General features: G+C 43.1%; 216 protein-coding genes, 3 pseudogenes and 1 riboswitch (2 of these 220 only partly in view). Of the genes and pseudogenes, 194 read left to right on the top strand and 25 right to left on the bottom strand.

All coding sequences use genetic code 11. The features are described 5' to 3' along the window. From DWY07_RS02875 to DWY07_RS02830, 10 genes are all read left to right on the top strand, one after another. Nucleotides 1-1,116 carry the 3' portion of a leucine-rich repeat domain-containing protein gene (locus tag DWY07_RS02875; RefSeq protein WP_242997293.1) on the top strand. Its footprint begins 126 nt before the window's first position, so 1,116 of the gene's 1,242 nt are visible here — the last part of the coding sequence; its start codon lies beyond the left edge, outside the window; its stop codon occupies nucleotides 1,114-1,116. Between the two features lie 146 nt (nucleotides 1,117-1,262). After that, nucleotides 1,263-2,069 carry a tRNA threonylcarbamoyladenosine dehydratase gene (locus DWY07_RS02870; RefSeq protein ID WP_117822155.1) on the top strand — a complete coding sequence of 269 codons (807 nt, stop codon included), beginning with the start codon at nucleotides 1,263-1,265 and terminating at the stop codon, nucleotides 2,067-2,069. Continuing rightward, nucleotides 2,032-2,211: a hypothetical protein gene (locus DWY07_RS02865; protein ID WP_181983870.1), complete on the top strand. Its 180-nt coding sequence runs from the start codon at nucleotides 2,032-2,034 to the stop codon at nucleotides 2,209-2,211. Before DWY07_RS02870 ends, DWY07_RS02865 begins: the two co-directional genes overlap by 38 nt. Nucleotides 2,212-2,248: 37 nt before the next feature. After that, complete coding sequence (locus DWY07_RS02860; RefSeq protein ID WP_117822154.1) at nucleotides 2,249-3,430, top strand: ABC transporter permease; 1,182 nt, start codon at nucleotides 2,249-2,251, stop codon at nucleotides 3,428-3,430. A gap of 2 nt (nucleotides 3,431-3,432) precedes the next feature. Beyond that, nucleotides 3,433-3,684: a hypothetical protein gene (locus DWY07_RS13155; RefSeq protein WP_117822153.1), complete on the top strand. Its 252-nt coding sequence runs from the start codon at nucleotides 3,433-3,435 to the stop codon at nucleotides 3,682-3,684. Further along, the gene (locus tag DWY07_RS02850; protein ID WP_147340234.1) at nucleotides 3,636-4,709 is read left to right on the top strand and encodes an ABC transporter permease; all 1,074 of its coding nucleotides are present in this window, start codon (nucleotides 3,636-3,638) and stop codon (nucleotides 4,707-4,709) included. Before DWY07_RS13155 ends, DWY07_RS02850 begins: the two co-directional genes overlap by 49 nt. Before the next feature lie 2 nt (nucleotides 4,710-4,711). Continuing rightward, the gene (locus DWY07_RS02845; protein WP_173783785.1) at nucleotides 4,712-5,377 is read left to right on the top strand and encodes an ABC transporter ATP-binding protein; all 666 of its coding nucleotides are present in this window, start codon (nucleotides 4,712-4,714) and stop codon (nucleotides 5,375-5,377) included. Further along, nucleotides 5,374-6,777 carry a hypothetical protein gene (locus DWY07_RS02840; RefSeq protein ID WP_117822151.1) on the top strand — a complete coding sequence of 468 codons (1,404 nt, stop codon included), beginning with the start codon at nucleotides 5,374-5,376 and terminating at the stop codon, nucleotides 6,775-6,777. Before DWY07_RS02845 ends, DWY07_RS02840 begins: the two co-directional genes overlap by 4 nt. A gap of 82 nt (nucleotides 6,778-6,859) precedes the next feature. After that, nucleotides 6,860-8,017 (top strand): ATP-binding protein, encoded by a 1,158-nt coding sequence (locus DWY07_RS02835; RefSeq protein ID WP_117822150.1) that lies wholly within the window; start codon nucleotides 6,860-6,862, stop codon nucleotides 8,015-8,017. Nucleotides 8,018-8,060: 43 nt separating this feature from the next. Further along, a complete protein-coding gene (locus DWY07_RS02830) occupies nucleotides 8,061-8,996 on the top strand; it encodes a DMT family transporter (RefSeq protein ID WP_117822149.1) in 936 nt (311 codons plus the stop codon). A gap of 202 nt (nucleotides 8,997-9,198) precedes the next feature. Here DWY07_RS02830 and DWY07_RS02825 read toward each other — a convergent pair whose 3' ends face one another. Continuing rightward, entirely contained in the window at nucleotides 9,199-9,951 is a 753-nt protein-coding gene (locus DWY07_RS02825; RefSeq protein ID WP_117822148.1) for a putative ABC transporter permease, read from the bottom strand. A gap of 230 nt (nucleotides 9,952-10,181) precedes the next feature. Here DWY07_RS02825 and DWY07_RS02820 point away from each other — a divergent pair, with 230 nt between their 5' ends. From DWY07_RS02820 to DWY07_RS02795, 6 genes are all read left to right on the top strand, one after another. Further along, the gene (locus tag DWY07_RS02820; RefSeq protein ID WP_117822147.1) at nucleotides 10,182-11,387 is read left to right on the top strand and encodes a 2-hydroxyacyl-CoA dehydratase; all 1,206 of its coding nucleotides are present in this window, start codon (nucleotides 10,182-10,184) and stop codon (nucleotides 11,385-11,387) included. A gap of 94 nt (nucleotides 11,388-11,481) precedes the next feature. After that, nucleotides 11,482-12,396 carry a quinolinate synthase NadA gene (gene nadA / locus DWY07_RS02815; protein ID WP_117822146.1) on the top strand — a complete coding sequence of 305 codons (915 nt, stop codon included), beginning with the start codon at nucleotides 11,482-11,484 and terminating at the stop codon, nucleotides 12,394-12,396. A 441-nt stretch (nucleotides 12,397-12,837) separates the two neighbouring features. Beyond that, nucleotides 12,838-13,713, top strand: coding sequence for a pyridoxal 5'-phosphate synthase lyase subunit PdxS (pdxS, locus tag DWY07_RS02810; RefSeq protein ID WP_021944999.1), 876 nt, complete (start codon nucleotides 12,838-12,840; stop codon nucleotides 13,711-13,713). 75 nt (nucleotides 13,714-13,788) lie between these two features. Continuing rightward, the gene (gene pdxT / locus DWY07_RS02805) at nucleotides 13,789-14,352 is read left to right on the top strand and encodes a pyridoxal 5'-phosphate synthase glutaminase subunit PdxT (protein WP_117785645.1); all 564 of its coding nucleotides are present in this window, start codon (nucleotides 13,789-13,791) and stop codon (nucleotides 14,350-14,352) included. A 430-nt stretch (nucleotides 14,353-14,782) separates the two neighbouring features. After that, entirely contained in the window at nucleotides 14,783-16,183 is a 1,401-nt protein-coding gene (locus tag DWY07_RS02800) for a PLP-dependent aminotransferase family protein (protein ID WP_117822145.1), read from the top strand. A 46-nt stretch (nucleotides 16,184-16,229) separates the two neighbouring features. Beyond that, the gene (locus DWY07_RS02795) at nucleotides 16,230-16,565 is read left to right on the top strand and encodes a cupin domain-containing protein (protein WP_117822144.1); all 336 of its coding nucleotides are present in this window, start codon (nucleotides 16,230-16,232) and stop codon (nucleotides 16,563-16,565) included. Between the two features lie 281 nt (nucleotides 16,566-16,846). Here DWY07_RS02795 and tsaA read toward each other — a convergent pair whose 3' ends face one another. Further along, nucleotides 16,847-17,518, bottom strand: coding sequence for a tRNA (N6-threonylcarbamoyladenosine(37)-N6)-methyltransferase TrmO (tsaA, locus tag DWY07_RS02790; RefSeq protein ID WP_118616339.1), 672 nt, complete (start codon nucleotides 17,516-17,518; stop codon nucleotides 16,847-16,849). A gap of 305 nt (nucleotides 17,519-17,823) precedes the next feature. On the opposite strand from tsaA, the gene DWY07_RS02785 reads away from it, so the two are divergent. The 12 genes from DWY07_RS02785 (at nucleotide 17,824) to DWY07_RS02730 (ending at nucleotide 30,833) form a co-directional block, all read left to right on the top strand. After that, on the top strand, nucleotides 17,824-18,720 hold the full coding sequence (locus DWY07_RS02785) for a substrate-binding domain-containing protein (protein WP_117807154.1): 897 nt from the start codon (nucleotides 17,824-17,826) through the stop codon (nucleotides 18,718-18,720). Nucleotides 18,721-18,735: 15 nt separating this feature from the next. Then, complete coding sequence (pstC, locus tag DWY07_RS02780) at nucleotides 18,736-19,587, top strand: phosphate ABC transporter permease subunit PstC (RefSeq protein WP_117807155.1); 852 nt, start codon at nucleotides 18,736-18,738, stop codon at nucleotides 19,585-19,587. Then, a complete protein-coding gene (pstA, locus tag DWY07_RS02775; RefSeq protein WP_117807156.1) occupies nucleotides 19,588-20,451 on the top strand; it encodes a phosphate ABC transporter permease PstA in 864 nt (287 codons plus the stop codon). 27 nt (nucleotides 20,452-20,478) lie between these two features. After that, complete coding sequence (gene pstB / locus DWY07_RS02770; protein ID WP_008402764.1) at nucleotides 20,479-21,234, top strand: phosphate ABC transporter ATP-binding protein PstB; 756 nt, start codon at nucleotides 20,479-20,481, stop codon at nucleotides 21,232-21,234. A gap of 14 nt (nucleotides 21,235-21,248) precedes the next feature. Continuing rightward, on the top strand, nucleotides 21,249-21,899 hold the full coding sequence (gene phoU / locus DWY07_RS02765) for a phosphate signaling complex protein PhoU (RefSeq protein ID WP_117807157.1): 651 nt from the start codon (nucleotides 21,249-21,251) through the stop codon (nucleotides 21,897-21,899). 36 nt (nucleotides 21,900-21,935) lie between these two features. Continuing rightward, complete coding sequence (locus tag DWY07_RS02760; protein WP_117807158.1) at nucleotides 21,936-22,226, top strand: hypothetical protein; 291 nt, start codon at nucleotides 21,936-21,938, stop codon at nucleotides 22,224-22,226. A gap of 143 nt (nucleotides 22,227-22,369) precedes the next feature. After that, nucleotides 22,370-24,136, top strand: a complete 1,767-nt coding sequence (locus DWY07_RS02755) for a Na/Pi cotransporter family protein (RefSeq protein ID WP_117807159.1) — start codon at nucleotides 22,370-22,372, stop codon at nucleotides 24,134-24,136. A 96-nt stretch (nucleotides 24,137-24,232) separates the two neighbouring features. Continuing rightward, nucleotides 24,233-24,907: a response regulator transcription factor gene (locus DWY07_RS02750; protein ID WP_117807160.1), complete on the top strand. Its 675-nt coding sequence runs from the start codon at nucleotides 24,233-24,235 to the stop codon at nucleotides 24,905-24,907. Between the two features lie 77 nt (nucleotides 24,908-24,984). Then, nucleotides 24,985-26,367, top strand: coding sequence for an ATP-binding protein (locus tag DWY07_RS02745; protein WP_117807161.1), 1,383 nt, complete (start codon nucleotides 24,985-24,987; stop codon nucleotides 26,365-26,367). A 349-nt stretch (nucleotides 26,368-26,716) separates the two neighbouring features. Next, entirely contained in the window at nucleotides 26,717-28,663 is a 1,947-nt protein-coding gene (locus tag DWY07_RS02740; protein WP_117807162.1) for a BMP family ABC transporter substrate-binding protein, read from the top strand. A 115-nt stretch (nucleotides 28,664-28,778) separates the two neighbouring features. Next, a complete protein-coding gene (locus tag DWY07_RS02735; RefSeq protein WP_117807436.1) occupies nucleotides 28,779-29,402 on the top strand; it encodes a metallophosphoesterase in 624 nt (207 codons plus the stop codon). A 72-nt stretch (nucleotides 29,403-29,474) separates the two neighbouring features. Next, nucleotides 29,475-30,833 (top strand): citrate/2-methylcitrate synthase, encoded by a 1,359-nt coding sequence (locus DWY07_RS02730; protein ID WP_117822143.1) that lies wholly within the window; start codon nucleotides 29,475-29,477, stop codon nucleotides 30,831-30,833. Between the two features lie 223 nt (nucleotides 30,834-31,056). Here the strand turns inward: DWY07_RS02730 and DWY07_RS02725 are convergent, their stop codons facing one another. Next, nucleotides 31,057-31,920 (bottom strand): class I SAM-dependent methyltransferase, encoded by an 864-nt coding sequence (locus DWY07_RS02725; protein WP_117822142.1) that lies wholly within the window; start codon nucleotides 31,918-31,920, stop codon nucleotides 31,057-31,059. A 321-nt stretch (nucleotides 31,921-32,241) separates the two neighbouring features. Here DWY07_RS02725 and DWY07_RS02720 point away from each other — a divergent pair, with 321 nt between their 5' ends. The 61 genes from DWY07_RS02720 (at nucleotide 32,242) to DWY07_RS02410 (ending at nucleotide 77,862) form a co-directional block, all read left to right on the top strand. Then, on the top strand, nucleotides 32,242-33,390 hold the full coding sequence (locus DWY07_RS02720; RefSeq protein WP_226801050.1) for an SAM-dependent methyltransferase: 1,149 nt from the start codon (nucleotides 32,242-32,244) through the stop codon (nucleotides 33,388-33,390). Continuing rightward, nucleotides 33,387-34,262 carry an OST-HTH/LOTUS domain-containing protein gene (locus DWY07_RS02715; protein WP_117822140.1) on the top strand — a complete coding sequence of 292 codons (876 nt, stop codon included), beginning with the start codon at nucleotides 33,387-33,389 and terminating at the stop codon, nucleotides 34,260-34,262. The genes DWY07_RS02720 and DWY07_RS02715 overlap by 4 nt, the downstream gene beginning before the upstream one ends. A gap of 388 nt (nucleotides 34,263-34,650) precedes the next feature. Beyond that, nucleotides 34,651-34,962, top strand: a complete 312-nt coding sequence (gene rpsJ, locus DWY07_RS02710; RefSeq protein ID WP_021944981.1) for a 30S ribosomal protein S10 — start codon at nucleotides 34,651-34,653, stop codon at nucleotides 34,960-34,962. Between the two features lie 156 nt (nucleotides 34,963-35,118). Further along, a complete protein-coding gene (gene rplC, locus DWY07_RS02705) occupies nucleotides 35,119-35,802 on the top strand; it encodes a 50S ribosomal protein L3 (protein WP_008402751.1) in 684 nt (227 codons plus the stop codon). Nucleotides 35,803-35,824: 22 nt separating this feature from the next. Then, a complete protein-coding gene (gene rplD / locus DWY07_RS02700) occupies nucleotides 35,825-36,445 on the top strand; it encodes a 50S ribosomal protein L4 (protein WP_117822139.1) in 621 nt (206 codons plus the stop codon). After that, nucleotides 36,445-36,744 (top strand): 50S ribosomal protein L23, encoded by a 300-nt coding sequence (rplW, locus tag DWY07_RS02695; protein ID WP_021944979.1) that lies wholly within the window; start codon nucleotides 36,445-36,447, stop codon nucleotides 36,742-36,744. Before rplD ends, rplW begins: the two co-directional genes overlap by 1 nt. A gap of 64 nt (nucleotides 36,745-36,808) precedes the next feature. Then, nucleotides 36,809-37,654 (top strand): 50S ribosomal protein L2, encoded by an 846-nt coding sequence (gene rplB, locus DWY07_RS02690; RefSeq protein ID WP_021944978.1) that lies wholly within the window; start codon nucleotides 36,809-36,811, stop codon nucleotides 37,652-37,654. Between the two features lie 19 nt (nucleotides 37,655-37,673). Beyond that, complete coding sequence (gene rpsS / locus DWY07_RS02685; RefSeq protein WP_021944977.1) at nucleotides 37,674-37,952, top strand: 30S ribosomal protein S19; 279 nt, start codon at nucleotides 37,674-37,676, stop codon at nucleotides 37,950-37,952. A 31-nt stretch (nucleotides 37,953-37,983) separates the two neighbouring features. Further along, nucleotides 37,984-38,370: a 50S ribosomal protein L22 gene (gene rplV, locus DWY07_RS02680; RefSeq protein WP_008402744.1), complete on the top strand. Its 387-nt coding sequence runs from the start codon at nucleotides 37,984-37,986 to the stop codon at nucleotides 38,368-38,370. Nucleotides 38,371-38,380: 10 nt separating this feature from the next. Beyond that, nucleotides 38,381-39,046, top strand: coding sequence for a 30S ribosomal protein S3 (rpsC, locus tag DWY07_RS02675; protein ID WP_117807167.1), 666 nt, complete (start codon nucleotides 38,381-38,383; stop codon nucleotides 39,044-39,046). After that, nucleotides 39,046-39,483 (top strand): 50S ribosomal protein L16, encoded by a 438-nt coding sequence (rplP, locus tag DWY07_RS02670; RefSeq protein WP_117807168.1) that lies wholly within the window; start codon nucleotides 39,046-39,048, stop codon nucleotides 39,481-39,483. The genes rpsC and rplP overlap by 1 nt, the downstream gene beginning before the upstream one ends. Next, nucleotides 39,473-39,676, top strand: a complete 204-nt coding sequence (gene rpmC / locus DWY07_RS02665) for a 50S ribosomal protein L29 (RefSeq protein ID WP_008402741.1) — start codon at nucleotides 39,473-39,475, stop codon at nucleotides 39,674-39,676. Before rplP ends, rpmC begins: the two co-directional genes overlap by 11 nt. Nucleotides 39,677-39,697: 21 nt before the next feature. Beyond that, nucleotides 39,698-39,955 carry a 30S ribosomal protein S17 gene (gene rpsQ / locus DWY07_RS02660; RefSeq protein WP_173783815.1) on the top strand — a complete coding sequence of 86 codons (258 nt, stop codon included), beginning with the start codon at nucleotides 39,698-39,700 and terminating at the stop codon, nucleotides 39,953-39,955. Nucleotides 39,956-39,968: 13 nt separating this feature from the next. After that, entirely contained in the window at nucleotides 39,969-40,337 is a 369-nt protein-coding gene (rplN, locus tag DWY07_RS02655) for a 50S ribosomal protein L14 (RefSeq protein ID WP_008402739.1), read from the top strand. A gap of 13 nt (nucleotides 40,338-40,350) precedes the next feature. Further along, entirely contained in the window at nucleotides 40,351-40,668 is a 318-nt protein-coding gene (gene rplX / locus DWY07_RS02650; RefSeq protein WP_021944973.1) for a 50S ribosomal protein L24, read from the top strand. 20 nt (nucleotides 40,669-40,688) lie between these two features. Next, nucleotides 40,689-41,228, top strand: coding sequence for a 50S ribosomal protein L5 (rplE, locus tag DWY07_RS02645; protein WP_008402736.1), 540 nt, complete (start codon nucleotides 40,689-40,691; stop codon nucleotides 41,226-41,228). Between the two features lie 20 nt (nucleotides 41,229-41,248). Beyond that, complete coding sequence (locus DWY07_RS02640; protein ID WP_008402734.1) at nucleotides 41,249-41,434, top strand: type Z 30S ribosomal protein S14; 186 nt, start codon at nucleotides 41,249-41,251, stop codon at nucleotides 41,432-41,434. A 24-nt stretch (nucleotides 41,435-41,458) separates the two neighbouring features. After that, a complete protein-coding gene (rpsH, locus tag DWY07_RS02635) occupies nucleotides 41,459-41,860 on the top strand; it encodes a 30S ribosomal protein S8 (protein ID WP_021944972.1) in 402 nt (133 codons plus the stop codon). Nucleotides 41,861-42,152: 292 nt separating this feature from the next. Beyond that, nucleotides 42,153-42,692 carry a 50S ribosomal protein L6 gene (gene rplF / locus DWY07_RS02630; protein WP_021944971.1) on the top strand — a complete coding sequence of 180 codons (540 nt, stop codon included), beginning with the start codon at nucleotides 42,153-42,155 and terminating at the stop codon, nucleotides 42,690-42,692. 17 nt (nucleotides 42,693-42,709) lie between these two features. Further along, nucleotides 42,710-43,078: a 50S ribosomal protein L18 gene (rplR, locus tag DWY07_RS02625; RefSeq protein ID WP_008402729.1), complete on the top strand. Its 369-nt coding sequence runs from the start codon at nucleotides 42,710-42,712 to the stop codon at nucleotides 43,076-43,078. Between the two features lie 19 nt (nucleotides 43,079-43,097). Next, nucleotides 43,098-43,607: a 30S ribosomal protein S5 gene (gene rpsE, locus DWY07_RS02620; RefSeq protein WP_008402728.1), complete on the top strand. Its 510-nt coding sequence runs from the start codon at nucleotides 43,098-43,100 to the stop codon at nucleotides 43,605-43,607. A 14-nt stretch (nucleotides 43,608-43,621) separates the two neighbouring features. Beyond that, nucleotides 43,622-43,804, top strand: a complete 183-nt coding sequence (gene rpmD / locus DWY07_RS02615; RefSeq protein ID WP_008402727.1) for a 50S ribosomal protein L30 — start codon at nucleotides 43,622-43,624, stop codon at nucleotides 43,802-43,804. Between the two features lie 24 nt (nucleotides 43,805-43,828). Beyond that, complete coding sequence (rplO, locus tag DWY07_RS02610; protein WP_117807169.1) at nucleotides 43,829-44,269, top strand: 50S ribosomal protein L15; 441 nt, start codon at nucleotides 43,829-43,831, stop codon at nucleotides 44,267-44,269. Between the two features lie 2 nt (nucleotides 44,270-44,271). Next, a complete protein-coding gene (gene secY, locus DWY07_RS02605; protein WP_117807170.1) occupies nucleotides 44,272-45,585 on the top strand; it encodes a preprotein translocase subunit SecY in 1,314 nt (437 codons plus the stop codon). Between the two features lie 170 nt (nucleotides 45,586-45,755). After that, nucleotides 45,756-46,400 (top strand): adenylate kinase, encoded by a 645-nt coding sequence (locus DWY07_RS02600; RefSeq protein WP_021944968.1) that lies wholly within the window; start codon nucleotides 45,756-45,758, stop codon nucleotides 46,398-46,400. A gap of 1 nt (nucleotide 46,401) precedes the next feature. After that, nucleotides 46,402-47,169, top strand: a complete 768-nt coding sequence (gene map / locus DWY07_RS02595; RefSeq protein ID WP_117822138.1) for a type I methionyl aminopeptidase — start codon at nucleotides 46,402-46,404, stop codon at nucleotides 47,167-47,169. A 49-nt stretch (nucleotides 47,170-47,218) separates the two neighbouring features. Beyond that, on the top strand, nucleotides 47,219-47,437 hold the full coding sequence (infA, locus tag DWY07_RS02590) for a translation initiation factor IF-1 (RefSeq protein ID WP_008402721.1): 219 nt from the start codon (nucleotides 47,219-47,221) through the stop codon (nucleotides 47,435-47,437). A 179-nt stretch (nucleotides 47,438-47,616) separates the two neighbouring features. Beyond that, nucleotides 47,617-47,730 carry a 50S ribosomal protein L36 gene (rpmJ, locus tag DWY07_RS02585; protein ID WP_015533797.1) on the top strand — a complete coding sequence of 38 codons (114 nt, stop codon included), beginning with the start codon at nucleotides 47,617-47,619 and terminating at the stop codon, nucleotides 47,728-47,730. Between the two features lie 245 nt (nucleotides 47,731-47,975). Beyond that, nucleotides 47,976-48,344 (top strand): 30S ribosomal protein S13, encoded by a 369-nt coding sequence (rpsM, locus tag DWY07_RS02580; protein ID WP_021944966.1) that lies wholly within the window; start codon nucleotides 47,976-47,978, stop codon nucleotides 48,342-48,344. A gap of 112 nt (nucleotides 48,345-48,456) precedes the next feature. Further along, nucleotides 48,457-48,852, top strand: a complete 396-nt coding sequence (rpsK, locus tag DWY07_RS02575) for a 30S ribosomal protein S11 (RefSeq protein ID WP_008402719.1) — start codon at nucleotides 48,457-48,459, stop codon at nucleotides 48,850-48,852. Between the two features lie 19 nt (nucleotides 48,853-48,871). Next, nucleotides 48,872-49,465, top strand: coding sequence for a 30S ribosomal protein S4 (gene rpsD, locus DWY07_RS02570; protein ID WP_008402717.1), 594 nt, complete (start codon nucleotides 48,872-48,874; stop codon nucleotides 49,463-49,465). 129 nt (nucleotides 49,466-49,594) lie between these two features. Beyond that, nucleotides 49,595-50,551, top strand: coding sequence for a DNA-directed RNA polymerase subunit alpha (locus DWY07_RS02565; protein WP_008402715.1), 957 nt, complete (start codon nucleotides 49,595-49,597; stop codon nucleotides 50,549-50,551). Nucleotides 50,552-50,623: 72 nt separating this feature from the next. Continuing rightward, on the top strand, nucleotides 50,624-51,160 hold the full coding sequence (locus DWY07_RS02560) for a bL17 family ribosomal protein (protein WP_008402714.1): 537 nt from the start codon (nucleotides 50,624-50,626) through the stop codon (nucleotides 51,158-51,160). 70 nt (nucleotides 51,161-51,230) lie between these two features. Further along, a complete protein-coding gene (locus tag DWY07_RS02555) occupies nucleotides 51,231-53,228 on the top strand; it encodes an energy-coupling factor transporter ATPase (RefSeq protein ID WP_117822137.1) in 1,998 nt (665 codons plus the stop codon). Nucleotides 53,229-53,336: 108 nt separating this feature from the next. Continuing rightward, nucleotides 53,337-54,137, top strand: coding sequence for an energy-coupling factor transporter transmembrane component T (locus tag DWY07_RS02550; protein ID WP_117822136.1), 801 nt, complete (start codon nucleotides 53,337-53,339; stop codon nucleotides 54,135-54,137). Between the two features lie 15 nt (nucleotides 54,138-54,152). Then, entirely contained in the window at nucleotides 54,153-54,890 is a 738-nt protein-coding gene (truA, locus tag DWY07_RS02545) for a tRNA pseudouridine(38-40) synthase TruA (protein ID WP_117822135.1), read from the top strand. After that, nucleotides 54,883-56,028 (top strand): glycoside hydrolase family 3 N-terminal domain-containing protein, encoded by a 1,146-nt coding sequence (locus DWY07_RS02540; RefSeq protein ID WP_117822134.1) that lies wholly within the window; start codon nucleotides 54,883-54,885, stop codon nucleotides 56,026-56,028. Before truA ends, DWY07_RS02540 begins: the two co-directional genes overlap by 8 nt. A gap of 212 nt (nucleotides 56,029-56,240) precedes the next feature. After that, a complete protein-coding gene (rplM, locus tag DWY07_RS02535) occupies nucleotides 56,241-56,675 on the top strand; it encodes a 50S ribosomal protein L13 (protein WP_008402709.1) in 435 nt (144 codons plus the stop codon). 17 nt (nucleotides 56,676-56,692) lie between these two features. Further along, a complete protein-coding gene (gene rpsI / locus DWY07_RS02530) occupies nucleotides 56,693-57,091 on the top strand; it encodes a 30S ribosomal protein S9 (RefSeq protein ID WP_008402708.1) in 399 nt (132 codons plus the stop codon). A gap of 467 nt (nucleotides 57,092-57,558) precedes the next feature. Further along, nucleotides 57,559-58,380 (top strand): ParA family protein, encoded by an 822-nt coding sequence (locus DWY07_RS02515; RefSeq protein ID WP_004797470.1) that lies wholly within the window; start codon nucleotides 57,559-57,561, stop codon nucleotides 58,378-58,380. Next, nucleotides 58,337-59,266 (top strand): ParB/RepB/Spo0J family partition protein, encoded by a 930-nt coding sequence (locus tag DWY07_RS02510; RefSeq protein WP_009322019.1) that lies wholly within the window; start codon nucleotides 58,337-58,339, stop codon nucleotides 59,264-59,266. The genes DWY07_RS02515 and DWY07_RS02510 overlap by 44 nt, the downstream gene beginning before the upstream one ends. A 12-nt stretch (nucleotides 59,267-59,278) precedes the next feature. Continuing rightward, entirely contained in the window at nucleotides 59,279-59,554 is a 276-nt protein-coding gene (locus DWY07_RS02505; protein WP_117822133.1) for a DUF5720 family protein, read from the top strand. Between the two features lie 29 nt (nucleotides 59,555-59,583). Next, nucleotides 59,584-59,769: a hypothetical protein gene (locus DWY07_RS02500; protein WP_117822132.1), complete on the top strand. Its 186-nt coding sequence runs from the start codon at nucleotides 59,584-59,586 to the stop codon at nucleotides 59,767-59,769. Nucleotides 59,770-59,836: 67 nt separating this feature from the next. Further along, nucleotides 59,837-60,697 carry a DUF6017 domain-containing protein gene (locus DWY07_RS02495; protein ID WP_117822131.1) on the top strand — a complete coding sequence of 287 codons (861 nt, stop codon included), beginning with the start codon at nucleotides 59,837-59,839 and terminating at the stop codon, nucleotides 60,695-60,697. Between the two features lie 50 nt (nucleotides 60,698-60,747). Beyond that, nucleotides 60,748-61,059 (top strand): DUF5720 family protein, encoded by a 312-nt coding sequence (locus DWY07_RS02490; RefSeq protein WP_008728385.1) that lies wholly within the window; start codon nucleotides 60,748-60,750, stop codon nucleotides 61,057-61,059. A gap of 98 nt (nucleotides 61,060-61,157) precedes the next feature. After that, nucleotides 61,158-61,658 carry a PcfB family protein gene (locus DWY07_RS02485; RefSeq protein WP_004797477.1) on the top strand — a complete coding sequence of 167 codons (501 nt, stop codon included), beginning with the start codon at nucleotides 61,158-61,160 and terminating at the stop codon, nucleotides 61,656-61,658. Then, nucleotides 61,655-63,484 (top strand): VirD4-like conjugal transfer protein, CD1115 family, encoded by a 1,830-nt coding sequence (locus tag DWY07_RS02480; RefSeq protein WP_117822130.1) that lies wholly within the window; start codon nucleotides 61,655-61,657, stop codon nucleotides 63,482-63,484. The genes DWY07_RS02485 and DWY07_RS02480 overlap by 4 nt, the downstream gene beginning before the upstream one ends. A 218-nt stretch (nucleotides 63,485-63,702) precedes the next feature. Continuing rightward, nucleotides 63,703-63,921 carry a Maff2 family mobile element protein gene (locus DWY07_RS02475; RefSeq protein WP_003525154.1) on the top strand — a complete coding sequence of 73 codons (219 nt, stop codon included), beginning with the start codon at nucleotides 63,703-63,705 and terminating at the stop codon, nucleotides 63,919-63,921. 69 nt (nucleotides 63,922-63,990) lie between these two features. After that, nucleotides 63,991-64,860: a VirB6/TrbL-like conjugal transfer protein, CD1112 family gene (locus DWY07_RS02470; protein WP_005335866.1), complete on the top strand. Its 870-nt coding sequence runs from the start codon at nucleotides 63,991-63,993 to the stop codon at nucleotides 64,858-64,860. A gap of 20 nt (nucleotides 64,861-64,880) precedes the next feature. After that, entirely contained in the window at nucleotides 64,881-65,336 is a 456-nt protein-coding gene (locus DWY07_RS02465) for a PrgI family protein (protein WP_002576235.1), read from the top strand. Next, complete coding sequence (locus DWY07_RS02460; RefSeq protein ID WP_117822129.1) at nucleotides 65,293-67,695, top strand: VirB4-like conjugal transfer ATPase, CD1110 family; 2,403 nt, start codon at nucleotides 65,293-65,295, stop codon at nucleotides 67,693-67,695. The genes DWY07_RS02465 and DWY07_RS02460 overlap by 44 nt, the downstream gene beginning before the upstream one ends. Then, the gene (locus DWY07_RS02455; protein WP_117822128.1) at nucleotides 67,692-68,075 is read left to right on the top strand and encodes a DUF3851 domain-containing protein; all 384 of its coding nucleotides are present in this window, start codon (nucleotides 67,692-67,694) and stop codon (nucleotides 68,073-68,075) included. Before DWY07_RS02460 ends, DWY07_RS02455 begins: the two co-directional genes overlap by 4 nt. Then, on the top strand, nucleotides 68,068-69,804 hold the full coding sequence (locus DWY07_RS02450; protein WP_117822127.1) for a CHAP domain-containing protein: 1,737 nt from the start codon (nucleotides 68,068-68,070) through the stop codon (nucleotides 69,802-69,804). Before DWY07_RS02455 ends, DWY07_RS02450 begins: the two co-directional genes overlap by 8 nt. 28 nt (nucleotides 69,805-69,832) lie before the next feature. Then, nucleotides 69,833-70,090, top strand: coding sequence for a DUF4315 family protein (locus DWY07_RS02445; protein WP_009003366.1), 258 nt, complete (start codon nucleotides 69,833-69,835; stop codon nucleotides 70,088-70,090). Continuing rightward, the gene (locus tag DWY07_RS02440) at nucleotides 70,080-70,844 is read left to right on the top strand and encodes a DUF4366 domain-containing protein (RefSeq protein WP_117822126.1); all 765 of its coding nucleotides are present in this window, start codon (nucleotides 70,080-70,082) and stop codon (nucleotides 70,842-70,844) included. Before DWY07_RS02445 ends, DWY07_RS02440 begins: the two co-directional genes overlap by 11 nt. Then, complete coding sequence (locus DWY07_RS02435; RefSeq protein WP_009003368.1) at nucleotides 70,841-71,044, top strand: hypothetical protein; 204 nt, start codon at nucleotides 70,841-70,843, stop codon at nucleotides 71,042-71,044. The genes DWY07_RS02440 and DWY07_RS02435 overlap by 4 nt, the downstream gene beginning before the upstream one ends. Then, nucleotides 71,031-73,139 (top strand): type IA DNA topoisomerase, encoded by a 2,109-nt coding sequence (locus DWY07_RS02430; RefSeq protein ID WP_117822125.1) that lies wholly within the window; start codon nucleotides 71,031-71,033, stop codon nucleotides 73,137-73,139. The genes DWY07_RS02435 and DWY07_RS02430 overlap by 14 nt, the downstream gene beginning before the upstream one ends. Beyond that, the gene (locus tag DWY07_RS02425; protein WP_117822124.1) at nucleotides 73,136-73,414 is read left to right on the top strand and encodes an immunoglobulin; all 279 of its coding nucleotides are present in this window, start codon (nucleotides 73,136-73,138) and stop codon (nucleotides 73,412-73,414) included. Before DWY07_RS02430 ends, DWY07_RS02425 begins: the two co-directional genes overlap by 4 nt. A gap of 6 nt (nucleotides 73,415-73,420) precedes the next feature. Then, nucleotides 73,421-76,705: a YodL domain-containing protein gene (locus DWY07_RS02420; protein ID WP_117822123.1), complete on the top strand. Its 3,285-nt coding sequence runs from the start codon at nucleotides 73,421-73,423 to the stop codon at nucleotides 76,703-76,705. Nucleotide 76,706: 1 nt separating this feature from the next. Continuing rightward, nucleotides 76,707-76,922, top strand: a complete 216-nt coding sequence (locus DWY07_RS02415; RefSeq protein ID WP_117822122.1) for a transposon-transfer assisting family protein — start codon at nucleotides 76,707-76,709, stop codon at nucleotides 76,920-76,922. A 148-nt stretch (nucleotides 76,923-77,070) separates the two neighbouring features. Next, the gene (locus tag DWY07_RS02410) at nucleotides 77,071-77,862 is read left to right on the top strand and encodes a type II CAAX endopeptidase family protein (protein WP_117822121.1); all 792 of its coding nucleotides are present in this window, start codon (nucleotides 77,071-77,073) and stop codon (nucleotides 77,860-77,862) included. Nucleotides 77,863-77,961: 99 nt separating this feature from the next. On the opposite strand, the gene DWY07_RS13345 is transcribed toward DWY07_RS02410, so the two are convergent. After that, on the bottom strand, nucleotides 77,962-78,729 hold the full coding sequence (locus DWY07_RS13345; protein WP_242997292.1) for a hypothetical protein: 768 nt from the start codon (nucleotides 78,727-78,729) through the stop codon (nucleotides 77,962-77,964). On the opposite strand from DWY07_RS13345, the gene DWY07_RS13340 reads away from it, so the two are divergent. From DWY07_RS13340 to DWY07_RS02370, 8 genes and pseudogenes are all read left to right on the top strand, one after another. Continuing rightward, the gene (locus tag DWY07_RS13340) at nucleotides 78,716-79,072 is read left to right on the top strand and encodes a TnpV protein (RefSeq protein WP_118615424.1); all 357 of its coding nucleotides are present in this window, start codon (nucleotides 78,716-78,718) and stop codon (nucleotides 79,070-79,072) included. The genes DWY07_RS13345 and DWY07_RS13340 overlap by 14 nt on opposite strands. 1,496 nt (nucleotides 79,073-80,568) lie before the next feature. Then, nucleotides 80,569-85,872, top strand: a complete 5,304-nt coding sequence (locus DWY07_RS02405; protein ID WP_347465183.1) for an SNF2-related protein — start codon at nucleotides 80,569-80,571, stop codon at nucleotides 85,870-85,872. A 578-nt stretch (nucleotides 85,873-86,450) separates the two neighbouring features. After that, nucleotides 86,451-88,121, top strand: a complete 1,671-nt coding sequence (gene ltrA / locus DWY07_RS02400; RefSeq protein ID WP_117822120.1) for a group II intron reverse transcriptase/maturase — start codon at nucleotides 86,451-86,453, stop codon at nucleotides 88,119-88,121. Nucleotides 88,122-88,202: 81 nt separating this feature from the next. Then, nucleotides 88,203-89,084 (top strand): annotated as a pseudogene (locus DWY07_RS02395) (helicase SNF2); the annotation flags it as partial. A 1-nt stretch (nucleotide 89,085) separates the two neighbouring features. Beyond that, nucleotides 89,086-89,892 (top strand): DUF3849 domain-containing protein, encoded by an 807-nt coding sequence (locus tag DWY07_RS02390; RefSeq protein ID WP_117822119.1) that lies wholly within the window; start codon nucleotides 89,086-89,088, stop codon nucleotides 89,890-89,892. Between the two features lie 2 nt (nucleotides 89,893-89,894). Continuing rightward, entirely contained in the window at nucleotides 89,895-90,233 is a 339-nt protein-coding gene (mobC, locus tag DWY07_RS02385) for a plasmid mobilization relaxosome protein MobC (RefSeq protein WP_003526263.1), read from the top strand. Between the two features lie 151 nt (nucleotides 90,234-90,384). Beyond that, entirely contained in the window at nucleotides 90,385-90,687 is a 303-nt protein-coding gene (locus DWY07_RS02375) for a hypothetical protein (protein ID WP_007886654.1), read from the top strand. Continuing rightward, a complete protein-coding gene (locus tag DWY07_RS02370) occupies nucleotides 90,684-90,983 on the top strand; it encodes a CD1845 family protein (RefSeq protein ID WP_008728403.1) in 300 nt (99 codons plus the stop codon). The genes DWY07_RS02375 and DWY07_RS02370 overlap by 4 nt, the downstream gene beginning before the upstream one ends. A gap of 74 nt (nucleotides 90,984-91,057) precedes the next feature. Here the strand turns inward: DWY07_RS02370 and DWY07_RS02365 are convergent, their stop codons facing one another. Beyond that, nucleotides 91,058-92,467, bottom strand: a complete 1,410-nt coding sequence (locus tag DWY07_RS02365) for an ATP-binding protein (RefSeq protein ID WP_117822117.1) — start codon at nucleotides 92,465-92,467, stop codon at nucleotides 91,058-91,060. Nucleotides 92,468-92,581: 114 nt separating this feature from the next. Here DWY07_RS02365 and DWY07_RS02360 point away from each other — a divergent pair, with 114 nt between their 5' ends. After that, nucleotides 92,582-93,994, top strand: a complete 1,413-nt coding sequence (locus tag DWY07_RS02360) for a relaxase/mobilization nuclease domain-containing protein (protein WP_117822116.1) — start codon at nucleotides 92,582-92,584, stop codon at nucleotides 93,992-93,994. Nucleotides 93,995-94,217: 223 nt separating this feature from the next. Here DWY07_RS02360 and DWY07_RS02350 read toward each other — a convergent pair whose 3' ends face one another. The 3 genes and pseudogenes from DWY07_RS02350 to DWY07_RS02340 form a co-directional block, all read right to left on the bottom strand. Then, nucleotides 94,218-94,574, bottom strand: a complete 357-nt coding sequence (locus DWY07_RS02350; RefSeq protein WP_015528509.1) for a helix-turn-helix transcriptional regulator — start codon at nucleotides 94,572-94,574, stop codon at nucleotides 94,218-94,220. A 138-nt stretch (nucleotides 94,575-94,712) separates the two neighbouring features. Then, a pseudogene (locus DWY07_RS02345) lies at nucleotides 94,713-94,886 on the bottom strand (helix-turn-helix transcriptional regulator); the annotation flags it as partial. A gap of 141 nt (nucleotides 94,887-95,027) precedes the next feature. Beyond that, nucleotides 95,028-95,555: a PadR family transcriptional regulator gene (locus DWY07_RS02340; RefSeq protein ID WP_055201207.1), complete on the bottom strand. Its 528-nt coding sequence runs from the start codon at nucleotides 95,553-95,555 to the stop codon at nucleotides 95,028-95,030. A gap of 214 nt (nucleotides 95,556-95,769) precedes the next feature. Here DWY07_RS02340 and DWY07_RS02335 point away from each other — a divergent pair, with 214 nt between their 5' ends. From DWY07_RS02335 to DWY07_RS02105, 45 genes and pseudogenes are all read left to right on the top strand, one after another. Then, complete coding sequence (locus tag DWY07_RS02335; protein WP_117822113.1) at nucleotides 95,770-97,146, top strand: MATE family efflux transporter; 1,377 nt, start codon at nucleotides 95,770-95,772, stop codon at nucleotides 97,144-97,146. A gap of 69 nt (nucleotides 97,147-97,215) precedes the next feature. Next, nucleotides 97,216-97,740 carry a PadR family transcriptional regulator gene (locus tag DWY07_RS02330; RefSeq protein WP_117822112.1) on the top strand — a complete coding sequence of 175 codons (525 nt, stop codon included), beginning with the start codon at nucleotides 97,216-97,218 and terminating at the stop codon, nucleotides 97,738-97,740. Further along, nucleotides 97,737-98,159 (top strand): YjdF family protein, encoded by a 423-nt coding sequence (locus DWY07_RS02325; protein WP_117822111.1) that lies wholly within the window; start codon nucleotides 97,737-97,739, stop codon nucleotides 98,157-98,159. Before DWY07_RS02330 ends, DWY07_RS02325 begins: the two co-directional genes overlap by 4 nt. Nucleotide 98,160: 1 nt before the next feature. Beyond that, complete coding sequence (locus DWY07_RS02320; RefSeq protein WP_117822110.1) at nucleotides 98,161-98,346, top strand: cysteine-rich KTR domain-containing protein; 186 nt, start codon at nucleotides 98,161-98,163, stop codon at nucleotides 98,344-98,346. 518 nt (nucleotides 98,347-98,864) lie between these two features. Beyond that, nucleotides 98,865-99,278: a sigma-70 family RNA polymerase sigma factor gene (locus DWY07_RS02315; RefSeq protein ID WP_117822109.1), complete on the top strand. Its 414-nt coding sequence runs from the start codon at nucleotides 98,865-98,867 to the stop codon at nucleotides 99,276-99,278. A 121-nt stretch (nucleotides 99,279-99,399) separates the two neighbouring features. Beyond that, nucleotides 99,400-99,576 (top strand): helix-turn-helix domain-containing protein, encoded by a 177-nt coding sequence (locus DWY07_RS02310; RefSeq protein WP_117529599.1) that lies wholly within the window; start codon nucleotides 99,400-99,402, stop codon nucleotides 99,574-99,576. A gap of 61 nt (nucleotides 99,577-99,637) precedes the next feature. Further along, on the top strand, nucleotides 99,638-100,324 hold the full coding sequence (locus DWY07_RS02305; RefSeq protein WP_117822108.1) for a response regulator transcription factor: 687 nt from the start codon (nucleotides 99,638-99,640) through the stop codon (nucleotides 100,322-100,324). After that, nucleotides 100,321-101,352, top strand: a pseudogene (locus DWY07_RS02300) (HAMP domain-containing sensor histidine kinase). Before DWY07_RS02305 ends, DWY07_RS02300 begins: the two are co-directional and overlap by 4 nt. 143 nt (nucleotides 101,353-101,495) lie before the next feature. Next, nucleotides 101,496-102,161: an ABC transporter ATP-binding protein gene (locus DWY07_RS02295; RefSeq protein ID WP_050624170.1), complete on the top strand. Its 666-nt coding sequence runs from the start codon at nucleotides 101,496-101,498 to the stop codon at nucleotides 102,159-102,161. A 13-nt stretch (nucleotides 102,162-102,174) separates the two neighbouring features. Further along, nucleotides 102,175-104,823: an ABC transporter permease gene (locus DWY07_RS02290; protein WP_117822107.1), complete on the top strand. Its 2,649-nt coding sequence runs from the start codon at nucleotides 102,175-102,177 to the stop codon at nucleotides 104,821-104,823. A 211-nt stretch (nucleotides 104,824-105,034) separates the two neighbouring features. Next, entirely contained in the window at nucleotides 105,035-105,700 is a 666-nt protein-coding gene (locus DWY07_RS02285) for an ABC transporter ATP-binding protein (RefSeq protein ID WP_015528521.1), read from the top strand. Between the two features lie 12 nt (nucleotides 105,701-105,712). After that, the gene (locus DWY07_RS02280) at nucleotides 105,713-108,346 is read left to right on the top strand and encodes an FtsX-like permease family protein (RefSeq protein WP_117822106.1); all 2,634 of its coding nucleotides are present in this window, start codon (nucleotides 105,713-105,715) and stop codon (nucleotides 108,344-108,346) included. A gap of 637 nt (nucleotides 108,347-108,983) precedes the next feature. Further along, nucleotides 108,984-109,397 (top strand): sigma factor-like helix-turn-helix DNA-binding protein, encoded by a 414-nt coding sequence (locus DWY07_RS02270; protein ID WP_055054171.1) that lies wholly within the window; start codon nucleotides 108,984-108,986, stop codon nucleotides 109,395-109,397. A 537-nt stretch (nucleotides 109,398-109,934) separates the two neighbouring features. Next, the gene (locus DWY07_RS02260) at nucleotides 109,935-110,165 is read left to right on the top strand and encodes a helix-turn-helix domain-containing protein (protein WP_054330194.1); all 231 of its coding nucleotides are present in this window, start codon (nucleotides 109,935-109,937) and stop codon (nucleotides 110,163-110,165) included. A gap of 84 nt (nucleotides 110,166-110,249) precedes the next feature. Next, nucleotides 110,250-111,470, top strand: a complete 1,221-nt coding sequence (locus tag DWY07_RS02255) for a site-specific integrase (protein WP_117822104.1) — start codon at nucleotides 110,250-110,252, stop codon at nucleotides 111,468-111,470. Between the two features lie 151 nt (nucleotides 111,471-111,621). Further along, a complete protein-coding gene (locus DWY07_RS02250; protein ID WP_117822103.1) occupies nucleotides 111,622-112,863 on the top strand; it encodes a site-specific integrase in 1,242 nt (413 codons plus the stop codon). Nucleotides 112,864-113,251: 388 nt separating this feature from the next. After that, complete coding sequence (locus DWY07_RS02245) at nucleotides 113,252-114,157, top strand: Abi family protein (RefSeq protein ID WP_117822102.1); 906 nt, start codon at nucleotides 113,252-113,254, stop codon at nucleotides 114,155-114,157. Nucleotides 114,158-114,803: 646 nt separating this feature from the next. Then, nucleotides 114,804-115,211 carry a hypothetical protein gene (locus DWY07_RS02240; RefSeq protein ID WP_147340233.1) on the top strand — a complete coding sequence of 136 codons (408 nt, stop codon included), beginning with the start codon at nucleotides 114,804-114,806 and terminating at the stop codon, nucleotides 115,209-115,211. 72 nt (nucleotides 115,212-115,283) lie between these two features. Continuing rightward, a complete protein-coding gene (locus DWY07_RS02235; RefSeq protein ID WP_117822100.1) occupies nucleotides 115,284-115,598 on the top strand; it encodes a hypothetical protein in 315 nt (104 codons plus the stop codon). Between the two features lie 6 nt (nucleotides 115,599-115,604). Further along, nucleotides 115,605-115,967 (top strand): hypothetical protein, encoded by a 363-nt coding sequence (locus DWY07_RS02230; protein ID WP_117822099.1) that lies wholly within the window; start codon nucleotides 115,605-115,607, stop codon nucleotides 115,965-115,967. Between the two features lie 27 nt (nucleotides 115,968-115,994). Beyond that, nucleotides 115,995-117,632: a hypothetical protein gene (locus tag DWY07_RS02225; RefSeq protein WP_117822098.1), complete on the top strand. Its 1,638-nt coding sequence runs from the start codon at nucleotides 115,995-115,997 to the stop codon at nucleotides 117,630-117,632. 248 nt (nucleotides 117,633-117,880) lie between these two features. After that, nucleotides 117,881-118,228 (top strand): hypothetical protein, encoded by a 348-nt coding sequence (locus tag DWY07_RS02220; RefSeq protein WP_117785668.1) that lies wholly within the window; start codon nucleotides 117,881-117,883, stop codon nucleotides 118,226-118,228. 96 nt (nucleotides 118,229-118,324) lie between these two features. Beyond that, entirely contained in the window at nucleotides 118,325-120,292 is a 1,968-nt protein-coding gene (locus DWY07_RS02215) for a hypothetical protein (RefSeq protein WP_117785669.1), read from the top strand. A gap of 112 nt (nucleotides 120,293-120,404) precedes the next feature. Continuing rightward, complete coding sequence (locus tag DWY07_RS02210) at nucleotides 120,405-121,196, top strand: transporter substrate-binding domain-containing protein (protein ID WP_021944958.1); 792 nt, start codon at nucleotides 120,405-120,407, stop codon at nucleotides 121,194-121,196. A 52-nt stretch (nucleotides 121,197-121,248) separates the two neighbouring features. Further along, on the top strand, nucleotides 121,249-121,935 hold the full coding sequence (locus DWY07_RS02205; RefSeq protein WP_117785671.1) for an amino acid ABC transporter permease: 687 nt from the start codon (nucleotides 121,249-121,251) through the stop codon (nucleotides 121,933-121,935). Between the two features lie 12 nt (nucleotides 121,936-121,947). Continuing rightward, nucleotides 121,948-122,727, top strand: a complete 780-nt coding sequence (locus DWY07_RS02200; protein WP_021944957.1) for an amino acid ABC transporter ATP-binding protein — start codon at nucleotides 121,948-121,950, stop codon at nucleotides 122,725-122,727. Between the two features lie 156 nt (nucleotides 122,728-122,883). Then, a complete protein-coding gene (locus DWY07_RS02195; protein ID WP_021944956.1) occupies nucleotides 122,884-123,717 on the top strand; it encodes a metallophosphoesterase in 834 nt (277 codons plus the stop codon). A 220-nt stretch (nucleotides 123,718-123,937) separates the two neighbouring features. Beyond that, nucleotides 123,938-124,840: a HAMP domain-containing sensor histidine kinase gene (locus DWY07_RS02190; protein WP_008402701.1), complete on the top strand. Its 903-nt coding sequence runs from the start codon at nucleotides 123,938-123,940 to the stop codon at nucleotides 124,838-124,840. A 257-nt stretch (nucleotides 124,841-125,097) separates the two neighbouring features. Then, a complete protein-coding gene (locus tag DWY07_RS02185) occupies nucleotides 125,098-126,186 on the top strand; it encodes an MFS transporter (protein ID WP_008402700.1) in 1,089 nt (362 codons plus the stop codon). 194 nt (nucleotides 126,187-126,380) lie between these two features. Then, nucleotides 126,381-128,087 carry a bifunctional diguanylate cyclase/phosphodiesterase gene (locus DWY07_RS02180; RefSeq protein WP_008402697.1) on the top strand — a complete coding sequence of 569 codons (1,707 nt, stop codon included), beginning with the start codon at nucleotides 126,381-126,383 and terminating at the stop codon, nucleotides 128,085-128,087. Nucleotides 128,088-128,194: 107 nt separating this feature from the next. Beyond that, a complete protein-coding gene (locus tag DWY07_RS02175) occupies nucleotides 128,195-128,995 on the top strand; it encodes an SDR family NAD(P)-dependent oxidoreductase (RefSeq protein ID WP_008402696.1) in 801 nt (266 codons plus the stop codon). A 448-nt stretch (nucleotides 128,996-129,443) separates the two neighbouring features. Further along, nucleotides 129,444-131,219 (top strand): threonine--tRNA ligase, encoded by a 1,776-nt coding sequence (thrS, locus tag DWY07_RS02170; RefSeq protein WP_021944954.1) that lies wholly within the window; start codon nucleotides 129,444-129,446, stop codon nucleotides 131,217-131,219. Between the two features lie 138 nt (nucleotides 131,220-131,357). Further along, nucleotides 131,358-131,452, top strand: a riboswitch (NiCo riboswitch). A gap of 128 nt (nucleotides 131,453-131,580) precedes the next feature. Beyond that, nucleotides 131,581-132,720, top strand: a complete 1,140-nt coding sequence (locus tag DWY07_RS02165; RefSeq protein ID WP_117822097.1) for a cation diffusion facilitator family transporter — start codon at nucleotides 131,581-131,583, stop codon at nucleotides 132,718-132,720. A gap of 243 nt (nucleotides 132,721-132,963) precedes the next feature. After that, on the top strand, nucleotides 132,964-133,434 hold the full coding sequence (locus tag DWY07_RS02160) for a MarR family winged helix-turn-helix transcriptional regulator (protein ID WP_021944952.1): 471 nt from the start codon (nucleotides 132,964-132,966) through the stop codon (nucleotides 133,432-133,434). Beyond that, nucleotides 133,418-134,749: an MATE family efflux transporter gene (locus DWY07_RS02155; RefSeq protein ID WP_021944951.1), complete on the top strand. Its 1,332-nt coding sequence runs from the start codon at nucleotides 133,418-133,420 to the stop codon at nucleotides 134,747-134,749. Before DWY07_RS02160 ends, DWY07_RS02155 begins: the two co-directional genes overlap by 17 nt. Nucleotides 134,750-134,881: 132 nt before the next feature. Then, nucleotides 134,882-135,205: a DUF6110 family protein gene (locus DWY07_RS02150; protein ID WP_021944950.1), complete on the top strand. Its 324-nt coding sequence runs from the start codon at nucleotides 134,882-134,884 to the stop codon at nucleotides 135,203-135,205. A gap of 29 nt (nucleotides 135,206-135,234) precedes the next feature. Beyond that, nucleotides 135,235-137,316: a heavy metal translocating P-type ATPase gene (locus DWY07_RS02145; RefSeq protein WP_117822096.1), complete on the top strand. Its 2,082-nt coding sequence runs from the start codon at nucleotides 135,235-135,237 to the stop codon at nucleotides 137,314-137,316. 97 nt (nucleotides 137,317-137,413) lie between these two features. After that, nucleotides 137,414-137,977: a TetR/AcrR family transcriptional regulator C-terminal domain-containing protein gene (locus tag DWY07_RS02140; protein ID WP_021944948.1), complete on the top strand. Its 564-nt coding sequence runs from the start codon at nucleotides 137,414-137,416 to the stop codon at nucleotides 137,975-137,977. Between the two features lie 238 nt (nucleotides 137,978-138,215). Beyond that, entirely contained in the window at nucleotides 138,216-140,498 is a 2,283-nt protein-coding gene (locus DWY07_RS02135) for an efflux RND transporter permease subunit (RefSeq protein WP_021944947.1), read from the top strand. 20 nt (nucleotides 140,499-140,518) lie between these two features. Continuing rightward, entirely contained in the window at nucleotides 140,519-142,834 is a 2,316-nt protein-coding gene (locus DWY07_RS02130) for a hypothetical protein (protein ID WP_117822095.1), read from the top strand. 619 nt (nucleotides 142,835-143,453) lie between these two features. After that, nucleotides 143,454-144,077, top strand: coding sequence for a TetR/AcrR family transcriptional regulator (locus tag DWY07_RS02125; RefSeq protein WP_021944945.1), 624 nt, complete (start codon nucleotides 143,454-143,456; stop codon nucleotides 144,075-144,077). Nucleotides 144,078-144,176: 99 nt separating this feature from the next. Continuing rightward, the gene (locus DWY07_RS02120) at nucleotides 144,177-144,878 is read left to right on the top strand and encodes an ABC transporter ATP-binding protein (protein WP_021944944.1); all 702 of its coding nucleotides are present in this window, start codon (nucleotides 144,177-144,179) and stop codon (nucleotides 144,876-144,878) included. A gap of 1 nt (nucleotide 144,879) precedes the next feature. Next, the gene (locus DWY07_RS02115) at nucleotides 144,880-147,390 is read left to right on the top strand and encodes an ABC transporter permease (RefSeq protein ID WP_021944943.1); all 2,511 of its coding nucleotides are present in this window, start codon (nucleotides 144,880-144,882) and stop codon (nucleotides 147,388-147,390) included. Nucleotides 147,391-147,919: 529 nt separating this feature from the next. Beyond that, nucleotides 147,920-149,209: a dihydroorotase gene (locus tag DWY07_RS02110; protein ID WP_117822094.1), complete on the top strand. Its 1,290-nt coding sequence runs from the start codon at nucleotides 147,920-147,922 to the stop codon at nucleotides 149,207-149,209. A gap of 62 nt (nucleotides 149,210-149,271) precedes the next feature. Further along, nucleotides 149,272-150,264, top strand: a complete 993-nt coding sequence (locus DWY07_RS02105; RefSeq protein WP_117822093.1) for a Gfo/Idh/MocA family oxidoreductase — start codon at nucleotides 149,272-149,274, stop codon at nucleotides 150,262-150,264. Here the strand turns inward: DWY07_RS02105 and DWY07_RS02100 are convergent. Next, complete coding sequence (locus DWY07_RS02100) at nucleotides 150,247-150,999, bottom strand: helix-turn-helix transcriptional regulator (protein ID WP_161117541.1); 753 nt, start codon at nucleotides 150,997-150,999, stop codon at nucleotides 150,247-150,249. The genes DWY07_RS02105 and DWY07_RS02100 overlap by 18 nt on opposite strands. Before the next feature lie 242 nt (nucleotides 151,000-151,241). On the opposite strand from DWY07_RS02100, the gene DWY07_RS02095 reads away from it, so the two are divergent. The 4 genes from DWY07_RS02095 to aguB all read left to right on the top strand — a co-directional run bounded on the left by DWY07_RS02095 (nucleotide 151,242) and on the right by aguB (nucleotide 156,049). Continuing rightward, complete coding sequence (locus tag DWY07_RS02095) at nucleotides 151,242-151,859, top strand: cytidylate kinase-like family protein (RefSeq protein ID WP_021944939.1); 618 nt, start codon at nucleotides 151,242-151,244, stop codon at nucleotides 151,857-151,859. A 183-nt stretch (nucleotides 151,860-152,042) separates the two neighbouring features. Next, nucleotides 152,043-153,398, top strand: a complete 1,356-nt coding sequence (locus DWY07_RS02090) for a Na+/H+ antiporter NhaC family protein (RefSeq protein WP_117785683.1) — start codon at nucleotides 152,043-152,045, stop codon at nucleotides 153,396-153,398. Between the two features lie 20 nt (nucleotides 153,399-153,418). Beyond that, nucleotides 153,419-155,068 carry an amidohydrolase gene (locus DWY07_RS02085; RefSeq protein ID WP_117822091.1) on the top strand — a complete coding sequence of 550 codons (1,650 nt, stop codon included), beginning with the start codon at nucleotides 153,419-153,421 and terminating at the stop codon, nucleotides 155,066-155,068. A gap of 126 nt (nucleotides 155,069-155,194) precedes the next feature. Next, on the top strand, nucleotides 155,195-156,049 hold the full coding sequence (gene aguB, locus DWY07_RS02080; protein ID WP_117822090.1) for an N-carbamoylputrescine amidase: 855 nt from the start codon (nucleotides 155,195-155,197) through the stop codon (nucleotides 156,047-156,049). Here the strand turns inward: aguB and DWY07_RS02075 are convergent, their stop codons facing one another. Next, nucleotides 156,050-156,334 (bottom strand): DUF1294 domain-containing protein, encoded by a 285-nt coding sequence (locus DWY07_RS02075; protein WP_117822089.1) that lies wholly within the window; start codon nucleotides 156,332-156,334, stop codon nucleotides 156,050-156,052. It lies immediately after the preceding gene. A gap of 194 nt (nucleotides 156,335-156,528) precedes the next feature. Between DWY07_RS02075 and DWY07_RS02070 the strand changes: the two genes are divergently transcribed. The 6 genes from DWY07_RS02070 to pnuC all read left to right on the top strand — a co-directional run bounded on the left by DWY07_RS02070 (nucleotide 156,529) and on the right by pnuC (nucleotide 162,260). Beyond that, nucleotides 156,529-157,032 (top strand): GNAT family N-acetyltransferase, encoded by a 504-nt coding sequence (locus DWY07_RS02070; protein WP_117822088.1) that lies wholly within the window; start codon nucleotides 156,529-156,531, stop codon nucleotides 157,030-157,032. Between the two features lie 285 nt (nucleotides 157,033-157,317). After that, on the top strand, nucleotides 157,318-158,001 hold the full coding sequence (locus DWY07_RS02065; RefSeq protein WP_021944933.1) for a hypothetical protein: 684 nt from the start codon (nucleotides 157,318-157,320) through the stop codon (nucleotides 157,999-158,001). Between the two features lie 18 nt (nucleotides 158,002-158,019). Continuing rightward, entirely contained in the window at nucleotides 158,020-160,491 is a 2,472-nt protein-coding gene (gene glgB, locus DWY07_RS02060; protein WP_117822087.1) for a 1,4-alpha-glucan branching protein GlgB, read from the top strand. A 60-nt stretch (nucleotides 160,492-160,551) separates the two neighbouring features. Further along, a complete protein-coding gene (locus tag DWY07_RS02055; protein WP_117822086.1) occupies nucleotides 160,552-161,100 on the top strand; it encodes a GNAT family N-acetyltransferase in 549 nt (182 codons plus the stop codon). 135 nt (nucleotides 161,101-161,235) lie between these two features. Next, nucleotides 161,236-161,436, top strand: coding sequence for a cold-shock protein (locus tag DWY07_RS02050; RefSeq protein WP_008402657.1), 201 nt, complete (start codon nucleotides 161,236-161,238; stop codon nucleotides 161,434-161,436). 143 nt (nucleotides 161,437-161,579) lie between these two features. Then, a complete protein-coding gene (pnuC, locus tag DWY07_RS02045; RefSeq protein ID WP_021944930.1) occupies nucleotides 161,580-162,260 on the top strand; it encodes a nicotinamide riboside transporter PnuC in 681 nt (226 codons plus the stop codon). 271 nt (nucleotides 162,261-162,531) lie between these two features. Here the strand turns inward: pnuC and DWY07_RS02040 are convergent, their stop codons facing one another. The 4 genes from DWY07_RS02040 to DWY07_RS02025 are packed head-to-tail and all read right to left on the bottom strand — an operon-like array spanning nucleotide 162,532 to nucleotide 165,541. Continuing rightward, on the bottom strand, nucleotides 162,532-163,467 hold the full coding sequence (locus DWY07_RS02040; protein WP_008402654.1) for a thiamine pyrophosphate-dependent enzyme: 936 nt from the start codon (nucleotides 163,465-163,467) through the stop codon (nucleotides 162,532-162,534). 14 nt (nucleotides 163,468-163,481) lie between these two features. After that, nucleotides 163,482-164,663, bottom strand: a complete 1,182-nt coding sequence (gene porA / locus DWY07_RS02035) for a pyruvate ferredoxin oxidoreductase (protein WP_117822085.1) — start codon at nucleotides 164,661-164,663, stop codon at nucleotides 163,482-163,484. Continuing rightward, complete coding sequence (locus tag DWY07_RS02030; protein ID WP_008402652.1) at nucleotides 164,664-164,966, bottom strand: 4Fe-4S binding protein; 303 nt, start codon at nucleotides 164,964-164,966, stop codon at nucleotides 164,664-164,666. Then, the gene (locus DWY07_RS02025) at nucleotides 164,966-165,541 is read right to left on the bottom strand and encodes a 2-oxoacid:acceptor oxidoreductase family protein (RefSeq protein WP_008402650.1); all 576 of its coding nucleotides are present in this window, start codon (nucleotides 165,539-165,541) and stop codon (nucleotides 164,966-164,968) included. Before DWY07_RS02025 ends, DWY07_RS02030 begins: the two co-directional genes overlap by 1 nt. 292 nt (nucleotides 165,542-165,833) lie before the next feature. On the opposite strand from DWY07_RS02025, the gene DWY07_RS02020 reads away from it, so the two are divergent. From DWY07_RS02020 to DWY07_RS02010, 3 genes are all read left to right on the top strand, one after another. After that, nucleotides 165,834-167,015 carry a transglutaminase domain-containing protein gene (locus DWY07_RS02020; protein WP_181983869.1) on the top strand — a complete coding sequence of 394 codons (1,182 nt, stop codon included), beginning with the start codon at nucleotides 165,834-165,836 and terminating at the stop codon, nucleotides 167,013-167,015. A 120-nt stretch (nucleotides 167,016-167,135) separates the two neighbouring features. Then, the gene (locus DWY07_RS02015) at nucleotides 167,136-169,427 is read left to right on the top strand and encodes a hydratase (protein ID WP_117822083.1); all 2,292 of its coding nucleotides are present in this window, start codon (nucleotides 167,136-167,138) and stop codon (nucleotides 169,425-169,427) included. Between the two features lie 77 nt (nucleotides 169,428-169,504). Then, on the top strand, nucleotides 169,505-170,347 hold the full coding sequence (locus DWY07_RS02010; protein WP_117822082.1) for a deoxyribonuclease IV: 843 nt from the start codon (nucleotides 169,505-169,507) through the stop codon (nucleotides 170,345-170,347). A gap of 155 nt (nucleotides 170,348-170,502) precedes the next feature. Here DWY07_RS02010 and DWY07_RS02005 read toward each other — a convergent pair whose 3' ends face one another. Together DWY07_RS02005 and DWY07_RS02000 are read right to left on the bottom strand one after the other, a co-directional pair. Then, nucleotides 170,503-171,438 (bottom strand): stomatin-like protein, encoded by a 936-nt coding sequence (locus tag DWY07_RS02005; protein ID WP_117822081.1) that lies wholly within the window; start codon nucleotides 171,436-171,438, stop codon nucleotides 170,503-170,505. A gap of 54 nt (nucleotides 171,439-171,492) precedes the next feature. After that, a complete protein-coding gene (locus tag DWY07_RS02000; RefSeq protein ID WP_117822080.1) occupies nucleotides 171,493-171,942 on the bottom strand; it encodes an NfeD family protein in 450 nt (149 codons plus the stop codon). A 372-nt stretch (nucleotides 171,943-172,314) separates the two neighbouring features. On the opposite strand from DWY07_RS02000, the gene DWY07_RS01995 reads away from it, so the two are divergent. After that, complete coding sequence (locus DWY07_RS01995) at nucleotides 172,315-173,772, top strand: AI-2E family transporter (RefSeq protein ID WP_242997290.1); 1,458 nt, start codon at nucleotides 172,315-172,317, stop codon at nucleotides 173,770-173,772. Nucleotides 173,773-173,934: 162 nt separating this feature from the next. On the opposite strand, the gene DWY07_RS01990 is transcribed toward DWY07_RS01995, so the two are convergent. Then, nucleotides 173,935-174,120: a DUF4250 domain-containing protein gene (locus tag DWY07_RS01990; protein ID WP_021944922.1), complete on the bottom strand. Its 186-nt coding sequence runs from the start codon at nucleotides 174,118-174,120 to the stop codon at nucleotides 173,935-173,937. Nucleotides 174,121-174,318: 198 nt separating this feature from the next. Between DWY07_RS01990 and DWY07_RS01985 the strand changes: the two genes are divergently transcribed. Continuing rightward, nucleotides 174,319-175,977 carry a polysaccharide biosynthesis protein gene (locus tag DWY07_RS01985; RefSeq protein ID WP_117822078.1) on the top strand — a complete coding sequence of 553 codons (1,659 nt, stop codon included), beginning with the start codon at nucleotides 174,319-174,321 and terminating at the stop codon, nucleotides 175,975-175,977. Between the two features lie 51 nt (nucleotides 175,978-176,028). Further along, nucleotides 176,029-178,137 (top strand): EAL domain-containing protein, encoded by a 2,109-nt coding sequence (locus DWY07_RS01980; protein WP_147340232.1) that lies wholly within the window; start codon nucleotides 176,029-176,031, stop codon nucleotides 178,135-178,137. 200 nt (nucleotides 178,138-178,337) lie between these two features. On the opposite strand, the gene DWY07_RS01975 is transcribed toward DWY07_RS01980, so the two are convergent. Then, on the bottom strand, nucleotides 178,338-178,784 hold the full coding sequence (locus tag DWY07_RS01975; protein WP_021944919.1) for a GatB/YqeY domain-containing protein: 447 nt from the start codon (nucleotides 178,782-178,784) through the stop codon (nucleotides 178,338-178,340). Between the two features lie 250 nt (nucleotides 178,785-179,034). Between DWY07_RS01975 and DWY07_RS01970 the strand changes: the two genes are divergently transcribed. Beyond that, nucleotides 179,035-179,496, top strand: a complete 462-nt coding sequence (locus tag DWY07_RS01970) for an 8-oxo-dGTP diphosphatase (protein WP_117785708.1) — start codon at nucleotides 179,035-179,037, stop codon at nucleotides 179,494-179,496. 87 nt (nucleotides 179,497-179,583) lie between these two features. On the opposite strand, the gene DWY07_RS01965 is transcribed toward DWY07_RS01970, so the two are convergent. Further along, entirely contained in the window at nucleotides 179,584-182,199 is a 2,616-nt protein-coding gene (locus tag DWY07_RS01965) for a cation-translocating P-type ATPase (RefSeq protein WP_117822322.1), read from the bottom strand. A 523-nt stretch (nucleotides 182,200-182,722) separates the two neighbouring features. Between DWY07_RS01965 and DWY07_RS01960 the strand changes: the two genes are divergently transcribed. The 18 genes from DWY07_RS01960 (at nucleotide 182,723) to DWY07_RS01870 (ending at nucleotide 202,546) form a co-directional block, all read left to right on the top strand. Continuing rightward, a complete protein-coding gene (locus DWY07_RS01960; RefSeq protein WP_008402635.1) occupies nucleotides 182,723-183,649 on the top strand; it encodes a LysR family transcriptional regulator in 927 nt (308 codons plus the stop codon). A 372-nt stretch (nucleotides 183,650-184,021) separates the two neighbouring features. Continuing rightward, a complete protein-coding gene (locus tag DWY07_RS01955) occupies nucleotides 184,022-185,176 on the top strand; it encodes a PLP-dependent aspartate aminotransferase family protein (RefSeq protein ID WP_117822321.1) in 1,155 nt (384 codons plus the stop codon). Between the two features lie 107 nt (nucleotides 185,177-185,283). Next, nucleotides 185,284-186,465, top strand: a complete 1,182-nt coding sequence (locus DWY07_RS01950) for a MalY/PatB family protein (RefSeq protein ID WP_117822076.1) — start codon at nucleotides 185,284-185,286, stop codon at nucleotides 186,463-186,465. A 267-nt stretch (nucleotides 186,466-186,732) separates the two neighbouring features. Further along, a complete protein-coding gene (locus DWY07_RS01945; RefSeq protein WP_118616205.1) occupies nucleotides 186,733-187,722 on the top strand; it encodes a PLP-dependent cysteine synthase family protein in 990 nt (329 codons plus the stop codon). 46 nt (nucleotides 187,723-187,768) lie between these two features. Beyond that, on the top strand, nucleotides 187,769-189,097 hold the full coding sequence (locus DWY07_RS01940; protein ID WP_117822074.1) for a lanthionine synthetase LanC family protein: 1,329 nt from the start codon (nucleotides 187,769-187,771) through the stop codon (nucleotides 189,095-189,097). Between the two features lie 111 nt (nucleotides 189,098-189,208). Next, on the top strand, nucleotides 189,209-189,553 hold the full coding sequence (locus DWY07_RS01935; protein ID WP_117822073.1) for a YhdT family protein: 345 nt from the start codon (nucleotides 189,209-189,211) through the stop codon (nucleotides 189,551-189,553). A gap of 2 nt (nucleotides 189,554-189,555) precedes the next feature. After that, the gene (locus tag DWY07_RS01930) at nucleotides 189,556-191,058 is read left to right on the top strand and encodes a hypothetical protein (protein WP_117785700.1); all 1,503 of its coding nucleotides are present in this window, start codon (nucleotides 189,556-189,558) and stop codon (nucleotides 191,056-191,058) included. 540 nt (nucleotides 191,059-191,598) lie between these two features. Next, nucleotides 191,599-192,642 (top strand): L-threonylcarbamoyladenylate synthase, encoded by a 1,044-nt coding sequence (locus DWY07_RS01920; protein WP_117822320.1) that lies wholly within the window; start codon nucleotides 191,599-191,601, stop codon nucleotides 192,640-192,642. Nucleotides 192,643-192,807: 165 nt separating this feature from the next. Next, nucleotides 192,808-193,236 (top strand): ribose 5-phosphate isomerase B, encoded by a 429-nt coding sequence (gene rpiB, locus DWY07_RS01915; protein ID WP_021944910.1) that lies wholly within the window; start codon nucleotides 192,808-192,810, stop codon nucleotides 193,234-193,236. Between the two features lie 593 nt (nucleotides 193,237-193,829). Next, entirely contained in the window at nucleotides 193,830-194,171 is a 342-nt protein-coding gene (locus DWY07_RS01910; protein ID WP_008402623.1) for a hypothetical protein, read from the top strand. Nucleotides 194,172-194,209: 38 nt separating this feature from the next. Then, complete coding sequence (locus tag DWY07_RS01905) at nucleotides 194,210-196,258, top strand: V-type ATP synthase subunit I (RefSeq protein WP_117822071.1); 2,049 nt, start codon at nucleotides 194,210-194,212, stop codon at nucleotides 196,256-196,258. Nucleotides 196,259-196,263: 5 nt separating this feature from the next. Continuing rightward, nucleotides 196,264-196,737: a V-type ATP synthase subunit K gene (locus tag DWY07_RS01900; protein ID WP_008402619.1), complete on the top strand. Its 474-nt coding sequence runs from the start codon at nucleotides 196,264-196,266 to the stop codon at nucleotides 196,735-196,737. A 51-nt stretch (nucleotides 196,738-196,788) separates the two neighbouring features. Further along, on the top strand, nucleotides 196,789-197,382 hold the full coding sequence (locus DWY07_RS01895; RefSeq protein WP_117822070.1) for a V-type ATP synthase subunit E family protein: 594 nt from the start codon (nucleotides 196,789-196,791) through the stop codon (nucleotides 197,380-197,382). Nucleotides 197,383-197,395: 13 nt separating this feature from the next. Beyond that, nucleotides 197,396-198,367 carry a V-type ATPase subunit gene (locus tag DWY07_RS01890; protein WP_117822069.1) on the top strand — a complete coding sequence of 324 codons (972 nt, stop codon included), beginning with the start codon at nucleotides 197,396-197,398 and terminating at the stop codon, nucleotides 198,365-198,367. Beyond that, entirely contained in the window at nucleotides 198,360-198,680 is a 321-nt protein-coding gene (locus DWY07_RS01885; RefSeq protein ID WP_117822068.1) for a V-type ATP synthase subunit F, read from the top strand. The genes DWY07_RS01890 and DWY07_RS01885 overlap by 8 nt, the downstream gene beginning before the upstream one ends. A 21-nt stretch (nucleotides 198,681-198,701) precedes the next feature. Next, nucleotides 198,702-200,465 carry a V-type ATP synthase subunit A gene (locus DWY07_RS01880; protein ID WP_117807211.1) on the top strand — a complete coding sequence of 588 codons (1,764 nt, stop codon included), beginning with the start codon at nucleotides 198,702-198,704 and terminating at the stop codon, nucleotides 200,463-200,465. 4 nt (nucleotides 200,466-200,469) lie between these two features. Then, on the top strand, nucleotides 200,470-201,840 hold the full coding sequence (locus DWY07_RS01875) for a V-type ATP synthase subunit B (protein WP_117822067.1): 1,371 nt from the start codon (nucleotides 200,470-200,472) through the stop codon (nucleotides 201,838-201,840). A gap of 40 nt (nucleotides 201,841-201,880) precedes the next feature. After that, nucleotides 201,881-202,546: a V-type ATP synthase subunit D gene (locus DWY07_RS01870; RefSeq protein WP_021944903.1), complete on the top strand. Its 666-nt coding sequence runs from the start codon at nucleotides 201,881-201,883 to the stop codon at nucleotides 202,544-202,546. Between the two features lie 188 nt (nucleotides 202,547-202,734). Here DWY07_RS01870 and DWY07_RS01865 read toward each other — a convergent pair whose 3' ends face one another. Then, entirely contained in the window at nucleotides 202,735-203,808 is a 1,074-nt protein-coding gene (locus DWY07_RS01865) for a PD-(D/E)XK nuclease family transposase (RefSeq protein ID WP_117822066.1), read from the bottom strand. Nucleotides 203,809-204,365: 557 nt separating this feature from the next. Between DWY07_RS01865 and DWY07_RS01860 the strand changes: the two genes are divergently transcribed. The 3 genes from DWY07_RS01860 to DWY07_RS01850 all read left to right on the top strand — a co-directional run bounded on the left by DWY07_RS01860 (nucleotide 204,366) and on the right by DWY07_RS01850 (nucleotide 207,341). Then, a complete protein-coding gene (locus tag DWY07_RS01860; protein ID WP_117822065.1) occupies nucleotides 204,366-204,665 on the top strand; it encodes a hypothetical protein in 300 nt (99 codons plus the stop codon). Nucleotides 204,666-204,790: 125 nt separating this feature from the next. Beyond that, nucleotides 204,791-205,831, top strand: coding sequence for a hypothetical protein (locus DWY07_RS01855; RefSeq protein ID WP_117822064.1), 1,041 nt, complete (start codon nucleotides 204,791-204,793; stop codon nucleotides 205,829-205,831). Nucleotides 205,832-206,006: 175 nt separating this feature from the next. Next, nucleotides 206,007-207,341, top strand: coding sequence for a leucine-rich repeat protein (locus DWY07_RS01850; RefSeq protein WP_117822063.1), 1,335 nt, complete (start codon nucleotides 206,007-206,009; stop codon nucleotides 207,339-207,341). Between the two features lie 153 nt (nucleotides 207,342-207,494). On the opposite strand, the gene DWY07_RS01845 is transcribed toward DWY07_RS01850, so the two are convergent. After that, the gene (locus DWY07_RS01845) at nucleotides 207,495-208,100 is read right to left on the bottom strand and encodes an L-2-amino-thiazoline-4-carboxylic acid hydrolase (protein WP_117807217.1); all 606 of its coding nucleotides are present in this window, start codon (nucleotides 208,098-208,100) and stop codon (nucleotides 207,495-207,497) included. A gap of 104 nt (nucleotides 208,101-208,204) precedes the next feature. Continuing rightward, nucleotides 208,205-208,870 carry a TetR/AcrR family transcriptional regulator gene (locus tag DWY07_RS01840; protein WP_117822062.1) on the bottom strand — a complete coding sequence of 222 codons (666 nt, stop codon included), beginning with the start codon at nucleotides 208,868-208,870 and terminating at the stop codon, nucleotides 208,205-208,207. Nucleotides 208,871-209,070: 200 nt separating this feature from the next. Here DWY07_RS01840 and DWY07_RS01835 point away from each other — a divergent pair, with 200 nt between their 5' ends. From DWY07_RS01835 to DWY07_RS01790, 10 genes are all read left to right on the top strand, one after another. Then, nucleotides 209,071-212,043, top strand: a complete 2,973-nt coding sequence (locus DWY07_RS01835) for a CDP-glycerol glycerophosphotransferase family protein (protein WP_117822061.1) — start codon at nucleotides 209,071-209,073, stop codon at nucleotides 212,041-212,043. 345 nt (nucleotides 212,044-212,388) lie between these two features. Continuing rightward, nucleotides 212,389-215,673, top strand: coding sequence for a leucine-rich repeat protein (locus tag DWY07_RS01830; RefSeq protein ID WP_173784184.1), 3,285 nt, complete (start codon nucleotides 212,389-212,391; stop codon nucleotides 215,671-215,673). Between the two features lie 212 nt (nucleotides 215,674-215,885). Then, nucleotides 215,886-216,728, top strand: a complete 843-nt coding sequence (locus DWY07_RS01825) for a hypothetical protein (RefSeq protein WP_117822059.1) — start codon at nucleotides 215,886-215,888, stop codon at nucleotides 216,726-216,728. Nucleotides 216,729-216,871: 143 nt separating this feature from the next. Further along, nucleotides 216,872-218,299 carry a polyamine ABC transporter ATP-binding protein gene (gene potA / locus DWY07_RS01820; RefSeq protein ID WP_021943441.1) on the top strand — a complete coding sequence of 476 codons (1,428 nt, stop codon included), beginning with the start codon at nucleotides 216,872-216,874 and terminating at the stop codon, nucleotides 218,297-218,299. 22 nt (nucleotides 218,300-218,321) lie between these two features. Continuing rightward, nucleotides 218,322-219,119, top strand: coding sequence for an ABC transporter permease (locus tag DWY07_RS01815; RefSeq protein WP_021943440.1), 798 nt, complete (start codon nucleotides 218,322-218,324; stop codon nucleotides 219,117-219,119). Continuing rightward, complete coding sequence (locus DWY07_RS01810; RefSeq protein WP_117822058.1) at nucleotides 219,119-219,931, top strand: ABC transporter permease; 813 nt, start codon at nucleotides 219,119-219,121, stop codon at nucleotides 219,929-219,931. The genes DWY07_RS01815 and DWY07_RS01810 overlap by 1 nt, the downstream gene beginning before the upstream one ends. Further along, nucleotides 219,924-221,522 carry an ABC transporter substrate-binding protein gene (locus tag DWY07_RS01805; protein ID WP_117822057.1) on the top strand — a complete coding sequence of 533 codons (1,599 nt, stop codon included), beginning with the start codon at nucleotides 219,924-219,926 and terminating at the stop codon, nucleotides 221,520-221,522. Before DWY07_RS01810 ends, DWY07_RS01805 begins: the two co-directional genes overlap by 8 nt. A 57-nt stretch (nucleotides 221,523-221,579) precedes the next feature. After that, nucleotides 221,580-221,774 carry a hypothetical protein gene (locus DWY07_RS01800; RefSeq protein ID WP_021943437.1) on the top strand — a complete coding sequence of 65 codons (195 nt, stop codon included), beginning with the start codon at nucleotides 221,580-221,582 and terminating at the stop codon, nucleotides 221,772-221,774. A gap of 224 nt (nucleotides 221,775-221,998) precedes the next feature. Next, entirely contained in the window at nucleotides 221,999-222,325 is a 327-nt protein-coding gene (locus DWY07_RS01795; protein WP_226801127.1) for a nucleotidyltransferase domain-containing protein, read from the top strand. After that, the gene (locus tag DWY07_RS01790; RefSeq protein ID WP_021943435.1) at nucleotides 222,318-222,707 is read left to right on the top strand and encodes a HEPN domain-containing protein; all 390 of its coding nucleotides are present in this window, start codon (nucleotides 222,318-222,320) and stop codon (nucleotides 222,705-222,707) included. Before DWY07_RS01795 ends, DWY07_RS01790 begins: the two co-directional genes overlap by 8 nt. Before the next feature lie 139 nt (nucleotides 222,708-222,846). On the opposite strand, the gene DWY07_RS01785 is transcribed toward DWY07_RS01790, so the two are convergent. The 3 genes from DWY07_RS01785 to DWY07_RS01775 all read right to left on the bottom strand — a co-directional run bounded on the left by DWY07_RS01785 (nucleotide 222,847) and on the right by DWY07_RS01775 (nucleotide 225,623). Beyond that, on the bottom strand, nucleotides 222,847-223,770 hold the full coding sequence (locus tag DWY07_RS01785) for a hypothetical protein (protein WP_117822055.1): 924 nt from the start codon (nucleotides 223,768-223,770) through the stop codon (nucleotides 222,847-222,849). Nucleotides 223,771-223,868: 98 nt separating this feature from the next. After that, the gene (locus DWY07_RS01780) at nucleotides 223,869-224,510 is read right to left on the bottom strand and encodes an orotate phosphoribosyltransferase (protein ID WP_117785850.1); all 642 of its coding nucleotides are present in this window, start codon (nucleotides 224,508-224,510) and stop codon (nucleotides 223,869-223,871) included. A 42-nt stretch (nucleotides 224,511-224,552) separates the two neighbouring features. Continuing rightward, on the bottom strand, nucleotides 224,553-225,623 hold the full coding sequence (locus tag DWY07_RS01775) for a histidinol-phosphate transaminase (protein ID WP_117785851.1): 1,071 nt from the start codon (nucleotides 225,621-225,623) through the stop codon (nucleotides 224,553-224,555). Between the two features lie 158 nt (nucleotides 225,624-225,781). Between DWY07_RS01775 and DWY07_RS01770 the strand changes: the two genes are divergently transcribed. The 3 genes in view from DWY07_RS01770 to DWY07_RS01760 are tightly spaced (at most 25 nt apart) and all read left to right on the top strand, a layout consistent with a single transcriptional unit that may run on beyond the window. Then, a complete protein-coding gene (locus tag DWY07_RS01770; protein WP_117822054.1) occupies nucleotides 225,782-229,348 on the top strand; it encodes a DUF5717 family protein in 3,567 nt (1,188 codons plus the stop codon). Between the two features lie 25 nt (nucleotides 229,349-229,373). After that, the gene (locus DWY07_RS01765) at nucleotides 229,374-230,669 is read left to right on the top strand and encodes a DUF5716 family protein (protein ID WP_117822053.1); all 1,296 of its coding nucleotides are present in this window, start codon (nucleotides 229,374-229,376) and stop codon (nucleotides 230,667-230,669) included. After that, nucleotides 230,657-230,686 carry the start of a hypothetical protein gene (locus DWY07_RS01760; protein WP_117822052.1) on the top strand. Its footprint extends 807 nt past the window's final position, so the window shows 30 of its 837 coding nt (coding positions 1-30); it begins with the start codon at nucleotides 230,657-230,659; its stop codon lies off the right edge, out of view. The genes DWY07_RS01765 and DWY07_RS01760 overlap by 13 nt, the downstream gene beginning before the upstream one ends.

Below are 230,686 nucleotides of genomic sequence, written 5' to 3'. Positions count from 1 at the left end.
TTTACATATGAAGAAGCTAAGGATGGAATTACTATTACCAAGTATAAAGGTGATAAGAAAAAGGTTGTAATCCCGGATAAGATTAATGGGACAGAGGTAATAAGTATAGGAGATTCGGCATTTTGGAATTGTAGCAGTTTAACCAGCATAACAATACCGGAGGGAGTAACGAGTATAGGTGACAGGGCATTTGATCTTTGCTTAAATCTGACCAGTATAACGTTACCAAATAGCTTAACGTGTATAGGAAGCTATGGATTTGCAACTACTGATCTAACGAGTATCACCATACCTGAAAATGTAAGAAGTATAGGATGCGATGCTTTTTTTTCATGTGATAAATTAAAAAAAGTAGTATTGCCGGAGGGGATAACAAGAATCTCCAGTAAAACATTTGCTATGTGCAGCAATTTAACCAGCATAACGATACCGGATAGTGTAACAAGTATCGGTAAGGGAGTTTTTTTTAGCTGTCCGAAATTAAAATCGGTTGTTATACCAGATAGTGTTATTGAAATTGACGTATTTAAAAAGGGTGAGAATGAGAGTGGATATTGGTGGACAGTTTTTAACCAAAATACTACAGTTATTTGCAATAAAAATTCCGCAGCATATAAATATGCAAAGGAGAATAATATACCAGTTAAATTAATGCCAAAGCCTGCTAAGAAAGGTACAATTCTTACAGTTCCTTCTAAGAAGATTAAAGTAAAGGTAACTTCATCTTCAAAGAAGAATCCAACTGTTGCTGTTATGAAGATCACAAACAAGAAAGCGAAAAAACTTACCATACCATCTACTGTAAAGGTGGGTGGTGTTACCTATAAAGTAACAGCGGTTGCGAGCCAAGCATTCAAGGGTAACAAAAATCTGACAAATATCACGATCGGAAGGGGTATAACGAAGATTGGCAATGAAGCATTCGCCGGTTGCAAGAATCTGAAAAAGATCACAGTCACAGCAGGAAATCTTACAACCATCCGTAAGAGTGCATTCAAGGGCATAAATAAGAAAGCAACCATTACTGTGAAAGGCACAAAGAAAGCAAAGACAGCTTTAAAGAAACAGCTGAAAAAGAAATCCGTCGGATACGTAAAGACGTGGAAGATTAAATAATTAGAAAATAGTTAATGTAAGCAGGATCGGTATTATATGACGTGGTATAATACCGGTCCTTTTTGCCAGAAAATCATTGACAAAGAACCTTTTCAGGCCCTATAATTTTGCCTAGCATTTTAGTAGGTTATTTAGGAGAGATAGACATGTTAACACAGTTTTCCCGGACAGAATTATTGCTTGGTAAAGAAGCAATGGACAAATTGGCAAATTCAAAAGTAGCGGTATTCGGCGTTGGAGGCGTTGGCGGATATGTATGTGAAGCATTGGCACGAAGCGGTGTCGGTTCCTTTGATCTGATCGACGATGACAAGGTATGCCTGACAAATCTGAACCGCCAGATTATTGCCACCAGAAAGTCTGTGGGGAAATATAAAACAGATGTTATGAAAGAACGGATTCTGGACATAAATCCGGATGCTAAGGTCGAAATGCACAAATGCTTTTTCCTGCCGGGAAATGCAGATGAATTTCCATTTGACTCCTATGATTATGTTGTAGATGCAGTAGATACGGTTACGGCTAAGATTGAGCTGGTGCTCCAGTCACAGAAAAAAGGAGTGCCGATCATCAGCAGTATGGGCGCAGGAAACAAGCTGGATGGCAGTATGTTTCAGGTAGCAGATATTTATAAGACAAAGGTATGTCCGCTTGCAAAGGTTATGCGTCGGGAACTTAAGAAGCGTGGCGTGAAAAAGTTAAAGGTTGTATATTCGGAAGAACAGCCGGTAAGACCACTTGAGGATATGTCGATCAGCTGCAGGACAAATTGCATCTGCCCTCCGGGAGCACAGCACAAATGTACAGAGCGGAGAGATATTCCGGGCAGTGTGGCGTTTGTACCATCTGTAGCAGGACTGATCATTGCAGGTGAAGTGGTAAAAGATTTGTGCAAAGAAGAAAGGCAGCGTGCATATGAGCATTACAATAGCGGAATTAAAGAATCGAGATAAGGACAGTTACCGGTTGATCGATATCCGGGATGCCATTGAGATCTCTCATGGGGCAGTGCCGGATGCGATTGCGGTTCCTGCGGAAGAAATAGAGACAAGCAGCGAGGTAGATAAGGACAAGTTGCTTGTTTTTGTTTTATAGTGATATGAATGAAACACAGATTACAGGAGAAGATGATATGTATAAAATTACAAAAGATAAGCTGACATTTATACTTTTTTTAGTAGGTATGAGTCTGTCCTTGAGTACAATTTTGAATGGATATCAGATTATGAGTAATTGGATTCAAAAATATGAAAGTCAGGATGGTATTTCAAAGTATAACGCTTATATTAATATCTACTCTACCACAGGAGCAACGGAATATAAATTGAATGATATAGAAGAATATCGACAAATACAGGAGATGGCGGTTCGAAGTACAAAAGCAATTCTGGAGTGTATAAGCGATGTTAGTTGTGATGCTGTAATCAGAGGAGATGAGTTTTCGATTGGCAGTTGTGAGGAAGATGCGGATGAAGTGCAGATTGCAGTGGCATATCATGGAAACTGGAACAGATTGCTTGAAAGTGGCAGATATCCAACAATGGAGGAATGGAATTCGGATAACATTTATCTTGTAGTAGGACATGGATGGAAGGATTCAGTAACAGTTTCAAAAGATGGAACGGAATGCTTGTCATTAGATGGAATTGATTGTCAGGTGACTGGGTATCTGGAATCATTTGGAAATGATTCAGATAAAATGATTATTGCGTTTGGCTCGTTAGAAAACTGGACATCGGAATCAGATGTATTTTTGAACCGGATAGCCGATGGAATGACCTATACTTCATCTTCTTATCCGGGAATGACAATCCAGCTTATGGATAAGAGTGTTCCGGTTGCAGAGCAGGCTGATGAATTGATAGAGATATTTGGACAATCAGATAATTATTATGCACAGCTGCTGGATCATTATGAGAGTCAGACAGATGTGTATATCGTTTATAAATTAAAAGCAGCTATTCTGATATTACTGTACATAGTGGGTATTATAAATTGCATAATGATTGCAAGAGTATGGTATGCACGACAGAAAAGAGATTTTGCAATCATGAAAACGGTTGGAATAACAGATAGACGAATCATAGAGTGGCAGTTGGTACGAATCGGGATATTAATGGGAATTTCTATTATTGTTGCAGGATGTTTACAGATTTTCTATTGTCTTGCAATGGAAAAGAAGATGACGTTTGTCTGGAATACATATATTTTGTGGTATTTTATATTTATGATTGGTATTTTGTTGCTGGTATTACTTTTTCCAATCTGCAAGCTGTTAAGACAGCTGGTGCCTGCAAAGGAGGTTAGGGATTAAGTATGAGAAAACGAAATATAATACGATTAGCAGCAGATAATGTTATGTCTCATGTTTTACAACTGGGTGGTAATATTGTGTTGGCAATGGTGTTATTGCTTTTGATTGCTGTGCTGATCAGTGTTTATAGTATGTCAACCAATATCAGACATTCTTTGCAAGAATCAGGAATCAGGAATATAGATACCTTGTGTGAAATCCGTTTTTGGATGAACTGGATAGTGAATTACAGTCTGACCCGGCACTGGATATAATAAAATCAGTGGATGGAGTGGAAGCTGTAACCTGTGCGTGGCAAACAGGATATATAAATACCGATCCGGCATTGGAGAAATTGAAAAATATTCAGACAGGCCATAGTTTTCAGGCAATCGATGATGAAGATGGAAAAGATGGCTTATATTATATTGAAATAGATGCAACCATTCAGAATATATGGAAGATGAAATTAGACGAAGGAATCCTAATCGAAGAATTAAAACCGATGGAAGATGGCATGTATTTATATCTGGGATCTGCATATAAGGACAAGATAGAAGTTGGAACAAAATATATTGGCGAAGTGGGGGATCAGTCATATACATATGTAGTTGCCGGGATATTAGAAAAGGGACAAAGTTTTCCGGTTTCACAAATGGAAATGCTGGATTTTTCAGATGTTACAGGAACAATTCCGTTGGATTATGAAGTGTTAGCCTGCCCGGGAGAGATATTTTGTAATAATTCGGATTTCTATTTTTCTATAAAACAAGGACACTCTTATGTAAAGATAAAGAGAAGTCTTATGCAAAAGCTGGCAAAGGCTGGATATAAAGATATAAAAGTGATTGATATTGGTAAAGCAATAGAAAATGGAGAAGAAATGAGTCGGAAGATTAATTATAATATTATTCAGATGTTAATTCTGGTGGGACTCACATTTTGTATTGTACTTTTATGTATACAGATACTTGATTTTTTGCGGAGACGAAGAGAGTATGGAATTATGCTGACGGCGGGATTTTCAATGAAAAATATAACCTGGATGATCCTATGGGAGAATATTCTTAAGTTTCTTCTAGCCTATGGCTGTTCATTATTTCTTGTATGGTGGTTGTTTATTCATATAATAGAGCCTGATCAGTTAATGGTATTTTCTTACAGAAGTATATACTGGAAGCGAGTGGTTCCTATCCTTGGAGAGATAAGCATACTATTTGTTGCATTATCAACAATTTGCCCGGTATTTATGATTTATAAGTGTTCACCGATTGATTTGTTAGGAAAAGAAGGAGAATAGTGATGATAAAACTTCGAAATGTTACAAAAATATATGAGCATCGGGAGCTTCCGGCGCTTAAGGATGTATCACTGGATGTCCAGGATGGGGAATACATATCGATCATGGGACAATCCGGATCAGGGAAAAGTACATTATTAAATATTATTGGGACTATGGATTATCTGACAAGCGGTGAATACTATTATAATGATATTGCTGTTCATGAGATGAAAGGAGATAAGCTTCACGAATTTCGTCGTAAACATGTGGGATTTGTATTTCAGAATTATGCTTTAATGAAATCTTATACGGTATTTGAAAATGTAGAACTGCCATTACTGGCAGGCAGATATTCCGGTAGGGAAAGAAAAAAACTGGTGAATGAAATGTTAGAATTTACAGGAATCAGGGATTTAGCAGACAAAAAGGTAACCAGGATTTCAGGTGGGGAACAGCAGCGTTGTGCGATTGCAAGATTGATGGTGGCAGGGGGAGATTTGATCCTTGCAGATGAACCGACAGGCGCATTAGATCATGAAATGGGAATCGCGATTATGGAGTTGTTAGAAATGTTGAATAAACGAGGAAAGACATTGATTGTGATAACACATGATCAAGAGATAGGAAGTCGGGCGGATCGTGTGATACGTCTTGCAGATGGACAAATATTGGAGGAAGCAAAGTGAGAAATAATTTGGGGAAAGTCACGCTTATGATATCTATATTATTGTGCTTTGGGGGATTAACTGCTTGTGAAAGTGCAAAAGAGAAGAATATATCATATGTAGGGGATGCGGCAAATAGTTTGCATATTCCGGATAGTTATATGGAAGAATGGAAAGTAAATAAGAATACAGTTAAGCTTGCGGTAGAGGGTGTTGAATATATACCAGATTCTGATTTTAGAATATATGAATATAAGCAGATTCCGAATGCTGCAAAACAAAAACAGGAGATTGTTGAAGCTGTGTTTGAGGAAGAGAAAGGAATTTTTGAGAACCGTTTGGAAAATGATTATAAGAATCTGTGCAGAGAGGATCTGGAAACCATACATATATATCAGGAGAAAATTCGAGAATATTATTTGGATCAGGGACAAACATCACAGGCAGTTTCCTGCGATCAAGAAATAGAAAATATTATTGCCTGTGAGGCAGGTGCATCAGATAAACGAGCATTGATACAGAATTATGAGGGACAGAAATATGTTGGATATATCGGAGATAATTTATTCCTTTTGACATTTAAAGAAGAAAATGATTGTATTACAGGAATTACACTGGAGAATTATCTGGGAACTGCGGGTTTATATACATATTACGGAATGAAGACGGATGATACGATCACATTGGAAAATCATCTGGGAGATGTAACAGAATGTATTGTTGACTTAGAGAATACAGTGGAAAACAGATGTGCAAAAGATATGGATTGTGCGCGTGATGAAGCCTTGTTGTTTTTGGAAGCATGTGGAATTACGGATGTAGAGATTTTAGAAGAAGGACCGCTTGGTTATAGTACGTTTGAAAGTGCAAGACCAATTGATTTTAATGGCTATTGTTTTCAGTTTACCAGAGCTGCAGGCAATAGAGGGGCATATATAGCTGAAACGGAGTTGTTTGCGCCATATCCGTTCTGCACATCTGAATTATTTACTGTTTGTGTTGACGATAATGGTGTGATGAATGCGGAACTTTATATTGCAGGGGTGCAGGCAGGAGAAAAAGCAGTAACATTAATGGATTTTGAAGATATAGAACCGAAATTCGCAGAACAATATGAGGCATTTTATGCAGCATATCCAGGAATTGATAAACCAGCGGCATTTAATTTTATGGAGCTTGATTATATGCTTGTGGAGGGGGAAAAATTAGGGACGTTTGAGTACAAACCTGTTTGGCTCGTGGCGTATTATGAGGATTTGGATACCTGTTATACATATGATTATTTTTATCTTCCTGATTCGCTGCTGGTAATTGACGCTGAAACAGGAGAATATATTGACTATCTAAAACAGAGCTGTTTTCGTTTATATTCTTCAAGAGTAGCTGTTTTCCATAATTGCATTGACAAAGTAACTTTTTAGGTCATATAATTGCTTGGTATTTTAGTGTAGGTAAATATATATGAAAGATTATTGGTGCACTAGGAAGAAAGGCAGCGTGCATATGAGCATTACAATAGCGGAATTAAAGAATCGAGATAAAGACAGTTACCAGTTGATTGACATCCGGGATGCCATTGAGATTTCTCATGGGGCAGTGCCGGATGCGATTGCGGTTCCTGCGGAAGAAATAGAGACAAGCAGCGAGGTGGATAAGGACAAGCTGCTTGTTATTTTCTGTGCGAGAGGCGTAGTCAGCATCGACGTAGCGGAGCATTTGAAAGAAAAAGTATATCAGGCGGAGAGTCTGGAAGGCGGTTATGCTGCATGGCTGCTTGATGTCATGAGCAAGCCGGAGGAGCAGAACAAGGCGAAGGATGTTGAGCTGAGCCTGCGTAAGAAATTCAAGAAAAGCATTTGGTCAAAGTTCACCAAGGCGATCAACACATATGAGCTGGTGAAGCCGGGAGATAAGATCGCGGTCTGCATTTCCGGTGGTAAGGATTCTATGCTGATGGCGAAATGTTTTCAGGAATTGAAGTTGCATAACAAATTTGAATTTGAAGTTAAGTTTCTGGTTATGGATCCCGGTTACAGTGAGGCGAACCGGAAGGTTATAGAAGAAAATGCAAAAAGTCTGAATATCCCGATTACGATATTTGAATCGGATATATTTGAATCTGTGTTTACGGTTGAGAAGTCGCCATGTTATCTGTGTGCACGAATGAGACGAGGACATCTGTATCATTTTGCACAGGAGCTTGGCTGTAATAAGATTGCACTTGGTCATCACTATGATGATGTAATTGAAACCATATTGATGGGTATGCTGTATGGTGCACAGGTACAGACGATGATGCCGAAGCTTCACAGCACGAATTTTGAAGGGATGGAACTGATCCGACCGTTATATCTGGTGCGTGAGGATGATATCAAGGCATGGAGGGACTATAATGGTCTGCATTTTATCCAGTGTGCATGTAAATTCACGGACACCTGTACGACTTGTAATAACGAGAATCGTTCGAAACGTGTTGAGATCAAGGAACTGATTCAGACTTTGAAGCAGGTAAATCCTTATGTGGAAGGGAATATTTTCAAGAGTGTGGAAAATGTAAATCTGGACACGGTTGTTGCATGGAAGCAGCACGGAGAGAAGCATCATTTTCTGGATGCGTATGACAGGAAAAATATCTGTACAGAAAATGATTCAAAGGAATAATGTAACGATTTGACAATAAACAAGATAGGAAGAGGGAATACAAATGAAAAGCAGACAAATCAGAAATTCACTCCTGTTAGTTCTTACGGCATTTATCTGGGGAACCGCCTTTGTGGCACAGAGCAAGGGCGGACAGGCACTAGGACCATTTTCTTTTAATTGTATACGAAGTCTGGTTGGAAGTGTAGTGCTGCTTCCGGTGATCAGGTTGCTTGATAAAATTAATCCAAATAATAAAAAGCCAAAGACAGCCGCAGAACGGAGAAAGTTATGGATCGGTGGACTGTGTTGCGGAATGGCATTGTTTTTTGCAAGCTCGGCACAGCAGCTTGGTCTGTATTATGGTACTCCGGCAGGAAAGGCCGGTTTCCTGACAGCCTGCTATATTCTGCTGGTTCCGATTCTTGGTTTGTTTTTAAAGAAAAAATGTGGTTGGAATATCTGGCTTGGAATGGTGATCACGATCGTTGGACTTTATCTCTTATGTATGACAGCGGGTTCGTTATCATTTCAGAACAGTGATCTCTTTGTATTGCTCTGTGCATTTTTGTTTGCTATACATATTCTGGTGATCGATCATTTTTCACCATTGGTTGATGGTGTACGGATGTCCTGTATCCAGTTCCTGGTTGCCGGGGTACTCAGTGCATTCCCGATGTTCTTTTCAGAGATGGGACATTCGGCAGCAGGGATAGCAGCATGGCTTCCACAGTTACAGTCATGGGATGCATGGGTTGCAATTCTGTATGCCGGTGTGATGTCGAGCGGTGTTGCTTATACCCTGCAGATTATTGCACAGAATGGACTGAATCCGACGCTGGCATCTATGATCATGAGTCTGGAATCTGTATTTTCAGTACTTGCCGGCTGGGTGATCCTTGGTGAGGTGTTGACCGCCCGCCAGCTCCTTGGCTGCCTGTTGATCTTTATTGCGATTATCTTCGCACAGATTCCTGTGGGGGCGAAGAAAGAAGCATAAAACAATTTTAGTAGCATTAAAAATATGCGCGCCGGCTTATCACTATATTTTATGGAGCAGACCTATTTGAACGTCGGTCCTTAACGAGTCACCAATAGGTGACGAGTTTAGTACCGCTACGTGAAAATAGAACGAGAGTGTTCTGCGCAATAAAGATATAGTGATAAGCCAGCGCGCATATTTTTTAGATAAAATCAATATATTATTTCTTCTTCTTTTCTTTCAGAATCTTCTTAATAGAATATTTCTCTAATGAATCCTCAAATATCTCACGGAGCGGTCGTGCATTTTTCATAGCAAGGAAGAAATGTGATTTTTCCTTACGGAGCTCAGCTTCCTCTAACAGATGCTGTTTGAGTTCGTCAATCTTAACGACGATTTCATATTCGGCAGCCAGCTTACGTATCTTAACGATAAGGTTGAAGGAGTAAACGATATCAATCAGGAACACGCCGTAGAAGAATCCGATAAAGAATGAAAATGCAAGGTTTCTGGATAACCAGTCAAGTGCTGATAAAACATGTGGATGAATCAGCAGGTAGTAGATCGCGCCGAGAACTGCCCAGAAGAATGAAAACAGTGGACAGATGATTCCCTGAATATTGCCCCATCGTTCTGTGTAGTCCCAGAGTTTTACATTCATTCCCTTAATGAAGATCAATCCGGTGATGTATTCGATCACGGTCATAGCGATCGCCATAAATACAAATAAAACAATCTTCTCAATGATTGGATGTTCATCCAGAAATGACAGGTTAATAGATGCTAACATATACAAGACGCATAGTCCTGATCCATATAGCGGAAGGTAAGGACCGACCAGAAAGCCGGGATTTACCCATTTCTTTGTTGTTCGACCATTTGGAGAACAGAATCTGCGGAAGAACAATTCAATCACCCATCCGATCAGACTTCCGATAAAAAATAAAAACAATAATACAAGAGCTTTATTCATAATATTTCAACCTTTCTGATTTATATTTTTCCATAGAATTATGGCTCTTTTTTTCATTGATACAAATTGTGACATATCGCGGTCATAAAGTCAATAAATTAAATGCTTTCTCAAGTTGTTTGTATTGAAAAAGTATGGCAAAATGTGGTACTCTCAGATCAGGTATATGAGGCATTGCAGATAGTGAGAAAGCATATATCTGCATTTTAGAAAATGAGGGATAGGGAGATATGTATAAGATCAGAGAAAATGCGGATCGGGAGAAATGTATTCTGTTGATTCCAGCAATGTTAGATGCACATTTTCCATTGTTAAAATATGCGTTTTATTCAAAAAATTATCATCCGGTGATTTTAAAAAATGAAAAGGATATAACGGATATTGGATTAAAATATGTCAATAACGATATGTGTTATCCGATCATCTTAAATGCAGGACAGATGATAGCAGCTCTTCAATCAGGGAAATATGATCTGAACCGTACAAAATTATTAATGCCGACTGCCGGAGATGCATGTCGTGGTTCAAATTATCTGCATGTGTTAAAGGCGGCTGTTCGGAAAGCAGGATTTCCGCAAGCTCAGGTATTGTCGTTAAACATTCAGGGATTGGAGAAGGGGGAGCAGATGAAGCTGGAACCTGATATGGTCTGGCGTGCGTTATTTGGATTGTTTTATGGTGATATTCTGATGCTTTTACTAAATCAGGTCAGACCAAATGAAGTGCATAAAGGTGAGGCACAAAAGAAATGGAAGAAATGGGTCAGGATTCTTGCATGCGATCTTCGGGAAGGAAAACATCTGACAATTTCAAGAATGAAACAGAATTTTATAAGGATTGCGGCGGATTTTTCAAAAATTGAACTGGTGAAGCCAAGAAAGCAACGAATAGGGATCGTCGGAGAGATTTATATAAAGTATTGTCATTTGGGAAACTGGGATATGATCCGTTTTCTCGAAAAGAATAATTGCGAATCCCATACAAATGGATTATCCTGGTACGCGATGTATTATATAGATTCGCATTTATCGGATGTAAGCAAAATAGAACAGGTGGCTTATCGTATTGGGTTAAAACTGTTCGGAAGTCTTCAGAGATCCATGATTGCAGCAATGCGGCAGTATGGATTTTATTCGATGGAAGAATTTCAAATAATGAAAAAAGAGGCTGATGGTTATGTAAACTGGACATATAGAACCGGTGATGGCTGGCTGATCGGTGCAGAGATGGTAGGACATATTCTGCATGACTGCAAAAAGGTATTGGCAGTTCAACCGTTTGGATGTATGCCAAATCATATCTGTGGGAGGGGATTGTATCCTTCCATTCAGCAAAAGCTTCCGGAAGGGCGTATTGTGAGTGCTGATGTAGATTCCGGTTCTTCAAAGTTGAATGTTTATAACCGTGCCAGAATGTTGGTGGATATGCATATTTAACAGAATAGATGGTAATCTTTCTCAATATGCGGTATACTTACTGTACATTGCATAACAGAAAATGAAAACATAACAGACAAAGGAGAAAATTGTCATGAATATAAAAGAGATGCAGGATGAAATAATGAGAATAAAGAAGGAAAAGGATATTTGCATCCTTGCACATGCCTACCAGAGCCACGATATCTGGGAAGTGGCTGACTATGTAGGAGATTCCTTCGGTCTTGCACAGAGAGCAGCAGAAGCACCTCAAAAGACTATGATCATGTGTGGCGTGCGTTTTATGGCAGAGACTGTAAAACTGTTATCACCGGAAAAGACCGTATATCTGCCGGAGCCGGATGCCGGATGCCCGATGGCAGACCAGATCGACTATGATCTGCTGGCAGCACTTCGAGAGAAGAATCCGGGTTATACAGTTGTAGCATATGTGAATACTACAACGGAAGTAAAGACATTAAGTGATGTCTGTGTTACTTCTTCTTCCGCAGTAAAGATCGTGAAGAATATGCCGGAAAAGGATATCTTATTTATTCCTGACTGTAATCTCGGTTCATGGGTAAAGAAGCAGGTACCGGAAAAGAATATTAAGCTGGTATCGGGCGGCTGTCCGACACATGTCAGAGTAACCGTAAAAGATGTAGAGAAAGCAAAAGCAGCTCATCCAAATGCATTACTTCTGGTACATCCAGAATGTTTAAAGGAAGTAACGGAGCTTGCAGACTATGCCGGAAGTACAACCGGTATTATGGATTATGCAGCAAAGAGTGATGCAAAGGAATTCATCATCGGTACGGAGAACAGTATTGTGTCACACCTTCAGCTTGCACACCCGGAGAAGCGTTTCTATGCATTGTCTAAGGATTGTGTATGCCACAACATGAAGATGACGACACTTGGTGATGTCTATAACTGCGTGGTAAATGGTGAGGGCGAGAGTATTACCCTTACAGAGGAGACAATGCAGAAAGCCAGAAAGAGCATCGATGCGATGCTGCGCCTTGGCTAGAAGCCGGACGATCACTGTATTTCATATAAACAGAAATAGCAGGAAAAAATGCGAAACTTACTTTGCTTCGATTGGTTTTTATATGCGCGGGATTTCGGACACGATAAAATCGTTGTGTCCTCCATCCCGGCACAAAACCATCGAAACGCAGGTGTTTTCGCAACATTTTCCTGCTATTTTGTTTATTATACAATATGGTGATCTGCCCGAGAGGTCAGTTTACATAATCTGATATCTGGTATTTGCATATGTGACATATTGATACGGCCAGTTTGGATATAAGAAAAAGTTTGAAATTGAATATTTCAATATGGTCAGATAATTTTATAATAAATCCTAGCAGGTTTGTAGTGAATCTGTTCGTGATTTTGAGTAGTGATATTCAAGGATGAATATGTTACAGATAAATACACACATCAAATGAAAAAAGGAGTTACGATTATGGCAAACAGACAGTATGAATTAAACAAAGAATTGGCACAGATGTTAAAGGGTGGCGTTATCATGGATGTAACAACACCGGAGCAGGCAAAGATCGCAGAGGCAGCAGGTGCTTGTGCAGTTATGGCACTGGAGCGTATTCCGGCAGATATCAGAGCAGCAGGCGGTGTATCAAGAATGAGTGATCCTAAGATGATCAAAGGTATTCAGGATGCAGTATCTATCCCTGTTATGGCAAAGTGCCGTATCGGACATTTTGTAGAAGCTCAGCTTCTTGAAGCAATCGAGATCGATTACATTGATGAGAGTGAAGTTCTTTCACCTGCTGATGATGTATATCACATCGACAAGACAAAGTTCAAAGTACCATTTGTATGTGGTGCTAAGGATCTCGGCGAGGCACTTCGTAGAATCAATGAAGGTGCATCCATGATCCGTACAAAGGGTGAACCCGGTACAGGTGATGTTGTTCAGGCTGTAAGACATATGAGAATGATGAACAGCGAGATCGCACGTATTTCTTCTATGCGTGAAGATGAATTATATGATGCAGCAAAGGTTCTTCAGGTTCCATATGACCTTGTATTATATGTACATGAGCACAAGCGCCTTCCGGTTGTAAACTTCGCAGCAGGCGGTGTTGCTACACCGGCAGACGCAGCTCTTATGATGCAGCTTGGTGCTGAAGGCGTATTCGTTGGATCCGGTATCTTCAAGTCAGGAAATCCGGAGAAGCGTGCAAATGCCATCGTTAAGGCTGTTACAAACTTCACAGATGCAAAACTGATCGCTGAATTATCAGAGGATCTTGGTGAAGCTATGGTTGGTATCAATGAGAGCGAGATCGAACTCCTTATGGCTGAGCGTGGTAAGTAAAATATCAGACAGACAAATAGATGCGGATATCGTAATGATGGATGATCGACATAAGCGAAAGGATGAACAGACACGATGAAGATAGCAGTATTAGCGGTTCAGGGCGCATTTATCGAACACGAGAAAATGTTAGAGAGCCTTGGAGCAGAAACAATAGAACTCAGACAGAAAAGTGATCTGGAACAGGATTTTGCCGGTATCGTTTTGCCGGGTGGCGAAAGCACTGTTCAGGGTAAGCTGTTAAAAGAGCTTGATATGTATGATGCATTAAAAGAAAAGATCGAACAGGGCATGCCGGTTCTTGCAACCTGTGCGGGACTGATCCTTCTTGCAGAAGAACTGTCCAATGATGATAAACGTCATTTTGCGACCCTTCCGGTCTGCGTAAAGAGAAATGCATATGGCAGACAGCTTGGAAGCTTTCATTATGATGGCGAGATCAAAGGTCTTGGAGTATATCCGATGGAATTCATCCGTGCACCATATATCGAGAGTGTAAAGCCGGGTGTTGAGGTATTAGCCGAGGTAGATGGTCACATTGTAGCGGTAAAATATCAGAACCAGATCGCACTGGCATTCCATCCGGAGCTTTCCGATGATACCCGTATCCATCAGATGTTCTTAGACATGATCAAATAAGGACAATAAAAGTAAACAATAAGATAACGGTATTTATTATTGAGCAGGTTGACTGTACGATAATAAATACCGTTTTTTATTGTCCATATATAAGAACTATGTGATATCCCGCCCTGCGCCTGTCCTTATAGAAATGCCATTGCGAGGATTTCGTTATGAACTGCACATTGTTAGTAAATACGGGTGCTTGTTTGAGCCGAAGGCGAGTTAGCACAGGAGTATTTACGAATTTAACATGTGCAGTGAGTAGAAAACGCAGCACGGCATTTCTATAAGGACAGGCGCAGGGCGGGATGCCATAGAGTTTTTGTCTATCTATAGAATGTAAAAAACTTGCATAATGCTTTCTTCCCACATATAATATTTTATAACTATGGTATCGCAAGGTGGGTTGTGATGCCGGCAGGAATAATGTGAAGGGCGGTTTGCTATGCTGACATATGCACTGGAAAATCGAGGAACAGATACGTTATATGAATATCTGTACAAGCAGATCAAAACAGATATTTTGTCTAAGAAGCTTGTAGCAGGGGAACGTCTGCCATCGAAGCGTCTGCTTGCAAAAAATCTGAATGTCAGCACGATCACCGTGGAAAATGCATACAGTCAGTTGGTTGCCGAAGGATATATATATTCGATTCCGAAAAGCGGTTATTATGTTACGGACATTTCGGCAGATCTGATGAAGCCGTTGCCGGAGCGACCGGCGAAGCAATTTGAAAAGCCGGAAGAAAAGAAAACATATTTTGCGGATTTTGCCAGTAACTCAACGGTAGAGGATGCGTTTCCATTCAGCATCTGGTCAAAGCTTTTAAAAGAAGTGATGGCGGAAAACAGCAAAGAGCTGATGTCCAGATCACCGTCCAAGGGTGTCTATGAGCTGCGAAGCGCGGTAGCAGGCTATCTGTATCAGTTCCGTGGTATGGATGTGAAGCCGGAGCAGGTCATCATAGGAGCCGGAACAGAATATCTCTATGGTCTTATCATTCAGCTGCTTGGCTATGACAAATGTTATGCGGTCGAAGATCCGGGGTATCAGAAGATATCAAGGATCTATCAGGCGCAGAATGTATGCTGCAAATTTGTGGCAATGGATGAAAATGGGATCAATATGGAGGCTCTGGAAGAATCCGGCGCAGATGTACTTCATATTTCGCCAGCGCATCATTTTCCGACCGGACTGGTAACACCTGTCAGCAGGAGATATGAATTGTTATCTTGGGCATCCAGAAAGGACAACCGCTATATCATCGAAGATGAATATGACAGTGAATTTCGACTGGTTGGCAAGCCGGTACCTACACTTGAAAGTATCGATGTGGGCGAAAAGGTCATCTATATCAACACATTTTCCAAGAGCCTTTCCTCTACGATCCGTATCAGTTATATGGTTCTTCCGGAGAGTTTGATACGGCGATATGATGAGATGCTCAGCTTTTATGCTTGTACGGTGTCAAATATCGAGCAATATACACTTGCAAGATTTATCACCGATGGTTGTCTGGAAAAACACATCAACCGCATGCGTAATTATTACAGAGAACAGCGGGATCTGGTGCTTGCATGCATTAAAAAATATATGAATCCGGACAAGATTCGTATTCGCGAAGAGAATTCAGGGCTGCATTTCCTGTTGGAGATTGATACGAATTACAGTGATGAGCGGTTGCGGAATAATGCCGAAGCAAGAGATATTCACATTTCATTTCTCAGCCAGTATTATAGAAATACCGAAAATGCCAGATATCATACACTGGTCATTAATTATTCCGGTATCATGCCGGAGCATATAGAAGAAGCAGTCAGAAGATTGATTGAAAGTATCGAATAAAGAGTGTGCGGATATTAATATAAGGAACCATATAAGGAGGAATCATATGAAGATATTGTTTGATACAATCGCAGAATCAGCGATCAAGAATTTTAAAGGGGGAGAAGGAACATTCCATGTGCATATGTTTCAGGATATGAATAACAAGATCATGAAGGGCAGACTTGTGCCTGGTTCATCGATCGGAACACATACGCATGAGACAAACAGTGAAATCATTTATGTACTTTCCGGTGTCGGAACGATGGAATATGAGGACACCAAAGAGAAGCTGTATCCGGGCGACTGCCATTATTGTCCGCAAGGTGCAACCCACAGCCTGTCAAATGAAGGCGCCGAAGACCTCATATTCTTCGCCGTTGTACCTGAACACGAGCACTAGAGTCGTCAAACATACTCCTAAGGTTTATATGATTGCTAATGTTAGTATATAAACAGATAAGAGACAGGGGCAGAGGATATATATTTTATGAAGCAGACCTGTTCGAACGTCGGTCCTTGGTGAACTGCATAAGCAGTGAGCCTAGTACCGCTACGTGATAACTGAGACCTTAGCGAGGCTCTGCCGAGGTTAGTTCGAAGTTATACAGAGTAGAATAGAACGGGAGTGTTCTGCGGAATAAAGATATATATCCTCTGCCCCTGTCTCTTATCGTTCGGTTATCATACAGCCACCACCTCACACACTGTGAGGACGTTGCCGTTGATGTGGAAGCGCACGTCGAAGCCTGCGAAGGCGACGCCATATCTGCGGTCGGGATCGTGCTGGTAGCCGGGACGCGGATCTTCTGCAAGAATGCCGATCAGGGCAGGACGCTTGGCTTCCGGGATTATTGCCAGAAGCTCCGGCGGAAAGATGACATCCAGTTTTTCCGTATGAATGTGTTCGGTAAAACCGCCGGTGGCATCCGGGTGGCAGTCCGTATATGGAATATAAGGTTTGATATCATATACAGGAGTACCGTTTAACAGATCGACACCGGAGATATGAAGGATTGGACCATAGTCATCGGTGTATTCAATTCCTGTCAGTTTAACAGAAGACAGACCTATATTATTTGGGCGGAACGGCGATCTGGTCGCGAATACGCCCATTCTTTTATTGCCGCCAAGTTTTGGCGGCTTTACTGTTGCACTCCAGTTCTGCCGTTTGGCTTTATGGAATTCCCACAGGATCCAGATGTGAGAGAAATCCTCCAGCCCCCGGAAGGCTTCCGGCTGCCGGTATTCCGGCAGAAAAACAATCGTTCCGGTCAGTTCATCCACCAGACCACTCTGTCTGGGAATCCCAAATTTTTCCTGAAAATCTGTATATACATGTCCGATGATATTCATATCGTTATTTTCTTTATCCTTTCGTAAAACGAAATTGTATCTGCAGTTCATAGTAACATGAAAATTTTTTATTTTCCACAGAAATCCATAAGATGACTTTTTCATGATTTTACATTTCTTCCGTTTACACAAAGTTTTTACTTTTCCTTTACTTTGGGATGGTGATGTTTTTTACATAGATGCCGTATGATAATCCTGCGATCCGGAAAAGGGCGCGCGATCCGGTTTCGCAATTTACATAATTTTGAATGGATCAGAAAGATGAACGATTCTGAGTCCAAAGAGTCAATTGGAGGAAAATTAAAATGAAAAAAGGAAATAAGATTTTAGCGGTAACATTAAGTGCAGCACTTGCGGCAGGATGCCTTGCAGGATGTGGAAGTAAAGGTGGTTCAGATTCCAAGAGTGGAAGTTTTGATACAGTACAGGAGATCTCAGTTGTATCCAGAGAGGAAGGCTCAGGTACAAGAGGCGCATTTGTGGAACTGACCGGTGTAGAAGAAAAGGATGCAGATGGAAATAAAGTTGATAAGACAACTACGAGTGCGATTACAGCAAACAGTACAGAAGTCGTTCTCACAACAGTTGCAGGAGATGATTATTCGATCGGTTATATCTCACTCGGAGCATTAAATGATACCGTAAAGGCAGTTAAGATCGGCGGCGTTGAAGCAACGGCAGATAATATCAACAACGGTACATACACCTTATCAAGACCATTTAACATCGTGACAAAGGGTCAGGTAAGTGATGTAGCACAGGATTTTATCAACTACATTATGAGTGAAGACGGACAGAAGATCGTATCAAGCAATGGTTACATTGAGATTGCAAACTCCGGAGCTTTCAAGTCATCAGGAGCAACCGGTAAGATCGTAATTGCCGGATCATCATCTGTAACTCCTGTTATGGAGAAATTAACAGAGGCATATAAGGCAGTCAACAGTGGTGCGGATATCGAGCTTCAGGAATCTGATTCAACAACAGGTATTACAGCAGCGGCAGATGGTACATGTGATATCGGTATGGCATCCAGAGAACTGAAGGATAGCGAGACAAGTGAAGGCCTTACAGCTACTGTAATCGCAATGGATGGTATCGCAGTTATTGTAAATAAGAATAACCCTGCAACTGATTTAACGACCGATCAGGTAAAATCAATCTTTACAGGAGAAGCAGCAACCTGGGCAGATGTCAAATAGTAAGGAGTGTCCTCTATGCAAAAGTTTAAAGAAATATTCATGCATATCGTATTCCTGTTAGCGGCATTTGTATCGATAGCAGCGGTTTTATTGATCTGTGTGTTCTTATTTGCAAGTGGCATTCCTGCCATGAAGGAAATCGGTCTGACTGATTTCCTCTTTGGTAAAGTCTGGAGACCGACCAATGATTATTTTGGTATCCTTCCATTTATTCTTGGCAGTATCTACGTTACAGCTGGGGCGATCGTGATCGGCGTTCCGATCGGACTTCTGACAGCGATATTTTTATCAAAGTTCTGTCCGCCAAAAGCATATAAGATCATTAAACCATTTATCAATCTGATGGCAGGAATCCCATCGGTTGTATACGGATTTTTTGGAATGTGTGTACTTGTTCCGGCAGTCAGACAGATTTTCGGAGTGAACGGAAATACAATGCTTACCGCATCTGTACTGCTTGGCATCATGATACTTCCGACGATCATCAGTGTATCTGAAACTTCGATCAGTGCTGTCCCGGATAAATATTATCAGGGTGCATTAGCACTTGGAGCGACACATGAAAGAAGTGTATTCCTTACTGTAGTGCCGGCTGCAAGATCCGGTATCATGGCAGCAATCATCTTGGGCGTTGGTCGTGCAATTGGTGAGACAATGGCTGTTATCATGGTGGCGGGAAATCAGGTTCATATGCCGAAAGGGTTGATGAAGGGCGTAAGAACCATGACTGCAAATATTGTAATGGAAATGGGCTATGCCCAGGATCTTCACAGAGAAGCCTTAATCGCAACAGGTGTTGTATTGTTTGTATTCATTCTGATCATTAACCTGCTGTTTTCGATTTTAAAAAGAAAGACGGTGAACTAAATGGGAAAAAGAAATTTACTTGCGGAATATAAAAGACGTCCCGGCTCACTGATCCTTCGGATACTTGTTTATCTGGCAGCAGCTTTGACGTTGGTTTGTATTGCTTTTATTTTGGTCTATATTCTTGCAAAAGGAATTCCGAATCTGACACCGGATCTGTTCAAGTTGGAATATACATCGGATAATTGCTCGATGCTTCCGGCATTGGTTAATACGTTGTTTATGACATTACTGTCATTGCTGATTGCGGGACCGATCGGTATCTTCGCAGCTATTTATCTGGTGGAGTATGCAAAATCAGGAAATAAGCTGGTTGGAATTGTACGTATCACTGCAGAGACGCTGACAGGCATTCCATCTATTGTATATGGTTTGTTTGGAATGATCTTATTTATGACAAAGCTTGGATGGGGATTGTCCCTGTTGTCCGGCGCATTTACACTGGCGATTATGGTGCTTCCGGTTATCATGAGAACAACAGAAGAAGCCTTGCTGGCTGTTCCAAAGTCGTACAGAGAAGGAAGCTTTGGACTTGGTGCAGGAAAACTTCGTACAGTATTTAAGGTTGTTTTACCGAGTGCTGTTCCGGGTATTTTATCCGGTGTTATCCTTGCAACCGGACGAATTGTCGGAGAGACAGCAGCGTTGATCTATACGGCAGGCAGTGTGCCGAGAATAGCGAAGAATGTATTTTCTTCCACACGAACCTTGTCCGTACATATGTATCTTCTTTCCAAAGAGGGACTTCATACGGATCAGGCATATGCAACAGCCGTTGTTCTTCTTGTATTCGTAGTATTGATTAATTTCGCATCCGATGCAATTGCAAAGAAAATGTCGGCAAAAACAGAAAAAGACAGATAACAGATAGATATAAACGGAGATAAATCGATGAGCAATATAAAATTTGATGTAAAAAATCTGAATCTTCACTATGGTAAATTCCATGCGTTGAAAGATGTAAATATGGAAATACCGGAAAAACAGATTACAGCATTTATCGGACCTTCCGGATGCGGTAAATCAACATTCTTAAAATGTTTAAACCGTATGAATGATCTGGTGGAAGGCTGTAACATCACGGGTGATGTGAAGTTAGATGGTGAAGATATATTTGACGGAATGGATGTAAATCTGTTAAGAAAACGGGTTGGAATGGTGTTCCAGAATCCGAATCCTTTCCCAATGAGTGTATATGACAATATAGCATATGGTCCAAGGACACATGGTATTCATAATAAAGAAAAACTGGATGAGATCGTAGAGCGGTCTCTCAAACAGGCGGCAATATGGGATGAATTGAAAGACAGACTGAAGAAATCGGCGCTGGGTCTTTCCGGTGGACAGCAGCAGAGACTTTGCATTGCCAGAGCACTTGCGGTTGAACCGGAGGTCTTACTGATGGATGAACCAACATCAGCGCTTGACCCGATTTCTACGTCAAAGATCGAAGATCTTGCTATGGAGCTGAAGCATGATTATACGATTATCATGGTTACACATAATATGCAGCAGGCAACCCGTATTGCAGACAAGACAGCATTCTTCTTACTGGGTCAGGTGATCGAATTTGATGATACCGAGAAGATGTTCTCGAAACCACAGGATAAGAGAACTGAGGATTATATCACAGGAAGATTTGGTTAAAAGGAGTAAAGATAATGAGGACAAATTATGACAGACAGTTGAAAAAACTCAATGATGAAATGGTTGAGATGGGATCCATGATCGAGGGTGTGATCGAAAAGGCGATCAAAGCACTTGTAAATCAGGATGTTGATCTGGCACAGGAGGTTATCCGCAGGGATGATCAGATCGATCAGCAGGAAAAGGATATTGAGAGTCTGTGTTTTAAACTTCTTTTAATGGAGCAGCCGGTTGCAACAGATCTTCGTCAGGTTTCATCTGCGCTCAAAATGGTAACGGATATGGAACGTATCGGTGATCATGCAGCAGATATTTCTGAACTGACGATCCAGATGGCAGGCAAACCTTATGTAAAAGAATTGGAACATATTAAGGCAATGGCAAAAGAAAGCATGGTCATGTTGGTTGACAGTATAGAAGCATATGTGAATCTTGATCTTACAAAAGCAAGAAAAGTTATTGCCCAGGATGATGTGGTAGATGATCTGTTTATAAAAGTGAAGAGTGAATTGATCAATCTGATCCACAGGAATGCAGATGCAGGGGAACAGGAAACCGATCTTTTGATGGTTGCAAAATATCTGGAGCGGATTGGCGATCATGCAACGAATATTTCAGAATGGGTCATATATTATATAACAGGAGAACATATTTCCGGAAATTAAGAGTCTTATAGGATACAGGATCAGGAGGTGATTGTCATGAGACGTATATGGAATATGACAGCAGATGCCGGTAAAGGAAAAAGTAAACAGCACCTGATAAAAATGTTTTTGTTATTGAACAGTATCGTCTGGGGCGTGATCGCTGTGGTTGTAGCTGTCACGTTGAAAGGAATCGGGCTTATGTCATCATGGAGTATGGCAGAGAGCATTTTGGTATCGGCAGGATATGGTATTTGTCTGGTAGGATTGATTGGCGGTATCGTATGTATTTTACAAAACGACGGTCCTGACAGAACGTATCTTGAACAGCGACAGGAAGAATATTAAACGCATTCAGCGTGAAATGTAAAACAAATTTTAAAATTTTACACAGACTTTACGTAGGAATCCTTTCCTTTTTACATACCTGTTATACGATGATGTGCGAAGGTACAAATGTCTAATTTATGTAAAAAGGAAGGAATTTTTTTATGAGTATTTTTGATGTACTTGCACTGTTTGGCGGACTTGCATTGTTTTTATTTGGTATGAACGTAATGGGAGACGGTCTGACCCGTGCGGCGGGCGGTAAGATGGAACGTATCCTTGAAAAGCTGACTTCAACGCCGATCAAAGGGGTGCTGCTTGGAGCGGCTGTAACAGCGGTTATTCAGTCATCATCGGCTACAACCGTTATGGTTGTTGGCTTTGTAAATTCCGGGATTATGAAACTGCGTCAGGCGGTCGGCATTATCATGGGTGCCAATATCGGTACGACAGTTACTTCCTGGATCTTAAGTTTGTCAGGAATTCAGGGAGACAGTATCTGGATCCAGATGTTAAAGCCATCCTCATTTTCTCCGATCCTAGCGGTTATCGGTATTGCATTTCTGATGTTTTCCAAGAATGAGAAAAAACATGATATTGGCATGATCTTTTTGGGATTTACGATCCTTATGTACGGAATGGATGCAATGAGCGGTGCGGTTGCTCCTCTTGCAGATGTTCCTGAATTTGCAAATGTGCTTTTAATGTTCTCAAATCCTATACTCGGAATGATCGTAGGAACATTATTTACAGCAATCATCCAGAGCTCATCGGCATCGGTTGGTATCTTACAGGCACTTTGCATGACAGGAGCAGTTACATATGGAACGGCACTTCCTATTATAATGGGACAGAATATCGGTACTTGTGTAACGGCATTATTATCCAGTATCGGAGCAAAGAAAAATGCGAAACGTGCAGCTTTTGTACATCTTTACTTTAATCTGATCGGAACCATTCTCTTTATGATCGTATTCTATTCGATCAATGCATTTGTAAAATTCGGTGTATTACAGGATATGGCAACCCCGGCTGGCATAGCAGTGATCCACAGTATATTTAATATTCTGACAACAATTGTATTGCTTCCGTTTGGAAAGGGTCTTGAGAAGCTGGCAACTCTTACGATCCGTGAGAAGGAAGAACCTGTTGAGGAGATTGCGGAGCTTGTACCGTTAAAGCATCTGGATGCAAGATTTCTGGAGCAGCCGGCATTTGCCGTTACACAGAGCATGGATGTTATGAATCAGATGGCAGGGTATTCAGCTGAAGCGTTATATGATTCATTAGAGTTGCTGAAGGATTATTCGGATGAGAAATGGCAACGTGTTGAGGCTTTGGAAGATATCGTAGACAAATACGAAGATGAACTCGGAACATATCTGGCGAAAGTCAGCGGAAAAGAACTGGCGGAGGAAGACAGCAAACGTGTATCCAATGGGCTTCATTGTATCGGAGATCTGGAGCGTATCTCCGACCATGCATTAGCAATCGCAGAAATTTATGCCAAGATGCACAAGGAAGAAATGGTGTTCTCAGATAAGGCAATGGCAGAATTAAATCTGTATTCAAATGCAGTTTATGAGATCATGAGCATGACCTGTAAAGCGCTGAATGAAGATGATATGAAGATAGCAAAGCGGATTGAACCATTGGAGGAAGTAATTAATGGACTGAATGCTACGATCAAAAAGCAGCATATCAAACGTCTGCAGAAGGGAAAATGTACGATCGAGCTTGGTATTGCCCTTGAAAATCTTCTGAATAATTATGAACGTGTGGCAGACCATTGTTCAAATGTGGCTGCATCATTGCTTCAGGTTAAGACAGACAGCTTTGATACGCATGAGTATCTAAACCGGGTCAAACAGGAATCAAATGTAGAGTTTCAGGCGATGTACAGCATGTATAAGGAAAAGTATAGTTTATAGTAAAGTATACAATATCATAAAGTGCAAATTACTTTGACCATATATTAGAAATATATTATTATAAATAGGAAAGAACAGAGACAGGAGGAACGGCAGATGCAGGCATTGATTTATATTGTAGAAGATGATATGAACATTCAGGAAATAGAAATGTTTGCCTTAAAGAACACGGGATACGTAACAGAAGGTTTTGCGAATGCGAAGAGTTTCTTTTCCAGAATAGCTGAGAAGATTCCGGATCTGATTCTGCTGGATATCATGTTACCGGATCAGGATGGACTGGAGATTGTCAGAAAGTTAAGAGAACGTCCGGAGACTGTGCGCGTGCCGATCATTCTTGTGACGGCAAAGACGACAGAACTTGATAAGGTAAAGGGACTGGATATCGGAGCAGATGATTATCTGACAAAGCCATTTGGCGTAATGGAGCTTATATCCAGAGTTAAAGCATTGCTTCGCAGAAGTAAGAGTATTCAGGAGGATCAGATTCTTCGACTGAAGAACGTAACCCTTGATTCCGAGAAACGTATCGTGCAGGTGAATGATGTTCCGTGTGAGTTGACCTTTAAGGAATTTGAATTGTTAAAGCTGCTAATGATCAACGCCGGAATTGTACTGCGGAGAGAAGTGATCATGATGGATGTGTGGGGAACGGATTACGAAGGTGAATCCAGAACTCTTGATATGCATATCAAGACGCTGCGCCAGAAACTGGGAGATGCAGGGAATATGATCAAGACAGTTCGTAATGTCGGATATAAGATGGAATGAAAATGGATAAGAATAAATAAGAAGAAACAGGAAAATCTTATAACAGAAGAATCTTATAACAGAAAGAACAGGTTTTTATGGAAGAACAGAAAGATAAAAAGGATAAGAAGGTCAGAAAAGACAAACGATTATCCAGCAAGATCAACAGTCGCTTTATAGCATTGACGCTGATTGCGATATTGTGTACGATGATACTTTCGACAACGGTTTATTATGATCTGTTTAAAAAGGAGATCATGCGCGATCTGGAAAATTACACACAGACCTTGAAGAGTGCAGGATTATTTGATGATATCAGTGAGCTTCGCAATGTAAGGATTAAGAATACAGAACTGCGTATTACATTAGTTGCACCGGATGGAACGGTTAAATATGATAACATGGCAGATCCGGAGTCCATGGGAAAACACAACGACAGACCGGAGATCGAGGAGGCATTTGAGAAAGGAGAAGGCGAGGATACCCGTCTTTCCCAGACGCTCAATATGAGCACATTCTACTATGCGATCCGGCTTTCAAATGGTTGTGTACTTCGTGTATCAAAGGAGACAAGCAGCATTGTCAGTGTATTTTTGAAGGGACTTCCAAGCATGACAGTTATTATGCTGGTGCTTGTGACTGCCGTGGTTCTGATATCACGATATCTGACAAAGAGTATCGTCCGTCCGATCGGACAGATGGCAAAGGATCTGGATCATATTGATGATATTAACGCCTATAAGGAGATCCGTCCATTGATTGATACAATTAGGGAACAGCATAGTGATATTATGGAGAATGCACAGATGCGACAGGAATTTACGGCAAATGTATCTCATGAGTTAAAAACACCTCTGACAGCGATCTCCGGTTATTCTGAGCTGATTGAAAACGGGATGGCGACAGATGGTGATGTCAGACGATTTGCTACAGAGATCCATCGTAATTCAAATCGACTGCTTACCCTTATCAATGACATTATTCGTCTGTCAGAGCTTGATGTAACAGAGAATGCACCGTCTATGGAACGAATCGATCTGTGCGCGGTTGCAAGATCGAATGTGGATATGCTGATGCTGTCGGCAGAAAAACATAACGTTACATTGAAGTTTTCCGGTCAGCCAAGTTATATTATGGGTAATAAGATGATGATGGAAGAACTGGTATACAATCTGACCGATAATGCGATCCGATATAATAAACCGGATGGAACCGTAGAAGTAACTGTGTATTCTTATGAGAAAGATCATTCAGTTGTCATGAAGGTGAAGGATACCGGTATCGGAATACCTGAGGGGCATCTGGGGCTGGTGTTCCAGAGATTCTACCGGGTCGATAAGAGTCGGTCGAAGTCGACCGGAGGAACCGGTCTCGGACTTGCGATCGTAAAACACATCGTAGCGCAGCATGATGCGAAGCTTGATATAACAAGTGAACCGAATGTGGGGACAGAGATAACGATCACCTTTCAGAGCAGATAAAAAGACAAGGAAAAGGAGCCTGTAAGAAGTTAGGAAACAGGCTCCTTTGATTTATAAGTATTCACACACACCGATTTGAAATTCAAGATTGTATGTTATTTACTATTCTGATACTATATTAACACACGCTATTTTAAATTTCAAGGTAAAAATGTAAGAAATGCACAATTCATTTTATTAAAAATATACAAAACTTTACCGACATAAGAAATTTTAAGGCGTGAAAAAGATGAAAATACGATTTACCACTGGTAATTTTCGGTTTTTGTTGTATATATATAGTGAACGGAAAAATGATAGGACAATGAGTTAAACAGGTTGATTTAGACACAGATAGGAGGTTTTTAACATGTCATTAAATGATTATGTAAAAGCGCAGAAGCTTGGTGAAAAGAGATATCAGGCTGCACTTTCCAAAAATGAATATCCATATCTGCCGGTACTGGATGAACTGATCACGAATTCCGATATTGCAGGCGAAGTAAATCTTGGTTTACAGCATATTTCTCTCGATCGGGTTGTAGGTACAGCGACAAAAGGCCGTACTACAGCATTTGCAAGTAACTTCATGCCTATATTAGATGCGAATTCTGAATTCGGAAATAAATGGTCATCTCTCTGTGACTCTCATATAGAAGAAGGAATCCATGATCCGATCAAAGTATATGAATATATGAATAAATTCTATGTCATAGAGGGAAATAAGCGTGTCAGCGTACTGAAATATTTCGGTGCGGATTCTGTCCCTGCGATGGTAACCAGAAAGCTGCCGAAGCGGACAGATGAGCTGGAAAACAAGATTTATTATGAATTTGTAGATTTCCATAAGCAGACAGGAATCAACTATATATGGTTCACACAGCTTGGCGGATATGACAAATTAAGAGAATATATAGGATTGACACCGGATGGTGGATTTACGGATGATGATCGTATGAACCTGAATTCGGCACATCTGGCATTTGATACAGCATACAGGCAGAAAAACGGCAGTGACAGTCTTCCGATCACGGTAGATGATGCTATGCTTGTATTTTTAAATGTATATGGATACAAGGCATTACAGGATATGTCTTATGATGAGGTAAAGGCAAATCTGGAAAAGGTCTGGGACGAGATCGTGTTAAGTGCACAGAAGAAGAACATGACGATCGTTCCGAAGCTGGAACCGGTAGAGTCAAAGAAGAAGCTGTTCAGTATCACGCCGGTACCGAAGAAGCTTAAGATTGCATTTGTTTATGATAAAGAGCCTGAGAATTCTGTATGGATCTACAGCCATGATCTCGGAAGAATGGGCGTAGAAGGTAAATTCAAGGATCGGGTTGAGACACATACTTTTTCGAATATGGATGATAATACGAAGCTTGCAGAATGCCTGGAGAAGATCGCACAGGACAAATTCGATGTTGTATTTACAACCGGCCCGGAGATGCTTCCGGAGTCATTAAAGGCAGCGATCAAATATCCGGAATTGAAGATATTAAACTGCTCGTTAAATGTATCGACCAGCCATGTCAGAACGTATTATGCGAGAATGTATGAGGCGAAGTTTATAACCGGTATTATCGCAGGTTCACTCTGTGAGGATGGCAGGATCGGTTATGTGGCTGATTATCCGATCTATGGAACGACGGCGAACATCAACGCATTTGCGATGGGAGCAAAGTTTGTGAATCCAAGAGCGAAGATCTATCTGGAGTGGTCAAAGGTCAAAGGCTCCGATCCGAAGAAACGGTTTAAGGAACTGGGCATTTCTTATGTATCCGATAAGGATATGATCACACCGCTTACGGCCTCCCGTGAATTCGGTCTGTATTCCTGCGATGGGGACGAGATATCGAACCTTGCGATGCCATTTTACAACTGGCGCATATTTTATGAGAAGATCGTTCAGTTGATTCTGGATGGTAACTGGAAGCTGGAAGAAAAGAACGAGAAAGTAAAGGTTCTGAATTACTGGTGGGGCATGTCTGCCGGAGTGATCGATGTGATCTGTTCGAACCATCTTCCGGTTGGAACAGCCAGACTGGTAAATCTGATGAAACAGCTGATCAAGGATGGTACGGTAAGTCCATTCTACGGCAAGCTCTATTCACAGAATGGAGTGGTTCGTGATGATGAAGATGGTGAGATGAGCCCTGAGGAGATCATGAAGATGGATTGGCTGGCAGATATTGTTGTTGGTTCGATCCCGACTCTGGATGAGCTGGTAGAAGATGCCAGAGATGTTGTTACCTTCCAGGGAGTAAATACGCCGGAAAATCTGGAATTGAAAAAAACTACAGACATAGTATAATAAGGCTATGCGGGTCTTGTGATCCGGAGTACGAATGTAGATGAGCGTGTTTTCTTTATGGAAACAGGCGGGGTACAGTTTCGTAGAAAAGAAAAGAAAACACGGAGATACGGATATGAAGATTCTTGTTCTGGCGGATGCAGAATCAAAATACCTATGGGATTATTTTGATAAGAAAAAATTAGAAGGAATTGATCTGATCATTTCCTGCGGTGACCTTGCACCGCAGTATCTGTCGTTCCTTGCGACATTTACGCATGCTCCGGTTCTGTATGTATATGGAAACCACGATACCTGTTATGCAGACACACCACCGGATGGCTGTATCTGCATCGACGATCGAATCTATGTATATAAAGGAATACGGATCTTGGGTCTTGGAGGCTGCATGGAGTATCAGTACAATGGTGCGCCGCATCAGTATACCGAGAAAGCAATGGAGAAACGCATCCGTAAGCTGGGTCGGCAGATAAGAAAACATCGTGGATTTGATATTATGATCACGCATGCCCCTGCGTATCGGATCAATGATTCCGAGGATCTTTGTCATACCGGTTTCAAGTGCTTCCGGACAATGATCGAAGACTATCATCCGCAGTATCTGGTACATGGTCATGTGCATAGTAATTATGGCAGGGATTTTGCACGGGAATCCAGATACCTGGATACCACGATCATAAATGCATTTGAAAAATATATTATAGAAATAGATGAGACTGCCTTACAGGCAGCGAAATAGTCTTGCAAGCCAGGCGAAAGTTTGATAAACTTAAGCTTGGCTTAAATACTATATTCGAAAGGAGATAGAGGTTTGGAAAAGGGAAGTGCAGAGTACGAGAAAATTTTAGATGAACTGGTTGGTTATTGCAATGATTCAGGTACGATCGATCAGAACCTCTATGTTACATATGATGTTAAGAGAGGCCTTCGTGATTCAAATGGAAAAGGTGTCTTAACAGGTCTGACAGAGATTTCAGATGTATCCGGTTTTGCAGTTCAGGATGGTGAGCTGGTGCCGGCAGATGGAAGACTCTATATTCAGGGATATAATATCGAAGATCTGGAACGTGGATTCCACGGAAGCAAGTTTGGCTTTGAGGAGACAATCTATCTGCTTTTATTCGGTGAACTGCCGACCAGAACTCAGTTTAATAAATTTAAGGAATTGATGGAGACGTTCCGGGAACTCCCAAGAAAGTTTGCTCGTGATGTGATCTTAAAAGCACCAAGTAAGAATATGATGAATGTCTTACAGCGATGTGTGCTTACTTTATATTCATATGATGACTGCCCGGATGACATCAGCATTCGAAATGTCCTTCGCCAAAGTATGGAACTGATTGCACAGTTTCCGCTGATCGCTGCATATGGCTATCAGGGCTATAAGCATTATTATCAGGATAAGAGTCTTATCATTCACAATCCGAAGCCGGGCCTTTCGACAGCAGAGAATTTCCTTCGCCTGATCCGTGCGGATAAGAAGTATACTGAGCTTGAAGCGCAGGTACTGGATATCTGTCTGGTGCTTCATTCAGAGCATGGTGGTGGTAACAACTCCACATTTACAACACATGTTATATCATCAACCGGAACTGATACCTATTCAACCGTTGCCGGTTCTCTCGGTTCTTTAAAAGGACCGAAGCATGGTGGTGCGAACCTGAAGGTTCAGCAGATGATGGATGACTTGAAGGCTCATGTAAAAGATTGGAGCGATGAAGCGGCGATCCGTGAATATCTTCAGGGACTGCTTGATAAGAAGGGCTTTGATCATAGCGGTCTGATCTATGGTATGGGACATGCTGTTTATACGGTGTCCGATCCAAGAGCCAAGATCCTGAAACGTTATGCCGGAAGACTTGCAGAAGAAAAGGGTATGCAGGAGGAGTTCAAGCTGTACACGGATATTGAACGGATCTCTATGGAGCTTCTTGCAAAGAAGCGAAACTCCGTTATCTCTGCAAATGTCGATTTCTACAGTGGATTTGTATATCGTATGCTTGATATACCGATTGAACTGTTTACTCCAATCTTCGCGATTGCAAGAATCGCAGGCTGGAGCGCACATAGAATAGAAGAGTTGGTAAATGCCGGTAAGATCATCCGTCCGGCTTACAAATATGTCGGAACGCATAAGACATATCTGGATATGGACGAAAGAAACTGGTAAAGAATACAGCACCGGTGCTTAAGAGATGCTGTGTTGTTAAGAATATGAAATAAAAATGGAAGCCTGTATTACTATTATGAAGCAAGCCTAGCCGAATGTCGGTCCTTAGCGATCCGCCGTCAGACGGGAGCTTAGTACCGCTACATGAGGTTAGCGCGAAAGCATCTTGCGGAATAATAGGTAATACAGGCTTCCATTTTTTATTTCATATTCTATCCGGGGGTTATCGGCACCATCTTCCGGCAGCGCCGCATGGCAGTACCAGACCGGAGCCTGTAACCGGAAGTCCTACTTCGTCGGAGATAACATGACCGCCGAATTTAGACTGTACCTCGGTTGCTATCATATAGGTAAGAACGGCTGGTGCAAGTCCGGTCGTATAGGAATTGACCAGGAAGAAAAGCGGATCATCGCAGAGCAGCTCGCTGCACAGCTTGATAAACGGATGTATCTTTTCTTCGATCTTCCAGATCTCGCCCTTTGGTCCTCGACCGTAGGATGGTGGGTCCATAATGATCGCATCATAGTGATTGCCACGGCGGATCTCACGTTCTACGAATTTTACACAGTCATCAACGATCCAGCGGATCGGAGCATCTCCGAGTCCGGATGAGACTGCATTTTCCTTTGCCCATGTAACCATGCCCTTAGAAGCATCAACATGAGTAACTGCCGCACCTGCTTTTGCTGCCGCACAGGTTGCACCGCCGGTGTAAGAGAAAAGGTTTAATACCTTGATCTCTTTCTTTTTCGATGAGCGGATCAGGTCAGAGAACCAGTCCCAGTTGGCTGCCTGTTCCGGAAACAGACCGGTGTGTTTGAAGCTGAATGGTTTTAGGTTAAAGGTCAGATCTTTATAATGAATCGACCATTGCTGCGGAAGGTTAAAGAACTCCCATTCACCGCCGCCCTTATTGCTGCGGTGGTAGTGACCATTTAGTTGCTTCCAGCGTTTATCTGTTTTTGGAGTTGACCACAGAACCTGTGGATCGGGACGAAGGAGAATGTATTTGCCCCATCGTTCCAGTTTTTCTCCATCTGAACAATCTATTACTTCATAATCCTGCCAGTGATCGGCTGTCCACATAATCGATATCCTCGTTTCGTTTGAAATATTTATATAAAACTACTATATTATAAGGTGCAGTCATTTTCAAGTCAACGATGAAATCTGCATAGAAAGAAAATGAAATCGGCATATAAGGAAAACAAATTGACCGATATCTGCCGGGGTGATAAAATCACAGCAGTAGAGCAAAACGAAAATATATAATTGCAATAGATAATTTGGAATATAATGAATGCCAAATTATTTGCTCGTGAAAATGTTAATTATGTGAAGGACATTTCATGAGCTGTGTTTCACAAAATGATAAGCAGATACAAGACAGAAAACATGGAGAAATATATGGATATTATAAAAGAGATCGCGGAGACACATCCACATAAGGTCGTACTGAGCAATGGAAAGGGAGAATACAAGAAGATCATATTTGCCCGAAAGGTATTAAAGGGCAGAAATGCATACCAGCTTGAGAAATATACACAGACGCAGGTCTTTCATGAGAATATCGAAGAAGGAAGGCTGGCAGAGCATATTGCGATGCATTTTCCGGCAGAGTTTAAGCAGATGAATGCATTTTCTCTGACGACAGATTATGATGTAAAAGCAGGCAAAAAAGGAAATCTGGCAGTCAGCCGCAGACAGGCGGAGAATAAGACGATATTGGTCGGCGGTAATAATCGCAAGAAGAAATATATTCTGGATGAGGGAATGGATATTCCTGCATTCCGGGAGCTTGGAATATTTACCAAAGAGGGAAAAGTAGTTTCCTCCATGTATGATAAGTTCCGTCAGATCAACCGCTTTATCGAGATGGTCGATGATGTGTTAAAGACTTATAAAGGCGATGAGATCAACATTATTGATTTTGGATGCGGCAAATCCTATCTGACTTTCTTCTTATATTATTATATAGTAGAGATCCGTCATATGACGGCACATATCACAGGGCTTGATCTGAAAGAACAGGTAATAAAGAACTGTAATAAGCTGGCAGAAAAATGCGGATATACAGATCTGAAGTTTAAAATCGGTGATATTAATGGATACCGGACAGACCGTAAGGTGGATATGGTAGTGACCTTGCATGCCTGTGATACGGCAACTGACTATGCGCTCTATAATGCGATCTGCTGGAACACGACATACATCTTATCTGTTCCGTGCTGCCAGCATGAGTTAAATAAACAGATCCGGTCGGAGGAGTTGTCGGCACTGACCAAGTACGGAATCATCAAGGAACGGACAGCAGCATTGATGACTGATGCGATCCGTGGATGTATGCTGGAATATTGTGGATATAAGACAGATCTGTTGGAATTTATTGATATTGAACATTCACCTAAAAATATTCTGATCCGGGCAGTGAAGAAACCGGTATCAGAGGAGAAACGGGAGCGGGCAAAAGCAGAAGCGGAACGGTTGTGCCGGACCTTTGGCATTCACCAGACTCTGATGCAGCTTGTGCTGACGGAAGAAAGGAGCCATTCATGAAGCGAATTTTAATATATGATTGTAATACAGTGGATACCGTTTATGCACCGCTTGTATGCAGAGAGATCATGATTCAGGATGATCTGATCGACCGTCTGGCATGCGGCTATGTTTCAAAAGCTTCGAAAGAAGAACTGCAGAAGCAGGGATTTCGCGTGATGGGAGCAGAAGAACGGGGGAATCATGCCGGCTGCACTTTTATAACAGAATTGGTTGCCCATGCATTTGACCGGCAGGTCGAAGGAATCGATATTGTGACCGATGATGATACGATCCTGGCGGCAGTTGTAAAGGCACAGGAGCAGGGCAAGAATATTCGGGTATTTGGCAGTAACGCACACAGCGAATCGTTTATCCGCAGAAGTAATCGCTTCTGTTATATAGATATTTTGCAGGGCTATGAACCGGAACAGTGTCTGACACCATTATCAGAGATTGTATCTGATGTCTACCGCATTATAATAGAAGAAAGAGCTTCGGGTATCTGTACAGAACTGGCAGGATTGATATATAAGCTCACAAAGCTGCACACAGAATTCGATACCAGAAACTATGGATATACCAGCATGGAAGAACTAATCCTGAAAAATGGAAAAGATATTCAATTCTATAAAGCTGGAGAGCAGTATTATCTCGAGATGATCGATGACCGGGAAAACGTAGAACACTTTATCACATCGTATCTGTCAGAACGGAATAACAAGATAGATGATATGCAGGAGCTGTTTGATGCATTATCAGAAGAATTCGAACGATTTGATACCAGAAATTATGGTTACGCATCGGATATCGCTTTTCTTTTAAGTTTCCCGAAGCTGGAAATATATAATAACAGGGGCGTGAAGCTGAAACAGAGCTTTAAGCTGAAATAAGCGATAACGTTTCTATTGTGCATTATATATAGAAGAAACAGATAAAATATAACAGTATGACGGATGAAGAAATGCAGGGAAATATAATAAAAAAATTCTTAAAAAATATAGAAAAAATGCTTGCATTCCGCAAAAACGTGTTATATAATCAAACGTGCTGTGACATGATAGCGTTGAAACGGAGGTTGCTGTATCGTATAGATACAGGTTTTTCGTGGAGCGAATGTCAATAAAAAATTACTGACGACAAGTCACTGTACCAATAACTGTCTATCAAAAGGATAGAAACGACGTGTTGATTCTGATTTAATTCAGGATACACACGGGAGAGTGTACAGTCACCACTTGTTGTACTATTAAAAAGTGCGAAAAGGAGGCGGCTTTTTTTATGGCAAAACAGATTATGAGAATCACATTGAAGGCGTACGACCACAAACTTATCGATCAGGCTGCTGGACAGATCATCGATACTGTTAAAAAGACAGGAGCTAAAGTCAGCGGACCGGTTCCAATGCCTACAAAGGTTGAGAAGATTACAATCCTCAGAGCTGTTCATAAGTACAAAGATTCAAGAGAACAGTTCGAGCAGAGAACTCATAAGAGATTAATCGACGTGATTGCACCAACACAGAAGACAATTGATGCATTACAGAAGATCGATTTATCAGCTGGCGTATACATCGACGTAAAGATGAAATAATCAGCCACAAAAATTAGAAGTGAACTAATCAAATCACAAAAAAACAAACATAGCACGAAACAGTGCACAAGCAGTAACCTAATGCATCCGAAGGATGTAATTTAGTATGATTGTCAAGACAATCCGCTGTGAATTAAATTAGGAGGAAAACTTAAAATGAAGAAAGCTATTTTAGCAACAAAAGTCGGAATGACTCAGATCTTCGACGAAAACGGCGTTTTAGTGCCGGTAACAGTTTTACAGGCTGGTCCATGTGTTGTAACCCAGGTAAAAACAGTTGAGAATGACGGTTATGATGCAATTCAGGTAGGATTCGGCGAAAAGAAAGAAAGAATCACAACAAAAGATGTATCAGGAAAGAAAGTAATCAGAAACCCACATGGTGCTGGTAAGGCAGAAGTTGGACATGCAAAGAAAGCAAACACAACACCTAAGACTTTCTACAGAGAGTTCAGACTTGATGACTGTGCTCAGTACGAACTTGGTGCAGAGATCAAAGCCGATGTATTTGCTGAAGGAGACAAGATTGACGTTACAGCAAAGACAAAAGGTAAGGGATATGCAGGCGGTCTTAAGAGACACGGCTTAAAGTCAGGTCCTTCAGGACATGGTTCCAAGTATCACAGACATGCAGGTTCAAACGGTTCAGCTACTACACCAGGTAGAGTATTCAAAGGTAAGAAGATGCCTGGACATATGGGTAGCGTAAGAGTTACAATCCAGAACCTTGAGGTAGTTAAGATAGATGTAGAAAATGATGTTATTTTGGTAAAGGGCGCAGTTCCGGGACCAAAGAAATCATTAGTAATGATTAAGGATACAGTAAAGACTGGCAAGTAGTCTTTAGGAAGGAGGAACGAAAATGGCATCAGTTAAGGTTTATGACATCGAAGGAAAAGAAGTTGAGACATTAGAACTCAATGATTCTGTATTCGGTGTAGAGATAAATGAACATTTAATGCATCTGGCTGTAGTTGGCCAGCTGGCAAATAGCCGTCAGGGTACACAGAGCGCAAAGACTCGTTCTGAAGTATCAGGTGGTGGAAGAAAGCCATGGAGACAGAAAGGAACAGGTCATGCAAGACAGGGTTCAACAAGATCTCCACAGTGGACAGGTGGCGGAGTTGTATTTGCACCAAAGCCAAGAGATTATTCAGTTAAGATGAATAAGAAAGAAAAGCAGCTTGCTATGAAGTCAGCACTTTCAGCAAAGCTTGCAGAAGATAAACTTGTTGTAGTTGACAAGATTGAATTAGAAGAGGTTAAGACAAGTGTATTCGCAAAGATCCTTGCAAATCTTAAAGCTCCTAAGTCATTAGTAGTAACAAAGGACAAGAACGACAAGGTTGTTCTTTCAGCAAACAACATTCCAACAGTTAAGACAACAGCTACAAACTCACTGAGTGTATATGACATTCTTAAGTATGATAAGCTTGTTCTTACAAAGGATGCTGTAGCAGCAATTGAGGAGGTGTACGCATAATGGCAGACATCAAATATTATGACGTTATACTTAAGCCTGTAATCACAGAGAAAAGTATGAATGCAATGGCAGAGAAGAAGTACACATTTCTTGTACACCCGGAAGCAACAAAGTCTCAGATCAAAGAAGCTGTAGAGAAGATGTTCGAAGGAACAGAAGTTGCTAAGGTTAACACCATGAACAATGACGGTAAGGTTAAGAGACGTGGCGTAACACTTGGAAGAACAGACAAGTACAAGAAAGCAATCGTTAAACTTACAGAAGCAAGTAAAGAGATCGAAATTTTCGAAGGACTGTAAAATAACGAAACAGATTTATACGCAAAAAAGCGTGACAATAAATTGAACCGAAAGGAGAACAAAAATGGGAATTAAGACATATAACCCATATACACCTTCCAGAAGAAATATGACTGGCCTTGATTTTTCAGAGATCACAAAATCAACACCTGAGAAATCACTCGTTGTATCAATGAGCAAGACAGCCGGCCGTAACAATCAGGGAAAGATCACAGTTAGACATCACGGTGGTGGTGAGAAACGTAAATACAGAATTATAGATTTCAAGAGAAACGATAAGGATGGAATTCCAGCAACAGTTAATGCAATCGAATATGATCCAAACAGATCAGCAAACATTGCACTTCTGTTCTACGCTGATGGCGAGAAGAGATACATCCTTGCTCCTTATAAGTTAGCAGTAGGAGATGTTCTTATGAGTGGTGCTGAAGCAGAGATCAAAGTTGGTAACTGCCTCCCACTTCAGAATATTCCAGTTGGTACATTAGTACACAACATCGAGTTATACCCGGGTAAGGGCGGACAACTTGTTCGTTCAGCAGGTAACTCAGCACAGCTTATGGCTAAGGAAGGAAAGTATGCAACATTAAGACTTCCTTCAGGCGAAATGAGAATGGTTCCAATCATCTGCCGTGCAACAATCGGTCAGGTAGGAAACATTGAGCATGGCCTTGTTAACATTGGTAAAGCCGGACGTAAACGTCACATGGGTATTAGACCAACAGTTCGTGGTTCTGTTATGAACCCTAATGACCATCCACATGGTGGTGGTGAAGGTAGAGCACCAATCGGTCGTTCAGGCCCTTCAACTCCATGGGGTAAGCCAGCAATGGGATTAAAGACAAGAAAGAAGAACAAGCAGTCTAATAAGATGATCGTAAGAAGAAGAGACGGCAAGAGCATTAAATAGTTAATAAGGAGGTATGACAATGGCTCGTTCATTAAAAAAAGGACCATTCGCAGATGAGCATTTACTCAAGAAGATAGATGCTATGAATGCAAGCAATAGCAAAGAAGTTGTTAAGACCTGGTCAAGACGTTCAACAATTTTCCCATCATTCGTAGGTCATACAATCGCAGTTCATGATGGAAGAAAGCATGTACCTGTATATGTTACAGAAGACATGGTTGGACATAAGCTTGGTGAGTTCGTAGTTACCAGAACCTACAGAGGTCATGGTAAAGACGAAAAGAAGGGTAGAAGATAATATTTGGAATATTTGAAAGGAGGACTAAATCATGGCTAAAGGACATAGATCCCATGATAAGAGACTCAGAAATGAGAATAAAGATACCAGACCATCAGCTAAGGTATCATATGCAAGAGTGTCAGTAACAAAGGCTTGTTTCGTATTAGATGCCATCAGAGGTAAGGATGTTCAGACTGCACTTGGTATTCTGGCATACAACCCAAGATATGGTTCAAGTGTTATAGAGAAGCTGTTAAAGTCAGCAATCGCAAATGCTGAAAACAACAATGGACTTAAGGCAGAGGACCTTTATGTAGCAGAGTGCTACGCTAACAAGGGACCTACAATGAAGAGAGTTCATCCAAGAGCCCAGGGTAGAGCATATAGAATCGAGAAGAGAACAAGTCACATCACAATCGTGCTTGACGAGAGATAGGAGGTAAATAATGGGACAGAAAGTTAATCCTCATGGTTTAAGAGTCGGCGTTATCAAAGATTGGGATTCAAGATGGTATGCTGACACAAAGAATGATGAATTTTCTAACAACCTTGTAGAAGATCATAAAATCAGAACTTATTTAAAGAAGACACTTTACAATGCAAACATCTCAAAGATCGAGATCGAGAGAGCTGCAGACAGAGTAAAGGTTGCATTATATACAGCTAAGCCTGGTGTTATCATCGGTAAGGGCGGAGCTGGAATCGAAAAGATCAAAGCAGATGCACAGAAGCTTACAGATAAGAAGCTGTTCATCGATGTAAAAGAAATTAAGAAGCCGGATGCAGACGCACAGTTAGTAGCTGAGAACATTGCAGCACAGCTTGAGAATCGTATCTCATTCAGAAAAGCAATGAAGTCATGCATGAGCAGAACAATGAAAGCTGGAGCACTTGGTATCAAGGCTTCATGTTCAGGACGTCTTGGTGGTGCTGATATGGCTAGAACAGAGTTCTACAGCCAGGGAACAATTCCTCTTCAGACACTTCGTGCTGACATTGATTATGGTTTTGCTGAAGCAGACACAACATTTGGTAAAGTTGGTGTTAAGACATGGGTTTACCATGGTGAAGTACTTCCTGTAAAAGGAAATAAGGAAGGAGCGGATAAATAATGTTAATGCCTAAGAGAGTAAAGCGTCGTAAGCAGTTCAGAGGAACTATGGCTGGTAAGGCACTTAGAGGCAATAAGATTACAAACGGTCAGTATGGTTTAGTAGCACTTGAGCCTGCATGGATTAAGTCAAACCAGATCGAAGCAGCCCGTATTGCGATGACAAGATATATGAAGCGTAGTGGTAAAGTATTTATCAAGATCTTCCCTGATAAGCCAGTTACAGCTAAGCCGGCTGAAACTCGTATGGGTTCAGGTAAGGGAGCACTTGAGTACTGGGTAGCAGTTGTTAAGCCGGGTAGAGTTATGTTCGAGATTGCAGACGTACCTGAAGAAGTAGCAAAAGAAGCTTTAAGACTTGCTATGCACAAGCTTCCACTTAAGTGTAAGATCGTTTCAAAAGAAGATTTAGAGGAGGTAGCAGGCAGTGAAAACTAAGGACTATATGAACGAATTAAATGCTAAATCTGTTGATGAGCTTCAGAACGAATTAGTAGCTGCAAAGAAGGAATTATTCAACTTAAGATTCCAGAATGCTACAAATCAGTTAGAGAACACAAGCAGAATCAAAGACGTAAGAAAGAATATTGCAAGAATACAGACAGTTATAGCCCAGAAGGCTAATGCTTAATTATCTTAGAAGGAGGAATATATTGTGGAAAGAAATCTGAGAAAAACACGTGTAGGTATCGTTACAAGTGACAAGATGGACAAGACAATCGTTGTTTCTATCGTAGATAATGTTAAGCATCCTCTTTATGGAAAAATCGTAAAGAGAACTTACAAGTTAAAGGCTCATGATGAGAAGAATGAGTGCAATATTGGCGATAGAGTAAGAGTTATGGAGACAAGACCTTTATCAAAGGACAAGAGATGGAGACTTGTTGAGATTATAGAGAAGGCTAAATAAGGAGGCAAATAAAATGGTTCAGCAGGAAACAAGACTTAAAGTTGCTGATAATACTGGTGCCAAAGAGCTCCTTTGCATCAGAGTTTTAGGCGGCTCAGTAAGAAGATATGCAAATATCGGCGATATCATCGTTGCCTCAGTTAAAGACGCAACACCAGGCGGAGTTGTTAAAAAAGGTGATGTTGTTAAGGCCGTAGTAGTAAGATCAAAGAAGGGCGCTCGTCGTAAGGATGGTTCATACATCAAGTTTGATGAGAATGCAGCAGTTATTATAAAAGACGATTTAAATCCAAGAGGAACACGTATCTTTGGACCAGTTGCAAGAGAGTTAAGAGACAAGAAGTTCATGAAGATTGTCTCACTTGCACCTGAAGTATTATAAGGAGGTGTAGACCATGGCAACATTAAAGATTAAGAAAGATGATATGGTACAGGTTATTGCCGGCAAGGATAAAGGTAAAGAAGGCAAGGTTCTTCATGTTGACAAGAAGAACGGTACTGTAGTCGTTGAAGGCGTAAATAAAGTATTTAAGCACAGCAAGCCAAGCATGGCTAACCAGGCAGGCGGAATTATCGAAATGGAAGCTCCAATGGACATCTCCAATGTAATGTATCTTTACAAAGGCAAGCCGGTAAGAGTTGGTTTTGAAGGAACAGGTAAAGATAAAGTCCGTGTTGCTAAAGTAGATGGCAAAACAGAGAAGATAGATTAATTGGAAGGAGGTCGTCTTAGTTGAGTAGACTTAGAGAAAAGTATGACGCTGAAATTAAAAGCGCCATGACTGAAAAATTTGGATATAAAAATGTAATGCAGATCCCAAAGCTTGATAAGATCGTTATTAACATGGGCGTTGGTGAAGCAAGAGAAAATGCTAAAGTTTTAGACGCAGCTATCAAGGATCTTGAAACAATCGCCGGTCAGAAGGCAGTTGTTACACGTGCGAGAAAGTCAGTTGCTAACTTCAAGTTAAGAGAAGGAATGCCTATCGGATGTAAAGTAACACTTCGTGGCGAGAAGATGTATGAGTTCTTAGATCGTCTTGTAAACCTTGCACTTCCTCGTGTACGTGACTTTAGAGGTGTTAACCCTAACGGTTTCGATGGCAGAGGTAACTATGCTTTAGGTATCAAGGAACAGCTCATTTTCCCGGAAATCGAGTACGATAAGATTGATAAAGTCAGAGGTATGGATATCATCTTTGTTACAACAGCAGAGACAGACGAAGAAGGTCGCGAACTGTTAACATTATTTGGTATGCCTTACAGCAAATAATTAAAGGAGGAAGATTCGTTATGGCTAAGACAGCAATGAAAGTTAAACAGCAGCGTAAACAGAAGTTTTCATCAAGAGAATATACACGTTGCAAGATTTGTGGACGTCCACACTCAGTATTAAAGAAATACGGAATCTGTAGAATCTGCTTCCGTGAATTAGCATACAAGGGACAGATCCCTGGCGTTAAGAAATCAAGCTGGTAAGAGATAGAAGGAGGAAGAAACATTATGTCAATGAGCGATCCAATAGCAGATATGCTTACAAGAATTCGTAATGCTAACACAGCAAAACATGATACAGTAGAAATCCCTGCTTCAAAGATGAAAAAGGCTATTGCTGACATCCTTTTATCAGAAGGATATGTTCAGGCAGTAGACATTATCGAAGATGGTAAGTTTGAGACAATCAAAATTACATTGAAGTATGGTGCAGATAAGAACGAGAAGATCATCACAGGCCTTAAGAGAATCTCTAAGCCAGGTCTTCGTGTATATGCAAGCAAGGATGAGCTCCCAAGAGTACTTGGTGGACTCGGAACTGCAATTATTTCAACAAACAAAGGTGTACTTACTGACAAGGAAGCAAGAAAGCAGAATGTTGGTGGCGAAGTATTAGCATTTGTTTGGTAGGCATTGAGCACTTAGTGAGCACAAGCTGAAAGCGCCGTGCGAAGTTAGTGCGAAAGCCCATCCCGAGACTTAACGAATACGAGTCGAAGACGATGGATGAGTTTAGTTCGAGTGGATGTCATTAGAGCACTTAGTGAGCACAAGCTGAAAGCACCGTGCGAAGTTAGTGCGAAAGCTGATAAAACAATCCCTCCGGCATCATTTCCTGAAAAATACCGGAGGTTAAAGCCTGCATGGATACACTCCGTGCAGCACAAATACAAATAATATAAATTTTAAGGAGGAAGGCGAAATGTCACGTATCGGAAGAATGCCTATCGCTGTACCTGCAGGAGTGACTGTAGATATCGCAGAAAATAATAAAGTGACTGTTAAAGGACCAAAGGGAACACTTGAGAGAGTTCTCCCGGCAGAAATGGATATTAAGTTAGAAGCTGATGTAATCACAGTTTCAAGACCTAATGATTTAAAGAAGATGAAGTCTTTACACGGACTTACCAGAACACTTATCCACAACATGATCATTGGTGTTACAGAGGGTTATGTTAAGGATCTGGAAGTAAACGGTGTAGGTTATAGAGCTCAGAAGCAGGGCAATAAATTAGTTCTTGCTCTTGGTTATTCACATCCAGTTGAGATGGTTGACCCAGAAGGTATCGAAGTAAAGGTTGATGGTAACAAGATTTCAGTTGTTGGTATTGACAAGGAAAAAGTTGGTCAGTATGCAGCAGAGATCAGAGAAAAGAGAGCACCGGAACCTTACAAGGGCAAAGGTATCAAGTATGTTGACGAGACTATCAGACGTAAAGTTGGTAAGACTGGTAAGAAATAATAAAGGAGTGAGATAAGATGGTTAATAAAGAATCAAGAAGCGAAGTTCGTATTAAGAAGCATATGCGTGTTCGTAATCATTTAGCTGGAACAGCAGATAGACCACGTTTAGCGGTTTTCAGAAGTAATAATCATATGTACGCTCAGATTATTGATGATTCAGTTGGAAACACAATTGTAGCAGCATCAACAGTAGAGAAGTCAATCAAGGAAGCACTTGAGCAGACAGATAATGTAGATGCAGCAGCATACGTTGGTAAAGTTGTTGCTGAAAGAGCACTGGAAAAGGGAATCAAGACTGTTGTATTTGACAGAGGAGGATTCATCTACCAGGGTAAGGTTCAGGCATTAGCAGATGCAGCAAGAGAAGCTGGTCTAGAATTCTAAGAAGGAGGAAGAACAACATATGAAGCGTGAAATAATTGATGCTAGTAAATTAGAATTAGAAGATAAAGTAGTAGATATCAAACGTGTAACTAAGGTTGTTAAGGGCGGACGTAATTCTAGATTTGCATGTCTTGTAGTTGTTGGTGACAAAAACGGTCATGTAGGCGTAGGCGTTGGTAAGGCTGTAGAAATTCCTGAAGCTATCCGTAAGGGTAAGGAAGATGCAGCTAAGCACCTTGTTACAGTTCCTGTAAATGAAAACGGAAGTATCCCATATGATTGGAACGGAGAATTTGGTAGTGCAACAGTATTGCTTAAGTCAGCTCCAGAAGGTACTGGTATTATCGCCGGTGGTCCTGCTCGTAACGTACTTGAGCTTGCTGGATACAAGAATATCCGTACAAAATCCTTAGGATCAAACAACAAACAGAACGTAGTTCTTGCAACAATCAAAGGTCTTTCAGAGATCAAGACTCCGGAAGAGATCGCAAGACTTCGTGGAAAATCTGTTGATGAGATACTTAACTAAGGAGGTATTATAAGATGGCAGATAAGTTAAAAGTTACTTTAGTAAAATCACCAATCGGATGCGTACCAAAGCATAAGAGAACTGTAGAAGCATTAGGTCTTAAAAAGGTAAACAAGTCAGTTGAACTTCCTAACAATGCTGCAACTCTTGGTATGGTTAAGCAGGTTAGTTATTTAGTAAAGGTAGAAGAGATTTAATTATATTTGAAGGAGGTGCAGGTCGTGAATTTATCAACATTAAAGCCAGCAGAAGGTTCTAAGCATAGTACTAATTTCAGAGTAGGCCGTGGTCATGGTTCAGGAAATGGTAAGACTGCAGGTAAGGGCCATAAGGGTCAGAAGGCACGTTCAGGATCACCTAGACCAGGATTTGAAGGCGGACAGATGCCTTTATATAGAAGAATCCCTAAGAGAGGATTTACATGTATCAATCACAAAGATATCGTTGCAATCAATGTTTCAGTTCTTGATCGTTTCGAGGATGGAGCAGAGGTTACAGTAGATACACTTGTTGAATGCGGTATCGTAAAGAATCCACGTGATGGAGTTAAGATTCTTGGAAATGGAGAGTTAACAAAGAAGCTTACAGTTAAGGCAAATGCTTTTTCAAAGTCAGCAGCCGAGAAGATTGAAGCTCTTGGCGGAAAAGCAGAGGTGATCTAATAATGTTTAAAACCTTTATCAACGCATTCAAAGTAAAGGAATTAAGACAGAAATTATTATACACATTCTTTGTTCTCATAGTAGTCAGGCTGGGAAGCCTGATTACTGTACCGGGAATCCGTGCAGATGCAATTAAAGAATATCTAAGTAACGCACTTGGAGATTCCTTCAATCTGTTCAGCTCATTCACCGGAGGATCGTTCGATCAGATGTCAATATTTGCATTGAACGTAACACCATATATTACATCTTCCATTATCATCCAGCTTCTTACCATAGCAATTCCAGCTCTGGAAGAAATGCAGAAAGATGGTGAAGACGGAAGAAAGAAAATTACAGCAATTACCCGTATCTTAACGATTGGTCTTGCAATTCTGGAAAGTGCAGGTCTTGCGATCAATTTCGGAAGAAAAGGATTCATGGACAGCTACAATTTCTGGACAGTGCTTTCAATGATCGTTATCCTTACAGGTGGTAGTGCATTTGTAATGTGGCTTGGCGAACGTGTAACAGATCGTGGTGTGGGAAATGGTATTTCCATTATCCTGTTGATTAACATCGTATCAACCATGCCGAATGATTTCAAGAATATTTACACACAGTTCATCAAAGGCAAAGATGCAGTCAGAATGTGTCTGATCGCACTTCTGGTTGTTGCAATTGTTGTATGTGTAACCATTCTTGTATGTATGCTTCAGGGAGCTGAAAGAAAGATTCCTGTACAGTATGCAAAGAAAGTTCAGGGTAGAAAGCAGATGGGAGGTCAGTCCTCCAACATTCCACTTAAGGTAAATACAGCAGGCGTTATTCCTGTAATCTTCGCTTCTTCACTGATGGCGATTCCTTCTATTATAACGAGTTTATTTGGAAAGAGTCCATCCGGTGTTGGTGCTAAGATCCTTCAGGGAATGAGCCAGTCATACTGGTTTAATCCGAACTATCCTTGGGGATTCCTTGGATTGGCAGTATATATCTTACTGGTATTCTTCTTCGCGTATTTCTATACAGCAATTACCTTCAATCCAATGGAGATTGCAAATAACATGAAGAAGAGCGGTGGTTTTGTACCGGGTATTCGACCAGGTAAGCCAACCCAGGACTATTTAAATAAAATACTGAACTATATTATATTTATCGGAGCAGTTGGTCTTTTGATCGTTGCGATGATTCCTATGTTCTTCAACGGATTTTTCAGTGTAAATGTTTCATTCGGTGGAACATCCATCATCATCGTAGTTGGTGTTGTAATTGAAACCATGAAGAGTCTGGAATCACAGATGTTAGTAAGACATTATCAGGGATTCTTATTAGATTAATTGTAAGATACAGATATAAAAAACACGAAAAATGGGAGTGTACACTTGTGCACTTCCTATTCGTGTATTATAGTATAAGTATCTATGGCTTGTTCATTTGGAGGACGGCTGATAACAGGAGGGATTGCAATGAACGTATCCCGCAGGAAAATAAAAAATGGAGGTTATATATGAAGATAATTATGTTAGGTGCGCCAGGCGCAGGCAAAGGTACACAGGCTAAAATGATCGCTGAGAAGTACGGAGTACCACATATCTCAACAGGAGATATTTTCAGAGCAAACATCAAGAACGGAACAGAACTCGGAGCAAAGGCAAAAGAATATATGGATAAGGGACTTCTTGTTCCGGATGAATTAGTTGTAGATCTGGTAATTGACAGATTCAAAGCAGACGACTGCGCAAAGGGATATATCCTTGATGGATTTCCAAGAACTATTCCACAGGCAGAGGCACTTGACAAAGCATTATCAGCAATCGGTGATTCTGTAGACTATGCGATCAACGTAGAAGTACCGGATGAGAATATCGTTCGCAGAATGTCCGGAAGACGTGCATGCGTTGGCTGTGGTGCAACATATCATATTGTATATAACCCTACAAAAGTGGAAGGCAAATGTGATGTATGTTCATCCGATCTTATCTTAAGAGATGACGATCAGCCGGAAACAGTATTAAACAGACTGAAAGTATATCATGAGCAGACACAGCCATTGATCGATTTCTATGCTAAGAAAGGAATCCTGAAAGAAGTTGATGGAACAATGGATATGAATGATGTATTTGCAGCAATCGTTAAGATTTTAGGTGAATAAAATGGCAATATCTATAAAATCTGAGAGAGAAATTGAATTGATGAAAGAAGCCGGCAGAATTCTGGCTCTCACACATGAGGAGCTGAAGAAGGCGATCAAACCGGGAATCACAACCTATGAGATCGATAAACTTGGTGAAGAAGTGATCAGAAGCTATGGCTGTATTCCTTCCTTCCTGAATTATAACGGTTATCCGGCATCTATCTGTGTATCCGTAAATGAGGAAGTTGTTCATGGTATACCATCAAAGACAAGATTTCTGAAAGAGGGCGACATAGTAAGTCTTGATGCAGGCGTTATCTATGAAGGATATCACTCCGATGCAGCAAGAACTTATGGAGTAGGAAAGATTTCACCGGAAAATGAGCATCTGATTGCAGTTACAAAGCAGAGCTTTTTCGAAGCAATGAAGGCTGCTGTTCCGGGAAATCATATTCGAGATATCGGAAGGGCTGTAGAGCAGTATGTTTTGAAATTTGGATATGGAATCGTAGAAGATCTGGTTGGACATGGTGTTGGAGCAAATCTTCATGAGGATCCGGAAATACCGAATTTTGAAACGATCAAAAAAGGACCAAAGCTGAAACCGGGAATGACGATCGCAATCGAACCGATGATAACAGCAGGTGATTATGAAGTAGACTGGCTGGATGATGACTGGACTGTCGTAACCGTGGATGGTTCCAATGCAGCACACTATGAGAACACGATCCTTATTACAGAGGACAAACCGATCATCTTGTCGCAGGCAGAAGGATTGGAATTATAGAAAATAAAAAATGAATTCAAAATCTCAAGGATTTTAAGGAGGATTAAAAATGTCAAAGGCAGACGTAATTGAAGTAGAAGGAACAGTAATCGAGAAGTTACCAAATGCAATGTTTCAGGTAGAGATCGAGAATGGTCATAAGGTTTTAGCACACATTAGTGGTAAGCTCAGAATGAATTATATCAAGATCCTTCCGGGTGATAAGGTAACAATTGAATTATCACCATACGACCTGACAAAGGGAAGAATTGTTTGGAGAGATAAATAAATTCTTCTATATAAAGAGGTATGTAATGAACATCCTGTAAAGATATTCCCTTTATAGGATGTGATTTATCATAATAATCCCATTAATATGAAAAAAATAGAAAATGGGACTTGCATTCTATTGTGAAAAATGATAGAATGCTTATTCGTAGCGGACTTTTTTTGAAAGGAGATTTTCTAATGAAGGTTAGAGCATCAGTAAAACCTATATGCGATAAGTGCAAAGTTATCAAGAGAAAGGGTATCGTTAGAGTTATCTGCGAGAATCCAAAGCACAAACAGCGTCAGGGTTAATCAAAAAAAGAAACTGGGTATCCGGATGATAGCCCATCCATATGATATCTTGTTTTTTAAGTATCAACACACACGGATGTGTTGTAAATTTTAAAAGCGGCTGTAGCATAATCATTATATGCTAGTAAAAATAAAAAAACAGGCAGCGAGATGGAAACATATGCATTTCACCTCAGCATTTTTATGTTGAGATATGTCGAGATCCGATATGCCGGACAGAAGAATTTTTACGGAGGTTAATTAGAATGGCTCGTATTTCAGGTGTTGATTTACCAAGAGACAAGCGTGTTGAGATTGGTCTTACTTATGTATATGGTATAGGTTTGACATCTTCACAGCGTATCCTTAAGGAAGCAAATGTTAATCCTGACACACGTTGTAATGATTTAACTGATGATGAAGTAAGAAGAATCAGCGAAGTAATCAATGCAACACAGACTGTTGAAGGAGATTTACGTAGAGAAGTAGCGCTTAACATCAAGCGTTTACAGGAAATTGCATGCTACCGTGGTAAGCGTCATAGACAGGGACTTCCTGTTCGTGGACAGAAGACAAAGACAAACGCAAGAACACGTAAGGGACCTAAGAAGACAGTAGCAAACAAGAAGAAATAATACTGTTTTCATTTGTTCTTATATATAGTAGAAGATAAGAGATCTTCTGCACCGGGCAGAAGATAAAGTACATTTGTATAAATTTGGAAAACCATAGGAGGTTTAAGAGTTAATGGCTAAGCAAGTTACTAAAAAAGTGGCTAAGAAGCGTGTCAGAAAGAGTGTTCAGCACGGACAGGCTCATATTCAGTCATCTTTCAATAATACAATCGTTACATTAACAGACGCTGAAGGTAATGCACTTTCATGGGCAAGTGCTGGCGGTTTAGGATTCAAGGGTTCTAAGAAGTCAACACCATATGCTGCTCAGATGGCTGCTGAGACAGCTGCAAAGGCTGCTGCTCCTTACGGATTAAAGACTGTTGATGTTATGGTAAAAGGCCCAGGCTCAGGTAGAGAAGCAGCTATCCGTGCTCTCGCAGCTTGCGGTATCGATGTTGTAAGTATCAAAGACGTTACACCAGTTCCACATAATGGTTGTCGTCCACCAAAGAGAAGAAGAGTCTAATTAGGAGGTACAGAGTAAGATGGCAGTAGATAGAACCCCAGTTCTTAAGAGATGCAGATCTTTAGGCATGGAGCCAATGTATCTCGGAATTGACAAGAAATCAAATAGAAAATCAACAAGAGCAAACAGAAAAGTAAGTGAGTATGGTTTACAGCTTCGTGAAAAGCAGAAGGCTAAGTTCATTTACGGTGTATTAGAGAAGCCTTTCCGTAACCTTTACGCTAAGGCAGAGCAGCAGAAGGGCTTAACAGGTCCTAACCTTATGACATTACTTGAGTTAAGACTTGATAATGTTATCTTCAGATTAGGTTTTGCAAGAACAAGAAGAGAAGCAAGACAGATTGTAGATCACAAGCATGTACTTGTTAATGGAAAGAGTGTTAACATTCCTTCATACCAGGTAAAGGCCGGAGACAAGATCGAGATCAGAGAGAAGAGCAAATCCTTACAGAGATATAAGGATATCATTGCTGCAACAGAAGGACATTTAGTTCCAGGTTGGTTAACCGCTGACAGAGAAAACCTTTGTGGAGAAGTAGTTGAGAAGCCAAACAGAGAGCAGATCGATGTTCCTGTAAACGAGACCCTTATTGTCGAGTTATATTCCAAGTAATAAGAATAAATATGATCATCCGTACATCCATCCGGGATTTACCCGTGTGGATGTCTGGATGCAGAATATATTTATGATATTTGCAAAGTTGGAGTATACCAGTTAATTACCCATAAAGGAGGGGCTTAAATGTTTGAGTTTGAGAAACCAAAAATTGAGATAGTTGAGATTTCAGATGATAACAAGTATGGTAAGTTTGTAGTAGAGCCTTTAGAGAGAGGCTATGGTACAACCCTTGGTAATTCATTAAGAAGAATTATGCTTTCTTCATTACCTGGTACAGCAGTAACACACGTTAAGATTAAAGGTGTTTTACATGAGTTCAGTTCTATTCCCGGAGTAAAGGAAGATGTAACTGAGATCGTTATGAATATCAAGTCTTTAGTAATAAAGAATAATTCATTAACAAATGAGCCGAAGCAGGCTTATATCGATGTAGCTGGTGACTGTGTTGTCAGAGCATCCGATATTCATGTAGACGGCGATATCGAGATCATCAATCCTGATCTTGTAATTGCAAATCTTAGTGGCCCGGATGCAAGACTTGAGATGGAACTCACCATCGGCAACGGCAGAGGCTACGTTGGTTCTGATAAGAATAAAGAAGCAGATGCACCGATTGATGTCATCGCTATTGATTCTATATATACACCGGTTGAGAGAGTTAATCTTACAGTTCAGAATACTCGTGTTGGTCAGGTTACAGATTATGATAAGCTGACACTTGATGTATTTACAAATGGTGCTATCGCACCGGATGAGGCTGTCAGCCTCGCTGCAAGAGTCCTTGTAGAACATTTGAACCTGTTCGTTGATCTGTCTGAGAACGCAAAATCCGTTGATGTAATGGTTGAGAGCGTAACAGATGAGAAGGAAAAGGTTCTGGAAATGAATATTGATGAGCTTGAATTATCAGTTCGTTCATACAACTGCTTAAAGAGAGCCGGTATCAATACAGTTGAAGAATTGATCAATAAGACTCCGGAGGATATGATGAAAGTTCGTAACCTCGGTCGTAAGTCATTAGATGAAGTATTAGCTAAGCTGAAAGAATTAGGCTTATCACTGAATGACAGTGAGGAATAATACTTTTTACCACTCAAGCCGAATAATAGTAAGCACAGTGAAGACCCGCAAGGGTAAGGAGGATAAATAAAAATGGCAATGTATAGAAAACTTGGAAAAGCAAGCGCACAGAGAAATGCATTACTTCGTAACCAGGTAACACAGTTATTATACCATGGTAAGATCAGAACAACAGAAGCTAGAGCTAAGGAAGTTGTTAAGATTGCAGAGAAGCTTATCACATTAGCAGTTAAGGAAAAGGATAACTATGATGAAGTTACCGTTACCGCTAAGGTTGCTAAGAAAGATAAAGATGGTAAGAGAGTGAAGGAAGTTGTTGATGGTAAGAAAGTTACTGTATATGATGAAGTAGAAAAGACCATCAAGAAGGATCAGCCTTCAAGACTTCATGCAAGAAGAGAAATGCTTAAGGTATTATATCCGGTTGTTGAAGTTCCTACAGATGCTGCCGGAAAGAAAGCCGGTACAAAGAAAGTTGATTTAACAAGTAAGTTATTCGATGAGTACGGTACAAAGTACGCAGGACGTAAGGGTGGTTACACAAGAATCATCAAGATCGGTCAGCGTAAGGGCGATGCTGCAATGGAAGTTATTCTTGAGTTAGTATAATTATAAACATAAGGGCTGTCAGGTACATGTATGTGTATTTGGCAGCTTTTTTATTTCTAGGAGCGTGTACATGAGTTTTATTCAGGTGAGAAAGCTTGGACATAAATTTAATATCAAGGACAAGGATGGAAATGTTACAGGTGAAAAATGGGCTGTGAAGGATATGGATTTTGATGCCCATAAGGGACAGATCATTGCCGTTCTTGGACGTAACGGTTCGGGAAAGTCAACATTTGCCAGACACCTGAATGGCTTATATGCACCAAATCAGGGAACGGTATGGATACAGGGAGATTCTGATGTATTAGATGCGAGCCGGGAAGGTGATCTGCTGGCCATCCGTCGTGCAGTCGGGATGATCTTTCAGAATCCGGACAACCAAATGGTAGGAAATACGGTTGCGGAAGATGTAGGATTTGGTTTGGAAAATCTGGGCTTCCAGGCAGAGAAGATATGGGAGCGAATCAACGAAGTACTTCGATTGACAGGGATGGAGGCATATCTGGAACGAAATGTATCACATCTAAGCGGTGGACAGAAGCAAAGACTGGCAATCGCATCTGTGATGGCCATGTCACCGGAATGTATCGTTATGGATGAAGCAACTGCCATGCTCGATCCTGTGGGAAGCAGACAGATACTTGATACCTTATATCATTTGAACCGGGAGTTTGGCATCACGGTCATTATGATCACACATCGAATGGAGGAAACGGTTCGGGCAGATCAGATCTATGTAATGGATGATGGAAATGTAGAGTTGATTGGCGCACCATATGAGATTTATCCACAGGTAGAGAAGTTAGAGCAGCTTGGTCTAGACAGTTTATTGCCATATAAGCTGTTGCATGAGTTGAAAGTAGATTATTCCGATGATAAGAAATTTGTCAGAGATTCAGACGAAGACGCAAAAAGTGCGTTGGTTGATAGAAAAGAGGGGCTTTTGTCGGTACAGGATGCTGTGGACAGGATAAAGGCATGTTTGCGTGATGGAAAATCGTTTGATACAAAAAATCTAAATGGACAAAATGTATTAGACGATATTAATTCGTATTTAAACGATACGAAAAATATAAACAAGCCCGAAACAGCAGAGCAAATTAATTCGGCGCAGGAAGATACACCATCAAGTAAAAACGAGAATGAAATATATGAGTATATTCCTGATAACAGAGACGGCATGGATAGAGAAGGACACAATGGTATGTTATTGGATGCAGGGATAAAAAAAGATATCTTGGTCGGGGCTGATAATCTGGAGTATTCTTATAAGGATGGTGCGGTACTGGTTCCTGCGGTAGAGCAGGTGTCATTTCAGATCAGAAAAGGAGAGATCCTTGCGGTGGCAGGACAGACCGGTTCTGGAAAAAGTACGCTGTTATATATGCTAAACGGTATTTATCGTCCGATGGGAGGAACACTTAAGGTTGATGGAATTGATGTAGGAAAGACGAAGAATCTGAAAGAATTACGGAAGAAGATTGGATTTGTGTTTCAGTATCCGGAGTATCAGTTATTTGAAAGTACGGTGTTAGCGGATGTAATGTATGGCGCATTGAACTTCGGCATGTCGAAAGCAGAAGCAGAACAGGCGGCGAGGGAAGCACTGACACTTGTGAATATATCAGAGGAATATTATGAATATTCTCCGTTTGACCTTTCAGGCGGACAGAAGAAGCGTGTAGCACTTGCAGGAATCCTTGCATATAAGCCGGAGATTCTTATTCTCGATGAGCCGGTTGCCGGCATGGATCCGAAATCCAAACGGGAATTATTTGCACTGATCCGCAGATTACATGAAGAACGGAATATAACTGTAATCTTTGTATCACACGACATGAAGGATGTGTATGAGATTGCAGATCGTATACTGGTTATGGGACAGGGAAAGCTGGTCTATGATGGAGCAGTAGAGCAGGCATTTGGAACGCCGGAGATTGTAGAAAAACTGGGCTTAGAGATGCCGGAAATGGCGATGTTCCGAGAGACACTGCTGCCGGAGATCAAACTTACAGCAAGAAGCGTGGCGGGCGTGATTGAGGAACTTAGTGGGCTAAAGAATATATAAGAAGAGATATAAAATTAATGAAGTTATAGAGATTGATGGTGACATTTCAAAAACATGAACACAGCATGAGAAAGTGGATAGTTATCAGATAATATAGGGGAAAGAAGCATGGTAAGAGACATTACGATCGGACAATATTATAATACCAGATCACCGATTCACGAGTTGGATGCCAGAACAAAACTGGTGCTCACGATCGTATATGCGGTTACGATCTTCTGGTGCAGGGATTTGTGGACTTTTCTTGCTGCAACAGCATTTCTTATTGTGTATGTGGCATTAAGTCGTGTCCCACTTTCTTTTATCTGCCGGGGACTTAAGGTTGTCTGGGCGTTTATATTATTTACAGCATTTTTCAGTCTGTTTAACGGTGATGGAAGGGTTCTGGTCAGTATCTGGAGATTTCATATCACGACCGGCAGCTTAAAGACGACCGGAATTGTAGTATTCCGTTTCGTGTATCTGATCATTGGTTCATCGATCATGACATATACAACGCTTCCACTGGCACTTACAGCAGGCTTGGAGAAGTTGTTTGGATTCCTGAAGATATTCCATGTTCCGGTATCGGATATGGCATTGATGCTTTCAATCACGTTACGTTTTATTCCGATTCTGATGGAAGAATTGGACAAAATTATGAAAGCGCAGCTTTCGCGTGGAGCAGATTTTGAAAATGGAAATGTTTTCAAGCGGATACGAAGCTATACCCAGATATTTATTCCGTTATTTGCATCTGCGATCCGACGTGCAACCGATCTGGCATATGCGATGGATGCCAGATGTTATCACGGAAGTGAATACCGTACCAGCATGAAACCATTGCGATATAGCAAAAAAGATGCATTTGCATATGGTCTGCTGGTGGTATATGTGGTAGGATTGATCTTGATGAAGATATATCTATAACAGGAAATCGGGAAAATGAAACGAGTAAAATTAGTAGTAGCCTATGATGGTACGAACTATCATGGCTGGCAGGTACAGGACAACGGAATAACGATAGAGGAAGTGCTGAATCGGACGATCAGCGAGCTGGTGCAGGAGGATATCAAGGTGATCGGAGCCAGCAGGACAGATGCTGGTGTACATGCCTGTGGAAATGTGGCAGTATTTGACACTGAATCCCGGATACCGGGGGATAAGTTTTCATTTGCGTTAAATCAGCGGCTTCCGGAGGATATACGGATTCAGAAATCCTGCGAGGTGGATGCAGACTTTCATCCAAGGTATGCAGATACAGTAAAAACCTATGAATATAATATATTGAACCGGCGGTTTGAACTGCCGACAAAACGGTTATATGCGGCATTTTGCTACTATCCGATGGATATAGAGCGGATGAATCAGGCGGCGGCGTATCTGGTTGGTGAACATGATTTTAAGAGCTTCTGTTCTGCAGGTGCACAGGTGCAGACGACGGTTCGGACGATCTATGCGGTAAATGTGACGAAAGAGGATGACATGGTTCATATCAGGATCACGGGAAATGGCTTCTTATATAATATGGTAAGGATCATTGCAGGAACTTTGATGCAGGTCGGAACCGGGCTGATGGAGCCGGAGCAGGTGAAGGAGATCCTGGAAGCGAGAGACCGAAGCAAGGCAGGACCGACAGCAGTAGCGAAAGGCTTGACACTGGTGGAGATCCGATATGAATAAAAGAATCGTTTGTATATGTATGAGTGTGCTTTTATGTCTGACTATTATATGTATGGACACAGGCACAGATGTACATGCCGGATATTATGAAGATAATGACAAATATATAAAACAACGTGTAGCTGACAGGATGAAGGAAATGAGCTGGGAGGAGAAAATAGCCCAGATGATCCTGGTGAAGGCTCCTGCTAAAAATGCAGCAAATATCCAGAAGCAATATCAGTTTGGCGGATATGTTTTGTTTGGGGAAGATTTTGCAAACAGTACTCCTGATACATTACGAAACAGAATTTATGGAATTCAAAAGGCGTCAAAGATTCCGATGTTGATTGCAGTGGATGAAGAAGGCGGAACTGTTGTAAGGGCATCCAGATACCGCCAGTTCCGATCCACGTCATATGCATCACCGAGAGCGGTTTTTTCTGCAGGTGGATGGAATGGCATTGTAAAAGACACGAAGAATAAAGCAAAATTTCTGAAAAAGCTTGGAATCAATACAAATCTTGCACCGGTTGCTGATGTTGCATATGACTCGGGTAACTTCATTTATAATAGAAGTTTTTCTACAAATGCAGCGGATACTTCCAGATATATCAATCTTGTGGTGAATAACATGAAACAGGAGGATATGATCAGCTCATTAAAACATTTTCCGGGCTATGGAAATAATGGAGATACGCATACAAACCTGATCCATGATTATCGGAGCTATAGTAGCTTCAAGAACCGGGATCTGAAGCCATTTCAGGCGGGAATCCGGTCGGGATGTGATATGCTTATGGTAAGCCATAATATTGTACATTGTTTTGATTCTAAAAATCCGGCATCTATATCACCGAAGGTAAACAAATACATTAGAAATACAATGAGATTTAAAGGTGTGATCGTTACGGATTCGTTGTCGATGGCAGGAGTACGGAGCTTTACCGGAAGTGAGGGTGAGAGTGCTGTCAGAGCAGTTCAGGCAGGAGACGATCTTCTCTGCACGGAGCATTATAAAGAAACATATCAGGCATTGCTTCGGGCTTACAAGACAAAGCGGATATCGAAAAAACGGATCAATGCATCTGTCAAAAGAATTCTCATGATGAAATACCGCCGTGGTCTGAACGGAAGATTTGCGGTCAGACGCAGATAGCATATTTGAATGCGAAATGGTAGATGAATGCTGAAAAATAAAGAAAAACGCCTGAAAAAATAAAGAAAGTTTATTGACACACACGGATGAGTATTGTATAATGTCCAAATGTGTGAAGTTTAAAGATACGGTGTGAACCAATGCCCCGGTAAACAACGTATTTGAGGATATACCATATTAATATTTTAGAAAATAATTTAGGAGGTACCACGATGAAGAGCTTTATGGCAAGCCCATCAACAATAGAAAGAAAGTGGTATGTAGTTGACGCTACAGGACATACTTTAGGACGCTTATCATCAGAGATAGCAAGCATTTTAAGAGGAAAGAATAAGCCAACATTTACACCACATATCGATACAGGTGATTATGTAATAGTAGTAAACGCAGACAAGATCAAGGTTACCGGTAAGAAGATGGATCAGAAGATCTACTACAACCACTCAGATTATGTAGGCGGAATGAAAGAGACTACATTAAAAGAGAAGATGGCTAAGAAGCCAGAGGATGTTATCCGTTTAGCAGTTAAGGGAATGCTTCCAAAGGGACCACTTGGAAGAGACATGATTACAAAGCTTTATGTATACGCTGGACCTGATCATAAGCAGCAGGCTCAGAAGCCAGAAGTTTTAGAGATTAAGTACTAAGAAGGAGGATATCATCAATGGCTAAAACAACTAAGTTCTATGGAACAGGAAGAAGAAAAAGCAGTATCGCCAGAGTTTATATCGCTCCAGGTACTGGTAAGATCACAATCAACAAGAAAGATATGGACGAGTACTTCGGACTTGATACACTGAAAGTTATCGTTAAGCAGCCATTAGTTGCTACAGGTACAGATGGTAAGTTCGACGTTATGGTTAACGTAAAGGGCGGCGGCTTCACAGGTCAGGCCGGTGCTATCAGACATGGTATTTCAAGAGCATTACTTGAGGCTGATTCAGAAGAATACAGACCAATCCTCAAGAAGGCCGGATACCTTACAAGAGATCCTCGTATGAAGGAAAGAAAGAAGTACGGTCTCAAAGCAGCTCGTCGCGCTCCGCAGTTCAGCAAGCGATAATCGACTGCTCAGACTATATCAAAATGGTTCAAAAACCCCGGAAAATCAAGGTTTTCCGGGGTTTTCTTATACCTAAACGGGCTGATATAGTTTGACTTGATTTGACCAAACGAGAGCCGTTTTCACCCAATTTTTAGTGGTTAAATATAGGACAACCGGCAAAAATGGGGTCAAAAAACGGCCTTAGTGGTTAAAAAATAGGACAACCAGAGAGCAATTTCGGGGGTATTTTTGAGGGTGATTTGGCACTCTCAGACACCGGATTTTTCGCTGGAGAGTTTGGCATAATCTGACCAAATCTGAACAATTAAATACGATTCTAATGCAGGCACTCAGTAACAAATAACTGGGTGCTTTTTTTGTTTCAGAGATTTCGGCATTAGAAAGGGCCGTCACTTTATGATTTTGAAGTGGCGGCTTTTTCTATTTCCAGAAACAACAGCAACAATCAGAAATGAGGTGAAGTCATGAACACACAAATCATCGCCATTGCCAACCAGAAAGGCGGCGTTGGCAAAACAACAACCTGTGCGAACTTGGGAATAGGTCTGGCACAGGCCGGAAAGAAAGTGCTTCTGATCGACGGGGACCCGCAAGGAAGCCTGACAATCAGCTTGGGAAATCCGCAACCAGACAAGCTGCCATTTACACTGTCGGATGCAATGGGCAAAATTCTGATGGATCAGCCTATACGCCCCGGAGAAGGTATTCTGCATCATGCAGAAGGCGTTGACCTGATGCCTGCGGATATTCAGCTTTCCGGTATGGAGGTTTCTCTGGTAAACGCCATGAGCCGTGAAACGATTTTACGGCAATACCTGGACACACTGAAGGGACAATATTCCCATATCCTGATTGACTGTCAGCCTTCGTTGGGGATGCTTACGGTCAATGCGCTGGCGGCTGCGAATAGGATCATCATTCCCGTTCAGGCAGAGTATCTGCCCGCTAAAGGGCTGGAACAGCTGCTCTCCACGGTAAACAAGGTAAAGAGGCAAATCAATCCCAAGCTCCAGATTGACGGTATCCTGCTGACGATGGTGGACAGCCGAACCAACTTTGCCAAAGAGATTTCCGCGCTCCTGCGGGAGACCTATGGCAGCAAGATCAAAGTATTCGGCACAGAGATCCCCCATTCTGTCCGTGCAAAGGAAATCAGCGCAGAGGGAAAAAGTATTTTCGCCCACGACCCTGGCGGCAAGGTGGCAGAGGGGTATCGAAATCTGACGAAGGAGGTGTTGAAACTTGAAAAGCAGCGCGAAAAAAATAGAGCTGGCCTCGGTAGATGATCTGTTCTCCACCGAAGAAGGCCGTCAGGATGCAAAGCTGGAAAAGATTCAGGAGATTCCGCTGTCTGAACTGCATCCCTTTAAGAACCACCCATTCAAAGTCAAGGATGACGAAGCAATGATGGAAACCGCAGACAGTATCAAACAGTATGGTGTGCTGGTTCCTGCGATTGCCCGCCCTGACCCGGAGGGTGGTTATGAACTGGTGGCCGGACACAGGCGGCACAGAGCCAGTGAGCTGGCAGAAAAGGAGACCATGCCGGTCATTGTTCGGGATTTAGATGATGATGCCGCCACGATCATTATGGTTGACAGCAATCTGCAACGCGAAAGTCTCCTCCCAAGTGAAAGAGCCTTTGCTTACAAGATGAAACTGGATGCCATGAAAAGACAGGCTGGCAGACCGAGTAAAGAAAATGTGTCCCAAGTTGGGACACAAAAGCGATCAGACCAGTTGCTTGCTGAACAGGTGGGGCAAAGTCGAAATCAAATTCAGCGCTATATCCGTCTGACAGAGCTGATTCCTGAATTGATGGACATGGTGGATGAAAAGAAAATTGCCTTAAATCCTGCTTATGAGCTGTCCTTTCTCAAAAAGGAGGAACAGGTAGACCTGTTGGACGCGATGGACAGCGAACAGGCTACCCCTTCTCTTTCTCAAGCCCAGCGGCTTAAAAAATACAGTCAGGAGGGGCATCTGACCCTCGATATGATGCGTGTCATCATGGGTGAGGAAAAGAAAAGCGATCTGGACCGAGTGACATTTACCTCTGATACCTTGCGGAAGTATTTTCCTAAAAGCTATACGCCCCAGCGGATGCAGGAGACCATTATCAAGCTATTGGAACAATGGCAGCGTAAACGTCAGAGAGACCAGGAGCGATGAAAGGAGCCGCCTATGAAAGATATTTCAGCCCGTGAGCTGAAAGGACACAACATTCTCGCCGTAGAGAGGTTTTGGGATAACACCCGCTGGATGATTGAGTTTTTCGTCCTGCGTCCCAACACAGCTTACGGCAGCCCCGGAGAGGAAATGCGGCTGTTTTTGACAGAGGACGGGTATCAGGCTGCCCTGCAAAGCCAGCAGCGTCGGGAGATCAAGATCAAGCGTTACGCTCGTGTGATTGAGGGACATATCCTCGATTTCAAACCGGGAAAACGCCGCCGCTCATAAACCCATACAACGAAAGGAAAGGAATGACTATGTGTACGGTAAAGGAAATTCAAGAAGCAATCCGGGAAGATTGCAAATCTCAGCATGACATGGAATCAACGGATATTGACCGAGTGATGCAAACACTTCCTTTCGCCAAGGAGGAGCCATTTACAGAGGCGCGTCCTCGAAAGCCGCTGTTTTGGTTCTATGCAAGAAAATTTGAAAAGTGTTGAACACCGCAATTCTTTGGAATGAGGATTGCGGTTTTTTTGTACCCAAAATTCGGAAGGAGTGAGGTCGATGGCCGTTTTTCGCATTGAACGGACCCGTGATTATACCGTGATGAGCAATCATCATTTACGAAATGCAAATCTGTCGTTAAAAGCCAAGGGACTGCTTTCCATGATGTTATCTTTGCCAGAGGACTGGAATTACACCACCCGTGGTCTTGCAAAGATCTGTAAGGAGGGCGTGGATGCCATAGGCGCTGCGTTGCGGGAATTGGAGGCTGCCGGTTACATTGTGCGGCACAAGCTGCGTGACCGGCAGGGACGCATCAGCGATACAGAGTATGTCATATACGAGCAGCCACAGCTTAGAAAACCGGATACGGATTCACCAGATACGGAAAACCCGTATATGGACAAACCGGATACGGAAAAGCCCGCAGAATTAAATATAGAGAAATCAAATACTCAAAAACAAAATATTTATGGATCAAGTACCGATTCCATTCCCTTCCGGGATTACGCGGCAGATTGTCTGCCGGAACGGAAAGGAAGAGATGCGATGTCACTCACAGAGATAGAGAGTTATCGGGAATTGATTCAGGAGAATATCGGGTATGAATACCTGTGTCAGCAGTATGAAACTTATCGGGAGGATTTGGACGAAATTGTGGAGTTGATCGTGGAAACGGTCTGTGCAAAGCGAAAGACCACCCGTATTGCAGGAAGCGATTTTCCGCATGAAATCGTTCGTTCCAGATTCTTGAAGCTGGATAACTCGCACATTGAGTTTGTCATGGACTGTTTACAGAAGAACACCACGGAAATTCGCAACATGAAGCAGTATCTTCTGACCGTTCTGTTCAATGCACCGACCACGATAAGCAATCATTACACTTCACAAGTAAATCACGATCTGTATGGCGGCTGGTAAATGGTCGCTTTTTTATTGCCCGGAAGTGCCGGGAGAAAGGAGTAAGCATGATGTCTGAGGGAAAGACCATAGGGCAGCTGATGGAAGAAATGCGGGCAAAGGCAGGAGCGCAGAATTATCACGGTCATGGATATATGGACCTCCAGCGTTTTGCGGAGGACACCCGGCACATGATTATTTTTGATGTGCTGACGAACGATTCCCCTGTTGGCTGGAAAGGCGAACGAACCCGCCTGTTCCTGTCGGATACCGGTTATGAAAAAGCACTGGATAGTCAGGAAAAGGGGCAGATTAAGATTTTGAGCCACGCAAAGGTACGTCAGGGCAATCTGCACTATGACCGTTCTGACCAGTTACGCTAAGGAGGGCGGTATGAAGCGTTATCTTCTGCGGCGGCTGGTGGTTCCGCCTTAGCAAAAAAAGAGATTCCCTGCAAACTTCGTGGAAAGGAGGCGAGAAAATGCAGGAAGAAGTGGAAAACAGAACTTTGACGCTGGTTGTCAGTGGAACAAAGTTTACCGGCAGAATGTTTAAGGCTGCCATAAGCAAGTACATGGCACATCGAAAGGAAAAGAAGCTGGAAAAACAGAGAAGCCGTGATGCGCCGGTTGTTCCGCATGGAAAACAGACTGTGAAGCAGCTTGTCGGGCAGAATCAGGGAATATCCAACATTGAGATCACAGACCCCTCTATCAAGGAGTTTGAGAAAATCGCCCGGAAATATGGTGTGGACTATGCGGTGAAGAAAGACCGCAGCAGCTCCCCGCCCAAGTACCTGATCTTTTTCAAAGGCCGTGATGCAGATGCTCTGACAGCAGCTTTTACAGAGTACACCAACAAAAAGGTCAAAAAGGCAACGAAAACAGAGCGCTCGTCCGTACTGGCAAAACTTAACCAGTTCAAAGAGATGGTTAAAAATGCTGTGGTGGATCGCACCAAGCGAAAGGAGCTGGAACGATGAAAAAGACATTGGACATCAAAAAGCTCGTTTTGCTGAATATGCCGTATATCCTGCTGGGGCTGTTTGCTACCAATTTTGGAGAGGCATGGCGAATGGCACAAGGGGCAGATGCTTCAGAAAAGTTTCTTTCGCTGGTTGCGGTTCTGCCTGGGGCGTTGCAAAGTTTCTGGCCAAGCCTGCATCCATTGGATTTGTTGGTAGGGCTGTGCTGCGGTGTTGGTCTGAGGCTGGCGGTGTATCTTAAAAGCAAGAACGCCAAGAAATATCGACATGGTTTGGAATATGGTTCGGCCCGCTGGGGAACCCGTGAGGATATTACACCTTACGTTGATCCTGTATTTCAGAACAATGTGATTCTGACGAAAACGGAGAGCCTGACCATGAACAGCCGCCCCAAGGACCCCAAGACTGCCAGAAACAAAAATGTACTGGTGATTGGCGGCTCCGGTTCCGGTAAGACCCGATTCTGGCTGAAACCCAACCTGATGCAGATGCACAGCTCCTATGTTGTGACGGACCCGAAGGGAACAATTCTGGTGGAGTGCGGAAAAATGCTCCAAAGGGGTGCGCCCAAGCTGGGGAAGGACGGAAAGCCCATGAAGGATAAGCACGGCAAGGTCATTTATGAGCCGTACCGAATCAAGGTCCTAAATACCATCAACTTCAAGAAGTCCATGCACTATAACCCCTTTGCATACATCCACTCGGAAAAGGATATTTTGAAGCTGGTGACAACGCTGATTGCCAATACCAAAGGCGAGGGCAAGGCCGGAGATGATTTCTGGGTCAAGGCGGAAACATTGCTGTATTGCGCGTTGATTGGATATATCCACTATGAAGCTCCGGTGGAGGAGCAAAACTTCTCCACCCTCATCGAGTTCATCAACGCCATGGAAGTCCGGGAGGATGACGAGGAGTTCAAAAATCCTGTAGACCTGATGTTTGATGCACTGGAATCGGAAAAGCCAAACCACTTCGCAGTGCGGCAGTATAAGAAATATAAGCTGGCAGCTGGCAAAACCGCTAAGTCGATTTTGATTTCCTGCGGTGCGCGTCTGGCCGTATTTGATATTGCGGAGCTGCGCGAGGTTACATCCTACGATGAGTTGGAACTGGATACGCTGGGAGACAGAAAAACGGCTCTGTTCCTCATTATGAGTGATACGGATGACAGTTTTAACTTTCTCATTTCCATGTGCTACACCCAGTTATTCAACCTGCTTTGTGAAAAGGCCGATGATGTGTATGGCGGCAGGCTCCCAGTCCATGTGCGCTGTCTCATTGACGAGTGCGCCAACATCGGGCAGATTCCGAAGCTGGAAAAGTTGGTGGCCACGATCCGAAGCCGTGAGATCTCAGCCTGTCTGGTGTTGCAGGCGCAGAGTCAGCTCAAGGCGATCTATAAGGATAACGCAGATACCATTATCGGAAATATGGATACTTCCATCTTCCTGGGTGGCAAAGAACCAACAACGCTGAAAGAGCTGGCGGCTGTTCTGGGAAAGGAGACCATAGACACTTACAACACCGGAGAGAGCCGGGGACGGGAGACTTCCCACTCGCTCAACTATCAGAAATTGGGAAAAGAGCTGATGAGCCAGGACGAGCTGGCAGTTATGGATGGCGGCAAGTGCATCTTGCAGTTGCGCGGTGTGCGTCCGTTTCTTTCAGACAAGTATGACATTACCAGACACCCTAATTTCAAATACACAGCTGATGCAGACAAGCGAAATACCTTTGATATTGAAGCATTTTTGTCTGCCAGACTAAAACTCAAGCCTGATGAGGTCTGCGATGTATATGAAGTAGACACGGAGGGCGTGTAATACGGTTCCGCTGAGAAAGGAGTGATCGTATCTATTTGCCGCAACTGCCTCTGTTGAGGCCATTGGCGTACAAAGCGGACAATCGCAAGAAAAATAATGAAAAAGGAGGACAGCCGGAATCATGCCCCCGGAAACCGGGCGGCAGATTGTTCCGGCTTTTGTATGCCTATGAAACATGACAAACCTATTTTTTAATCAGATTCCGGCTAACAAACTATATGGCATTTTTTGAACAGGCAATTACCGTTCTTCAGACTCTCGTTATCGCTCTGGGCGCTGGTCTTGGTATCTGGGGTGTCATCAACCTGTTGGAAGGTTACGGCAACGACAACCCTGGCGCAAAATCTCAGGGCATGAAGCAGCTCATGGCTGGCGCTGGTGTAGCCGTTGTTGGTATGGTTCTTGTACCTCTGCTCTCCGGACTGTTCTCTGTCTAAGCGTTCCTGCATGAAATCCTTGCCGCTCCCGCAGTTCTGCGGGGGCGGCGGAAAGGAGGTTGACACCGTATGGATTTCTTACTTGAAGCCCTGACAAATTGGCTGAAAGAAATGCTGGTGGGCGGTATTATGAGCAACCTTTCGGGGATGTTTGACAGCGTAAACCAACAGGTCGCGGATATATCCGTACAGGTAGGACAGACCCCACAGGGATGGAATGGCAGTATTTTCAATATGATTGAGAATCTGTCAAACTCCATCATGGTGCCGATTGCAGGTGTGATCCTGGCTATCGTGATGACCGTAGACCTGATCCAGATGATTGCAGACAAGAACAACCTGCATGATGTGGATACCTGGATGATTTTCAAGTGGGTGTTCAAATCAGCTGCCGCCATCCTCATTGTCACAAACACATGGAATATCGTGATGGGCGTCTTTGATATGGCGCAGAGCGTGGTGGCGCAGGCGGCAGGGATTATCAATTCGGATGCGTCCATTGACATTTCCTCAGTTATGACCGATCTGGAACCGAGGCTGATGGAAATGGATTTGGGACCGCTGTTCGGACTGTGGTTCCAATCCCTCTTTATTGGCATTACCATGTGGGCGTTGTATATCTGTATCTTTATCGTTATTTATGGCCGTATGATCGAGATCTACCTTGTAACTTCGGTGGCTCCCGTTCCAATGGCTGCAATGATGGGCAAAGAATGGGGCGGTATGGGACAGAATTACCTCCGATCCCTACTGGCACTGGGCTTTCAGGCGTTTCTCATTATCGTCTGCGTGGCAATTTATGCTGTGCTGGTGCAGAACATCGCTATGGAAGATGACATCATCATGGCAATCTGGAGCTGCGTGGGCTACACTGTACTGCTATGTTTTACGCTGTTCAAAACCGGCAGTCTCGCCAAATCAGTCTTTCAGGCGCACTAAAACGGAAGGAGGTTTCCACATTGGCTTATGTACCCGTACCCAAGGACTTAACAAAAGTCAAAACAAAGGTCATGTTCAATCTGACCAAGCGGCAGCTTATCTGCTTCACGGGCGGAGCGCTTATTGGCGTACCGCTTTTCTTTTTGCTCAGAAAACCTACCGGAAACAGTGTAGCGGCTATGTGTATGATGCTGGTTATGCTGCCCTTCTTTATGCTGGCTATGTACGAAAAGCATGGACAGCCCCTGGAAAAGATCGTGGGCAACATTCTCAAAGTAGCTGTGATCCGTCCAAAGCAGCGACCTTACCAGACCAACAACTTTTATGCCGTATTAAAGCGGCAGGAAATGCTCGATAAGGAGGTGTATGACATTGTTCACCGCAATAAAAAAATGGCTGCATCGGATGTTCGGAAAAACCGAGGAAAAAACTGTGCAGCCGGTAAAGACAAAGAAAAAGCTGTCCCGCGCCGATAAGAAGCAGATCGAAGCGGCCATTGCCCGCGCTAACCGCACGGACAAAAAAGGAAAATCTGCGCAGGACAGTATCTCTTATGAACGGATGTGGCCGGACGGAATCTGCCGCGTATCGGACAGCCACTACACAAAGACCATCCAGTTTCAGGACATCAACTATCAGCTCTCCCAAAACGAAGATAAGACGGCAATCTTTGAGGGGTGGTGTGATTTTCTCAATTATTTTGACAGCTCGATTCATTTCCAGCTGTCTTTTTTGAACCTTGCGGCATCGGAGGAGACCTTTGCTAACTCCATTTCCATCCCGCCCCAGAGGGACGCCTTTGACAGTATCCGCGAGGAATACACCACAATGCTGCAAAATCAGCTGGCCAGAGGTAACAACGGTCTCATCAAGACCAAATACCTGACCTTTGGTATCGACGCGGACAGCATCAAAGCCGCCAAGCCCCGTCTGGAGCGTATTGAGACCGATATACTTAATAACTTCAAGCGTCTTGGTGTAGCTGCCAGAACGCTGGACGGTAAAGAAAGGCTTTTTCAGCTTCATGCGGTATTCCACATGGATGAACAACTCCCGTTTCAGTTTGAATGGGACTGGCTGGCTCCTTCCGGTCTGTCCACAAAGGATTTTATTGCACCAAGCTCCTTTGAGTTCCGCACCGGCAAGCAGTTCCGTATGGGCAAGAAATACGGGGCTGTTTCTTTTTTGCAGATTCTCGCACCGGAGCTGAATGACCGTTTGCTGGCTGATTTTCTGGATATGGAAAGCTCGCTCATTGTGAGTATGCACATTCAGTCGGTGGATCAGGTGAAAGCCATCAAAACGGTAAAGCGGAAGATTACCGACCTGGACCGCAGCAAGATCGAGGAACAGAAAAAAGCAGTCCGTGCCGGATACGACATGGACATCATTCCATCTGACCTTGCTACCTACGGCAGTGAAGCGAAAAAACTCTTGCAGGATTTGCAGAGCCGCAACGAGAGAATGTTCCTTTTGACCTTTCTGGTGCTGAACACAGCGGACAATCCCCGTCAGCTTGGCAACAACATCTTTCAGGCAGGCTCTATTGCCCAGAAGTATAACTGTCAGCTGACCAGGCTGGACTTCCAGCAGGAAGAAGGGCTGATGAGCTGTCTGCCTCTGGGTCTCAATCAGATTGAGATTCAGCGAGGACTGACCACCAGTTCCACAGCTATCTTTGTGCCCTTTACTACGCAGGAACTGTTCCAGAACGGGAAAGAAGCTCTGTACTACGGCATCAATGCTCTGTCCAACAACCTCATCATGGTGGACAGAAAGCTGCTGAAAAACCCCAACGGCCTGATTCTGGGTACGCCGGGTTCCGGTAAGTCCTTCAGCGCAAAACGAGAAATTGCCAACTGCTTTTTGCTTACCAGTGATGATGTTATTATCTGTGACCCGGAAGCGGAGTACGCACCTCTTGTTGAGCGTCTGCATGGGCAGGTCATCAAGATCTCACCTACTTCAACCAACTATATCAATCCGATGGATCTGAATCTGGACTATTCGGATGATGAAAGCCCGCTGTCACTCAAGTCTGACTTTATCCTCAGCTTGTGTGAGCTGATCGTGGGCGGTAAGGAGGGCTTGCAGCCGGTGCAGAAAACCATTATTGACCGTTGTGTACGGCTGGTTTACAACGAATATCTCAATGACCCAAAGCCGGAGAATATGCCGATTTTGGAGGACCTTTATAACCTGTTGCGGGAGCAGGAAGAAAAAGAAGCTCAGTACATTGCAACGGCATTGGAAATCTATGTAACGGGTTCTTTGAATGTGTTCAATCATCAGAGCAATGTGGACATTGATAACCGGATTGTCTGCTACGACATCAAGGAACTGGGCAAGCAGCTTAAGAAAATCGGTATGCTGGTGGTACAGGATCAGGTGTGGAACCGCGTTACCATCAACCGTGCCGCTCACAAGTCTACCCGCTACTACATCGACGAGATGCACCTGCTTTTGAAGGAGGAGCAGACCGCCGCCTATACGGTGGAAATCTGGAAGCGATTCAGAAAATGGGGCGGTATTCCGACAGGTATCACCCAGAATGTCAAAGACCTTTTGAGCAGCCGCGAGGTAGAGAACATCTTTGAAAACTCGGACTTCGTGTATATGCTTAACCAGGCAGGCGGAGACCGCCAGATTTTGGCGAAGCAACTGGGGATTTCCACGCACCAGCTTAGCTATGTGACCCACTCCGGTGAGGGCGAGGGCCTGCTGTTCTATGGCTCCACGATCCTGCCGTTTGTAGATCACTTCCCGAAGAACACCGAACTTTACCGCATTATGACTACCAAACCCCAGGAACTGAAAAAGAAGGAGGATGAATGATGATGAATCCCAACATTTTGAATAAAAATTCGCTGATGTTTTTTGACAGGGCGGTAAATGCCCAGCGCAGCCAGCTGCTTACAGTCATGGCCGATGCGGTAAGTGAGTGCCGCACGGCGGCAGATCAGGCAGCCGAACTGAATGAGACCGGTCAGGTGGGGCTGCTCCGCCTGGCAGAGGTTTGGAGCGCCATCCGTGCCAAGGAAGGTATGGGTGGTCTGGTTCTGGAAGGGACTGAAGCGAAGATCCTGTCCGATGTGGTGGCACAGTTTTATGCCTACCTGTCCGGCTGTATGTTCAACGATCCGGTGGGAATGGCCATTTATGCAGAGCTGCACTACATGATGTCCTCCCTCATGCTGGGAGAATGGTTTGAATAAGGAACCGCGTCTGCGCTTTACTGATGAGGAACGGTCTGACCCTGCACTGGAAAAGCCGATCCGTAAAGCGGAGAAAGCTGCGACCAGAGCAGATAAGGCGCAGGCCAATATCCCAAAGAAAAAGGTCAGGCAGACGGTCATTGACCCGGATACCGGAAAAAAGACCTCGAAGCTGACCTTTGAGGACAAGAAAAAGCCACCTTCCAAAGTTTCTCAAGGAGTCAGGGAAGCTCCCGTCCATCTGGTCGTGGGCAAGCTCCACAAAGAGATCCGGGAAACAGAGCAGGACAACGTGGGCGTGGAAAGCGCCCATAAGTCCGAGGAAGCGGTGGAGACCGGCGCTTATCTGGTGCGGGAGGGCTATCGCAGCCACAAGCTGAAGCCGTACCGCAAAGCAGCACAGGCAGAGCGCCAACTGGAAAAGGCAAATGTAAATGTTCTGTACCAGAAATCTTTGCAGGAAAATCCCCAGTTTGCCAGCAATCCGCTTTCTCGCTGGCAGCAAAAGCAGGCCATCAAAAGGCAGTATGCCGCCGCCAAACACGCCGGTCAGACTGCCGGAAATACCGCCCAGGCTGCATCCAAAACCGGAAAAGCCGCAAGGACGGTAAAAGAAAAGGCACAGCAGGCAGGGGCGTTCGTCATGCGCCACAAGAAGGGTTTCCTGATGGCAGGGGGGTTGTTCCTCATTACCTGTATGCTGATGAATACCATGTCCTCCTGCTCCATGATAGCGCAGAGCATCGGTTCCGTTCTCTCCGGCACCACTTATCCGTCGGATGACCCGGAAATGCTGGCAGTGGAGGCAGATTATGCAGCCAGAGAAGTCCAGTTGCAGGAGGAAATCGACAACATTGAAAGCAGCCACCCAGGGTATGACGAGTATCGCTATGACCTTGGTATGATCGGCCATGACCCTCATGAGCTGGCAGCATTTCTGTCTGCTGTCTTGCAAGGTTACACCCGGCAGAGCGCTCAGGCAGAGCTGGCGCGTGTGTTTGCAGCACAGTATCAGCTGACGCTTACTGAGGAAGTGGAGATCCGCTACCGCACGGAGACCTCCACCGACCCAGAGACCGGCGAGACCACCTCGGAAGAAGTTCCCTATGAGTATTACATTTTGAATGTGAAACTCACCAGCAAGCCCATTTCCGCTGTGGCGTCGGAGTTACTGCCCCCGGAGCAGATGGAAATGTATCAGGTTTACCGGCAGACCATGGGCAATAAGCCGTTGTTGTTTGGCGGCGGTTCCCCTGATACCAGCGGCTCGGAAGATCTGTCCGGTGTGCAGTTCATTAACGGTACCCGCCCCGGCAATCCTCAGCTGGTGGAACTGGCCAAGCGTCAGGTGGGCAATGTGGGCGGCTATCCTTATTGGAGCTGGTATGGCTTTGACAGCCGCGTGGAGTGGTGCGCCTGCTTTGTATCCTGGTGTTATAACCAGGCTGGAAAAAGTGAACCGCGCTTTGCAGGCTGTGAGTGGCAGGGCGTTCCGTGGTTCCAGTCTCATGGACAATGGGGTGCAAGAGGCTATAACAATCTGGCTCCCGGAGATGCAATTTTCTTTGATTGGGATTTGGATGGGACAGCAGACCATGTGGGTATCGTGATCGGTACGGATGGCAGCCGTGTTTATACGGTGGAGGGAAATTCCGGCGATGCCTGCAAGATCAAAAGTTATGACCTGAATTATCAAAGTATTAAGGGCTACGGCCTGATGAACTGGTAACAGACTTTGTGGAAAGGAGTGAACGGTTATGGCAAAAAACAAAATTGAACGTATCGACCAGGAAATTGAGAAAACCCGTGAGAAGATTGCGGAATATCAGGAAAAGCTCAAGACCCTGGAAGCACAGAAAACGGAGGCAGAGAATCTGGAAATCGTTCAGATGGTTCGTGCGTTACGCATGACTCCAGCACAGCTGAACGCTATGCTTTCCGGTGGAATGAACCACGGCAGAGATACAGCACTGTCGGAATCAAATAATCAGGAGGTTACCGCTTATGAAGAATAAAAGAATTTGCAAAACACTTTCCGCCCTTTGCCTGACAATGGTTGTGGCATTTGGATTTACGATCCCTGCTTTCGCACAGGGGTCAGAACAGGCTCCGGCGGCACCGGCAGAGGATTCTACCAATGACAGCAATGTGATTGTGGAAGAAGCAGAACCGGCACCGGCACTTACACCAGATGGCAATGCCGCTCTGGTGGATGATTTTGGTGGCAATAAGCAGCTCATTACCATTACCACCAAGGCGGGCAACTATTTTTACATTTTGATCGACAGGGCTAATGAGGATAAAAAGACTGCTGTTCACTTTCTGAACCAGGTGGATGAAGCGGATTTGATGGCACTGATGGAAGATGAAAATGTCAAAGAGGAGCCGGCTGCTGTGTGTAGCTGTTCAACAAAATGTGAAGCAGGGGCAGTCAATACGGCCTGCCCGGTCTGCGCAACTGATAAGAGTAAATGTACGGGCAAAGCACCGGAACCTCCGGCAGAAACATCGGAGCCGGAAAAGGAGAAGCCTGCCGGATTGAACCCGGCTGCGATAGTCCTTTTGCTGGCTCTGCTGGGAGGCGGTGGCGTATTTGCCTACTTGAAGCTCGTTAAGAACAAGCCTAAGACCAAGGGCAATGACAGTCTGGACGATTATGATTATGGCGAGGAGGATTCCGAGGAATGGGAAACCGAGGATGAGGAGTCGGACGAGCCGGACGCTGACGGGGGCAGCACAGAAGAAGATGATGAGGACAGTGTGAAATGACCCGTTTCACAGACAGTCCCTATGAACGCATGATGACACGCAGGCCGGAGGGCGGGAAGGAAACTTCCCGTCCTCCTTCTTTGCCCCACAGCCACCCCTGCTATGGTTGCGGGAATTATGGAAGACCCTGCGTAGGTATCTGTCACCGGGAAATGTCCCGATGGCTCAAAGAGAGGAGGAACCATCATGGCTCAACATAAATTGGTAATTGCCGAAAAACCATCAGTTGCCCAGAGTTTGGCGGCGGTGATCGGCGCAACCGTCCGTAAGGACGGGTATCTGGAGGGCAACGGTTGGCGTGTCAGCTGGTGCGTGGGCCACCTGGCCGGTCTTGCGGATGCAGACAGCTATGACCCAAAGTATGCCAAGTGGCGATATGATGATCTGCCTATCCTGCCGGAGTATTGGCAGATGGTGGTGGGAAAGGATAAGAAAAAGCAGTTTGATATTCTCAAAAAGCTGATGAATGCCCCGGATGTTTCGGAGGTGGTAAATGCCTGCGATGCCGGACGCGAGGGCGAGTTGATCTTCCGCAGCGTCTATGAGCTGGCAGGTTGCAAGAAGCTGATGAAAAGGCTCTGGATTTCTTCGATGGAAGACTCCGCCATAAGGGAAGGCTTTGCAAACCTGCGCCCCGGTGCGGACTATGACGGACTTCGAGATGCTGCCCTCTGCCGTGCCAAGGCCGACTGGCTGGTGGGGATCAATGCGACAAGGCTTTTTTCCGTGCTGTATCACCGTACCCTCAACATCGGGCGCGTGATGTCCCCAACACTGGCGCTCATTGTCCAGCGAGAAGCTGAGATCGACACCTTTCAGCCGATTCCCTTTTATACCGTGGCGCTGGAGCTGCCCGGTCTTACCGTATCCGGGGAGCGCATGGCGAATAAGGCCGCTGCTAAGCAGCTGAAAGAAGCCTGTCAGGGTGCAAATGTCACAATCAAAAAGGTGGAGTGTAAGGAAAAGTCCGAAAAGCCGCCTGCCCTCTATGACCTGACTACCCTGCAAAGAGATGCCAACCGCCTGCTTGGATTTACAGCCCAGCAGACCCTGGACTACCTACAAAGCCTGTATGAAAAGAAGCTCTGCACCTATCCCCGTACTGACAGCCGCTATCTGACTGGTGATATGGCAGACAGCCTGCCGGTGCTGGTCAATCTGGTTGCCAACGCTATGCCGTTTCGCAAAGGGATCGCCATTACCTGTGATCCGCATACGGTCATCAACGATAAGAAAGTAACCGACCATCACGCAGTAATCCCTACCAGAAATCTCAAGGATGCAGACCTTTCTGCCCTTCCTGCGGGAGAAAAAGCGGTGCTGGAGCTGGTGGCCCTGCGTCTGATGTGCGCCGTAGCCCAGCCCCATATCTATTCGGAAACTGTTGTGATTGCAGCGTGTGCCGGTGGGGAGTTTACCACAAAAGGAAAAACGGTGAAGCATCCCGGATGGAAAGCACTGGAGGACGCTTACCGTGCCAAAATGAAGGATGCAGAGCCGAAAAAAGAGGGCACAGAGAAAGCCCTGCCGGAGCTGACCGAAGGACAGACCCTTTCGGTTGCTGCGGCAATCGTCAAAGAAGGCAAAAGCAGTCCGCCTCAGCACTTTACGGAGGATACCTTGTTGTCCGCAATGGAGACTGCCGGAAAAGAGAATATGCCGGAGGACGCCGAGCGAAAAGGTCTGGGGACACCGGCCACCCGTGCCGGTATTTTGGAAAAGCTGGTATCTGCCGGTTTTCTGGAACGAAAAAAGAGCAGGAAAACGGTACAGCTTCTTCCTTCCCACGATGCAGTATCCCTTATCACGGTCCTGCCGGAACAACTGCAATCGCCGCTTCTGACTGCCGAGTGGGAGTATCGCCTGGGCGAGATCGAGCGCGGGCAGCTTGCCCCAGAGGGGTTTCTGGACGGGATCAGCACCATGCTGAAAGACTTGGTGGGAACTTATCAGGTCATCAAGGGAACCGAGTACCTGTTCACTCCGCCCCGTGAGGTGGTGGGCAAATGCCCTCGCTGCGGCGGTGAAGTTGCAGAACTGCAAAAAGGCTTCTTCTGTCAGAATGATTCTTGCAAATTTGCAATCTGGAAAAACAACAAATGGTGGGCTGCCAAGAAAAAACAGCCGACCAAAGCTGTGGTGTCTGCGCTGCTGAACGATGGCTGTGTCCGTGTGACGGGGCTATATTCGGAGAAAACCGGCAAGACCTACGATGCCACTGTGGTTTTGGAGGACGATGGACAGTATGCCAACTTCAAGCTGGAATTTGACCAGCGGAAAGGAGGCAGCCGATGAAGCTCTCTTTAGTGGAACGGGAAACCATTCTCCTCTATAACCAGGCAGAACCAATGGCTGAGGTCTATACCCACGATCCCCGTCTGATGGAGAAGCTGGAACTGCTGGCAAAAAAGCACCCCGACCAGATCACCCGAAAGGACGCCCATAACTTTATCGTCCCCAAGCGGTGTGTATCAGTCCGGGAGCCATATAGCGCAGAACGCCGCAAAGCCGCCAGTGAGCGTGCGAAAGCTGCCGGATACCAGCCTCCTATGCGAAAGTCCGGCAGTTAAAGGCACATGACAGAGAATGTATTTGAAGCAGTCAAGCAGTCGGTCAGCACCAGAGATGCGGCAGCGTTTTATGGGATCGAGGTCAAACGAAATGGCATGGCCTGCTGTCCCTTTCACGATGATAAGAACCCAAGCATGAAGGTAGACCAGCGGTTCCACTGCTTTGGCTGCGGTGAAGATGGGGATGTGATCGACTTTACCGCAAAGCTCTTTGACCTCTCCTCAAAAGAAGCGGCGGAGAAACTGGCACAGGACTTTGGCCTGATCTATGACAGTCAGGCCCCTCCCCGCAGGAGGTATGTCCGGCAGAAAAACGAGGCACAGAAATTTCGGGAGGACCGGCAGCGGTGTTATCGCGTACTGTCCGATTACTACTATCTGCTGAAAAAATGGGAGGCCGACAATTCTCCCCGGACACCGGAGGAAGAACCGCACCCCCGTTTTGTGGAAGCAATCCAGAAAAAAACCTATGTAGAGTACCTGTTGGACCTTTTTCTTTATGAAAGTGAAGAAGAACAAAAGGCATGGATTGCAGAACACACAGCAGAAATCACACACTTGGAAAGGAGATTGAAAATCATGGCTGAGAACAAACCCACCAACCGAGAGCGGCTAAGGGAAATCACAGATGGCATCGAGCAGGGCATCAAAGAACTGTTTGAGAGTGAAAAGTATATGCGCTATCTGTCCGTCATGTCCCGCTTCCACCGCTATTCGGTAAACAACACCATGCTCATCTATATGCAGAAGCCGGACGCTACATTGGTAGCCGGATACAATAAGTGGAAAGACCAGTTTGAGCGTCATGTAAAAAAGGGCGAGCATGGCATTACCATCATCGCCCCCACACCGTATAAGAAGAAAATCGAGGAGCAGAAGCTGGACCCGGATACCAAGGCTCCGATTCTGGATAAAGACGGAAAGATCGTCACAGAGGAAAAAGAAATCGAAATCCCCATGTTTCGTCCGGTCAAGGTCTTTGATGTGAGCCAGACCGACGGGAAACCTTTGCCGGAGCTTGCTTCCTCCCTTTCCGGCAATGTGCCAAATTATGAGGCATTCATGGAGGCCCTGCGCCGCAGCGCACCGGTGCCGATTACTTTTGAAGCAATGGCCGCTGATACGGACGGCTATTTTTCTGCTGATCATCAGAAAATTGCCATTCGTCAGGGCATGAGTGAGGTTCAGACGGTTTCAGCCACAGTACACGAGATTGCCCACAGCAAGCTCCATGACCCTAAAAAATATGAAATGCTACCGTCATGGAAGGTTGTGCTGGAGAGTGAAGGTGGAACCAAGCATGATTTCAAGCTGGATTTTGCCACAGAAAGAGAAGCTGAACAGTTTGCTTCTGATATGGATTGGCGCTATGTGGACGAAAATCAGTTTGAATGGCGTCTTGCAGTTGAGGAAGATCCAACCACAGAAAAACAGGCAATCAAAAATCGCCACACGGAGGAAGTGGAGGCTGAAAGCATCTCCTACGCAGTCTGCAAATATTTTGGCATCGAGACCGGAGAAAACAGCTTCGGCTATATTGCAAGCTGGAGTCAGGGCAAAGAGCTGAAAGAGCTGAGAGCCAGTTTGGAAACCATCAACAAGACCTCCGGTACTTTGATCTCTGACATTGAGCGCCACTATAAGGAAATCTGCAAAGAGCGTGGAATTGACCCCCATGCAAAGGCAGAGCCGGAAACCGCCCCGATAGAGCAGCCAGAAGATGCTGCTAAGGTAGCCGATAGACAGCCGACCGGCAATCTGACCTACTATGTAGCAGAGTGCATGGAGTTTCCAAACCTCGGAGAATACCACGATAATCTGTCTTTGGAAGAAGCTGTCCGCATTTATCAGGAGATTCCGGCAGAGCGAATGAACGGGATCAAGGGCATTGGCTTTGAGCTGAAAGATGGAAGCGACTATGAAGGACCTTTTCCGATTTTGACTGGGCAGACCATTGACCTGGACACCATTCAGGCAATCGACTATTACCGTGATAATCCGCTGGTACAGAAAGCGGTAACGGAACTGGCTGCGGCCATGCCGGAAATGGAGGTACTGGGGGCGGATGCCAACCAGCAGGAGGCTTTGTTTCTGATCAACGATACTACCTATCTTCATATCCAACCTTGTGACAGCGGATGGGACTACACTCTTTACGATGCTGCGTCCATGAAAGAGCTGGATGGTGGTCAGCTGGATATGCCGGAGCTTTCCTGCATGAAGGCAGTTCTCCAGATTTGTGATGACAACAATCTGGACAGCACTTCGCTCAGACACGCTCCTATGTTCATGATTGAGACCTTGCAGGAAGCGGCCTATCAGCAAATGCAGGCAGAGACCAGTCAGATGACTGCTTCTTCCCAGCTGCCGGAAGCGCAGGAGCAGGCACTGGATGAATACCCCATGCCGGATGAGCAGGTATCCACACCGGATATGCAGGAATACGGCTACTTCTATGATGGGATGCTCCCTGTTACCAGAGAACGGGCGCTGGAACTGGATGCCGCCGGTTTGACCGTCTATGTGCTGCATGAGGACAATACGGAGAGCATGGTGTTTGATCCGCAGGAAATCATGAATCATGGCGGTCTTTTCGGTGTGGACCATGAGGAATGGGAGAAAAGCCCTCAGTTCCACGAAAAGGTCATGGAGCGTCAGGAACATCAGCAGGAACGCGAACAGGCATTTCTCTCTCAGAACAGAGATTGCTTTGCCATCTATCAGGTAAGTAGTGACGATCCGCAGAATGTGCGCTTTATGAATTTGGACTGGCTAAAGTCCCATGATATTTCCGTAGACCGCAGCAATTATGACCTCATTTACACCGCTCCGCTGAGTGAGTCTGGCACTGTGCCGGAGCAGCTGGAAAAACTCTATCAGCAATTCAATCTGGAAAAACCCGTGGACTTTCACAGTCCCTCCATGAGCGTCAGCGACATCGTTGCGATCAGACAGGACGGTAAGGTATCCTGTCATTACTGTGCCAGCCTTGGATTTACCCAGATCCCCGGATTCCTGCCGGAAAATCCGCTGAAAAATGCGGAGATGTCCGTGGAGGACGATTACGGCATGATCGACGGCATCATCAACAATGGCGAAAAAGAGCCTACGGTGGCAGAGCTGGAACAGCAGGCCCGAAGCGGTCGGCCCATTTCCCTGATGGACTTGGCAGCCGCCGCTCATCGGGAGGAACGGGAAAAGAAAAAATCCGTTGTGGACCAGCTGAAAAGCCAGCCCAAAGCAGAACACAAAAAGACAGCACCAAAAAAGAGTGCGGAAAGGGAGATTTGATATGGCAAACTTTACTTTTGAGGAAATGAATCTGATGTGCATTTACAATACCGGCAGCCGCACCGGGCTGATTGACAGCCTGCATGAAATGCGCGGCGAGCTTTCGCCGGAGGAAACAGAACTGAGAGAGCTAACCGACAGCGCCCTTACGAAGCTCTGTGCGATGACCGATGAGGACTTTGCCGAGTTGGAGCTGTACCCCGATTTTGACCAGTAAACCTAAAGCTGTTCTTTGTGGGGACAGAAAGCTATTTATTCTACTATTTTTTCAAGTAGAGTTTTACAAAAAAAGGATGTAACTCCTTGACAAGATGATGTATAATGTACTTTATGTAAATTAGAAAGCACTAGGGAGTTTTAGAAATATGAAAAAGCTAATAGAAGTATCATTAAAATCTATCATTTTCTTTGTTGGATGGGCAATTTGCGCATCAGTTATACCAATTCCTGAGATTGACAATGCAGCGCTGTGGAGATTTTTTGCAGAACTAATACCGTTTTTGGCGATTGTTGTTATGACCGTTATTTTTGGGTTTGTAGATCGTAAAAAAACCAAGTTACATCTCGCACAACGCCCCGTCTATAACAGTTTATTAGGAGGGGTAGTGGGACTAAGCTGGTTAGGTATATCTGTCGGTATTTTGCTTTTTGCCGGGTCTGCACGGATAGAAGATACTAATCATATTTCTATGCTCTGGCTCTGGATACTATCAGCCTTTATCAACACAATTATGCAGGAAATGTTAGTTCGTGGTTATCTATATCAGATGATAAAGAGAAACTACAATGTAGTTGCGGCAACTGTTGTGTCTACCATGCTATTTACTTTGGCACATGGAGGTGCTTTTGAAGCAGGAATTCTCCCTGTTTTGAATGTTTTGACAATGAGTTTGTTTATGACAGCAGTTTTGGAATATACAAATTCTTTGATTGCACCTATAATCATTCATTTTCTCTGGAATAGTGTAGGAGCAATTATTTTGGGAGGAGTATCACTTGCAGAGGACTATCCGCATTTGTTTAATATGACATTCGGTGGCGATCAACTGCTATCTGGTGGAATTTATAAAATTGAAGGCAGTGTTGTAGTATTTGTTTTGAATGTGCTTATGATAATTGGATTTATTGTGGCAAAGAAAAAGAAGAATATTGCATGAGAAGCCACAAAGTAGCAAGCAGGAAATCGTTCAGGTTTCCTGCTTTTCTTTTACCCAAAACCGAAAGGAGGACAGAATACCATGCCAACCAAAGCTGAACTATATGCACAGATGGCGGACAAGGTGGCAACGCAGCTCACGGGGAGCTGGCAGGAATGGGCAGGGTTTCTCACTACTGCTTCCCGCCTTTACAAGTACCCGTTCCATGAGCAGCTGATGATCTATGCCCAGCGACCGGACGCCACCGCCTGTGCGGAGTACGATTTGTGGAATGAAAAGATGGGCCGTTATGTAAGGCGCGGCTCCAAGGGAATCGCTCTGGTGGATGATTCCGGGGACAGACCTCGCCTGCGTTATGTCTTTGACATTTCCGACACCGGAACCCGTGAACATTCCCGCACTCCCTGGCTGTGGCAGTTGGAGGAGCGCTATCTGGATTCCGTGCAGGCCATGCTGGAGCGCACCTATGATGTTTCCGGTGAGGATCTTGCCGGACAGCTCACGGAGGTAGCCGGAAAACTGGCCGAGGAATACTGGACGGAGCATCAGCAGGACTTCTTCTATATCGTTGACGGTTCCTTTTTGGAGGAATATGATGAGTATAACATCGGAGTACAGTTCAAGGCAGCCGCCACCGTCAGCATCACTTACGCTTTGATGTCCCGCTGTGGACTGGAGCCGGAACGCTACTTCGACCACGAAGATTTCATGGCGATCTTTGATTTCAACACCCCGTCCACCATCGGGGCGCTGGGAACAGCGGTCAGCCAGATCAACCAGCAGGTGCTGCGGCAGATCGGCGTTACCGTCCGAAATGCAGAGCGCGAAGCCAACCAAGAAAGGAGCAAGCAAGATGAACAATCCCATGACCTACATCCAGAACGGAGACTATCAGATTCCCGACCTGAAGCTGAGCCAGCAGCCGGAGAAACCCCTGGGCAAGTACGGCAGGATGAGGAAAACCTACCTGAAGGAACACCGTCCCATCCTCTACAACCAGATGTTGCTGAGCGAGAAGCTGTACCCGCACCTCATCGAGATCGACGAGACCGCCCAGAGCAGACTGGAACAGATGATGCTCCAGCTGGCGAAGGAAGCGGGAGCCACCGAGGAACTGAAAGCCAGCGATCCCATGAAGTGGGTGGGCCTGATGAACACCTGCAAAGCCCAGGCAGAGGAGATCCTGATGGCGGAGCTTATCAACAGCTGACCCTAAACCTGTTCCTCTCCGAAGCGGAGCAGATCCAATCCATAGATGAAGCAGAGAATGTAGCGCATACATCCTCTGCTTTTTCTTTTGCCCAAAATGATATTGACCATGTGCTGCGTTTGGGAGGCAATACAGATCGTCAGAGGGAGCGTGTGGTTGCAGCATTTGAAAAGCAGAAAACCACCGCTGAGATTGCCGAGATACTGAAAACGCTGTACCACGGCGGCAACGGCCTTGGCAGCGTGAGCGTATGGTATGCCGAGGATGGCATCCATCTTTCCCACGGGAAGTCTGTCCGTTATGACAGGTCTGCCCAGGTCATTTCCTGGGAGAGTGCCGCAGAGCGCATCGGGGAACTTTTGGAAAGTGGCCAGTTTGCCTCCAATGTGGAGCTTGCAGAAGCGGCAGGCTATGAACGCTCCCTCCTTGCAGAAAAACTTTGGCATCTGTACCACGATTTCAGCGATAAAGCCAGAGATTCCGGGTATCTGTCCTGTCTGTCCGGTATTCAGAGAACCGGGTTCCCGGAAGAAACTGCATGGCTTGCCGAGCAGCTGAGTGACCCGGCTTTCCGCCAGACCCTCAAGGAAGAATACGCCGCCTTCTGGACTGCCTATCAGCAGGACCGTGACCTGTTGCGCTTTCATTACCATAGGCCAAGGGAAATTTGGGAGAACCTGAAGGATCTTGACCTGCCACGCAGAACTTTTTCTTCGGACCTTTCCCAAGTGCCAACCGTCCAGCATTTCATTACCGAGGATGAGATCGACGCCGCCATGACCGGCGGCAGCAGTTTTGCCGGAGGAAAGGGCCGTATCTATGCGTTCTTCATGGAAAACCATACGGATAAGGAAAAAGTGAGATTCCTTAAAGACGAGTATGGCATTGGCGGACGCTCTCATGCCCTGTCCGGCGCAACACACAGCGGCGAAGATCACGATGGGAAAGGACTGCACTATAAAAAGCAGGACTGCCCGGATGTTCACTTGAACTGGGAAAAGGTTGCCAAGCGCATTACTTCACTTGTCCAGAAAGGCCGCTATCTTACCGAACAGGAACAAGCGCAGTATGACAAGATCCAGGCTGAAAAGGATCTGGCAGAAGAAGATGCCATTCATGCCCAGCAGCCGGAGATAGAGGAAGAAACGCCAAAGCCTACCCTTCGGGAGCAGTTTGAGCAGTATAAGCCTGTGGTGACTGCCGCCATATCTGAGGATGTGGCATATCGAAATGCCTGCGGTCATTCCGACCGTGAAAATGCTGTCATCGAGGGTAATGCCGCTGTGCGCCGTGCGGTTCTTGGCTCTAAGGATATGGAGCTGATTCGGCTCTATTCCGATGTGCCGGAGTTCCGTCAGCGTCTGCACCGGGAAGTGATCGACGAAACCTATCCAAAGCTCCATGAGCTTCTGCGCCCTCTTTCTCAGGAGGATATTGATACCGCCCTTTGTGCATGGAACGGCAATATTGAGAGTAAACACGCTGTTGTCCGCTATATGAAAGACCATGCAAGAGAAAAAGATACCGCCACATGGCTGGCTCTGGAATACGGCGGCAGTAACAGCAACAGCCTGTTTGTTGTCCGTGCCGGCAGCCCGGAGGAAACGCAGCTGCCCTGGCCGAAGGTACAGCGCCGGATTGCCCAGCTCATTCAGGAGGACCGGTTCTATACCGAAGAAGAACAGAACCGTTTTGACGACATCGACCCAATCGCCATCCGGGAAGCCCTGGAGGAAAGAGGGATCGTCAACGGCCAGGTGGCAGACCCGGAAAAACTGGATAATGACTCATTTATCCAGCAGGTGATGTCGGATGCCGAGCAGATCGCAGCTGCCGAGACAGAACAGACTTCCGATGTTTCCATTTCCGATGAGGAATATGATGCAGTTCGCCGCCCAACTCCGCAAAGAACCTCCTATGACCCTGCCGCCCCGGTTTATGCCGTGGGTGATACCGTGTATATCGAGGATGACGCTTATCAGATCACCGAGCTGAGGGATGACACCGTACAGCTTCTGCCCACCGGGATGGTATATCCCATCTACCGGGCAGAGCGCAAAGAACAGTTCGAGCAGCTGCTTCGGGCAGACCGCCGCAATGCTTACTATACCGAGTTTCTTCCCATTGACCCGGACAAGGCAGATCAAGACTTGCGGGATGTATTGGCTCATGGACTGATGGATGAAGCGGATAAAAAGCAGATTTCCACGCTGCTGCAATCCGGCAGGAGCAACAGCGAGATCGCCTACTGGCTGAGCAGAGCCTATTCCGGTGAGATCGAGACACTGAATCTGGAGACCGGCGATATTGCCGATTACCGTACCACGGCACAGGGCATGGAGCTGGAAGTCATGGATGCAGAGGAAAAGCGTCTGGCTGTGCTGTATTTCCGCTGGGATGAGGTTGCGCCTTTGCTGCGCGGGATGTATGCCCGTCAGCAGGACGGCTTTGGACAGGAACAGCCCCAATCGGCTACCGAATCCCCGACCTTCCATTCCGAGACCATGGCCGTCTATCCGGGCGATAAGAACAATCTGCCTTATGATGTGGTGGTGGAACGACTGCATATCGAGGAGCCAGAGCCACCAGCCCCTGTGACTGAGCCGGAGAAAACCTTTGAGGAAGTGCTGGACGAACACCCGGTTTCCATTCAGGTCAATGGCCAGTGGGAGACCTTCTCCAATGCCAAAGCTGCCGAGGAAGCCTCCTATGAGGAATACAAGGCTAACCTGCGCCGCAATGCAAAAAACTTCCGCATTACCGATGAGCATTTGGGCGAAGGCGGTCCGAAAGCCAAGTTCCAGGCAAATGTCAATGCGATTCGTTTACTGAAAGAACTGGAAGTTGCCGGACAGCAGGCAAGCCCCGAACAGCAGGAGGTTCTTTCTCGATATGTGGGCTGGGGCGGTCTCTCTGATGCGTTTGACCCGGAGAAACCGGCATGGGCTTTAGAGTATGCCCAGCTAAAAGAACTGCTGACCCCGGAGGAATATGCCGCCGCCAGAAGCTCTACCCTCAACGCCCATTACACCAGCCCTACGGTCATTCAGGCCATCTATGAAGCGGTGGACCGTATGGGATTTGAGACCGGAAATATTCTGGAGCCATCTATGGGTGTGGGCAACTTCTTCGGTATGCTGCCGGAGGAAATGAGAAACAGCCGTCTATGCGGTGTGGAGCTGGACCCGATTTCCGGGCGCATCGCAAAGCAGCTCTATCCCAAGGCGGACATCACAGTAGGCGGCTTTGAGACCACTGACCGCCGGGACTTCTTTGACCTTGCCATCGGCAATGTGCCTTTCGGTCAGTATCAGGTCAATGACAAAGCCTACAACAAGCTGAATTTCAACATTCATAATTACTTTTTCGCCAAAGCACTGGATCAGGTGCGTCCCGGCGGTGTGGTAGCTTTTGTGACCTCCCGCTATACCATGGACGCCAAGGATTCCACCGTGCGCCGTTATCTTGCCCAGCGTGCCGAGCTGCTGGGAGCTATCCGTCTGCCTAATGACGCGTTCAAAAAGAATGCCGGTGCTGAGGTGGTATCGGACATCATCTTCCTCCAAAAGCGGGACCGCCCGCTGGACATCGTGCCGGAATGGACTCAAACCGGACAGACGGAGGACGGATTTGCCATCAACCGGTATTTTATCGACCACCCGGAAATGGTGCTGGGCAGACAGGAGCCGGTAAGCACTGCTCATGGTATGGACTACACCGTGAACCCTATCGAGGGACTGGAGCTTTCCGACCAGCTGCATGATGCGGTGAAGTATATTCATGGCACTTATCAGGAGGCAGAGCTGCCGGAGCTGGGCGAAGGCGAAGCTATTGACACCTCCATTCCTGCAGACCCCAATGTGAAGAACTATTCCTATGCCATTGTAGACGGGCAGGTGTACTACCGGGAAAACAGCCGTATGGTGCGCCCTGACCTCAACGCCACCGCCGAAGCCCGTGTAAAAGGTCTTGTGGGACTGCGTGATTGTGTGCAGGAACTGATCGACCTTCAGATGGATGCAGCGGTTTCGGACAGCACCATTACCCAAAAGCAGGCGGAACTGAACAGCCTATATGACAGCTTTTCTGAAAAATATGGCCTTATCAATGACCGTGCAAACCGACTGGCCTATGCAGATGATTCTTCCTATTACCTGCTCTGTGCGCTGGAAGTCATCGACGAGGACGGGAAACTGGAACGTAAGGCAGATATGTTCACCAAGCGGACCATCAAGCCCCATCAGGCGGTGGCTGTGGTGGATACGGCAAGTGAAGCACTGGCGGTGTCCATCTCGGAAAAAGCCTGCGTGGATATGGACTATATGAGCCAGCTTACCGGAAAAACAAAAGAAGAACTGGCCGGAGAGCTGCAAGGCGTAATCTTCCGTGTACCGGGACAGTTGGAGCAGGATGGAACGCCCCATTATGTGACTGCTGATGAATACCTCTCCGGCAATGTACGCCGAAAACTGCGTCAGGCGCAGCGGGCGGCACAGCAGGACCCGGTTTATGCAGTCAATGTGGAAGCTCTTACTGCCGCGCAGCCCAAAGACCTGGATGCGTCGGAGATCGAGGTGCGTCTGGGCGCTACCTGGATCGACAAAGAGTACATCCAGCAGTTTATGTATGAGACCTTCAACACCCCGTTTTATCTCCAGCGCAGTATCGAGGTCAACTATTCCTCCTTTACTGCTGAATGGCAGATCAAGGGGAAATCTTCTGTATCCTACAACGATGTGGCAGCTTATACCACCTACGGAACCAGCCGCGCCAACGCCTACAAGATTCTGGAGGATTCCTTAAACCTGCGGGATGTCCGTATCTATGACACCATAGAGGACGCAGACGGAAAAGAGCGCCGCGTACTAAACGCCAAGGAGACCACTCTGGCTGCCCAAAAACAGCAGGCGATCCGGGAAGCCTTTAGGGACTGGATCTGGAGAGACCCGGAGCGCCGCCAGACTTTGGTGCGCCAGTATAACGAAGAAATGAACTCTACCCGTCCCCGCGAGTATGATGGCAGCCATATCACTTTTGGCGGCATGAACCCGGCCATTACCCTGCGGGAACACCAGAAAAGTGCCATCGCCCATGTGCTGTATGGCGGAAATACCCTGCTGGCACACGAAGTAGGCGCGGGCAAAACCTTTGAGATGGTGGCCGCTGCGATGGAAGCCAAACGCCTGGGCTTGTGCCAGAAATCTCTCTTTGTGGTTCCCAACCACCTGACTGAGCAGTGGGCATCGGAGTTTCTGCGCCTCTATCCTTCTGCCAACATCTTAGTCACAACCAAAAAGGACTTTGAGACCCATAACCGCAAGAAGTTCTGCGCCCGTATTGCGACCGGTGACTACGACGCCATCATCATGGGACACAGTCAGTTTGAGCGTATCCCCATCAGCCGGGAGCGTCAGGAAAGGCTTCTCTATGAGCAGATCGACGAGATCACCGAGGGCATCGCAGAGGTGCAGGCCAGCGGCGGCGAGCGTTTTACCGTCAAGCAGCTGGAGCGTACCAGAAAGTCTCTGGAAGCCAGACTGGAAAAGCTGCAAGCCGAGGGGCGAAAAGATGATGTGGTAACTTTTGAGCAGCTGGGTGTGGACCGGCTGTTTGTGGACGAGGCCCACAACTACAAGAACCTGTTTTTATACACAAAAATGCGGAATGTGGCTGGTCTCTCCACCAGCGATGCCCAAAAGTCCAGCGATATGTTTGCCAAGTGCCGCTATATGGATGAGATTACCGGAAACCGTGGCGTGATCTTTGCCACCGGAACGCCGGTCAGCAACTCCATGACCGAGCTTTACACCATGCAGCGTTATCTTCAGTATGAACGCCTGCAAGAACTGAACATGACCCACTTCGACTGCTGGGCTTCCCGATTTGGGGAGACCGTCACAGCATTGGAGCTGGCACCGGAGGGAACCGGCTACCGGGCAAGAACGAGATTCAGCAAGTTTTTCAACCTCCCAGAGCTGATGAACCTGTTCAAAGAAGTGGCGGACATCAAGACCGCCGACCAACTGAATCTGCCTACCCCGGAGGTGGAATACCACAATGTTGTGGCGCAGCCCACCGAACATCAGCAGGAAATGGTCAAAGCTCTTTCGGAGCGTGCATCGCTGGTGCACAGCGGAACCGTTGACCCGTCTCAGGACAATATGCTCAAGATTACCTCGGATGGCCGCAAGCTGGGGCTTGACCAGAGAATCGTCAACCAGATGCTGCCGGATGAACCTGGCACAAAGGTCAATCAGTGCGTGGACAACATCATGCAGATCTGGCGGGACGGCAAAGCTGACAAGCTGACCCAGCTGGTGTTCTGCGACATTTCTACACCGCAGGCAAAAGCTCCTGCAAGCAAGGCGGCAAAAACGCTGGATAATCCACTGCTTCATGCACTGGAAGATGCTGTGTCTCTGCCAGAGCAGGAACCTGTCTTTACGGTATATGACGATATTCGTCAGAAACTCATTGCTCAGGGAATGCCTGCCGACCAGATCGCTTTTATCCATGAAGCCAACACCGAAGTGCGGAAAAAGGAGTTGTTCTCTAAAGTCCGTACCGGTCAGGTGCGTGTCCTTTTGGGCAGCACCGCCAAGATGGGTGCAGGCACCAATGTGCAGGACCGTCTGGTGGCACTTCATGACCTGGACTGTCCGTGGAGACCGGGAGACCTTGCCCAGCGCAAGGGCCGTATCGAGCGCCAGGGTAACCAGAATCCCCTTGTTCATGTGTACCGCTATGTGACCGAAGGAACCTTTGACGCATACCTCTGGGTGCGACACGAAGTCGCTTAATTTAACTGTTTGGCGGTAACTCCGACCAAACCATCCATTCCGTTGGATGAAGCCAATATCCCCGGCTTTGCCAGTAATGGCATTGTTCGGAAGCGGATATAAACGGAACCCTATTTGGAGCAAATCCCGTGAGGGAGAAGCGAAACTGCCAGCTACAAGGCGGTTAGGGTGCAGGCTTTCTGATAGCAAGGTTAATTAACTGAATCACCGTAAGCTTCGTTAAGGCTGAACAAGCCAAAGTAGCTGATAGGCTTGAACCAAAAGGTGTGCAGTTGGATATTCCTTTCCACAGTAGGAATACACGGACATAGGACTGCCGGAGTAGAGGTGGAACCTAAACTATCAATAATTGTTGATTAAGTGGAACGTGTCAAGCCCGTATTCTCGCCTGCAAAGGCAAGCGGACCGTAAGGAAAGCCGTTGGGAATGCGGGTAAAGGATTGCGGAGGAAGCGAATGCCGACCCTGTAATGGGGACGGATAGGGGTTCAAAATTTGCCCCACCCGAAAAGGGAGCAGAATTCCGCAGGGTGCTTAATTACGAGAGAGTTTATAGAATTTTTGAAAGGAGTAAGGCAAATGAACATGAAAATGTGTGCGACTTCTGACGTAGCAAAAGCATGGAACAGCATTGACTGGAACAAAGCTAATGCATACGTTAAAAAACTGCAAATGCGTATCGTAAAGGCTCATCAACAGGGCAGAACCGGCAAAGTAAAGTCTTTGCAATGGCTGCTCACACACTCTTTCTACGGACGTGCTTTAGCTGTAAAAAGAGTAACGAGTAACAAAGGCAAAAAGACAGCAGGTGTAGACAAAATTTTATGGTCTACTCCCAAACTGAAATATGAAGCAATTCTCAGTTTAAAACGCAGAGGCTATAAACCATTACCGTTAAAGAGGGTATATATCCCAAAAAAGAACGGAAAAATGAGGCCGCTCAGTATTCCATGTATGAAGGATAGAGCGATGCAGACATTATATAAATTTGCACTGGAACCGATTGCGGAAATCACTGCTGACCCTAACTCCTATGGATTTAGAGCAAAGAGATGTGTACAGGATGCAATAGAGCAGTGTTTTACCTGTCTGAATAAAGCAAAATCCCCTAAATGGGTGCTGGAGGGAGACATTAAAGGCTGTTTTGATAACATCAGTCACGAATGGATATTGAACCATATCCCAATGGATAAAGATATTCTGCGAAAATGGTTAAAGAGTGGGTATGTCGAGACCGGAAGATTATTTCCGACAGACCTCGGTAGCCCACAGGGTTCGGCTATCTCACCAACTATCTGCAACATGGTACTGGATGGTCTGGAAATCCAGATTAAGAAGAAATACCACAAAACTAAGAGGGATGGAAAAGCATACTTTCCAAAAGTGAACTTTATACGTTATGCTGACGATTTCATCGTCACAGGCGAAAGCAGAGAGCTTTTGGAAGCAGGTATCCTCCCGATTATCCGGGAATTTTTATCAGAGAGAGGGTTGGAACTGTCAGAAGAAAAGACAGTGATTACCCATATCGAAGATGGTTTTGATTTTCTCGGATGTAATATACGCTGGTATAAAGACAAGCTTCTTACAAAACCATCCAAAAAGAACTATAAAGCCATCGTGAGCAAGGTACGGGAGATTATAAAGCAAAATCCATCTATGAAGCAGGAAGATTTGATAAGAAAGTTAAATCCGGTTATCAGAGGGTGGGTAAATTTCCAAAAGTATAATGTTTCCTCGCAGGCGTTTGAACGGTTTGATTTTGATGTATGGAGATGTCTGTGGAGATGGTGCAAACGTAGGCACCCGAAGAAAGGACACAAATGGATCGCTAAGAAATATTTCAGAAGAGTTGGCACAAGATACTGGACATTCAGTGTAAATATGGCAGACTCGTTTGAATTACATCTGATATACGCTACTGATACTAAAATAGTAAGGTGGATGAAAACAAAATCAGAAGCGACACCATTTGATGAGCGTTTCACAGAATATTTTGAGGACAGAGACACAAAGAGAATGTTTCGGGAAATCAATGGAAGAAGGAAATTAAATGCACTGTACAAAATGCAGAAAGGCATTTGTCCGCATTGTGGTGAACCTATCACAGTGGAACGGGGATTCCGAATCCATACGGAAATGGGAGCCGACTTTAAAGAAAAGAAAGTCTTATTACATGCTGATTGTCATAGAGAGCTTCATTACTCGAAAAATGTTGATGAACTGGTTCTGCTAACGCAGGGCTTATAAGTGCTTGAGCCGTGTGAGGGGAAACTCTCATGCACGGTTCTTAGAGGGGAAAGCGGTAGTAATACCGCTGACCTACTCGACCAGACGGTGGAGAATAAACAAAAATTCATCAGCCAGATCATGACCAGCAAAAGTCCGGTTCGCTCCTGCGATGATGTGGATGAAACAGCCCTCAGTTTTGCCGAGATCAAGGCTCTGTGCGCCGGAGATCCCCGCATCAAGGAGCGTATGGATTTGGATGTGGAGGTATCCCGCCTGAAGCTGATGAAAGCCGACCACCAGAGCAAGCAATATCGTCTGGAGGACCAGCTGCTCAAATACTTCCCGGAGGAGATTGAAAAGCACAAAGGCTTTATCAAGGGCTTTGAATCCGATCTGAAGGTTTTGGCAGCGCACCCGCACCCGGAGGACGGTTTTGCTGGTATGGAAATCCGCGGCGATCTGCTGACCGATAAGGAGAACGCCGGCGCAGCACTTCTGGATGCCTGCAAGGAGGTCAAAACCTCCGATCCGGTGCAGATCGGCAGCTACCGGGGCTATGCTATATCCGTGGAATTTTCCGCATGGAAACAGGAGTATACGCTCCTGCTGAAAGGACAGATGACCCACCGGGCAACCCTTGGTACAGACCCTCGCGGAAATCTTACCCGTATCGACAATGCCCTCGCCCAGATGCCCCAGCGTCTGGAGGCGGCAAAGGCTCAGCTGGATAATCTCTATCAGCAGCAGGCTGCCGCAAAGGAGGAAGTCGGAAAGCCATTCCTTTACGAAGAAGAACTGCGAAGCAAAAATGCCCGTCTGGTGGAGCTGGATACTTTGCTCAACATCGACGAAAAGGGACAGGCACATGCAGAGGCTGTTGTTGCCAAAAGCACACGGACTTCGGTGCTGGACAGCCTGAAGCACCCGGTGACGCCCCGCAGTACAGACAAGAAACCAAAACAGCATGAGGAGGTGCGATAACATGAATACCAATAATCTGAATGCGGCCATTTATGAAAAGATGGCCACTGAGCAGGAAAAATACAGGGACTGGTTGAAAAGCCAGCCCCCGGAAGAAGTCTTAAACCATGCCTATGAGTACACCATCCGCGAGGACATCGTGATGGCGATGGAGGAGCTGGAGCTGACCGACGCCCAGGCCCAGGCACTTTTGGAATCTTCTTCGCCGTTGGCGGATGTGTACCGCTATTTTGAAAAGCTGGAGACCGGCTATATGGATGTGATCCGGGACAGCATTGAGAACCGTGCCGACTATGTGTGCAGAGCCAAAGAGGAACTGCGAACAACACCGGTCTATCCGCATTCAGCTGCCTATGCGAGAGAACATGGGGAAATGGCACAGTACAACCTCTCATATCAGGCGAACAGCGCCTGCAAAGAAGTTATTGAGCAGACCATCAGCGCCCACTATGCAGAGAATCGGCTGGATACGGAGACGGCGGTCAAAGATGTGCTGGAAAAGTTCGGGACGGAACGGGTACAGTTTATTCTTGCCAACACCATCCAGCGCAAGAACTATGACGGGCGTATCTCTCAGGACAATAAAGCATGGGCAAAAACCATTCCCATGCTGGAGGACAGCGGCGCTTCCCGCCACAGTGCCTATCTGGTGGTAGATCAGGTCAATCCCGGTTTGACCGACCTGTTCACCAGACAGTTCCGAAAAGTCGCTCAAGAACAGCAGAAAAGTTCTGTCCTGCAAAAGCTCAAGCAGGAACCGCCTGCCCGCAAGCCTGCCGCCCCGAAAAAACGGGAGCCGGAGCGATAACTATGGCAAAGCGCAAGCGGGATGTTCCGGTGCTGTTTTGGGTGTCAGCAGAGGAACTGGAGTTGATCCATCAAAAGATGCAGCAATACGGGACAGAGAATTTGAGCGCTTATCTGCGGAAAATGGCGCTGGATGGTTATGTGGTCAAGCTGGAACTGCCGGAGCTGAAGGAGTTGGTTTCCCTGATGCGCCGAAGCAGCAACAACTTGAATCAGCTGACCCGCAAAGTGCATGAGACCGGGCGGGTTTATAATGCTGACTTGGAGGATATATCCCAGCGGCAGGAACAACTGTGGGAGGGTGTAAAGGAAATCCTTACCCAACTCTCCAAACTTTCATAACAGGGATAGATACTCCATTTGCGGAGGGAGGAACGGCGTTTCTTCGCCGCACCTTCCTCCGCTTTTTCTTTTTGTCTGTATCCTTGTCTTTTGCCTGTCCGCACCGGATAATATGAGTAGAATAAGAAGCGTAGTAAAGGAGTGAAAACAGATGCTGACCTTTGAAAAGGTGCTGGAGATTTTTGCGGATTACCTGACCGCAGACGAGACCATAGAAGTTTATATCAGCCGCCATGGATGTGTAAGAGTTGAATTTGACCAGGATTTTCACTATTGCTCTGGCGAGGTGTGCCATACTCCCAAGGAACTGTTCAATCTCTTAGCTGATGATTACCGGACTTATGTGGAGATTGAACTGACCAAAGGCAGACGGGAGTTGACGGAAGATGATGAGAGAGAAGCGGATGCCTTGTGCAAACGGTATCTGGAGCGTTGGAGGGAGGAACTGGAATGAAGATTTTGAAATGCTTGCTGATGATTGTAACTGCACCGGTCGTTTTGGTGTTGACGCTTTTTGTCTGGCTCTGCATGGGGCTGATCTACATATCTGGTCTGGTGCTTGGTCTGCTCAGCACGGTAATTGCTCTACTTGGCGTGGCTGTGCTTATTACCTATTCCCCGCAGAATGGTGCAATTTTGCTGATTATGGCATTTTTGATTAGCCCGATGGGGCTGCCGCTGGCTGCGATCTGGCTGCTGGGAAAGGTGCAGAGTTTGAAATTTGCGATCCAGGATTGGGTGTATGGGTAAATGATGTGAATATAATTTGGAATGAAAAAGAAGCAGGACAATGGGAGATGAGACCCAATGCCCTGCTTCTCTGTTTATTCGGAACGAACTGTAATATATTTTTGATGTTTACTTTTCGGTTTATCGGGAAGTGTCATTTTGAGTGTTCCATTGTTCAATAGCGGACGCAGATATTTTTGTGTAAAGTTTTTTGTGTTTTTGTATCCACAGTGTTCTGCGATTTCTAATTTTGAATGTGGTTCTATGCAAAATGCAAGGATTTTATCATGGGTTGCATCATGGGTTGCGTCATAGGTCTTATCATGGGTCGTTTCTATGATAGAAGGACCATGATGGTAATTTACATTTTTCAAGATGACTCTGAAATCTGTCGCTGTTGAGGAAAATTCGGGCTTATATGCCTCTGTGTATCCAGGCAGCTTTTCAGTTTCACTGACAATTTTGCGCAGACCACTTCCACGGCGTTCCATGTACTTCATGCGGTGGAACAGATCAGCGATCACAGGGTTTCGTCGCATCGAACGAATACTGTAAATATCGTATTCCTGAATTGAGCCGCCGCCAAACATACCGCCCGGAGATGTGATTTCCACCCGATCATCAAACATATCAATGTGGACTTCGCTGCCAAGCACAATATAATCACGATGGATGAGAGCGTTGACAAGAGCCTCTGTTACAGCTCGTTCAGCATAATCCGGCTTGTCTACCCGATACTGAGCTTCTTTGACAAAACGGACTTTGGAATTATTGCGAATAAATTCACTGCCGCTTTTCAGTAAATAAATCAAATTCCCCTCGTATTCCTTATCGTCCAGCGCATCATCAAAGATAGAGCCTTTTTCCAAGCCATTCCACCGGGTACAGAATATACGGGAGTTATAAACTGTGTGCTGATCGGTCATGAGCTTTCCGGCATTGGTCAGGACCCCATTTTTGTCAGCCAAACCGAATGAGACATAATCGGATGGCTCGAAGCGGAGGCCGGTTCGTTCCAGATAGGTTGCCTCCAGGAGTGTGAAGCTGTAATCCTTTTTCACAGCTTCTGTTGTTAAGGTGTCAAAGGACTGATTGGTTCCCTTTAAGATCAGTTCATTCACAATGTAATCCGGTGCAATTACGCTTTCATTTCCAACACGGATGTATGCTTCCATTACTCCGTCTGCCTTGTAATAGTATGGGGTGCTGCGGCCAGGAGAAACCTCCAGAGCCAACAGGTTTTTACCATCTTCCTGCAATGGCTTTAAGATAAACTGCGGTAATGGTGTGATACGTTCTTTGATTAAGCGGCTGATCGCTTCAGCATCCTTTTGAACATCAGACAAGCCGATAGGCTTCCGGTCATCAGAGACCCCGAAAAACAGAGTGCCGCCGATTCCATTGGAAAAGGCACTGACACTTTTTAACCAGCTTTTGGGTTTCTTTATTTCAAGTGCAACTTTGAAATCACATTCGGTTGCTTCAGCAATGAGCTGTTCTATCATAAAATCCCTCCTTTGAGGTATTGGTAGTTTCTTTATATTATACCCATAAGGAGAGTTTATTTCAACGATAGGCACAAAGAGTTCAGAGAAAATATTTTGAGAGGAGGGCTTTTTATGGCAACTACAAGAATCATGCCGCTTCATGTCGGCAAAGGCCGCACAGAGAGTCGGGCGATCAGTGACATCATCGACTATGTAGCAAACCCACAGAAAACAGATAACGACAAGCTCATTACCGGCTATGCGTGTGACAGCCGGACTGCGGATGCAGAGTTTCTTTTAGCAAAGCGGCAGTATATTGTTGCTACCGGACGAGTGCGCGGAGCGGATGATGTGATTGCCTATCATGTGCGCCAGTCCTTCCGCCCCGGTGAGATTACCCCGGAAGAAGCAAACCGGCTGGGCGTAGAATTTGCAAAGCGTTTTACTAAAGGCAATCATGCCTTTGTAGTCTGCACTCACATAGACAAGTCGCACATTCATAATCACATTATCTGGTCATCGGTCAGCTTAGAATTTGACCGGAAGTTCCGAAACTTTTGGGGCAGCACCAAGGCGGTTCGTCGGCTAAGTGACACCATCTGTATTGAGAATGGACTGTCCATTGTAGAGAATCCGAAACTTCACGGAAAGAGCTATAACAAATGGCTGGGCGATCAGGTAAAGCCATCTCACCGAGAGCTGCTTCGTGTGGCGATTGACAACGCATTATCACAAAGTCCTGCTGACTTTGAAGAACTGCTGAAGCTGTTGCGAGAATATGGTTGTGAAGTCTCAAAGCGCGGAAAATCGTATCGACTGAAACTCTCTGGTTGGGAGAAAGCCGCCCGCATGGACAGTCTGGGCGAAGGATATGGATTGGAAGATTTGCGGGCAGTTCTCTTAGGGAAGAAAGCACATACCCCGCGAAAGAAAACAGTCACACAGGCAGAGCCGCCGAAGATCAATCTGCTGGTGGACATTCAGGCAAAATTGCAGGCTGGAAAAGGTGCTGGCTATGCTCGATGGGCTAAAGTTTTTAATCTGAAACAAATGGCGCAGACCATGAATTACCTGTCAGAGAACAATCTGCTGGAGTATGCGGTTTTGGAAGAAAAGGCTGCGGCTGCCACGGCACATCACAATGATCTTTCGGCGCAGATCAAGGCGGCTGAAAAGCGCATGGCAGAGATCGCTGTTCTGCGTACTCACATCGTAAATTATGCCAAGACCCGTGAGGTCTATGTGGCATACCGCAAGGCGGGATACTCTAAGAAATTCCGGGAGGAACATGAGGAAGAAATTCTGCTCCACCAGGCTGCTAAGAATGCCTTTGATGAGATGGGAGTCAAGAAGCTTCCCAAGGTCAAAGAGTTGCAGACGGAGTACGCGAAATTGCTGGAAGAAAAGAAAAAGACCTATGCCGAGTACCGGCGTTCCCGTGAGGAAATGCGGGAGCTTTTAACGGCAAAGGCAAATGTAGATCGAGTGCTGAAAATGGAGGTAGAACAGGATGTTGAAAAAGAAAAAGACCACGGCCAGCGGTAAGCTGGTCCTGGTCAAAAGCGTTCGCAGAACGCGCAGCCACAGAATGAAATTCTGTGTTCAAAGGGGCTTGGGGGCGCTGCCCTCAACAAGCAAGCGGAGAGGAAAATCACGGAGGGATTTTTTTCTCTGCGGGCCTGTGTGTATTAACACAGGCATTGCTTGCCTCTTTTTACCCGGAAATGAAAGGAGCCAGTGAGGAAACAGTCAAATTTCACTCACCGGCTCAATTCGTTTCAAATTTCTCGGATAGTTCTGTTAGTTCTTTCGCGGTCTCCTGCGTATGGTGCAAGAGGGTTTCACGCATTTCTGACGGACAGCTGCAATAAAGCATTTTCATCTGATTGGCTCCATCATCTTCTGGAGAAACATCTGGATTGATCAGAGTGTCCAGAGAGATCGGAAGCACCTTTGCCAATGCCTTCAAAATCAAATAGGACGGATTTATTTGTCCTTTTTCAATGCTGGCGATTTGCTTGACAGATACATGGCTCAGATCCGCAAGCTCCTGCTGTGTCAGGTCTTTTTTCTTTCGGGATTCCCGCATTTTTTGCCCCAAAGCGGTCAAATCATCAATCGGCATAATCATTCACCTCAAGTATATTCTATCGTGCCGATTTGCACAAAGGAATAACCTTATTATACCGGTCGATAGGCTTGATTATGCCGATTTTTGCAAGGGGTTGAAAGGGATGAAAAGTCAGCAGACTTTAATCAACTAGATTATCACAGGCAGGCTGGGAATCGTGCTGTCTTTTTCGATGTTGGCAAGATACCGCCATTCAATCCCGACCATTTCTGCCAATGTTTTTCGTGCCAGACGCTTTGCCTCTCGTGCGGCTTTGACATCTGCACCGAAGGTTTCAAAACCGGGACAATCTTCAACTTTCGCCATATAACATCACCCGGTTACATTGTATAATTCATACTTTGCCCGTGGAATGTTACTATATGCAGGTTAGTTGAAGTTTATAATTCATATATAAAAGACCAGCGCCACTCAAAGTTGCTGGTCTTTCCGAATAATGATAATGATTTATTGTTGATTCTTTTTTAATGAAGCAATCCATGCTTGGATTGCTTCCACCAGTACATACTGCTGACGCAAAACAGCCATACCTGTTGCGGGAATACTGGGCTCATTTTCTTTTTTCTGTATATTATGTTCCAGATAGGATTTTAAAGTACTAATATTTTCTTCAATTTCTGCTATGCACGATTTTTGTTTTTCAGGTGGCAAGGAATCCAAATTCACAATAACAGCGTTGAAGTCCAGAAAAATGTTAATAGGTTTTCCAGAAATCTCAAACATGAGCCGTTCAAATTCCGCTTCTCCCGCTTCCGTCAGGGAATAAATCGCTTTCTCTGGCATCTTCCCTTCCTTTACGATTTCGCCTCGGATTAGCCCCTTTTCTTCTAACTGAATGGCTTTTTTATAAATGGATGGAGTGCTGATTTTTACCCATTTGGATATGTTTCTATATTCTACTAACTTTTGAATATCGTAGGCGCTCATTGGCTCCTTTTTCAATATTCCCAACACGATTAAATCTATGGTTGCCATGTGGAATCACACCCTTTCACTATGCTTTCTGCATGAAAGAATACTGTCAAATTTACTATAAATTATAGTATTAGATTTTATACTCTTTGTCAAGATAAAACGCCTGACTTCTCTTGACATATACTATAAATTATAGTAGTATGATTTATACGGTAGTATACTATAATCTATACTACTATAAATTACACTTAAAGAAGCGAAAGGAGTATTAACAATGAATGAACGCAACAACAAACTTGAGCTTTTGGGCAGTGCGCCTATCCCAAAAGCGCTGATGGCTCTCGGCATACCGATTATGATTGGGATGTTGATCAATGCACTCTATAATCTGGTGGATGCCTATTTTGTGAGTGGCTTGGGCAAAAGTCAAATGGGTGCTATTTCTGTCGTATTTCCGTTGGGACAAGTCGTGGTTGGTTTAGGTCTTATGTTCGGTAACGGAGCCGCATCTTATCTGTCAAGACTATTGGGACGCGGAGATAAAGATACCGCCGATAAAGTGGCAAGCACCGCATTGTATAGCAGTATTCTGATTGGTGCTATTATCATCCTACTTTCTGCGATTTTCCTTAAACCAATTTTGGTAATGTTGGGCGCGACGGAAACAATTATGCCGTATGCCTTGACATACGCAAGAATTTATGTGCTGTCCTGTGTTTTCAATGTATTTAATGTAACAATGAACAATATTGTAAGTAGCGAGGGTGCAGCAAAAACGACCATGTGTGCCTTGCTATTGGGAGCCGTATTGAACATCGGATTAGACCCTCTTTTCATTTATACTTTGGACATGGGAGTAGAAGGTGCAGCAATCGCCACAGCAATTTCGCAAATGGTATCCACGCTTGTTTATCTTACCTATGTTCTGCGCAAAAAAAGCGTATTTTCGTTCAGCATAAAAGAGTTTTCTCCTACGAAGCAAATGATAACGGAAATTTTGAAAATTGGAGTTCCCACTTTGGTGTTCCAACTGCTAACAAGTCTTTCGATTGCGCTAATTAACCGCGCATCCAGCAATTATGGCGATTCGGTCATTGCAGGCATGGGGGCGGTTACGCGAGTTACTTCTATGGGAACTCTTGTTGTCTTTGGATTTCTGAAAGGGTTCCAACCTATTGCTGGATTCAGCTATGGGGCAAAGAAGTTTGATCGCCTGCGCGAAGCAATCAAAACCTCAATCATTTGGTCTACAAGTTTCTGCTTAGTCGTAGGCTTGGTGATGGCCGTTTTTTCTACGCAGATTATCTCTCAATTTACTGAGGGAGATAATCAAATGATTTTAGTGGGTCAAAAATCACTGTTTGCAAATGGGATCACATTCATTCTTTTTGGTTTCTACACGGTTTACTCCTCTTTGTTCCTTGCCTTGGGTAAAGGTGCGGCAGGTTTCTTTTTGGGAGCATGTAGACAAGGTATCTGCTTTGTTCCTGTCATTTTGCTGCTGCCTATGGTATGGGGAATGAACGGAATCCTATATGCCCAACCCATCGCAGATGTAATTTCCGTAGTAATCACTGTATTTATGGCGTTACACCTTCATCGGGAATTGTCTGTGGCTGAAAAACAGGCTATGTCCAATTCGGAAATATAAGATACTTCTCCTTGACTTTTGCTATCAACAATAGTACTATTGATAATAGTAAAAGTTGGAGGTGTAGTTATGTCGTCAATCGATTTAGTCATACTTGGTATTGTATTGGAAAAACCGCAAAGCGCCTATGACATTCAAAAGGATGTGGAGTACCACCATTTTTCCCGTTGGACAAAAATAAGCGTACCTTCTATTTATCGCAAGGTTCTCCAGTTGAGCGAAAAGGGTTATCTGCAAAGCGATATTGTCAAGGGCGATAAGTTTGCGGATAAAGCCATTTATTCTATTACCGATCAGGGCAGAGCGTATTTTAAGGAGCTGATGGCCTCTTATGTCGCTGGCCCAGTACCCTTGCTATTCGATTTCAATGTGGTCATTACCAATTTGAACAAGATGGACAAGGTCGAAGCGTTGGAGCTGGTTTCGGCTTTGCGCCAGAGCATACAGTCCTCGGCTGAATCCAACGAGGGCTATGCGCGGGAATTTACAGACATTCCTTTGGTTGGGAGAACGATTTTTGAGCAGCAGCAGCTTCTCTATCGAGCCCTTATGGAATGGCTGGATCACTTTGAAGGACAGTTCTTAAAAGAATGAGCACGGCCTTCAAAAGCAGTTTGACCATCCTGTTTGAAGCTCCATTTTGGATCGGTCTATATGAAAGAACGTATAGCGGTAAATACGAGGTGTGTAAAATCACTTTTGGTTCAGAACCCAAAGACTATGAGGTCTATGAGTTTCTGCTGAAGAATTGGCATAAGTTGAAATTCAGTCCCCCAATCCAGGCTGAAGTATCCATAGAGCGAAAACTCAATCCCAAACGAATGCAGCGTGAAATTCAAAGTCAACTGCAAGATAAAGGCGTTGGCACAAAGGCACAGCAGGCGTTGAAACTCCAGCATGAGCAATGTAAGCTGGAACGTAAAGCCAAGAGCCGTGAACAGAAAGAGGCAGAGAAAGACCGTCAGTTTGCCATACGGCAGGAAAAGAAGAAAGCCAAGCACAGAGGAAGATAACATGAAGATAGAATGGATTTTATGCCCCTTTTGCGGCAGCAAAACGCGATTAAAAATTCGCTATGATACAGTATTGGAAAACTTTCCGTTATATTGTCCTAAATGCAAACATGAAACCCTGATTACAGTAAGAAAACTAAATTTATCCATCATCCAAGAGCCAGACGCACAGACGCAGAGCCGATAATACGCAAGGCAAATTCACTTGTGATTATCGGTTCTTTTTTATTTCAATATACGATGAGAGCCTGCCCCGCCCAATGGGGAAAGAAAAAAACCGTAGCTGGGCAGGTTGATTTTGTGCGCTTACTCTACATACTCTGGCGGCGGTTTTGAGAAATCAGAGCCGCCGTTTCTTTTCGCCTATCCTAAACCAACGACGATCTAACACCGTGTAAATCCACGGCGGCATATAGGAGGATTGCCGCCGTGTCTATTTTTGCCTATTTTCACAGCATCCATGACCTGCACCAACTAAAAAAAGCCTTGCCCCTCCTCCGGGAAGGTATGACTTCCTATCGGTATTATCGTTCCGCCTAAATCAGCAGAATGGTAGGTGTTTTTGTCGCGCCAGTTTCCCATTGCGGGGAGCTGGCGTTTTTTATTGTCGATTTTTCAGGAAAGCTCCTGAAGTATGTCGCTGCCGATCCCCGCCTCCTTTCGATTCACTCGTCAATCGCCCGTGAATTGAAATGGAGGTACATAATGAAGAAAGTCAATCTTAGGGACTTATATCCCGATGTTTATAAAAATGATTACTTTGTAGAAGTAACAGAAGATGTGCTGGAGACGATCCGAGCCGCTGAGCGTGCGGAAGCTGCTTATGACCGGAGGATGTATCGCTATAAGGCGTACTACTCCCTGGACTGCGACAACGGCATTGAAAATGCGATCCTGATGAAGCCCCAGACACCGGAAATGCTTTTGGAGGAAAAGCAGCTGCGGGAGCAGCTCTATGCTGCTGTGATGGCTCTGCCAGAGAAGCAGGCCAAGCGGATCTATGCCCGGTATTATCTGGGTATGCGTGTGAGTGAGATCGCCGCAGCGGAGGGTGTAGACCCAAGCCGTGTCCGTGACAGCATCCGGCGCGGTCTGAAGCAGCTGGCAAAGTATTTTTAGGATAGAATAACAAAGGGCGCAAGGCCACATAGTACTTCTGGCACAGGGCTTTGCGCCCTATTTGCATCCTTGTATTCTTCGAACGAAAGAAATATAATAAGCCATATTGGAGGGAAACTATATGGATTATATGACGCTGAAAGAAGCAAGTGAAAAATGGGGTGTTACCCCAAGGCAGATCAATTATCTGTGTGCCGGTGGGCGTATCCCCGGTGCTGTGAAGAAGGCTACCATTTGGCTGATTCCCAAGGATGCGGAGAAACCGGCAGACCGTCGTTTCAAAAATACAAAAAAATAATCCTCTCGTGAGGTTTCTGTGACATTTTGATGCTACACTAAGAATGAAGGAGCGTGATACAATGCGAATTTTAGTAGTCGAGGACGACCGACTTTTGAATAATACCTTGTGCTATAATCTGGATGCTGCGGGCTATGTCGTGGACTCTGCATTGACAAAATCAGCAGCCAGCAACTTTCTGACCAAGCAGGACTATGACCTGATCGTGCTGGATGTAAACCTGCCGGACGGGAATGGCTTTGATTTCTGCCGTGAGGTAAAGGAACGCTGGCCGGATACAGCGGTGATCTTCCTGACCGCAAATGATATGGAAAGTGATATGCTCAAAGGATATGAACTGGGTGCAGAGGACTATGTGACCAAGCCATTTCCTATGAGCGTCTTTCAAAAAAAGCTGTCCGTAGTGTTGGGGCGGCTGGCAAAACAGTCTGGTGGCGGTGATTGCTACGAAGATGGTGCGTTGTCCATCAATTTCTCGGAGATGACGGCTTCCCTGTCCGGTAAGGCGCTGGTGTTCACTCCATTGGAATACCGGTTGTTGAAAATCCTGACCAAAAACCCGCAGAATGTTTTGACCAGGCAGGTGCTGCTTGAAAAGCTGTGGGATGCCGATGGGAACTTTGTGGATGAACACGCCCTGACTGCGGTCATCAGCCGGGTGCGGAACAAAATTGAAACGGAGGGCCGCCAGTACATCAAGACGGTGTACGGTATGGGCTATATGTGGATTGGAGGGGCACCGAAATGAATATGAGAAAACTCTCCATCAACAAAGCCTGCATCCTTTTGGGAACGCTTCTGCTGCTGGCAGTTGGTGCAGTCTGCACCGCTGTTTATCTGCTGACTCAGAATATAACCGCTGTCCGGTGTGTGTTCCTGTTCAGTCTCTTTGTACTGCTCTGCGTTATCTTCTTTGTGTCCCTGATCCGCCGGAAGCTGGTCCGGTTCTCCGATGCCTTTTGTGGTCAGATGGATGATATGCTCTCCGGGGATATGCAGCCGAAGCAGACGGTCGAGGAAGAAAGCCTGTTCTATAAAATCAACTACCGGCTGGGGCGGCTGTACGAGGTCATGCAGGAAAATAAAAACAGCATCGCAAAGGAACGGGCTGACCTGCAAGAGCTGATCTCCGACATTTCTCATCAGGTCAAGACCCCGATTGCCAACTTGAAGATGATCAACAACACGCTGCTTGAAAACGAGGTTCCCCCGCAGAAGCAAAAGGAATTTCTGACAGCCCAGGCCAGCCAACTTGATAAGCTGGACTTCCTCATGCAAGCCATGATTAAAACCTCCCGCCTGGAAACGGGAGTCATTTCGCTAGAGCAAAAACAGCAGCCGGTTTATGATACCCTTGCCGCTGCCCTGGGCGGGATTTTGCTCAATGCCGAAAAGAAACAAATAGATGTGCAGGTGGAATGCCCGGAGCATTTGGATGCGCGCCATGATAGAAAATGAACAAGCGAAGCCCTGTTCAACATTCTGGATAATGCTGTGAAATACACCCCGGCAGGCGGGCAGATCCGTGTGTCGGTGGAAGGCTGGGAAATGTATGTGAAGATCGACATTGCAGATACCGGCATTGGCATCACAGAACAGCACCAAGGGACGATTTTTAAGCGGTTTTACCGGGAAGATGCGGTGCATGATGTGGACGGTATTGGGATTGGCCTGTATCTGGCTCGTGAGATTGTGACCTTGCAGGGCGGTTATATCAGGGTGGCGTCCGAGGTCGGGAAAGGCTCAACCTTTTCTGTTTTCCTGCTCCGAAAGTAGCGCCGACACGCCCCAAAAATTGAAATGTCACAGACTTGTGACATTTGGGGCCGAATTTAGCGGAAATTTTTTGTGGCTCATGACATTTCTGTGAGGTTTGGTCGTTACAATGAGTTTATCAAAAAGAAAGGATGGTGTTCTTTATGAGCATTTTGCAAGCGACTGAACTGAAAAAATATTATGGCACAGAGCCGAACATTACCAGAGCCTTGGATGGTGTGACCCTCTCCATAGAAAAGGGCGAATTTGTAGCCATCGTGGGAACCTCCGGCAGCGGTAAATCCACGCTGCTGAACATGATAGGCGGATTGGATGTGCCCACCTCCGGCCAGGTGGTCGTGGATGGCAAGGAGCTGTCCAAACTCAAAGACGAGGAACTGACCGTTTTCCGCAGAAGAAAGATCGGCTTTATCTTCCAGAACTACAATCTGGTGCCGGTGCTGAATGTCTACGAAAACATCGTGCTGCCTGTGGAGCTGGACGGAAACAAGGTAGACAAGAAGTTTATGAAAGAAGTCGTTCAGATGCTGGGGCTGGAGGATAAGCTGAACAATATGCCCAATAACCTTTCCGGCGGCCAGCAGCAGCGCGTAGCCATTGCCCGCGCTTTGGTGTCAAAGCCTGCAATCGTCCTGGCTGATGAACCGACTGGCAATCTGGACAGCAAGACCAGCGCCGATGTGCTGGGGCTTCTGAAAACCACAAGCCAGAAATTCCATCAGACCCTCGTGATGATTACCCATAACAGTGAGATCGCCCAGCTTGCCGACCGCATCATTCGGATCGAGGATGGTAAGATCGTGCAGTAAAGGGGGCAGGACTATGAATGACATTCTATTTGGCAATAACAACAAGGCTGTCATCAAAAAGCTGGCGAACCGCAGCTTCCGCAGCAACAAAATGCGGAATGTGATTGCGGTCATTGCGATTGCCCTGACAACCTTTCTCTTTACAGCAGTCCTGACCATTGGTATGGGAGCCAAGGGAACGCTGGAATACAACATGGCAAAGATGATTGGCACTGGTGCGGATGCGCTGGTACAGGGTCTTTCCGAAGAACAATTCCAGCAGTTAAAAGAAAACTCCATGTTTGAAAAGGTGGGCTGTTGGGTACCTATTGAGATTATGACCAACACCAACCGGATATTTGCGGAAATTGATTACGCAGATCAGCCCCAGTTGGAGCTTCGGATGCAGACGCCGCGCACAGGTTCTGCGCCCCAAAAAGCAAATGAGGTTTTGGTCTCTGCCAATATACTGAAGGATCTGAACATCGAAGAAAAAATTGGGGCAGAAATTCCTATCGAATTTAAGAATCGTCAAAGCGGCCAGATGTATCATTTTGATATGATTGTATCCGGTATTTACGACACACCAAACGAAAAATCGGAATCAGTCATTGTTTCCAAAGCCTTCATGGAAGAAAATCCGGAGATGATGCGCGAAATTGCCCAAGGGCGTGAGGGCTGTGGCATTTATGATGCTGATGTGATTATGCGGGATAGCTCCATGGTAAAGGAGCGTATCTCGGAGTTTGTCCGCAGCATTGGCGGTAATCCAGACGATAGAAGTGCTGAGAATTATGTCCGTGTAGCCCCCAACACTTTCCTTTCCAACAACAGCGGCGGCTCTATCATGTGGCTGGTAGCAGGTGTATTTGGCGTCCTATTCATGTTCTGTGGGTATCTGCTGATCTACAATGTATTCGAGATTGCAGTTACCAACGATATTCGGCAGTATGGCCTGCTACGGACGGTGGGGACTACTTCCCAGCAGATCAAGCGTTTGGTCAACCGGCAGGCGCTGTACCTGTTCCTGATTGGAACACCATTTGGCCTGCTTTTTGGCATCCTGCTCGGACGCAGTATTCTGCCTGCGGCACTCCAGATGTTTGCTGCCGACTATAGTGGTAAAAACATTGAGGTCAGCACACTTCCATATTTGGGTATCATCGTAGGTGCGATCCTGTTCTCAGGACTTACAGTTTATATTAGTACCAGAAAGTCGGTGAAGAAAGCCTCCCGTGTGTCACCTATCGAGGCTATCCGCTATGTAGAACAGGATACGGTTTCCATAAAACGGAAAAAGACAAATACTGGAGCAGTTATTCCTCGCATGGCGAAGGCCAACCTCCAGCGCAATAAGCGCCGGACGGTCTTTATTGTGATTTCCCTGACTTTGAGCATCGTCCTCCTGAACTCGGTATTTATCTTCAGCGGCAGCTTTGATGAAGCTACTTATGTACAAAAACAGACCCGAAGTGACTTTGCGGTTTATAACCCAGACATTCAAGCCGCATGGGGAGATGAATTTGGGCATAGCTGTACTGTTTCAGAAAAATCGGTAGAGGAAATTGAACAGCAGCCAGGTGTAATGAACGAAGTCCGCCTATACCGTAATACTTTTGAGGATGATCATATTGCCTGTGATTGGGGTCCTTCTTTCTCGATTGACAATACAAATAAATATGCCTATGTACTTCCTGATTCATTAAATCTCGGCTGGACTGAGGATGGAGAGGATTATGCTGCGTTGACTGCGGATAACCTTCCTCTTGGGAATGTGTATGGCTTCTCTGAAAATCTCCTGAACAAGATGGACATCATTGAGGGTGAAAGCGATGTGTCTGTCCTGAAAGAAAAACTCTGGAATGGTAACAATGTAATTTTAGTAAGCCACTATGACGATAAGGGAAACTTAAGCGGTGGTGCGGATAATATCTATTATTTTGGCCTGTCGGTTGGAGACACCATTCAATTTTATGAAAATGGAGCTCCGACTGAGGAGTTTACAGTGATTGCAAAGGCTGCTGTTACGAGCAATGAAATGACTTTGACTGGCGGTGGCGATAATATTACGACAGATGTTGGTGGACCAAAGATCTATATGTCAGAAAATAAGTTCAAAGAGATTTATGAAACCCCTACCTTGTACGGTTTCCTCTTTGATGTAGAGGAACAGTATCAGCAGGATATGGAGAACTATCTGATGCGGGACACCGATGTTTCCTATAATTCTATTACAACGCTGAAAGCTGATGTTTTAGGCATTAAAAATGTTGTCCTGCTGGTTGGCGGAATGATAGGTGCTGTATTTGCTTTGGTGGGCCTGATCAACTTCATCAATCTGGTTATGACCAATATCGTTACCCGCCGTCATGAGTTTGCCACTATGCAGAGCATTGGTATGACGAACCGGCAGCTCCGAAAAATGATGATTTCGGAAAGTTTCTCCTATGTGCTTCTGGCAGGGATTGTCGGCACATTAGTTGCGGCGACACTTGGCATGACATTGCTAAGAGCATTTGTAGAAAACGGTCCTACCAGTATGATGATGACATTCCAGATAACCTTGCTGCCTGCGCTGATTATGCTGGTTCTCTTTCTGGTACTGGCGTTTATCGTTCCGGTTGTTGCACTCCGACTCCTTAACAATCGGAGTGTCGTAGAGCGGCTTCGGGTAAATGAATAACAGGCGCAGCCATATCAAGTGAATACTTCCTGCGCCGTCGTATGCGGCTGTGGGACGCGGAAAACCGGGGGATTTTTCTCCCGGTTTTTCAAATGTCACGAACTTGTGACATTTGGGGCCGAATTTAGCGGAATTTTTTTGTGGCTCGTGACATTTCTGTGAGGTTTGTTCGTTACAATGGGTCTAAGTTAAAGAAAGGATGGTGTTCTCTATGAGCATTTTGCAAACGACTGAACTGAAAAAATACTACGGCACAAAGCCGAATATCACAAAGGCCCTGGATGGTGTGAACCTCTCTGTTGAGCAGGGGGAATTTGTAGCGATTGTTGGAACCTCCGGCAGCGGCAAATCCACTCTGCTGAACATGATCGGCGGGCTGGATGTGCCTACCTCCGGCAAGGTCATTGTGGATGGGCGCGACCTCTCTACATTGAAAGATGAGCAGCTTACCATTTTCCGCAGGAGAAAAATCGGCTTCATCTTCCAGAACTACAATCTGGTACCAGTGCTAAATGTCTACGAAAACATCGTGTTGCCCGTAGAACTGGACGGAAACAAGGTAGACAAGAAGTTTATGAAAGAAGTGGTGCGGATGCTGGGGCTGGAGGATAAGCTGAACAATATGCCCAGCAATCTCTCCGGCGGCCAGCAGCAGCGTGTAGCCATCGCCCGCGCTCTGGTATCGAAGCCTGCTATCGTTCTGGCTGACGAGCCTACCGGCAATCTGGATAGTATGACCAGCAGCGATGTGCTGAGCCTGCTGAAAGTTACCAGCACAAAATTCCACCAGACCCTCGTAATGATTACCCATAATAATGAGATCGCTCAGCTTGCCGACCGCATTATTCGGATCGAGGATGGTAAGATCGTGCAGTAAGGGGGTGGGACTATGAATGATATTTTATTTGGCAACAATAATTCCAAAGTAATTACCAAGCTATCCAAACGCTATTTCAAGAAGAATAAGGTACGCAATCTGGCTGCGCTGCTGGCAATTATCCTGACTGCTTTCCTATTTACCTCTATCACTTCCCTGGCGTTCAATATGGCGTCCTCCATCCAGCTATCCCTGCAAATGCAGAAAGGCAGCAAGGCGGATGGCACTTTGGGGTATATGACGGAGGAACAATACGAGCAGCTTGTAAACAGCGATTTTGTGGAGCAGGCAGGTCACCGGCGTATCATTGGCTATGCAAGCAATACTTCCAGCCATTCCATTGAGATCAATTATGCGGACAGTGTGCAGCAGGAGCTGACCTTCTGTGTGCCTACCCACGGAGCTGCACCGGAGAAAGCGAATGAGATCGCCACTACGGATTTGGCGCTGAAGGCGCTGGGTGTAGAACCTGAGATCGGCGCAGAGGTTCCGTTGGAATTTGAACTGCGGGGGAAAACTTATCATTATGATATGGTGCTTTCCGGCTGGTGGGAAGCAAGCAATGACTCTGTGAGCGTTGCGACTGTTTCAGAGCAGTTTATAAAGGAAAACCCCGATGTGGTGCAGAACACTTATGCGGTAGACCATGAAATGTCCGGCGTTACTTTTTCTGATGTCGTGCTGAAGAATAAAGCAAATGTTCAGCAGCAGTTGAATGAGTTCGTTTACTCCATTGGCGGCAATCCAGAGGATATGGGCGCAGACAATTTCATTCTCGCATCAGAAAATCAAATGTCCCAGGGATTGACTTCATCAGAGTCCATCGTGTTTGCTGTTGTATTTATCCTGATGTTTGTCGTGTGCGGATACCTGCTGATCTACAATATCTTTGATATTTCTGTGATGCAGGATGTTCGTCAATACGGCCTGCTGCGGACGATTGGCACTTCCACACGGCAGATCAAGGGCATTGTGAACCGTCAGGCGGTCTGGCTCACGCTGATCGGACTGCCTATTGGTCTAATCGCCGGTTTCTTTGCCGGTTGGGTGCTGCTTCCTATCGTGACAGAGATCATTAACCTTGAATACTCTATGGTGGGTACATCCGTATCGACCTCGCCTCTGATCTTTGTTATCGCTGCTCTCTTTACAATTTTGACCGTGTTTATCAGCACCCGGAAGCCTGCAAAAAAGGCGGCAAAGATTTCTCCTCTGGAGGCGATCCGCTACACCGAGCAGAACGCCTATAAAAAGAGAAGTGCCAAGCGTACCAATGGAGTAAAGCTGTCCCGCATGGCCTTTTCCAACCTGGGGCGCAATCGTCGGCGTTCAGCGTTCATCATTATTTCCCTGCTTCTGTGCATCGTCCTGTTTAACTCTATCATCATTGTGACGCAAAGCCTTGATGAAGAAAAGTGGGTAAACCGTGTTACCAGAACAGATTTTAATGTCTATAACTCCGCCGCATTTAATGTAATGGAAAGCGTTCAGCACCATGAAGATACACTCTCACAGCAGGCGGTGGATCTGATTGCCGGACAGCCCGGAGTTGAGGATGAACGCTATCTTTACCGAAATACAAAAGACGATAGAAATGTGTTGGTTGACTATGGGTTTGAAGATTTAAGCGGCATAGAGCTATTCCATGAGGAAGAAGGCGTCGTAAATCAAAGCTATCAGGGATATAGCCTGTACACAAGTTCTGATACCGAAAGGCGCTATTTTGGTAATGTGATGGGAGCCTCCGAGAATTTCTGGGCGGATATGCGTATTTTTGAAGGCGAAAAAGATGCCGAAACCTTAACGCAGAAAATGGCTACCGGAGAATATGTCATTATTGGCTGCCCCATCGACAAACTGACGGAGGAACCAAAGAACACTCCGCTGACCGATCAGTTACAGGTCGGGGAGAGCATTTCCTTCTACAAGGATGGGGAACTGGTCAAAACCAGCACCATCCTTGCAAAAGCGATCCTCGTGGGAACGGAAACCGAAACGCCGACAGGCACCACCGCCCAGGCACACATCGCCGCTGATGCTCCTTTTGTATATCTGCCGGACACTGTATTTAAGGAAATCTATGACGCTCCCACGCTGCTGACTTATGGATTCAATGTGGATGAAGCCTTGCAGCCGCAGATGGAAGAATTTTTGAGCAGCTATGTGAGTGAAAATACTTCGGTTGCCTATACTTCCACCAAGCTGTTGAAAGAGCAGCTTGATTCGGTCCGCAGCATGATCCTGGTTATCGGTGGTCTAATCGGCTACATTATGGCCTTTGCAGGTCTGATTAACTTTACCAACATGATTATTACCAACATCATCACCCGCCGCCATGAGTTTGCTACCATGCAGAGCATCGGTATGACCGGCAAGCAGCTTCGCCGTCTGATGGTCTATGAGGGCATCTATTATGCCGCAGGCGCAGACATTATCGGCGGAGCAGTCGCAGCGATCCTGGCAGTCACAGTGCTAAAGAGCGCATTGAATGACCCTTCCATGTGGTTCTTTACTCTGAATATTACATTGGTTCCCGTTCTGGTCATTGGTGTGCTTTATCTGCTGCTGGCTGCGGTCATTCCGCTAATCGTTCTCCACTTCTTTAACAAGGGAACTGTGGTGGAGCGGCTGAGGACATCGGAGTAACGGCAGAGATTGCTACAATAAATAATCATAAACCTATTGAAAGCCGGGAGGAGGCATTTCCTCTCGGCTTTCCTCAAAAAATTTGAAATCTCACAGATTGGTGAGATTTCAGCTTGTTATTTTGTCGAAATGGCGTATGCCCGTGACATTTCTGTGAGGATTGCCTGTTAAAATAAAAGAAAAGTGAAAAAGTTGCCGCACGATGGCAAAAGAAAAAAAGCCATCGTACAGCGACTATATTGTTATGCACTTTGCAACGGTGGCTTTGAAAAAATCAGAGCCGCCGTTTCCTTTCGTCTATCTAAAATGAACGACGACCCTACACCCTGCAATCTGGTACGGCGGCACATAGGAGGATGCCGCCATGTCAATTTTTGTCATTCACAATAGCCATGAGTTACACCAGCTAAAAAAAGTCTTGCCCCTCCTCCGGGGGAGTATGACTATCTATCAGTATTATCGTTCCATCTAAATCAGCAGAATAGTAGGTATTTTTGTTGCGCCGATTTCCCGTTATGGGAAGTTGGCGTTTTTTGTTGCCATTTTTTCGGAGATGACCCGGTTGTCTGCCGGTGTCGGTCTCCGCCTCCATTCGATTCACCCGTCAATCACCCGTGAATCGAAATGGAGGTACATAATGAAGAAAATTAACCTTCGGGAACTTTATCCTGATGTTTATACAACAGACTTTTTTGTAGATGTGACAGAGGAAGTAATGGAGACTATTCGAGCAGCTGAACGTGCGGAGGCTGCGTATGAGCGAAAGATGTATCGTTATAAAGCACAGTATTCTCTGGATTGCGAGAATGGCATTGAAAATGCGGTGCTATTGAAGCCGCAAACACCGGAGATGCTTCTGGAGGAAAAACAGTTTCAGGAGCAGGTCTATGCCGCTGTGATGAAGCTGCCAGAGAAACAGGCAAAGCGAATTTATGCCCGATACTATCTGGGAATGGCGGTAAATGAAATTGCCGAAGTAGAAGGTGTAGACCCAAGCCGTGTCCGAGACAGTATCCGCCGTGGATTAAAGCAGCTTGTAAAATATTTTTGATAAAATTTCATTTGATGCGCCTGTTTTTTGCCTTTTTTGTCAGTGTTAATAAGAAGGACAAGTTTTCCTCCTTCATCAGTACATTGACAATCGAATAGACAGCACAACAGGTACATAACCCATGTACGAGCGAATGTGAAACGCCGCGAAGATGGAGCCGTCAGGGAGGTGATGAAAGAACTGCTTCGGAGCGATCTACGATTTCATAAAACGGATTGTGGCAGATTCGGCGCGATGACTGCATGGGGGCTTAAAGATACTTCCTCACGGCCCGCCAAAGACTTGGGGGGAACCCTGCGGCACACGATACGAACGGTGCTGCGGAGTTATGACAGCCGCGCCAACGGAGACCTGTTGTGTTCCCATCGTCAGGGGGCGTGGCAAATGTGATGAAAGCTGAGTTATATAAATAGGAAGCGTTTGCAGCTTCCTGTTCAAAATCAGATACCATGCGCTGGCAGTTTCGGCTGCCAGCGTATTCATGTGGCTTTGAACAAACACGATGACAAACTTGACAGATTGGAGGAAATATGCTTTATGGAAAAACTTATTACACGAAAAGAAGCAGCAGAAATTTTAGGTATCAGCATTGCAACGCTGGACGCGGCCCGTAACAATGGTCTTATTTCTTATGTGCAATATGTGCAGAATGGCTGTGTGTATTTTACTTCAGCGGGCCTTCAGGAGTATATCGCAAAATGCACCCACAGAGCAAAGCCAGCAGAAAAAAACGCAACTTATCGTAGACCTCGCAGAGCTGGAGTGTGAGTCGATCCGTATCCTTGCTGGAAACGTAATGGTCTGATAAAACATAGATACAGCGCTGGAGTATATTCTTAGGAGGTGGCGGAATTGGCAAAAAGAAAAAGAGCAATTCCACAATACGGTACAGTTACGCTTAACGGCATAGATTATTATAGAACGCGGGTTCAGAACGCAGATGGAAAACTGGTGGCCCTTTATGCGAGAACACCGGAAGAATTATATGATAAAGAGTTGGGAGCATTAGAGCAGATCGACAACGATACATTCTGTCGGAAATCCCCGACGGTTGCAGACTACTGTGAAAAATGGCTTTTGATGCAGTCGGTTCATGTGAGGGCAACCACGCTGATAGATTATACCTCAAAGGTCAGACGGCACATTATAAAAGAACTGGGACAGATGCGGATGGCAGATGTGACACTGGATGACATTCAGCTTGCACTTGTTCCTGTTTCCGAGAAGTCCGCTTCGGTATATAAGTCAGTGGTTATCCTGTATAAATCCATTTTCCGTGCAGCAAAGGAAAGTAAGATTATTGATAACAACCCAACGATTTACCTTACGGCCAAAGGTGGAGGCGTTCCGCAGAAGGACAAAGCTGCATTGACGGATGAACAGGCCACCAGACTGCTGGATGCCATTCAGGGACTTCCGCCGTATGTATTTGTCATGTTAGGGCTGTATGCAGGATTGCGGCGAGAAGAAATTCTTGCCCTAAAATGGGATTCTGTATATCTGGATGTGGATTGCCCTTATTTAACGGTACGCAGGGCATGGCACACGGAAAATAACAGACCGGTGATTCTGGATGAGCTGAAAACGAAAGCCGCGCATCGAAATATTCCGTTGCCGGTTTGCCTGGCGGACTGTCTGAAAGAGACAAAAGCTAATTCACAGTCAGAATATGTGGTGCCGAACCGGGAGGGCGATCCGCTGTCTTACACACAGTTCAAGCGGCTTTGGCAGTACATTGTAACCCGAACAGTCAAGGAGCGTTTCTATTATCGCTACGAGGATGGAAAGCGTGTAAAGCACACGGTTACGCCGGTCCTCGGTGAAAAGGCAGCACATAACGGCAAAGTGATTTACAGTTTGGATTTTGAAGTGACACCGCATCAGCTGCGGCATACATACATTACGAATCTGATTCATTCGTCCGTGGACCCGAAAACGGTTCAATACCTGGCGGGGCATGAGAGTAGTAAAATTACGATGGATATTTACGCAAAGGTCAAATACAACAGACCGGATGAGCTGGTAAGAACAATGGGTGGTGCATTTGCCCAGTGGGATGCAGCACAGGCATAACAATTATAAAGAGTAGGAAACAAAGCTGGAGCGAGGCAAGGATGTCTCGCTCTTTGTTTTACATAATCCGTATCTTTGATTAAGTGGGTGCTTTCTGATAAAAAGAAGGTGTGAATTTAAGAACACTCATTATCAGGAAAGGAAGATTTGTATGGCTAAGAAAAAACAAAGCGTTCCAGAGTACGGAACGGTTACAAGAAAAGGAACACTGTATTACAGAACCAGAATTACAGATGCCGATGGAAAGCAGGTCAGCTTATATGCGACCACCTGTGAAGAATTATATGAAAAGCAGTTGGAGGCCCGGAGACAGGTGGATGAGATCATCTTTCACCGAAAGCATCCGACAGTTGCCGAGTATTGTGAGAAATGGCTGCTGATGCAATCAGCAAAGGTGTCTGCGGCTACTATAAAAGGATACAGACAGAATATGAAGAATTATGTCATTAGCTCTCTGGGAGATATGTATATGGAGGAAGTGACTGCGGATGATATTCGTCTGGCGCTTGTTCCGCTGTCTCAAAAATCGAAAGGACTGTATGATACGGTAAATATGCTGATTAAGTGTGTGTTTTATTCGGCAGAGCGCAGTCAGCTGATAACCGATAATCCATGTGTGGGAATTTCAGCAAAGGGCGGAAAAGCATCGAAAAAGAAAGATGCCTTAACAGATCAACAGGTTGCGGTTCTGTTGGATACGGTGAAAGAGCTTCCGCCATATCTTTTTATTATGATTGGTTTGTATTCCGGCTTGCGTCGGGAAGAAATTCTTGCATTGCAATGGGATTGTGTATTCCTGGATGAATCCACACCATACATTTCCGTGAGACGTGCATGGCGCGCGGAGCATAACAGGCCGGTGATTTCTACCGTTCTAAAGACAAAAGCAGCTAAAAGGGACATTCCCATTCCGAAGTGCCTGGTGGACTGCCTGCGGGAAGCAAAAGCCAATTCCATATCGGAGTATGTGATTGCGGACAGTGAGGGACAGCCGCTTTCCTATTCTCAGTTTACGAGAGTTTGGCAGTATGTAGTTGTTCGCTCTGCGAAAGAGAGAACTTACTATAAATATGTGAATGGACAGAGCATCAAATATACCGTCAAGCCGACATTAGGAACAACGCAGAGGAACAATCCCAAGATTCGCTATACCCTGAATTTCGATGTAACACCGCACTTGTTGCGGCATACCTACATCACGAATCTGCTCTATGCGGGCGTTGACCCTAAGACAGTTCAGTACCTGGCAGGGCATGAGAATAGTAAGACAACTATGGACATTTACGCGAGGGTCAAGTATAATAAACCAGAGGAACTTTTCGAGGTAGTGAATGATGCTTTGAACCAGGAGAATTTCGATGAAAAATCACCGATTTCCATGGTTAAGGAATAGGACAACCGACAACAGAAAATGCGAAAAAGCCCGTAATATCAAGGAAAAACGCACCATAGAGATGTTTAGTACGGCTTAAAGGCAGCTCGTCGTGCTCCACAGTTTTCAAAGAGATAATTCAACCGAATATCGAAAAAGAGCAACAAACCCCGAAAATCCAGTATTTTCGGGGTTTTCTTTATATTCTGAAAATTTATCAAACATCCTCAAAACACACGAAAATCTATCGATAACTAACACACAACTAACAGGTAACTGACAAATGATCACCATAATTAAAATAATTCTTTCTCAGTAATTTGTATATAAGAAGATATGATGTTGAAAAATGTCTTTTATTATCAATTGTAGTGGAGTATAATGATAGAAAGTACAAAGGGGAATTTTTATGAAATTACTTAAAACAAGTGACGAATTGATATCTCATATGAAAATAAAGGGAATAAAATTTGATATAGCTAAAGAAGAAGATGCAAAGGTATTTCTTCAAAATAATAATTACTACATGAAACTAGCATCTTATAGAGCCAATTATGACAAGCAAAAAAGTAACGATAAGTACATAAATCTTGATTTTGCTTATTTGCAGGAATTGTCAACCATTGATATGCATTTACGGTATTTAATATTGCAAATGTGTCTTGATGTCGAACATGCTTTAAAAACCAGATTGTTAAAAGATATAGAGGATAATCCAGAAGAAGATGGCTATGATATTATTAGAAGATTTGTTACAAAGTATGAGAGAAGTTGTCAAAATATACAGAAACACAAATCTAGTGAATATTGCAGAGAATTGATAGAGAAGTATTATCCATATTTTCCTGCATGGGTATTTGTAGAATTAATATCTTTTGGAGATATGGTGAAGTTGTATGAGTATTATACGGAGAGGTATCCAGGGCGTTTAAAAGATAGTGACTTGTTGTATTCAATAAGGGATTTAAGAAATGCAACTGCACATAGTAATTGCCTGATAAATAAACTTCAAAAAGGAACAAATAAGCCATCTGTTAAAATTATAAAATTTGTTTCAAATATAGATGGAATAGGTGCGTCTATGAGAAAGAACAAATTGAGTAATAAGTTTTTGTATGATTTTGTTACATTGCTTTATGTTTACAATGAATTTATTAATGCAGATGTTGTGAAAGAGAAGAGGTTTAAGCAGATACAAGAATTTATAGATGGTCGTGCAATAAAAAATAAAGAGTATTTTGATAAAAATGAATGCATAAAAACAGCATATTTTTTTGTAAAAAAAGTTGTTGACTATATAAATGAAGCGTGTTAAAATATATACACGATTAAAAAATTAACTTTTTGTAGGGAATGGGTCTTTACTCGTTCCCAATTTTTTTTGCATAAAGCAGTGTGGATAACATCAGAGATATTTTCGGTAACGAACACGTAACTGACAAAATGTGTTTGAATGTTTTAAAATCAATATTTGATGTTCTCAAAGAGATAAGAAACAATTATATTCAATATTTCAAGAACCCGCAGGAATCAAGTATTTCTGCGGGTTTTCTTTATTTTGTATAGGAGCAGAAACACCCCTGAAACACATCAGAAATTAATTACTAGTAACGTACTAGTAACACACTAGTAACACTCTACAAGGTGTCTTGTGCAAGACGCTTTTTTATATTCTTTCGTAATTCCGGCTTGGACTTTGACCAGAAGACTTACAATTCAAAGCAGAATATGACACTTTAGAAAAGTATATTACACACTTTGGAATTTGTGTTCTGGAGTGTTTTTTTGTGTGAACTATGATAGAATAGATATCATAATAGCTTATAGTGTGTTTTGCATATTAACTGGTATGGAAGGATTGTTTATAAAAAATGGTAAAAGTGAATTACTATTGAACAGGTAGTCTGTAGGCAATTAGATATCTTTAATGGCATAGGGTGATGAATAATGGAATTTTTGAATTGAAATTAATAGAAAAGATTGGTCAGGTATTTTCGATTGCAATGCATGATAGAAAATATAATCGTTATCAGTTTATAAAGAAATGGTGCTTTTCAAATACCTGCCAGGCGGTATTTGATTTTGACGAGACATTATGTTCGCAGGCGAAATCTTATATTTTAAGAACATTTGAAAAAGAATACCAGGATAATTTACCGGCGAAAGACGCAGATAGTCCATTATATGAAGATGATGCGTATTGGTTTGGATATCTAATAACTTACTGGCATTTTTTGTATGGCATTTCTGGTAAAGAAATCATGCAAAAGTATGATGTCTGTAAGATACTAGATGAGTTTGATCCATTGCATACACTAAGTATTAAAGCAGCGATCGACAAGATCCGGGAGGATGATAGAAATGAGTGAGATAAAAGTATACCATGGATCATATTGTGAAGTGAGCATATATGCAAATAAAAAAGCCGGAAAGGAGAATAGATGGTAACATTACGATTTGTATTTAACCAAGATAAGTTAAAACAGGCAGGAAAGACCGAGGATGAAATGCTTGCCCCAATGCGGGATCATGCTAAAAAATATGAGATCGCAGAGCCGGAGCCGGGATTCTTTGTGAAAGATGGAGAGGATGCCTTGTGTGTAATCGGCATGTATATTCCTAAAATTACAAGAAAAGATGTACATTATCTAGATTATCTGGATGAATGGACACTTGATGTAGACGGAGAGAAAGAGAACTGTATAGAGGAATCCAGATCATGGATTCGTCAGCATGAAAGACGATATGTAGGGTAGTGGAATATGAGGAGAAAACAATTATCATTTGATATTGACACAAAGGTTGCAAAGGCTATACTTGGAAAGAATAATTACATCAAAGCATATTTAGATGTTCGAAAATTCCTGGAAAAGGAAGGATGGGAGCATATAGAAGGTAGTGTCTATATGAGTAAAAAGCCGTTAAGCACAACACAGGTTATGCATTTGTTAAATGATTTGATATGGGAGTATCCATATCTGACAAAGTGCTTCCGGGAGATTCATCAAGCGGATGTATTCAAGGTACATTCCCTGTCAAAGCAATTTGAGTATGATGGAACGCCAGGAAGATTCGCTAAGCAGGAGCTGACACAAAAAATGAAACCAAAGCATAGAAGTAGATAGAGTAGGTAAGAAAAAGGGGTGGTTACTATGATGAAGAATAAGGGTAAAAGATTAGTTGTTTTGTTAATAGCTGCATGTATGATCCTGTCTATGTTTTCCGGTATGACAGTATCCGCAGCAACGAATGCAGAAATATATGCAACAACCAACACAATCAAGAAAGTTGATGGAAAATATTATTATGTGAATGCATCCGGAAAAATGGATAAAAAGACTGGCTGGAAGAAAGTTGCCGGAAAATACACTTACTATGTTGGATCGAAAGGTAATGTTACTGTAAAGATCACTAAAGGAAAATATTATAAGTGGAGTGATGGTCAGTTTAAGAAGCAGCCAGTGAAGAAGAATAGTACAAAGACCATCAAAGGTAAAGCTTTTTATGTGAATAAAAATGGGAACATTGAGAAAAAAACTGGATGGAAAAAGATAGCCGGTAAGTATGCGTACTATGTAAATAGTAATGGTGTAGTATCTCTTAAAATTACCGGTGGAAATTATCAGAAGTGGAGTAATGGTCAGTTTAAGAAACAGTCCCTAGAAAAGTATAATGGAAAGATTATTATCATCGGAAAGAAAGCATTTTATGTGTCAGAAGATAAGATCGTGCGTAAAACAGGTTGGAAACGTGTTTCGGGTGCTAATTTGTCCAGTATAACGAATCCAAGGGGATACTATGTAGGAACAAAAGGCTCGGTTCTTTATAAGGAAACAGCAAAGGGGACATGTAAGATCACTTCTGCAGGTGAGGTATCTGATAAGCTTATGAAAAATGGTTGGAATGGATCTGTATTTGTAAAGAATGGAAAAGTGCAGATCAAAACGACTGTTACAGTAGGTGGATATATAAATGTATTTAATAAAGATGGAAAGAGAGTGACATTAAAAAAATCCGGCAACAAAATTGTTAGATCGGACACAAACGAACCAGTTACCACAAAAGGAGCTTATAAGGTTGGATCTGGTAGCAATAAGCAAACCTATTACGTTACAAATAACGGCAATATCAAGAAGAATGGAACAGTTACAGTCAATGGAGTAAAGTATACGGTTGACGCATCGGGAAAGTGTACAAAGGTAACTGAAAATGGTTCCGATAATAGTGATGGATCCGGTAATGATGGAGAACAGAATTCTGGTACGAATGGCAATCAAGAGCAGCAGTCTCATGTATGTAAGTGGAAGGTGGTTATGAACAGTAGTTTGTCACCGGTTAAGACCAATTATAAAGAACATGCTGCAGTTACCAAGATAGTCAACAAGAAGATCCGAGATGCTTACGATGAACCAATTTATAGTGAAGAACCTTGGTATGTATGTAATTCTTGTAGTAGAAGGGGAATTGACGATCAGGAATGCGCATACGAGACTTATGAGGAATTACTAGAGCATCACAAAGCCAATAATCATGGTGGAAATCATCTCATAAAGAAACTTTTACGCTATGAGCATCACGATGCAGTCTATGCAGACGTAGAAGAAGTAGTAGAAAAAGAATGGTCAGAGTGGGATCAAACATATAAATGTACTGAATGTGGAGATATCATGACAGAGCATGTAGTTAATAAGAATGGAGAGTTAATTTACACACCAAAAAAAAGTGGAGTGCTTGTTGACATTAATGGAAATGAGCAGGATAAGGTTACTGCTGGAGTATCGTATAAGTAATTTCCAGAACCAAGAAAACCAAGAAAACCTGGAAGTGGGATTTCAGGTGTGATATGATAGAATCAGTTCAATAGAACGATATAAGACCTCTACAGAAATGTGGAGGTTTTTTATTGCACAAAATTGAATATAACAAGGACGATGGTCATAGCTGCCGGAGGAATGATAAAGATTCTTCCAGATATGGTGCTTTGACACTCGTCCTTTTTTTATAAATAAAAATATTATTTTCAAAGGAGGACTGAAAGATGTTCAAAATGAAAAGACAGTGGAAAAGAATCATATCCACAATCATGGCTGCACTTATGGTAGTGACAGTCATTCCAAGCAGCTTTGGTTCATCATCGGCTGCTGAAATTGCAACACCGGGAGATGCTGATCAGACAGGATATGTCAAGATCGAAGCAAAACTGCCGGAATCTGATAAGAAAGGAGAAGATGTAACAGGTATTGTATATGAGGTATACAAAGATGCTTCCTGCAAAGATGAAGTAGGCGCATTTGTATTATCCTGTGATGGTAAGGCTTACAATTCTTTTATTGTACGATATCGGCGAAAGGTGGACAATTTTTGTTGTAAAGGGGGTGATTATTAGAAATAAAGGGTTAGATTATTTTCTTATACAAACACATAATTTATTTAAACAATGAACAAGAAATGATAATATATGTCATATAAAGGAGGATTATTTATGTTAAGAAATATAAAAGAAAAAATTAAAAATGTGCTTTGCGACCTTATTTATAGACTGGGGCAACTAATTATGTTTTTTATTGATATTGTGTTACATCCAATAAAAAACATTTCATGTATTTTTATAGTAGTTTTATATGTTTTATTAGAAAAAACAAATATACATAAATTAAGCGGAAAAGATATGTTTCTTTTTTCGGCAGGGATGGTTACTGTATTGACATTTATTGTATCTTTTTTACAAAGTGTGACAGTAGAATCTAATAATAAGGAAAAATTTTATTTTGGATATAACTTAAAAAGAAATTTGTACAATAATTTTTGGATAAAAAGATTATATGAAATGAATATTAAATTATTTCTTTGGCTTATATTCATAATACCATGTTTAAGAATAGCAACCAACTATCATTATGAATATACGATATTGAATAATTTTATTGATTTTATCAAGAAGAAGGAAAATAATTTATATTGTATTTGGGTGTCTATTATTGTTGTAGTGTGTATTTATTTTGCCGCAATTCTGATTGAATCCATTGATATTACTAAAAATAAATTTAGATTAAGTAATTTTTATGCTGCTAGGAATGAGATGACAAAAAATATAATAGAGTTAGAAGTCGAAAAAGAATACAGAAATTATTTTAAAAACGCATTAAATAATAGTGTTGAACGGTTTTATAATTTTTATAACCAGATAAATGTATATAACCTAATGAGATATATATTTAGGAGAGCTAACGAGGTAACAGATACACAAGATGAGTTTAATGAATATTTAAACCATGTCTTTAACGCAGAAAACGATTGTGTAGATGAAATATTTATAAAAATTGATGATCTTATTAAGTCAATTTGTAAAATTAAAAATCCCTATATAAAAAAAATAAAAGTTCGTTCACTCAAAAAATATTTAAAAAAATTAAAAAGTTACTATGTAAAAAAATGGAATAGTATAAAACAGTCATCGTATTATAAGTATTCATTTTTAGCAATATGTAAAATTATTAACAATGATTTAATAGGAGTTACTGATTTAGAGGATAAATTTATAAACAAGATCGAAGATGAAGATATTAAAAAGATTTATAAGGATTTATTTGAAGATGATTGCTCAAATGAAATGATATTTAGGGATAGTAAAATGGTAGGAAATATATGTATATCTCGCATAATTGCTGTTTTAATTGAAATGTGTAAGAAGAAAGAAATGTATGAAGAATTAAATTTTAATAATGATATATATATAATTTTTAATACCCTTAATCTTCGTCATGATTTGAAGAATTATATTTCAAAGGTGTTTGAATACATATTTGATTATATCTTGAAATGTGAGAATAGAAATAATAACTTTACAAAGGAGTTTTGTAATATATTAAAATCAAATTATTGTGATCAATATAAATATATTATAAATGAAGCTAAAAAATGCAGTTATAAAGAAATTATGAGTGGCAATAATATTTCAGATTTTCAGCTTAGCTGGTTATTATCTTTACTTAATAATAATGATGTCGTTGTCGCTTTAATCTTTGGTTTAGCTTATGCAGAAAGATCTGGAAAAGATTATATGTCAGTTAGCGCATATAAGATTTGGGGAGAGAAGATAAATAAGTTGATATATAAGAATATCTTAGGTGAGCTTAATGATGATAGATATATAGATGAAATAATTAAAAAGATAGAGGAGTCCTATGTTTCGCATTTTATATATCCGAAATTTATTAAGTGGTTGTGTAAATCTCTTTTTGTTAATTTTGATTCTGTTATGTATCATGAATTTAAGGAATTAGGTGATAAAGGCATAAGAAATAATTTTGGCTTATGTAGTTATATGATTTTACGAAGTTTATTACGTGGTAAAGCAAATATATATAATAGCTTATTATTTACAGAAGATGAAAATAAGGAAATACAAAAAGAATTGCTACCAATTAAAGAAATAATACTGCTACCATAATAAACCACAAGATTACGTTTGACTTTATTGTGATAAACTGTTACTATGTTATCGTGTTGCGCCCGGAAGGGGCAGACATATATCTTTTAATTATATTCAGGAGGAAATAATCATGAAAAAGTTAGTAGCACTGGTTTTAGTAGCAGTAATGGGACTTTCTATGGTTGGCTGTGGAAAGAAAGATTCATCAAATGACTCAAAGAGTGATCTGGAATACGTAAAGGAAAAGGGAACTCTTGTTGTTGGTGTTACAGATTTCGCACCAATGGATTACAAAGACGACTCAGGTAACTGGATTGGATTTGATGCAGACATGGCATCCGCATTTGCTGAGAGCATCGGCGTGAAAGCAGAATTCGTAGAGATAGACTGGGACAACAAGATCATGGAGCTTGATGGTAAGACAATCGACTGTGTATGGAACGGTATGACACTTACAGACGAGGTTACAAGTTCAATGGCATGTTCTGATGCATACTGCAACAATGCACAGGTAGTAATCGTGCCACAGGACAAGGCAGATCAGTACCAGACAGTAGACAGCATTAAGGAACTTACATTTGCTGTAGAAGCAGGAAGTGCCGGAGAAGATCAGGCAAAGGAACTTGGACTTAATTATACAGCAGTGAAGGCACAGTCAGATGCACTTATGGAAGTTGCAGCAGGAACATCTGATGCAGCAATTATCGATTCCCTTATGGCAGCAGCTATGGTAGGTGAAGGCACAGGCTATGCAAATCTTACATATACAGTAGGCCTTAACAGTGAGGAATATGGTGTAGGTTTCAGAAAAGATTCTGATCTTGCAGCAGAGCTTAACAAGTTTTTCAAAGACAGCAAGGCTGATGGATCTATGGAGAAATGTGCAGAGAAGTACAAGGTACAGGCAGCACTTACAGAGTAATTAACAGACTATAAGACGGTTATTTTGATTATTACTTAGAGAGAAAATTATTATGGATTTGTTTTTTGAACAGCTCCCAATTGTACTTGGGGCGCTTAATACAGGATTTATTCAAACTTTAAAATTGTTCTTTGTGACCTTGCTTGGTGCATTTCCACTGGGACTTTTAATAGCATTTGGCTCTATGTCAAAGTTTAAGCCACTCAGCTATCTTATGAAATTTATCGTGTGGATCGTTCGAGGCACACCTCTGATGATCCAGATGCTTATCATCTATTATTTTCCGGGACTTGTATTCCATAACCCGATCTGGGGCGGTGGCGAAGGCGGAAGATTCGTGGCAGCATCGGTATCGTTCATCGTGAATTATGCCTGCTATTTTTCAGAGATATATCGTGGAGGAATTCAGGGAATTCCTGTTGGACAGGAGGAAGCAGGTCTGGTGCTTGGTATGACTCCAAAACAGATATTCTTCAAGGTTAAGCTTCTTCAGATGATAAAGAAGATCGTACCTGCAATGTCCAACGAGATCATTACGCTGGTTAAGGATACATCACTTGCACGTATCATTGCGTTGCAGGAGATTATCTGGGCAGGACAGGCGTTCATGAAAGGTTCACAGGGAATCTCAGGTGCGATATGGCCATTGTTCTTCTGCGCATTCTATTATCTGATCTGGAATGGTGTACTTACTGTTTTACTTGGAAAATTAGAGAAGAAACTGGATTTCTTCAGATAGAGGAGGAGCTGTATGGCGATATTAGAGGTTGAACATATAAAAAAGAAGTTTGGTAAGACCGATGTACTTAAGGATATCAGCTTCTCATTAGAGCAGGGAGAGGTTCTGTCGATCATAGGATCATCAGGAAGTGGTAAGACTACATTGCTTCGCTGCCTGAATTTCCTTGAAATGCCGGATAACGGAATTATCCGTGTAAATAATGAGATCCTTCTCGATACGGATAAGCCGGAGACACTTAAGGAGTCGGAGGTTCGGAAGAAACGGTTGCACTTTGGACTGGTATTTCAGTCATTTAATCTGTTCCCGCAGTACACAGCACTTCAGAATGTTATGCTGGCAAGGGAGCTTCTGGCAAAGGAAAGACCGGACTATAAGGCAAATAAAAAGAACATACTGGATGAGATAAGAGTACAGGGCGAAGATCTTCTGCGTCAGATGGGACTAGGAGACCGGATGAACAATTATCCACATCAGTTATCAGGCGGGCAGTGTCAGCGAGTTGCGATCGCAAGAGCACTTGCTATGCAGCCGGATATCCTGTGTTTTGATGAACCGACATCAGCTCTTGATCCGGAGCTTACCGGCGAAGTGCTGAAGGTTCTCAGAAATCTTGCAGATAAAAAGACAACGATGATAATTGTCACTCATGAGATGGCATTTGCAAGAGACGTAGCCAGTCAGGTTATATTCATGGATGATGGATATATACTTGAGCAGGGCAGACCGGAAGAGGTATTTGACAATCCGGAGCAGGAACGTACAAAGCAGTTTTTATCATCATATTCATAATTATTTATTTGACGCACGACAAATGATTTTATATCCTATAAGAGGAATAAAATTTGCCGTGCGTTATTTTTTGTATCAAAATATTATAGGCAGGAAGTATCGCAGGGTAAAGACGATAGATAAAAGATGGGAGCGGTTATTTGTGACCGTGAATAGATGAAGATGAAAAAAATACCACACAAAAAGATTATCATTCTGATGCTTATAATCATTATTTTGATTCCGTTTTGCCTGTTTCAGAATAAGCATCTGGTAATTACCACATATACATATGAATCAGAAAAGCTTGGCGCAGATCTCGATGGATACCGGATCGTACAGATATCGGATCTACACAACGCTGAATTTGGAAAAGAGAATAAGAAGCTGTTAGAAACCATACGAAGCTGTTCGCCGGATATCATTGTTATTACCGGGGATCTGGTGGATTCTAATCATACAAATGTGGAACGTGCGGTAGCATTTGTGAAAGAAGCAGTGAAGATCGCACCGGTATATTATGTGACCGGCAACCATGAATATTGGCTTGAGCCATCGGAAAATGAACAGATGATGCAGGGGATTCTTGCTGCCGGAGCATGTGATCTGGATGATGAAGCCGTCTGCATTGAAAAAGGGGATTCCTCTTTTATGTTGGCAGGGTTAGATGATCAGCACTTAAGTGATGAGACATTAAAGAATCTGCTTCAGGAGCAGAAAAATGAATTATCCATCGTACTTGCGCATGAGCCACAGTACCTTCAGAACTATGCAAATGCCGGAGCTGATCTTGTCTTGACCGGACATGCACATGGAGGACAGATCAGACTTCCATTTGTCGGGGGAATCGTTGCACCCGATCAGGGATTTTTACCGGAATACACATCAGGAAAATATAACCGCGCAGATACAGAAATGATAGTCAGCAGGGGACTTGGCAACAGCATAATTCCGGTTCGCCTGTTCAATTATCCGGAGGTTGTGTGCGTAGAGCTTAGATGTAAAAACTAACGATTTATGGAGAAACAATATGCCAAAGCTACTTGTGATTGAAGATGACAGAGAGATCAATCATCTCATCTGTGAATATATGGCGGAAACCGGACAAAGATAAAGAAATATGACGACCGGGAATACATAGAAATCATATGTGTTATCATATAATAGCTATAAGAAAAGATGGTTCAATTAGGGTGTTGGATCTTTGATAGCCTGAGGAGAATTTGTATACATGGATAAATGGTATATCATAATTTCAGGACTGTTGCTTTTACTGGCAGCAGTCCTTTTTATACGTTTGATACAATATAAAAGACAGATGCGGATATTTGCAGCCAAGCTTCAGAAACGCTTGCATGGAGGAGTGGATCAGGAGATCCATGTGGAATATTTTGATCGTGACATCGTAGCTCTTGCAAAAGCGTTAAATGATTATTCGGATCAGATCAAGGAGAGAAACCGTGCGCTGGAGCAGGACAGAACCAGACTGAAAAATGTGATCGCAGGCATTTCTCATGATTTCAGAACACCCCTTACAGCAGTAAAAGGATATCTGCAGTTGATGAAAAAAGGTGGACGCATAGACGACCGGGATATGGAATATCTGGATATCGCGATCGCAAAGACAGAGTATCTCCGTGTGTTGTCGGATGCATTTTTTGAGGTATCTTATGCAGAGGCAAAGGATGAAGCCATTGACATCAGGAATATAGATGTGGCAAGAACTTTGACAGCACTTGTGCTGGAGCAGTATGAATGGATTCAGGAGTCCGGGATTCAGGCAGCATTTGACATACCGGAAAGTGTAGTCTGGGTTCAGAGCAACGAGAAAGTGCTGAACCGGATATTTACAAATTTCTTTTCTAATGCCAGAAAATATGCGGATACCAGAATCAGCGTCTGCTTACAACAGGATGCGGACGGAGTATCCATTACATTCACGAATGACATAGAGGCTGACAATGAGATCGATATCGACCATGTATTTGACGCCTTCTACCGTGGCAATTCCCGCCGGGAGGAAGGCGCAGGACTTGGTTTATATGTTGTAAAATGCCTGGCCGATAAGCTGGGGCATGTGGTTTCAGCAGAGGTAAAAGATAAGCAGTTTTCGGTAATGCTGCGAATAAAGTGAGTTTTTATACCCTTGCAAATGAAGGCAGGATATGCTATCCTAACCGTACAATTCTATGAGTTGATATTGAAAGGATTAAGATTATGTTCTGGAAAATGACAAATCTACAACTGAAAAAAGGTTATACATGTGTTCCTTACGGGGATAGTGCGCCTTTTTTTAGAACAAGTCATATATCAGAACAATGATATAAAACGTAATAAAAAAGTACACTATCTCCTTATCCATTTAAGAAAAATAGATAAGGAGATTTTTTTATGAACACAATTAGAAAACAAATAGGATATTTATACACATCATCCGTCCTTGGAAATTTATCTTTAACAGGGGCTTGGGTGGCAATATTGGCTGCCAGAGGATATAGTTTGGTCGAAATAGGTTTTGTGGAAACGGTCTTTCATGTAACCAGCATTATTTTTGAGATACCGTCAGGAATATTTGCGGATGTATTTGGAAGAAAAAATATGTTGATTGTGAGCAGTATTTTACGAATGATTGCAAATGTTGTTATGATCGCATCAGGGAATTTGTTTACGATATGTCTGTCTATTGCACTTCATGCGATGAGTTACAATTTTTCATCAGGATCGGGAGATGCTTTAGCATATGATTCTTTAAAAATCTATGGAGAAGAATCCTATTATGCAAAATATGAATCAGATCAGTTGAGTATATACCGTTTGTGTAATGGAATATCAACTTTGTGTGCAGGATTTGCGTTATACATTGGTTATAGAGCCGCATATGGAACGGATATTTTAATGTGTCTGGTTCAGATATTTGTTTTAAATAGAATATGGGAACATAGAGAACACAGGGATCATAAGGCAAATACAATTGTCCGTGCATTGGTTGACTGCTGGTGGGAAAGTATTCAGTTTCTAAAGGATGCAAGGAGAGCAATAGTTTTGATGTTGGTAAATTCGCTGGTAGGAGCAGGGGATATTTTACTGTTATTTTTCTTACAGGCTAAGCTGCCGGAGAGTGGAATCCCAAATGCCTTGCTTGGAATGGCACTCTTTATTATGGAACTTGGAGGAATCCTTGGAGCAAGGGTGATTCTGTTGTGTGATCGTTTACGGTACAGAACAGTATTTGTATTAACCGGATTCCTTGTTCTTCTTGGTATAGCAGTGGAACATTCTGGTAATTATGTGATTATGACATTAGGTGGATTTATTGCGGCATTTAGTGATGATGCATTACAGGTAAGAACAAATACGATACTTCAGAATATGTTCCCTTCGGAACAGAGGGCAACATTGATCTCTATGGAATCTTTTACATTTTCCATGATCATGATCGTGTTGTCACCGCTTACAGGTATTCTATTTTCATGGTGGTAATTGTAACACCTGTATATTTGTCATATAAGAAATAACGCCTGTCATGTGATTTCCAACCTGTTCAAAATCTATCAAAAAACTATCTTTTTTCCCATAAAAGTGAAAAGCATGTTATAATAAACACATGATTGTTTGTATGTAAAATAATAGTTTTGTGGTGTATAGAGTAGTAAAGATGAGAGGGAGGATCACCCGTGACAGTGGATGATATCAGAGAGAGAATTAAGAAAAAAGATATAGAACTGTATGTACAGGAATTACTACAGTTTGAGAATACATTTGATGGATTCAAAAAGGCGATCGAACCTCTGGCTGAGCGGCTTAAGATCGGCAGGGTAGCGGGACATTTGCACATTGAGGCAAATATCAAATCTGTACAGGATGAAGATCGTCATGATGTATTCTATGCCGGGGATGGCTTGTATTCCGAGAAAGGCAAATATCAGAAGACATTTCAAGCGGTAGAAAACGGATATTGTGAGCTTACGGCATTCCCATATGAAAATGTAGAATGGAGCGAGGAAGAAAAAGAAGATATAGCTCTTCTCCTTGAGGTTTTATATCTTCATGTGACGAGATCCAGACTGATCCGTAAGACAAGAGAATATTCGTATTGTAATCTGATCACGATGCTCCCTAACAGTGCAGGCTTTGTCAGGATCATACAGCAGCATTTGCAGGATCAGACGATCTGTCAGTACAACGGCTTTTATTTTAACCTGAAAAGCTTTGGACTGCTCAGCTATAAGTATGGTGGTGCAGAAGGTGATCTGATGATCAAGCGTTATGCAGTCGCTGTCAGAAAATGGCTGGCAGAGGACGAGACACTGGCGCATCTGGGCGGAGATAATTTCATGGCGCTGGTCAAGAAAAGCAGAACGGCAGAGTTCCTTCATCTTCTGGAAAAGGTTGAGGTAACAGCAAAGTATATGGGACGGGTCGTTCCGGTATATATAGCGGCAGCGGCAGGTGCCTATGAGATAACGGCAAAGGACAGAGATCCCGGAAATATTATGAATGGTTTGTCGATTGCCGTCAGTTATGCCAGACAGCACAAGCTTCCGTATGCGTTTTTAACGGACAAGATGCTGGAAGAAACAGTAGATGTTCAGCGGATGGAACAGATGCTTCCTGAGGCGTTGGAGAAACGGGAATTTCAGGTGTATTATCAGCCGAAGGTTGATATCCGGACAGGTCAGATCGTAGGTACAGAGGCACTTGCAAGATGGATTCATAACGGAGAAGTGATACAACCATTTCGGTTTATTCCGACCATGGAGAGGAATGGATTTATCATTCATCTGGATCTGTATATTCTGAAGCGGGTCTGTGAGGCTATAAATGAATGGATTGAGAAAGGGTATAAGCTTGTTCCGATATCTGTGAATATATCGAGAAATGATATTTCCGGGGTTGGGCATGATCCACGGATGTTGGCGGAACGAATTATAAGGATCATAAAAGAGTATGATATTGATCCAAAGTATATCATCATAGAAGTAACAGAGACGACAGAAGCGAGTGAACAGAAGGATCTGTATGACTTTATCAAGAATATGTCAGAAGCAGGTATTGCGACATCAATTGATGACTTTGGTACAGGCTGTTCGACCTTGAGTGTTCTTCGGGATTTCCCGGTAAACGAGATTAAGATCGATCGGTCATTTATCAATCATGAGGCATTTTCAACACAGGATCAGATCATTATTAAGAGTATCATTCAGATGGCAAGACAGTTGAATCTGAATGTCATAACCGAGGGAGTTGAGACGGAGGAGCAGGCAAGATTTCTTCTGGAACTTGGCTGTAACCATGCACAGGGCTATCTGTATGATAAACCATTAGAACAGAGTGCATTTGAAAGCAGGCTGTCAGTGGGAGGATATGATCGAAAGATATAGAAGATAATGAGCATTATATATGATACAAACGGACTGGGACATTTGTATAAGGCCGGAAAGCAGTCTGAAGGTATCGGATTTCAAATAATATAAGGAGAAAACAGAAAATGGGATTTTTAACAGGTAAAACAGTTATTGTCACAGGTGGAGGACGTGCCGTATTAAGTGATGGCAGATGTGGTTCGATCGGTTACGGTATCGCTACAGCATATGCAAAAGAAGGCGCAAATGTCGTGATCACAGGACGAAATGTGAAGAAGTTGGAAGATGCAAAGGAAGAACTGGAACGCTTATATGGTATAAAGGTTCTGGCTGTTGCAGCAGATGTATCTGCCGGTGCGGATAATGAGGCAGTTGTTGCAAATGTTGTAAAGCAGACGATCGATACATTTGGCAGTATCGACGTATTGGTTAATAATGCACAGGCATCGGCATCCGGTGTTCCGCTTGCTGACCATACAACAGATCAGTTTAATCTGGCATTATATTCCGGACTGTATGCAACCTTCTATTATATGAAAGCGTGCTATCCATATCTGAAAGAGAGCAAGGGATCCGTTATCAACTTTGCATCCGGTGCAGGACTGTTCGGTAACTTTGGACAGTGTGCGTATGCAGCAGCAAAAGAAGGAATTCGTGGACTTACAAGAGTTGCAGCAACAGAATGGGCAAAGGATGGCGTAAATGTAAATATCATCTGCCCGCTTGCATGGACAGCACAGTTAGAACAGTTCAAGAATGCATATCCGGATGCATTTGACAAGAATGTTCATACACCTCCGATGGGTCATTTCGGTGATTCAGAGCTTGAGATCGGACGTGTATGTGTACAGCTTGCATCCCCTGATTTCAAATATATGACAGGAGAGACGATCACTCTGGAAGGCGGACTTGGACAGAGACCATAGTCTTAGGTATTAACGGAAAATCTTTAGATCATTCAATAAGAAAAAAATGATAATAAAACCGGAAAAAGCTACTTGACAGTGCGGAACAGTTGAAATATACTTTGAATAACGTGTTGATGAGAACAGTACTGAACGAAGAATCTACAGAGAGAGATACATTTGGTGGAAGTATCTTAGAGGAGTCATTCAGGAAGACCAGCTCTGAGCGGCCCTAATCCGGTCCGGTGATTCCGTTATCATCATGAATGAGATATTTCCACAGGAAATAAAAAGGGTGGAACCGCGATATAAGAATTATAATCGCCCCTTGTATAGATGAAAAAACGTCTGTACAGGGGCGTTTTTTGTGCAATAGACAAAGAAACAGAAGGATTCCTGTACAAATAATTATCGGACATTGTACCATTGGGTGGGATGTCAGTTCAGGTAAAAGAAAGGAAATAAGAAAATGGTAGATTTTAAAGCAGACGAGAGATTAAATACGCTCAATCATTCCTGCGCCCATGTTATGGCACAGGCCGTAAAGCATTTGTATCCACATGCAAAGTTCTGGGTTGGACCGGTTGTAAAAGAAGGTTTCTATTATGATATCGACCTTGGCGATGATGTTGTAAACGATGATGTGATCGCAGCTATCGAAAAAGAAATGAAGAAGATCTGTAAAGAGGGCAAGAAGATTTACAGACGTGAGGTTACAAAGGCAGAAGCACTTGAAATGTTCAAGGATGATTTCTACAAGCTGGATCTGATCGAAGGCTTAGAGGATGGAAATATTACAGTTTACGATCAGGGAGATTTCACAGATCTCTGTCGCGGACCACACGTTGATAACACAAAATTATGCAAGAACTTCAAGTTAGTAAAATATTCCGGTGTATACTGGAAGGGTGATGCCAAGAACCATGTAATGCAGAGAATCTATGGTGTATGCTTCCCTACAGCAGAAGAACTGGAAGAACATCTGAAGTTATTAGAGGAAGCAAAAGACCGTGACCACAGAAAGATCGGTAAAGAGATGAATCTGTTCATGTCAGATGATCTGGTTGGACGTGGACTTCCTATGTTCCTTCCAAAGGGTTATATCGTATGGCAGGAGCTTGAAAATTATATCAAGAACAAGGAAAGAAAGCTTGGCTACCGTCATGTTATGACTCCTTGTGTTGGTACGGTAAATCTTTATAAGACATCCGGTCACTGGGATCATTACAAAGACAATATGTTCCCTGCAATGGAAGTTGAGGGTGAGTCTTTCGTGCTTCGTCCAATGAACTGCCCGCATCATATGATGATCTATGCAAACAAAATGCATTCCTATAAAGATCTTCCGATTCGTATCGGCGAGATCGCACATGATTTCCGTTTCGAAGCCAGTGGTACTTTAAAAGGAATCGAGAGAGGCAGGCATTTCTGTCAGAACGATGCCCATCTGTTTGTAACACCGGAGCAGATTGAATCTGAATTCAAGCAGGTTGTTGACTTGATCTTCGACACCTATAAGGATTTCAATATCACAGATTATCGTTGTGTTCTGTCCTTAAGAGATCCTGAGGATAAGGTGAAATATCATGATGACGATGAGATGTGGAATACAGCGGAGGACGCACTCCGTAAAGTGTTGGATGATATCGGTATCGAATACACAGAAGAGATCGGTGAAGCAGCATTCTATGGTCCAAAGCTTGATGTAAATGTTAAGCCGGCGATCGGAAATGAATATACATTATCTACATGCCAGCTTGACTTCTGTCTTCCTGCAAAATTCAACCTGACATATATTGATAAGGATGGTACAAAGAAGACTCCTGTCGTTCTTCACAGAGCAATCCTTGGTTCCTTAGATCGTTTCATGGCATACATTCTGGAGGAGACAAAGGGAAATCTGCCACTTTGGTTAGCACCGGTACAGGCCAGAATCCTTCCTGTAAAGAATGAAGATGAGGAATTAAATGCATATGCACATGAGTTGTATGATTTCTTAGATGATAACAACATCCGTGTTGAGATTGATGAACGTGCAGAGAAGCTTGGCTATCGTGTAAGAGCTGCTCAGGTTGAGAAGGTTCCGTATCTGATCATCCTTGGTAAGAATGAGGTAAATGATAAGACTGTCAGCTACAGACTTCATGGTGAGCAGAAGACAACAACTGTTCCTATGGATGAGTTCCTTGCAATGCTTCAGGATGAGATCAAGACCAAGAAGTTGAATCCTGCCGCATCCAAGTAATACAGAGTACAAATAAGGATAAGCCGCCGGAAGCAGATTTCCGGTGGCAGATCCTTCAAAATATCAGAAACCGGCACTTGATGTATGGATAACCGCATGCTATAATGTATCAATACTTTTTGCACTGCATATCAATCTACAGTACAAACTGAGCAGGCGGTGGGATGACCACAGGGCCGGGCCACACAGGGTGGCAGCAGATAAAGAATGAATTTATGATCTGCGGGACAGTAGTTACTATTTGTTCCGCAGGTTTTTTATTATTCCGGCTACAGCCGGTCAGAGATAATTCTATTAATCTGATGGAAAGATTATTAATTGCGTTGCATAAAGTTATCTTATATATGCGGAGGTAACTATTATGGCACAAGAAAATCAGGATTCTAAGAAAAGGGCAGCGGTCGGTAAGATGACCGGTTTCATAGGGGTATTGTGTAACCTGCTGTTGGCAGGCAGCAAGCTTGTGATCGGAAAGTTGGCCGCATCTACATCAATTACTGCAGATGGATTGAACAATCTGTCAGATGCAGCAAGTTCCATCGTAACATTACTCGGATTTAAGCTGGCAGAGAAGCCGGCAGACAAAGAACATCCATACGGACATGCGAGATTTGAATATCTGGCAAGTCTGGTTGTGGCTACTATGATCCTTGTGATCGGATTTGAATTGGCAAAGACATCGGTACTCAAGCTGATCCATCCGGCATCAATCGAATTTTCCATGCTGATGATCATTGTGCTGATCGGTTCGATCCTGGTAAAACTCTGGATGATGTTCTTTTATCGTAAGATGGGAGATAAGATTCAGTCAAATACCTTATTTGCTGCAGCCGCAGACAGCAGAAATGATGTGCTGACAACAGCTGCGGTTCTTGCCGCAACAGTTGTAGAACATATCAGCGGATGGAAAATAGATGGTCTTATGGGTGGGCTGGTATCTGTTTTTATCATTGTAAGCGGAATTTCGCTTGCAAAGGATACAATCTCTCCGCTTCTTGGAGAAGGTGCAAATACCGGTTTGCGGGAACAGCTTATTGGATATATAAGCAGCTGTCCGTTGGTACTTGGCTGCCATGACCTGTTGGTACATGATTATGGACCGGGCAGACAGTATGCAAGTATTCATGTGGAGATCGATAAGAAGATCGATCCAATGGTGTGTCATGATGAGATTGACCGCATCGAACGGGAATGCCTGAACCGATTTGGTGTGCATATGGTTATTCATTATGATCCGGTTATTACGGACGATGCAGAGCTCGATCAGATACATCATCAGGTACTTGATATCTTGCAGCAAATAGATGCAGAAATAACAATCCATGATTTCCGCGTACACACTCATGGTGGAAAGAAAGAACTTGTTTTTGATATGGTTGTTCCATCGGAATGGCAGGGGCAGGAAAAGAATATCGTACGGGAACTAACGGAACGGTTGCAAGAAGAAAACAAAGAGACATATTTGATAAAAATTACGTTTGACCTTGAGGACAGGGCGTAGTACATTAACAGAATAGTTTACACTGGGGGAATATTGGAAGACAGGGAACAAGAGGTATTAAGAGAACTTCTGAAATAGACGGCTGCCGGCAGATAAAAATCTGCCGGCAGTTTTGGTATGCCATAATCTGATTTTAAATAAAGGTACAGAATTATTGTACGCGATTCAGAAAATATGGATTGACAGTGCTTTTATTTCTGTTATAATCCCATTTGGGATTATGAAAGAGAGGAAGATAATAATATGGATCGAAAGACTTTGCAGATTATAAATGCATCCAATCACAGTATCATAAAGCTGCGTGGAGTGTATGCAGACTGGTCTCGCAGACACAACATTAATTATAATGAGATGCTGGTACTTTATACGATACGCGAGAACGGATACTGCACTCAAAAACAGGTATGTGACAATTATCTGCTTCCGCGTCAGACGATACATAATGTAATTTCAAGGATGCGTGAACAGGGCTATCTGATTCTGGAACCGGAAAAAGGAGAAGGACGGGAAAAAGCATTTGTATTGACAGAGAAGGGCAGGAAATATGCAGAGATATTTTTCTGTTCGCTAGCTTCTATAGAAGAAGCATCTGTAAAACGATTTGGCTATGAGAAGATGCAGATGCTGACAGAGCTTATGAAGGAATACCAGGAAATATTGGCTTCTTGTGTAGAGCAGGAGGCAGGAGGCAGCAGAGATGGAAACAAACAGTAGTTTTTACGGCACAGAAAAGATCAATAAGATCTTTTTTAAAATCGCACCGCCTGTCATGCTGGCACAGTTGATACAGGCTCTTTATAATATAGTAGACAGTTTATTTGTCGGGAAATACTCAGAGAGCGGTCTGACGGCGTTATCGATCATTTATCCTGTTCAGCTTCTGATGATCGCACTGGCAGTTGGAACCGGTGTTGGAATTAATACAAATATTGCACATTTTCTGGGAATAAAGAGGTATAAGAAGGCGGATGAGGTAGCAGGCATCGGCTTTAGTCTGGCGATCATTATGTGGATCTTATTTGCAGTAAGCTGTTATCTGTTGATGCCTGCATATGCACGGTTGCAGACAAATTCGGATACAGTAATTGCTGATGTAATTACCTACGGAAGGATTGTGTGCGTGGGCAGCATTGGATTGTTTACAGAGAGCATATGGACAAAGGTACTTCAGGCAAACGGAGATATGAAGACACCGATGATCGCACAGATCACAGGAGCTATCACGAATATTGTGTTAGATCCGATTTTGATCTTTGGGCTTTTTGGTATACCAAAGCTTGGAATAGCAGGAGCTGCATTTGCAACGATCACAGGACAGGTTGTAGCGGCACTTCTTGTTATGAAGAAGGGATTTCATCGTTCGCCGTCTCTTTGCAAATATCCAGAGGATATCCGCAGGATCTATGCGCTTGGAATTCCGAATATCATCATGCAGGCAACGTATACATTTTACATATTTGGATTAAATATGATCCTTGCAGGATTTTCCGATGAGGCAGTGACAGCACTTGGATTGTATTACAAATGGCAGACATTTTTCTTTATACCACTGGGTGCTCTTCAGACCTGCATTGTACCCATCATTAGCTATAACTATGCGGCAAAGAGTATTGATCGTTGTAAACATACGATGACGGTTGCCTTTATATGGGGAATTGCATTGATGTTCATCGGAACGTTATGCTTTGAATTTATTCCGGAACCTATGCTTTCTGTGTTTACGAAGGACAGCGAAGTTATCCGTATCGGAGTGCAGGGATTCCGATTTATTGGGATCAGCTTTATACCGATGGTAGGTGCGCAGATTTATCCGGTCTTTTTGCAGGCAACCGGCGAAGCCTTTAAGAGTTCATTTCTAACCATTATGAGAACGGTGTTCTTATTTGTACCGCTTGGATATCTGTTTTCCAGATTCGGATTTGTGTATTTCTGGCTGACTTTCCCGATTACAGAGGTAATCACTACTATAGTAGGATTTATGTTTTATCGAAGGTTTTACAGACAACATAAGATGATAGTTCACGAGTAGAACAAGTGTACATGTTTGCGAATGATCAGATGTAAAAAATATGTGAATAAAATGATAATATACATGCAAAAAAAAGAAATGATGCTATAATGTGCTTCAAAATATATTAATACAATCAGGAGGTAAATTATCATGGATATTAAGAAAGTTGGAATATTTGCAGCAGGTTTATTGTTTGGTACGGCAGGTATCAAGGTATTATCAAGCAAGGATGCAAAGAAGGTTTACACAAACTGTACAGCAGCGGCTCTTCGTGCAAAGAAGTGTGTTATGAACACAGCTACAACCATTCAGGAAAATGTAGATGACATTTACCAGGGCGCTAAGCAGATCAATGCAGATCGTGAAGCAGAAGAAGATGTCGTTGTAGAAGATATTCCTGCAGAGACAGCAGAAGAAACTGCTGAGTGCGCATGTGAAGCTGCAGCAGAAAATACAGAAGCAGTAGAGGCATAAGAAAAATTTAGATAAGAGGATGAGCTGAATTGAAATTCATAATAAAAGATAAGATGAAGGGCAGACTGCGTGTGCATATGTGTCAGAATCATATGTCATATGAAGAAGCTGATATTCTTTTATATTATCTGGAGTCTTTTGAACCGGTCAGCTCGGCAAAGGTGTATGACCGGACGGCGGATGCAGTGATCTGTTATACGGGAAATCCGGATATCATTATCGACAGACTTCGCAGATTTCATTATGAAGATGTAAAAGTCCCAAATGGTTATCTGGAACGAAGCGGCAGAGAGACGAATGCGATGTATCAGGAGAAGCTGATCGATAAGATTATCTTCCATTATGCAAGAAAGTGGCTTCTGCCATATCCGATATCAGCAGCTTATACAGGTCTGATGTCTGTTAAGTATATCTGGAAAGGCGTTAAGACTCTGACAAAGGGCAAGATCGAAGTTCCGGTGCTGGATGCAACATCCATTGGAGTATCTGTCTTACGAGGGGATATGAAGACTGCAGGTTCGATCATGTTCCTGCTCGGAATCGGTGAACTGCTTGAGGAGTGGACACATAAGAAGTCGGTCGATGACCTGGCACGTACGATGTCATTAAATGTCGGAAAAGTGTGGTTAAAGACAGAGAATAACGAGATATTGGTTGATTCTGATACGATTGCAAAAGGAGATCATGTCGTTGTCAATGTCGGAACGATCATTCCGTTTGACGGAACTGTCTGTGATGGTGAAGCAATGGTGAATCAGGCATCACTTACCGGAGAATCCGTATCCGTCAGACGTACGGCAGGAAATGTCGTATATGCCGGAACAGTGGTAGAAGAAGGCTCGCTCATAATAGAAGTAAAAGAGGTATCCGGTTCCAGCCGATATGAGAAGATTGCGCAGATGATCGATGAGTCTGAGAAACTGAAATCCAATCTGGAGGGCAAGGCGGAGCATCTGGCAGACCGTTTGGTGCCGTACAGCTTAGGCGGTACGATACTTACCTATCTGCTTACAAGAAATGTAACAAAAGCCCTTGCGATCCTGATGGTTGATTATTCCTGTGCATTGAAGCTTGCTATGCCTGTATCGGTATTATCGGCGATCCGTGAGGCAGGAAACCGTAAGATTACAGTCAAAGGCGGAAAGTATCTGGAAGCGGTAGCAGAAGCGGATACGATCGTATTTGATAAGACCGGAACACTGACAAAGGCACAGCCTACAGTTGCGGGAGTCGTTTCCTTTAACGGAACAAATGAAAACGAATTGCTTCGTATCGCTGCCTGTCTGGAAGAGCATTTTCCACATTCAATCGCAAAAGCCGTAGTGGATGCGGCAAAACGAAAAAATCTGGATCATGAAGAGATGCATTCAGAAGTAAAATATATCGTAGCGCATGGAATCTCGACAACAATTGGGGATTCCAAGGCGATCATCGGCAGTTATCATTTTGTATTTGAGGACGAAAAATGTACGATACCGGATGGGATGGAAGAAGTATTTGAGAATCTTCCGGCGGAATATTCCCACCTCTATCTGGCGATCGATAACGAGCTTGCGGCAGCAATCCTGATTGAGGATCCGTTAAGGGAAGAATCTGCAGATATTGTAGAACGGTTAAAGTCGGTTGGAATCTCCAAGGTCGTTATGATGACCGGTGACTGTGAACGGACTGCAAAGGCGATCGCAGAGCATGTCGGTGTCGATGAATATTATTCAGAGGTACTGCCGGAGGATAAGGCTGCATTTGTAGATCGAGAGAAGGCAGCAGGCAGAAAGGTTATCATGATCGGTGATGGTATCAATGATTCGCCGGCACTTTCAGCAGCAGATGCAGGCATCGCGATCAGTGATGGTGCGGAGATTGCCAGAGAGGTTGCAGATATTACGATCGATGCGGACAGTCTGGATGAGATCGTGACATTGAAGATACTTGCAAATCTTCTTATGAAACGGATTCACAGAAATTATCGTTTTATCGTAGGGTTTAATACCGGGCTGATCGTGCTTGGAGTTGCGGGTGTGATCGCACCGACAACATCTGCACTTCTGCATAATACATCAACCTTGATGATCGGATTAAACAGCATGAAAGACATGTTGCCCGAGTTATAATAGATGTGCTATACTATCTCCATGTGTTTCAGGTGCGGAAGAAAATCTGCATTTTAGACATATGGGGATATTATTATATAGAAAGAGTTATACGAATATGCCGGAATCAAATCTTACAAAGAAAGCGATTGCATTAAGTGCAAAAGAACTGACCAAAGAGAAACCATATGACAAAATATCGATCAGTGATATTGCAGACCGATGCGGAATCAAGAGACAGACATTTTACTATCATTTTCAAGATAAATACGAACTGTTGGTCTGGATCTATTTTAATGAATTATTTGCTCCTAATATGGAGGACATATCCTTAGAGAACTGGGATGAGAAATTAGGCGCGATCCTCACACAGATGCAGGAGGAGAAAAAGTTCTATATTAACACGATCAAACATGCAGAGGATTATATTATCCAGTATATGCTTGAGGTTGCAGAACAGACCTTTGAAGAGGCAATTGATAAGTTAGACGAGAAATCTCATCTGAAAAACGAGGAACGTGGTATATTTGCCCGGTTCTTCGCATATGGGATCTGTGGGATTATCGTTGAATGGGCAAAGGGTGGCATGAAGATGGCACCGGAGAAGCTGGCTGATTATATGAGGGAGATGCTTGAGAAGTGTAAGCAGGCAGTCTATATATCCGATCATGACAGACAGTAGCAGAAGCCGGGCAGACCTTGGTGTACAGACAGTACAGAAAATGATAGAATTTATCAGGTATTCAGGCTTTTTTTATACTTATTTTAGAATTCGTTTTGACATTTCCGGATAAATGTCAAAAAAATTGTCAACCCTAAAATCTTGTATAATTACAAACAAACAAAATAATCATATTCTATGAACGGAAACAAGAAAAAGGTTTCCGTTCATTTTTTGTATTAACGAAAGGATTGATTCTATGAACAAATTTGGAAAGGCGATTGTAAAGCTTCGTGTACCGATCTTAATTATCAGTATCCTGCTTTTGATCCCGGCAGCGATTGGTTTCTTGAAAACCAGAGTAAACTATGATGTACTTTCATATTTACCAAAGGATATCGAAACCATGAAAGGTCAGGACATTCTGGCGGATGATTTCGGAACGGGTGCTTTCTCCCTGTGCCTGGTAGAAGGGATGGACGATAAAGATGTCGTCAAATTAAAAAAACAAATGGAACAGGTAGACAATGTTGATTCTGTAATCTGGTATGACTCGATTATGGATATTTCTATTCCGGATGAGATTTTACCGAAAGATATCAGAGAGGCATATCGTAATGATGATTGTACGATGATGGCAATTATCTTTAAAACAACAATGTCTTCCGATGAGACAATGGAAGCGATCACTCAGATCAGAAAGCTTGCAAGTAAGCAGTGTTTCATCAGCGGAATGTCAGCCGTTGTTACGGATACCAAGGATCTGTGTGATAAAGAGGTTCCAATCTATGTAACCATAGCAGTTATCTTATCGCTGATCGTATTATCACTGACTATGGATTCCTTCCTCGTACCGATCTTTTTCTTATTAAGTATCGGTATGGCGATTGTATATAACTTGGGAACAAATGTATTTAAAGGAGAGATCTCTTACATAACACAGGCACTTACCGCAGTCCTGCAGTTGGGTGTAACGATGGACTACTCGATCTTCCTGTGGCACAGTTATCAGGAAGAGAAAAAAGTAAATGGCAAAGAGAATAAAGAAGCTATGGCAGATGCGATCGCTTCCACCTTCTCATCTGTTATCGGTAGTTCGATCACAACAGTAGCAGGTTTCGTTGCACTGTGCTTCATGACCTTTACCTTAGGCCTTGACCTTGGTATCGTTATGGCAAAGGGTGTCGTTATCGGTGTTATCTGTTGTGTAACCGTACTCCCATCCATGATCCTGATCTTTGATAAGCCGATTGAAAAGACCTGTCACAGATCTTTACTTCCTAAGTTTGATAAGCTTAGCAAATTTATCGTGAATAAGTACTGGATCTTCCATATCTTATTCCTGATCCTTCTGGTTCCTGCGTTATATGGTTATACACATACAGATGTTTACTATAACCTCGACAGCTCATTACCGGAGGATCTTCCAAGTATTCAGGCAAACCAGAAGCTGGAAGAAGAATTCAATATGAACTCTACACATATGATCCTGCTTGACAGCAATCTGGATGAAAAGAGTATTAATAAAGTTATTTCAGAAATTAAGACTGTCAAGGGTGTTAAGACTGTACTTGGTCTGGAATCTGTAGTTGGTCCTATGATTCCACAGAGTATGATTCCACAGGATTTGAAATCCAAGCTTGACAATGGCGAATGGAAGCTGATGTTAGTCATGTCAGAATACAAAGTAGCAAGTGATGAAGTAAATACACAGTGTGATGAGATCAATACGATTCTTCACAAATATGACAGTAAGGGTATGCTGATCGGTGAAGCTCCTTGTACAAAGGATCTGATCGAGATCACAGATAAGGATTTTAACACAGTAAGTACCGTATCCATCGGTGTTATCCTGCTGATCATATTATTCGTCTTCAAATCCGTATCACTTCCGATCATTCTGGTATGTGTAATCGAATTTGCAATCTTTATCAATATGGGTATTCCTGCATTTACAAATACAACATTACCATTCATCGCATCCATCGTTATCGGTACGATCCAGCTTGGTTCTACCGTTGACTATGCGATCCTGATGACAACAAGATATAAGAGAGAGAGAAGTAATGGCCTTGCTAAGAAAGAAGCAGTTACAGTTGCACTTCAGACATCTATGATTTCCATTATCGTAAGCGCATTAAGCTTCTTTGCCGCAACCTTCGGTGTTGGCTGTTACTCAGAGATCGATATGATCAGTTCTTTATGTACGTTGATGGCAAGAGGAGCTATCATCAGTATGTTTGTCGTCATCTTCCTGCTTCCTGCAGCGTTGATGTTATTCGATAAGCTGATCATCCATACAACAATCGGATTCAAGGGTATTACCGGCAAACAGAAAGTAGCTTATGCCGGAGCGGGAAATGTTGATCCGGCTTCGGAACAGAAAACGGCAGATGATGATGATTTCCTGAATGAAGACAGACCATTTGCAAAGAAGAAATCCGGAAACTTTGATAACTATGATTTTGATGACAGTTACAGTGACGATGATAAATATATAGATGTAAATAATGATTCCAATGGTCCTGCTGACCGGCAGTAGTAAATTAGGAGGTAATTAGTATGAGTTATAAAAATATGAAAGCAAGAAAAAGATTTATGGCGATCGCTCTGAGTGGTGCAATGATGTTATCCGTTACAGGCTGTGGCAGTACAGCAACAGGAGATGTACAGACATTAGAGAACCCGGAGATCATGAGTAAGAGCGATGAAGAATTGTCAGATGTACTTGAGAATTCTGTCGGACTTTCCGAGAATACAGACAGTGATAAAGATGAAACCGTTTACGTTATTGCTGATGCAGCAGGTAATAAGCAGGACGTTATCGTCAGTGAGTGGTTAAAGAACACAGATGGTGAGGCAACCATTAAGGATAGCAGTAACCTGACTGATATCGAGAATGTAAAAGGCGACGAGACATTTACAGAGAATAATGGAGAACTTGTATGGAAGGCAGATGGCAATTCCATTTATTATCAGGGCAAGTCAGAGGAGCAGGTTCCTGTAGAAGTTAAAGTTACTTATTATCTGGATGATCAGGAGATCACACCGGATCAGCTGGCAGGCAAGAGCGGCAAGGTAAAGATGAGATTTGAATATGTCAATAATTCAAAGAGTGGAGATGTATATACTCCTTTCCTGATGGCGACCGGTATGATCTTATCAAATGACAAATTCTCAGATATCAAGGTTGAGAATGGTCAGGTTGTAAATGATGGAAACAACAGTATCGTTGTTGGTATGGGTATGCCCGGCCTTCAGGACAGCCTGGATCTGCAGAAGTTAGATGTTGAGATTCCGGATTACTTTGAGGTTACAGCAGACTGTACAGATTTCTCTCTGGACATGACAATGACAGTTGCTTCTACCGGATTCTTATCCAAGGACAGCGATAACAAGGATCTGAAGGATGCTGAATCTGATATCAACGAACTGATCGACACATATAGCGATGGTATGAATTCCCTCGTTGAAGGAATTACAGAATATACAGATGGTGTATCTTCCGTATCCGATGGTATTGGTCAGGTAAAAGATGGCGCGGACAGCTTATATCAGGGTTCCTTAACTCTGGCACAGGGTGTTGATTCTGCAACAACAGGTGCCGGCACATTAAAAGCAGCATTCGAAGGTGAAAATGGTATCTTATCCGGTTCCAAGCAGATCAGCGACGGGCTTGCAACATTAAACAAAGCCGTAAAGGGAATCGAACTTCCAACCAAGACAGAATTAAGTGATAAAGAAAAGAAAGCAATCAAGAGCACGATCACAGAGAATATTACAAATAACCTGACAGCAAACAAGGATAAGATTGCAGATGGTGTTGATAAGGATGCTGTAACAGCAGAGGCACAGAAGAATGGTAAAGCAGCAGCACCTTCTAAGGAATCCGTTGTAAAAGAGGCACAGGCAGCAGCACCTTCCGCTGATACAGTTGCAGCAGAAGCACAGGCAGCAGCACCTTCCGCTTCTACGGTAGCAGCAGAGGCACAGGCAGCAGCACCTTCATCATCAACAGTAGCATCGGAAGCATCCGGTCAGTTTGCAACTTATTTCCAGGAATTTGTATCTGCTTATACACAGATGACAGGTTCCCAGCCAGATGATGCAACAATGCAGGCATTACAGGGAGCGTTTGCAACTGCATATGGTGATGTATATGGAGCAGCTTATAAGTCAGGATATGGTACAGCTTATGGTTCCGGTTACAAATCCGGTTACGGTACAGCTTATGGCACAGCTTATACATCCGGCTACAGCACAGCATACGGTACAGCATATACCAATGCTTTCACAGCAGGTTATGGCAGTGCGTATGGTACAGCTTATCAGTCTGCATATGGTACAGCTTATGTAGAAGGTTATAAGTCGGGATATGCAACAGCATATCAGGATGGTCTTTCCTATGGTGCGAATCTGGTACTTGGCAAGCTGAGTTCATTCTCCGGACAGATCACAACTCTGAAGAAGAGTGTAGACGCCCTGGCAACTGGTGCATCAGCACTGAACACAGGCCTTGGCAAGGTATATACAGGCACTTCTGATCTGTATAATGGTATGGTTAAGTTGAATGGTGGTGCAGGCAGCCTTACAAAGGGTGCAAATACTCTGAAAGAAGGAGCAGGCACATTAAAGGATGGCGCATCAAAGCTGACAGATGCAAGTGGTGACTTAAAGGATGGCAGCAAGCAATTATCAGATGGTACAGATAAGGTCGTTGATGCAGTAAATGATGCAGAAAAGGATCTGGATTCTCTGTCAGAAAAGTGCGATAAGGTCATCAAGGCCGGTGAAGCTTATGAATCCTTCGGTGGAATCTCAGATGATATGAAAGGTAGCGTTAAGTTCATCATCAAGACAGATTCGATCAGCAAGTAATTAATAAATGAAAATCGTTTGCCCTATAAAAAGCATTGGTTGGATTTTGTTCACGATTTAAGACAAAAGGATACCTTGTTAGGACATCCGAAGTAGGAAAAAAGAATATAGTTTGACATAGGGGCTCCGGTTTCGCATGTTTTTCAATGAATCAATCCTTGAATATATGCCGGAGCCCTTTTAATGTGTACTAAGTGCATTTCCGGTTTTATATTCTGAATATGCCGATTACTTCCTCTTGATAAAATCTCTACATGAGACGCACTTGTTTTTCTATTTGAAACACATGCCTGATTCACACCTGCTCCGTGCTAACTCGCTCTTCGAGCTCAAACAAGCACCCGCAGGTGTTGGCAATGTGTTTCGCATAACGAAAAACTGCGTGAATGTCGTCATGTAGAGGTTTTATTATACGGAAGCAACGGCAATTATGTTATATGAACCGGAAATGCCTGTTGCAGCATGGAAAGGCGTCAGGCAGATTTAATGTTTAGCCGGAAATACAGAGGCTATTATATAAAAAAGGGGTTGACATATATACAGTTTAGATGTAACATAACGATGTTATGTGAATGACTGTTCATATGTTGAAATGGAATAAAACTGGTGGTGAGATGAGATGAAGGACGATCGGGAGACAAAAGAAAAGCTGCTTGCAAGTGCAGAGCATGAATTTATGGAGAAGGGCTATCAGGGTGCATCCCTCCGTAATATCTGTAAGAATGCAGGTGTGACGACCGGTGCATTATATTTCTTCTTTAAAGATAAAGATGATATATTTGCTTCACTGGTGGCACCGGTGCTTGGAAGTATCCGTACGATGATGGAAGCACATATGCAGCAGGAGTTGCAGGAGGTAAAAGGCGAGCTTCAGGAGGGGAAGGATGATTTCAGCGATGACATCTATGCATCCCGGCGGATCATTCATGAACTGTATCAGAATTATGACCGGGTACAGCTTCTGCTGACAAAGAGTCAGGGATCAAGTCTTGCAGGATGTATTGATGAATTTGTGGCATTTACAGAGAAGAATTACCGGATGCTGGCAGACGCACAGGCAAAGGTGTGTGGAGTTGCTGCACCGGATGATTATACGATACACTGGATGGCACATATGCAGATCGATGCATTTGTCCATCTGCTGACACATGAATCCGATGAAGAAAAAGCAGTTGCCCATCTGGGAGACATATTGAAATATCTGCTTGCCGGATGGTATGCACTGTTTCAGAGAGATGAATAGATAACAAAAAGCTATGTGAAATTTTATTTTGCATAGCTAAAAAAATGATAACAACATAACGGTGTTATGTAAGCGAAAAAATAACAGGAGGAAGCGAGTATGTATTTAGAGGTATCAGATGTAAAAAAAAGTTATGGAGAAGGTGGAAGCTACATACAGGTTTTAAAGGGAGTATCCCTTCAGGTAAAGCAGGGCGATATGTGTGTCATTCAGGGAACCAGTGGTTCCGGTAAGTCTACGTTATTGAACTGTATCGGTGGACTGGATACGATCGAATCCGGTTCGATCAAGGTAGACGGAACCGAGATCGCAGGCATGAAAGCAGATGAATTATCTGACTACCGAAGAGATTATCTGGGATTTATCTTCCAGTTCTATAATCTGGTACCGAACCTTACCGTGCGGGAGAATATACAGATCTGTGAATATCTGACAGATCAGCCGCTTAATATGGATGAGCTGCTTGAGATACTGGGACTGACAGAGCATCAGAATAAGTTTCCGGCACAGTTGTCAGGTGGTCAGCAGCAGAGATGTGCGATCGCAAGAGCACTGATCAAAAATCCGAAGCTGCTCTTATGTGATGAACCGACTGGAGCACTCGATTCCAAGACATCAAGGGATATCCTGATCCTTCTGGAGAAGATCAATGCGACCTATGGAACGACAATGCTGATCGTAACGCATAATAATTCCATTAAGAATATGGTCGATCAGGTCGTGATCGTAAAGGATGGTCAGATCAGGAAAGATTATTACAATGAGACAAAGGTACCGGCAGCAGAATTGGAGGATTTATAAGATGCAGAAAGTATTGAGAAAAAGGATTTGGAGAGATTTCAAAAGCAACCTTCCAAGATATCTGGCATTGTCCCTTCTGATCATACTTGCCATGTATCTGGTAGTCAGTCTGGTCGGTGCGGCAGAAACGATCATTCGCGGAAGTGAGAATGCTGACAGCAGACAGTGTGTTGAGGATGGAGATTTTTCACTGTTTGTACCGATGAAGGATGAAGAAATGGAAGATTTGGAGGCGGATGGAGTGACGATCGAGCCACAGTTCTATATGGACTATGAGATTGACGAAGATCACACGATCCGTATCTTTGCAAACAGGGATGAGGTCAACAGGATCGATCTGGTAAAGGGCACACTTGCAGAAAAGGGAAATGAGCTGGTGGTAGAACGCCAGTTTGCAGAGAAGAATGATATATCAGCAGGTGATGTGATTACATTTGGCGGACGGGAATTTACCGTTACCGGAATCGGTACAACACCGGATTATGATAACGTATTAAAATCTCTGGGAGATACCGGATGCGACTGCCTGCATTTTGGTACGGGATTTGTTGCAGCTGATGTATACGATACACTTCGTGCGGAAGAAAAAAGTATAAAGTCAGAGGAATATTATTATGCATACCGGTTAAATGGTGCTATGACGGATGATGAATTAAAAGACCGCTTGGAGGAGCTGGAATTTACATCCGGAGATGTAGAAGATCCATTTTTTCAGGAATACTGGGATCGTACGATGGGAAAGAAGGACGATCTGACAGATGGTATTCAGGAGCTGTTAGATGGAGCAAAAGAGTTAAAGGAGCTTAAGGCATTTGAAGATGGAATTATAGAATATACAGACGGAACAAAAGAAGCTGAAGATGGTTCCAATGAACTGCTGGATGGTATTCAGGAGTTAAAGGATGAGACAGATGATATGATCGATGACATCTTCTCAGAGGATGCACAGAACCTTATGACTTTTGTAAAGGCAGGGGATAATGCGAGAATTCAGGCGGCTTCCGGTGATCAGGAATTATACCGGAGCGTTGGTACGATCGCAGGTGCGATCCTGTTGATCCTGATCTCTTATGTATTATCAGTGTTCGTTGTACATTCGATCGATCAGGAAAGTGCCGTTATTGGTGCGTTATATGCACTTGGGGTAAAGAGAAAGAATCTGATGGCACATTATGTAACACTCCCGACTGTGATCACATTTGTTTCAGGTCTGATCGGAACACTGCTTGGATATTCAAGCCTTGGTGTGCCGATCCAGATGCAGGACTGCTACAACTATTATTCCCTTCCGGATCTGGATGTTATCTATATGCCATATCTGTTCATTTATGGAATCGTGGTTCCACCGGTTATTTCTATAATCGTTAATTCACTGGTTATCCGAAAGAGGCTGTCGAAGCCGGTTCTTACAATGATCAGGAATGAGCAGAAGGTTGGTAATGGTAAGGATATAAAGCTTGGAAATATGAGCTTCATGAATCTGTTCAAGATCCGCCAGATGCTTCGTGAGAGCCGTACCGGATTTACGGTAGTATTTGGAATGTTTGTAAGTCTTCTGCTGGCGATGATGTCACTGGAGATATATACTTACTGTGCGAATGTAAATCGTGATTATGTAAATGATACAAAGTATGAGTATATGTATACCTACAAATATCCGACAGAGGAAGTTCCGGAAGGTGGATATGAGGCATATGCAAAGACACTGAAAAAGAAAATTTACGGTTACAACTTTGACATAACAGTTATGGGACTGACAGAGAATAATCCGTTCTTTGATGTGGATCTGTCAGATTCATCCAGTAAGGTTGCGATCAGTTCTTCGATCGCTTACAAATACGGTCTGGATGTTGGTGATACTCTGACACTAAAGGATGATGAAGCAGATAAGATCTATGCATTTGAGATCGCATCTGTTGCGCAGTATGCTCCATCCTTTATGGTATTTATGCCATATGACAAGGCGCTTGAGTTATTCGACGAACCGGAGGATTATTTCAATGTTGTATTTTCCGACCATGCACTCGATGTCGAGACCGGAAGATTATATGCAACAACGACAAAGACCGATGTGAAGAAGGCTGCCGGTATCTTCTCGGATATAATGCAGGGAATGATCCTTACAATTGGAGGAGTATCTGTTCTGATCTTCATTGTTGTTATGTATCTGATGATGAAGGTTATGATAGATCGGTCTTCTTTCAACATTGCGTTGATTAAGATCTTCGGATACCGGAATAAGGAAGTGAAGAAGATGTATCTGGATGGTAATTTCTATATCATAACGATAGGAGCATTGATTTCGATTCCACTGACCAAATGGATCATGGATGTGGCTTATGAGCCTGCCTTTGTTCCGAATATTGCCTGCGGTATCGACAAGTCCTTCCCATTCTGGATGTACCTTGCCATCTTCGCAGGTATCCTGATCCTGTACTTCATCATCAACCATCTGCTGATCCGCAGAATCCGCAAGATGGTGCCTGCTGAAGTGCTGAAGAACAGAGAGTAGTAATTGCGAACATATAAGTTTTAATGTGAATGAGCTCGCTTGATATTACCAAGCAGGGGACGCTTTCGCTCGTTTCGGTCTGCAGCGGTACTAAGATGCCGCATATGCGCCATCTAAGGACCGGCGACCTCAAATGCCCCTGTCTCGGTAATTCAACGAACTCATTCATAATTTAAGCTGAGAAGTTCGCAATTATTCTTTTTCGCCCAGTATTATAGCTCAAACAAGCACCCGCAGACGATGGCAATGTGTTTCGCATAACGAAAAACTTCGTGAGTGTCTCATGAAGGGGGATTATGTGGAAGCAATGCCGGTTACGGGGTAAGAACCGGAAATGCTTGTTGCGTTCATATAATTGAGATGTTACAGCAGATATAAGATAAGAGCAAAAAGGCGGTTGTGTTGAAAAGACAGGTTGTGGTAAACTGGCATTGCAGGCAGGTGGACCAGGTATAGCATAAAGAGAGTCTCAGGATGGAAGTGAGATATGGCACATGCCTGCGGATAGTATATATCAGGAGGATATTGCATGTTATTAATAAAGAACGGCAGGGTCGTTGATCCTGTGACAAATACAGATCGGAAGCTGGATGTGCTGGTTGATGGTGCGGTGATCACAGAAGTGGAACAGCAGATAGATCCGGAAGCATGCAGGGAAAAGTATGGTACAGATGATGTTTGCGTGATCGATGCGGAAGGTCTGGTGGTTGCACCGGGGCTGGTCGATACACATGTACATTTCAGAGATCCGGGCTTTACTTATAAAGAGGACATCGAGACCGGAGCAGAGGCTGCCGCTTATGGCGGATTTACGACGGTTATCTGTATGGCAAATACGAAGCCGGCAGTTGATAATGTAGAGACACTTGAGTATATTCAGAGAAAAGGGGAAACGACCGGGATCCATGTGATCCAGACGGCGACCGTTACAAAGGATCTGAAGGGAAAAGAACTTGTAGATATGGAACTGCTGGCAGAACATGGTGCTGCCGGATTTACAGATGATGGTATCCCGATCATGGATGAAGAAGTCTTAACGGAGGCAATGCTTCGTGCGAAAGCGCTTGATCTGCCGATTAGTCTGCATGAAGAAGATCCTGCATTTGTAAAAGGTGCAGGTGTGAATATGGGAGCAGTATCCGAGCAGCTTGGCTATGGTGGGGCTTCCAGAACAGCAGAGGATGTCATGGTCGCAAGAGACTGTATCCTTGCCCTTCATACAGGAGCATCTGTCTGTATTCAGCATATCAGTTCCGGAAATTCCGTTGAGTTAGTAAGGCTGGCAAAGAAGCTTGGTGCGGATGTTCATGCAGAAGCAACACCACATCATTTTACACTGACAGAGGATGCAGTTCTGACCTATGGAACAATGGCAAGAATGAACCCACCGGTCAGAGAAGAAGCGGACCGGTTGAAGATCATTGAAGGTATTCAGGACGGCACGATCGATATGATCGTAACCGATCATGCACCGCACAGTGCAGAAGAAAAGGCACGTCCGATGGCACAGGCACCGAGTGGGATCACAGGCCTTGAGACATCACTGGCACTGGGAATCCGTTCACTGGTACAGCCGGGCTACATCACACTTATGAAGCTTATGGAGCTGATGAGTAAGAACCCGATGGAGTTCTACCGGATGACACCGGGCAGCATCCAGGCGGGAGCGCCGGCTGATATTGTGATATTTGGAGAAAATGAAGAATGGACCGTTGAACATTTCCATTCCAAAGCCTTGAATTCACCGTTTTTTGGTTGGACACTTCCGGGAAAGCTTCATTACACGATCTGCAACGGTAAGATCGTAGCAGAGAACTAGAACACAGGGGATACGGGTACATACAGGGAATCATACATTTTTTTGTACAGGAGGAAGAAGAAATGGCAAAAGAATTAAGATGGGCAGTACTTGGTACAGGTGTAATTGCAAATGAAATGGCACAGGCGCTGGAACAGATGGGTAAATCCTTATATGCGGTAGGAAACCGTACCCATGAGAAGGCAGTTGCATTTGCGGAGAAATATCATGTAACAAAGGTATATGATGATTTTCATGAGATGTTTACAGATCCGGAGATCGACATTATCTATATTACAACGCCGCATAATACCCACATTGAATTCCTGAGACAGGCACTTGCAAACGGCAAGCATGTATTGTGTGAGAAGTCGATCACGTTGAACAGTGATGAATTAAATGAGGCATTGCAGATTGCAGAGAAGCATCATGTGATACTGGCGGAAGCCATGACGATCTGGCATATGCCATTATATAAGAAATTATGGGAGATCGTATCATCCGGTGAACTCGGAAAAGTTCAGATGATACAGTTGAACTTTGGAAGCTATAAAGAATATGATATGAATAATCGTTTCTTTAACATCAATCTTGCCGGTGGTGCATTGCTTGATATCGGAGTATATGCACTCAGTCTGATGCGCAGCTTTATGGCAGAGACACCGGATCAGGTGATGAGTCAGGTGCGGTTCGCGCCGACAGGGACGGATGAGCAGGCAAGCATCATCCTGATGAATAAAGAACAACAGATGGCAGCTATTACGCTGTCCATGCATTCAAAGCAGCCAAAGCGTGCAATGATCAGTTGTGAAAAAGGGTATATCGAGATCATGGAATATCCAAGAGCTGATAAAGCGATTATCGTAGATGCTGCAAGCGGAGCAGTTACACCGGTAGAAGCCGGTGAAACAAAGCGTGCGCTTGAATATGAGATGCGGGATATGGAAGAAGCGGTACAGTCCGGAGATGTAAGCCGGATGCAGATGCCTTTTACCGGAGATGTCATGAACATCATGACAGACCTTCGAAAGAACTGGGGCTTAGTCTATCCGGAAGAATCAAGAAAGACGGAGTAGATCCCATTTTGATGAGGTTCCGGTCTTTCGGAAAATATTCTGTAAGTGCTTCTGGATCGTGTTCTCACTGATCCCGAGAGTGGCTGCAATCTCATCGTTATTTGCAAATGAAAAGATCAGAGACAGGATCTCTGTCTCTCGTGGAGTAAGGTCATAGCCTTTTGCAAGTGCCGGGATACGGTTTGCAAGAGCGGTATGGCCTTTCTCTTTTTCCGGATATAGGATCTGTTCATAGGTTACGTTGATATGCTTGCCAAGAGAACGGAAGAAGAACATATCATCGTCTGTAAAATCCCCATCGATCTTGGTACGAAACAGCGTCAGGATACCGGAGAATTCTCCACTGCAGATCATGCTGTACTGTAAGGAATCGTAGACATGGAATTTCTGATAACAGTGCTGATAGAGAGAAGAGTTCAGACGGACATCATCATTTACCAGATCGCTTTCTCTTACAAGCTGGGATTCCCGTACATTGTTGATCCAGAGCAGATGATCCTCACTCATATGATCGATGTAGAGCAGTTCTGCTTCATAGAAATAATCAGGAAAGCAGACCGGAGTCGGTACGATCTCAGTTCGGTTTTCCGGATTGACGGAGATAATGCTCGCATAAGTAAATGGGATCAGCAGGCGAAGTCTTGGGAGAAATTCATCTCTCAGTGCTTCATAGGATTTACATTGGTACAGCGTATATACGATATCGTTATAGATCAGAAAGTTGTTCTTTTCCATTGTGGGTCTCCTTCGCGTGAAATGATGTTGATTTTCAGGCAGATGCCAAGACTGCTTCATTTGCATAGCAAGCCATCCGGTCGAAAGTTATATAAATACAATTATATATTACAAAATACTTGTTTTCAAGTATATACTACCGAAAATGATTAGCATTTACCTCAAATTAATAATTGAAAAACAGTAGGGAATTGAGATAAGCTATAAAACGAAAAAGAGATCAGAGAAAGGAAGCGTTGCGGATGAAGGATAAAAAATATGTTATAACAATTACGAGACAGTTCGGAAGTCTTGGAAGACCAATCGCAAAACTGATGGCAGAACAACTGGGAATAGAGTATTACGACAGAGATATCGTGGATCAGGCAGCCAAGCAGTTGAAGCTTCCCGCTTCTGTTGTAGACGAAGAAGAAGAAAGCGCAAAGAAGATCTTCAAGAATCCGTTTTCCAGAATGGTACTTCCGCTTGGCGGTGGCACGAACAGTACCCAGGATGATATTTTCGATGCACAGCAGAATATCATACGATTTCTTGCAGAGAAAAGCTCATGCGTGATCGTTGGACGTTGCTCTGACTTTATTTTAAGCGAGATGGACAATGTGATGAATATATTCATCTATGCTCCGTACCCGGATCGTGTTGAGAATTGTGTGAATTCGATGGGACTGGAAATCGATGAAGCTCGTAAGATGATCGTAGCCGTTGATGAGGCGCGTGATTCCTATCACATGAATTATGCCGGATATAAGCCGGGAGACATCAATCATTGTGATATCCTGATCAACAGCAGTCTGCTCGGTGTAGAAAATACTGCAAAGTATCTGGCAGAACTGGTACGTGAGAAGTTTATCAGTGATTAATAAGGATTAGACGTAATTAAAATTAAGTAGAAACTTATCATATATAATAATTGTAAATAAGTAAATGAAATTGTAAACTAAAAGCAGTTGATACGAAGGCGTATCTGCAATGCTATAAGGCATTGCGGATGCGCTTTTTGTTGTTTTATAAGGAAAAATACAAAACGGAAAGGAAGAATGGTTATGACACATGGCTTGGTGGCACTGTTAATAGTGCTGATCGTAATTGTCGGTTCGATACTGACACATCGCTGCGAAGAATTTATGATCGGGGGTTCTCTGGTCGGCGCGGCAGTTTTATTTAAAGGTTCATTTCTGACACAATGGTGTACGATGCTTCAGGAGACGATTTCGGAAAATGTCTGGATCGTTGTAGTATGCGGATTGTTCGGCAGCCTGATCGCCTTACTTCAGACAGCAAAGGGAAATTATGGTTTTTCTAAGCTGGTTTCCAAATTATGTAATTCAGAGCGAAAGACATTACTTACCACATTTATACTTGGTATATTGATCTTTGTAGATGATTATCTGAACGTTTTATCGATCGGTGCCTGTATGAAGGGTGTTTACGATAAACGTAAGATACCGAGAGAGACACTGGCGTTCATGCTGGATTCCACAGGTGCTCCGGTCTGTGTACTTCTTCCGTTTTCAACATGGGCAGTTTTCTATGCAAGTCTGTTCATTGATCAGCCGAGTGTACAGGCATATGGATTCACCTCCGGTATGAAAGCGTACTTAAGTGCCATTCCATTTTGTTTTTATCCAATCATTATATTATTGATCGTATTTTTATTCTGTATGGGAATCATGCCAAAGCTTGGTGGTATGAAGAAAGCATATAAGCGAGTAGAGGAGACCGGCAAGGTCTACAGTGATGCCAGCAGAAAGTACAATCATGAAAACCGTGCAGGTTATGAAGAAGACGGAAATATCTGGGATTTCGTTATTCCGATGGCAGTCCTTGTAGCGATCGCCATTATCACAGGTGATCTTCTTCTGGCAGTTGTTCTTGCGATCGCATGTTGTATGCTGATGTATCTTCCAAGAAAGGTTATAGCTGTAAATGAATTCTTTGGTGTGATCGTAAAGGGATTTGCGGATATGCTTCCAACCCTTACCTTACTGGTACTTGCGTTCTTATTGCAGAAGGTAACAGAACAGCTTAACATGACAGATTATATAATCGATCTTGCACAGCCATTATTAACAGGCTCTCTGTTCCCGATGATCACATTTATCCTTGTTGCGGCGCTTTGTTTTGCAACCGGATCCTTCTGGGGCATGAGTGCAGTCGTTGCACCGATCGTATTCCCGCTTGGCGCAGCAATCTCCGCAAACCCGGTTCTGATCATGGCAGCAATTATCTCCGGTGGTGCATTTGGAAGCCATGCATGCTTCTACTGTGATGCAACGCTTCTGTCATCGAACAGTGCAGGCATTGATAATATGGAACATGCAGTATCCCAGCTCCCATATGTTATGATCGCAGCTATGTTGTCAATCGTTGGCTTCCTGATCTGTGGATTTATAGTTTAGAGTAAAAGGGGGCATGTGATATGGCAGAATATATTATAAAGAGCCGGGCAGTATTTGATGGTCGGGCGGATAGCTGTAAGCCGCTTGCTGTCTGGATCAAAGATGACAGGATAAAGAAGCTCCTGCCATATGATGAGACAAATGCCGTTCCGGCGGATGTTCCGATATACGATATGGGTGACAAGCTTGTCATGCCATCCTTTATCGATGCACATACCCATATATTTACCGGAGCGGTAGCCGCAAGTGAATATGTATGCAACACGTTGGATGCCTGCCATTCGGAACAGGAATGTGTGGAGCAGATGGCAGCATATGTAAAGGCGCATCCCGGACAGAAGCGAATCCGCGGAACTGGATGGTTTATCGGGAACTGGACGGAGGATCGTATGCCGGACAAACGAAGTCTGGATGCATATTTCCCGAATACTCCAGTATATCTGGAATGTGCGGATGCACACAGCATGTGGCTGAATTCAGCAGCACTTGCTGAAGCCGGGATCAGACCGAATCCCGATTTGGCAAATGGCATGATCGAGACTTACCCGGATGGAGAGCTTACCGGAATGTTGATCGAACCGGAAGCCTATGCGCCCGCCATGGAAAAGTTCATGGATTTTACGGATGAAGAAATGACAGAAATACACAGACATTTCAAACAGGTACTTGCGGAGAACGGAGTTGCAGGCTTAAGTGAGATGTTTGCAGAAGATTATACAGAAGAGACTTATAAGAAATATGAATTGCTGAAAAAGCTGGATGATGAAGAAGGGCTGTATGCAGATGTATATGTCTACACGAAGTTATTTGGCTATACCTCATTTGAAAAGTTCTTTGAGATGAAGGAAAAACTGGATTCCAGACATTTTCAGATCACCGGTTTAAAGGGGTTTATTGATGGGGTGACGGAGACTTATACCGGACTGCTCTTAGAGCCATATACAGACCGCCCGGATACCTGTGGGGAGAAACTTCCGCTCTGGCCGAGAGCGAAGATGCAGGAGGAGATCACTGCGGCAAATGAGGCAGGCATACAGGTCAGACTTCATTGTATCGCAGATGGTTCTGTGCGCATGGCGCTTGATATGTACGAGGAAGCGGAAAAAAGAACCGGAAGAAAGGATCTCAGAAATACGATCGAGCATATCGAAAATATTCATCCCGATGATATCAGGAGATTCAAGGAATTGGATGTCGTAGCATCGATGCAGCCATATCATCTGATCCTGTCCAATAATGATAAGATCGTGCGGCTTGGAAAGAAGCGGTGCAGATATGAATGGCCGATGAAAAGTATCACGAATACAGGAGCGGCATTTGCAGTCGGAACGGATTACCCGGTTGTGGGATTAGATCCATTTCAGACAATCTATGCGGCAGTGATCAGAAAGGATGCAGACGGAAGAATATCCGGTCAGAATCCGTGGGAGGCCATTGATATGGCGACAGTCTTAAAAGGATATACCTACGGAGCTGCTTACGTCTATCAGGCAGAAGACCGAACCGGTTCGATCGAAGAAGGCAAATGTGCAAATCTCATCGTGCTGGATCAGAATCTGTTTACGATCGATCCGGAGATGATACCGGATACCAAAGTGCTATGGAATATATTTGAGGGTCAGACGATATATGACAGACTGAATAATCTGGCAGGTGCGAGTGGAATATAAGCTGTTGAAAACAGACAACCGACAGATGATAGATTTGACGGATGTAAGTAGAAGGTAAGCCGGAAATCAATGGCAGAAAATATAGGATAAAGAAATAAGATGTTCTGATAACAGGAGGATATGAGTATGAGAAAGGTAAAGGTAGCGGCTACACAGATGAGCTGTAGCTGGAATAGAGAAGAAGTGTTAGACAAGGCGGAGAAGCTGGTTCGGAAGGCAGCAGCAGAAGGAGCAAATATTATCTTGTTACAGGAATTGTTTGAAACTCCGTATTTCTGTCAGAAGCAGAAATTCGAATATTTTGATCTGGCAAAGCCACTTTCAGAAAATGCGGCAGTAAAACGATTTACCGAGGTTGCAAAAGAGCTTCAGGTTGTTCTGCCGATCAGCTTTTATGAAAAGGCGGGAAATACAGCATTTAATACAATAGCGATCATTGATGCAGATGGAACGATCCTTGGAACATATCGTAAGACCCATATCCCGGATGGACTTCCATATGCGGAGAAGTTTTATTTTACACCGGGAGATACCGGATTTAAGGTATGGAAGACAAAATATGCAGATATCGGCGTTGGCATCTGCTGGGATCAATGGTTCCCGGAGGCTGCCAGAAGCATGGCACTTCTTGGTGCAGAGCTGTTGTTCTATCCGACTGCGATCGGAAGCGAGCCTACATTAAACATTGATTCCAAGTCACACTGGCAGCATGCAATGCAGGGACATGCAGCAGCAAATATCATGCCGGTGATCGCATCGAACCGTATCGGAACAGAGACAGATGATGAGTCTTCGATGACATTTTACGGTTCTTCCTTTATCGCAGATCAGACCGGAACAATCGTGGAGGAGGCAGACCGTGAGACAGAATCTGTGCTTGTCCATGAATTTGATCTGGATGCGATCGCACAGATGCGTAGAGAATGGGGCGTGTTCCGTGACCGCAGACCGGAGATGTACGGAACTTTGATGCACCATTAATTAAAGACATTTTATGTATAAGATCACACACATAAGTTCAAGAATGAAGATTGCAGGAAGCCCAATGTAGAATTTGGGCTTCCTGATTTTATGTCGGAACAATAGCATACCAAGAACCGCACCAAAGATTCCGAATACACCGGCAAGGATCAGGTGGGCTTCCGGGATGCGCCACTTGTGGTGGATGGCTTTCCATTTGTCGATGCCATACAGGAAAAATACGATCAGATTGATCAGGATATATGTACTTAAGAATAAATGATCTTTTATCAGTTCAAATAACATATGTGGTTGTACTCCTTTCATCCGTACAGACTGCTTTCACAGAGGAGAAGTTCGTTCCTTCGCAGTTTCCAGTCAAGCAGATTTTCATTATATGCATTTTAAGATGATTTTTGTGGATTGTCTATATTTATATTCTTGAAGCCTGTTTGATACGGGCTTATAATGATGCATAAAATAAGAAAGAAGGACGAAAGATGAATATACAGATCAGAGAATATAAAGATTCAGACATACAGGAGATGAACCGCATCTGGAACCGTGTGGTAGATGATGGAGTTGCTTTTCCACAGGAGGATGACCTGACAGAGGAGACAGGCAGGGGATTCTTTGCAGGCCAGACCTATACTGCGGTGGCAGAGGATACAGACACAGGAAAGGTGCTCGGACTTTATATCCTGCATCCAAATAATGTCGGACGCTGCGGTCATATCTGCAATGCCAGCTATGCGGTAGATGCGGATGTAAGAGGATTTCATATCGGAGAGAAGTTGGTGTCTGACTGTCTGGTACAGGCAAAGGCGTATGATTATCTGGTGCTGCAGTTTAATGCGGTGGTGGCTACAAATGTGCATGCAAGACACCTCTATGAGAGGCTTGGATTTACGCAGCTTGGAACGATTCCGGGTGGTTTTCGCATGAAGGCTGGACACTATGAGGACATCTGCCCATATTACTTTGACCTGAGAACGCTACATTAGATAATTACAGCATGCAGTTAAATGTTTTGTATCGGAACATTTAAAATATTAGCATGCTGCAATTATCTTATCTGCCAAGTCTTTACGGATCAAAGTAATATGTTTAACAAAATATAATTTAAGAGCTAAGACAGTATGTGGCAGAAATATATAATGAAGAAAGCAGTATGTTTTCTTTACACAAGTCAATTAAAATGGTAAAATAATTAATGTGCGTAATAAGAACGATATAATTTATTTGATGTGTCAAATAAGACTTTAGAATAGAAATCAGGATAGATAATCATGTTTAAATATAGATTTTTTCAGGTGATCCTTGCGATCGCAGTTGTAATGCTGATCGTGTCGTCTGCGGTGTTTATCTCATTCCAGGGAGTGAATATCAGTGAGGCAGAGTACACATCAGAGATGACCGGACGAACATTTGAGACAGATGGAGCAGATGGTTCGGAAACTGCTCTGACGGAGTTCGAGGCGTGGCTGGAGTACAGCATCATTGCGGATGGACTGAAGGAAACCGGAAATAATGTTGATTTTGATAAGGGAAATGTGAAGCTTTGCGACTATAACCTGACGCAGCTTAGACAGTTGAAGAAGGTGAAGGATGAGGCGAAACGAATGATGTTCCTGTCGGTGATCCTGCTTATCATAGGATTTCTGGCAGTAAAGAAAAGACGAATGTATGAGTGTGTCGTATGGGGCGGCGTTGCAGCAAGTGTGATCGGAATAGTATCACTGATCCTGCTCGCGGTATCCGGAAGCGGCATTTTCTATGGCGTTCGTGAGATGGTATTTAAAGGCAGGTATGATGTATTTTTCTCAGGGGATGACAGACTGATCGCGCTGATCCCGGATAATCTGGGACTTCGGATGTTCCTGATCTATACAGGAGTGATACTTGCCGGACTTGTTATTACGATCATAGTACGACTGATAAGCTGGCGAAAGACACAGCCACACAAATTCTAATATATTCAGGAGGGTTATATGAACAAGAGAATCAACGATTGGATCAACTGGGTACTGTATGATGAACTGATCGCAGGTAAACTGAATGCACCAAAGCATCTGCTGGGTATTCATGAATATGGGGAAGGACAGATCATCACAGCCTATCGTCCACATGCGGTGGAAGTGAAGGTTACATCCAGAACAGGTAAAAAAGTTCATACGATGGAGAAGGTAACGGATGAGGGATTTTATGCGATCTTTTTCCCTAAGAAGGAATTTAGCGGAACAAAATACAATCTGGTGACAACTTATGAGGATGGAACGACTGTTACGACAGCAGATCCATATGCATTTGACAGCCAGATTTCAGATTTTGATTCTTATTTATTTGCAGAAGGCAAGCACTACGAGATCTATAATAAATTTGGAGCACATCCGATGACGATCGATGGCGTAAAGGGAACCTATTTTGCAGTATGGGCTCCGGACGCGCGGAGAGTCAGCGTTGTCGGTGATTTCAATATGTGGGATGGTAATTTACATCCGATGCAGCTTCGACCAAACGGTGGAATCTATGAGCTGTTTATTCCAAATGTGCTTTCCGGCGCAGTATACAAATACCAGATTTTGACCCGTTATGATGAGATCTTATATAAGAGTGATCCATACGGAAATCAGGCACAGATGCGTCCGGACAATGGTTCGGTTGTTGCAGATCTGACGACCTACAAGTGGAAGGATATTGCATGGATAAATAAGAGAAAAACCTACAGCAGAACAGATCGCATGAAGATGCCGATGACCATCTATGAGATGCATCTCGGTTCATGGAGAAAGAAAGTTGAAGACGATGACAGCGGCTTCTTCAGTTATAGAGAGTTAGCTCCGATGGTTGCGGATTATGTAAAGGATATGGGCTATACACATGTGGAGATCATGGGTATCGCAGAGTATCCGTTTGATGGTTCCTGGGGCTATCAGGTAACGAATTATTATGCACCGACATCCAGATACGGATCGCCGGAAGATTTCATGTATTTTATTGACTATTTACATAGTAAGGGAATCGGTATCATCTTAGACTGGGTACCTGCACATTTCCCGAAGGATGCACACGGACTTGGCAGATTTGATGGTATGCCGCTCTATGAGCATCCGGATCCAAGAAGGGGCGAGCATCCGGATTGGGGTACTTATATTTTTGATTATGGCAGAGCAGAGGTTGCAAACTTCCTGATCGCAAATGCACTTTTCTGGGTAGAGAAGTTCCATATCGATGCGTTACGGGTAGATGCTGTTGCATCCATGTTATATTTGGACTATGGTAAGCAGGATGGACAGTGGCTTCCAAATGAAAATGGCGGCAATGAGAATCTGGATGCAATTAAGCTACTGCAGAATATTAATGCAGTTATGGAAGAAAAGAATCCGGGAGCATTCCTGATCGCAGAGGAATCAACTGCATGGGCCGGTGTGACTGCTCCGGCATCCATGAACGGACTTGGCTTCCTGTTCAAATGGAATATGGGATGGATGAATGACTTCCTCGAGTATATGAAGATGGATCCATATTTCAGAAGCTTTAACCATAACAAGCTGACCTTCAGCTTATCCTATACATATGCAGAGAATTATGTTCTTGTCATTTCACATGATGAGGTCGTACATCTGAAATGTTCAATGATCAATAAGATGCCGGGAAGCGAACCTCAGAAATTTGCAAATCTTCGTCTGGCATATGGTTATATGTATGGCCATCCGGGCAAAAAGCTGTTATTCATGGGTCAGGAATTTGCACAGCCGCGCGAGTGGAGCGAGGCAAGAAGTCTTGACTGGTTTGTCCTTGACAATCCGTTGAATCAGGGTGTACAGCGTTGGGTAAAAGCGTTAAATAATCTGTACAATGCGAATGATGCGTTATATGCAAATGACAGCGATGTGATGGGCTTTGAGTGGATCGACTGTGACCATCCGGATAAGGGTGTGGTTTCATTTATCCGTCGAGGTTCTACACCGAGTAAGCAGTTGTTATTTATCTGCAATTTCGTGCCGGTTGAATATGATAATTATGAAGTTGGAGCACCTTGCTTCACAACATATAAAGAAGTCCTGAATTCCGACGACGTACAATTTGGCGGAGCAGGAAGATTAAACAGTGGTAAGATCAAGGCTATCGATAAGAAGACAGAACGTATGCCTTATTCGATCAGTGTAACAGTACCGCCACTTTCTACTGTTGTTCTGGAATATGATTACACCGATGTAACACCGGAGGATATTCTGAAGAAGAAAGAGGCAGAAAAGAAAGCGGCAGCAGCAAAACGCGCGGCTGAGAAGAAAGCGGCTGCGAAGAAAACTGCAACGGAAAAGAAGGATGTAGAGACGACGGAAGTTGTAAAAAAGGAGCCGGAGAAGAAGACGGCTGCGACAAAGACAAAAGAAACAGTAAGTAAGACAAAGCCTGCACAGACAAAAGCGGCAGTTTCAAAGAAGACTACTAAGAAATAATAAAAAATGCTGGATCGTACTTGTGCGGTTCAGCATTTTTTGTAGGCATAAGGAGAAGACATGAAGATAGAAAAAGTAAGTACAGCGGATGCGGAGGAGCTTCTCACAATCTATGCACCCTATGTAGAAGAAACAGCAATATCATTTGAATATGAAGTACCGTCTGTAGATGAATTCAGGAACAGGATCGAGCAGATCTCAGCAAAGTATCCATACATAAAGGCAGTCGTGGATGGGAAAATCGCAGGCTATGCATATGCAGCAGGTTTCAAAGACAGAAAGGCATATGACTGGTCAGTGGAAACAACGATATATATCCGAAAAGACTGCAGGCAGCTGGGGCTTGGCAAAGCCCTATATGAGAATCTGGAAAAACTACTGAAGGAAATGGGAATCCTGAACATGAATGCCTGTATCGCAAGTCCGGCAGCAGAGAGCGGACATCTGACGGATGACAGTTACAGATTCCATAAAAAAATGGGCTTTACGCTGGTTGGGCGTTTTCATAACAGCGGCTATAAGTTTGGTGAATGGTACGATATGATCTGGATGGAGAAGATGATCGGCGAGCACGAGAAGGATATGCCGGATGTAAGATTTGGTCAATGAAAAAGAAATTTATAAAAAACACTTGCAAAAAGATAATCCAAGCAATATAATACAGGAGAAGTGCAAAGAGGCACAGAGCGAGAAGCTCTGTGCCTCTTTAGTTTTCCAGGTATTAAGTTTTAGGAGGAAATTCAAATGAAAACAGGTACAGTAAAATGGTTTAATGCAAAAAAGGGATATGGATTTATCAGCGATGAGAATGGTGATGACATTTTTGTACATTTCTCAGCTTTAAATATGTCTGGTTTCAAAGTATTGGAGGAAGGCGATAAAGTTGAGTTCGAAGTAATTGAGGGAGAAAAAGGACCTCAGGCTGCAAATGTAACAAAGCTGTAAGCTGATACATAATGAAGATACCTCATGACAGATCATCGGTACTCAGAATTTTGAGAACCGATGATCGCCATGGGGTATTTTTTTGCGGATTCTTGCGGAAATTATGATTATATATTAGAATAGCGGCACAGGAGAAAGAAAACATGAACAATCCAATAAAAGAATTAACAAAGAAGGAATGGATCATCTGGTTAGGATCTATTTGTATCGTATGCGTATCGAACTTGCTGACAACAGATTTTGATCTGCTGACTCTGGTAGCTGCATTAGTGGGTGTAACTTCGCTGATCTTTGCAGCAAAGGGAAATGTATGGGCACAGATCCTGATGGTGATATTCAGCATCCTTTATGGGATCATTTCCTACCGGTTCCATTACTGGGGCGAGATGATTACATATCTTGGCATGACAATGCCTATGGCGATCTGGTCTACGATCACATGGCTCCAGAATCCTTCCGGCGGAAACGGAAATGTCGTAAAGATCCAGAAGCTGAACCGGAAGCACATCATAGGGCTTATTATATCCGGCGCGATCGTAACGGCAGTATTTTATTATATTTTAGTTGTATTCGATACCCCGAATATTATATTCAGCACCATATCGATCATAACCAGTTTTCTGGCAGCAGCACTTACGATGCTCCGTTCCTCGTATTATGCAGTATGGTATGCGGCAAATGATATCGTGCTGATCATTTTATGGGTGCTGGCATCCATGAAGAATCCTGCCTATATCCCGGTCGTTGTGAATTTCGGTATCTTCTTTATCAATGATATGTATGGCTATATCAGTTGGAAAAGGCGGGAACGGATACAGCTGTAAAATGCAGAAAAAGTGGGTTGTTGGTACTATTACTTTACACAAGAGAGTTTGTAGCTGTGGAGCTGAAGAAGTTATCGACTAATAAAAAACAGAATCCCCGCTATGGTGTGTTTTACTATTTATAAAGCAAGCCTTTGGGAGCGTCGGTTCTTAGTGAGTCGCTATATGCGACGAACTTTTCATAGGTATGGAATAGTGAGACAGGCAGAAAATAAATCAGCCCTTGGGGTATATTATAACCCCAAGGACTGATTTATTTTCGTATGTGTGATTAGTTCTTCGAACAGCGGAACAGCAGATCCTCCCAACGGCGATCCACTTCCTCCTGATACTGAACGAGTAAATGCTCATTTTCAGGCTTGAACAAATGCTTGAAACGACCCTGTGTCCGTAAGAAGTCCTCGATCGGAAGCTTCTTCTTAGGAGAATAGCTTAAGATCCATTTGCCTTCGATGACTTCAAATAAAGGCCAGTAGCAGGTCTCAACCGCCAGCTTACAGATATCCATGATCTGTTCGGTAGGATAACGCCAGCCACGAGGACAAGGAGCCATAACATTTAAGAAAGCAGCACCCGGTGTGTAGATGGCTTTTTCGGATTTCTCATAGATATCACGCATATTACCAAGCAGAGTAGTCTGACCGACATAAGGGATATCATGAGCTGCCATAACCTGTGCCAGATCCTTACGGTTCTGCATCTTACCATTTGACTGGGAACCGACAGGAGTGGTAGTTGTATCTGCATACATCGGAGTAGCAGAAGAACGCTGGATACCGGTATTCATGTAAGCACCGTTATCGTAGCAGACATATACCATGTCATGACCACGCTCCATAGCACCGGATAAAGACTGAAGACCGATATCGTAAGTACCGCCGTCACCGCCAAATGTTATGAATTTATATGTTTCATCTAATTTACCCTTTTTCTTTAATACATGATAAGCAGTTTCTACACCGGAAAGGGTAGCGCCTGCATTTTCAAATGCGTTATGAATGTAACTGTCTTCATAAGCAGTATATGGATACATGAAGGTGGAAACCTCCAGACATCCGGTAGCGTTACCGATAACTGCTTTGTCACCCTCATGAAGGGCACGGAGTACATTACGAACTGCGATCGTACCGCCACAGCCTGCACACATTCTATGACCCGGAGCAAGACGCTCAGGCTTGTTCATTACTTCTTTAAAATTATATGCCATTTTGTCTTACCTCCTTACTTTCTAAGTCCAATATACTGATACTGTGGAATGGTCTTGCCCTGCTCGATCATTTCCTCTAACTGGTTAAATACATCGGTTGCTTCCACTGTTGTATAATCTCTGCCACCAAGACCGTAGATATAGCTGACAGCCTTTGTAGAAGCTCCGATATCATACAGGTGCTCCTTGATCTCAGCGGATAAAGGACCGCCGCCTGCACGGAAGCCTTCGGAACGGTCTAAGATCGCAACTGCTTTTGTATGAGTCAGCGCCTTTGCAATTTCTTCACCGGGGAATGGACGGAAGACACGGAGCTTTAATAAGCCGACCTTCTTGCCCTGTGCGCGCAATGCATCGATTGCTTCTTTTGTCGTTCCTGCTGCGGAACCGATCATAACGATCGCATAATCAGCATCTTCTAATTTATATTCCTCAAAGAAGCCGTACTGTCTGCCGGAGATCTTTGCGAAATCATTCGCAACATCCAGGATCACCTGCTTGGCATTCTTCATACCTTCGTTCTGATTCATTTTGGATTCCATATAGAATGGAGAAGTTGCATATGGACCGACTGCCATAGGCATCTTTGGATTCAACAGGTACTGTTCCGGATTGTATTCACCGACAAATGCTTTTACCTTGTCATCCTCTAACAGTTCGATATTCTCAACTGCGTGGCTGGTGATGAAACCATCCTGACAGATCATGATCGGAAGACGGACATCCTTGTGTTCTGCGATCCGGTAAGCCTGTACGAAATTATCATAAGCTTCCTGATTATTCTCTGCATAGATCTGGATCCATCCGGTATCTCTTGCACCCATACTGTCTGAGTGGTCGCAGTTGATATTGATCGGGCCGGATAAAGCTCTGTTTACAAGAGCCAGTGCAATCGGCAGACGATTGGAAGCTGCAACATAGAGCTCCTCCCACATCAGCGCCATACCGCAGGAAGAGGTTGCTGTTAAGACACGGCAACCGGCAGCACTTGCACCGATCGCAGCACTCATAGCACTGTGCTCACTCTCGACCGGAATAAACTCTGTATCGATCTCACCGTTTGAAATATATGTAGAAACAAACTGTGGAATCTCTGTAGAAGGGGTGATCGGGAATGCCGGCATGACATCCGGGTTGATCTGCTTGATCGCATAAGACACCGCTTCATTTCCTGATAAACGTTCTCTGATACCCATTTATTTGCCCTCCTTCATCGTAATAGCACCAAACTTACACTGATAAGCACAGATACCGCAGCCCTTGCAGTGGTTCAGATCGAAGTCAAGGCGTTTGCCGCCTACGACCGGGATGCAGCTGTCCGGACAGACCGGTGCACATAACAGACAGTGTACACATTTGCTCTCATCTATGACGGGAGTAGCAGTTCTCCATTCACCTGTGTTAAATGCTTTGGAAGTACCACCGCCGTACACATGGTTACCGGGTGTGATTTCTGTATATTTACTTTTTTCATGTATTCTGCTGATATCTGTTCTCATTACTTGGTTACCTCCTTAAATGCAAGCTCAAGGGCTTTCATATTTCCATCGATAACCTCAGGCTTCTTTGCAAATTTGTGCTGATAGGAAAGTCTCATATCTGCAAGGAAATCATCCTGCTCCATGATACCGCTGACTGCAACGATAGCAGCAAGCATAGGAGAATTCGGGAAGTTCCTGCCGAGTGTCTGCATCGAGATCTCCCGGGCATCTAATGTATAAACTTTTCCTTTGTAGCCATTTAAATGAGGACGAACCTCATCCGGTGTCTTTGGGGTGTTAATGACGATCGCACCATCTTCTTTTAATCCGGCGGTTACATCCACGGATTCCAAGAGGGACTCGTCAACGACAACAACATACTGTGGGGTGTAGATATTGGAATGAACGCGGATCGGATCGCTGCTGATTCTGTTATAAGCAGTGATCGGCGCACCCATTCGCTCCGGACCATATTCCGGAAAACCCTGAACGTATTTTCCTGTTTTAAAAGCTACGTCTGCAAGCAGCAGAGCAGCAGTTTTGGCACCCTGGCCGCCCCGGCCATGCCATCTGATCTCAATCGTATCTTTCACTTTTTAATCTCTCCTTGTGACTATAAACGCATCGATATGTCAGAATGAATATAGAAATGATTTCCCCTATTATTTCAGACAAATAGAAGGTTTATTGAAAAAAATTCTTAATAAAACGTAGACTTTTTTATTATATCATGTATAAATAAGAAGTAAATAAAAATTTTTTTGTAAATAAGAGAAGAAATTTGAACGAATAAAAGACGGAAAAGTGCAGATAACAGAATTTCGTCATAATGAAAAATGAGGTATAATGAATCGCACCAAGAATGTAAAAAAAGAGGAGAGAAAAATGTCAAAGGGGAAAAAAGTAAAGATCGTAATTGAGGGAATCATTCTGTTGTTTATTGTTTACTGTGTCGTTTTAAAGATGCTGCCGGTATCGACAGGAAGACTGTCAACATACGAAGAGATCAATGATGCAGTAGCAACAGCCGCTTCAAGGTATAAGAATACGGTTACGCTAAAGACAACAGGGGAACCGTATATGGATTATCAGTCGGTCCTTGACAAGCTGATGGAAAAGAATATGTATGCAGGTGGAGAATTCTATGCATTTTCTTATGTATATACGCCGGATTCAGGTGGAGAAAAGGTAGCGGTAAGGATCAGTCATATGAGCCGGTTAAAAAGCTTTCTTGTATTTATCCGTTCCGGTCAGATTTCGGGGAAGATAAAGGGGCTGTCAGATTACGAGAAAGTGAAAGCGGTACATGATTATATTATCTTACATAATGAATATAACCGCTCATCCGGTGGTGCATGTAATACTCTGTACAGAGGAGATTCGGCATGTAACGGATATGCGCTGGCATTTTATATCATTATGAAAAAGGCCGGAGTCCCTGTTACCTGTGAATACGGTTATGGACTGGAATCCGAGCATCTGTGGAATCGGGTTCAGGTGGATGGACACTGGTATAATATCGATCTGACATGGGATGATCTTGGTGGACAGAATGTCGGATATGATTATTTCCTTAAATCTGATGCGGACTGGCAGGGACATGATCATGGCGGTTCCGATGCAGAAGTTTCTATGGATGTGACAGGAAAGACGGCAGCGGAATATTATAGAATGTTCCCGAATTATAATGCGATCATGATCTGGTCGATCATCGGAGTGATCGCAGCAGGGTTTGCATTATATATCTGGCTGCTTGACCGGAAGATGAAACGGAAGAAGTTAGAGAAAGCCCGTCTGGAAGCACAGGAGGAAGCGCAGAGAATGGAAGAACTCCATAAGAGAATGCAGGTGGTTACAGGTGCATTTACAGATGAAGCGACCGTTCCGGCGAATGAAAATGCGGTCACGGACTATCAGACAGCACCATATACAACACAGATGGCAGAGAACGTAGATGAGACTATCATGAATCATGAACAACCTCAGACTGCGGATCTTTCTGAAAGTGCTTCACAGAATAAAAGCAGTGGTGCTCATTCGGGGTTCCGGTTGAAGCAGGATGATTAAAAATATAATAATGAAAACTTTCATCGGCATAGTTGTTCACAACTATGCCGATTTGTGTTAAAATAAACAGCGATTGACAAAATGAGAAAAAGAATCACCAACAAATCAGGAGGAAATAGAATGATTAAATTATTTGACAATGGTGCTTATCTTTTAAATGGCACAGAGCTTGTAGAAGACAATGCCGATGCAAATGCGATCCTTACACAGAAGTTAGGTACAGCTCCATCCAAGGAAGAAGCTGCAAAGAATACTATGGCATACGGTATCCTGGAGAAGCACAACACATCTGACAATATGGACAATCTTAAGATTAAATTCGATAAGATGACCTCTCATGATATAACATTTGTAGGTATCATCCAGACAGCAAGAGCTTCAGGACTGAAAGAATTCCCGATTCCTTATGTCCTTACAAACTGTCATAACTCCTTATGTGCAGTTGGTGGTACGATCAATGAGGATGATCACATGTTTGGCCTTTCCTGCGCAAAGAAATTCGGTGGTGTCTATGTTCCGCCTCATCAGGCTGTTATCCATCAGTTCGCAAGAGAAATGCTTGCAGAATGTGGTGCAATGATCCTTGGTTCTGACAGCCATACCCGTTATGGTGCGCTCGGTACAATGGCGATCGGCGAAGGCGGCGGAGAGCTTGCAAAGCAGCTCTTATGCAGAACTTACGATGTAGCTAAGCCCGGTGTAGTAGCAATCTATCTGGACGGAGAAGTTGCAAAGGGAGTAGGTCCTCAGGACGTTGCTCTTGCGATCATCGGTGCAACCTTCCAGTGTGGTTATGTTAAGAATAAGGTAATGGAGTTCGTAGGACCTGGTGTTGATAAATTATCTGCTGATTTCCGTATCGGTATCGATGTAATGACAACCGAGACAACCTGCCTGTCCTCTATCTGGAAGACAGATGAGAAGATCAAGGAGTGGTATGATACACACTATAGACCGGAAGCATACAAGGAAATGAATCCGGGCCCAGTTGCTTACTATGATGGCGTTGTATATGTGGATCTGTCAAAGGTAAAACCAATGATCGCTATGCCATTCCATCCAAGCAATACATATACAATTGAAGAATTAAATGCAAACCTGATGGACATCTTAGACGACTGCAAGAAGCGCGCACTGGTTAGTCTGGACGGTAAGGTTGACTTCACATTAAAGGATAAAGTCCGTGATGGCAAGTTATATGTAGAACAGGGAATCATTGCCGGATGTGCCGGTGGTGGATTCGAGAACATCTGTCAGGCAGCGGATATCATCCGTGGAAGAAGCATCGGTGCAGATGAATTTACATTATCTGTATACCCTGCATCAACTCCTATCTATATGGAGCTTGCAAAGAACGGTGTACTGGCTGACCTGATCGAGACAGGTACGATCGTTAAGACAGCATTCTGCGGTCCTTGCTTTGGTGCCGGAGATACACCTGCAAATAATGCATTATCAATCCGTCATTCAACCAGAAACTTCCCGAACCGTGAAGGCTCCAAGATCCAGAATGGTCAGATCTCATCCGTTGCACTTATGGATGCACGATCGATCGCAGCGACAGCAGCTAACAAGGGATACCTTACAGCAGCTACAGATCTGGATGTTGAATACAAGGGACAGAAATATTTCTTCGATAAGAGCATTTATGACAGACGAGTTTACAATGGTGTCGGCAAGGCTGATCCATCTGTTGAGATCAAGTTTGGTCCGAATATCAAAGACTGGCCGGAGATGATCGCACTGACAGACAACCTGTTATTAAAGGTTGCATCTGTTATTAACGATCCTGTAACAACTACAGATGAACTTATTCCATCTGGTGAGACATCTTCCTATCGTTCAAATCCGCTGGGACTTGCTGAGTTCACTTTATCCAGAAAAGATCCTGAATATGTAGGCCGTGCAAAGGCAATTCAGGCAGTTGAGAAGAAGAGAGAAGAACTTGGATGCTTCTGCAAGGCAGATGAATCCATGAAGCCTATGATGAAAGAAATCAAAGCAAAATTTGCAGATCGTGAGGTCACAGGTTCCAATACCGGTTACGGCAGTACGATCTTTGCTGTAAAGCCGGGTGACGGTTCTGCCAGAGAGCAGGCTGCTTCCTGCCAGAAGGTACTTGGCGGCTGGGCAAATATTGCTAAGGAATATGCAACAAAGCGTTACAGATCCAACCTGATCAACTGGGGTATGCTTCCATTCATCATGGAGGAAGATTTCGCATTTGACAATGATGATTATGTATTCATTCCGGGTATCCGTGAGGCTGTTCAGAATAAGGACGAGATCATCAAGGCATATGTTGTAAATAAAGACTTCAAGGAATTAGATCTGAAGCTTGGAAGCCTGACCGATGATGAGAGACAGATCATTATGGATGGTTGCCTGATCAACTACTATAAGAACAATTAAGAATCAGAAAATGATATAGATACAAAAAAGCCGGAGTGATCCGGCTTTTTTGTTAAGTACAATATAGGAGAAACAACATGATATATATAGGAAATCACCTGTCGTCCTCCAAAGGCTTTGAGGCGATGGGAAAGGCGGCATTAAAACTTGGTGCAAATACATTTGCATTTTTTACAAGAAATCCACGGGGCGGAAAGGCGAAAGAAATCGATCCGGCAGATGCGGAACGGTTACGTTCCCTGATGGAGGAGCATCATTTTGGAAAACTGATCGCACATGCACCATATACGATGAATGTCTGTGCAGCAAAACCGGATATTCGGGAGTTCTCATGGAATATCCTAAAGGATGATATGGAGCGGATGGAGTATCTTCCGGGAAATTATTATAATTTCCATCCGGGTGCACATGTTGGTCAGGGGGCAGAAGAAGCCATACCGGTAATTGCTGACGCATTAAATCATGCGATCAAACCGACTCAGAGTACAGTCGTATTACTTGAAACAATGGCAGGCAAAGGCTCGGAAGTCGGAAGAAATTTTAAAGAACTGGAACGTATCATAGAGCTTGTTGACTGCAAGGATAAGATCGGGGTATGCTTTGATACCTGTCATACATGGGATGGTGGTTATGATCTTGTGGAAGATCTGGATGGTGTACTTCACACGTTTGATCAGATCATCGGACTTGACCGTTTAAAAGCTGTTCATCTAAATGACAGCATGAATGTGAGAGATTCACACAAAGACCGACATCAGAAGATCGGAGAGGGTGAGATCGGAGCAGAAGCATTAAAACGGATCGTAACGCATCCATTGCTTGCAGGCAGACCGTTTATCTTAGAAACACCAAATGATGATGCCGGATATGCAAGAGAGATAGCAATGATAAAGAGCTGGGCGGATGAAAGCATGGAGTAATTGTAAGGATAACAGATAAAATAAAAACTGCCACTATCAGAATGGTTACCCAATAATGGCTCGATTCTGACAGTGGCTGTTTTTAATATTAACAGATAATTTTTATAATTACGGATGAACTGCATTTTTGTAATTAGCAATGAATCAGTTCAAGCTTATTTCTCTGTTTTCACTAACTCTGATAATGAAGTTGCAAGTCCTGCAACACCCTGAATATCAGATGGAATGATGATCTTGGTTGACTTGCCGTCAGCAGCCTTTGCGAAAGCTTCCAGACTCTTGATCGTAAGAACCTGATTCGATGGGGCAGATTCATTTAAGAGACGAATACTGTCTGCATTTGCCTGCTGTACAGCGAGGATAGCCTGTGCCTGACCTTCAGCTTCACGGATTGTTGCTTCCTTCTTAGCTTCTGCACGAAGGATCTGTGACTGCTTCTCAGCTTCGGCTTCCAGGATAACAGACTGTTTATTACCTTCTGCAATAAGGATTGCAGATTTCTTTTCACCTTCGGCTTTCAGGATTTGTTCACGTCTTTCACGTTCTGCCTTCATCTGTTTTTCCATGGCATCCTGAATTGCTGCAGGTGGGATAATATTCTTTAACTCAACACGGTTTACTTTGATGCCCCAAGGATCCGTTGCTTCGTCCAGGGTAGCACGCATCTTTGTGTTGATTGTCTCTCTGGATGTCAGTGTCTGGTCAAGTTCGAGATCACCGATGATGTTACGGAGAGTAGTGGCTGTCAGGTTTTCGATTGCCATGATTGGATTTTCAACACCGTAGCAGAAAAGCTTTGGATCTGTGATCTGGAAGAAAACGACAGTATCGATTCTCATTGTAACATTGTCTTTTGTGATAACCGGCTGTGGAGCGAAGTCTACAACCTGTTCCTTTAAGGTAACACGACGTGCGATCTTGTCGATAACAGGCATCTTCATATGAAGACCTACGGACCATGTACCGCAGTAGGTTCCCAGACGTTCGATAACGTAAGCATGTGCCTGTGGGACGATCTTGATTGTGCTGCAGATAATAATGATAGCAATGAATACTAAGATAATTACCAGCCATGTGAGTGGTGAATCCATAATAAGTACCTCCTTTAAGTGGCGACAGATATAGTATCTGTCAAATTAAATAAATTATATTCTGCTGACAATAAGTTTTACGCCGGAAACCTCATTGATCGTGACTTCGGTTCCCTGGGGAATAATATCAGTTTCATCAGCAGCACGTGCGGTCCATTCGAGACCATTTACTTTTACCTGTCCGGTGGCTTTTAGATTATCAATGGTTTCAGATACGATCACCTGTTTGCCGACCAGACTTTCGACATTTGTTTTTTCCATATCGGATAATTTGAAATGTTTTAAAGCCACAGGCCTTGTAGTAAACAGAAGAACTAATGAAATAACTGCAAAGATCAATATCTGGATGATCAGTGATGTACCAAAGAATACAGAGATCGCAGATACCAAAGCTCCTCCCGCGAACCAGATGGTTGTAAGTCCGAGAGTAATGATTTCGATAATTATACAGACCATAAAGATAATGGACCAGATAATTAATTGACAGATTAATTCATTTTCCATAAGAACACCTCCTTTATGCCTCCCCGGTCTTAGGCAAAATAAGTTTTGTGGTTTGTTAAGAACCCTTAAACATGTCACCATTTTACTATGTAACTAAAATATCGACAATGCTTTTTTCAAAAATATAGGGTTATTTAAGGTTCATTTTTTGAACGATTCCGGATTTGGTAAAGTCATGGTTAAATCTATTTTAAATCTATTAAAAATAGGAAATGCTATTGCCTGACTTTTTGAAACAGTATATAATTTTTTCAGGTTGTTTATAATTATATGTAAGAATAAATCCATTGATGTGTTGTTACAGGAATGGAATGAAACGACATATCCGATGTTGGGTTTTGAATGCGGAAAGGGAAAGGTTATCAGACAAAATTGGGAAATGAAAAAAAAAGACGGCTGTTTAAGGCGGGAACGATCATATTTCTGGTAATTGCAGCAGCGCTTGTATTTAATAAGATATTGGAGGAGTGGACAGGCTTTCGGAAGGTACTGGATACGATAACCGGGGCGGCAGCACCGATTATAATTGGTTTTGTGATCGCTTTTTTGTTGAATCCGGTGCTTATCTTTTTTGATCGCTTGTGTCATACGATCTTACAGGATCGGGTGATCAAAGACAAGAAAAAACTGTTTCATGTATCAAGAGCCATATCAATCATTATAACGATCATTTTGTTCCTTGGTCTGCTCACGGGTTTGATCTGGATGGTAGTGCCACAGGTCATCGACAGTATCAATCTTCTTATATCCAATATGGATAATTACTATAATAATATCATGAAGGCGATCAATACCATTTATGATAAATTCAAGAACCTTGGCGAATCCGAAGAAATGGTAATGAATGTCGTAAACACTGTATATGACCGCTTACAGAAATGGGTAAATACAGATGTTGTTCCGAATCTGGATAAGATTGTATTGAATATCAGCTCCGGTGTTGTGGGCGGATTGAAGTTCATTTATAATTTCCTGATCGGTATTGTAGCATCTATCTATGTGATGGCGAATAAGGAATATTTGGCTTCCAGAGGCAAGAAAATCGTCTATGCACTGTTTAAACTGAAAAACGCGAATATCATTCTGGATGGACTTGCAAGTGTAAATAAGATATTCAGTCAGTTTATCAATGGTAAGATCGTGGATTCGATCATAATCGGGATTATAACATTTATTTTGACAACGATCGTAGATATGCCATATGCATTGCTGATCAGTGTTATCATTGGTGTGACAAATGTAATTCCGTTTTTTGGTCCGATCATCGGTGCGATCCCATGTGTGTTTATTGTTCTGATCGCAGATCCAATCAAGAGTATCATATTGCTTATCATGATCCTGTGTATTCAGCAGTTTGATGGAAATATTTTAGGACCAAAGATCCTTGGTGATGTAACGGGACTTTCCAGCTTCTGGGTTCTGACCGCGGTTATCGTAGGCGGTGGTATCTTCGGATTCTACGGAATGTTACTGGGTGTTCCGGTATTTGCATGTATCTACATGTATATCAATAAGACATGTACCGACAAGCTGGAAAAGAAGCATATGGTATCGGTGTCCTCGGAATTTGAGCGGATCAAACGGATCGATGAAGAAACCGGAAAGCCAGTCTATCTGACAGAGGAAGAGGAGGATATCCGTTTTCATAAAAAAACTCCGGAGGAAAAAGCAGCCGCAAAGGCAGAGCGCGAAGCAAAGAGGCATGCGAAGAAGCTTTATCAGCAGATTGAGAAAGTGATGCATGCAGAGAAAGCAGATGATCAGTTGGCTGCAACGAAGCATGAAGCGGAAAAACAGAGCAGTGATGACGACAAAGATGATCAAATGTAGGAAACGTGGCATATTCAGAAATGACAGGGCACATATAGTGTAGCTTTATGTGATAGAATAAGCCGGCAGATTTCTGTGGGGTAAATACCCGGTTAGAGATTTGCCGGCGTTCCTTTTGCAATAGGATAAAATAGTTGTTTTCTTTGAATTAGAAGCATTTTATCAGATAAATCGATTTAATTTTCCATCGTAGTTAAAACCGGCAGATGCCAGTTTTTCGGAAACATCATTTACATTCAGATCCAGATCCGTACATAATTCATCCAGACTTGGATAAAAATCACGAAGCTTCATATTAATAAAGCTGAGGAGCATAACAGGATCTTTTGGAATATTTGGATTAGCCATAGGTGGAAAACCTCCTTTTATGAAAATCTTTTACATATTTTATTTGTAATAAGTATAAAAAACTGGTATATATATAGGGTATTGGAAACGTGTGTCATTTCCGATGTTAGTATAGCAGACGCCGGAAATATGTGCAACCAGATAGAATGGTAGCTGATCGTCTTGTAGTCAGTTACAAAATAATCAGGAGAAACAATCATGCAGAATGATAATGAAAAGAAGAAAATAAAGAAGCCGTCCGGTATAAGAACAAATTTTGCTTTTCAGGCGGCAGTGCTGGCAGGTGCAGGTATATTATCCCGAGTGATCGGTCTCTTATACCGGTCACCGTTATTTCAGATTATCGGAGATGAGGGAAATGGATATTATGGTACAGCGTATGCAATATATTCCATGATATTGATGATCGCTACGTACAGCATTCCAACAGCGGTTTCTAAGATCATTTCAGGGAAGCTGGCCCTGGGAGAATACAGAAATGCGAGACGGGTATTTAAATGTGCTTTTATCTATGTAGTATCTGTCGGATTGGTGGCGGCTGTCCTGACATTTGCATTTGCACCGGCTTTGGTGAAGGAACAGCCAAATGCGATTTTAAGCTTACAGATCCTCGCACCGACAATATTTCTGTCGGGCTTTCTTGCTATCTACAGAGGCTATCTTCAGGCATATAAAACGATGATTCCGACCTCCATATCACAGATTATAGAGCAGATTGCAAATGCAGTTGTCAGCGTTCTGGCTGCTTATCTGATGTCCAGACCATTTGTACCGGGAACCTCTGAACATGCAAAATATGGTGCAGCAGGCAGTGCAATGGGAACAGGGGCAGGTGTTCTCTGTGGAATTATTTATATTCTGATCGCATATGCAGGAAGAAGAAAAGAAATCATGGAGACAGTAGAGTCTGATGTTTCGTCGAATGTAGAATCATATGGAAAGTTATTCCGGCAGATCGTAATGATCGTAACACCGATCATTATTGCTGCATTTGTGTATAATATTACGACCACCGTAGATATGAAGATTTTCTACAATGTCTTAAACAGTAAAAATGTAGATCGTGTTGAATCTGCAAATTTGTACGGTATTTTTTCCGGTCAGTATATGGTGCTGATCAATCTTCCGGTATCGATCGCATCTGCGGTTGGAACAACCCTGATACCAAATATTTCGGGAGCATTTACCAAGGGGGATAAAGCGGAAACGAATCATGTATACAATCAGTCCATGAGTATCACGATGATGGTGACGATACCATGTGCAGTCGGAATCGGTGTGCTATCAGAACCGATCATCACACTGTTGTTCCGTGGCGCGGATCCGCTGGTATTTAAGGCATTGACTGCCGGCTGCATATCTGTGGTATTTTATTCATTATCAACACTTACAAACAGTATCTTGCAGGGAATCGGAAAGGTTATGGAGCCGGTGAAGAATGCGACACTTGCATTGTTGATCCATTTAGTATTTCTTGCTGCTATTTTGAAATTTACAGATGCGAAGCTGTTCGGTCTGGTAGCGGCTACGATCCTGTATTCATTACTGGCATGTATCTTTAACCATATATCTGTATCCAAATATATGTCTACAAAGCTTAATGTGAAGAAGATTTATCTTGCTCCTGCTGTTGCATCGATATTTATGGGAATCGTTGCATGGGGTAGTTATCAGATCTTCTACCACCTGATCCATATGAATTCAGTCAGTGTTGTTCTGGCAATCCTGCTTGCAGTTATTTTCTATGCAGCAGCTATTCTGGCAGTCGGTGGATATACGAAGGAAGAAATCCTTGCTATGCCAAAGGGAACCCTGATCCTGAAGCTTGCAGAAAAACTACATCTGGTGAGAGAGTAGAGAAAGGAACGTGTGATAATTAACTCCCAGATTATTGCACTAAAACAAAAGATGAGCAAATTTAAAAAAATGATCATGCGTATGGCAGACCGGCTTGACAGCAGCTGCGCGCTGGGTGCGATCCGACAGGGTATGATCATGATGATCCCGCTTCTTGTAGTCGGGTACCTGGCGGCGATGTTGATCAATCTACCGATTCCTGCATATCAGACGTTTATAGCGAAATTGTGTGGTGGACATGTACTGGAAATTCTGAATTTTGTATATGCCAGTGTTAATGAGTTCTTTGCTGTTTTTCTGGCAGTAACAACAACGGCCAGTTATGCCATTATGAAACGGAGAAAGCAGGAAATCTATGAAGGTACAGGAAATATTATCATTTTAGTAATTATCACACTGGCTGCTCTGGTAGGGTATTTCGGAATCCAGTACGATGATTTTTCCATTCATTCGTTAAGCAATATGCATGCATTTACGGCACTGTTTGTTGCGCTTATTTCCGGTAAGATCTATTACACAATGAAGAGCAGTCGTTTCTTCAAGGTGAAAAATCAGCGTACGAATACGGACGGTATCTATATTGAAGCAATCGAGGGAATTGCTCCGGCGGTTGTCATTATTGGATTTTTTGCGTTTTTTCGAATTTTGTTACAGGTATTATTTGGAGTAAGCGGTTTTCAGGAATTGGTTGAACGCTTTTTTGATTACCTGTTAAAGCCATTACAGAATGGACTGGGAGCAGGAGTGGTCATTATTTTTCTGACACATGCGTTATGGTTCTTTGGAATTCATGGACACAATATGTTAGACACAGTGATCAAGCAGAATTTTTCTGATATAACAGCCGGAATTTTCAGCAAGACAATGCAGGATGTATTTGTACTTCTGGGAGGAGTGGGAGCCGTTTTGTGTCTGGTGATTGCGATCCTGTTGTTTGCGAAAAAGAAGGGTGTTCGGAATCTTGCATATATGGCAGCACCGAGTTTGGTCTTCAATATCAGTGAAATTGTCTTATTTGGAGTTCCTGTGATTTTGAATCCTATTCTACTGATCCCATTTATGCTTGTACCGATGGTGAATTATCTGGTCACTTATGCGGCAATGTTCTTTGGACTTGTTCCGCATGTGATACGTGAAGTTGATTGGACGACGCCTGTTATTCTGAGTGGGTATCAGGCTACCGGTTCCTGGGCAGGAGCAGTTTTGCAGATCCTGTGTCTGGCAATTGGTGTGTGTATTTATAAACCATTTATTCGTATGTATGAAGAACAGCGGGAACTGCGTCTGAAACGTGATGTCAAAAGACTGGTGGAGGAGATGCAGCGCGAGGAGCAGAACAATTCCATCTCACCATATACAAAGCGTGAAGATGAGATCGGACATATGGCCCGTATCCTGGCAGATGAACTTGTTGAAGCAATCAGACGGAAAGAATTGTTCTTAGTGTATCAGCCACAGGTGAACCGTGATGGCATGTGCATTGGTGCAGAAGCGTTGATCCGTTGGGAGCATCCGGAATTTGGATTTATCTATCCTCCGTTGATCATACAGCTTGCCAAGGAAAAGAAGGTACTTAGTACGTTAGAGAAATTTATCTTTGATACGGCAGGTGCGGCACTGGCACAGGTAAGGGATATCGTACCGGATGATTTCAAGATGTCGGTCAATCTTACAAATGAATCTCTGGAATGGGATGGCATTGAAGCATGTATCGAAAATGTTGTACAGAAATACCAGTTTCCAAATGTACAGTTCGGACTTGAGATCACGGAGCAGGATGCACTTTCTTCGTCCATTGATATAACGAAAAAGATTGAAGCATTGAAGGCGAAAGGTCACAGATTCCTGATCGATGATTTTGGTATGGGACATACGTCGCTGGTTTATTTGCAGACGAAGTATTTTAACATTGTAAAGCTGGATGGATCTCTGACGAGAGACGTTATTCATAATGAAACGAATCGTGATATCATTGCATCAATCGTCTATCTGGGCAGATCTTTGAAATTCAAGATTATTGCTGAATATGTAGAGAATGAAGCTCAGAGAGATGAACTGAAAAAACTTGGCTGTGATGCATTCCAGGGCTATCTCTACAGCAAGCCGATTAAACTTGATGAACTTATGTCGTGGATCAAAGGGTCAGGACATGAAAGCTGAGATATAAACTAAAAACTCCATGCCGGACGTCTATATATTTTATGAAGCAGACCTGTTCGGAACGTCGGTTCTTAACGAATTACCAACAGGTGATGAGTTTAGTACCGTTACGTTCCGGATCGAACGAAAGTGTTCTGCGAAATAAAGATATAGACACCGGGCATGGAGTTTTTCTGTTATCGTGTGGTGGCTTTGTATGCTTATGCCATCATAGATGTAAGGATCTGGTTGACCAGTTTTCCGTCAGCTTTGCCTTTAACCTTAGGCATCAACTCTTTCATGATCTTACCCTTGTCTTTGGCTGTTGGAGCATCGATACCAAGACCTGCAAGAACTTCTTTGATCGTAGCAGTGATCTCTGCTTCATCCATCATCTTTGGTGCGAATTCTTCGAATACGGTGATTCTTGCCTTGCATTCATCTATGATATCGGTACGATCAGCAGGTGTTGTATCGATTGTTTCCTTTGCGAGCTTGATTTCTCTTAATACAACTTCGTTTTCTTCTTCCTCTGTCAGATCAGCACGTTTGTCTATAAATTTATTTTTCAGGGCTGTAAGGAGTGCGGATAATGCGTCCTTTCTCTCTTTATCATGTGCCTTCATAGCGGCCATCATTTCGCTTCTGACTTCATCAATTTTACTCATTATATTCATACCTCCGTATAAAGTTATATATAGGTAATTGCAAAACTGTCGATGTTTTGTAATTGCTTCACATATTGTGATCGGACAGGTTTACAACCTGTCGCTCCTTATTATAGCACCGGAAAAGCGATAATTTCAATATGGCAACTGTATTTGAATTATCGGTTGCATTTGTCCGGGGGGAAGGTATAATGAGCGCATATGGGTAAATATGACAAATAACAGGAGATGAAAGACTATGTCACTTACTATGAAAATGACAACATTATGTTATATAGAGAAAGACGGAAAATATCTGATGCTTCATCGTACAAAGAAGGAGAAAGATATTAATAAGAATAAATGGATCGGAGTCGGCGGACATGCGGAAGGAACAGAAGGACCGGAAGACTGCCTGCTTCGGGAAGTAAAAGAAGAAACAGGACTGACACTGACATCTTATCAGTTCCGTGGCCTGATCACATTTATCAGTGATGTCTGTGAGCCGGAGCTGATGTGTCTGTTTACAGCAGATGGCTTTACCGGAAGCTTAACCGCCTGCAATGAAGGAGAACTGAAATGGGTAGATAAAAGCATCGTGCCATCTCTTCCGACCTGGACAGGAGATGCCATATTTTTAAAACTTTTATTAGAAGATGAACAACGTTTCTTCACTCTGCGGCTGGTCTATGAAGGAGATGAGCTGGTGGAACACCGACTGGAGTTTTATTAAAAGAAAACGCCAGCCGGCATTCGACTCTGTATAAGTCATGACTTTTACAGGCACAACACAACCATTTCATAAGTCTTGACGCTGCAGTTATTTACGAACAGCTTCTTTTATTATTCGTGTGATCTGGATAATAAAGGTTGGGATAAATGCAAGCCCTAAAATGCTCAATACATTTTTAACTGTCAGGTCGGCAATCATGAATAAGCCATGCATAAATGGTGCGAGCAGGACAAAGCCAAGCAGCAGGACACCGGCGAAGAAAGCGGCGACACTCCAGAGGTTGGAGCGGATACCGATCTTTATAATAGAGGATTCGCTGCGGCATGTAAATCCGTGGAATAATCTTGCAAGCGTCAGTGTGGCAAATGCCATTGTGCTGGCAGTCAGGGCATTTACGGAATCACCCAGATAAAAGGCGACGGTTGTAACAATACCGATCAGAACACCGTAGCAAATAAGCTGGAGCGAGAAGGATTTATTGAAGATTCCTGCTTTTGGATCTCGCGGTTTGTTACGAAGTAATTTCTTATCGGATGGTTCCATACCGATGGCAAGTGCTGGAAGTGAATCGGTCAGCAGATTGATAAAGAGCAGATGAACCGGCTGGAATGGGGTATCAAGCGCCATGATGGAGCAGTAGAGAACTACCAGAATGGCTGCGAGGTTTCCGGACAAAAGGAACAGGATGGCATTCATGATATTACGGTAAACATTTCTTCCTGTCAGGACAGCTTTTATGATCGTTGCAAAATTATCATCTGCAAGGATCATAGCTGAGGCATCCTTTGATACCTCGGTTCCGGTGATTCCCATAGCGACACCGATATCTGCTTTTTTCAATGCTGGAGCATCATTTACACCATCACCGGTCATGGCGACAATGTGACCTTTCTTCTGCCATGCATCAACGATACGGATCTTGTTTTCCGGTGAAACTCTGGCATAGACGGAGATCTTTGGAAGAACATCTGTAAGTTCGTCATCGGTCATACGGTCGACTTCCTGACCGGTTACGGCCATATCACCATCGTGGAAGATACCAATCTGTCTGGCAATAGCGGTTGCCGTTACTTTATGATCTCCGGTTATCATGATCGGTTTGATTCCGGCGGAGATAGCATCCGAAACTGCAGCCATGGATTCTTCTCTTGGCGGATCGATCATGGATACAAGTCCGATAAAAGTATAACCATATTCGGAGGCTGCGGTCAGAACTTCCGAATCGGAACATTCTTTATAGGCAAGTGCCAGAACCCGTAAACCTTGTCTGGAAAATTGCATGTTTTGTTCCAGAATTCTGTCGCGGTCGTTCTCTGTAATCGGACGGATACCATCCTCTGTGATGATTGAATCCATGCGGGTAAGAAGAACATCGACTGCACCTTTTGTCAGAAGTGTAGGTACGCCGTGCAATAGGTATTTGCTGCTCATCAGCTTCCGTTCGGAGTCAAATGGAATCTCTTCCAGACGTGGCATCAGATCACGCAAAACTTCTTCTGTTACACCGACATCAAATAGTTTCGTTTTCCTTGCCATCGTAAGGAGACAGGTTTCAGTCGGATCCCCGATATCCTTGCCATCCCGGATACTGCTGTCGTTGTTTAAGATACAGTTGTACAGGAAATAACGATGTGCCGGAATATGGAGATCCAGTTGGTCGGCATTTAACAGAGTATCACAGGTATAAAGCTGCTGAACTGTCATTTTGTTCTGTGTCAGTGTGCCTGTCTTGTCAGAACAGATAACAGAGACACAGCCCAGACTTTCGACTGCCTTCAGATCTTTGATAATCGCCTGGTCGGCAGCCATCTTTCTGGTACCCATTGCCTGAACGATCGTAACGATCGAACCGAGAGCTTCCGGAATGGCAGCGACAGCAAGGGCAACTGCGAACATCAGAGAATCCAGTATTTTCTCGCCCTGCATCAGGCGGAGACCGAATACGATCAGGCTGATCACCATAATGATCGTTGCCAGTTTTTTACTGAAATTATCAAGACTGATCTGAAGTGGGGTCGCTTTGGATTTTGTATTATTCATAAGGGTGGCTATCTTACCCATTTCTGTATGCATTCCGGTTGCTGTAACGAGAACATTTGCACGACCATAGGTAACAAGACTGCCGGAGAATACCATATTGATGCGGTCACCGAGAGCAACATCCTCGGTGATATCAGAGTCGTCTTTATCCACATTTGTAGACTCTCCGGTCAGAGAACTTTCATTTACCTGTAAAGAGAAATTTTCGATGATACGGCCATCAGCGACGATCATATCACCGGCTTCCAAGAGCAGGATGTCTCCCGGTACGATGCCTTTTGATGCGATCTCCTGTTTGATTCCGTCCCGTAATACTTTCGCTTTTGGGGCAGATAATTCTTTTAAGGAATCAAGAGATTTTTCTGCCTTTACATATTGGATCGTACCAAGGATCGCATTCATGATAATAACCGCAAATATAACAATCGTACTTTCGATGTTGCCGGATGCCATAGAGACGATTGCGGCAGCGATCAGGATGATAACGAGCAGATCGGCAAACTGGTGAAAAAAGACAGAAGCGACGCTTTGTTTCTTTTGCTCGACCAGAGCATTTTCCCCATAGGTTTGTAGTCGCTCTTTAGCATCTGTAGTGGTAAGTCCTTCCGGATTACCGCAGGTTCGGAATAATTCTTCTTTGTTCAGCTGATAGATTTCTTTCATAAGCCCATGTCCTTTCTTTTGCTTTTTTCCTGAGGCAGATAATGAACAGTAGTTTTTTTTCAAACATACTGCTTGTATTTGGGAAAAACTTTGGTTGGTACATGCTGTATTTTGCAAATGATAATAAAAAAACGAGACTTTTTGTGCACAAAAAATATGCACAAAAAGTCTCGTTTTAACGTATATATCGGTTATCCGATCCCCGGCCTTTTAAGGCGTACTGACGAGAATCGGCACATGCACAGCATGAAACTACTCCCTTTTTGAATGATATATTTTTATCATGTATGAAAAGCTTAGTCAACCGTTTTTAGAAAGTTTTAACCATTTTTTTACCGGAAAATTCGATTTGAAGAACTATGCTTTGACAGAATCTTATAAAAACGATCAGAAAATATCGAAAATAAAAAAGAGGTGTGGTACAATGAGCGTAATTGTTTGGACACAGGTCTTGCAGTATATTAAAGCATAAAGTACCTGTATAAAAAGAAAACATATAAGGAAGCAACCGGGAGGCACAGATATGACATTACAACAGCTTGTCTATGCTGTAAAGATAGCAGATACCAAATCCATGAATAAGGCGGCAGCAGAATTGTATGTATCCCAGCCGGCACTTTCCAGTACGATACGGGATCTGGAAGAAGAATTGAATATCGAATTATTTATCCGAACCAATCGTGGTATCGTGATCACGGCGGAGGGAGACGAGTTTTTAAGCTATGCAAGACAGATGGTAGAACTGAATCAGATGATCGAAGATCGATATATAAATAACGAAAAGAAAAAGAATAAATTCAGTGTATCCATGCAGCACTATTCATTTGCGGTAGAAGCCTTTATCGAGCTTGCAAAGGAGATCAGGCTGGATGATTTCGAACTGGCTGTGCATGAGACACGGACAAATGAAGTGATCGAGTTTGTAAGAGACTACCGGAGTGAGCTTGGAATCTTATATTTAAATGAGTTCAACCGAAAGGCTTTGCAGAAGATCTTCTCAGAAAACGGACTGGAATTTACGGAATTATTTGACTGTGATGTATTCGTGTATCTGAGCAACGAGCATCCACTGGCAGGAAAAGAGAAGATCGCATTTGAAGAATTAAAAGATTATCCTTGTCTTTCCTTTGAACAGGGCGAACGAAATTCGTTTTATTATGCAGAAGAAGTATTCAGCACTCTGGAATACAAGCAGATCATCAAAGCAGATGACCGTGCAACAATGCTGAATCTGATGGTTGGTATGAACGGATATACCTTGTGCTCCGGTATTATCTGTGAAGAATTAAACGGCAGTGCTTACCGCGCAATTCCGCTTGACACGGAGGAGAAAATGACGATTGGCTATATCAAACGAAAAGGCATGCGGCTGAGTACCCTTGGCAGACGCTATATCGAGATACTGACCCAATACGGAACACAAGAAAATGTAAAGAAGACGGCTGAGTAAATGCTCAGCCGTTTTCTTTGTTGTGAGGTCTGAGCCTGCAAGGAGTGGGGCAAATGACAATTAAGTAACAAGCTGGCTATAAATGATACTTATAACCAGCTCACAGAAATACATACTACCGAAATCTTATTCCTACTGATATACTATGGTATAAATAATGCATGAACTTATGGTTTGTTCTGACAGGCTATTATGACTTGCCAATACAGGGGCATTTGAGACCGCCGGTACTTGATGGTGCGAAAGCAGCATCTTAGTACCGCTGCAGGGCTCAACGAGCGGAAGCGTTCCCTGATTGGTAATGTCAGTAATAGCCTGTCAGAACAAACCATAAGTCAAAAACGCAGGCAGCAGGAAAGGATGACGGTTATTATGGATACAGGAATTGCTACAAAATGTATATATGGAAATCACGAAAAATTTGAAGGCGACAGAACGGGAGCGATCAGCTTTCCTATCTATCAGACAGCAACGTATGCACATCCGGCAGTTGGACAGAGTACGGGGTATGATTACAGCAGACTCCAGAATCCAACCAGAGAACAGTTGGAGAAGATCGTTGCATCATTAGAAGGAGGACTGGATGCTCTCGCTTTTTCTTCCGGCATGGCAGCTATTACAACATTGATGGAGATCTTCAAACCGGGCGACCATATCATTTCGGAAGCAGATCTGTATGGCGGAAGTATCCGTTTATTTGATCATATTAATCAGAAAAATGGTATTGAGTTCAGCCGGATCAATTTTGCAGAGGAAGATCCGGAAAACTACATCAAAGAAAATACAAAAGCAATCTATATCGAGACACCGACTAATCCAATGATGAATGTTATTGATATCCGCAAGACGGCGGAACTTGCAAAGAAACATAATCTGCTGCTGATCGTGGATAATACATTTCTGTCACCGTATTTCCAGCGGCCATTTGAACTGGGAGCCGATATCATCCTGCACAGCGGAACAAAGTTCTTAAGCGGACATAACGATACGCTGGCCGGATTCATCGTGGTAAATACACCGGAGCTTTCGGAGAAATTACGATATATTATAAAGACGACAGGTGCGGGACTTGCGCCATTTGACAGCTGGCTGGTGCTTCGTGGCATCAAGACACTGCCAATCCGTATGGAGAAGGCACAGGAAAATGCACAGGCGATCGTGGAATTCCTGTTGCAGGAGAAGAAAGTAAAGAATGTCTATTATCCGGGAATACCGGGAACAAATAATTATGAGGTCTGTAAGAGCCAGGCGAGTGGATTTGGAAGCATGTTGACATTTGAAGTGGAGAGCAAGGAGCTGGCACTCCATATACTGGAATCCCTAAAGCTGATCCCATTTGCAGAAAGTCTCGGCGGCGTAGAGACCTTGATCACATATCCGACGACACAGACTCATGCGGATGTACCGGAGGAAATCCGTATAAAGAATGGTATTACAGACAGTGTTCTGCGTCTGTCGGCAGGAATCGAAGATAAGAAGGATCTGATCGCGGATCTGAAACAGGCAATTGATTCTTTTCGGGAATAAAACAGTGTAATATATGAATAATGATGAAAAAGTAATTTGCCTGAAAAATATTTTGATATGGAAATATATTTACAGCATAGGATCTGAGACATAACGGGAGGATAATTATGGAAGAAAAAAACCTGAATTTTGATGAAGTAATAGATAGAAGAAATACAGACTGTTTGAAATTTGACTTTGCAGAGCGGAGAGGAAAGCCTGCGGATGTACTTCCTCTCTGGGTTGCAGATATGGATTTTAAGACCTCGAGTCTGGTCCTGGATGCGTTGACAGAGCGTGTACAGCATGGAATTTTTGGCTACACGGAGAGCAGAGAGAGTTATTTCGAGGCGGTCAGCAAATGGATGGAAGCTCACCATGACTGGAAGGTGGAACGAAGCTGGCTGACAAAGACACCGGGTGTTGTATTTGCACTGGCGATGGCGGTCAAAGCATATTCCAAGGCAGGGGATGCCGTTCTGATCCAGCAGCCGGTCTATTATCCGTTTTCAGAAGTGATCCGTGACAATAACCGGAAGCTTGTGAGCAATGATCTGGTACTTGGGGATGATGGAAAATATCACATCGATTTTGATGATTTTGAGAAACAGATCGTTGACAATCATGTTGTGCTGTTCCTGTTGTGCAGTCCGCATAATCCGGTCAGTCGTGTATGGACGGCAGAGGAGCTTACGAAGATGGGTGATATCTGTATCAAGCATGGCGTTACGGTTGTAAGTGATGAGATACATGAGGATTTTGTTTTCGGAGACCACCAGCACACGGTATTTGCGACGATCAAGAAAAAATTCGAACAGAACTCCGTTACCTGTACTTCTCCTGCAAAGACCTTCAATCTGGCAGGACTTCAGGTGTCGAATATCTTTATTCCAAATGGAACTCTGCGCGCAGTATTTCGTAAGCAGGTGGATGCGGCGGGCTACAGCCAGTTAAATGCAATGGGACTTACCGCCTGTGAAGCAGCGTATACTCATGGCGAGACATGGTATCAGGCAATGATGAGATATGTAGAGAGTAATATCGCATTTGTGCGTGATTACCTGAAAAAGGAACTTCCACAGATCAAGCTGATCGAGCCGGAAGGAACTTATCTGCTGTGGCTGGATTTCAGGGCACTCGGAATGACAGAGAAGGAACGGGAGAACCTGATCGTGAATCAGGCAAAGCTGTGGCTTGACAGCGGTGCGATCTTTGGGCAGGTAGGCGAAGGCTTTGAACGTATCAATGTGGCATGTCCGAGAGCAACGATCAAGGAGGCTCTGGATCGGTTAAAGGCAGTGATCGACTGATCTGGTTATAAGCTGTGGTTATAGCCAGTTAAAATATTTTGACTGGTTGACAAATTATGGAACTGTCACTATAATAGGCGCATAACATATAAAACCTACTTTAATACTATGATAAAGAAACGCTATAAGATGTGCCGGATGAGAAAATCATTTATCCAGAGTTGGATGGTGACTTGCAAACAGACATTTACCCGGAGGTTGATGCTTCCGGGTTTTATAACGGCAATAAAACATACTAACCAGATAGGAAAATGGAGAAATAGAAAAATGGCAAATATTCATTCATCAATTACAGAACTTGTAGGACATACCCCATTGGTAGAATTCGTAAATTATGAAAAAGAGTTAGGGCTGAACGCCCACCTCCTTGGTAAGCTGGAGTATTTCAATCCATCAGGAAGCGTAAAGGACCGTGCAGCTCTTAACATGATCTTAGAGGCAGAGAAATCAGGTAAACTGAAGCCGGGCGGAACGATCCTTGATTTTACAAGTGGAAATACAGGAATTGCAACAGCAGCATTTGCAAATTCCAGAGGGTATAAATATGTAGTAGTCATTCAGCCGGGAGTATCAGTAGAACGTACATTGATCTTAAAGGCATATGGCGTAGAACTGCTTCAGGCAGCCGATGTACCGGGCTTCATGGAGATGCTGCAGAACGGTGGTTTAAGCATGGCAAAGCTTACAGTTATCATGAACAAATATGCAGATGAGCATGGTTACTTCTATATTGATCAAGGAACAAATCCTGATAACCCGGAAGCGCATTACCGTACAACGGGTCCTGAGATCTGGGAGGATACAGACGGAAATGTTGATTATGTGGTAGCACTGGTCGGAACCGGTGGAACACTGGCTGGTCTGTCCAGATATTTCAAAGAGAAAAATCCTGGTATCAAGATCATCGGCGCACAGCCGGCAGTACAGTCCAGAAAGAATGTCAATCATCCGGAAGCAAATACGATCGACGGCGTACTTGCATTTAACGATGTTCCGGCACAGAGTGTTCCGGTATTCTTCAATCCGGAGCAGGTCCCATATGATGAATGTCTGGATATTGTAGCAGAAGATGCATATGAGACAGGAAGAAGACTGGTAAAGAGTGATGGCGTATTCCTCGGACAGTCAGCGGCAGCAGCATTAAAGGCAGCAACAATCATAGCTGAGCGTCCGGAAGCATCAGGAAAGAATATTGCAATCATCATGGCTGACAACGCATTCAAATATCTGTCAACCAAGATGTATGTGGAGGAATAAAGGAATATCGTATGTCATATAAAACATAGAACAGGAAGGAGACAACATGGCAGACTATCTTACATATGCGAAAGAAACCATGAATTTCATAAACAGCCGGAAGAAACAGGGACCGGAAGGTATCTACTGGTCTTTGCAGGATGCGGCAGAAGGAAGATCCATTTATTATGATGAAATCTGTATGTATGCCGGGGCGTCCGGAATCATTGTATTTCTTCTGGGATTATATCAGGCGACGAATGATGTGAGCTATCTGCAGGAGGCAGAAGAAGCAGCCGCATATATCCGTTATCGTTTTGATCATGACCGGGATCTGAAAAGAAACTTTTCAAAATACGCATTTTCCAGTGGCTGGAGCGGAGCAGGCTTTGCCATGATACAGCTCTATAAGATAACCGGAAATGAGAAATATAAAACATTTGTGGCAGATATTATTGAGTCTGCAAAGGCAGATGCAAAGCCCGGAAAAAATGGCAGAGGTTATAGCTGGACTTCATTTCCGGGTATCGTAGGAGATGCCGGAACGGTTCTGTTCTTCTTATATGCAGCAAAAACATTTGGCAGAGAGGACTGGACAGCATTTGCTGCAAAAGCAGGAGAGAATTTCCTCGGGCAGCGTCATGATGCTGGAAACGGAACCTGTTGGTATCCGGGTGTAGATCCTGTTTACTTTGGAGCAAAAGAAGATTATATCGATCCGAACTTCCCGATGGGAACCGGAGGAATCGGATTTGTACTGCTGAATCTGTACGAAGCATCCGGTGATCAGAGGTTCTTAGATGCGACAAAGGGAATCGCGGATTTCATGATCGCACAGGCGGTTAAGATGAAGGCAGGAAGCCTGATCCCACATGGTTTGCCGGATCGTAAGGATCTGTTCTATCTTGGCTATTGTCATGGTCCGGCGGGAACAAATCGTTTCTTCTATAAATTATATGAGATGACAGGAGAAGACCGGTATAAGCGGTATATCGATATGCTGACACAGGGTGTAATTGACACAGGAGCACCTGAGGTTCGGACAGAAGGCTACTGGAATACCTACAATATCTGCTGCGGAACTGCAGGTCTGTTAAATATGTATCTGGGTCTGTGGGCAGCATTTGGTGATGAGACTTATCTGGAACAGGCAAAGAGATGCGGTAAGGTCATCACAGACGGAGCAACGGTCACAGACGGTACGGAAGGAAGAGAGTGCACATGGAGATTTGCACTTGACCGTGTCGCACCGGATGTATTAAGTACACCGATCGGTTTATTCGATGGTGCAGCAGGTATCGGAGCTGTATTGCTGCAGCTTGCTTCTGCAGAAAAGGGTCAGTTCCATGCGACAAGAATGCTGGACGATCCATTTCCGGAGAAGAACAAACTATGATAAAACGATTGAAGATTTTATAAGCGTAAATAACAGTGATTATTTTACTCGGTGAATGATTTTTTCGTTTCATAATTAATCAAAAACTTACGTTGAGAGGAGACACATAAGATGAGTCAGATAAATAACAACATTGATCCTGACAGCAGGGATTATGATTTGAAATCAATAGAGCCGGATGAGCGTTTCACCCAGACAACAAAGGAATTCTGGATCACGCTTGGAACCTATCTGGTATTTATGGTGCTGATGACCGCCAACCTGTATCTGGTGGGCGGTAAGGATGTATCAAAGTACAAATACATTCTTGGATTTCCACAGTGGATTTTTAATGAGATCATTATTTTGATCGCAATGGTAGTAGCGGTTATTCTGGTTGTAACATTTGTATATCGTGACATGGATGTTACTCCAAACGGAAAATTAAAAGAAAGAAAACATAAGGAGGGCAAATAGAGATGAACTTATCTACAAATCAGAGAATTATAATCATTACTGTATTTGCCGCATATACGATTTTCCAGTTGGTATACAGTCTTGTTACCAGAAAAGCAATGGCAAATGGAAAAGGTGATTACCTGAGCAAATTCTATACCGGCGGTAGAAGCGGTGGTGTGCTTGTAACTGCCATGATGGTATCAGCCGGTGTTGCCGGTGCCGGAGTATTCATGGGTGTACCGGGTTATACATATACATTTGGTGCGACCTGGATGGTCTGCTGTTTCTGGTCCATGTGCACGAACTTCATGGTACTTGGACTGATCGGTAAGCGGGTCGGTATCGTAGCCAGAAGAACGGATTCCAAGACATTTGTTGAACTTCTGATGCACAGATATAACAACAGCAAGATCGTTGGTGCGCTCTGCGGACTGGTTATCCTGTTCTTCCTTGGAGCATTTGCCGTATCCACAATTACCGGCGGCGGAAGAATTTTCCAGATCTTAACCGGTCAGGATTATCGTATTGGACTTGCTATTTTCACTGTACTTGTTATCATCGCAGCTATCACAGGTGGTATTAAAGGTATCGCATCTGCGATCGTTTTTCAGGGAATTATCATGACAGTTTCCGTTATTATCTTATTTATTATGGGCATCAACGGAACAGATCTCAGCTATACAGAAACGATCCAGTCATTAGTTAAGAGTAATCCGGACTGGTTCGTACCTGCAAGTGTAAAGACGGTTCTTTCGTTTGCATTCTTATGGGGTATCACAACCTGTACAATGCCTCATGTAACAATGACAACGCTTACTTATAAGGATACACAGACTCTGCATCGTGCGATCAAGGTTGGTGCGGTTGTAGTTGCAATCTGGCTCATTGGCTTAAATGGTCTGTGCTTCACGATCAAATATATGTTCCCGGAAGGAAGCCTTGCAACTCCTGACCTTGGTATTCCGACACTTGCAGTAAGTGTAATGCCCGCATGGGCAGCAGGTCTGGTTCTCGCCGGTGTATGTGGTGCGGTTCAGTCATCTGTTGGTGGAATGATCGTATCTCTTGCAGGAACGATCGTCAGTGATTTGTACAAGAACCTGTTCAATAAAGATGCAAAGCAGGAGACATTAAAGAAGTTAAATGTTATCAGTGTTATCGTTGTTGCTCTTGTCGTATTCTTATTTGCATGTGATCCACCGGAACTTCTGGCTTCATTGATCACTTATGCTACCGGTGGTATGACAGTAGCATTTCTTCATACTTTGCTTCTCGGACTGTTCTGGAAGCGGGCAAATGAGTATGGCGCGATCGCAGGTATCATCAGTGGTATTGGCTTATATCTCCTGATCGATATGGGCGTTCTGCCAATCTCACTTGGTTTCAATTCCTGTATCGTTGCCTGTCTGATCTCCACGATCATTATGGTGGTTGTCAGCCTTGCAACACCGAAGTGCCCATACCGCGTGATCGCCACATGGTTTGGCAAGGAGTATCCGGCGGAAGCTTCAGTTGCTGAATAAAGTTAAGATATATATAGCCTGTCTGGCTGTAGACTAGACCACTGCACTATGACTCACTGTGGTTTCGATGAGCTGCATATGCATTTCATAACGAAATCCTCGTGAATGTCATAGTGCAGCGATCTAGTCAACAGCCAGACAGGCTATATTTGCGTTTGTATATGTGATTTATTGCTTGATGATGCTTGATTTCTGGGTATGGTAGTGGATGAGTAAGTATGATACCCGAGGTGTCTGGTTAGATGAGGGTATGGAATGGGAAATAAGTGTACGATACCCACAAGGACAAGTCTGATGCGGGTATTAGGAAGAATGTTGGGGGAAAATACCCGACGAAGCTAAATAAATTTGGTATGAAGACGAAAAAACAGGTGCGATACCCAAGAGTGGCATATAGTAGAGGGTATAAGTGTGAGAATATAGAGATTATACCCATGATTCGGGAAGCTCTTTTTCACAGGTTGACACTGTGAGGGGATAAGGCTAAAATGAGACTGGCAGGCGATGTGCCTGACTATACAGGTAAGGCTGGTAATTAAAATGAAAACCATAGTAGCGAAAGCTGATCTGGAAAACGAAGAATTATTCCGGAAGGCTTCGGATATATTAAAAAGTGGTGGACTGGTTGCATTTCCAACAGAAACCGTATATGGACTAGGTGGAGATGCGTTAAATCCAAAGGCATCCGAAAAAATTTACAGTGCCAAGGGAAGACCATCGGATAATCCGTTGATCGTACATATTGCTGATACGGCAAGTGTATGGGAGTTGGCGGCAGAGGTATCCACACAGGCACAGATGCTGATGGAAGCGTTCTGGCCGGGGCCGCTGACGATCATTTTCAAAAAGAAAGACATTGTACCGCATGAGACAACCGGCGGTTTGGAAACGGTAGCGATCCGTATGCCATCACATCCGGCAGCTATGAAGCTGATCAAAGATTCAGGCGTGTATATTGCAGCACCGAGTGCAAATCTGTCCGGAAGACCATCACCGACAACAGCAGCACATGTAGAGGAAGATCTGTCCGGCAGGATCGATATGATCTTAGATGGCGGACCGGTTGGAATCGGAATTGAGTCCACGATCGTAGATGTGACAGGCGATCGTCCGACAATTTTACGTCCGGGTTATATCTCAGCGGATATGATCAAGAATATCTTAGGAGATGTCATGATCGATCCGGCACTGGAAAGTGTGGATATGAAAGTCAGACCAAAAGCTCCGGGCATGAAATACACACATTATGCACCGAAGGGAAAACTCACGATCGTAGAGGGGGAGCGGGAAAAGGTTGCCGCAAAGATCGCAGAGCTAGTTGCTTGTAAGCAGGCAGAGGGATATAAGACGGCAGTTCTGTGTGATACAGAAAATATGAATTTATATTCCTGTGAAAATGTCCTTGATGCAGGAAGCAAAAAGAATGAAATTACGGTATCTTCATCATTGTACCGGCTGCTTCGTCTGTGTGATGATATCGGCGCAGACTATATTTACAGTGAATCCTTCCGGGAAGGTGATATGGGATATGCGATCATGAACCGGCTGATCAAGGCGGCAGGACATAGAATCATATCGGTGTGATGTAATGAGCGCAAAATTATTTGCTCGCAGGGATGCTGATTTTGCGGAATGCATTGAGTGAGCTATGCTCACGATATAATGGAAAAAGTTGACAGTGAAGAAAAAACGGGTTGGGTGACAACCGCCCGAAAAAAATTTGAAAACAAGAAAGGCAGGACAAAGAATATGATAGCACTTGGATGTGACCACGGTGGATACGGATTAATGCAGGATGTGATCAAGCATCTGGAAGAAAGAGGACTGGAATACAAGAATTACGGATGCTACAGCGAGGAATCCGTTGATTATCCGGTATATGCAAAGAAAGTTGCACACGCAGTAGCAGATGGAGAATGTGAGCGAGGAATCCTGATCTGCGGAACAGGAATCGGAATCTCTATTACAGCAAATAAAGTACCGGGAATCCGTGCAGCACTTTGTGGCGATTGCTTCAGTGCACAGGCGACAAGAGAGCATAACGATGCCAATATCCTTGCAATGGGTGCCCGTGTAACCGGACCGGGACTGGCACTCAAGATCGTTGACACCTTCCTTGACACACCATTCTCAAATGACGAACGTCATATCAGAAGAATCAAGATGATTGAAGAGTAAAGAAAAATACTATAAACTGCATATACCGGCAAATGTGGGTGCTTGTTTGAGCCGACAGGCGAGTTGGCACAGGAATATTTGCGAATAGGGGATATGTAATTTATAGAAGATTATAAGTAGTAAGAAAAACATCATCTATCAGGGTGGGATGTATAGTTATAGTTTTGTAACAGTTTTTTGCATTGGTATTTAATGTATGTAAAATAACAACAACCATATAATAAGACCGCAGTCAGAAGAGATTATCGAGGATTTCGATATGAACTGCATATACCAGCAAATGTGAGTGCTTGTTTGAGCCGACAGGCGAGTTAGCACTGGAACATTTGCGGATAAGGGATATGCTGTTCATAGAAACAGCAGATAGTCTTTGACTGCGGTCTTATTATATGGCTGTTGTTAATCACAACAAAAATTGTGCAAAATGACGTGAAAAATGGTTAAACTAAATTTGACAGTTTAGAATGTTTGTCAAAAATGCCCCAAAAACTGGTAAAATTTCATGACCTTTTGATGAAAAATCTATAAAAGAAGATAAATATTGCTTGAAAAGAGCACACTAACATAATAAAATATTAGCAGAGCGGCATTACATGCCGAGATTAATAATTACGGAGGGAGAAATTATGCTACAGGAAGCCATGAAGACATTAGAAGATGCAGAAGCAAAGGCAGCCGAAATCGTAAAAGAAGCCGGTAAAAAAGCAGAAGCAATTCAGGCGGAAGCAAAGGAAAAGGCAAATGCGATGATCGTAGATGCAAATGCAGGTTCTAAAACAGATCTGGCGGCTATCGCGGTCGACCAGAAGAAACTGGAAACTGATCTTGCAGAAAAAGCTTTGAAAGAAGCATCCGACGAGATTGCTTCCTTAAAAAAACGTGCATCCGAGCGAGAGGGTGAAGCCGTAGAGCTTGTGATCAAGCAGCTATTGTAAATGCTTGAATATCAGGATGCAGAAGGGAGGTAATCATTATGGCGGTATTGGCTATAAAAAAGATTGACATATGCGCCATGAAGAAAGACAGAAAAGCCATATTGGAGAAACTTCAGTCCATGGGAGCTTTGGAGATCCGGGCCGGTGGGGATGAGACGGATGTATTTAAGAAGATCAACACAACCAGTCAGCGTTCCAAATATGAAAAACGAGTCCAGAATACCGACGAAGCTTTAGAGATCCTTGGCAGATATGCACCGGAAAAGACATCGATGCTGCAGGCACTTGCAGGCAAAGCTGATGTAGACGATTCTGTATATAAAGATATTGTTGAGAATCGGCATGATTATAATATGATCGTGCAGAAGATCCGGGAAAAGGATAAGAAGATTGGAAACTGCAAAGCAGAGATTGCAAAATGTCAGCTTGCGATCGATGGACTGAAACCATGGATCAATATGGATGTTCCGATCAATACGACCGGAACCGAACATACAGATGTGATCATGGGAAGCTTAGGACCCGGTCTTACAGAGAATATGATAGAAGAACTGGTTGCAAAAAGGCAGCCGGAGTTATCAGCTCATGAGATTACGGTGATATCTTCTGATAAAGATCAGACATGTATATTTGTGGTATGTTTGAAAACAGAGACGGAAAGACTGGAAGAAGCCTTAAGGGCAGAAGGATTTACCCGGATGTCGTATTTTTCAAAACGGACACCGGAGAATAAGATCAAGAAATACCGACTCACGATAGAGGGGTATGAGGATGAGATCGAGGATCTGAAAAAACAGATTGCCGGATTTGCAGAAAACAGGCAGGCACTTAAGACCTTATCCGATTATTACAAGATCAGAACTGAGAAATATCAGGTGCTTGGAACCTTGCTTCAGTCGAACAGTACATTTATCATAACCGGTTATGTGCTGGAACGGGATGAGGAAAAGGTAAAAGAAGAACTGAATCAGAATTTCGTGCTGATGGTGGAGACCGGCGAGATACCTGAGGATGAACCGGCACCGGTACAGTTAAGTAATAAGATGCCATTTGCATCGGCAGAAGGAATCCTGGAATCCTATGGACTTCCTGCCAGAGGCGAGATGGATCCGACGACACCGATGAGTTTATTCTATGTATTCTTTTTCGGATTGATGTTATCGGATGCGGCATATGGACTTATTATATTCCTTGCATGTTTCATCCTGCTTCGGAAGTTCCCGAAGATGGGAGATGGCATGAAGAAGTCACTGACATTATTTGAATATTGCGGTATATCGACATTGATATGGGGTATCTTGTTTGGAGGATATTTTGGAGATGTGGTAGCAGTCGTATCACGAACCTTCTTCCATCATGAGATCACGATCGCACCGGTATGGTTTGCACCGCTTGACAACCCGATGAAGATGCTGATCTTCTCCCTATTATTTGGATTGATCCATCTGTTCGGCGGTCTGGCGTTAAAAGGTTATATGTGTTTAAAGAAGAAAGATTTTGTAGGCTTCTTCTCAGATGTTATATCCTGGTATCTGCTCATCATCGGTCTGGTACTGATGCTGATGCCAACCAGTTTATTTGCATCAATCGCACAGGTAAGCTTCCATTTTTCAGATGGACTTAAGACCTTCAGCTATGTCATTACGATCTTAGGTGCAGCGATCATCGTTGTGATGTCCGGCAGAAGTCATAAGAATCCGGTGCTCCGACTGGCACTTGGTTTGTATGATATTTACAATATCACAGGCTGGCTGTCTGATCTGTTATCTTATTCCAGACTGCTTGCACTGGGACTTGCAACTGGTGTTATCGCACAGGTTATCAATCAGATGGGAAGTATGGTAGGAGATGGAATATTGGGCGCGATCGTATTCATTCTGGTATTCATCATCGGACATACATTTAACCTTGCGATCAATATGTTAGGTGCTTATGTCCATACATGCCGACTTCAGTATGTAGAATTCTTTGGTAAGTTTTATGAGGGTGGCGGAGAAGCGTTCCATCCATTTAAAGAAAATACAAAATATGTAGATATAGGGAATGCAGGCATGAAAACCTGTAAACCGGAAATTAAGGAGGAATAATCAATATGACAATGGGTACAGTTTTAGCTTTAACAGGAGCTGCATTAGCAGTTATTTTGGCAGGTATGGGATCTGCTTACGGTGTAGGTATCGCAGGTCAGGCTGCATCAGGTGTAGTAAGTGAAGATCCAAGCAAATTCGCAAAGGTTCTTATCATCCAGCTTCTTCCCGGTACACAGGGTATCTATGGACTGCTGGTAGGATTCATCGCTTTATCAAAGATCGGTATTTTAAATGGTGCTCCTGCAGAACTTTCAACAGCGACCGGATTACTGATCCTTGCAGCATGTCTTCCAATCGCATTAGTTGGTCTTGTATCCGCTATGCATCAGGGCAAAACCGCTGTATCAGCAGTTGGTATCGTAGCAAAGAAGCCGGATCAGTTCGGTAAAGCAATGCTTTTCCCTGCAATGGTAGAGACATATGCGATCCTTGCTCTGCTCGTATCAATTCTTGCAATTAACGGTGTACCGGTATAAAACAGGCACAGATTTGAATCATGATTGAACAAGTAGTACAGGAGGATTTGTATGACAGGATTAGAGAAGATCGTTGAACAGATTCTGGCAGAAGCAAACACTCAATCCGATATGATCCTTGAAGATGCACAGAAAAAGGCAGATCAGATTATAGAAGATGCAAAGGTGGAAGCAGATAAGATCAAGGCGGGTTCGGCTGAAAAGGTCAGCCATGTGAAATCTGACGGAATGGCAAGAGCAAAATCCTCTGCCGACCTGAAGAAACGCCAGACAGTCTTAAAGGCAAAGCAGGAGATCATCAATGAAGTGATAGGTAAAGCCTATAACGGAATGATCGATATGGAAGTTGACAGATATTTCCATATGATGGAGCGTATGATCGGAAATGCAGTACAGCCAAAGAGCGGACAGATCAGCTTCTCAGCCAAAGATATGGAGCGGCTTCCGGCAGGATTTGCAAAACGGGTATCAGAGATAGCAAAAGCACATGGAGGAGATTTGACGCTCGCAGATAAAGCCAGTGATATAGATGGAGGATTTATCCTGATCTATGGAGGTATCGAGGAGAATTGTTCGTTAACTGCCATGTTCCATGCGCAGAAAGAAGAAATGGCAGACAAATTAAATTCCCTGTTATTCACATAAGGGAGGTAGAAAAATGGCAGACAAATATATATATGCAGTTGCCAGGATCCGGGCACTTGAGATGTCCCTGTTTTCGCAGGCTGTGATCGAGCAGTTGATTGCCCAGAAAACATATGCGGACTGCCTTCAGTTCTTAGGTGAAAAAGGCTGGGGTGATACAGAAGCCGGAGCACAGGATGCAGAGACCATTTTGAACAGGGAACTGGAAAAAACATGGATACTGGTCAAGGAGATGGTATCCGATCAGACAGTATTTGACGTATTGCTGATCCAGGATAGTTTCCATAATCTGAAGGCAGCGGTCAAGACCGTTGTAGACGGAGAAGTTCAGGCAAATATATTTTATGACAATGCATCTGTTTCGGGTGAAGCATTAGTCGAGATCATTAAAAATAAAGATTTCCGGTCATTGCCGGAATCTATGCGGGAATGCGCATTAGAGGCATATGAGTGTCTGGTGCATACCGGAGATGGTCAGATGTGTGATGTTATCATTGACCGGGCAGCCATGCGGGCAATGCTTGCGGCAGCGGAGAAGAATGGAGATGCATTATTAAAAGAATATGCAGAGACAGTTGTGGCAGTTGCAAATATCAAGATCGCAGTCCGTTCTGTAAAGACAGAAAAAGGACTGGATTTTATGAGACGTGCGATGGAGGAATGTCAGACGCTCAATGTGGAACGGCTGATGCGGGCAGCACTTTCCGGTATGCCGGATGTGATCAAATATCTGGAAGAAACACCGTATTCCGGTGGAGCTGCGGCATTATCAGACAGTTCATCTGCATTTGAACGCTGGTGCGATAACCGGATCATAGAGGCGATCCGGCCGCAGAAATATAATTCATTTACGATCGGACCACTTGTTGCTTATGTACTTGCAAGGCAGAATGAGATCAAGACAGTCAGGATCATCCTGACTGGAAAGTTAAATCATCTGCCGGATGATGCAATCAGGGAAAGGGTAAGGGAAATGTATGTATAGAATTGCAGTATTAGGTGAATATGACAGCATCTATGGCTTTGCGACTCTGGGACTTGAGACCTTCCCGGTATCCGATGCAGAACAGGGCAGTACACAGCTCAGAAGACTGGCAGAAAGTGGATATGCCGTTATCTATGTAACAGAGAGCATGGCAGAGCAGATCAAGAAAGAGATAGAGAGATATAAGATGCAGATGCTTCCGGCGATCATCCTGATCCCAGGAGTTTCCGGTAATACATCTGCAGGTATAAATGGAGTAAAGAAATCCGTAGAACAGGCAGTCGGTTCGGACATTCTGTTCAGTGGAAACTAGGAAGGAGCGTGACCAGAAAACGTGGCAACAGGTAAGATAAAAAAAGTTGCAGGACCTCTCGTTATCGCAGAGGGAATGCGTGACGCGAATATGTATGACGTTGTCAGAGTAAGTGAGAGCCGACTGATCGGCGAGATCATAGAGATGCATGGAGATCAGGCATCTGTTCAGGTTTACGAAGAGACATCAGGACTTGGACCGGGTGCACCGGTAGAGTCAACCGGAATGCCGCTGTCCGTAGAACTTGGACCCGGACTGATCAGCAGTATCTATGACGGTATCCAGAGACCTCTGGATGATATCATGAAAATCTGTGGAAATAATTTGCAGCGAGGCGTTGAAGTTCCATCATTAAAGAGAGACATCAAATGGCCATTTGTTCCATGCGTTAAGGCAGGGGACAAGGTAGAGACCGGAGATGTGATCGGAACCGTACAGGAGACAGTTGTCGTAACTCAGAAGATCATGGTTCCATATGGTATAGAAGGAACTGTAAAAGAGATCAAGAGCGGAGATTTCACAGTAGAAGAAACTGTATGTGTAATTGAGACAGCAAAGGGTGATAAGGAACTGACACTGATGCAGAAATGGCCGGTTCGTAAGGGTCGTCCTTATGCAGAGAAGATTCCGCCGGTTATGCCGCTCATCACAGGACAGCGAGTTGTCGATGCATTCTTCCCGATCGCAAAGGGTGGTGTAGCAGCAGTTCCCGGACCATTCGGTAGTGGAAAGACCGTTATCCAGCATCAGCTTGCAAAATGGGCAGAAGCCGATATCGTTGTATACATCGGATGTGGTGAACGTGGAAACGAGATGACAGATGTATTAAACGAGTTCCCTGAACTGAAGGATCCGAAGACAGGATACTCCCTGATGGAGAGAACCGTTCTGATCGCAAATACATCGGATATGCCGGTTGCAGCCAGAGAGGCTTCTATTTACACCGGTATTACGATCGCAGAATATTTCCGTGATATGGGATATTCTGTTGCGCTGATGGCTGACTCTACTTCCAGATGGGCAGAAGCACTTCGAGAAATGTCAGGACGTTTACAGGAGATGCCCGGTGAGGAAGGTTATCCTGCATATCTTGGAAGCCGTCTGGCACAGTTCTATGAGCGTGCCGGTATGGTTAAGACACTTGGTTCGGAAGGAAGAACAGGAGCTTTATCCGTAATCGGAGCCGTATCACCTCCCGGTGGTGATATTTCAGAGCCGGTATCACAGGCAACCCTTCGTATCGTTAAGGTATTCTGGGGACTGGATTCGGCACTGGCTTATAAGAGACATTTCCCGGCGATCAACTGGCTGACCAGTTATTCGCTGTATGTAGATAACATGGGAAAATGGTTTGAGGAAAATGTCAATGAGCATTGGATGGAAGATCGTCAGAAGCTTATGACATTATTACAGGAAGAAGCAGAGCTGGATGAGATCGTTAAGATGGTTGGTATGGATGCCTTATCTGCAGGCGACCGTCTGAAGATGGAAGCAGCCAGATCTATCCGTGAGGACTTCCTGCATCAGAACTCATTCCATGAGATCGACACCTACACACCACTGGATAAGCAGTTCCGCATGATGGAACTTGTGCTGGCATTCTATGAGGAATCATCAGAGGCCTTGAAGAGTGGTGCAACTATAAAGAATATTCTGAATATGGAGGTTCGTGAGAAAATCGGACGTTTCAAATATACACATCCGGAAGATGTGGAAGCAGAATATGACAAGATCATAAAGGCACTTCATCAGGAACTGGAAGCAGCCATAGCAAAGGAGGACTAAGCATATGCCAAAAGAATATAGAACCATACAGGAAGTTGCAGGACCTCTGATGCTGGTACATGGTGTAGAAAATGTTACCTATGATGAACTTGGTGAAATCGAGCTTGCAAGTGGCGAAGTCAGAAGATGCAAGGTTCTTGAGATCAATGGTGAAGATGCACTGGTACAGTTATTTGAGAATTCAACAGGTATCAACCTTTCAAACAGCAAAGTAAGATTCCTTGGACGAAGTATGGAACTTGGCGTATCAGAAGATATGCTCGGTCGTGTATTTGACGGACTGGGAAGACCGATCGATAAAGGACCGGATATCCTTCCGGAGGAGAGAAGAGATATCAACGGTCTGCCAATGAATCCGGCAGCAAGAAATTACCCATCGGAATTTATCCAGACAGGTATCTCTGCTATTGATGGATTAAATACACTGGTAAGAGGACAGAAGCTGCCGATCTTCTCAGCATCGGGACTTCCACATTCGAAGTTAGCAGCCCAGATCGCAAGACAGGCTAAGGTGCGTGGAACAGATGAACCATTCGCCGTAGTATTTGCTGCTATGGGTATCACCTTCGAAGAAGCAAACTTCTTCACGGAGAGCTTCAAGGAGACAGGCGCGATCGACAGAACCGTACTGTTTATCAACCTTGCAAATGACCCTGCGGTTGAGCGTATCGCTACACCTCGTATGGCACTGACCGCTGCGGAATATCTTGCATTTGAAAAGAACATGCACGTACTGGTTATTCTGACGGATATCACAAACTATGCAGATGCATTACGAGAAGTATCCGCAGCCCGAAAAGAGGTTCCGGGTCGTCGTGGATATCCCGGATACATGTATACAGACCTTGCAACTTTATATGAAAGAGCTGGAAGACAGCGTGGCAAGAATGGTAGTATCACAATGATCCCAATCCTTACCATGCCTGAGGATGATAAGACACATCCAATCCCTGACTTAACAGGATATATCACAGAGGGACAGATCATCTTAAGCCGTGAGCTTTACAGAAAGGGTGTAACACCACCAATCGATGTACTTCCATCTCTGTCACGTCTGAAGGATAAGGGTACCGGTGAAGGAAAGACAAGAGGAGATCATTCCAGCACCATGAACCAGTTATTTGCGGCATATTCCCGTGGTAAGGATGCAAAGGAACTTATGACGATCCTTGGTGAATCTGCATTGTCGGATATCGATATTTTATATGCAAAGTTTGCAGAAGCATTTGAAAAGGAATATGTATCTCAGGGGTATGAGACAGACAGAAGTATCGAAGAAACATTAAACATCGGCTGGAAGCTGTTATCGATCCTGCCTCGTGCAGAACTGAAACGTATCGATGACAAGTGGTTAGATCAATACTACGGAAAGTAACGAGGCGAGCGCTTCGAGTTGACATTATAAGGAGGCAAAAATGGCAGCTACACAGGTAAATCCTACCAGAATGGAACTGACCCGTTTAAAGAAGAAGCTTGTTACGGCAACCAGAGGCCATAAGCTGTTAAAAGATAAACGAGATGAGCTGATGCGGCAGTTCCTTGATATGGCAAGAGAGAATATGGCACTTCGTGAGAAGGTTGAGGCCGGTATCAAAGCCGCCAATACGAATTTTGTCATAGCAAAAGCCGGCATGTCTGAACAGATCCTTCATACAGCACTGATGGCACCGAAACAGGAAGTCCAGCTTACCTGCAAGGATCGAAATGTTATGAGTGTAGATATTCCGGTATTTGAATATACAACAAAAAGTGCGGATGAGAATGATATCTATTCTTACGGTTTTGCATTTACCTCCGGTGATCTGGATGATGCAGTAAAGTCACTTGCTGACATCCTTCCGGATATGCTGAAACTGGCGGAGATTGAGAAATCCTGTCAGCTTTTGGCATCGGAGATCGAAAAGACCAGACGACGTGTAAATGCGCTGGAGCATGTTATCATTCCTGAGACAAAGGAGGGCATCCGATATATCAGTATGAAGCTTGATGAGAATGAGCGAAGCACGCAGGTGCGGCTCATGAAGGTCAAGGATATGATGCTGGAGGAAGCCCATCACTATAAAGAGCATCAATTTGAGTGATGCAGACGAACGAAAACTCCTGATATTATACATTGTTATTACGCAAAACGCTTGCACTCTATCCTCGGTGCAACGGTACGTAAGGTAGCAAGGGACGCTGCCTAAGAACCGGCACTCGGATAGGTTTGCTACATAACAAGTATAATATCAGGAGTTTTCTGCTTGTTGTTATATTAGAAAATAAGATTTTATTTGTTTCGCTCGGCAAGTTGCGCCTTTAATTTTGCAATCTCAGCATTTTTTTCAGATAAGGTAGCATTCATTTCAGATACTGTAGCATCTCTTTCGGCTAGAGCAGTGACTGCTTCGTCCCGTTCTTTTTTCAGTTCATCGATCATGTAGTTGACGGTATTTTCATCCAATTTTCGTAATGCTTCAGAAAACATGGTAACAACCTCCTCCGGGTGATACAGATATTCTGACATATCCATGCAGATGGCTTCCATCCACGGATAGTCGGATATCAGTGCTACAAGGTCATCCAGGGTAGTTGCCGTTAACAGGGATAACCATGCGTTAAGTTCGTTGATATCTTTAGAATACTTACTTTTTTGGAAGACGTCAAGTGCAACGACATAGTATTCCTGCAGAAGATGGAAGTTGATCCCGGTATCAAATGCAGCCTTTCCATGATGCAGATAGATATCGGATAATTCGGGATCTTTACATTCTTTTGGACTGTTTTCAAACATCACGATCGTATAAACGGTTTTCAGATCCTGATAGGTGAATGTACTTCCCTTTTCCCCTTTTACTCTGGTGTACTGGCGGAGCAAAAGATCAGCAGAGTAGCAGGACATCCGCTCACCGGGAAAGGTGTATGGGATCTTTTGGATCTCCACATTTGCGATCGACCCATCTTCTAACTGGACGATGATATCCAGAAGCAGGAGAGAAGTTGATGGCAGCATGCTGTCCTCATTTGACAGGATACATTTTACGGTTACTTTTGTGCCGATGATACTGCTGATTAGACGAGATAACCGTTCCGGGTATATATCCGGGTTGAACAGCTTTTTGAAAAATGGATCATAGGTCAATGGCAGACTTTTCTTGCCTTCCATGAATTCCAGAAAACGGTTTTTCCATTTGTCAGGCCAGTTCAGATATGTCCGGTAAATGGATGGATTCTTCTTTAATTCTAATAAACATTCATCTTTGGTCCGGGATGGGAAAAGCTGATGGATGTTTAATGCGGCAGACTGTATAGCGTTACCTTTCTGTGAGACAGTAACGTTTCTTTTTTCATTTTCATTGTACATAAATTTAATTCCTCGTAATATCCGGCGCCTGTTTTGTCGACAACATAACCATAGCAGAAAAAGAAACGAAAAAACGGTTGATGTAACAAACAGCATGTCTGGATGTAATAACTTGCATATTTGCAGAATATTTTTATTAATTTCTTTTGGTATATTGACGACTCTTTTTTTTATAATGTTTATGCCATTTTTTCGAGTCGTATTGACTTGTAGAAATAGAGCAGAGACAGGAAGATCTGTTATGGTATTGCAAAAACAGAATCTGGTAAAATAAAGGAGATACGAGATAAGCTTTCGTTGAAAACAAATGAGTTTAATCCGTATCGAGACAGGTTAAAGAAAAGGGGTATTATTGATTGTGAGGAACATGGATACGATTTCTTTTCCTTACCTGAATTTGGGGAATATGTATTAACGCATTTGTAATATTAGATAAATGGATATAACTTCTATAAGAAATAAACATTTTCAACTTGTACCCCCTTTTGTTCGTATGATAATATGAAAAAGATGAATTCTTTGCGTGTGACAGAGAATTTATTGGAGGTATCCTGTGTTTGATCAAGGTCATCGTTGACCGGCAGGGGAAAAAGCTTCCGGGAACGATTACTGACTTTGTCAATGAAAATGGTGTTGATTTTCCGGTTGTGCGGTTTCAGTATAATGGACAGGATATGAAATTACGAGCTGCAAATGGCGGAAACAAAAAGTTAAACCAGAATGATCCGGTGGAGATCATTTATCGTCCGGGCAAAGCAAAGTATGTGAACATTGTTGGAGATAACAAAGATGTAGTGATCGCAGTTGGAATAACCGTATGTGGTATCGGTCTGATCATTTGTAAGATTTTACGGTAAATAATTATAAACTTGTTTTCCTTTTTAATATCCGTTACAATCAAACTTGGAGAGACGGAGGCAATATACAAAGCTAAAATATGCATGTTATTCCGTTCTATCAGTATTAAGAAAGGAGATAGAACATGGATAACGAAATTGTATATTCCTCCAAGGCAACTGATCAGAAAGCACAGTATGATGCCAGTGCCAAGCGCCTGCTTGGACAGAAGATCATACTGGCGCATATACTGATCAGGGTAGTCGATGAATTTAAAGGTATGGATGCAGATACGGTCGCTTCTTTGATTGAAGGTGAACCATATATCAGCCAGGTTCCGGTTGAACTGGGATTAACGAACAAAGAAACGGTGGATGCCAGAACCGGTGAACGGATTGTCGGACTGAATGCAGAAAGTTCCGAAATTGATGAGGGAAAGATATATTTTGATATTATCTTCTATGTACGGATGCGGGATGGACTGGCGAAAATGATCATTAATCTGGAAGCCCAGAAGAATGAACCGACAAAGTATTTTATCTTAAATCGGGCAATCTTCTATACGGCAAGACTGGTGTCATCCCAGAAAGAGCGGGAATTTACAGGTTCTGACTATAACGAGATCAAACAGGTGTATTCCATCTGGATCTGTATGAATATGAAAGAGAACAGTCTGAGTCATATTCATATGGTAAAAGATGATTTACTTGGCGAACAGGACTGGAAAGGCAATCTGGATATTCCTAACATCGTGATGATCGGATTGGCAAAGGAGATACCGCCTAAGGAAGAACGATATGAACTGCATCGCTTACTTGGAACGCTATTGTCGCAGACAATGACGGCAGAACAAAAATTGAAGCTGATGAAACAAGAGTATGACATACCAGTAGACAGACACGGTATCAGAGACGAGGTGAAGATCATGTGTAATCTGAGTGAAGGCGTAGAAGAAATGGGATATGCGAAGGGCGAAGCCGCTGGCAAAGCAGCTGGCAGGGCAGAAGGCGAAAAAATAGGCGAAGCACGAGGTAAGGTCATTGGAAGGTCTGAAGGAAGATTAGAAGGAAGATCGGAAGAAAGAGTTGATATTATCCTGAAAATGCATAAGAAAGGCTACACCTTAGAACAGATCATGGATGTAACCGATATGAGCGAATCGGAAATTAAGGCAATTATAGACTAAAGACACAAGCAGGACAGGTAACATGTATATTTTAGTAGAAGTCCAGATATGGCAGAAATGCTGTATCTGGACTTTTATGCTTTTTTATAATAAAACAGTATCTGAGGTTGACATGTAAATATATACATGCATATACCAAAAACGACAAAAATGAGAAAGAAAAGAGGAATAACAGATGAAACAGGTGATGAAACGATTAACGGCATTATTGCTTGTAGGGATAATGGTTATCAGTATGATTCCCGAGCTGACAGTAAAGGCAGCGGGCAATGCGAACATTCAATGTGTGTTCAAATGCGGAGCAAATGTTACAGGGGTTCTGGATATTACGGGTACTCTGACTCTGACCGGTACCGGAAGTACATATGAGGGAGATAGTGGAAAAAACTGGATCAATTCATTCTGGTATGGGGATAAAGATAAGAATGGATTTGAAACATATCAGTACCGAATTAATTGTGTTGTAATTGGGGATGGGATCACATCAATCGGAAACTATTTATTTAGAGCTTGTAGTAGTTTGAATTCTGTAACAATCGGTAAAGATGTCCAGACGATTGGTAAATATGCATTTGAAAATTGCGAGATGTTAACAAGCATTAATATACCGGGTAATGTACAGGTTATTGATGAATATGCATTTTATCGCTCCGGACTTAATGATGTTCGGTTGAATAAAGGACTGCAGTATATTAATAAAGGTGCGTTTGAAAAGACAAAGATTACCGCTGTGACGATACCGGAAAATACAATTAATATAGAAGAGTGTGCGTTTGGAGATACAGTAAAGAATATCACGATCTCAAAAGGTGTATCAGCTATTCAGGCAAATGCTTTTTTGGCAGAAAATGCATATGTTGATGTGTTAGATGATAATGTTGTTCTTTCCAGATACGCATTTGGAAAAGGAACTACATTAAAAGGAAATGCTGCCTCAACTGCAGCAAAATTTGTAAGTGACACCAATAAAACAGCTTCTTATGATGGTTATTATAAATTTGAAGTCAGACCGATCAAGGTTTTCTTCGCAGCAAATGGTGGTACATGTAAACAGCAGAGCATGTCGGCTATTCCTAGTAAATATTATGGTACATTGCCTGCTTCGGCCAGAAAGGGATATACATTTGCAGGTTGGTATACAAGCCCTGCCGGTGGTGTTAAAGTATCCAGACAGAGTAAGGTTGCAAATAAGAATATTACATTATATGCACATTGGACAAAGGTTAAAGTAGCGAAGGCAAAGAAACCTGGCGTTAAGAGTACATCAAAGAAAAAAGCAAAAGTAACGATAAAAAGAGTCAAGAATGCATATGGATATCAGATTTGTTATTCTACTAAGAAAAACATGAGTGGAGCAAAGAAAAAAGTAACAAAGAAATTAACCAAGACATTAACCGGATTAAAATCTAAAAAGAAATACTACGTTAAGGTTCGTGCATTTAAGAAGGATTCTACCGGAAACCGGGTGTATGGAAAATGGAGTGCTGTAAAAGCAGTCAAGATTAAATAATCTGGTATTAGATGTGCAGCGCTTACAGAAAAAAGTAGAGTGTAAGTATAAGGAAGAGCAAAAACTGCCGCCAGTCATTCAACTGGCGGCAGTTTTTGTGTTCTTTCGGAGTGTATTAATTTTTCATATTTGAATGCTGCCGGTCGTATAAGATCATTTCCGTCCATATCGGAAATCACAAAGATCTGCACCCTCAGCGATCGTCTTCGTCCGGGTGAGCTTCATTTGCATCATATCCGCGAGAACATAGTCCATCCGACAGAGATATTTCGCTAGTTCAAAGCATCCTTCATCCCGACAGAGATTACAGATACCGCAGGTATGATAGTCGTAGCCAAGTTCAAAATCATCTTGAGGAGTTCCCTCAATGATATCAACGACCCAGTCATTTTCATATCGGCGCAAATGAGAATCTGCTGACCATTTTAGTCTGCCCGGCATCTTCTTTTTATCAAGATAGCTGTTGGCATTTCCAACCGCTATATGAAACAGCTTGTTGGAAGATAAGCCGTCCTTGTACAGTTCATAGCAGGCTTCCGGTGACAGTGGGGTTTTACGGTTTAAGGCGATAAAATATGCTCCCATGCAATAGGAACTCATAAGTCTGGATTTGCCAATGTCCTTCGCATTTTTCATAATCGATACATATTCCTGCTTTATTGCTTTTTTATTAATATTCAATTTCTGTTTTGCTGCCTGCTTCATACAGGAGCTGTGATAAAAATATCCAAATAATTTCTGTGTAAATCCATATTCCATTTTAAACTGCCTCCATACTAGTCAAATTCCAGTTCGATGATCTGGCATATTTTCTTCCATATAGAGGAATTAATAATGTTTCCTGTACGGTTCCTTTTTCAATCTTAATTTTTTCCATGTTTTGGTTCCTCCTGTTTTTTTATTCCAAGTGCTGCTTCCAGTCCATGAAGCAGAATGTTCATTGCTTCTAAAAATGCCTGTTTGCACTCAGGTGTGATCCCGTTTTTGCAGGAATCATCTGCGATTATTTCACAGACCATCGAGAACTCAGAGGATGAGAGAATATAGACTGTTTTTTCTGATAATTGATTTGATGCAAGTCCTCGTTTGTATAATTCGGAATAATACTGCATTGCAAATCCGGTGCATTGTTCAATGTAGATTTTACGAAAACGGCTCAGGTATGTACCGGAGTCATTTTTTAAGAGCATGTGAAATAACTGCATGTCATCCTCTAACAGCTCAAAGGTGCGGATGGATATCCCGGAATATAAGACCTGAAGTAACTGATCATCTGTCATGGAAGTAAAATCTGCATGCAACATAGATTCGGAAAGCAGCATAAGCTTATTTCCGCTTTCCGCAAAAATTTCTTCAAACATATCTTCTTTGCCGGAAAAGTGTTTATAGATCGCTCCCGGTGTTATGCCTGCTCGCGCTGCGATCTTACGCATGGAGGCTTCCTGATATCCATATTCTAAAAAGATATCTCTGGCACTTGCAAGGATGGCTTCTTTTGTTGCTTTTGTACTTTCTCGAATTGTTCTCACTCCCTGTCTGTTTAAAATGGTAAACACTGTTTACTTTATAGCACAGATCATAAATGAAATCAAGAAAATAATGAATACAAGATTAAAACAATTACTTGCGTTATAGAAGAAAGTTAGGTAAAATAATCTCTGTATGTAAAATGCTAGAAATGAATGATACTATATAGAAGAAAGTAAAGTAGTTGTGAGGGAGATGGACGATGAAATTATCCATTTTGTGTTGTTTAACGGACGACGAAGAATTAAACAAGGCGACCATTGAAGTATTTGAAAAGATGGCGGCATATGGGCTTGGTAAGAATAATAAAGTCCGGATCGGTGAAGAATTTGCAAATGCAGCAGGGGAAGGCAGTATGGCATTTGCAGAAGGAAGTAGTACTGATATTGGCGACAGTGATCTGTCGGCGGATGATATTTCTCAGGAAAAGATCAGCATGGGTGAAAAGAAGAAGCATGCTGAGACTGAGAAAGAAAAAGTAGAAAAGAAATCAGAGACTGTAGTTTCGGATGCACAGATGGCAGAGTATTCGGTTCAGTTTGTGCTGAATACCAGTCAGGTAACAGCAGATAAAGACTGGTATAATAATGTGATCACCAGGATCGGTAATCCTGCATTTACGGTAACAATTGATGATACCGCATATACTGCACCGGCAGAAGCATATCATCAGATGGCAGAGAAAGCAGAGGGAGATTACTGTGCATTTATAGAAGTCGGAGATGTGATTTCAGAGAATCTGGCAGAGATCCTTACAAATGGAATTACGATCTGCCCGGGACATCATGTATATATGATCGCAAAAACATTTGCAAATGCAACGAAAGGCGCATTTCGTAATTTCTTAAAAGTCACAGACAGTAAAAAGGAATTAAAATCATTTTATGTGATTGATCTGAAAAATAAATATGACTGTTATCCATTTACTTTTGCAGGAACAATATTAAAGACAGATATTTTAAAGAAGCGTAATGTGAATGCTTCATTGGGACTGGAAATGGAACGTGATTTCTTCCTGCGTTATTTAGCAGAAGAAATGAAAGTTGTGTATCTTCCGGGTGTGGAATATACAGCATATGAATATGAGGAGCATGATATTACATTTTATCGTGGATTGTATATGCAGGAGTGGTATTTTGATTCTATTACAGAATTCTGGATGCCGTTCTTAACAGAAATGAAAGAAAAATATGGAAGGATACCGGTATTTATCCAGTATAACTTCATGTATTCCATACATGCCAGATTTGAAGGCAACATGGACAACCGGAATAAGCATGTAATCGAGGAAGGCCATGGAGAAGAGTATCTGGAGCTGATAGGCAGGTCACTTGGACTGATCGAAGAGAGTATCATGCTGAATCGGAATAAGATAGCGGCCTGTATCACGGGTGATACGATGAAATGGGTGTATGGTATCTTACGAAATGGACAGGATTATAAGTTCCAGCGATTCTTCCTTGCAGGAAAGATCTATTATGGAATCGGGGATACCCTGTTTAATTCAGTTATGAGCTTAAGCACTAACATTTTATTCATCAATTACAGAGCTGGTAAGCTGGAAATCGATGGAACGGTTCATCCAATCCTGTATTCCATGGCGGACGAGATTTATTTCAAATATAACAATGTCAAATATAAGATCGAATATAACGGACGATATGGTCTGACAAAGGCATTTGGAGCAGCGATCTGTAAGAGACATTCGTTCCATCTGAGTATTCCGGTTGCAAAGAAAAATGAAACAGCAATATCCTGTGAGGCGAAATTCGGAACGCAGATCGAGACGATCACCCTTAGTTTCCCATCCCATTTCAGTCGGGTATGCGGAGCGTTTGCAAACAGCCACTGGTTTTTTGGAGATAACAGAGAGTATATGATGACATCTGAGCGGAGAAGTATGGTCATCCGTAAGGTGAGCAAGTCACAGAAATTTGTAAAAGAGCTTAAGTTACTGAAGGATATGTTTAAGAAGAATAACTGGACAAGAAAGTATGCGATATTCAGAATGCTGTACTTTATCTGTCGTCCATTCATGACCAGAAAGCCGATCTGGATGTATATTGATAAGATTTACAAGGGCGGAGATTCATCCGAGTACCTGTATAAATATGCCAGTGCACAAAACAGCAAGGATATCAAGCATTACTATCTGGTTGATAAGAAGAGTACGGATTATAAGCGTCTGAAGAAAGAGGGCTACAAGCCATTGGTGCGTGATTCCTTAAAGCACAGACTTGTATTCTTATATGCAGATATGATGGTTATATCGAATTCAACGGTTTATGCATTTAATGGATATAAACTAAAAAATTCGGCCTTTATCCGTGACCTTCCGCATTTCCATGTCTGCTGTGTTCAGCATGGTATGTCGATTCAGAAGATTGCGATCGCCCAGAATCGTCTGCGGGATAATCTCAGACTTTACTTCTGCGCATCTAAGTATGAGATCGAGAATCTGTCTCGTCCGGTATATGATTATGTCGGCTATGATGCATTGAAGCTGACAGGCGTTCCTCGTTATGATGGCTTGAAGGATCGGGCGAAGAAGCAGATTATGATCAGTCCGACCTGGAGAATGCAGGCAGCGATGCCGGTTCGTACCAGTGAGAGCGAACAGCGTGATTACAATCCGCTGTTTAAGGAATCAGAATATTTCAAGGTATTCAATGCACTTATTAATGACAAGCGTCTGATCGATGCGGCAGAGAAATATGGATACCGGATCAAATATGTTCTGCATCCGATCGTAAGCTCACAGGTGGATGATTTTGATAAGAATGATTTTGTAGATATCGTTCCGGCAGTTGGAGATATGAGCTATGAAGATATGTTCTGTGAATCCAGTCTGATGGTAACGGATTTCTCTGGTATCCAGTTTGACTTTGCTTATATGAGAAAGCCATTGGTATATCTCCATCACAAAGATATACCACAGCATTATGAGGAGGGTACCTTCCATTATGATACAATGGCATTCGGGGAGATCTGTCATGACAACGATGAACTGATCGATACCTTGATCGAGTATATGCAGAATGATTGTAAGATGAAGCCGGAATATGTAAAACGCGCCGATGACTTCTTCTACTACAGAGATCACAATAACTGCGAGAGAATCTACAAAGAGATGATCGATTATCAGGAGAAATATGTTCTTCCTGAAAGATACTGACCAAATAGAATATACGAAGTGAAAGCAGGCAGCTGTCAATACTATAGGAATATGTGCCCGAAATCAGGGATATGTACTTATATAGTCTGTAGCAGCCTGCTTTTTGTTATGTATATATTTTTATATTAGATGGCTGTATTTATGATTGTGCAGATCAGAGTAAGTGTGATAAGCTATAAATAGGTATTTGCCTGTAGAAATGTGGATTTGGCGGGACACATTGTAGTATGTGGAGAAGCACACAGGATGAGAAATGCCGAATAATCTGTCGGAAAGGATGCTGATTTTTACATGCATCAAGTACGATATATGAATAAGTTAAAAATGAAAGGAAGTATGGTGATTATGAGAAAGTGGAACAGGCTTACAGTTGCTATTGTAGGGTTTGCAATCGGTCTTGGACTGCTTATGACACCTGTCAGAGTGCGGGCACAGGAGGTAACAGAGCTTGCAACACAGGCAGCTATGGAGAATGTGCAGCAGACAGAAGAGGATACAGCCGAGTTAGCTGAGTCAAATGTAGTGAAGCTGGATGCGGATAAGATCGGGAAGCTGTCTTCGTATAATGACATGGTGTATGTACCAGAGAAGAATGGGATGTTTTTTGTACATACGATAGGAGAGGTATATAGCAATTCAAAGCAGTATGAGATCGTCTTTTATGATATGACAAATGGAACATATACAACAGTATATACCAGCAGATATTATATAGAAAAAGCATATATGGATGAAGAGGCCGTTTATTTTGCGACTGCAGACTATAAGAAAAATACGGATGCTTCATCGGATTCATACAGCTATGTCTGTCAGGTGGAGATTGACAGTTATAATTTTAAGACGGGAGCAGAAAAACAGCAGAGCTTTGATACATTTAATGTAAAAGGACGCTGGGCAAATATTTTATCAGCAATCGGCGTAGATGGAGCGGGCAGATATTATATAGCAACCAATGAGGATAAATTATATTTGTTCCGTCCGGATGGTAAGCTATTGAGCCAGAAAAGCGGAGGAGATGATATATATGAATTCCTGGGCTTTGATCAGACAAATGGAAACTTTTACTATATGGGATATGAGAACTGGAGATATTGGGGCTTCAATCACCACATGGCGAGCCTGAAAGCGGGAAAAGTGAATGGTGACAATTCCATCACGATCAAGGGTGAGAATATGATGTATCTGTATCAGTTTGATCTCTTTACACATAAGACGCCGGTCCGGATGCTGAATGGACGATATCTAGCCGCATTATCAACATTTAATGGAGAAATCTGCGCACTGGTGGATTCCAATCAGTATGATATCAATGATGTCACAGAGAGTTCGACCAGTATCAATCTGATCGATAGCAGCGTATCGGTATCACCAATTAATATTGCAAATAAAAAGGCATTAAAGATGGCATTTTATACAGCTGATTCCGACTATGGCGATGGACATGCCGACTTATCCAGCATTGGACCAAGATGTGTATTAAATGGTGCAGGAACTTCCCTAATTGCAAAAACGGATGAGAAAATACTGACAGAATATGATATTGCAACGAACAAAGAAAAGATCCGTATGCAGACTACATATCCTGTATACACGTTTTTTATGGATAAGAATAACAACTGTGTTGTGATAGAAAAAAAGGATAGTAATTATTATCTCGAAATCTTTGACTGGACATATCCGACTAGCTTTCATGTAAATGCACCTGCAAATATGAAGGTTGGAGCATCCGGAATGGTGACCTGCAGTACGAATAGTAGATTTTCACTGGATTATACATATAAAAGCTCGGATCCAAAGGTTGTAAGTGTAGATCAGAAAGGTAATCTGACCGCATGGAAGAAGGGAACAGCAAAGATCACGATCAGTGCATCGCCTATCAATGTACAGAAGACGATCGCGATCAAGGTAACAGATTCAACCTTGTCAAAGAGCAAGACAGCATATAAATCAACCGGAGCAGTTGGATCGGTATCGGCAACGATGCACCGGAGTATCAATTCAGGCTATACATATGGAGATGTCCAGACGGCATATCTGAATGCCAGAGCAGATGGAACCTTTGAACGTATAGAGTACATCCGTGGTGTGGTTGTCCGCGAGGTTTATGATTCTTCCTATCGGTTAAAGAGCCAGAAAAAGATCAAATGTGAGCTTTCATTATTTGGCGGATATTATAGTGGCGAGAAATACAACTATCTGGTATTTGGTCAGTCAAATCCGAAGGAAAGCAAATCGAAAGAGGTCATTCGTGTTGTAAAATATGATAAAAACTGGAAACGGCTGAAAGCGTGTTCCATCAAGGGCGCAAATACATATACACCGTTTGAAGCCGGAGGACTCTCGATGACGGAGACGGCAGGTAAGTTATATATTCATACCTGCCATACGATGTTTAAAAGCAGTGATGGTTATCATCATCAGGCGAACTGCACCTTTGTGGTAAATGAGGACAGCATGAAGCTTGTAGATTCTTACTATGATGTGATGAACCTGTCTGCGGGTTATGTCAGCCATTCCTTTGCACAGCAGATCGCAACCGATGGAACCTATATTTACCGCGCAGATCTGGGTGATGCATATCCGAGAGGAATCGCACTTACAGCAACGGAGGTAAGTAAAAAGGTTGGCGAACCAGCTATGTATGGAACCATTATCTCTATACCGGGATATGCAGGAAATAATTATACTGGTTATACGCTGAATGATCTGAAGCTTGGAGATAATAATTATATTCTGACGGGAACCGGTATTAAAAGTGAAAAGACTTCAGTAAAGAATGTCTACATCAATGCGGGATCCAAGACAAGTTTGCAGAAAGATGCTTCGTGGATCACAAACTATACAGCTAAGGATAAGATTACAGTTATAAATCCAAAGCTTGTGAAGATCAGTGGTTCCCAGTTTCTTCTGTTATGGGAAGAAAAGAATACAAAGAAAAATACATATACGACAAAGATGGTTCTATTAGATGAAGCCGGAAATAAAGCATCAGCAATCTATTCATCATCCCTTGCACTTGCGATGTGTGAGCCGGTTGTAACCAAATCCGGTACGGTTATATGGTATGTAACCAACAATGATTCACCGGTATTTGTAGAGGTCAATCCATACCAGCTGTCGAAGGTTCAGTCAAAGACAAAGAGCGTAACAACCTTCAAAAAAGACAAGACTGATTCATTCGATAATACAGTAAAGTCAGGCTATCGCAAGGGTGATGTTGTGATCAAGAATAAGATGATCTACAAGATTACATCTTCGAAGACCGTTACATTTGGTGGTGTAACATCAAATACAATTACGACACTGACTGTTCCTAAAACTGTAAAGCTCGGTAAAAAGACCTATCAGGTAACGGCGATCGCATCCCGTGCCTTTGTAAACAGAAAGAAGCTGAAAAAAGTAACGATCGGTGCAAATGTATCCAAGATTGGAAAATATGCTTTTTATGGATGCACAAATCTGAAGACCATTACGATCAAGTCAACAAAGTTAACAGCATCGACTGTTGGCTCTAAAGCATTTTCAAAGATCTATACAAAAGCAACGATCAAGATCCCAAAAGCAAAGAAGACGGCATACAAAAAGATCCTTTTAAAGAAGGGTGTAACAAAGAAGATGAAGTTCAAGTAGAAAACACCTGAATTTGTGATGGAAGTGAGCTGTATTGGAGGTGTCAGGCATTCATGTGTCTGGCACCTCTTTTTGCTATATTGCAAAAGAACGTAAGTCTGCAGTATCTGATTTGCCTCATGAATATGAAGATTATGATGTACGTCAGCAATCCAAGAAGTTCCTGGAATAAAAGCACATGATATTGTCCAGAATATGGATATAGGAAAAGGATGGTAGATGTATACATGAAGCGTTCGGCGAAGATATATATGGTGCTGCTTGTCTGGATCGCAGCAGCATTGCAGTTTTTTATAAATGAGAAAATGGATATGGAAGAAGTGTTCGCCAGTATGCAGGAGGCAGATACACAGCTGGAGGTTCATGCTGATATAAGTGTATGGGGCGTATATGAGATGGCAGATTCAGAAAAATCTGAAAATAAAGATTCAAAGGATGTCTGCCCGCGTCTGACTCCGGCGAAGATAAATAATCTTCTTTTGAATACTGCCGAATGCTTTGGGGTATCTGCAGGCGAACTGACTGTTACCGGACGGCATGATTCGATAACAACTTTTCAAAGTAACGGAAATCCGGCATTCTGGAGATTTACTTTTATTGACAATTCAGTTACCGGACAGGGTTATCTGGTCGTTCAGACGGATCGTATAGAGGCAGTCGATCAGATTCATACATTTTTTGATAATCTGAATATCAAGGAGATGGTAAGTGTTGAAGCTGATATTTATGCAGATTCCTTGACGCAGGAGCAGGTGATGACAGCAGCGGTGGCTTCGTATGGATTGACATCGGACACGGTAGTCGTGAGCAGGGAACAGACAGAGAGATCACATACCGGCAGAATACTGGAGCAGATATTACAGGAGCTTCCAGTCACAGGGCTTACGCAGACTCTGGAAGGCTGGTATGGACGGCTGAATTCCAACGTGCATCTGAGCGATCTTGCAGCAAATAAAAATGTCCGGCTTCAGGAGTCGGATTACGGTTCGGTTCATCTTCAATTCGGCGACAAGACGGATCTGGTCAGGTTGTATGCGTCAGTTCTCAGACGATGAAATTTCAGATGTAAAATTTACACAAAACCTAAGAAAAATAACACGAAATATATATTAATTTTCTCCCGGATATGTTAGAATTAGTTGATTTTTGTCTAATGATAAAAATTATAAATAACTTGAAAAGGAGAGTGTATAAATAATTGGAAAACATTATCGAGTTAAAGCATATCACAAAAAATTTTGATGATAACTTTACGGCTGTGGATGACTTTAATCTGGAGGTGCAGCGTGGAGAGTTTGTAACCTTTTTAGGGCCGTCCGGTTGTGGTAAGACGACCACACTTCGAATGATAGCCGGTTTTGAGATGCCGACAGAGGGGGAGATTTTATTAAATGGTAAGGACATCAGTAAGTTGCCGCCAAATAAGCGCCCGATCAATACGGTATTTCAGAGATACGCATTGTTTCCACATTTAAATATTTATGACAATATCGCATTTGGCCTGAAACTGAAAAAGCTTCCAAAGGCTGAGATTGAAAAGAAAGTAAAAAAAGCTCTTGAGATGGTAGATCTTGAAGGGTTTGAAGATAGACGCGTTCAGACATTGTCCGGTGGACAGCAGCAGAGAATTGCAATCGCACGTTCATTGGTAAATGAGCCGGAGATTCTGTTGCTTGATGAGCCGCTCGGTGCGCTGGATCTGAAAATGAGAAAAGAGATGCAGCTCGAATTAAAGGAAATGCACGAGAGACTTGGAATTACCTTTATCTATGTAACCCACGATCAGGAAGAAGCGCTTACAATGTCAGATAAGATCGTTGTAATGTCAGAAGGACGTATCCAGCAGATTGGTACGCCGGAGGATATTTACAATGAGCCGAAGAATGCATTCGTTGCGGACTTTATCGGAGAAAGCAACATTTTTAATGGTATCATGACAGGCAAATTAAAGGTTCGTTTTTGTGGTGCGGAATTCGAATGCCTAGATGATGTAGAGCATGGAACACAGGTGGATGTCGTAGTGCGTCCGGAGGATATCCTGATCGTGTCGCCGGAGCAGGGAGCAGTAAAAGGAACGGTTATCTCTGTGGTATTCAAGGGTGTTCATTATGAGATCACAGTACAGTCCGGTAAAAATGAGATCGTGATACAGTCCACAAAGTCTGCAAAGGTAGGCGATATGGTTGGACTTAACGTAGAGCCGGATGGCATTCATGTTATGCCTGCGGAGAAAGCACTGAACCGCATCGAGACAGGAGTTGACAAATATTATAAGCTGGAATTCTTAGATGGTGAGCTTGAGTGTGATCTGAGTAAGATCGTTCCGTCGTCTCATTATGAGGATGGTGTATTAATGGATGCGTCCGGAGATGTCATCGATCATGAGCGGCTCAAGGTGATCTTAACGATCAAGCCGGATGATATTACGATGAGTGATGATCAGGAGGAAGGTATCATATCCGGTCATATCATTAACCTGATCTATAAAGGAGACCACTACAGCTATGTAGTCCGTACGGAGAATGAGGAAGATTTCATTGTTCACGATGAATATCTCTGGAATATGGATGACTTTGTCAGCCTTGTGATTCCAAAGGATAAGATCCACTTTGAACTTAAGAAATAACCGAAAGCAAAAGGAGACAGAGATGAGTACATTACGTTTTTCCAGAAAACAACTGTGTGTGCCATATGCATTGTTCCTGATATGCTTTGTGGTTGCACCGCTTATAGTCATTATATATTATGCATTTACAAATGGGGAGGGGCAGTTCTCACTGGAGAACCTGACAGGATTCTTCACCAGTCCGAACACGATCGGAACCCTTGCCTACAGCTTTGCGATCGCCTGTGTATCGACTGCAGCAGCTTTGTTGCTGGCGTACCCGATCGCCTATATACTTGCCAGAAGTGAATGGAAGAAAAAGTCGATTATTGTTATGATCTTTGTTCTTCCTATGTGGATCAATTTTACGTTAAGACTGACTGCTTTAAAGGAAGTCCTGACGTTGATCGAGCATAATCTGGCATATTATCCGTTTTTGAATTCCGTGATCGGTATGGTATATGACTTTCTTCCGTTTATGATTCTGCCGATCTATACAACATTGATGAAGTTAGATAACAGTCTGTTAGAAGCAGCAAATGATCTGGGCGCAAGTTCTGTTCAGACATTTTTAAAGGTGACGCTTCCGTTATCTGTTCCGGGTATCATCAGTGGTATCGTGATGGTATTCCTTCCGTCTATGACGAACTATGTTGTATTGGATATGTTGTATAACAGCACTTATGTTATGGGTAGTCTGATAGGCAGCTATTTTGCTGCATACGATTGGCACAATGGATCCATGATCGCACTGGTGCTTCTGTTGATCATATTAATCTTTACTCTCTTTACAAATAAATATGAGGGAGAAGACAACAACAGAGGAGGTGCATTGTTATAATGAAAAAAGGATTTCGGGTTGCTTTTATTATATTGATGTTGGTGATCCTCTATCTGCCGATTCTGATCCTTGCAGTTTATAGTTTTACGGATTCGGCAAATATCGGAACAATACACGGATTTTCCGTTCAGAATTATGTTACATTATTTACCAAGCCTGAGCTTGCAGATATGATCTGGGGTACGGTTCTTCTTGCGGTTGGATCTGCATTGATTGCCACTCTGCTTGGAACATTGGGTGCGATCGGTGCATTTTATTCCAAGAAACTTGCATCGGGGATCGTATCTGCGATGAATCAGGTTCCGGTTGTAAATGCAGATGTTGTAACCGGTTTTTCAATCTGTATCCTGCTGATCGTAGTATTTGGTGTCAGTAAGGAATCCTATGTGCCGCTGGTAGTCGGACATGTCGTGCTGTCTGCACCATTTGTCTATCTGTCAGTTGTACCGAAGCTAAAGCAGATGGATGGAAGCCTGTATGAGGCAGCTATGGATCTGGGTGCATCACCATTTACCGCACTGGTAAAAGTAGTCCTTCCACAGATCCTGCCGGGGGTGATTTCAGGATTTGCACTGGCAATTACCCTGTCATTAGACGATTATTTCATTGCAAGCTATACGAAGCCTGCGACCTTTGATACGATCAGTACTTATGTCGTAAATGCGACGAAAGGATCTCAGACAGAGATCAAGACTGCTTTATGGGCGTTATCAACAGTGATCTTCGTGATCGTTATACTGATCGTTGTTGGTATGAATATGACATCAAAGGCAAAGGCGAGAGCCGGAAAGGCAGGTGGCAGATATGAATAAGAAGAAGTTATTCAAAGGATTTGCCGGCTTCTGTGCCGGACTTATGATGCTTACACCTGCGGCTTATCTGGTACATGCGGAGGCAGATAATAATGTGCAGGATCAGACAGAAGCATCTGCCATATCAGATAATACAGGAAGTGATGCAGCAAAGACAGATGCTGCCGATGTACAGAAGTCGGATGATACGATCGTGCTTCGAGTATCCAACTGGGAAGAATATATCGACCTTGGAGAATGGGATGAGGACGAAGTAATCGACCTGGAAGATGGAACCGAGATCTTCGGTGAGAATTCCATGGTGACGGATTTTGAGAACTGGTACTATGAGACATATGGTCAGAAGGTAAAGGTGGAATATTCCTGTTTTGGAACAAATGAAGACCTTTATAACATGCTTACCCTTGGTGATAAATACGATCTGGTCTGTCCATCCGACTACATGATCATGAAGTTGATGGCAGAAGAAAAAGTAGTTCCGTTTTCGAATTCGTTTTATGACACGAGTATAGAGGAAAATTATTATGCAAAGGGAGTATCTCCATATATCAGACAGACCTTTGATGAAAATGAGATCAATGGTGAGAGCTGGAGCAAATATGCAGCCGGATATATGTGGGGTGTAACCGGTATCTTATATAATCCGGAGAAGATAACAGAGGAAGAAGCAGGTACATGGAATATCCTGGATAATCCGAAGTTTGCACGTCAGGTTACGATCAAGGATAATGTGCGTGATTCTTATTTTGCGGCACTTGGCATTTTGAAGCAGGACGAATTGACATCAGAGGAATTCATAAATGCAGATACTTATCATGAGGATCTGCTTCGGGTAATGAATGATGTCAGCCCGGAAACGATACAGGAAGTGCAGGATCTGCTTCAGGATATGAAGGACAATGTATATTCCTTTGAGACAGACAGTGGTAAGGCAGATATGGTATCCGGTAAGGTGCTTGCAAATTATCAGTGGTCCGGTGATGCGGTTTATGCGATGGATCAGGCAGAAGAAGATGATCTTTATCTTGATTTCGCCGTGCCGAAGGAATCTACCAATCTCTGGTTTGATGGCTGGGTGATGTTAAAGGATGGTATCGATGAAGATGCCAGAAAACAACAGGTAGCAGAAAGCTTTGTGAACTTTCTTTCAAGACCGGACAATGCAGTCAGAAATATGTACTACATCGGATATACTTCTGTTATTGCAGGAGGCGAAGATGATAATACAGTATTTGATTATCTGAACTGGAATTATGGTGCGGAAGATGGAGAAGAAGATACAACAGAATATCCGCTTGGTTATTTCTTCAGTGGTGATAATTCGGATCCTGATTACATCATAACAGCTCCGGAGGAGCAGACAAGACGTCAGCTCTATGCCCAGTATCCGGACGAAGCGGCGATCGAGCGAAGTGCGATCATGCAGTACTTCGATGCAGATGCCAGCAAACGGATCAATCAGATGTGGATCAATGTCCGTTGCTATAACATTAAGGATGTAACGCCGCAGGTGTGGGCGATCGTGGTGATACTGATTCTTGCGGCAGCAGGGCTGATCGTACATTATAAGCGTTCTCATTACCACAGCTAAGTGGTGTGATTTCGGCGATCAGCTGGGAGTTTATAGAATAAAAAAGAGGAATCCTTTATGTTCCAACCATACAATCGTCAGATTTTATGTCTGGCTTTTGTAGGTGGAACAAGAAGGGTTCCTCTTTTTTGTGGGGATTACCAGGTCAATGAAAATTCAACCAGCTCCGGTGTTTCCGGTTTGCCGATCAGCGGTTCCTTTCTGTCCAGAGCAGATAAGAAAGCCATTTCATCATCCGTCAGTGGCTGCTAGTTTTACGTGCTATTCCGGTCAGACTGATACCGGATGACACGAACCCGAAGAAATGGATGAATGAAAGCCGTCCAAAGCATGAATAATAAGATGAAATAATTTTTTCAGTGATATTTGAGGGATTTTGAAATTATAATAGATTTAAATGGTATTAATAAATAAAAAATGTTATTATAACTACATAATATATGAATAAAAATAATCAGGAACAGGAGGAAAATTTTATGACAAGACAGGAAGTTTTAATGACCTTTGCACAGGGTGCTAAAAAAATATTGGAAAATAATTTATCTAAGCTTATTGTCTATGGTTCTTATGCTCGTGGTGATTATAAGGAAAATTCAGATATTGATGTTATGATATTAACCCCCTTTTCAAAAGAAGAAATAGAACAAGTCGAGAACAAAATTTTTGATCTTGCTTTTGAATTAGAACTGGAATCAGGCATTATGATTAATCCAGTTCTGGAAAATGAGGAACATTATAAATATTGGTTGGGGGCGTTGCCATTCTTTGATAATGTAGAGAAGGAGGGGATAGTAATTGGATGAGAGACAAAAGAATTTAAGTAATTATCGAATTGCCGAAGCTGAAGATAGTTTAAAAGTAGCAGCACATTGTTTAAAAGAGGGTTTGTATAAGGATTCGATTAATCGTTCTTACTATGCTGCATTTTATGCAGTAAAAGCTATATTGGCGTTGAGTACAGTTGATTTTAAGCGTCATAAAGATGTTATGGGATACTTTAATAAAGAATATGTGGCTAAAGAAATATTTCCGCGTGAAATTGGAAGAAAGCTTGGAACGTTACAAAGAGTACGTGAAAAAAGTGATTATGATGATTTCTATATTGCGTCACGAGAAAAAGCGGAAGAACAGTTTCAGACAGCGGAGCTGGTTATTGGGGAGGTAAAAAAATATTTGGATAAGTAATAAATAATGGATAAAAGGGACTGTGCAGCAGTCCCTTTATTTTGAATAGTAGTACGAATAAGAAAGATAAAAAATAATTGTTAGAGTGAGCATTTATAATAGTTATTTTATCAAACTTTCATGAGTAAAAAATGAAAAATTATGATAGTAAAATATCTTCTTTTATAGTACTAATTATTTGGAATTTTTTTTCGCGAATTAAATATGTACGTTGCTCATGTGTTTTGTTAATTAAGGCATCTTTTAGTAGTGAACGATATAATTCATTATTATCCAAATAATCATCTTCATAGGTATCATCTTCTGCAAGTTGCATACGTATAAATTCTCTTTTGACGGAATGCATTTCAGTTTTTGTGAGTTTTATTGTATCTTCATTAAAAAATGTATGTGCATCTAAGATAAATATACGTGTTATATCCTTTGCATTATATAAGGCTATACCGGTACTGCGCATATTAAATTTTCGTATTTCTTTTTGAATTGTTTTACATAAATCATATTTGTAAGAATCGGCATAACCTATTTGGATGACTTTTTGTTCATCTAGTGCTAGGATAAAAATACCAAGTTTCTTTTGACATTCACTGAGATTGTAGATTTCTTTAAAATTATATTGTTCTGTTATTCTCGTTAATTCGGTATTGTATGTAGGAAAGTCTTTTTGACTTCTGTCATTAATTAAAGATTCAATATATTCTTTCCATGCGTGATATCCATTGAAGGTATTGTAATGTTCATTGTCTTTTAAATAGTTTGTAATATGGAAATATCTTATTTGCAAACACATATATGCTTTTATATTAAAATTGGGTGAACCATAAGAACCAAATTTTCGTCCAAAATGCTCGAAAGTTGCATATGTAGGAATATAATTTCCGAATTCTGTGGGAACAAAATAAAAATTATTTATGTCTATATCTTTAATTATATCAGAAGGAGTACCTTCTCGTTCGTTGTAAAAAGTACCATCTTTATAATATAAATTAATTTTCATGATATCATCTTTTGAAAGGGCTGATTCTATCAATGTTAGATTTGGGTTAAGAGAAGTGGTAGCCATATATAGTTTATCCTTTCTGAAAATATTTTTATTTTGTATGCGTATAAAAAAGAAGCCTGGGAGAAATTTCTCCCAGACTTCTTTTTTGAATAGTTCTATTATAATTCAGAATAACCATAGCTGTTAACAATGGCTTCAATGCGGTTTCCGGCCTGACACATTGGACACTGATCATGAGGATAGGTCTTGTAATCAGGAAGATCCTTTTCGGTAAACAGTGCATGTACCGGATAGCCGTCAACCTCTGTTGCAACAGAGAAGATTGCTGAGATACCTGCGATAGAACCACCGTAGTATTTGATACACTCCAGACTCTTTTTGATCGTTTTACCGGTTGTAGCAGATGCGATCAGAAGAAGCACATGCTTGCCTTCGATCATTGGCTGGAGGTTGTCACGGAAGATCAACTGGCCGGAGCTGTGAACCTCAGGTGTAACAACGTAGATGGATTTGTGCTGGTTCATGGAAGTGATACCGTTCTGACTTAAGGTTTCTGCCAGATAAGCACCGATCACTTCAGTTCCGTCCATGCAGACGATCGTGTCAACAATGGTTGATGCCATATATTCGGTTCCCATGGATTTGGCAGCGGCAGCAGCCATAGTGCCTCTGACCTTCAAGGTTGTCATATCGATATACTGGTTGATATGAGAATGGTTTGTAGCAAAGTGACCGTTCATCACTTTGATATATAACTGATTATTGTAAGAAGATGTTAATTTCATTGGTTCATGTTTCATATGTATGTACCACCCTTTCATTTAAATAACATATATAATTTATTATACAACCTCTAAAATAGTGTTAACGACCAGATCATTCTGTTCCGGATTCATGAAGCAGAAGCGGATATAAGAATTATCCAATCCTGTGATGTCGGCACAGCTTCTGATATACAATCCCTTACTCTGGCAATGTTCCACAACTGTCTGAGCAGTAATATCGGTCTTTAATAATTTAACCAGAATAAAATTTGCATCCGGCTTATAGAGCTTAATCGTCTTGCGGCTTGCCAGTGCAGAATAGACGAGATTCCGTTCCGTCTTCATCAGTGTCTGGGTCTTACTTATGTAGGAAGCATCCTTGAACATATCAATGCCGGCTGCCTCGGCAAGTGCGTTGATCGCATAAGGAAAACCGGTGATTGACATTGTCTTTTTAAAAACCGGATTAGATGTGATCGCATAGGCTAATCGAAGACCGGGTACTGCAAAGAATTTACTTGTGTTTCTGAGAACGTAGAGATTGTCATATTCCTTAACCAGCGGAATAGCGGTGCAATCATCCTTATCCTGAACGAAATCCATATACTCCTCATCAACGACCAGTGCAATATCATTTCCTGCGCAGATCTTTGCAATGAATTCCAGAGATTCGCGGTCGATAACCTGTGACGTTGTTCCATTTGGATTCGAGATAAATGCCATATCAATGGACTCATTTAACGTAGAGATGAAATCCGCAATATCCAGTTCATAATTTTCCTCTTCGGATAACTGATAATATGTGATATCACAGCCGTTCATTTTTAGGAGCTTCTCATAATTTTGTGCTCCCGGTGAAAGAAGGACAGCATGTTTTGGACTGTTGAATTCGATCAGGAGTTTGATAAATTCATATGAGCAGCTTCCGACAATGATATCGTCCGGATCCGCACCAGAATAGCCTGCAATACTGTCTTTTAATCTTGTATATGAGCCATCCGGGTAACGCTTCAGATCTTCGATACTGTTAAGAATGACATTTTTGACAGAATCCGGAACCCCGAGCGGATTCATGTTCAGGTCAAATCTTACAGATTCATTCTGGGAGAGCAGATTGCTCCCAGAATGATGTGACGTACTTTTTCCCATAAAAAATTCCTCTTTTTCCATATATAATGTTTCAAAAAACTATTTATTTTGCTATAATCAAAATATATGTTTTTATATAATTATACCGATTCGGGGATTTAATTACAAGAAAAATACATGAGTTTTAATAAAATGATTACGAAAGCAAGGAGAACCAGATGAAAGGGATCGTAGAACAGTACGCCAGAGGAGAATTCAATGTAGAAAGACCGGATATTGATATTTCCATTGCAAAGTTGGAACTGGCTGTGGAAGCCGGCTCCATATTTCAGGGAACCTTTAAGGTGGTGTCAAAGAATGATGTACCGATCAAATTGATGGTATATGACAGCAGATACCTGTTCGATTTCAAGAGTCATACATTTGTAGGCAGACGGAATACGGTTGCCTTTTCTTTTGATGCCCGCGGAATCGAAGAAGGCAAGAGCTTTAAAGGACATATCAACATCATAACGGATGGTGGAGAATATAAGATCCCGTACAGCGTAGAGGTTGTTCCGCCTTATGTTCTGGTAGAAGACAAACGGATCGAGGACCTGTTCCAGTTCGCGACCTTCGCAGAGGAGCACTGGGATGTAGCAGTTCAGATCTTTGACAGCCCGGAATTCGTGCGTACCTTTTTAGGGGATGACGCGATCATTAAGGGAGTCTATGAGAGCCTGAAGAAATCGTTATCCATCAATCAGGCAATGGAAGAATTCCTTGTATATACCCATAAGAAACGTGTGCTTACACTGACAGCAAAGCAGCGTGAGCTGTTGATCGAGATGCCGGATGAGCTGGTTCGTGCAACGATCTCCGTAAATAAGAACACCTGGGGTTATACCCATACCTATATTACATCAGACAGCGATTTCCTGATCCCGGAAGCAACCCGGATCACAGGTCAGGATTTCACTGGAAATAATTATGAGCTGAACTTCCTGATCGATCCGACGAAGATCCCGGAAGGGGTATCGGCAGGTTATATCCATTTTAATAATACCCTGCAGAATATCAGTGTAAAGGTCAGCATCAAGAAGCCGGAGGTTCAGAGAACCGAGCCGAAGAATCGTCATGTGAATTTCATGATCAAGAAAGGTCATGAGGCACTGGCAAAAGCATACATTGATTTCCGTACGGATAAGATGGCACTTGCTGATTACACGAAACGTTCGACAGAGGCACTGGAAACACTGGTCAAATACAGACCGGAGGATAACATCTATCGGCTGGGACTGCTTCATATGAAGCTGTTAGAGGGCAAGACAGAATATGTAAAACAGGAATTTGTCCGTATCGATGCAGATGCCGATCTGAACGAGGCAGGCAGCATGGAGAAGTGTTATTACAGTTATCTGAAATCACTTCTGACAAAGGATAAGGACATGATCGACAGCACGGCAAGACTTGTCCGCGGACGACTGGAACAGGAGAAGGACAAGCTGTTTTATTTCTGGCTGCTGTTATTTGTGGATTACAGTTATACAGAGGATAAATGGAACCTTTATGAGGATATCCGGAAATTATATAATGAGGGTGTAAACAGCCCGGTTATTTACTTTGAAATATGTGATATGTTCAATAAGCAGCCGCTTATGATGAAACGGATCGCACCGCTTGAGATCTCAGCTATCCGCTGGGGTATGCGGCATGAATTTGTATCCGAAGATGTCATTATGGAATTCGTAAAGACGGCTGCAAGAATGAAGCTCTTTGATATTCACGCATTCAAGATGCTGGAGAATATCTATGCAGCAAAGCATGACCGTATGACACTGGATACGATATGTGAAATTCTTCTCAGATTTAAAAAATGTGATAAAGAGTATCATGTATATTATCAGGATGCGGCAAATGCAGGAATTAAATATGTTGGTTTGTATGAGGGCTTCTTAAAGAGCATGGATAAGAAGACGTATCAGCCGATACCAGAATCCATTCTCCGTTATTTCAATTACAAGAATACGTTAGATGATGAAGAGCTGGCATATCTCTATGCAAATGTCATAATGAATAAGGCACAGAATATGAATGTGTTCCATGAGTATATTCCGGCAATCGAGAACTTCATGGAGAAGAAGATCATTGACGGAGAAGTGAGTGATGATCTGACGGTTATCTATGAAGAATTTCTGGAGCCGGAGAGTGTGAAACCGGAATTTGCATCAAAGTTAATTAATATCATATTCAAGCAGAAGCTGACCTGTCGGAATAAGAATATTGTATCAGTGGTTGTAACACATGAGGAACTGGAAAAGAGTGAACAGGTGGATGTGATTGACGGAGAAGCTTATGTAGAGATCGTGTCAGAATCCGCTATCATTACATTACTTGACAGTCGGGGCTGCAGATATATCAATACGGTACCATACCGGCTTGAGCCGGTTGTTGGAGAAGAAAATTATCTGGATATCTGTAAAGAGTATAATCCGAAGGATTACCGCCTGTTATTATTTGAGTATAACGATATAGACAGCTTCTCATATAAGGATGCATCCGAGATCAATCTGGCGCGTGATATCTCTAACTGTCCGAATATCAGTTATCTGATTCGGCAGAGAGCACTCCGCCATATGGTTGAGTATTATCATGAGAATTATGATGCGGACATTTTATATAAATATCTGTCGCGAATTGATCTGGATTATGTGGAAGTGGAGGACGCTTCCCGGATCATTACATATTACATTTCTTTACGGATGTATGAGCAGGCATTTAATGGAATCCATCGGTTTGGATATGTAGATGTGGATGTGGATGAACTGATACGGATCGCGGAATTCGGAATATCCGATAAGCGCTATGATGATGATCGGACGTTATTATCCATCTGTGTATATCTGTACCGGAGGGGGTATGCGACACAGAAGGTTCTGGCATTCCTGATCAATAACTATAATGGTTCGTTAGAGGAAATGGCAGAGCTGTTTAAGGCAGTTAACACAAATTATCGTGATATTGATATGCTTGCAGAGAATATCTTGGCACAGATGATGTTTGCGGATGCTTATACAGAGGCAATCTTTGATATCTTTGCGCTTTATTACGCAGGCAGAAGCAGGGGCATGGTAGTCAAGGCATTTTTACGGTTCTGTGCATACCAGTATATTATCAAGGATCTGAAGATTCCTGCGGATATCATGGAATGTCTGTATAAAGAGGTGGCGAAGAAGAACATTACAGATGAGATTTCAGAGATGGCGCTGCTCTCTTATTTTGCAGGCTGCGGTGGACGGTTCTCGGCAGAACAGAAGGAATGGATCCGGAATACAGTTCGTCATTTTATAGACAGCAGTAAGATCCTGCCGCTCTTTAAAGAATTTGCATCCTTTGTAACGTTGCCGGATGATATGAAGTTTAAGACCTATCTGATCTTTAAGGGTGAGAGCGGCAGACAGATCTGGGTAAGCTACAGCTTCGGACAGGAAAGCAACAGTATGGCACATTACAAATCGGAGCGAATGAATGAGATCATACCGGGAATTTATATCAAGGAATTTGTTGTGTTCCACGGAGAGACGCTGTTATATTCCATTGATGGTGCGGAGAGCGGTAATTCATCCATCGTTGAGAGTGATATTTTAAAGAATACAACATGTCATAAGAAGAACAGTAATCGATTTGAGCTGATCAACAGTATGCTGATCAGTCAGGAGACAAGAAATGATCAGGAGCTGATCCAGGCGATGGATACCTATCTGAATAACACACATTTCTTTGAGGAGAATCTGATATTGTTATAAGACAGCAGAAACAGGAGGAGATAACATGACGGAACATCCATTATATCTGGGATTGGATCTGAGTCCGGAGTATACACAGTTAAGTTATTATAAGCTGGATGAAGGAGTACCGGAATCAATCTGTCACAGTGATTCCAAAGATACATATCTGCTTCCAAATATTATGTTTTATACAGATAAATATAAAGACGGAACCGGAGCAAAGGATGAATCCGGTTGGAGTGTCGGAGCGGTGGCTGCAGGGAAACGGTTCAAGGAAGATGGCGTGATGGTTGATCGTATTTACCAGAAGACGATCATCAACGAGGACACGGAGATCTATGGAACAAGTTATAAAGCAAAAGACCTTCTGGTCAAAATGCTGCTGCTTCATATCCGGGAATTTACAAAACAGTTTGAAAGCTATGAGATCAGGCGGCTGGTAGTAACGATCGCAGATGCCGATATTCATATCATTAAGGCAGTGCAGGAGTTACAGAGAGCGCTTCATTTAAGTGATGAACAGTTTGAGATCACAAGCCATATAGACAGTGGAATTTATTACATCTTTAATCAGCCGGAGTCGTTAAGAAATAACAGTGTGGTGTTGTTTGATTTTAACAGCAGCGGGCTTGATTATTACAGATTCGATATTACGCATAACAAATCACCGGAGATTGTGGATGTATTTCATCAAAACCTGAAAGACCGCTTGACATTTTCAGCGTTTAAGAAGGATGATGAGGAGCTGGATGAGCAGTTCGCAGCAATCTGTCAGGAGCTTCTGGCAGAGACTTATGTGTCCTCGGTGTTCCTGACCGGAATTGGCTTTGCGGATAACTGGCTGAAGGAGTCGGCGACGATCCTCTGTCAGGGAAGACGGGTATTTGTCGGTCAAAATATCTATACAAAGGGAGCCTGCTACCGGGCATTTGGCGATCGGCACAGCAAGGTGCTTGATCGTTATCTGATCCGGTCGGAATATACAGTTGGCTTTGATATAGGTATCAGTTTAAATGATGACAGCAAGACATTTGTGCCGATCACCAGAGGAGGACAGGAATGGTTCCACACAAAGGGAAAATTATATATCTTTCCGGACGAATCAAATCAGGTGGAGCTGATCTATCGCAACATATTGACAGGAGATTATGATAAGGAGCATATCGAGATCCACGGACTGCCGAAGCGTCCGCCGAAGACGACCAAGATCTCACTGGAAGCGGAATTCTACAGTGCGGAAAAGGGAGCGGTTGTTATCAGGGATGAAGGATTTGGAACGATGTTCCCGACCACAAATAAGATATATAGGAAGGAATTTGACCTGAAATGGGAAAAATAATTGTATGTAATACAAAA

Origin of the sequence: Clostridium sp. AF23-6LB, from assembly GCF_003461085.1 — a bacterium.
Classification (GTDB): Bacteria; Bacillota; Clostridia; order Lachnospirales; family Lachnospiraceae; genus Coprococcus; species Coprococcus ammoniilyticus.
This window is presented reverse-complemented; position numbering and strand designations above follow the sequence as displayed.

Excerpts from the sequence above, each read along its gene's own strand:
- DWY07_RS02470 (WP_005335866.1), top strand. The coding sequence starts at position 63,991 with ATGGATTTCTTACTTGAAGCCCTGACAAATTGGCTGAAAGAAATGCTG.
- rpsM (WP_021944966.1), top strand. The coding sequence starts at position 47,976 with ATGGCTCGTATTTCAGGTGTTGATTTACCAAGAGACAAGCGTGTTGAG.
- DWY07_RS02290 (WP_117822107.1), top strand. The coding sequence starts at position 102,175 with ATGAATGACATTCTATTTGGCAATAACAACAAGGCTGTCATCAAAAAG.
- DWY07_RS02785 (WP_117807154.1), top strand. The coding sequence starts at position 17,824 with ATGAAAAAAGGAAATAAGATTTTAGCGGTAACATTAAGTGCAGCACTT.
- DWY07_RS02100 (WP_161117541.1), bottom strand. The coding sequence starts at position 150,999 with ATGGAAAAGAACAACTTTCTGATCTATAACGATATCGTATATACGCTG.
- secY (WP_117807170.1), top strand. The coding sequence starts at position 44,272 with ATGTTTAAAACCTTTATCAACGCATTCAAAGTAAAGGAATTAAGACAG.
- DWY07_RS02475 (WP_003525154.1), top strand. The coding sequence starts at position 63,703 with ATGGCATTTTTTGAACAGGCAATTACCGTTCTTCAGACTCTCGTTATC.
- DWY07_RS02005 (WP_117822081.1), bottom strand. The coding sequence starts at position 171,438 with ATGGATTCACCACTCACATGGCTGGTAATTATCTTAGTATTCATTGCT.
- rplW (WP_021944979.1), top strand. The coding sequence starts at position 36,445 with ATGGCAGACATCAAATATTATGACGTTATACTTAAGCCTGTAATCACA.
- rplN (WP_008402739.1), top strand. The coding sequence starts at position 39,969 with ATGGTTCAGCAGGAAACAAGACTTAAAGTTGCTGATAATACTGGTGCC.
- DWY07_RS02055 (WP_117822086.1), top strand. The coding sequence starts at position 160,552 with ATGAAGATAGAAAAAGTAAGTACAGCGGATGCGGAGGAGCTTCTCACA.
- aguB (WP_117822090.1), top strand. The coding sequence starts at position 155,195 with ATGAGAAAGGTAAAGGTAGCGGCTACACAGATGAGCTGTAGCTGGAAT.
- DWY07_RS01985 (WP_117822078.1), top strand. The coding sequence starts at position 174,319 with ATGCAGAATGATAATGAAAAGAAGAAAATAAAGAAGCCGTCCGGTATA.
- rpmD (WP_008402727.1), top strand. The coding sequence starts at position 43,622 with ATGGCAGATAAGTTAAAAGTTACTTTAGTAAAATCACCAATCGGATGC.
- rpsI (WP_008402708.1), top strand. The coding sequence starts at position 56,693 with ATGGCTAAAACAACTAAGTTCTATGGAACAGGAAGAAGAAAAAGCAGT.
- DWY07_RS01975 (WP_021944919.1), bottom strand. The coding sequence starts at position 178,784 with ATGAGTAAAATTGATGAAGTCAGAAGCGAAATGATGGCCGCTATGAAG.
- DWY07_RS02250 (WP_117822103.1), top strand. The coding sequence starts at position 111,622 with ATGGCTAAGAAAAAACAAAGCGTTCCAGAGTACGGAACGGTTACAAGA.
- DWY07_RS02070 (WP_117822088.1), top strand. The coding sequence starts at position 156,529 with ATGAATATACAGATCAGAGAATATAAAGATTCAGACATACAGGAGATG.
- DWY07_RS02305 (WP_117822108.1), top strand. The coding sequence starts at position 99,638 with ATGCGAATTTTAGTAGTCGAGGACGACCGACTTTTGAATAATACCTTG.
- DWY07_RS02020 (WP_181983869.1), top strand. The coding sequence starts at position 165,834 with ATGTCAAAGGGGAAAAAAGTAAAGATCGTAATTGAGGGAATCATTCTG.
- DWY07_RS13340 (WP_118615424.1), top strand. The coding sequence starts at position 78,716 with ATGAACAATCCCATGACCTACATCCAGAACGGAGACTATCAGATTCCC.
- DWY07_RS02550 (WP_117822136.1), top strand. The coding sequence starts at position 53,337 with ATGGTAAGAGACATTACGATCGGACAATATTATAATACCAGATCACCG.
- DWY07_RS02150 (WP_021944950.1), top strand. The coding sequence starts at position 134,882 with ATGGATATTAAGAAAGTTGGAATATTTGCAGCAGGTTTATTGTTTGGT.
- DWY07_RS02755 (WP_117807159.1), top strand. The coding sequence starts at position 22,370 with ATGAGTATTTTTGATGTACTTGCACTGTTTGGCGGACTTGCATTGTTT.
- DWY07_RS02050 (WP_008402657.1), top strand. The coding sequence starts at position 161,236 with ATGAAAACAGGTACAGTAAAATGGTTTAATGCAAAAAAGGGATATGGA.
- DWY07_RS02420 (WP_117822123.1), top strand. The coding sequence starts at position 73,421 with ATGACAGAGAATGTATTTGAAGCAGTCAAGCAGTCGGTCAGCACCAGA.
- tsaA (WP_118616339.1), bottom strand. The coding sequence starts at position 17,518 with ATGAATATCATCGGACATGTATATACAGATTTTCAGGAAAAATTTGGG.
- rplP (WP_117807168.1), top strand. The coding sequence starts at position 39,046 with ATGTTAATGCCTAAGAGAGTAAAGCGTCGTAAGCAGTTCAGAGGAACT.
- DWY07_RS01935 (WP_117822073.1), top strand. The coding sequence starts at position 189,209 with ATGAGTCAGATAAATAACAACATTGATCCTGACAGCAGGGATTATGAT.
- DWY07_RS02010 (WP_117822082.1), top strand. The coding sequence starts at position 169,505 with ATGATATATATAGGAAATCACCTGTCGTCCTCCAAAGGCTTTGAGGCG.
- DWY07_RS02845 (WP_173783785.1), top strand. The coding sequence starts at position 4,712 with ATGATAAAACTTCGAAATGTTACAAAAATATATGAGCATCGGGAGCTT.
- DWY07_RS01805 (WP_117822057.1), top strand. The coding sequence starts at position 219,924 with ATGAATAAGAAGAAGTTATTCAAAGGATTTGCCGGCTTCTGTGCCGGA.
- rplR (WP_008402729.1), top strand. The coding sequence starts at position 42,710 with ATGGTTAATAAAGAATCAAGAAGCGAAGTTCGTATTAAGAAGCATATG.
- DWY07_RS01800 (WP_021943437.1), top strand. The coding sequence starts at position 221,580 with ATGTTCCAACCATACAATCGTCAGATTTTATGTCTGGCTTTTGTAGGT.
- DWY07_RS02125 (WP_021944945.1), top strand. The coding sequence starts at position 143,454 with ATGAAGGACGATCGGGAGACAAAAGAAAAGCTGCTTGCAAGTGCAGAG.
- DWY07_RS01885 (WP_117822068.1), top strand. The coding sequence starts at position 198,360 with ATGTATAGAATTGCAGTATTAGGTGAATATGACAGCATCTATGGCTTT.
- DWY07_RS02075 (WP_117822089.1), bottom strand. The coding sequence starts at position 156,334 with ATGTTATTTGAACTGATAAAAGATCATTTATTCTTAAGTACATATATC.
- DWY07_RS01795 (WP_226801127.1), top strand. The coding sequence starts at position 221,999 with ATGACAAGACAGGAAGTTTTAATGACCTTTGCACAGGGTGCTAAAAAA.
- DWY07_RS02870 (WP_117822155.1), top strand. The coding sequence starts at position 1,263 with ATGTTAACACAGTTTTCCCGGACAGAATTATTGCTTGGTAAAGAAGCA.
- DWY07_RS02390 (WP_117822119.1), top strand. The coding sequence starts at position 89,086 with ATGAATACCAATAATCTGAATGCGGCCATTTATGAAAAGATGGCCACT.
- DWY07_RS02745 (WP_117807161.1), top strand. The coding sequence starts at position 24,985 with ATGGAAGAACAGAAAGATAAAAAGGATAAGAAGGTCAGAAAAGACAAA.
- DWY07_RS01980 (WP_147340232.1), top strand. The coding sequence starts at position 176,029 with ATGAGCAAATTTAAAAAAATGATCATGCGTATGGCAGACCGGCTTGAC.
- rpiB (WP_021944910.1), top strand. The coding sequence starts at position 192,808 with ATGATAGCACTTGGATGTGACCACGGTGGATACGGATTAATGCAGGAT.
- rpsJ (WP_021944981.1), top strand. The coding sequence starts at position 34,651 with ATGGCAAAACAGATTATGAGAATCACATTGAAGGCGTACGACCACAAA.
- DWY07_RS01825 (WP_117822059.1), top strand. The coding sequence starts at position 215,886 with ATGGTAGATGTATACATGAAGCGTTCGGCGAAGATATATATGGTGCTG.
- DWY07_RS02485 (WP_004797477.1), top strand. The coding sequence starts at position 61,158 with ATGCAGGAAGAAGTGGAAAACAGAACTTTGACGCTGGTTGTCAGTGGA.
- DWY07_RS13345 (WP_242997292.1), bottom strand. The coding sequence starts at position 78,729 with ATGGGATTGTTCATCTTGCTTGCTCCTTTCTTGGTTGGCTTCGCGCTC.
- DWY07_RS02445 (WP_009003366.1), top strand. The coding sequence starts at position 69,833 with ATGGCAAAAAACAAAATTGAACGTATCGACCAGGAAATTGAGAAAACC.
- DWY07_RS02555 (WP_117822137.1), top strand. The coding sequence starts at position 51,231 with ATGAGTTTTATTCAGGTGAGAAAGCTTGGACATAAATTTAATATCAAG.
- pnuC (WP_021944930.1), top strand. The coding sequence starts at position 161,580 with ATGAACAATCCAATAAAAGAATTAACAAAGAAGGAATGGATCATCTGG.
- DWY07_RS02740 (WP_117807162.1), top strand. The coding sequence starts at position 26,717 with ATGTCATTAAATGATTATGTAAAAGCGCAGAAGCTTGGTGAAAAGAGA.
- DWY07_RS02165 (WP_117822097.1), top strand. The coding sequence starts at position 131,581 with ATGGCACAAGAAAATCAGGATTCTAAGAAAAGGGCAGCGGTCGGTAAG.
- pstA (WP_117807156.1), top strand. The coding sequence starts at position 19,588 with ATGGGAAAAAGAAATTTACTTGCGGAATATAAAAGACGTCCCGGCTCA.
- rpsK (WP_008402719.1), top strand. The coding sequence starts at position 48,457 with ATGGCTAAGCAAGTTACTAAAAAAGTGGCTAAGAAGCGTGTCAGAAAG.
- DWY07_RS02500 (WP_117822132.1), top strand. The coding sequence starts at position 59,584 with ATGTGTACGGTAAAGGAAATTCAAGAAGCAATCCGGGAAGATTGCAAA.
- DWY07_RS01965 (WP_117822322.1), bottom strand. The coding sequence starts at position 182,199 with ATGAAAGAAATCTATCAGCTGAACAAAGAAGAATTATTCCGAACCTGC.
- DWY07_RS02440 (WP_117822126.1), top strand. The coding sequence starts at position 70,080 with ATGAAGAATAAAAGAATTTGCAAAACACTTTCCGCCCTTTGCCTGACA.
- DWY07_RS02175 (WP_008402696.1), top strand. The coding sequence starts at position 128,195 with ATGGGATTTTTAACAGGTAAAACAGTTATTGTCACAGGTGGAGGACGT.
- nadA (WP_117822146.1), top strand. The coding sequence starts at position 11,482 with ATGAATATAAAAGAGATGCAGGATGAAATAATGAGAATAAAGAAGGAA.
- truA (WP_117822135.1), top strand. The coding sequence starts at position 54,153 with ATGAAACGAGTAAAATTAGTAGTAGCCTATGATGGTACGAACTATCAT.
- DWY07_RS02130 (WP_117822095.1), top strand. The coding sequence starts at position 140,519 with ATGAGTTATAAAAATATGAAAGCAAGAAAAAGATTTATGGCGATCGCT.
- DWY07_RS02140 (WP_021944948.1), top strand. The coding sequence starts at position 137,414 with ATGCCGGAATCAAATCTTACAAAGAAAGCGATTGCATTAAGTGCAAAA.
- DWY07_RS01810 (WP_117822058.1), top strand. The coding sequence starts at position 219,119 with ATGAAAAAAGGATTTCGGGTTGCTTTTATTATATTGATGTTGGTGATC.
- DWY07_RS13155 (WP_117822153.1), top strand. The coding sequence starts at position 3,433 with ATGAGAAAACGAAATATAATACGATTAGCAGCAGATAATGTTATGTCT.
- DWY07_RS01845 (WP_117807217.1), bottom strand. The coding sequence starts at position 208,100 with ATGGAATATGGATTTACACAGAAATTATTTGGATATTTTTATCACAGC.
- DWY07_RS02515 (WP_004797470.1), top strand. The coding sequence starts at position 57,559 with ATGAACACACAAATCATCGCCATTGCCAACCAGAAAGGCGGCGTTGGC.
- map (WP_117822138.1), top strand. The coding sequence starts at position 46,402 with ATGGCAATATCTATAAAATCTGAGAGAGAAATTGAATTGATGAAAGAA.
- DWY07_RS02295 (WP_050624170.1), top strand. The coding sequence starts at position 101,496 with ATGAGCATTTTGCAAGCGACTGAACTGAAAAAATATTATGGCACAGAG.
- DWY07_RS02270 (WP_055054171.1), top strand. The coding sequence starts at position 108,984 with ATGAAGAAAATTAACCTTCGGGAACTTTATCCTGATGTTTATACAACA.
- DWY07_RS02370 (WP_008728403.1), top strand. The coding sequence starts at position 90,684 with ATGAAGATTTTGAAATGCTTGCTGATGATTGTAACTGCACCGGTCGTT.
- DWY07_RS02225 (WP_117822098.1), top strand. The coding sequence starts at position 115,995 with ATGATGAAGAATAAGGGTAAAAGATTAGTTGTTTTGTTAATAGCTGCA.
- DWY07_RS01785 (WP_117822055.1), bottom strand. The coding sequence starts at position 223,770 with ATGGCTACCACTTCTCTTAACCCAAATCTAACATTGATAGAATCAGCC.
- DWY07_RS02310 (WP_117529599.1), top strand. The coding sequence starts at position 99,400 with ATGGATTATATGACGCTGAAAGAAGCAAGTGAAAAATGGGGTGTTACC.
- DWY07_RS01865 (WP_117822066.1), bottom strand. The coding sequence starts at position 203,808 with ATGTACAATGAAAATGAAAAAAGAAACGTTACTGTCTCACAGAAAGGT.
- DWY07_RS01900 (WP_008402619.1), top strand. The coding sequence starts at position 196,264 with ATGACAATGGGTACAGTTTTAGCTTTAACAGGAGCTGCATTAGCAGTT.
- DWY07_RS02865 (WP_181983870.1), top strand. The coding sequence starts at position 2,032 with ATGAGCATTACAATAGCGGAATTAAAGAATCGAGATAAGGACAGTTAC.
- DWY07_RS01770 (WP_117822054.1), top strand. The coding sequence starts at position 225,782 with ATGAAAGGGATCGTAGAACAGTACGCCAGAGGAGAATTCAATGTAGAA.
- DWY07_RS02040 (WP_008402654.1), bottom strand. The coding sequence starts at position 163,467 with ATGGCATATAATTTTAAAGAAGTAATGAACAAGCCTGAGCGTCTTGCT.
- rplV (WP_008402744.1), top strand. The coding sequence starts at position 37,984 with ATGGCTAAAGGACATAGATCCCATGATAAGAGACTCAGAAATGAGAAT.
- pstB (WP_008402764.1), top strand. The coding sequence starts at position 20,479 with ATGAGCAATATAAAATTTGATGTAAAAAATCTGAATCTTCACTATGGT.
- DWY07_RS02015 (WP_117822083.1), top strand. The coding sequence starts at position 167,136 with ATGATTAAATTATTTGACAATGGTGCTTATCTTTTAAATGGCACAGAG.
- DWY07_RS01895 (WP_117822070.1), top strand. The coding sequence starts at position 196,789 with ATGACAGGATTAGAGAAGATCGTTGAACAGATTCTGGCAGAAGCAAAC.
- DWY07_RS01835 (WP_117822061.1), top strand. The coding sequence starts at position 209,071 with ATGAAATTATCCATTTTGTGTTGTTTAACGGACGACGAAGAATTAAAC.
- DWY07_RS02260 (WP_054330194.1), top strand. The coding sequence starts at position 109,935 with ATGGAAAAACTTATTACACGAAAAGAAGCAGCAGAAATTTTAGGTATC.
- DWY07_RS01990 (WP_021944922.1), bottom strand. The coding sequence starts at position 174,120 with ATGGCTAATCCAAATATTCCAAAAGATCCTGTTATGCTCCTCAGCTTT.
- phoU (WP_117807157.1), top strand. The coding sequence starts at position 21,249 with ATGAGGACAAATTATGACAGACAGTTGAAAAAACTCAATGATGAAATG.
- DWY07_RS01930 (WP_117785700.1), top strand. The coding sequence starts at position 189,556 with ATGAACTTATCTACAAATCAGAGAATTATAATCATTACTGTATTTGCC.
- rplX (WP_021944973.1), top strand. The coding sequence starts at position 40,351 with ATGGCAACATTAAAGATTAAGAAAGATGATATGGTACAGGTTATTGCC.
- DWY07_RS01815 (WP_021943440.1), top strand. The coding sequence starts at position 218,322 with ATGAGTACATTACGTTTTTCCAGAAAACAACTGTGTGTGCCATATGCA.
- DWY07_RS02495 (WP_117822131.1), top strand. The coding sequence starts at position 59,837 with ATGGCCGTTTTTCGCATTGAACGGACCCGTGATTATACCGTGATGAGC.
- DWY07_RS02030 (WP_008402652.1), bottom strand. The coding sequence starts at position 164,966 with ATGAGAACAGATATCAGCAGAATACATGAAAAAAGTAAATATACAGAA.
- DWY07_RS02375 (WP_007886654.1), top strand. The coding sequence starts at position 90,385 with ATGCTGACCTTTGAAAAGGTGCTGGAGATTTTTGCGGATTACCTGACC.
- DWY07_RS02065 (WP_021944933.1), top strand. The coding sequence starts at position 157,318 with ATGTTTAAATATAGATTTTTTCAGGTGATCCTTGCGATCGCAGTTGTA.
- pstC (WP_117807155.1), top strand. The coding sequence starts at position 18,736 with ATGCAAAAGTTTAAAGAAATATTCATGCATATCGTATTCCTGTTAGCG.
- DWY07_RS02410 (WP_117822121.1), top strand. The coding sequence starts at position 77,071 with ATGAAAAAGCTAATAGAAGTATCATTAAAATCTATCATTTTCTTTGTT.
- DWY07_RS02560 (WP_008402714.1), top strand. The coding sequence starts at position 50,624 with ATGGCAATGTATAGAAAACTTGGAAAAGCAAGCGCACAGAGAAATGCA.
- DWY07_RS02315 (WP_117822109.1), top strand. The coding sequence starts at position 98,865 with ATGAAGAAAGTCAATCTTAGGGACTTATATCCCGATGTTTATAAAAAT.
- DWY07_RS02760 (WP_117807158.1), top strand. The coding sequence starts at position 21,936 with ATGAGACGTATATGGAATATGACAGCAGATGCCGGTAAAGGAAAAAGT.
- DWY07_RS02135 (WP_021944947.1), top strand. The coding sequence starts at position 138,216 with ATGAACAAATTTGGAAAGGCGATTGTAAAGCTTCGTGTACCGATCTTA.
- rplD (WP_117822139.1), top strand. The coding sequence starts at position 35,825 with ATGGCATCAGTTAAGGTTTATGACATCGAAGGAAAAGAAGTTGAGACA.
- rpmJ (WP_015533797.1), top strand. The coding sequence starts at position 47,617 with ATGAAGGTTAGAGCATCAGTAAAACCTATATGCGATAAGTGCAAAGTT.
- rplF (WP_021944971.1), top strand. The coding sequence starts at position 42,153 with ATGTCACGTATCGGAAGAATGCCTATCGCTGTACCTGCAGGAGTGACT.
- DWY07_RS02820 (WP_117822147.1), top strand. The coding sequence starts at position 10,182 with ATGTATAAGATCAGAGAAAATGCGGATCGGGAGAAATGTATTCTGTTG.
- DWY07_RS02000 (WP_117822080.1), bottom strand. The coding sequence starts at position 171,942 with ATGGAAAATGAATTAATCTGTCAATTAATTATCTGGTCCATTATCTTT.
- DWY07_RS02640 (WP_008402734.1), top strand. The coding sequence starts at position 41,249 with ATGGCTAAGACAGCAATGAAAGTTAAACAGCAGCGTAAACAGAAGTTT.
- porA (WP_117822085.1), bottom strand. The coding sequence starts at position 164,663 with ATGGGTATCAGAGAACGTTTATCAGGAAATGAAGCGGTGTCTTATGCG.
- DWY07_RS02505 (WP_117822133.1), top strand. The coding sequence starts at position 59,279 with ATGAAAGATATTTCAGCCCGTGAGCTGAAAGGACACAACATTCTCGCC.
- DWY07_RS02235 (WP_117822100.1), top strand. The coding sequence starts at position 115,284 with ATGGTAACATTACGATTTGTATTTAACCAAGATAAGTTAAAACAGGCA.
- DWY07_RS02350 (WP_015528509.1), bottom strand. The coding sequence starts at position 94,574 with ATGCCGATTGATGATTTGACCGCTTTGGGGCAAAAAATGCGGGAATCC.
- DWY07_RS01940 (WP_117822074.1), top strand. The coding sequence starts at position 187,769 with ATGGCAGACTATCTTACATATGCGAAAGAAACCATGAATTTCATAAAC.
- DWY07_RS01950 (WP_117822076.1), top strand. The coding sequence starts at position 185,284 with ATGGAAGAAAAAAACCTGAATTTTGATGAAGTAATAGATAGAAGAAAT.
- DWY07_RS02200 (WP_021944957.1), top strand. The coding sequence starts at position 121,948 with ATGGCGATATTAGAGGTTGAACATATAAAAAAGAAGTTTGGTAAGACC.
- DWY07_RS02195 (WP_021944956.1), top strand. The coding sequence starts at position 122,884 with ATGAAGATGAAAAAAATACCACACAAAAAGATTATCATTCTGATGCTT.
- DWY07_RS02490 (WP_008728385.1), top strand. The coding sequence starts at position 60,748 with ATGTCTGAGGGAAAGACCATAGGGCAGCTGATGGAAGAAATGCGGGCA.
- rpsH (WP_021944972.1), top strand. The coding sequence starts at position 41,459 with ATGTCAATGAGCGATCCAATAGCAGATATGCTTACAAGAATTCGTAAT.
- DWY07_RS01855 (WP_117822064.1), top strand. The coding sequence starts at position 204,791 with ATGGATAACGAAATTGTATATTCCTCCAAGGCAACTGATCAGAAAGCA.
- DWY07_RS02335 (WP_117822113.1), top strand. The coding sequence starts at position 95,770 with ATGAATGAACGCAACAACAAACTTGAGCTTTTGGGCAGTGCGCCTATC.
- DWY07_RS02215 (WP_117785669.1), top strand. The coding sequence starts at position 118,325 with ATGTTAAGAAATATAAAAGAAAAAATTAAAAATGTGCTTTGCGACCTT.
- DWY07_RS01870 (WP_021944903.1), top strand. The coding sequence starts at position 201,881 with ATGGCAGCTACACAGGTAAATCCTACCAGAATGGAACTGACCCGTTTA.
- DWY07_RS02715 (WP_117822140.1), top strand. The coding sequence starts at position 33,387 with ATGAAGCGAATTTTAATATATGATTGTAATACAGTGGATACCGTTTAT.
- DWY07_RS01890 (WP_117822069.1), top strand. The coding sequence starts at position 197,396 with ATGGCAGACAAATATATATATGCAGTTGCCAGGATCCGGGCACTTGAG.
- DWY07_RS02190 (WP_008402701.1), top strand. The coding sequence starts at position 123,938 with ATGGATAAATGGTATATCATAATTTCAGGACTGTTGCTTTTACTGGCA.
- DWY07_RS01955 (WP_117822321.1), top strand. The coding sequence starts at position 184,022 with ATGGATACAGGAATTGCTACAAAATGTATATATGGAAATCACGAAAAA.
- DWY07_RS02795 (WP_117822144.1), top strand. The coding sequence starts at position 16,230 with ATGAAGATATTGTTTGATACAATCGCAGAATCAGCGATCAAGAATTTT.
- rpsD (WP_008402717.1), top strand. The coding sequence starts at position 48,872 with ATGGCAGTAGATAGAACCCCAGTTCTTAAGAGATGCAGATCTTTAGGC.
- DWY07_RS01905 (WP_117822071.1), top strand. The coding sequence starts at position 194,210 with ATGGCGGTATTGGCTATAAAAAAGATTGACATATGCGCCATGAAGAAA.
- DWY07_RS01775 (WP_117785851.1), bottom strand. The coding sequence starts at position 225,623 with ATGGGAAAAAGTACGTCACATCATTCTGGGAGCAATCTGCTCTCCCAG.
- glgB (WP_117822087.1), top strand. The coding sequence starts at position 158,020 with ATGAACAAGAGAATCAACGATTGGATCAACTGGGTACTGTATGATGAA.
- DWY07_RS01850 (WP_117822063.1), top strand. The coding sequence starts at position 206,007 with ATGAAACAGGTGATGAAACGATTAACGGCATTATTGCTTGTAGGGATA.
- DWY07_RS01920 (WP_117822320.1), top strand. The coding sequence starts at position 191,599 with ATGAAAACCATAGTAGCGAAAGCTGATCTGGAAAACGAAGAATTATTC.
- DWY07_RS02090 (WP_117785683.1), top strand. The coding sequence starts at position 152,043 with ATGACACATGGCTTGGTGGCACTGTTAATAGTGCTGATCGTAATTGTC.
- thrS (WP_021944954.1), top strand. The coding sequence starts at position 129,444 with ATGGTAGATTTTAAAGCAGACGAGAGATTAAATACGCTCAATCATTCC.
- DWY07_RS02185 (WP_008402700.1), top strand. The coding sequence starts at position 125,098 with ATGAACACAATTAGAAAACAAATAGGATATTTATACACATCATCCGTC.
- mobC (WP_003526263.1), top strand. The coding sequence starts at position 89,895 with ATGGCAAAGCGCAAGCGGGATGTTCCGGTGCTGTTTTGGGTGTCAGCA.
- DWY07_RS01960 (WP_008402635.1), top strand. The coding sequence starts at position 182,723 with ATGACATTACAACAGCTTGTCTATGCTGTAAAGATAGCAGATACCAAA.
- pdxT (WP_117785645.1), top strand. The coding sequence starts at position 13,789 with ATGAAGATAGCAGTATTAGCGGTTCAGGGCGCATTTATCGAACACGAG.
- DWY07_RS02800 (WP_117822145.1), top strand. The coding sequence starts at position 14,783 with ATGCTGACATATGCACTGGAAAATCGAGGAACAGATACGTTATATGAA.
- DWY07_RS02285 (WP_015528521.1), top strand. The coding sequence starts at position 105,035 with ATGAGCATTTTGCAAACGACTGAACTGAAAAAATACTACGGCACAAAG.
- DWY07_RS02415 (WP_117822122.1), top strand. The coding sequence starts at position 76,707 with ATGGCAAACTTTACTTTTGAGGAAATGAATCTGATGTGCATTTACAAT.
- ltrA (WP_117822120.1), top strand. The coding sequence starts at position 86,451 with ATGAACATGAAAATGTGTGCGACTTCTGACGTAGCAAAAGCATGGAAC.
- DWY07_RS02210 (WP_021944958.1), top strand. The coding sequence starts at position 120,405 with ATGAAAAAGTTAGTAGCACTGGTTTTAGTAGCAGTAATGGGACTTTCT.
- DWY07_RS02330 (WP_117822112.1), top strand. The coding sequence starts at position 97,216 with ATGTCGTCAATCGATTTAGTCATACTTGGTATTGTATTGGAAAAACCG.
- DWY07_RS02430 (WP_117822125.1), top strand. The coding sequence starts at position 71,031 with ATGGCTCAACATAAATTGGTAATTGCCGAAAAACCATCAGTTGCCCAG.
- DWY07_RS02835 (WP_117822150.1), top strand. The coding sequence starts at position 6,860 with ATGAGCATTACAATAGCGGAATTAAAGAATCGAGATAAAGACAGTTAC.
- DWY07_RS02540 (WP_117822134.1), top strand. The coding sequence starts at position 54,883 with ATGAATAAAAGAATCGTTTGTATATGTATGAGTGTGCTTTTATGTCTG.
- DWY07_RS01910 (WP_008402623.1), top strand. The coding sequence starts at position 193,830 with ATGCCGAGATTAATAATTACGGAGGGAGAAATTATGCTACAGGAAGCC.
- DWY07_RS02320 (WP_117822110.1), top strand. The coding sequence starts at position 98,161 with ATGAAGATAGAATGGATTTTATGCCCCTTTTGCGGCAGCAAAACGCGA.
- DWY07_RS02860 (WP_117822154.1), top strand. The coding sequence starts at position 2,249 with ATGTATAAAATTACAAAAGATAAGCTGACATTTATACTTTTTTTAGTA.
- DWY07_RS02095 (WP_021944939.1), top strand. The coding sequence starts at position 151,242 with ATGAAGGATAAAAAATATGTTATAACAATTACGAGACAGTTCGGAAGT.
- rplM (WP_008402709.1), top strand. The coding sequence starts at position 56,241 with ATGAAGAGCTTTATGGCAAGCCCATCAACAATAGAAAGAAAGTGGTAT.
- DWY07_RS02435 (WP_009003368.1), top strand. The coding sequence starts at position 70,841 with ATGACCCGTTTCACAGACAGTCCCTATGAACGCATGATGACACGCAGG.
- DWY07_RS02220 (WP_117785668.1), top strand. The coding sequence starts at position 117,881 with ATGTTCAAAATGAAAAGACAGTGGAAAAGAATCATATCCACAATCATG.
- rpsC (WP_117807167.1), top strand. The coding sequence starts at position 38,381 with ATGGGACAGAAAGTTAATCCTCATGGTTTAAGAGTCGGCGTTATCAAA.
- DWY07_RS01875 (WP_117822067.1), top strand. The coding sequence starts at position 200,470 with ATGCCAAAAGAATATAGAACCATACAGGAAGTTGCAGGACCTCTGATG.
- DWY07_RS02160 (WP_021944952.1), top strand. The coding sequence starts at position 132,964 with ATGGATCGAAAGACTTTGCAGATTATAAATGCATCCAATCACAGTATC.
- DWY07_RS01765 (WP_117822053.1), top strand. The coding sequence starts at position 229,374 with ATGACGGAACATCCATTATATCTGGGATTGGATCTGAGTCCGGAGTAT.
- DWY07_RS02365 (WP_117822117.1), bottom strand. The coding sequence starts at position 92,467 with ATGATAGAACAGCTCATTGCTGAAGCAACCGAATGTGATTTCAAAGTT.
- DWY07_RS02455 (WP_117822128.1), top strand. The coding sequence starts at position 67,692 with ATGATGATGAATCCCAACATTTTGAATAAAAATTCGCTGATGTTTTTT.
- DWY07_RS02825 (WP_117822148.1), bottom strand. The coding sequence starts at position 9,951 with ATGAATAAAGCTCTTGTATTATTGTTTTTATTTTTTATCGGAAGTCTG.
- DWY07_RS02425 (WP_117822124.1), top strand. The coding sequence starts at position 73,136 with ATGAAGCTCTCTTTAGTGGAACGGGAAACCATTCTCCTCTATAACCAG.
- DWY07_RS02725 (WP_117822142.1), bottom strand. The coding sequence starts at position 31,920 with ATGTGGACAGCCGATCACTGGCAGGATTATGAAGTAATAGATTGTTCA.
- DWY07_RS02720 (WP_226801050.1), top strand. The coding sequence starts at position 32,242 with ATGGATATTATAAAAGAGATCGCGGAGACACATCCACATAAGGTCGTA.
- DWY07_RS02245 (WP_117822102.1), top strand. The coding sequence starts at position 113,252 with ATGAAATTACTTAAAACAAGTGACGAATTGATATCTCATATGAAAATA.
- DWY07_RS01780 (WP_117785850.1), bottom strand. The coding sequence starts at position 224,510 with ATGAAACATGAACCAATGAAATTAACATCTTCTTACAATAATCAGTTA.
- DWY07_RS02600 (WP_021944968.1), top strand. The coding sequence starts at position 45,756 with ATGAAGATAATTATGTTAGGTGCGCCAGGCGCAGGCAAAGGTACACAG.
- DWY07_RS02155 (WP_021944951.1), top strand. The coding sequence starts at position 133,418 with ATGGAAACAAACAGTAGTTTTTACGGCACAGAAAAGATCAATAAGATC.
- pdxS (WP_021944999.1), top strand. The coding sequence starts at position 12,838 with ATGGCAAACAGACAGTATGAATTAAACAAAGAATTGGCACAGATGTTA.
- DWY07_RS02735 (WP_117807436.1), top strand. The coding sequence starts at position 28,779 with ATGAAGATTCTTGTTCTGGCGGATGCAGAATCAAAATACCTATGGGAT.
- DWY07_RS02480 (WP_117822130.1), top strand. The coding sequence starts at position 61,655 with ATGAAAAAGACATTGGACATCAAAAAGCTCGTTTTGCTGAATATGCCG.
- DWY07_RS02120 (WP_021944944.1), top strand. The coding sequence starts at position 144,177 with ATGTATTTAGAGGTATCAGATGTAAAAAAAAGTTATGGAGAAGGTGGA.
- DWY07_RS02565 (WP_008402715.1), top strand. The coding sequence starts at position 49,595 with ATGTTTGAGTTTGAGAAACCAAAAATTGAGATAGTTGAGATTTCAGAT.
- rplB (WP_021944978.1), top strand. The coding sequence starts at position 36,809 with ATGGGAATTAAGACATATAACCCATATACACCTTCCAGAAGAAATATG.
- rpsE (WP_008402728.1), top strand. The coding sequence starts at position 43,098 with ATGAAGCGTGAAATAATTGATGCTAGTAAATTAGAATTAGAAGATAAA.
- DWY07_RS02360 (WP_117822116.1), top strand. The coding sequence starts at position 92,582 with ATGGCAACTACAAGAATCATGCCGCTTCATGTCGGCAAAGGCCGCACA.
- rpsS (WP_021944977.1), top strand. The coding sequence starts at position 37,674 with ATGGCTCGTTCATTAAAAAAAGGACCATTCGCAGATGAGCATTTACTC.
- infA (WP_008402721.1), top strand. The coding sequence starts at position 47,219 with ATGTCAAAGGCAGACGTAATTGAAGTAGAAGGAACAGTAATCGAGAAG.
- DWY07_RS01830 (WP_173784184.1), top strand. The coding sequence starts at position 212,389 with ATGAGAAAGTGGAACAGGCTTACAGTTGCTATTGTAGGGTTTGCAATC.
- DWY07_RS01970 (WP_117785708.1), top strand. The coding sequence starts at position 179,035 with ATGAAAATGACAACATTATGTTATATAGAGAAAGACGGAAAATATCTG.
- DWY07_RS02230 (WP_117822099.1), top strand. The coding sequence starts at position 115,605 with ATGAGGAGAAAACAATTATCATTTGATATTGACACAAAGGTTGCAAAG.
- DWY07_RS02110 (WP_117822094.1), top strand. The coding sequence starts at position 147,920 with ATGTTATTAATAAAGAACGGCAGGGTCGTTGATCCTGTGACAAATACA.
- DWY07_RS02280 (WP_117822106.1), top strand. The coding sequence starts at position 105,713 with ATGAATGATATTTTATTTGGCAACAATAATTCCAAAGTAATTACCAAG.
- DWY07_RS02105 (WP_117822093.1), top strand. The coding sequence starts at position 149,272 with ATGGCAAAAGAATTAAGATGGGCAGTACTTGGTACAGGTGTAATTGCA.
- DWY07_RS02325 (WP_117822111.1), top strand. The coding sequence starts at position 97,737 with ATGAGCACGGCCTTCAAAAGCAGTTTGACCATCCTGTTTGAAGCTCCA.
- DWY07_RS02205 (WP_117785671.1), top strand. The coding sequence starts at position 121,249 with ATGGATTTGTTTTTTGAACAGCTCCCAATTGTACTTGGGGCGCTTAAT.
- rplC (WP_008402751.1), top strand. The coding sequence starts at position 35,119 with ATGAAGAAAGCTATTTTAGCAACAAAAGTCGGAATGACTCAGATCTTC.
- DWY07_RS02340 (WP_055201207.1), bottom strand. The coding sequence starts at position 95,555 with ATGGCAACCATAGATTTAATCGTGTTGGGAATATTGAAAAAGGAGCCA.
- DWY07_RS02085 (WP_117822091.1), top strand. The coding sequence starts at position 153,419 with ATGGCAGAATATATTATAAAGAGCCGGGCAGTATTTGATGGTCGGGCG.
- DWY07_RS02750 (WP_117807160.1), top strand. The coding sequence starts at position 24,233 with ATGCAGGCATTGATTTATATTGTAGAAGATGATATGAACATTCAGGAA.
- DWY07_RS02405 (WP_347465183.1), top strand. The coding sequence starts at position 80,569 with ATGAAAGACCATGCAAGAGAAAAAGATACCGCCACATGGCTGGCTCTG.
- DWY07_RS02830 (WP_117822149.1), top strand. The coding sequence starts at position 8,061 with ATGAAAAGCAGACAAATCAGAAATTCACTCCTGTTAGTTCTTACGGCA.
- DWY07_RS02115 (WP_021944943.1), top strand. The coding sequence starts at position 144,880 with ATGCAGAAAGTATTGAGAAAAAGGATTTGGAGAGATTTCAAAAGCAAC.
- DWY07_RS01945 (WP_118616205.1), top strand. The coding sequence starts at position 186,733 with ATGGCAAATATTCATTCATCAATTACAGAACTTGTAGGACATACCCCA.